Raw genomic sequence first — 168702 nt, forward strand, 5'->3', positions numbered from 1 at the left:
TCGCGGGTGGCTGTCTGCTGGCGCTTCGCGTACCGCTGCCCGCCCGCCGCCACCGGGCCGGGCTCGTGGTCGTCGCGGCCGGGGTCGTCGTCGGCTTTCCGCTCCTCACCACGCTCGCCCTTCGCACGTCGACCACCGCGCACGCCGCCGTCGTGGTCGGCCTGCTGCCGCTGACGACGGCCCTCCTCTCGGCGCTGCGCATGGGCACCCGCCCCTCGCGCACCTTCTGGGCGGCGGCCCTGGCGGGCGCGGCGGCTGTACTCGCATTCACCGTCCAGCAGAGCGGCGGCGCTCTGACCAGCGCCGACGCCTACCTCTTCGGCGCCCTGCTGGTCTGCGCCGCCGGTTACACCGAGGGCGGCCGACTGGCCCGGGTCATGCCGGGCTGGCAGGTCATCGGTTGGGCGCTGGTGCTGTGCCTGCCGCTCACCGTGCCCGCCGCCGCACTGGCCCTGTCGTACGAGCCCCTGCACCTCACCACCCACAGCGTGCTCGGGCTGCTGTGGGTGGCCGCGGGGTCGCAGTTCTTCGGTCTGGTCGTCTGGTACCGGGGCATGGCGGCGATAGGTATTCCGAAGGCCAGCCAGTTGCAGTTGGCGCAGCCCCTGCTCACACTGGTGTGGTCGGTCCTGCTGCTGGGCGAGCAGCTGACGCCGGCCGCGCCGCTGACAGCGGCGGCCGTGCTCGTCTGTATCGCCGTGACCCAGCGGGCCCGTGGCTGAAAGCCGAGAGGAGACCCGCAGATGCGCGCAACCGTGGGCGACCAGCTTGTCCAGCACGGCAGGGTGGTCGGCCAGCACGACCAGGTCACGGAAGTCGTCGAGGTCATGGGCCAGGAGGGCACTCCCCCGTACCGCGTCCGTTTTCCGGACGGGCACGAGGCAGTGATGTCCCCCGGCCCCGACTGCCAGGTCCGCCACAAGGACGAGGACCGTTAGAGATCAACCGTTCAGAAACCCCAAGCACCGCAAGCACCGCAAGCACCGCTGAACATCAGCGCGGGGGCATCGCCGGCTGCTGATAGTGGTCGGCGACCACTCGCGCCATGGCCCCGATCCTGTCGGTGCCCACTTCCTTGGCGGAGAAGAAGACGTGCCCCCGCGCCTCGGGGTAGCCCTGGGCAAGGGTCAGATGCCGGGACAGCTCGGCCGGGTCCTGCCAGGCCGCGGGCTGCGCCGGGTCACCCGCCTTGTACAGCGCCTCACCGACGTACAGCTTCGTCCCGGTGCCCTTCACGACCCCCGCCCACCAGGGCAGCAGCTTGGCGTAGTCGGCCGCGGCGAAGCCGATGTTCCAGTAGATCTGCGGGCAGATGTAGTCGATCCAGTTCTGCCGCACCCATTTCCTGGTGTCCGCGTACAGGTCGTCGTACGTCTCCACACCCGCCCGGGTGTCCGAGCCGAGCGGGTCGGTCGCCGCGTTGCGCCAGACACCGAAGGGGCTGATCCCGAAGTCGGCGCCGGGGCGTACGGCCTTGATGCGGGCGGCTGTCTCCTGGACCAGTCTGTCGATGTTGTCGCGTCGCCAGGAGGCCCGGTCGGGGAAGGCGCCGCCGTACTCCGCGTACTCGGCGTCGTCGTCGAAGGTCTGGCCGGCGACCGGGTACGGGTAGAAGTAGTCGTCCCAGTGGACGCCGTCGATGTCGTACTTCCGCACCGCGTCGAGCATCGCGTCCTGGACGAAGCCGCGGACCTCCGGCAGACCGGGGTTGTAGTACAGCTTGCCGCCGTACGGCACCACCCAGTCCGGATGCCTGCGCGCCGGGTGGGATGCGATGAGCTTGGTGGGGTCGGTGTGGTTGGCGATGCGGTACGGGTTGAACCAGGCGTGGAGTTCGAGACCGCGGGCGTGCGCCTCCTGGACCGCCGTGCCCAGCGGGTCCCAGCCGGGGTCCTTGCCCTGGGTTCCGGTGAGGACCTGTGACCAGGGCTCGTACGGCGAGGGCCACAGGGCGTCGGCGGTCGGGCGGACCTGCAGGAACACCGCGTTGAGGCGGCGGCTCACCGCCGTGTCGAGGTGGGTGATCAGCTCGGCGTGCTGCTGGGTGGCGCTCAGCCCCTGCTTCGACGGCCAGTCCCGGTTGGCCACCGTCGCCAGCCACATGCCCCGCAGTTCGCGGGTCGCCCGCTTGCCGTTGCCCTTGCCCTCGCCGTTCGGCCGGCTCGGTTCCGCACCGGCCAGGGCGGCTCCCGTCACCGCCCCGCCCGCCACGAGGGTCGACAGGGCGGTCACCGCGAAGGCCCGCCGTGACATGCGCGCGTGCCGCGCCTTCCCGCTCATTCCCGTACCTCCGATATGCGCTGTGTCGGACAAGTCACAGACCGTCCTGACCCGTCCCGGGTCACACTCCCATGTGAGGCCCGGACAATTGGGCAATGGCCGCCGCAGGTAACGTGCAGGTTTGGCGCAGGCCCCGGACGGACGGAAGATCCCGGACGACGGTCGGCCCGCGAAGGCCGGACGGCCGGTGACGAGGATCTGTGAAAGGGACGATGTGACGGACAGCCCAGCGGGAGAGATCTCGCGCGTCGGAGTTGTGGGCTGCGGCCAGATGGGAGCGGGCATCGCCGAGGTGTGCGCCCGCTCCGGGCTGGACGTGAAGGTCGCCGAGACCACCGGCGAAGCCCTGGAGTTCGGCCGTACCCGGCTGTTCAACTCCCTTTCCAAGGCGGCCGAACGCGGCAAGATCACCGAGGCGGAGCGGGACGAGACGCTGGCGCGGCTCAGCTTCACCACCGACCTCGGCGAGTTCGCCGACCGCGACCTGGTGATCGAGGCCGTCGTCGAGAACGAGCAGGTGAAGACCGAGATTTTCCAGGTGCTCGACCAGGTGGTGACCCGCCCGGACGCGATCCTCGCCTCGAACACCTCCTCGATCCCCCTGGTGAAGCTGGCCGTTGCCACCTCCCGGCCCGACCAGGTCGTCGGCATCCACTTCTTCAACCCGGCCCCGGTGCAGCAGCTCGTCGAGCTGATCCCGGCGCTCACCACCTCCGAGGGCACCCTCGCCCGCGCCCAGCTGTTCGCCGAGAAGGCCCTCGGCAAGCACGCGATCCGCGCCCAGGACCGCTCGGGCTTCGTGGTGAACGCCCTGCTGATCCCGTACCTGCTCTCCGCGATCCGGATGTTCGAGTCGGGCATGGCCAGCCGCGAGGACATCGACAACGGCATGGAGCTGGGCTGCGCCCACCCGATGGGCCCCCTGAAGCTCTCCGACCTGATCGGTCTGGACACGGTCGCCTCGGTCGCCTACAGCATGTACGAGGAATACAAGGAACCGCTGTACGCCGCTCCCCCGCTGCTCCAGCGCATGGTCGACGCGGGCCGACTGGGCCGGAAGTCGGGCTCGGGCTTCTACACCTACGCATAAATCTCACCCAGCGTCATGCTGGGGCCGGTACAGGCCCGGCACTCTTCGGAGTGCCGGGCCCACGTCATTCACACACCGTGTGCGCGCCGGACGCGCATATGCCGCTCGCACACTCTCCCCACGCGCCCACCAGGCGAGTTGACTCATCATGCACATTCAAGGGATGTGACGACTACGGAAAGGAGCGGACAAGTGACCGCCGATCCCGAACATCCCACGGCCCGTGGAGAACTCGCAGAGTTACGCCGTCGCCTCGATGTCGCGTACGCACGCGTCGAAGGAGGGCTGGCCCTGCTCAGTCATCGCACGAAGGAGACGGACAAGGAAGTCGACGACCTGAGCACACGCCTCGTCCACCTCGAACACGCCCGATGGCCGCTGCCGGCCGTCACGGCCCTCACGGCCCTCGGAGCGCTGGCCGTGACGGTCTGGCAGGCCCTCGGACGCTAGAACGCGCCCTGGGCGTGCCCTAGGTGTCCTCGCCGAACCTGAGATGGTGCAACAGCAGTAGCGCGGCCGCCATGTTGGCGGCCGGGACCTCCCCGCGGGCGACCATGTCGGGGACGAGCTTGAGGGGGATCCACTCCCGTCGGTCCGACTCGAAGTCGTCCACGGGGTGGCCGATGTACTCACCCTCCTCGGCCCAGTAGATGTGGTGCCGGGCGTCGGTGAGCCCGTTGGACGGCTCGACGCTCATCAGATGCCGCAGCGGTCCCGGTCGCCAGCCCGTCTCCTCCTCCAGTTCCCTGGCGGCGGCGAAGGCGATGTCCTCGCCGTCCTCCACGATCCCGGCCGCGAGTTCCCACCCCCAGCTGTCGGTGATGAACCGGTGCCGCCAGAGCAGGAGCACCTCGTTGGCCTCGTTCACCACCGTGGCCACGGCGACAGGCCGCAGCCTTATGAGGAAGTGGTCGAGATGCCGCCCGTCGGGCAGCTCGACATCTGCGAGATTGACCCTGAACCAGCGGTTTTCATACACAGTTTGTTCGTTCTGTTTCGTCCACTGCACGGTTCTGCCACCTTCCGCCGAGTAGATGGCAATATGGCAGCAGGAACGTTCTGACAGCAGGCGCACAGAATGCGATTCACCGCGCGGTTACCCGGAAATCCGCGCGCCAAAGGTGCCCGGCGAAGGGTGTCTAGAGCGGTACGCGCAGGGCCCCGTCGATCAGTTCGGCTGCCTCGGCCGTGCCCGCGCAGCCGTTGCGCACCAGGTGTTCGCGTACCGCCCGGAGTCTGTCGCGCAGCCGCTGGGACTCCATTCCGCGCGCCTGTTCAGCCATCTGCACCGCGGTGGCCACGGCCTTGTCGGCGTTGCCCCGGCGCAGCTCGATCTGACTGAGCATGGCGAGCCGGTGCACTCTGCCCCGGTCGTGCGCCGGGGTGTCCACCGCGGCCGTCGCGTGCTCCCCCGCCGCCGCCAGATCACCGAGGAACAGCAACGCCTCCGCCACCTGCACGTTGACCAACCCCGGCTGGACATAGCCGGTTTCGTCGGGCTCGTAACCGCGCCGGATGCGTTCGGCGGCCTGCTCTGCCCGCCGGATGCAGGACAGCGCGCTGCTGCCGTCGCCCAGGTGCGCGTACGCCTTTGCCTGCATCGCGTAGAGGTCGGAGGCCAGCGCCGGCGTGATGTGCCTGCCCGCGGCGCGCAGCGCGGCCTCCGCGAAGGCGACGGCCTGCCGGAACTCCCGCATGAACAAAGCCTGGTTGACCAGCAGCCCGATGACGTACGCCCCGAGTCCCTGGTCCCCGCTGGCCTTCGCCAGCCGCAGCGCCTGGTGAAAGTAGCGCTGGGCGAGCCCATGGGCATCGGAGTCGTACGCGCAGATGCCGGCGATCGCCACCAACCCGCCGGTAGCCCGGTGCAGTTGACGGCCGGTGGCGTCGGTGTAGCTGCCACGTAGCAGGGGTGCGGTCTCGGAGTTCAGGAAGCCGACGATCCGGGTACGGGTCGCGACACCGCCGGCTTTGCGGTACATCTGCTCGTAGTGCGCGCGGGCCGAGCGGAGCATCTCGATGTCGGCCATGCTGACCTGGTGCCTGCCGCCGCGCGACACGTCCACGTCCTCGGGCGGGTTCTCCCACTCCCACACCGGCATCACGGCGGGCGTGCCGGTGACGGCGGGGGCGCCGAGGATGTGCGGGCGCTGCTGTTCGTCGGAGCGCCACAGCGCGGTCGCCCGCTCGACGAACCCGGACAGCGAGGTACCGGCCGAGCCGGTCGGACCAGCGGTGTCGCCCGGTACCCCGAGGCCGATGTCGTCGAGTCTGACCGGGCGGTGCAGCCGGGTGGCGAGCACCTCGCAGATCAGGTCGGGCACCTGACCACGCGGGCGCTGGCCCTTCAACCACCGCGCCACAGCGGTGTGTTCGTATCTCAGGGCCAGGCCCCGCGCCCGGCCTGCCTGATTCACATGGGCGGCGAGTCCCGCATGCGAGATGCCCGCCTCGTCGAGGATCGCGTCGAGCAGGGTGTTGGGCTGCATGGATGCCCTCCGGTGGCTCGGTGCCGCGGCGCACCTGCCGTGCCCGTCAGCGTAGTGTGTCCGGGTTCACACGGGGTGTGATCGAAGTACGCGAATTCACAGCGTGTGCGCGCTGTTGCGCAGAGTGTCCGTCCGGTTGACTGAAATGCCTCGCAAGAGGCCGCCGGGCCGCCGGCTCCCCCTCGTACAGTGCGGCGGCCTGGCTCCGCCGGTTCAGCAGGATCGGTGCGGCTTGAACGTCGGCTGCAGGTGCTTCGTGGCTGGTCGCGCAGTTCCCGCGCCCCTAAAGGGCTGCAGCTCACGTGACTTGGTGGGTCACCGGGGGTTCCTGTTGCTGCCTCAGGATGTGGTGGCGGTCGTTGCGCAGCACAAGTACCGCTACGTCGTCCGTCGGCGAGCCTCCCACATGTCGCAGCAGGCGAGAGAAGACGGCCCCCAGCACCGCCTCCGGCGAAACCGGTTGGGTGCGGACCGCCTCCGCCAGGACAGCCGGCAGGGGAAAGAACCGGCCATGAGCGTCGCGGGCGTCCTCGACGCCGTCGGTGTGGAGCAACAGGGCTTCGCCGGGCAGTAGTTGGCCGCACTGTGCGGCGGAGAGTTCGGCCGGCAGGGGGAACGGGCCCAACGGGGGCAGCGGTTCGCCGGCCGTGAGTACGTCGGCACGGCCGCCGCTGAGCAGATACGGCGACGGATGGCCGCAGTTGAAGGCCCGCACCTCGCCGTCCCCGCGGATCTCCAGGAGCAGTACGGTGACGAACTCCTCCGCGACCGGGCTGTCGGGGCTCAGTGCGGCCGAGGACCCCGCCGAGGGGTGTTCGGCGCGTGCCCGCTCGCCGAAGTGCCGGGCCAGTGCCCGCTCCAACCGCCGCAGTACGCTGCCGAGTTCGGCCTCGTCGTGCACGGCTTCACGGAAGCTGCCGAGCACAGCGGCGACGGTCCCGATGGCGCCGATGCCATGTCCGCGCACATCGCCCATCACGACCCGTACGCCGTATTCGGTGGCGATGACCTCGTACAGGTCCCCACCGATGACGGCCCCCCGGTCGGCGGACAGTTGTGCGGCGGCGACCCGTAGACCGTCGATGCGCTGCGGCAGCGGACGCAGCAGCACACTCTGCGCTGCCCCGGCGACCTGCCTGGCCAGCCTCAACTCGCGCAGGAGCGCCCGGCGGACGTGGAGTACGAGCCCGGTCCCGACGGCGAAGAAGACGGCACTGGTGACGATCCGCGCCCCCAGCCCGTTCTGCTGGGCGGCTGGACAGGCCAGCTTGTACGTGATCGCCGTGGCACCCCACACCGTGGGCAGCGCGATCGAGAGCACCCGCCGCATGGGCCGTCGTTCCATACGCCGTTCCATACGCCGGGCCGTCTGCCGTTCGGGCGGCCGACGCCGCCGCCGACACCGCGACCCCGCTCCCCCGAGCCGGAACCTGCACCCTCGCCCCACGAACGCGGCCCGCAGTCGCCCCGTCCGGAGCCGAGCCCCGCAGGAAACCCCAGCCTTGATACGGATCATGCCGATGGCCCCCCAGTCAGGCCCTGACAACACAAATCGGACCGGCCCCGAAAGACCGGTCCGATTCTGTCGACCACATGCCCCGAAGGGACCAGATCACCCCAACTTGTCACCCAAAGGAGTGAAGTGACCGATGGTGGTGTGTGGGGAGTGCGGGGCGCAGCCCCCACTCCCCAGGGGCGCGGGGAACTGCGCGACCAGCCACAGCGCACCCGCAGCCGAAATGCCCAGAACCGGACCTAGCTCCTCAACACCGCCCCGGTCCGCTCCCCCGCGAGAGCAACCGCTGCATCCCGAGCAGCCGACGCCTCATCGACAGTCAAGGTCCGGTCAGCCGCGCGGAAGCGCAACGCGTAAGCGAGGGACTTCCGCCCCTCTCCCAACTGCTCAGCGCTCTCGTACACGTCGAACAGCCGAAGGGACTCCAGCAGCGCCCCCGCCCCTTCACGCAGCGCCGCCTCGACGTCCGCGTGCGGCACCTCGCGCGCGACGACCAGGGCGACATCCTGCGTGGCGACCGGGAACGTCGAGATCTTCGGGCCCTTGGGCACGCCCGAACTCGCCGCCTCCAGCTCGTCCAGGTTCAGCTCCATCGCACAGGTGCGCGCGGGCAGATGCAGGGCCTTCAGGACGCGCGGGTGCAGCTCACCGGCGTACCCGATGACCTGCTCGGTGCCGTCGACCACGACCGCCAGTTCGGCGCAGCGGCCGGGGTGCCACGGGCCGTACTGGCCCGCGCGGACGAGGAGTTCGGTGCCGGCCTCGTGGGCCAGGCTCCGCGCCGCCTCGATCGCGTCGGCCCAGTCGGCCGGGCGGCCCTTGCCCCACCAGCCGGCCTGCTCACGGGCGCCCGCGAGGACGACGGCGGCGTGCCGGGGCTGGACGGGGAGCGCGGCCGTGATCGACGCGATCTCCTCGTCCGTGGGACGCCGGTCGACCGGGAGACGCCCGGCGATCAGCAGCTCGTCCTGCGGATGGAAGACGAGGCCCGTCTCGAACAGGGCCAGGTCGTGGCTGCCCCGACCGTCGTTGCGGCGCAGCGCCTGGAGCAGGCCGGGCAGCAGCGTCGTACGGAGTACGGGCTCCTCGTCGGAGAGCGGGTTGGCCAGCCTGACGACCTTGCGCTTCGGGTCGTCGGCGGCGAGGCCGAGCTGATCGAAGGCGAGCTCGCCGATGAACGGGTAGTTCAGCGCCTCCACGTAACCCGCGCCGGCCAGTGCGCGGCCGACCCGGCGGTGCAGGCGCTGCCGGTCGGTCAGGCCCCGGCCCGCCGGGGGCTTGGGCAGGGTCGAGGGCAGGTTCTCGTAGCCCTCCAGCCGGATGACCTCTTCGGCGAGGTCGTTCGGGTCCGTCAGGTCTGGGCGCCAGGACGGGACGGTGACGATCAGCTCGTCCTGCCCGTACACGTCGCAGCCGACCTGCTGGAGACGGCGTACGACGGTCTCGCGGCCGTACTCGACGCCCGCGACCCGGTCGGGGTGGTTCGCCGGGATGGAGATCGTGCGCGGCGCGGACGGCGAGATGACCTCGGTGACGCCCGCGTCGGCGGTGCCACCGGCGAGGAGGACCAGGAGGTCGACCGTGCGCTGGGCGGCGGCCGAGGCGGCCTGCGGGTCGACACCGCGCTCGAAGCGCTTGGACGCCTCGGAGGCCAGCTTGTGACGACGGGCCGTGCGCGCGATGGTGATCGCGTCGAAGTGGGCGGCCTCGATGACGACCTCGGTGGTGGTGCCCTCGGTGTCGTCGATCTCGGTGTTGGCGCCGCCCATGACACCCGCGAGGCCGATGGCGCCGCGGTCGTCGGTGATGAGCAGGTCCTCGGCGTCCAGCTTGCGCGTGACGCCGTCGAGGGTGGTGAGCTTCTCGCCCGGATCGGCCCGGCGCACGCCGATCGTGCCCTGGACGCGGGAGCGGTCGTACGCGTGCAGGGGCTGGCCCAGCTCCAGCATCACGTAGTTGGTGACGTCGACGGCGAGCGAGATCGGGCGCATGCCCGCCTTCTGGAGGCGGCGCCTGAGCCAGATCGGGGACTTCGCGTCGGGGTCGAGCCCGGTCACCGTGCGGGTGGTGAAGCGGTCGCAGGCGAACGGGTCGGAGACCTCGACCGGGTAGCCGTACGCGTTGGGCGCCGGTACGTCGAGGAGGGCCGGGTCGCGCAGCGGCAGACCGTAGGCGATGGCGGTCTCGCGGGCGATGCCGCGCAACGAGAGCGCGTACCCGCGGTCGGGTGTGACGGCGATGTCGAGGACCTCGTCGACGAGCTGGAGCAGCTCGATGGCGTCGGTGCCGACCTCGTACTCGGGCGACAGGACGATGATGCCGCCGCTGCCGTCGTCGCCCATGCCCAGCTCGTCGCCGGAGCAGATCATGCCGTGGGAGGTGTGGCCGTACGTCTTGCGCGCGGCGATCGCGAAGTCGCCGGGCAGGACGGCGCCCGGGAGGACCACGACGACCTTGTCGCCGACGGCGAAGTTGCGGGCGCCGCAGACGATCTCCTGGGGCTCACCCGTGCCGTTGGCTGTGCCGACGTCGACCGTGCAGAAGCGGATCGGCTTCTTGAAGCCTTCCAGTTCCTCGATGGTCAGCACCTGGCCGACGACCAGGGGGCCCTTGAGGCCTGCGCCGACCTGCTCGACGGACTCGACCTCGAGGCCGACCGTGATGAGCTTCTCCTGGACGTCCCGGCCGGTCTGAGTCGCCGGCAGGTCGACGTACTCCCGCAGCCAAGAAAGCGGGACCCGCATCAGATCTCCATCCCGAACGGCCGGGTGAACCGGACGTCGCCCTCGACCATGTCTCGCATGTCCTCGACGTTGTGGCGGAACATCAGCATCCGCTCGATGCCGAACCCGAAGGCGAATCCGCTGTACTTCTCGGGGTCCACACCGCACGCGACGAGCACGCGCGGGTTGACCATTCCGCAGCCGCCCAGCTCGATCCAGCCCTCGCTGGAGCAGGTCCGGCAGGGGCGGTCCGGGTTGCCGACGGACGCGCCCTTGCAGACGTAGCAGAGCATGTCCATCTCGGCGGACGGCTCGGTGAAGGGGAAGTAGTTGGGCCGCAGCCGCGTCTTCATGTCCGAGCCGAAGAGCGACTGGACCATGTGGTCCATGGTGCCCTTGAGGTCGGCCATGGTCAGGCCCTCGTCGATCGCCAGCAGCTCGATCTGGTGGAAGACGGGGGTGTGCGTGGCGTCCAGCTCGTCCGTGCGGTACACGCGGCCGGGACACACGATGTAGACCGGCGGCTCGCGGTCGAGCATCGAGCGGGCCTGTACGGGCGAGGTGTGCGTCCGCAGCACGACACCGGACTCGTCGCCTTCAGTGCCCTTGGGCCCCTGGACGAAGAAGGTGTCCTGCATCTGCCGGGCCGGGTGGTCCGGGGTGAAGTTCAGGGCGTCGAAGTTGAACCACTCCGCCTCGACCTCGGGGCCCTCGGCGACCTCGTACCCCATGGAGACGAAGACGTCCGCGACGCGCTCCATGAACGTGGTCAGCGGGTGGCGGGCGCCGGCCTGCGCGCGGTCGTACGGCAGTGTGACGTCCACTGCCTCCTCGACCAGCACGCGGGTGTCCCGCTCGGCCTCCAGCTCGGTCTGGCGGGCGGCGAGCGCCTTGCTGACGGCGCCCCTGGCCTGCCCGACGAGCTTGCCGGCGGCGGCCTTGGCCTGCGGGGGCAGCGCCCCGATCTCGCGGTTGGCGAGGGCCAGCGGCGAGGTCCCGCCGGTGTGGGCGACCTTGGCCTCCTGGAGGGCGTCGAGGGAGTCCGCGGCGGCGAAGGCGGCGAGCGCCTCGTCCCGCAGGCGCTCGATCGCTTCCGGTTTCAGGGCCTCGACCTCTACAGGGTCGTACGACTTGTTCGGTGCCGACATCTCTTCCCGTGCTTCCGGTTGGCTGGCGGATGGTCCCCGTCTACGGCTCGGAGACGAATGGTCCACAGAGAGGGACGCAAAGGTGCCAAAGGCCGATTCTAACGGGGGTGAGGTGTTCGAACGCGCCCGTGGGGCCTCGTCGGCGTTACTGCAGGTACGCCGGGGTGCTCACGGGCAGCATAAATCGGAACTCGGCGCCGCCGCCGGGGGCGCGGCCGACCGTGATGGAGCCGCCGTGGGCCTCGACGATGCCCTTGACGATATACAGCCCGAGGCCCGTGCCGCCGCGCTTGCTGCCCCGCCAGAAGCGGGTGAAGACGCGGTTCATGGACTCCTCCGGGATGCCGGGCCCCTCGTCGCTCACCGTGACCGACGTGGCCGTGTTCTGGTCGGCGTCCCCCTCACGCGGGGACAGCGCGGCCGTGACCTCTATGGTGACGGTTCCCTCGCCGTGGCGCACCGCGTTTTCCAGCAGGTTGCTGAGCACCTGGTCGACCTTGTCGGGATCCGCCCAGAGCGCCGGCAGCGGCTGCTCTATCCGGAGCAGGAACCGGTCGGCGGGCTGCCCTGCGGCCACGTACGCCTGGATGTGCCGTCCGACGGCGGCGCCCATGTCGACAGGCTGGCGGCGCAGTTCGAGCCGTCCGGAGTCGATGCGCGAGATGTCGAGGAGTTCGGCGATGAGCCGGGTGACGCGGTCGGCGTCGGCGTCGACAGTCTCCAGCATCAGTTTCTTCTGGTCGTCGGTGAACCGTTCCCACTTCGCGAGCAGGGTCGCGGTGAAGCCTTTGACGGAGGTGAGGGGTGAGCGCAGTTCGTGGGCGACGATGGCGATCAGTTCGGCGTGGCTGCGCTCGGTGCGGCGACGGGCCTCGGTGTCACGCAGGGAGACGACGACCCGGCGGATCGGTCCGGTGGGGTGCGTACGGAGGTAGCGCGCCGAGACGAGCACCTCGCGCCCGCCGGGCAGCAGCAGGTTCCGCTCGGGCTGGCCGTTCCTGATCGCGAGCCCGCCGTAGGGGTCGGTCAGCTGCCACCAGCGGCGGCCTTCGAGGTCCTCTAACGGAAGGGCCCGTTCGAGCCGCAAGCCGAGGGCGTCAGCGGCGGGGACGGTGGTGATGCGCTGTGCGGCTGCATTGAAGCAGATCACCCGGCCGTGCTCGTCGGCGACGACGAGTCCGTCGGGCAGGTCGTCGGGGTCGATACCCAGCTCGACCCCGAGTCCGGCTCCGGGCCCGGCGGGATCACCGTGCGGGGAGGCGGGTTCGCTCCGCAATTCCCATGCCCCCAGTGTTCCGCTCGTGCCGACAGTCATCCCCGAACCCCACCTCTCGGACTGGCGCAGTGGGCCCCCGAGCCCGTCACCCTACTAGCTCTCGGTGACGGAGCGGCACCCTCCGGAGGCGCGCTGTGCACGGGCGGACGTGTAGAGACATACGGCGGCGGCGGTCGCCAGGTTCAGGCTTTCCGCCTTTCCGTGGATCGGAACGCGCACGACGGCGTCCGTCAGCGCTCGCGTCTCCTCCGGAAGCCCCCAGGCCTCGTTCCCGAACACCCAGGCGGTGGGCCCGCCCATGGTCCCTTTGTCCAGCTCGTCGTCGAGGTCGTCCGGGCCCGCGCCGTCGGCGGCCAGAATCCGTACGCCGGCGTCCCTGAGCCCGGCCACCGCCTCCTCGACGGGCACACCGACGGCCACGGGCAGATGGAACAGGGAGCCCACGGAGGCCCGTACCGCCTTGGGGTTGTACAGGTCCACGGAGGCGTCGGTGAGGACGACCGCCTCGGCGCCCGCGGCGTCCGCGCACCGCAGTACGGTGCCGGCGTTCCCGGGGTCGCGCACGTTCGCGAGGACGGCGACGAGCCGGGGCCGCGCCTTGAGGATGTCCTCGAACGGGGTGTCGAGGAACCGGCAGATTCCGACGAGCCCCTGCGGGGTGACGGTGGTGGAGATGTCGGCGACGACGTCCTCGTCGGCGAGGTGCACACGGGCTCCGGCGGCGCGGGCCTTCCCGATGATGTCGGCATACCGCTCCGCGGCGTCGAGGGTGGCAAACAACTCGACGAGCGTCCCCTTGCCGTACACCGCGGCCTCCCGCACGGCCTGCGGCCCCTCGGCGAGGAACAGCCGGTCCTTGCTACGGAAGTTCCGTCTGGCGAGCCGCCGCGCGGCGGAGACGCGGGGAGAGCGAGGGGAGATCAGCTCGGGGGCGGCGGGCATGGTGCACCTTTTCGAGGGTTCGGTCCGTTGCCGGGTGCGGGCCCGGTGGGGGCTGGTCGCGCAGTTCCCCGCGCCCCTAAAAGACACGGCCCCTGCGGGCCGAAAAGCACGGGGCGCAGCCCCTGCTTTTCCAGGGGCGCGGGGAACTGCGCGAGAAGTCCCCACCGGCCGCAAGCCGACAACGCACCCAAAAAAACGCCCGGACCCGCAGGTGGCAAGCACCTGCGGGTCCGGGTCACATCGCACTCGGCTCAGGCCAGCGCGAGCGTCACGCAGCCTTGGGCGCGTTGACGTCCGACGGCAGGGCCTTCTGCGCGACCTCGACGAGCGCGGCGAACGCGGGGGCGTCGTTGACGGCGAGCTCCGCGAGGATCTTGCGGTCCACCTCGATGTTGGCGGCGTTCAGACCCTGGATGAGGCGGTTGTACGTCATGCCGTTCTGGCGGGCAGCGGCGTTGATGCGCTGGATCCACAGCCGACGGAAGTCGCCCTTGCGCTTCTTGCGGTCGTTGTAGTTGTAGACCAGGGAGTGGGTGACCTGCTCCTTGGCCTTGCGGTATAGGCGCGAACGCTGACCGCGGTAACCCTTGGCGGCCTCGAGGATCGCCCGGCGCTTCTTGTGGGCGTTTACTGCCCGCTTGACGCGTGCCACTTTTAACTCCTTGCAGCGGGGCCGTGGTTGTCGTCACACGGCCCGATTTCGATGGGGTCCCGGTCTTCAGACGTACTTACGGCGCACAGGCGCCGGTACGTCACTTGCCGAGAAGCTTCTTGATCTTCTTGGCGTCACCCGGGGCCATCTCGGCGGTGCCGGTGAGGCGCCGCGTCACACGGGACGACTTGTGCTCGAGCAGGTGGCGCTTGCCGGCACGCTCGCGGAGCACCTTGCCGGAGCCGGTGATCTTGAAGCGCTTGCTGGCACCGCTGTGCGACTTGTTCTTCGGCATAGCGCCGTTCTCTCCTCGTCAGTGCCGTTCCGGTGCCCGGCCGTGAAACCGGGCACGGTGGAACGTCATGTGTGTGGGTTGGCATCCCAGGGCGCGAGCCCCGGGATCAGACCTCGGCGGACGCCGGGGCCGGAGCCTCAGCGGTCTCCTCGGCGATGTCCACGTCGTCGTCGGTGTCCACGTCGTCGATGATGTCCTCGTCGACTCCGTCAACTCCGTCGATCTCCGCGGCGTTCTGCGACTTGCCCGGGTTGGCCTTCGCTTCCGCCTTGCGGACCGCCTGGGCCTCACGGGCCTCGGCCATCGCTTCGGTCTTCTTCTTGTGCGGGCCGAGAACCATGATCATGTTTCGGCCGTCCTGCTTCGGGTTCGACTCGATGAACCCGAGGTCCTCGACGTCCGAGGCGAGCCGCTGCAGCAGTCGGTAGCCCAGCTCGGGCCGCGACTGCTCGCGACCACGGAACATGATCGTGATCTTGACCTTGTCGCCCTGCTTGAGGAACCGGACGACGTGACCCTTTTTGGTGTCGTAGTCGTGCGGGTCGATCTTCGGCCGGAGCTTCATTTCCTTGATGACCGTGTGCGCCTGGTTCTTGCGCGCCTCACGGGCCTTCATGGCCGACTCGTACTTGAACTTCCCGTAGTCCATGAGCTTGCAGACCGGCGGGCGCGCACTCGCCGCCACCTCGACCAGGTCGAGGTCGTACTCCTGCGCAAGCTCCAGGGCTTTGGCAAGCGGAACAATCCCGACCTGCTCGCCGCTGGGACCGACAAGTCGCACTTCGGGAACGCGAATCCGGTCGTTGATACGGGGTTCAGTGCTGATGGATCCTCCTCGGTAGCACCACACGGCGGTCTGGCGGACAGCCGTGTATGTCTCTGATGACATTGGGACCAACTACCGGGGCACATGAAAAATGCCCCGACGGGACACAGGCGGGGCTCCAAAGGCATACCGGAGCACCGCCGCGGTCAACCGCGGGGCGCACATCGGGCGACTCCATCGTCCGTACGGAACGATGGTGGCCGCCTGACCGGGTGACCCGCCATCCGTGAGGATGGTCGGGTGGGAGATCGGAGCCTCCACTTGTGGGCCGGGCACGCAAGTGCCCAACCGGTCGTTACAAAAGGTTAGCACCAAGTAGGAGGTGGTGCTAACCGGCGGGCAGCGGGCTCCCGGACATGAGGGCCGGACACCCGGGGCCTATCGTGTGGGTCATGAGTGAGACCCCTCCCCAGAGTGCTTCCCAGACCGCCGACTTCGACGCCATGACCCGCGACATCGCCGAGGTCCCGGCGGTCGAGGTGATCGTGACGGTCGCCGTGAACCTGATGAGCGCCGCCGCCGTGAAGCTCGGTCTGACCGACGAGGGCGACAAGTACAAGGACCTGGACGAGGCCCGCAAGCTGGTGCACGCCCTCGCCGGTCTGCTCGACGCGAGCACGACGGAGATCAGTTCCTTCCACGCGGCCCCGCTGCGGGACGGCCTGAAGTCGCTCCAGCTGGCGTTCCGCGAGGCGTCCCTCGTCCCGGACGACCTGGGCCAGGGCCCCGGCGAGAAGTACACGGGCCGGGTCTACGGCTAGGAGCCGGTCAGGAACGCACGTAGAGGGGCTCGCCGGGTGGCGTCGCTCCGGCCGGCAGAAGTGCCAGGTCGAGGCCGCGGACCAGGCGGGCCCTGAGCGTTTCGTCGGCGGCGAGGCGCCCGGCGACCGCCCTGGCGGCGTCGGCCTGAGGCGCGGCCGGGTCCAGTACGAGCGCGAGGGTGCCGTCGGCCTGTCCCGGGCCCAGGTGGGCGCGGACCACGGCGGGCTCGGCGGCCACTGCGGCCCGTACGGCGTCGACCACCGCGGGGTCGGCGAGCGGATCCGTCGTCGTACGTCCCTCGGCGAGCGCGAGCAGCGCGGAGCCGGTCAGCTCGTAGGACACGGGGCCGGCCAGGTCGAGGACGATCGTGTCCGCCTTCTCGTGTGCGGCGGCCTGGATGGCCTGGTGCAGGGGTACGGCCACGGGGCGGGCGGCCGGGTCCCAGCGGGCGAGCGAGTCGGTGGACGTGAAGGCCGGCAGGGCGGTCCGGTCGCCGGCCTTGAGGGTCGGCACCGCCATGTCGCTGGTCTTCTCGTGGCGAAGGCCGTTCTCGTCCTCCTCGACCTCCCCGAGCACGGCGACGACGGGGACGAGCAGCCGGGCGCCCTTCAGTGCCTCCAGGACCGGTCGCACCGCGGTGCGGTCCTCGGCCCAGGCTGCCAGTGCGGCGCGCAGCCGGGGGTCGGCGCTGCCGTCGTCGTCGGGAAAGCCGGAGTCGGGAATGTTCTTGTTCACCACGGTGACCGACCCTATCGGGGGATCGCTCCTGGGCTTTCGCCGCCCCGGAAACCTGCCGTTCACCGGTTTCACGTGATTCTCAGCCAGCGCTGACACACATCTAACATTCGCCTAATCAACCGCACAGTCACGGCCGCCAGCATCACGGCATGGCCTCTGAGAGAGCTCCCCGGCGTCGGTCGCTCGTCTACATCGTCCTCGCCTCCGCGGTCGTCATGGGCGGTACGGGCGTGGGCACCGCGTATCTGAAGGCACAGGCTCACGCGGACGCGGGCCGCGTAACGTCGGCGGCGGCAGCGGCGCCCGTGCGGGCCCGCGCGAGCGAGGAGGCGTCGGTGGAACCGGTCGCGGAGCCCACTGTGGAAGCGACACCCACAGTGGAACCGGACACTCTGCTGTCCGCGGCGATGAAGCCGGTGACAGCGGCGGCCGAGGACGGGGCCGAGGTGTCCGTGGCCGTGCTCGACGTCGAGTCGGGCGACAGCGCCACGTACGGGGACGGGACGTTCGACACGGCGAGCATCGTCAAGGTGGACATCCTGGCGACGCTGCTGCTCCAGGCGCAGGACGAGGACCGGAGTCTCACCGCGCGGGAGAAGCGGTTGGCCACCTCGATGATCGAGGTCAGCGACAACGCCTCGGCGTCGGCACTGTGGACGGCGATCGGCGGGGCGGAGGGTCTGGCCGCCGCCAACAAGCGCTTCGGGCTGACGGACACCGAGGGCGGCTCGGGCATGCTGTGGGGCCTGACCCAGACCAGGGCGGCCGATCAGCTCACCCTGCTCCAGCAGGTGTTCGCGAAGAACGGGGCCAAGGACGACAACGGGGAGTCGCCGAAACTCAGCGAGGCGTCCCGGACATATCTCCAGGGCCTGATGGGCTCCATAGCCGAGGACCAGGACTGGGGAGTGTCGGCCGCGGGTGCCACGAGTACCACCGATCGCCGATTCGCCCTGAAGAACGGGTGGTTGCCGCGTACCGCGACCGGGCTGTGGGACATCAACAGCATCGGGCGGGTGACGACCGCGGACGGGCGGGAGTTCCTGGTCGCGGTGGTGTCGAACGGCAACACGACGAAGGTGAAGGGGATTTCGCTGGTGGAGTCGGCGGCGCGGGCGGCGGTTTCGACGTTCACCGTGAAGTCCGGTACCCCCAACCAGTCCTGACGAGCGGTCAGGTCACCATCAGGTCAAGTCGGGCCAGGTCACCGCGCGCGAACGCTCAGAAGCTGTCGTCGTACGAGTCGAACGAATCATGGGTGGAGTGGTCGGCCGTCCTGCGGCGACCGCGCCACAGCGGGACCGCCGCGACCAGGAGCACGACACCGAGGCCGCCGGCGACGGGGCCTGCCCAGTGGAAGGTGTCGTCCTCTTCCGGGGCCGGGTCCGGTCCCGCGCCGAAGTACTCCTTGCCGTACGCGGTCGACTTGAGTCCCTGCGGCTTGAGTTTGGCTGCCGCCTCGATGGCCGCCGCGGGGTCGATGAAGCCGAAGCCGCGGGAGTCGTCCCGGCCGCCGTTCGGGGCGTTGCGGGCCGTGTCCTCCAGGAGCTTCTTGATCTGGGCCGGGGTCAGTCCGGGATGGGCGGCCTTGATGAGGGCGACGGCGCCGGAGACGAACGCGGCGGCGGCGCTCGTGCCCCAGCCCTCGTAGTAGCGGTGGTCGGGGGCCGCGATGACGACGTTGACGCCGGGGGCGCTGACCGTGGCGTACCAGCGGCGGGTGGAGAAGGAGGCGCGGGTGCCGTACTTGTCGACGGCGGTCGCGGCGATGACGCCCGGGTAGGCGGCCGGGTAGGAGATGTGGTCGCCCTTCTCACCGCCGTTGCCGGCCGAGGCGACGACGACGGCGCCCTTCTCCAGGGCGTACTGGACGGCCTCGTCCTCGGCGGGCTCGGGGTGCGCGGACTTGGAGTCGTCGCCGAGGGAGAGGTTGATGACGTCGGCGCCCTGGTCGGCGGCCCAGCGGATGCCTTCGGCGAGGGCGTTGCCGCGGGTGTTGCGGGCCTTGGCGCGGGCCGAGTCGCCGTCTTCGAGGATCACGCGGATGGGCAGGATCTTGGCCTGGGGGGCGATGCCCAGGACGCCGTCCTCGTTGTCGTAGCCGTGGCCGTGACCGGCGATGATGCCGGCCATGGCGGTGCCGTGCTTGGCCCAGGACTCGTCGCCCTGGCTCGCCCCGAAGCCGACCATGTCCTTGCCTTCGAGGACGTTGCCGACGAGGTCGGGGTGGTCGGCCTCGACGCCGGTGTCGAGCACGGCGACCGTGATGCCCTTGCCCTTGGTCGTCCGCCAGGCCTCCTGCGTGTGCATGGCGTCCAGGGCCCACTGCTGGGCCCTGATGCTGTCGGCGTACGCGCTGGTGGCGGGCAGGAGCGTGAGGGAACCGGCGAGGAGGAGGACGAGGAGCCCGCTTCGGGCTGTGCGGGTGCGGGTCATGACGGCAGCTTCGCGGCCGAGCCGACGGTCTTGCGGAGGGCCCGTTCGACGCGGTCGGCCAGACCCTGCGCCTCGTGGCCGAGGCCCGCCTGGGCGAGGGCCGTGGTGGCGCCGGACGTCATGGCCTCCTCGGCGGGCTGCGGGGTGTCCACGGTGCGGCCGTCGGCCCAGCCGGAGACGGCGTAGGTGACGACGGGGGCGTCGGTGAGGACGGAGATGGTCCAGGAGGCGCGCTGGGCGTCCGTGAAGTCGTCGGCGACGGTGTTCTTCGCGGCGTACGGGCGGGGCATCAGGTCGCTGCGTCGGTCGAGGTTCTCGTTGCTGAAGCGGGTGCGCAGGGCGCGCATCGCGGTGGCGTCGGCCTTGGTGAAGAGGAGGCCGACGGTGGTGACGTAGCTCTGCGTCTCGTCCGTGTAGGTGGCGCGCAGGAGACGTCGGCAGCCGACCGGCGCGAGGGCCTTGCGCAGCAGCGGGTCGAAGGCGTCGGCGCAGCCGGTGTCCGGGGCTACGGCGATCCGGGTCCAGGTCCGGTCGGCGCCGCCGGGGCCGGCTCCGTCGCCCTCGATGGTGGGCGGGAAGAGCTGGTCCACGGGGACGCTGTGCCAGAGCGTCCCGGCCGCGGTGAACGCGGTGCGCGCACCGGCGTCCCCCGATTCGTCGCCGGTCAGCCAACTCCCGGTCAGCGCACCGCCGATGAGCCCGAGCCCGAGCACGGCACAGGCGACGGCCAGCAGCGCCCGCCCACTGAAGGAGCGGACTCTCGGCGCACCGCCGTACACGTCGGGTTGCCCGAGCGAGACGACCGGTCGCCCGGAACCGACGGCACCGTTGTCGCCGTAGGAGGCGCTCCAGGAGAGGGCGGGGTCGGGCATGCCGGGTGCGGGGGGCGCGTTCGTGGGCCGGGGAGGTTCGGCGGGCGCGGAGGGCATCCCGGCGGCACCCGGCACCTTCGGCGAATCGGCCAGCGGCGGGTTCGGCAGGTACGGGCGACCGGAAGGGGCGCTCGCCGGACGCGAAGGACCGGCGGGTGCCGGAGGCGTCCCGGCGGCGCCCGGGCGGCCGTTCGGTGCCTGGGGCGGGTCCGGGAGATACGGGCGGCCGACAGGAGCGGAGGGGGCGTTCGTCGGACGCGGCCGTTCGACGGGTGCCGGGGGCGTCCCGGCGGTGCCCGGCGCCTTGGGCGGATGACTCACTGACGTGTTCGACAGATACGGGCGGCCGGACGGGGTGTTGCTCGCGGGACGCGAAGGGGCGGCGGGCACCGACGACGTCTCGGCGGGGGCCGGGCGGGCGTTCGGCGGCTGGGGCGGGACGGCCACAGGCGGGTTCGGGAGATAAGGGCGACCAGAGGGCCCGTTCGCGGAACGCGAAGGACCGGCAGGCGCCGACGGCATCTCGCCTTCGCCCGGGCGGCCTTTCGGTGCCTCGGGCGGGTCCGGGAGATACGGGCGGCCGGAGGGCGTGCTCGCGGGACGCGAAGGACCCGCGGGCGCCGGAGGCGTCTCGGCGGTGCCCGGGCGGCCGTTCGGTGTCCGGGGCGAGCCCAGCCGGTATGGGCGGCCGGTGGGGGCCAGGGGCTGGTCCGGGGTGCGCGGTCCGGTCTTGGGGGCGGTGGGAGGCAGGTCGGTGGAGCGCGCCTGGTGACCCGGGGCCGGTCTGCCGTTCGGGCCGGGGGGCGTCTCGCCGGTGTGTGGCTGGTTGTCCGGCCGCGGCGGCGCCTTGCGGAGGCGCCTGGTGATCACGGTCTTGGCGTCGGCGAGGGCGCTCGGGCGCCAGGGCGCCACGGGTGGCTGGTGGGCCGGGCGCGGCGGCAGGTCGGGCCGGAGACGCGGAGGCACCGAGGCGCGGCCGGCCGGAGGCTCGTCGGGGAGCCGGGCCGAGGAGGGCGGCGGGGGCGGGGCTATGGGGTCGACGGCTTCCCGGGAGGGAGCACGCAGGTGCGGGAATCGGGGCGGGGCAGCGTCTGTCGCGGTGTTCGGCGCCGACGCGGGGGCGGCCGGTACGCCCAGAGGCGTCGAGCCGGATGTCAGGGGGCCGGCGGCCGGAGCAGGTGCACCGGATGCACCGGGTGTACGCCCGGACACGTTCGTCGCGTCACCGGTCGCGTCCGGCTCCCGGCCGTCGCTCCCCGAGCCGTTCCTGGCCGTCGTCGGCGCGGCCGGCGCTTCCTCGGCCGTGCCGCCCGTACCGTCCGTGACCGGCGGCCCGGTCGGTGGTGGAGGGGTGGCCGGGCGCGGGGGAATGGAGGTACGCCGCGCTTCCGTGCTCATGCACCCCCCGTTTCCTCGTACCGGCGCAGGGCCGCGGAGTCCGTGCGGCGCGGGACGCGGCCGTCCCGGGCAGGCATACCCGCGCGGGCGGGCGGCCATCCGTGCGCGTACCTCCGCGCGTGGTGGCTCCTCCCTGCGTGAAGCGTCACTCTACGGGTTGACACCCACCGAACGGGAACCAGTCCGCGGCACCGGGGCTTCTGCCCGGATCGTCCCCTGCCCTGCGGTAATCGTGTCCGCCAGACCTCGTCAGACCTCGCCGGACGTCGTTCATGGCACCCGCGCCGCCGACCCGGCCGGTCACGGCCGGGCCGGCGCTCGGCCGGCGGACGGAGTGTCCCGGGGCGAGAGGGCGGTGTCCCCGGCTCGGCCCTCGCCCCCCCGCCGGGGTGCGGCGGGGGGCGAGGGCTCTTCGGCTGGGCGCCGGCGATCGGTCCAGGTGCTCTGGCGCCCTCCAACACCCGGAAGGCGTAAGACTGTTGCCTACACCGGTGTGACGTACGCGCCCGCGATGCCGCCGTCGACCAGGAAGTCGGTGGCGTTGACGAACGAGGAGTCGTCGCTGGCCAGGAAGGCGACGGCGGCTGCGATCTCGTCGGCCTCGGCGAACCGTCCGACCGGGATGTGGACGAGCCGGCGGGCGGCACGCTCGGGGTCCTTGGCGAACAGTTCCTGGAGGAGCGGGGTGTTGACCGGTCCCGGGCAGAGCGCGTTGACGCGGATGCCCTCCCGGGCGAACTGCACGCCCAGTTCACGGGTCATGGCGAGGACGCCGCCCTTGGACGCGGTGTACGAGATCTGGGAGGTGGCGGCGCCCATCCTCGCCACGAACGAGGCCGTGTTGATGATCGAGCCCTTGCCCTGGCGCCGCATGTAGGGGATCGCGGCCTTGCAGCACAGGAAGACGGAGGTCAGGTTGACCTCCTGGACGCGCTTCCAGGCCTCCAGGCCGGTGTCCAGGATCGAGTCGTCGTCGGGCGGCGAGATACCGGCGTTGTTGAACGCGATGTCGACGCTGCCGTAGGTGTCGTACGCCGTCCTGAAGAGCGTCTCGACCTGCTCGGGGTCGGTGACGTCGACCTTGACGAAGATCCCGCCCACCTCGTCGGCGGCGGCCTTGCCGCGCGGCTCGTCGATGTCGCCGCAGACGACGTTGGCGCCCTCGGAGGCGAGCCTGCGCGCGGTGGCGAGGCCGATGCCGCTGCCGGCACCGGTGATGACGGCGGTACGGCCGACGAGGCGTCGGCAGACGATGGCTTCGGTCGATTCGGTCACTGTGCGGGGCCTTCCGTGCTGATGAAGACGTTCTTCGTCTCCGTGAAGGCGGTGAGGGCATCCGGGCCGAGCTCGCGGCCGATCCCGGACTGCTTGAAGCCGCCGAAGGGGGTCGAATAGCGCACGCTGGAGTGCGAGTTGACGGACAGGTTGCCTGCCCGGACGGCCTGCGACACGCGCAGGGCGCGGCCGACGTCCCGGGTCCAGATGGAGCCGGAGAGTCCGTAGTCGGTGCCGTTGGCGAGCGCCACGGCGTCCGCCTCGTCGTCGAAGGGGAGGACGACGGCGACCGGGCCGAAGACCTCCTCGACGGCCACGCGCGCGTGCGGGTCGACGTCGGTGAGGACGGTCGGCGGGAACCAGAAGCCTGGGCCCGCGGGCGCCTCGCCCCGGATGCCGGCCAGGTCGTCGGTGACGTACGCGCGTACGCGGTCCAGTTGGGCCCTGGAGATCAGCGGGCCCATCTGGGTCTTCTCGTCCGCCGGGTCGCCGACGAGGACGGATTCGACAGCGGGCGCGAGCAGCCCGAGGAAGCGGTCGTACACGGAACGTTGGACAAGGATGCGGGTGCGGGCGCAGCAGTCCTGGCCGGAGTTGTCGAGGAATGCCATCGGTGCTGCCGCGGCGGCGGCCTCGATGTCCGCGTCGGCGAAGACGATGTTGGGGCTCTTGCCGCCGAGTTCGAGGGTGACGCGCTTGAGGAGCGCCGCCCCCTTCGCCAGCACCTGCTTGCCCACACCCGTCGACCCGGTGAAGACGATCTTCGCCACGCCCGGGTGCTCCACGAGCGCGTTGCCCGCGACGGGACCGTGGCCCGGCAGCACCTGGAACAGGTCCTCCGGTAGGCCTGCCGCCAGGGCGAGTTCGGCCAGGCGCAGAGCGGTCAGCGGGGTGGTCTCGGCGGGCTTGAGGATCACCGCGTTACCGGCCGCGAGCGCGGGGGCCGTGCCCCAGGCCGCGATCGGCATGGGGAAGTTCCAGGGCGCGATGACCCCGACGACACCGAGCGGTTCGAGGAGGGTGATGTCGAGGCCGCCGGCGACCGGGATCTGCCGTCCGGTCAGCCGCTCGACACCGCCCGCCGCGTAGTCGAGCAGGTCTCGGACGTTGCCCGCCTCCCAGCGTGCGTTGCCGATGACGTGCCCGGCCTCCCGCACCTCCAACTGGGCCAGTTCTTCCAGGTGTTCGTCGACGGTGGCCGCGAAGCGGCGCAGCAGACGGGCGCGGTCGGCGGGCGCGAGGGCGGCCCAGCGCGTCTGCGCCCGCGTGGCCCGTACGACGGCCGCATCGACGTCCTCCCGGGTGGCGGCGGGGACGGTGGCGACGACGTCCTCGGTGGCGGGATTGAGGACGCGAAGCTCACGCTCGTACGCAAGTTCGCGCTCATGCTCGTACGACAAGGAAGGACCTCTCACAGGCGTTCGAAGGAGCGGCGAAGCTCCCAGTCGGTCACCGCGGCGTCGAAGGCGTCGAGTTCGACGCGGGCCATGTTGCGGTAGTGGGCGACCACCTCGTCGCCGAAGGCGGCCTGGGCGATGGGGCTGTTCTCCCACAGCTCGGCGGCCTCGCGCAGGGTGGTCGGGACGTGTGCGTAGTCGCCGGCGTAGGCGTTGCCCACGCACGCCTCGGGCAGTTCCAGCTTCTGCTCGATGCCGTACAGTCCGGCGGCGACCAGCCCGGCGACGGCGAGGTACGGGTTGACGTCACCGCCGGGCAGCCGGTTCTCGAACCGCATGGACCGGCCGTGGCCGACGATCCGCAGCGCGCAGGTGCGGTTGTCGTAGCCCCAGGCGACGGCGGTCGGCGCGAACGAGCCCGGCTGGAACCTCTTGTACGAGTTGATGTTGGGCGCGTAGAGGAGCGAGAAGTCCCGGAGGGCGGCGAGCTGCCCGGCGAGGAAGTACCGCATCACCTCGGACATGCCGCCGGGGTCGGCCGCGGTGCCGGCCATGACGTTCGTGCCGTCGGCGTCGGCGAGCGAGAGGTGGATGTGACAGGAGTTGCCCTCGCGCTCGTTGTACTTGGCCATGAAGGTGAGCGAGACGCCCTCCTGGCTGGCGATCTCCTTGGCGCCGGTCTTGTAGACGGCGTGCTGGTCGCAGGTGACGACCGCGTCGTCGTACTTGAAGGCGATCTCGTGCTGGCCCGGGTTGCACTCGCCCTTGGCGGACTCGACGGTCAGTCCGGCGGCCGTCATCTCGTTCCGGATGCGGCGCAGCAGGGGCTCGATACGGCCGGTGCCGAGTACCGAGTAGTCGATGTTGTACTGGTTGGCCGGGGTCAGGCCGCGGTAGTTGGCGTCCCAGGCCTGCTCGTAGGTGTCCTTGAACACGATGAACTCGAGTTCGGTGCCGACCTTCGCGCTGAACCCGTGCTCGGCGAGCCTGTCCAGCTGGCGGCGGAGGACCTGGCGGGGCGCGGCGACCACCGGGGAACCGTCGTTCCACGCGAGGTCGGCGACGAGGAACGCCGTACCGGTGTTCCAGGGCAGGCGGCGGAGCGTGGAGAGGTCGGGATGCATGGCGAAGTCGCCGTACCCCCGCTCCCAGCTGGACATCTCGTAGCCGTCGACCGTGTTCATCTCGGTGTCGACGGCGAGGAGGTAGTTGCAGCCTTCGGTGCCGTGTTCCAGGACGTCGTCGAGGAAGAAGCGGGCGGCGAACCGCTTGCCCTGGAGCCGCCCTTGCATGTCGGGGAAGGCCAGGACAACAGTGTCGATCTCTCCGCTCGCGACGAGGGCGTGCAGCTCCTCGACGCTCAGCGGGGGTGTGCGGTCTGCCACGGGAAAGCTCCTTCGGCTTCTGCGCGTTTTTTCCGGCCGGGCCGGAAGCCATAAGGTATTGCGGAGAACCATTGCTTGGGAAGGGGGCACGACGAGATGTCGCTGGACGCGGAGGGCGGCTTGGAGGACCGGTTGACGCCGGTGCTGCGGCCCGTGCGGGCGGGCAACGGGTTCGAGGAGGCACTGGAACAGATCCTGCAGGTCGTACGGCTGGGCCTGGTACCGGGCGGCGAGCGGCTGCCGGCCGAGCGCGAACTCGCGGAGCGGCTCGGGATCAGCCGGGTGACGCTGCGCGAGGTGCTGAAGGTGCTCCAGGACCAGGGGCTCGTGGAGTCGCGGCGCGGCCGGTACGGCGGCACGTTCGTACTCCCCCGGGACGGCGCGGGCGGCGAGGTCGAGCTGCGGCGGCGGATCAGCGCGGTCGACATCGAGGACGTCCTGCGCTTCCGGGAGGTGCTGGAGGTGGGCGCGGCGGGCCTGTGCGCGCAGCACGGCCTGTCGCCCGATCAGGCGGAAAGGCTGCGGGACGCCTTGTCCCGCACGCAGGACGCACCGTTGCCGGACTACCGCCGCCTGGACACCCTCCTCCACCTCACCCTGTCCGAGCTGTGCGGCTCACCGACGCTGACCTCGCAGTACGCGGCGGTACGGGCGACAGTGAACGACCTGCTGGACTGCATCCCGCTGCTGGTACGCAACCTGGAGCACTCGCAGCGACAGCACGCGGCGCTGGTGGACGCGGTGCTCGACGGGGACGCGGACGGGGCGCGGGAGATGATGCGGGAGCACTGCTCGGGGACGGCGGCTCTGTTGCGGGGATTCCTGGCGTGACGAGGGTGGGACATGGGTTGCCACCCGGGACGAGGGTCGGCAAAGGTATGGCCGTACGCCATTGAAAGCCGAACTGATTGCCCGCTGGATGCCAGGGAGACCCTCGTGACGACGACCGGACGACGACCGCTCATCGGCGTCAGCACCTACCTGGAGTCCAGGACGCGCTGGGGTGCGTGGGAACTGCCGGCGGCGCTGCTGCCGGCCGGGTATCCGCTCCTCGTGCAGCGGGCCGGGGGTATCGCCGCGATGCTCCCGCCGGACGACCCGGCACACGCCGCCGCGACGGTCGCCCGGCTCGACGGTGTCGTGATCGCGGGCGGCCCGGATGTCGATCCCGCCCGCTACGGCGAGGAGCGCGACCCGCACACAGGCCCACCCGCCGAGGCCCGGGACGCCTGGGAACTGGCCCTGATCGAGGCGGCGTTGGCGACCGGTACCCCGCTGCTGGGCATCTGCCGGGGCATGCAACTGCTGAACGTCGCCCTGGGCGGCACCCTGGTCCAGCACATCGACGGCCACGCGGAGACACCGGGCGTCTTCGGCCACCACACCGTGAAACCGGTACCGGGGACGCGATACGCGGATGCGGTACCGGAGGAGACATCGGTACCGACCTTCCATCACCAGGCGGTGGACCGTCTGGGGAGGGGTCTGGTCCCCTCGGCGTATGCGGCCGACGGAACGGTGGAGGCGGTGGAGGCGGAGGGTTCCGAGTGGGTACTGGGGGTGCAGTGGCATCCAGAGATGGGCGAAGACGTCAGGGTGATGGAGGCCCTGGTCCTTTCAGCCCGTCCGGCGCTTGAGGACAAGGCCCGTTCAGGGCCGTAGGGGGGTCTGGGGGCGCAGCCCCCAGGGATGGGAAGGGTAGGGGCGGCGGGGGCGAGAACAACCCCTGGCGCACCCGCCCTCACCCCCGCGTCAACCCCAACAGCTCCCGCGCCGGCCCCACCGGCCGATGCCCCGTGGGCCACACCGCCCGCAGCTCACGATCCAGCCGCACCCCGTCCAACGGCACACACACCAACCGCCGCGTCGCCAACTCCTCCCCCACCGCCAGTTCACTCAGCACCGCGGGCCCCGCCCCACCCACCGCCGACGCCTTCACCGCGGTCGTCGACGACAGCTCGATCAGCGGACGCGCCAACCCGCCCAACGCCGTGTTCAGCACCTGCCGCGTCCCCGACCCCTCCTCCCGGAGGATCAACGGCGTCACCGCCAGCTCCTCCGCCCCCACCGGCTTCCGCCGCCGCGCCCACGGATGCCCCGGCGCCGTCACCACGATCAGCCGGTCCTTCGCGACGACCACCGAGTCCAGCCCGCTCGGTACACCCGTCCCCTCCACGAAACCGATGTCGGCCTCGTCCGACAGGACCCGTTCGGCCACCGCAGCCGAGTTCCCGGCGAGCAGTGACACCGCCGTCTCGGGCAGCCGCACACGCAGCGCCAGCAGCCAGCCCGGCAGCAGGTACTCGGCGATCGTCATACTGGCCGCCACCCGCAGCCGGGAGTCGCGTCGCGTACGCAGGGCCTGCGCCCCGGCGTCGAACGCCTCCGCCGCCTCCACGACCCGCCGAGCCCAGTCGGTGACGAGCACACCGGCGTCCGTGAGCCGGGATCCGCGCGGCGAGCGGTCCACCAGGGCCACGCCCAGCTGGCGTTCCATCGACCGGATACGGCTGCTGGCGGCCGGCTGGGTGACGCCCAGCTCCTGCGCCGCCCGCCCGAGACTCCCCAGCCGCGCCACGGCCAGCAGCAGCTCCATCGCCCCGAGGTCCGGGACCCGCCGCGCGACCCCCGACGACCGCACAGCCCCACCCTCCACATCACCCATAGATCCAGCTTATGCCCTCATTCACCGAAACCCCCTGGTGACCGCCCGCCCCCCGAGCGACGGTGAGGACATGGCCACCGCAGCCCCCGCCCCCACCCGCCCACTCCCCCAGCCCCGGTCCCAGCCCCGGTCCCGGGCCCGGCACCCCCTCCTCCTCGGCGGCAGCCTCCGCCATCTCGGCCCCAACTGGTACGCCCCCGTCATGGGCACCGCCATCGTGGGCACCGCGGGCGCCGGTCTCCCCGGCGCGGACGGCATCCCTGGGCTGCGTACCGTCTGCACGGCCGTGTGGGCCCTCTCCCTCGCCCTTCTGCTCGCGCTTCTCTGCGCCCGCGCCCTGCACTGGGCCCACCACCGTGACCAGGCCCGCGCCCACCTCCTCGACCCGGCGACGGCGCCCTTCTACGGCTGCCTCGCCATGGCTCTGACGGCCGTCGGCGGTGGCGCACTCGTCGTCGGCCGGGACTGGATCGGCCTCCCGGCCGCCCTCGCCCTCGACGCGGTCCTGTTCACCGCCGGGACGGCCGTCGGACTCGTCGCCGCCGTCGCCGTCCCGTACCTCCTGGTCGTACGCCGCGGGACGCCCAGCCCCGTATGGCTGCTCCCCGTCGTCGCACCCATGGTGTCCGCGGCGCTCGGTCCGCTTCTCGTCCCCCAACTCCCGCCCGGGCAGGGGCAGAAGACGCTGCTGTTCGCCTGCCTGGCCATGTTCGGGCTCAGCCTGCTCGGGACCCTCATGATGCTGCCGGTCGTCTTCGCGCACCTCGTCACGACCGGCCCGCTCCCACTCGCCCTCACCCCGGCTCTGTTCCTGGTCCTGGGCCCGCTCGGCCAGTCCACCACCGCCGTCGGCCACTTCGCCGACCTCGCCCCCGGCGTCGTACCCCTCCCGCATACGGTCGCCGCTGCCGCCGCCGTCCTCTACGGCGTTCCCGTCATGGGCTTCGCCCTGCTGTGGCTCGCGCTCGCCGGTGCGCTGGTGCTGCGCGCCCGGCGCCGGGGCATGGGCTTCACGATGACGTGGTGGGCCTTCACCTTCCCGGTGGGCACCTGTGTCACCGGCGCGGAGAGCCTCGGCCGGCACACCGGGCTCGCCGCCTTCGACGTCCTCGCCGTCGCCCTGTACGCGCTGCTCGTCGCGGCCTGGGCCGGCGCAGCCGCCCGTACCGTGCGGGGTCTGGTCAGCGGTGAGCTGCTCGCAGGGCCTCGCCCAGCGCCCTTGGCGCCGCTGCCAGTGACGGCCCGTACCAGGTGAGGTGGCGCCCGCTGACGAGCGCGCAGGGCAACCCCTCGAACTCCTCGGGACCGTCCTCGGCCGTGAAACGGTACGGCTCGTCCGGCAGCACGACCATCCCGGTCCGCGCGGCGGCCCTCAGCTCCTCGACCGGTACGCGCGGATAGCGTTCCGCGTGGCCCGCGTACGCGTTGTCGACGCCCAGCCGAGCCAGCACGTCACCCGCGAAGGTGTCCCGCCCGAGCACCATCCAGGGGCGCCGCCAGATCGGCACGACAGCGGTCGTACGGCCGTCGGCTGCCGTTCTCCACCAGCGCTCCGGCGCCGACCACGCCGCCTCCGCCTCGTCGAGCCACCGGGGCCGCGATTCCGCGCCGCACGCCGTCACCACGCGATCCAGTTCCCGGAACGCCTGCGGCACGTCCCGCACTTCGGTGAGCAGCACCTCGATGCCCGCGGCGCGCAGGGCGGCGAGGTCCGGTTCCCGGTTCTCCTCCTCGTTGGCGACGACCAGGTCGGGCGCGAGTTCGACGATCCGCTCGACCTTGGGATTCTTGGTGCCGCCGACACGTACGACGCCGACGCCGAGGTCGGGCGGGTGGCTGCACCAGTCCGTGGCCCCGACCAGGACACCGGGCACCGTGACCGCCACCGCCTCCGTCAGGGACGGCACCAGCGAGATCACCCTCATGGCTGACCGGGCATCTCAGCGCCGCCCGTCCTGGACCGCCTCGATGTGTTCGGCCACCGCCACCACGATCACCCGGGTGTCCGGCACGGTCGCCCGCCAGCGGTGCCGCACCCCGCCCGTCAGATAGAGCGTGTCGCCTCGGCCGAGCCGGTGTGCGCGGCCCTCCGCCTCGATCTCGACGGCGCCGTCGGCGACGTACATCAACTCGTCGTTGCGGTGCTGGAACTCACGGCCGGCGTCGTGGTCGCCGATGAACTCCATGGCGTGCAACTGCTGGTGGCCACGGACGAGGGAGCGCACCAGGGGCTCGTCGGGGGCGGGTTCGAGAGCGTCCGCGCGAACGACGTCGACGCTGCACGCCGGGTCGGCCGCCGCGAGGAGTTCGACCGCGGTGGTGCGCAGGGCGTCGGCGACCTTCTCCAGGGAGCTGCGGCTGGGCCGCGCCCGCTCGTTCTCGATCTGGCTCAGGAAGGGCACCGACAGGCCGCTGCGTTGGGCCACGACGGCGAGGGTGAGCTCCAGCGCCCGGCGCCGTCGCCGAACGGCCGCGCCTACCCGCAGGGGCTGTTCTTTGTGGTCGCCCATGGGTCCGGCTCCCTCCTCGGCTCGTCGTCGCGTCCCGGTGGCGTACGTCCCATCACAGCGCATCGCGCCGCGTGTTCGGTGGCTGTTCGCCAGATCGTCCCCGAACCATGCACGACGCGTTCTCTGATGACGTTCCCTGATGGGTTCCTTGCACCCTACGCATGTTCGTCAAACCGTTTCACGCGCCCGTCACATCGGTGTCACCCCTCGTCGGGTACGACCTCGGGTTCGCGCCAGCGGATGAGCCGCCCGACTCCCCCCGGCGCCCGTCCAGGCGCGCGGGCGGCGGACCTGACCAGCGGGACCCACCGACGGGGCGGCCGAGCCGGGGGGATGGCCTGGCGCTCCGTGGTTGGCCGGATCCCTCTCGTACGCGGAACGTGTCCGTCCGGGAACGCCGCGAGGGGTGGGCCGCACCGGAGACACCCGCACGCGCGCGTGCCTCCCGGCTCGACCCACCCCTCCTGAGCGGCTCCCTCAGTTGTTCGATACCCCGTTCGCACCGCTCCTGCCCTTGGAATCGCCAACGGGTGCCCATTTCTCGGCGAGCCCGGGGTTCGCCTTCAGCCAGGTACGGACGGCGTCCTGTTCTCCGCCCTTGCCCGCCTGCTGGATGCGAGCCTCCAGACCGGTGAGCTGTTTCTCCGTCATGGAGAAATTCCTCAGCCAGCCGCCGACCTCGGGGTTGTCGTCGGCGAAGCCCTCGCGGGCGAGCGTGTGCACGCCGTCGCCCTTGCCCCAGGCGCCCTTGGGGTCCTTGAGCTTCTTCAGGTCGTAGTCGCTGTACGCCCAGTGCGGCGACCAGAGGGTGACGGCGATCGGTTCCTTCTTGGCGTACGCGCGCTTGAGTTCGGCGAGCATGGCTGGAGTGGAGCCGTCGACGACCTCGTACTCGCCGTCGAGGCCGTACTCCCCCAGGACCTTGTCCTTGAGGAGGCCCATCATTCCGGCACTCGGTTCGATGCCGACGATCCTGCCCTTGAACTTCGAAGACTGTCCCTTGAGGTCGGCGAGCGAGTCGACGCCCTTGACGTACGAGGGGACTGCCAGCTCCAGCGAGGTGGGGCCGTACCACTTGCCCAGGTCCTCCAACTGGTCGCCGTACTTCTTCCAGTACTCGGCGTGGGTGACCGGCAGCCAGGAGTCCGTCTGGAAGTCGATCTGGCCGGTGGCCAGGCCCGTGTACAGCGGGCCGGCCGCGTACTGGGTGGTCGTGACGTCGAAGCCGCGCTCCTCCAGGAGCTCCTTCCACAGGAACGTGGTGGCGATGCCCTCGTCCCACGGGATGTAGCCGATGCTGACCTTCTTGCCCTGGCCCACGTCCGTCCCGGTGGCCCGGGTGGTCTGCGCGGATGAGCCGAAGATGCCGAGGCCGCCGGCGACGAGCGCCAGGACGACCACGCCGGCCAGCGCGACAACCGGGCTGGGACGGTGGTTCCAGAGCTTCGGGGTGCCCGCGGTACGGGCCTTGGCGGCGGCGCGGCGGCCCAGCGGGGAGATCTGGGCGCCGAGGGCGCCGGTCATGCGGTCGAGATAGATGGCGAGGACGACGATGCCGAGGCCCGCCTCGAAACCGAGGCCGATGTCGAGCTGGCCGATGGCCTCGTTGACTGCGCCGCCGAGCCCACCGGTGCCGACCATGCCGGCGATGACGACCATGGACAGGCCGAGCATGATGACCTGGTTGACGCCCGCCATGATCGTCGGGAGGGCGAGCGGCAGCTGCACGCGCAGCAGGGTGTCGCGGGGCGGGGTGCCGAACGCCTCGGCGGCCTCGACGAGTTCGGCGTCGACCTGGCGGATGCCGAGTTCGGTCATGCGTACGCCGGGCGCGAGGGCGAAGATCAGGGTGGCGACGACGCCCGCCGGGACGCCCATGCCGAAGAACAGGATCGCCGGGATCAGCAGCACCATCGACGGCATTGTCTGGAGCAGGTCCAGGACGGGCCGTACGACGGCACTGACCGTCTTGGAGCGGGCCGCCCAGATGCCCAGCGGGATCGAGATCACCAGGGCGACCAGGGTGGCGACGAGCACCAGGGCGAGCGTCGACATGGCCTTGTCCCACAGGGCCATGGAGTCGACGAGCGCGAATCCGGCGAAGGCGAGGACGCCCGCGACCAGGCCGCGCAGCCACCAGGCGGCCACCGCGAGGATGCCGGCCAGGAGGAGGGGCTCCGGGGCGGTGAGCACCGCGTAGATGCCGTCGTACAGGCCTTCCACGACCATCTTGATCGCGTCGAAGAGCCAGGACATGTGGTCGACGAGCCAGCTGACGCCGTCGTCGACCCAGTCGCCGAGCTGCAGCCTAGGCACGGGCGGTCACCTTCCCCTCGGTGAGGGCCGCGTGGTTCGGGACACCCGGGCTGTCGCAGGGCTCGGGGGCACCCTCCCGGTCGCCCAGGAAGCCGACGAGGCGCTGTCGCCGTACGACGCCGACCAGTCGGCCGTCCTCGGCGAGCACCGCGACCGGGTGGGACAGCCGGGCGCTCAGCGCGCAGAGTTCGGTGAACGGCGTGTCGGGCGTCGCCGTCGGGCAGTCGCAGTCGGCCTCGTCGCCGCGGGTCTCCGGGTCCATGACGGCACCCGCGGTGAGCACGCGGGAGCGGTCGACGTCCTTGGTGAAGGAGGCGACGTAGTCGTCGACGGGGCGGACGAGGATGTCCTCGGCGGTGCCCGTCTGGACGATGCGGCCGTCACGCATGACGGCGATGCGGTCGCCCAGGCGCATGGCCTCGTTGAGGTCGTGGGTGATGAACACGATGGTCTTCTTGAGGGTCTTCTGGAGTTCCAGGAGCTGGTCCTGCATGTCCCGGCGGATCAGCGGGTCGAGCGCGCTGAACGACTCGTCCATGAGCAGCAGGTCGGCGTCGGTGGCGAGCGCCCGGGCCAGGCCAACGCGCTGCTGCATGCCGCCGGACAGCTCGTCGGGCCACGAGTCCTCCCAGCCGGCCAGACCGCACAGGGCGAGCGCCTCGTCGGCGCGGCGCTCGCGCTCGGCGCGGGGCACGCCCTGCACGGACAGGCCGTAGGCCGCGTTCTCGCGGACGCTGCGGTGCGGAAAGAGCGCGAAGTGCTGGAAGACCATGCTGATCTTGTTCGCCCGCAGCGCGCGCAGTTCGCGGTCGCCGAGCGCGGTCAGGTCCTGGTTGTCGAAGCGGACGTGTCCGGCGGTGGGTTCCAGCAGTCCGTTGAGCATGCGCAGCAGCGTCGACTTGCCGGAGCCGGACAGGCCCATGACGACGAAGATCTCGCCGGGTTCCACGGTGAAGGACGCGTCGATGACGGCGGCGGTGATGCCGTCGTCGCGCAGTGCGCCGCGGTCGGCTCCCTGTTCGAGCCGGGTGACCGCGTCGCCGGGTCGTCTGCCGAACACCTTGTACAGATGCTCGGCCTCAAGCCTGGATGACAAGGGTGCTCCTCGGTCGTGCACTTCGGTCGTGCTCTCGGTCGTGCCACTTCGTCGTGTCACTTCGGTCGTGCTCTTCGCTTACGACGGTTGCGCGAACAACCGGTTTTGTCCGTGGCCGCACCTGCCCCTCCCCGACGTGGGCAAACGAAGGAGTGGGCCAGTTCACAAGGCTTCGCACAGGTAACGGGATACCTGGAGGTGGGGCCTCTGACGACGCCGGAAAGTGGCGTGCGGGGTGACTGTCAGTGGCGTACGGCATGATGCGAGGCGTGACCGGACGACTGATGCTTCTCGACACCGCCTCGCTCTATTTCCGCGCCTATTTCGGCGTCCCGGAGTCCGTGAAGGCTCCGGACGGCACGCCGGTGAACGCCGTGCGCGGGCTGCTCGAATTCATCGACCGGCTGGTCAAGGACCACCGGCCGGACCTCCTGGTCGCGTGCATGGACGCGGACTGGCGTCCGCAGTGGCGGGTCGACCTGATCCCCTCGTACAAGGCCCACCGCGTCGCCGAGGAGCGCGAGACGGGGCCGGACGCGGAGGAGGTGCCGGACACCCTGTCACCGCAGGTGCCGATCATCGAAGCGGTGCTGGACGCGGTCGGCATCGCACGCGTGGGCGTCGCGGGGTACGAGGCGGACGATGTGATCGGCACCTTCACCGGCCGCGCCGAGGGCCCCGTGGACATCGTCACCGGCGACCGGGACCTGTACCAGCTGGTCGACGACGCGCGCGGGGTGCGTGTCCTGTACCCGCTCAAGGGTGTGGGCACCTTGCAGCTGACCGACGAGGCGTGGCTGCGCGAGAGGTATGGGGTGACCGGAAGGGGGTACGCGGATCTCGCGCTGTTGCGCGGCGACCCGAGCGACGGGCTGCCGGGCGTGCCCGGTATCGGCGAGAAGACGGCCGCGAAGCTGCTGGCCGAGTTCGGCGACCTGGCCGGGATCATGGCCGCGGTCGACGACCCGAAGGCGAAGCTGACGCCGTCGCAGCGCAAGCGGCTCGACGAGTCACGGCCGTACGTCGAGGTCGCGCCCAAGGTCGTCCTGGTGGCCGGCGATGTGCCACTGCCGGACGTCAACACAGCGGTGCCGCGCACCCCTCGCGACCCCGCGATGCTCGAAGCCCTCGCCGCCCGCTGGGGACTTGGGGGTTCGTTGGAGAGATTGCTCACGACACTCGAACACTGAGGCGCCCGCCCACCGTTCCTGAGGCACGATGCACTCGTGCCTCACCACCAGGCACGAGGCTCTACCCGGAGAGAACGACTTCGCCGGTCCAGGGAACGCTGGTCTCACTTTGAGGCATCTTTGCGAAATCGGTCGCCTCGGGTAACGGGGTTTCACCAGGGGGAGATGCTAACTTAGGTAAGCCTAAGCAAGGAACAGGGAGGCCGTCATGGCAGAGCGCCCGGAACGCAGGGCTCCGAAGCTCCACTCCGCGCAGGTCGTCCGCACCGAGCGGCTGACCCCGCACATGCAGCGCGTGGTCCTGGGCGGCGACGGCCTCGCCGAGTTCTCGGCCGGCACCCGCACCGACCACTACGTGAAGCTGCAGTTCCCGGCCGAGGGCGTCACCTACCCACAGCCCTTCGACATGCAGCGCATTCGCGAGGAGTTCCCGCGGGAACAGTGGCCCGTGTCCCGGACATACACAGTGCGCGCCTGGGACCCCGAACTGCGCGAGCTGACCCTCGACTTCGTCCTGCACGGCGACGAGGGCCTGGCCGGCCCCTGGGCGATGCGCGTCCAGCCGGGCGAGACAGTGGTCTTCGGCGGCCCCGGCGGCGCGTACGCTCCGGACCCCGGCGCCGACTGGCATCTGCTCGCCGGGGACGAGAGCGCACTGCCCGCGATCGCCTGCTCCCTGGAGGCGCTGCCCGACGGCGCCAAGGCGTACGCCTTCGTGGAGATCGCCGGCCCCGAGGAGGAGCAGAAGATCGACTCCGACGTGGAGGTCCGCTGGCTGCACCGCGGTGAGCGAACCCCCGGCGAGGCCCTCGTCGAGGCGGTACGCGCGCTGGAGTTCCCCTCGGGCCGGGTGCACGCCTTCGTGCACGGCGAGGCGGCCTTCGTGAAGGAGCTGCGGCGGCTGCTGCGGGTGGAACGCGAGATCCCGCGCGAGGACCTCTCGATCTCCGGCTACTGGCGCCTCGGCCACAACGAGGACGGCTGGCAGGCGTCCAAGCGGGACTGGAACGCGCAGGTGGAGGCGGAGCAGGAGCCCGCCGAACCGGCGACCTCCTGATTTTCCGCAAGCCTCCGGAGCCCGTGGCCACCCAGTCCCACCACCCCGGCCCCACCTGCCCGACCCCTCGCCTCGTGGAGCCGGGCAGGTGCCGCACCTCCCCGACCGATCGAATCCACCCAGGCCGGGCGACGAAGCAGCCTTGAACTCCCCTCCCCCAGCGCTGAGTTGACGTTCCCGCCGGAGCAGCTGGCGATCGACTGCAGATCGACTGCACGCGCCCCCGTACCACCCCTTCCCGCGCCCCGAAGACACCGGGTGAGCACGTCGTCCGAGCCGGCATCACGCCACCGAGCCCCCTCGGACTCCCCGGTTGCCGAGCCGCAGCCGACCCGTGAGGACTTGGGTCCCGCCTCGTCACGGCCACGACATCCCTGCGAAACAGCGCCTCCCTAATTTCTGTCACCCGACAGGAATTCGCGCCGAAGGCAGGTCCCGCCGTGACCACGACCGCACCCACCGACGTACGCCCCGATCCGCCGGACCCGTCCGTCGACCTCTCCCTGACCGAGTTCGGCTACCGGCAGGAACTGCACCGGAGCCTCGGCCGGTACGCCTCGTTCGCCGCCGGGTTCTCCTTCATCTCGGTGCTGACGACCGTCTTCCAGTTCTTCGCCTTCGGGTATGCGTTCGGCGGCCCCGTCTTCTTCTGGGCCTGGCCGGCCGTACTGCTCGGCCAGTTGCTGGTCGCCGCGTGCTTCGCGGAACTGGCCGCGCGCTATCCGATCTCCGGCGCGATCTACCAGTGGTCGTCCCGGCTCTCCAACCTCACCTTCGGCTGGTTCGCCGGCTGGATCATGGTGATCGGGCAGATCGTGGTGGTCGCGGCGGCGGCGCTTGCGCTCCAGGTCGTCATGCCGGCCATCTGGTCCGGCTTCCAGCTGGTCGGCGACGACCCGTCCCCGGCCTCGGCGAGCGGCGCGGCCAACGCGGCGATTCTCGGGGTGCTCCTGCTGGCCCTGACGACACTGGTGAACGTCCTGGACAACCGCGTGATGTCCCTGATCAACCGGGTGGGCGTGACCGCCGAGATCATCGGCGCCGTCCTGATCATCGTCCTTCTGTTCACCCATTCCGAGCGCACTCCCGGCATCACCTTCCACACGGGTACGGCACTGGAGTCCGGCGTGACAGGGGCGCTGCTGGTGGGCTCGTTCACGGCGGCGTACGTGATGATCGGGTTCGACAGCGCGGGCGAGATGAGCGAGGAGACGCACAATCCCCGGCGCACCGCGCCCCGCACGATCCTCACCGCGCTCGCCTCGGCGGGCCTGCTGGGCGGCCTGATCATCCTCGCCGGTCTGCTCGCCGCGCCGAGCCTCACCGACGGTCGGCTCGGCGTCGAGGGCCTGAGCTACGTCCTGACGAGCAGTCTCGGCGACGGGGTGGGCCGCGCCCTGCTGGTCGACGTGGTCGTGGCCATCGCGGTGGCGACCCTCGCGATCCAGACGGCGGCTTCCCGGATGCTGTTCTCGATGGCCCGTGACGGCCAACTTCCGTACTCCGCGCGCCTCGCCAAGGTCAACCCGCGCACGGGTATGCCGAGCGCACCGGCCCTGGTCGTCGGCGTCCTGGCGGCGGCCCTGCTCCTCCTCAACTTCGCCTCCCCGGAAGCCTTCCTGGCCATCGGTACCACCTGCATCGTGATGCTGTACCTGGCGTACGCCATGGTGACCGGCCCGCTCCTGATCCAGCGCCTGAAGGGCACCTTCACCGCCGACGGCACCGACGAGACCGGCAAACCCCTCTTCTCCCTCGGCCGCTGGGGCATCCCCGTCAATGTCCTCGCCCTCCTCTACGGCCTCTTCATGACCGTCAACCTGGCCTGGCCACGAGCAGCGGTGTACGACCCGGCGGGCGGGCACTGGTACTTCCAGTGGTTCACCGTGCTGTTCCTGGCGGTCACGCTGGGGGGTGGGGTGTTGTACCGGCTTGTCAGTCGAAGTCGGCCACGGTGACCCGGCCCGCGCCGACGTCCAGTTTCAGTCAGGCAATTCCCACTGCGCCTTCCAGGTAGCCCGCGAAGGTCCGTCCGGTGAGGTGGCCTTACGGTCGATTCAATAGCAGGCCCGCCCCATCGTCGAAACCGCGGCCTCGCTCAAGACCGGCCACCCTGCCTCAATCCAGCGCGAAATCCGATGCGGCAGGGGCGGTCGGTGCTGCTGCGAGGGGAAAGGGCTGGGGAACCGATGTCACTGTGGCCAGAACCAGCCATTCCCCAAAGGGACCCATGCGTCGCACCATAAGACGTATGAATAGCGACACCTCCACGCGGAATTTGTCAGTGCCGAGTGTGTTGTGCCCCTTTCCGGTCACGTACGACGAGACGGCGGCTCGCAGGGCGGACGAGGACATCGTCGCCTGGGCGTTGAGCCTTGATCTCTTCCCGGGGCAGCGGACCGAGCTGAACGGATACCGGTTCGGCACATTCGCGGCGCTCACGCACCCTGACGCGGTCGACCACGATCACCTGATGCTCGTGGCCCGCAACATGACCGCCCTGTTCGCCGCGGACGATCACTACTGCGACGAGGGAATCGAAGGCGTCCGCCTCTCCATGAGCGCCTCTCGCCTCGCGGCATCGTTGACCGCGATGGAGAACGGCCCCCGGCTGCCCGACTGTCCCTCGATCGAGGGCTTTGTCGGCAGCGACCCGGTAGCGCATGCGCTTCGCGAGACCTCAGAACACATCTCACGCTTGGGCACACCGGTGCAAGTAGGCCGTCTGCGCCACGAGACAACCACTACGTTCCTGGCGATGGCGGCGGAGAACTCGTGGCGTATCGCCGGGCACGTTCCCGATCCCGCGGAATACCTGGCTCATCGCAAGTACAACGGAGCCATGGCATGTCTGGTACTGATCGATGTCGCCGGCGGCTACGAACTGCCCGTCCGTGACTGGGAAGAGCCCGGTGTCCGGTCTCTGTCACTCGCCGCCTCATTGATGATCATGCTGGTGAACGACCTGTACTCGGTCGCCAAAGAAAGCGCCGACATCGGCAGCCACAGCCTGCCCACCGTGCTCTCCGCACGCCACGGATGGTCTCTCGAACGGAGCATGTGCGCTACCGGCGAGCTCCACGACCGCCTCATGTGTGAGTACCTGCGGCTCGAACCCGACGTCGCGCGCCACGCCTCGCCCGAACTCACCCGCTACCTCGCCGGGCTACGGCACTGGATGCGGGGAAATCTCGAATGGCACACCCTCACCGGACGACACAACCATCGCGCGGGACGCCCCACCCCCAAGACAGGGCCGCACGGCCCCACCCATGACCGAACAAAGACAGACATACGCCACTCGGCCGCCGCCGGTCTCTGTTCACACTGCGGAGACCACCACGACTCAGCCACAGCGGTCGCGTAGAACGACCGGAGGAGGTCAGGGAGCTGGTGTGAGAGCGGGCCCGGCACACCACACACCTCATATGCTTGATCGTGATGAGACGCCGTACCCCGCTCCCGCCCTCCCCCCTGCCGCAGCGCGACGGGGTGGATCCGGTGCGGGTGCGGTTGCCGGCCGGGGACGCGTGGGCGACCGTGCGGGACCATCTCGTCGCACGGCTCGCGGCAGGGGCCGGGGTGATCGACGGAATGCTCGACGCGGGGCAGATCGTGGACGTCACCGGGCATCCGGTGCCGCGCGACATGACGTACGTGCCGGGGATGTTCGTGTGGTTCCACCGGGAGCTGCGCGACGAGGAGCCGGTGCCGTTCGCGGTCGACGTCCTGTACCGGGACGAGCACGTGGTGGTGGCCGACAAGCCACACTTCCTGGCCACCACTCCGCGCGGCAGCCATGTCGCCGAGACGGCCCTGGCGCGGCTGCGGCGGGAGCTGGGCATCCCGACTCTGGGCGCGGCACACCGGCTGGACCGGCTGACGGCCGGGCTGGTGCTGTTCACCGTGCGACCCGAGGAGCGAGGCGCGTACCAGTCGCTGTTCCGGGACAAGTTGGTGGCGAAGGAGTACGAAGCCGTGGCGCCGTACGATCCCACGCTGGCCCTGCCCCGCACCGTGCACAGCCGGATCGTCAAAGAGCGCGGGGTCATGCAGGCCCGTGAGGTCGAGGGCGAGCCCAATGCCGTCAGCCGGATCGAGTTGCTGGAGCACGGATACGAGCGTGCCCGGTACCGGCTGACGCCGCGTACCGGGCAGACGCACCAACTGAGGGTGCACATGAGCGCGTTGGGAGTGCCGATTCTCGGCGATCCCCTCTATCCGGAAGTCCGCGGCCCCGTGGCGGCCGGTGACTTCCGCAGTCCGCTCCAACTGCTGGCGCGGGTCCTGGAGTTCACCGATCCGGTCACGGGGCGCGAGCACCGTTTCGTCAGCTCGCGTGTGCTGCGGGCCTGGTCGTCGTACGCCGACTGGGCCGGATAGCACCGGCGCCCCGGTCGGTTCAGTCGCCGCGCCACCAGCGCAGGAGACGCCGGAACACCCCCGGCCGGCGGGCCGTTTCGGGCGCCGGTGCCGGCGCGGGCTCGCCGGCCGGGATCGCGGGTTCCGGAGCCGCGGGCTGTGGCTGTGGCTGTTCCGTGCTGACCTGCCAGTTGTGCGGACGCTGCGACGGCATCGGCCTGACGACGGGTCGCTCCATGACCTCCTGCGGGGGCTTCGGCGCGAACTTCACCGGCAGTTCCACCAGGTGCCGGGTGGAGACGGACGACCGCCAGCGCAGCTCGTGCTCCCCGCAGGCGAGTTGGATGTCCGGAACACGGGTCAGCAACGCGTCGACGCCGACGTCGGCGATGGCGCGGCCGATGTCCTGGCCCGGGCACTCGTGGGGGCCGCCGCTGAACGCGAGGTGGGAGCGGTTGCCCTGCATGTTGGCCTCAAGATCGGGGCGGACACGCGGGTCGACGTTGCCCGGTGCCATACCGAGGAGGAGGCCGTCGCCCTTGCGGATGCGCTGGCCGCCCAGCTCGGTGTCCTGCTTGGCGATGTAGGCGAAGACAGTGCTGAACGGAGGCTCGTCCCACAGGGACTGTTCGACCGCCTCGGGCACGGTCATCTGGCCGCCGTTGAGCTGAGCACGGAACCCCGGGTTGGTGAGCACCTCACGCAGTACGTTGGCGAGGAGGTTGGCGGTGCTCTCGTACGCGACGATCAGGACGACGCGCAGGTGCTGGCCGATCTCCTCGTCGTCGAGCCCCGCCGGGTGGTTGATGAGGTGGCTGGTGAAGTCGTCCCTGGGCTCGGCCCGGCGGCGGGCGGTGAGGCGCATCAGGGCGTCCATGACGTACTGGTTGCTCGCGATCGCGGTCTCGGTGCCTTTGAGCATGTCGCGGGCGGCCTGCACGATCCGGTCGCCGTACTCCTCGGGCATGCCGAGGATCTCGCACATCACCGCCATCGGCAGGTGCTCGGCGAACTGGCTGACCAGGTCGGCGCTGCCCTCCTCACAGAACTGGTTGACGAGGTGCTGGGTCGAGCGGTTGATGTAGCGGCGGATGCCCCGGTGGTCGATGGTCGACATGGCGCCGGTGACCGCGCCGCGCAGCCGCAGGTGCTCTTCGCCCTCGGTGTGGCAGCAGATGGGCTGCCGGGCGAAGTGCGGCATGAGCGGGTGGTCGGGCTTGACCGTGCCGTCCTGCATGGGTGTCCACAACCGGCTGTCCTTGCAGTAGTGCGAGGGGGTCCGCACCATGTGCATGTTCTCGCCGTGGCCGAGCACCACCCAGATGGGCACGTCCTCGTGGAGCAGCGCGGGGGCCACCGCGCCGTGCTCGGCCCGCAGTTTCTCGTACACGGCTCCCAGGTCCTCGGCCTCGGGGCCGTACAGCCGGCGCAGTCCACCGGGACCGGTGCCGTGGGCGGGGCAGCCGGGGGGCGGGCTGAGGGCGGTGTCGTCCGTGTCGGTCAGGGAGTGGGGTTCAGGCGTCACAGTGATCGCTCCGAAACTGAGGTGGATCCGGTGTCAGAAGAGTTGATGGTGTGCCGGGTGGTGAACTGCCGCCCTCAGACAGGCGCCTTCGTCATCTCCAGCGAGTGCAGAAAGCGCATCAGCGTCATGAGCGTGTCGCGGCTGGAGGCCCGGCGGCGTGCGTCGCATTCCACGATGGGGATCTCCGGCGCCAGGTCGAGGGCCGAGCGCAGGTCCTCGACCGGGTAACGGGGCGCGTCCGGGAAGGAGTTGACCGCGATGACGAAGGGCACACCTCGCTCCTCCAGGCGCCCTATGACGTCGAAGCTCACTTCCAGGCGCCGGGTGTCGATCAGGACGACCGCGCCGAGGGCGCCTTCGAACAGGCCGTTCCACAGGAACCAGAAGCGTTCCTGGCCCGGGGTGCCGAACAGGTACAGCACCAGTTGGTCGGTGATGCTGATGCGGCCGAAGTCCATGGCCACGGTGGTGGCGGTCTTCGAATCGGAGCCGTAGTTGTCGTCGACGCCGATGCCTGCCTGCGTCATGGTCTCTTCGGTGGTCAACGGCCTGATCTCGCTGACCGAGCCGACCATGGTCGTCTTGCCGACGCCGAACCCGCCCACGATGACGATCTTCACCGCGGCCTGGGTGGTCTGCGGCAGGCGGTCCTCGGTCCGTGGACCTGTGATGGAGTCAGAGCTTTTGAAGTCCATGCATCACCGCTTCGAGGAGGGAACGGTCGGCGAGCGACTGGCTGATGAGCGGGTCGCGCGCCTGGACCAGTTCAGCCGTCAGCAGCTCGGTGAGCAGGACGGTCACCACGCTGAACGGCAGGTTGAGGTAGGCCGAGAGCTCGGCCACGGACAGGGGTGCCTTGCACAGGCGGAGCAGCGCCGACTGCTCCGGTGGGGCGGAGGGCGGGGGCTCGGCGCACGCCACGATTAACGTGACAAGGTCGAGGGAGGCTCGCTCGCCGCCCTCGGTCGCGCCGGTGAGCACATAGAGCCGTTCCGGGTTCTTGCGCTTCCCGGTCTTGCTCTCCGTGCCCTCCGTGGCCGCCGCGCTCTCGTAGTGGGGCTCCGTCGGAGGTTCCTGCTTGGTGGGGTAGCGCCGCCGGCGCTGCGGAGGAGTCATACGGTCTGCCCGTTCCGCCGGGGCGGACTGGTGAGGTGAGCTCCGATCCGGACCACGAGGTCGCGCATGTGGTTGCTCATGTTGCCGGGTTCGGCGATCACGTTGGCGAGGACCGCGAGGTAGGCGTTGGGGCCGGCGGCCATCAGGTAGAAGTAGCCGCCCTTGACCTCGATGATGACCATGCGCATGGTGCCGTCGCTGTCCGGGATCTCGTGCGCGACGGCGCCCGCGAGGCTCTGCAGGCCCGCGCAGGCGGCTGCGACACGGTCGGCGGCGTCGGGGTCGCCCCCGTAGCGGGCGATGCGCAGGCCGTCGGCGGAGAGCACCACGATCTGCTGGATACCGGGAACGCCGTCGGCGAGCTCCTTGAGCATCCAGTCGAAGTTGGCTCGCTGCGAGATCACTTGAGGTCCCCCTCGTCGTCGGCCTCGGCATGGGCCGGCTGCTGGTTGGTGCTGGCTGCGGTCGGGTCTTCCCGGTGGCCGCCGAAGGCCGCCCGGTCGTCCGGGTGGCCGTCGAGGGCCCTGGAGCCGGCGGCAGGGAACCCTGTGAAGTCGACCGCGTCGTCGGGGTGACCCGAGAACGTCGTCGGGTCGTCGGGGTTCCTGGTGAAGGCCGTCGGGTCCGGGTCGCCCTTGAGGCCTTCCATGAACGCCTCGACCCACAGGCCCGGCAGCGGTTCTTCTTCCTTCTTCTGCGGCTCGGGCTCCCACAGTTTGCGGAGCTCCGGGTCGGCGTCCATCTCGGCCTCGGCGGCCCTGGACCGGGCGTACCGCTCGCTGAGCGGGGTCTTGACCCGGCTGCGGCGCTGCGGCAGACCGTTCTCGGTCCACTCGGTGACCTCCGGGACGTCGTCCTCCATGGAGACGGAGGCCGGGATTCGCGGGCCGGTCGTGGGGCGGCGCTTCTTGGGCGGGCGCTTGGGACCTTCCAGCGCACCGAGTTCGATCTTGGGCGCGGCGGTGGCACCGATGCCGTGGGCGAGCCCGGGGGCGGGGTCGCTGGTGAGCATCTCGGTGGGCACGACCAGTACCGCTCGGACACCGCCGTACGCGGACTGCCGGAGGGAGATCTGCATCCTGTACGTCTCGCAGAGGCGGCCCACGACCGCCATGCCGAGGCGCGGGGACTCGCCGAGGTCGTTGAGGTCGAAGCCTGCCTGGGCGCGGGCGATCATGTCCTCGGCACGCTTGCGGGCCTCCTCGCTGAGGCTGACGCCGGCGTCCTCGATCTCGATGGCGATGCCGGTCTGCACCTCGGTCGCGGTGACGTGGACCTTGGTGTGGGGCGGCGAGTAGCGCGTGGCGTTGTCGAGGAGTTCGGCCGCCGCGTGGATGAGCGGTTCGACGGAGTTGCCGTCGACGTTGACCTTTGCGATGGAGGCGAGCTCGATGCGGCGGTACTCCAGGATCCGGGACATCGCGCCGCGCAGCACGCTGTACAGCGCGACGGGCTGGGGCCACTGGCGTCCGGGCCGGCCGCCGCCGAGCACGGAGATGGAGTCGGCGAGGCGGCCGATCAGCGCGGTGCCGTGATCGATACGCAGGAGGTCGTCGAAGACCTCGGGGTTGCGGCCGTGGTCCTCCTCCATCTCCCGGAGTTCGTTGGCCTGCTGGTGGACGATCGCCTGAACGCGCCGGGCGATGCTGACGAACGCGCGCTGCGCGCCGTCCCGCATGGCATCCTCGCGGTCGATGATCTCCAGGACGTGGGTCAGCAGCTTGCGCTGCGCTACCGGGAGTTCACGGTACGGAGAGTCCGGCAGACCGAATTGGCGAATCACCTCTGTGGGTGAACCGGCGCCGCGCAGCCGACGGAGCGCGTACGGCAGGACTTCCTTGCCCAGCCGGTCGAAGTCCTCGTCGTGGGCGGCGATGCGCCGCTCCAGATACGCGGTGTGACGGGCGTGCTCGGCCCGCAGGGTACGGACGGTACGGCCGCGGCGTACCACTTCGGCGGCGACCGTGACGACCAGGACCGTGGCGATGACTCCGCACCAGCCGACGGCGGCGCGGGCCGGCCCCGTCACCAGGGCGACGGCGGCTCCGGTCGCCCCGGCCATCGCTATGGCGGGTAGCAACAGCACGCGCGCGTAGGGAAGTTCACGGCCACCGGGAGGCGATTGAACACTCACCATGTATGCCCTCTGAGAAAAATCGGCTGGGTTGGGGGAGCTCGCTGTGGGGTACGTCTGGGGATTGTCTGGATCTTCGGTATTTTTTGGGAACAAGCGCACGAATACATACCAACTCGGTGCGCTGCGGGCGAGCTTAGTCCGACGGGATCAACGCCGTGTCATATTCGGCAACCCTCGGAAATGCCCCCCGTAAGTGGAGTAACCTCAGCCCATTTACACGCTGCGGATGCAATCGCACACACTGCGTCACTACATACGGGCGTACGAGAACCACTCACCGTGACGGGTGAACACGGGCCTCCGGAAGCCTCGGAGGCCGCCACGGCCCTCAGATACCGGCGATGCGCAGCGCCGCGTCCGCCGTGGCTTCCGCGAAGACGGAGACCGGGCGCTCGGGGTCGGAGCGGTGCACGAGGATGACCCCCTCGATGAGCCCGAAGAGCAGATCCGTCCGCAGGTCCAGCTCGGTCTTGGCGAGCGCGCCCCCGGCAGCCGTCGCGGCGAGCAACTGCCGGTAGGTGTCCTTGAGTTCGGCCCGCACCGCATGGAAGCCCGCGAAGCGTTCGGCGCGCACCTCGGGGAGCAGGTAGAGGCCGCCGAGGTTGTGCGGGCCGCCACAGAGCAACTCGACGTCGGTGCGGCACAGCTCCCACAACCGGCCCTCGGCCGGGGTCACGTCGTCGGCGAGCAGCCCGCGGGCGTAGGTCAACGAAGGGGTGACGGTGGACTCCAGGAGCTCGGCGAGCAGCTCCTCCTTGCCGGAGACGTAGTGGTACATGGACGCCTGGCGCATCCCCGCCCGCTCGGCGATGGTCCGGGTGGTGGTGGCCGCGTAGCCGCGGGTGGTGAACAAATCGGCGGCCGCGGTGAGCAGTTCGGCCCGTGGGGTGAGCCCGCTGTCCGGCCGCTGCGAGACGCGCGGCCTGCCGACCCGCCGTCCGCCCGGCCCACCCGTCGTTCCCATGTGTTCGATCCTCGCATACCGCCCGGTCCGATGATCTCGGTGAGCAATCGGTAACCAGGTGGCAACACCCGGGCAATTCCAGTGTCTCGCCCTCCGCCTAATTTCTGTCGCGCGACAGAAATTAGGCGGCAGGACAGGCGCAAGCACCACGAGACGCAGTAACCAGACGCAGTACGAGAAGCAGAAGCAGTACGACTTCGGAGCCGGAGGACCCCCGATGGGGACATCGACCACGTACGGAGCCCGCGACCACGCCCGTGCCCAGGAGGGCGCCCGGGCCGAGGCCATGCCCGTCGTCCCGGCCGCCGACTGGCCCGCTCCGCCCTGCGCGGCGGGCCATCTGGTGTGGGCCGAGACGGTGGCGGGCGGCAACTACACGCACCGGGTACTGGCCCGCGGCACCGAGCTGCGCCTGACCGACCTGCGCGGCGACGCCTGCGCCCATCTGCTGCTCTTCGCCGCGGACCGGCCCTGGGAGCGGCTGAACGTCGCCGACACGGTCAAGGTCCAGTGGAACGCCTACCTCGGCGAGGGGCAGTTGCTGCTGTCCGACCAGGGCCGTGTCCTCGCCTCGCTGATCACCGACACCTCCGGGCGCCATGACGCGCTGTGCGGCACCTCGACCCTCGTACGCAACACCGGCCGGTACGGCGACGGCACCCCGCAGTCGCCGTCCCCCGCCGGCCGTGAGCTGTTCAAGCTGGCGGCGGCCAAGAACGGCCTCCAGCCGCGCGATCTGCCGCCGTCGCTCTCCTTCTTCCAGGGCGTGGAGGTACGTGAGGACGGCGCCCTCGACTTCACCGGCTCGGCCGGACCGGGCGGCAGTGTGACGCTGCGCGCCGAGCAGGACGTCACGGTGCTGATCGCGAACGTCCCGCACCCCGCCGACCCGCGCGACGACTACGTCAGCACCCCCCTGGAGGTGCTGGCCTGGCGCGCCGGGGCGACCCTCCCCGGCGATCCGCTGTGGGAGGCCACACCCGAGGGCCGCCGCGCGTTCCTGAACACCGCCGAATTCCTTGCCGCGAGGGGGCTCGCATGAGCACGCCGATCGTCCAGCCGAACGTCCGGAAGGCCGTCGTTCCGGCCCGCGCCGCCTGGTCGTCGGTCGTACGCGCGGGCGGGACGCTGACCATCACCGACCTGCACGGCAACCAGGCCGTCGACTGCCTCGTGTACGACGCCCACGACACCTCCGTGCGCTACAGCGCGCCCGACACGATCCACGCGCAGGGCGGCATCTTCCTCACCACGGGCAGTGTCCTGATGTCGAACGAGCACACGCCCCTGATGACCGTGGTCGCCGACGACGTCGGCCGGCACGACACGGTCGGCGGCGCCTGCTCCAAGGAGTCGAACACCCTGCGGTACGGCCACCACACCTGGTCGCAGCACGCGTGCGTGGACAACTTCCTCGCCGAGGGCGCCCGACACGGCCTGGGCAAAAGGGACCTGGTCTCCAACATCAACTGGTACATGAACGTGCCCGTGGAGAAGGACGGCACGCTCGGCATAGTCGACGGTCTCTCGGCGCCGGGACTCTCACTCACGCTCCGCGCCGAGCGCGATGTCCTGGTCCTCGTCTCCAACTGCCCCCAGATCAACAACCCCTGCAACGGCTTCGACCCGACCGAGGTAGAGATGACCATCACCGAGGCGGGGCCGGAATGACCTTCGACACGCTGCTGGTCGCCAACCGGGGCGAGATCGCCGTGCGCATCATCCGTACGGCACGGGAGCTGGGCCTGCGCACGGTCGCGGTCTACTCCGACCCCGACCGCTCCGCCCCGCACGTCCGGCTCGCCGACGAGGCGGTACGGCTCGGTCCGGCGCCCGCGAAGGAGTCGTATCTCGACGCCGGCCTGGTGCTGGCGGCGGCCAAGGAGACGGGCGCCGGGGCGATCCATCCCGGGTACGGATTCCTGTCCGAGGACGCCGACTTCGCGCGGCGCTGCGAGGACGCCGGGATCGTGTTCGTGGGGCCGACGCCGGAGCAGCTGGAACTGTTCGGCGCGAAGCACACGGCCCGGGCCGCGGCCGAGGCAGCAGGAGTGCCCCTCGCACCCGGCACAGGGCTGCTGGCCTCCCTCGACGAGGCGTACGAACGGGCCGCCGTCATCGGCTATCCCGTGATGCTGAAGGCGACCGGCGGGGGCGGCGGCATCGGCATGTCCGCCTGCGCCTCGGCCGCCGAACTCGCCGACGCCTGGGAGCGGGTGCAGCGCGTCGCCGCCGCCTCCTTCTCCTCGGCCGGAGTCTTCCTGGAGCGGCTCGTCGAACGCGCCCGCCATGTCGAGGTGCAGGTCTTCGGCGACGGCGAGGGCCGGGTCGTCACCTTCGGCGACCGCGACTGCTCGCTCCAGCGCCGCAACCAGAAGGTGGTGGAGGAGGCCCCGGCACCCGGGCTTCCCGCCCATGTGCGTGCCCAACTGGCCGACTCCGCACGCACGCTGTGCGCGTCCGTCGGCTACCGCTCCGCCGGAACAGTGGAGTTCGTGTACGACGCCGCCCGCGAGGAGGCGTACTTCCTGGAGGTCAACACCCGGCTCCAGGTGGAACATCCGGTCACGGAGGAGATCTACGGCGTCGACCTCGTCGCCTGGATGCTGCGGCTGGCCCGCGGCGAGCGGAACGTCGTCCAGGACCCGGGCACCCCCCGAGGTCACGCCGTCGAAGCCCGCGTCTACGCCGAGGACCCCTCGCGCGAACACCGGCCCAGCGCGGGTCTGTTGACTCGGGTGGAGTTCCCTGGCGGGGTGCGGGTCGACGGCTGGGTGGAGACGGGCACCGAGGTGACCACGTCGTACGACCCGATGCTCGCGAAGGTGATCGCGTACGGCGCCGACCGGGAGCACGCGCTGCGTCGGCTCGACGAGGCGCTGGCCCGAACCCGGGTCGACGGCATCGAGACGAACCTCGGGCTGGTGCAGGCGGCCCTGGCGAACCGCGACTTCCGTTCCGCGACGCACTCGACGGCGACCCTCACCGGGGTGAGTGATCCGACCCCGCGCATCGAGGTCGTCTCCGGCGGGACCCTCACCACGGTCCAGGACTGGCCGGGCCGCACCGGCTACTGGCAGGTCGGCGTGCCTCCGTGCGGCCCGATGGACGACCGTTCGTTCCGCCTCGGCAACCGTGCCCTGGGCAACGACGAGGGCGCCCCCGGCCTCGAATGCACCCTCCAGGGACCGTCGTTGAGGTTCACGCACCCCACGACGGTGTGCGTGACCGGGGCCCCGGCGCCGGTCACGCTGGACGGCACGCCGGTCGCGCAGTGGGAGCCGGTGACGGTACCCGCGGGTGCCGTCCTGGCGATCGGCGCCCCGACGGAACAGGGCCTGCGGACGTACGTCCTGTTCGCGGGCGGCGGCCTGGACGTGCCGCCGTTCCTCGGCAGCGCGGCCACCTTCACGCTGGGCAGGTTCGGCGGGCACGGAGGCCGGGCACTGCGCACGGGCGACGTCCTGCACGGCGGAACGGCGACAACAACCGGGGCCCCGGTCACACCGGCCGACCGCCCGGAGTTCGCGTCCCCCTGGCACATCGGCGCCGTCGAAGGCCCGCACGCGGCACCGGAGTTCTTCACCGAGGAGGACATCCACGACTTCTACGCGGCCGACTGGAAGGTCCACTTCAACTCGGCCCGCACGGGCGTAAGGCTGGTCGGTCCCAAGCCCCGCTGGGCGCGCACGGACGGTGGCGAGGCGGGCCTGCACCCGTCCAACATCCACGACACGCCGTACTCCGTGGGCGCCGTCGACTACACCGGCGACATGCCGGTCCTGCTGGGCCCGGACGGCCCCTCGCTCGGCGGCTTCGTGTGCCCGGCCACCGTCCTCAGCACGGAACGCTGGAAACTGGGCCAGCTGCGCCCAGGCGACACGGTCCGCTTCGCACCGGTGGACACAACGGGCGTACGGCGGGCGGCGATTGTCGACGGGGGCGTACTGGCCCGGGACGGCGACATCACGTACCGCCGCAGCGGCGACGACAACCTGCTGGTCGAATTCGGGCCCATGCAGCTCGACTTGGCCCTCCGGATGCGCGTCCACGCCCTGATGGAGGCGGTGACGGAGCTGGACCTCGACGGGGTGACGGACCTGACACCGGGCATCCGCTCCCTCCAGATCCAGGCGGACCCGGCCCTGCTCCCCCAACCGGAACTGCTCGCCGCGATAAGGCAGACGGCGACCGCACTGCCTCCCGCGGACCGCCTCACGGTCCCCTCCCGCACGATCCACCTCCCCCTCTCCTGGGACGACCCTGCGACCCGCGAGGCCATCGCCCGCTACATGGCGGGCGTCCGCGACGACGCGCCCTGGTGCCCCTGGAACATCGAGTTCATCCGCCGCGTGAACGGTCTGGACTCGGTCGACGACGTGTACCGCACGGTGTTCGAGGCCGAGTACCTCGTGCTGGGCCTGGGAGACGTCTACCTGGGCGCCCCGGTGGCCACCCCGCTGGACCCCCGCCACCGCCTGGTGACGACGAAGTACAACCCGGCCCGCACCTGGACGGCGGAGAACTCGGTGGGCATCGGCGGCGCCTACCTCTGCGTCTACGGCATGGAGGGCCCCGGCGGCTACCAGTTCGTCGGCCGTACGACCCAGGTGTGGTCGGGCTGGCAGCAGCGCGGCGCGTTCGAACCGGGCTCCCCGTGGCTGCTGCGGTTCTTCGACCGCATCAAGTGGTACGCCGTCGAGCCCGACGAACTCCTCGACCTGCGCGCCGACATCACCTCGGGCCGCTTCGTCCCCCGCATCGAGGAGGGTGTCTTCTCCCTGGCGGAGTACGAGGAGTTCCTGACGGAGAACGCCGAGTCGATCGCGGAGTTCCGCACCCGTCAGGGCGCGGCGTTCTCGACGGAACGGGACGCGTGGGAGGCGGCAGGCGAGTTCACGAGGGCGGAGGCGGCAACGGCACCCCCCACTGTTTCCCCCGAGGTGACGATCCCGGCCGGGGGCCACCTCATCGAGGCCGAATTCGCGGCATCGGTATGGCAGTTGAACGTCTCGCCGGGCGACGAGGTGACAGCGGGCCAGCCGCTCCTGGCCCTGGAGGCGATGAAGATGGAGTCCCGGGTGCACGCCCCGATAACAGGGGTGGTCCACGAAATCCTGACCAGGCCCGGCGCGCAGGTGGAGGCGGGCACGGCGCTGATCGTCCTGACACCGACCGCCTGACATGCGGCTCGCCCCCGCAGCCCCTACCCGTCCCGTCCTGTTCCTGGGGGCTGCGCCCCCAGACCCCCGCTTCGGCCCTGAAGGGGCCTCGTCCTCAAACGCCGGACGGGCTGAATATCCAGCCCCTCCGGCGTTTGAGGAGCGGGGTCTGGGGCGGAGCCCCAGAAGGATGGGACGGGTAGGGGCGGCGGGGGCGAAACAACTCACCGCGCACCCGCAGCCGACAGCACCACCCCAGCCCACCCCAAGGAGCACAGATGTCGACCCTGACCCGAGTCCGTATGGCCTACGCCCGCATCGACGCCGTAGCCCGCCCCGAGGTCTGGATCGACCTACGCCCCCAGGCCGACGTCGAGGCGGAAGCCACCCGCATCGACGAACGCCTCGCCGCAGGCGACCACCTCCCCCTGGCCGGCAAACTCTTCGCCGCGAAGGGCAACATCGACGTCCAGGGCCTCCCCACCACCGCCGGCTGCCCCGCCTACGCCTACCACCCCGAGGCCGACGCCCCGGTCGTCGCCCGCCTCAAGGACGCCGGCGCCCTCATCCTCGGCACCACCAACCTCGACCAGTTCGCCACCGGCCTGGTCGGCACCCGCTCCCCCTACGGCCCCGTCCGCAACGCCCACGACCCCACCCGCATCAGCGGCGGCTCGAGCTCCGGCTCCGCCACCGCCGTGACGCTGGGGCTCGTCGACTTCGCCCTCGGCACCGACACCGCCGGCTCCGGCCGCGTCCCCGCCGCCTTCAACGGCATCGTCGGACTCAAGCCGACCAGAGGTCTGGTCCCCACGACCGGCGTCGTCCCGGCCTGCGCCTCCCTCGACTGTGTGACCGTCTTCGCCCGTACGCTCCCCGAGGCCGAGCAGGCACTCGCGCACATGGCGTCCCCGCCCGCCCGCGATCTCCCGCCCCTCCCCCAGCGCGCCCCCGGCCCCTGGCGCGTGGCGGTTCCGCCGATCGCCCAACTCGGCGAACTCGACCCCGGCTGGGCACAGGCGTACGAGGCCGCGGTGACCCAGCTCCGCACCGCGGGCGTCTCCGTGCGCACCCTCGACCTCACCCCGTTCACCGAGGCCGCCGCGATGCTGTACCAGGGCGCGTTCGTCGCGGAGCGCTACACGGCCGTGGGCACCTTTGTCGACAAGTTGCTCGCCGAGGGCGGTGAGGCGAGCGCGACTCTCGACCCTACCGTCGGCGGCATCATCACCCGCGCCCGCGACATCCACGCCCACCAGCTCTATGCCGACCAAGAGCGGCTGGCCGCCCTGCACACCCGCGCACTCGCCGAACTGGCCGACGCCGACGCGCTGTTGCTGCCCACGGCCCCTGGTCACCCGACCCTCGCCGAGGTCGCCGCCGACCCGCTGGGCGCCAACGCCCGGCTGGGCCGCTTCACCAACTCCACCAACCTCTTCGACCAGGCCGCGGTTGCCGTACCCGCGGGCGAGGTCGACGGCCTTCCGTTCGGCGTGATGCTGATCGGCCCGGCGTTCACCGACGAACGGCTCGCCACGATCGCCCGCCTGCTCCAGCCCGAGGCCCGCCTCGCGGTGGTCGGGGCGCATCTCGCGGGCCAGCCGCTCAACCCCCAACTCCTCGCTCTTGGCGCCCGGTTGGAACGCGCGACCACGACGGCCCCCGTCTACCGCCTGCACGCCCTCCCCACGACCCCGCCGAAGCCGGGCCTGGTCCACGTCGGCGAGGGGGAGACCGGCGGGGCGGCCATCGAGGCGGAGGTGTGGCGTCTCCCCGCCGAAGGCCTCGGCCACTTCCTGGCCGCCCTCCCCCGCCCGATGGCCCTGGGCCGCGTCGAACTCGCCGACGGCACCCACGTATCCGGCTTCCTGTGCGAACCGGCCGCCCTCGAAGGCGCCGAGGACATCACGACGTACGGCGGCTGGCGCGCGTACCTGAAGAACCGCCGCTGACCAGCACGGCCCCGAACACCCGATCGCAACCAGCGCGCTCGGTTACACGGGAAACCGGCAGCCCACGGACACCCCGATGGAGCACGGCCTAAGTTGGCCATCTCATGACACTGGTTCCTCGCCGTCAGGCTTGGCGGGCGTAGGACGCGAGGCGATCGGCGAGCTCGATGACGAGGTCGCGCAGTTCAGCGGGGCGCTCGATGACGAACGGCCGGTCGAGTGTGGCCAGTACCGGAGGCAACCAGTCGAGCCGCTCCGCCCGCAGCTCGACGCGTAGCCAGCGCTCGGTTGCCCGGTCCTCGCCTGCCGTGGGCTCGTGCTCCTCCAGGCTCGCGACGCCGGCGGGAAGGTGCGCGCGGATCTGCTCGACCGTGCCGTGGATCCGCAAGGTCACCTCATGCCGGTACTCAGCCGTGGCGAAGCCTGACAACACGCGCTGTGCCGGACCGGGACCCGCCGGCGCTTCGAATGAGCCGGGCAGGGTCCGCGCGTCTGCAATGCGATCGAGCCGGAAGGTTCGGTCCTCGCCGATCCGGGCGTCCTTGCCCGTGACGTACCACCGGCCCGCATGGGCGACGATCCCGTACGCGTGCAGCGTGCGTTCGCTGCGCCGTTCGTCGCGGTCGGTGTAGCGGATCGAGACCGGTCGGCGGTGGCGCACCGCATCGGCGATGGTGAGCAGGACTCCGGCGTCCGGGGTGTCGAACTCTCCGGGCTGGTCCGTGAAGGCGAGGGATTCCAGGAGTGTGTCGAGCCTGCGGGCGATGTGCTTGGGCAGCACCCTCCGGATCTTGGCCGATGCCGTCTCGCTTGCCGTGTGCTGCGTCGTTGTCAGCCCTGCCCGGCGGCCGGCGACCAGGCCGAGCAGCACGGCCAGCGCCTCGTCGTCGCTGAGCATGAGCGGAGGCAAGCGGTACCCGGGGGCGAGCCGGTACCCGCCGTAGCGGCCTCGCACCGATTCCACGGGCACGTCGAGGTCGATCAGCTGGTCCACATACCGCCGCACGGTGCGCCCTTCGACGCCGAGCCGGTCGGCGAGTTCGGCCACCGTACGGGTGCCGCCCGAGTGCAGCAGCTCCAGGAGTGTCAGCACGCGGCCGGTGGGTCGAGGCATGGGCACAACCTAACGCGAATACAGGACCGATTCTGTCCACTATTTCTCCTAGCCTGCGACGTGCACGCCGCCTCCAGCACAGCCAAGGAGAATCCCCATGGACTTCGTCTCGATCCGCATCATCACCAGCGACGTAGCGCGTCTCGTCGAGTTCTACGAGCGAGCCACAGGAGTGCGGGCGACGTGGGCCACCGAGGACTTCGCCGAGCTCAAGACCCCGGGCGCCACCCTGGCGATCGCCGGCACCCGCACCGTCCCGCTGTTCGCCCCGGGCTCTGCCCGCCCGGCGGACAACCACAGCGTGATCACCGAGTTCCTCGTCGACGACGTGGACCGCGTTCACCAGAACCTGACCGGCTTCGTCACCGACTTCGTCAACGAGCCCACCACGATGCCCTGGGGCAACCGGTCGCTGCTGTTCCGTGACCCCGACGGCAACCTCGTCAACTTCTTCACCCCCGTCACCCCGGCGGCCATCGAAAAGTTCGCACGCTGACGCCACGCACAGCCGCTCACGCGGGAGCCCTGAGATCCCAGGGTTCCCGGTGAACGCGGCCACCGAGTCCAGGAGCGCCACCAGCAGGGGGCAAGGGGGCACCGGAACGCACCGCTGACCGCCGAAGGACGTCTGCGCCTGTGCCTGCAGATCGACGCCGGACGTCCGATCGCGCACGTCGCTGCGGAAGCCGGGATCTCGCGCCGTTGCCTGGCCAAGTGGTACGCCCGCTGGCGGGCGCACGGCGAGAACGGACTGCTCCACGAGCGGCCGCACGCCGCGCTCGGCGGCCGACCGCCCATCAGCCGGACCGCCGGGAGCGACTACCGGATCCTCTTTGACCAGCCGCCCGAACCACTCGCGGACATCCCGCAGCAGCTCACCTTCGAGGACTTCGTGTAACCAAGGTCCCGAGCACCACACCTGAGCGGTGGGCGCGAGCAGCCACAGAGAACCCGCACGCACCCACCGAGCCGAACCACAACCGCCGGCTCACAACCCGCCGAACCACCGACGGCTACCCCACGGACGAGTACGCCACAACCCCCCGCAGCAGCCCCTCCACGGCCTTGCGTGCGTTCTTCGCGACCGTTGACCCCTCCACGCCGGAGACCGGTGCCGCAGCAGAGATCTGCCCGAGGACGTCGATGACCTGCTTGCACCACCGGACGAAGTCGCCGGCCGGCATCTCCGCCTCCCGCAGCACCTCGTCGAGGCCCTTGCCCGAGGCCCACTCGTAGGCCGCCCAGGCGAAGCCGAGGTCAGGCTCGCGCTGGCCGACGCCCTCACTCTGGGTGATCCGGAACTCCTCCTCCAGCGCGTCGAGCCGGCCCCAGATCCGGACCATCTCGCCGAGCGCGGCCTTGGCCTTGCCGGACGGCACCTTCGGCGCCATGGCGTCGTCGGCGACCCGGGACTCGTACACCAACGCAGAGACACAGGCGGCGAGTTCGGCGGGTGACAGCCCTTCCCACACGCCCGCGCGCAGGCATTCGCTGGCCAGCAGGTCCAGCTCGCCGTAGAGCCGGGCGAGCCGCTTGCCGTGCTCGGTCACCTCGTCGGAACGCAGATAGTCCAGCTCGGTGAGCAGGGCGACGATGCGGTCGAACGTACGGGCGATGGTGTTCGTGCGGCCCTCGATGCGCCGTTCCAGCTGCGAGGTGTCGCGCAGCAGCCGGTGGTAGCGCTCGGCCCAACGGGCATGGTCCTCGCGGTCGTTGCAGCCGTGGCAGGCGTGGGCGCGGATCGCGGTGCGCAGCCGGGCGATCTCGCGATCGTCGGCCGCCTGGGCCCGCTGCTTGCGGGCCCGCTCGGGCGGGATGTGCCCGGCCTTGGTGCGCAGCGCGGAGGCGAGGTCGCGGCGGGACTGCGGCGAACGCGGGTTGAAGGACTTGGGGACCCGCATCCGCTCCAACGGCTCGACGGGCACGGGGAAGTCCATGGACGCCAGCCGCTTCACCTGCCGTTCGGAGGTCAGCACCAGCGGCCGTGGGCCGTCGTGCTGCTCGAAGCCGCGGTGGCCGTTGGACCGGCCGGCGGGCAGCCCGGGGTCAAGGACGAGGGCGAGGCCCGCGTACTTGCCCGTGGGGACGTGGATGATGTCACCGGGCTTGAGCTTCTCCAGCGCGACGGCGGCCTCGGCACGCCGCTGGGCGGCGCCCTGCCGGGCCAGGTCGGTCTCGCGGTCCTTGAGGTCGCGGCGCAGTGCCGCGTACTCCTCGAAGTCGCCCAGGTGGCAGGTCATGGACTCCTTGTAGCCGTCCAGGCCCTCCTCGTTGCGCTGCACCTGCCGGGAGATCCCGACGACCGACTTGTCGGCCTGGAACTGCGCGAACGAGGTCTCCAGCAGCTCGCGAGAGCGGTGCCGCCCGAACTGGTCCACGAGGTTGACCGCCATGTTGTAGGACGGCTTGAAGCTGGAGCGCAGCGGATACGTGCGCGTGCCGGCCAGTCCCGCCAGGTGGTCGGGGCTCATCCCGCGCTGCCACAGCACTACGGCGTGACCCTCGACGTCGATGCCACGGCGGCCGGCGCGGCCGGTCAGCTGGGTGTACTCGCCGGGGGTGATGTCGGCGTGCTGTTCGCCGTTCCACTTGACGAGCTTCTCCAGCACGACCGAGCGGGCGGGCATGTTGATGCCGAGCGCGAGGGTCTCGGTGGCGAAGACGGCCTTCACGAGGCCTCGTACGAAGAGTTCCTCGACGACCTCCTTGAACGTGGGCAGCATGCCCGCGTGGTGGGCGGCGATGCCTCGCTCCAGGCCCTCCAGCCACTCGTAGTACCCGAGGACGTGCAGGTCCTCGTCGGGGATGGAGGCGGTGCGCTCCTCGACGAGGGCCCGCACCCGCTCCCGTGCCTCGTCGTCGTTCAGCCGCAGTCCCGCGTACAGGCACTGCTGTACGGCGGCCTCGCAGGCCGCGCGGCTGAAGATGAACGTGATGGCGGGCAACAGGCCCTCGTTGTCGAGCCGTTCGATGACTTCGGGGCGCCCCGGCGTCCACACGCGGGAGCGCGATCTGCGCTCACGCTCACGGTCGGCCTCCCGCATGGCACGCCCGCGTTTGCGGTCCTGGAAGGAGGGCCGCTGGGCCTCCATCCGCGCGAGCCTGGTGAGATCGGGGTTGACGGCCTTCCTGCTGCCCTCGCCCTCCTCGAAGAGGTCGTACATCCGGCGTCCGGCGAGCACGTGCTGGAACAGGGGCACGGGCCGGTGCTCGGAGACGATCACCTGGGTGTCGCCGCGCACGGTGTCGAGCCAGTCGCCGAACTCCTCGGCGTTGGACACGGTCGCCGACAGCGAGACGAGGGTGACCGACTCGGGGAGATGGATGATCACTTCCTCCCACACGGCGCCGCGGAAGCGGTCGGAGAGGTAGTGCACCTCGTCCATCACCACGTAGCCGAGGCCCAGGAGGGTCTGCGAGCCCGCGTACAGCATGTTCCGGAGCACCTCGGTGGTCATCACGACCACCGGGGCATCGGAGTTGACGCTGTTGTCGCCGGTGAGCAGGCCGACCTTGTCCGCGCCGTAACGACGGCACAGGTCGGAGAACTTCTGGTTCGACAGGGCCTTGATGGGTGTCGTGTAGAAGCACTTCTTGCCCTGCTGGAGGGCGAGATGGACGGCGAACTCGCCGACGATCGTCTTGCCCGAACCGGTGGGGGCGGCCACCAGCACGCCCTTCCCGGCTTCGAGCGCCTGGCAGGCCTCGATCTGGAAGGGGTCGAGACCGAAGTCGTACATCTCGCGGAAGGACGCGAGTGCGGTGGCCTGCTCGACAGCGCGCTTCCGTGCTGCCGCATACCGCTCGGCCGGTGAGAGGTCCTCTGTCATCGTGCTTTCGAGACTACCGGCCCCCACTGACAACAGGACGATCATTATCCGGATCGATGTCTGTGAAACCCGGGATCGGCCCAGCTCACGCAATATGGAAGCGGCCGGGGCGCCGGGTTGGCGCCCCGGCCGCTTCCGCGTCGGGGGTGGTGCGAGGGAGCCTCAGGTCACGTCGTCGTAGCCGTTCACCCGTTCCGCGCCCGTCTGTTCGGGCAGGGCGGCGCGGCTGGCGGAGACGGTCTCGATCTCGCCGATGTCCTCGGGGGTGAGGTCCAGGTCGGAGGCCTCGTCGTCGTCCGGTCCCTCCGCCTCGCGGCGGCGCCTGCGCCGGTCGTTCGTCAGCGAGAAGGCGACCGCGCCGAAGTACAGAACCCAGATCGGTCCGGCGAGCGCCAGCATGGTCAGCGGGTCCGTACTCGGCGTCGCGACGGCCGCGAACACCGTGATGCCCATGATCATGCCTCGCCACCAGCCGGCCATGCGCTTGCCGGTGAGAATCCCGGTGAGGTTGAGCATGATCAGCAGCAGCGGCAGTTCGAAGGAGAGACCGAAGACGAGCACCATGCGCGTGACGAGGTCGAGCAGGTCGTCCAGCGGCAGCAGGTTGTCGACGCCGAACGGCGTGAACTCGATCAGGACCTTCGCGGTGGTGGGGAGCACCCGGTAGGCGAAGTACGCGCCACCGAGGAACAGCGGAACGCCGGATGCCACGAACGCGTAGGCATACTTCTTCTCGCTCTTGTGCAGGCCGGGCGCGACGAACGCCCAGAGCTGGTAGAGCCAGACCGGCGAGGCGAGCACGACACCGGCCATCAGCGACACCTTCAGCGCGAGCGTGAAGGGCGCGAGCAGACCGTTGATCGTGATCTTCGCGCAGGGGCTGTCCCCCGAGGTCTGCTGCTTCGCCAGCTCGGAGAAGGACGACGGGCATCCGACCGAGTCGAGCACCGGCTTGGTGAAGAAGTTGATGATGTCGTTGTAGAAGAAGGCGGCCACAACCGTGATGGCGACGATGGCGACCATGGCCTTCGCGACCCGGTTGCGCAGTTCGCGGAGGTGCTCCACGAGAGGCATCCGCCCCTCGGGATCCCTCTCCTTCTCCTTGTTGCGGGCAGACTTGAGCAACCCACGTCCTCATCTCGTGCGGCAGGCCGGAGGCATCCGGCCTTGCGTCAGCGTCAGCGCTTGGTCGTGTCCGTGGGTTCGGTGACCGGGCGCGCGCTCGTCACGTCACCGGGGGCGGCCTGGATGGTGCGCTGCACCGGGGCCGGCTCATCGGTGTGCGGCGGGGCGGCGGGGGCAGGGTCCTGACCCTCGGACTTCATCGCCTTGGCTTCGCTCTTCAGGATGCGCGCGGACTTGCCGAGCGAGCGCGCCATGTCCGGAAGCTTCTTCGCGCCGAACAGCAGGATGATGACGACGAGGATGAGAATGATCTCGGGGGCTCCGAGCCTTCCGAACATAAGTCTTTACCTTCTCACCGAGGCGGCTGGGTGGGGGTGCTGTCCGATCGTTCGGACAGGCGTCCGACCGTCGTGTTCACAGCGATCGTAACGCTCGGGGGTAAACCTGAGGCAATCCCTGTGCGTACTCCCGGTTTGCGGTCCGGGCCTCGTTTTCCGGCCGCGATCAGCAGCGTACCTGCCGACACCGACAAGGTGACAGGCCGAAGTCGCCCAAAACACATCAACCCGAAGACTCACAGGAGAGCCCCCGGACAGTCACAGTGCGTCCACAGAGCGTGCCGTGTGCACGGCGGCCCGTTCGAGGTCCTCGGCGGCCCGGTTGATGCGCCGCGCCGAGTCCGTGACCTGCCTTCCCAGGCGCTGCGCCTCCAGGAAGACCCGGACGGCGAGCACCCCGAGAACGGCGAGCCCCAGGAACCCCACAACGATCGCGAACATCGGCCAGAACATGGCGCCGAGCCTAGCCCGTCGCCGGATGGCCCGGACGCCCCAGCCCGTCCGGCGCTTGAGGACGAGGCCGTTCAGGCCGAAGCGGGAGTCTGGGGGCGACAGCCCCCAGTGGGGCCCCCTCTGGGGGGAGGGATGGGACGGGTAGGGGCGGCGGGGGCGAAGAAACCCAGCGCTCAGCCGCTCACGACGGCCCGGCCAGCCGGAGAGTCCTGACCCCACCCCCGGTGAGCAGCTCGACCACGCGCTCACCCGCCGGTTTACGGACGGTCACGTCACACTCGGGGCAGGTGAAGGAGTAGAAGGTGGTCCGGCTGGTGGCGCCGATGGCCAGGCGCAGGGCGCCCGCGGTGAGCTCGAAGTTGCCGCGGCAGTCCGGGCAGGCGGCGCGGAACACGACGGGGGCCACCCTTCTCATTCCGGCGAAGGCCGCCGCCACGGTCATGTCCCGCACACCTGACATCGGAGACTCGCTCAACGCCCCTGCTCCCGCCTGTCGTACAGCCCGTCCTGAACTCCGTGCGCCCCGGGTGTCCGTGACCGCGTCCCAGGGGCCCGCGGGGCGTCGTACGCCACCAGCGCCTCCTGGGCGGCCTGCCGGGCGCTGTCCGCCAGGTCCTGCGGCGAGACGATGCGCCCGTCGCGGCCGAGCCGCAGTGCCAGGCGTCGCAGCGACGCCGGATCGGGGGTCCGCAGAGTGATACGCAGCCCGCCGTCGGGAAGCTCATCGGCGCTGTCGTGCGGGTAGTACTCGGCGACCCAGCGCCCGCCGGGCCCGACCTCGACGACCACCTCGGGATCCTCGGCGGCGGGTTGGACCAGGCCCTCCGACAGGTCCCGCAGCTCTATCTCGGGCGGGGCGGCCGGCTCGTCCAGGATCCTGATCTCGGCCACCCGGTCGAGGCGGAAGGTGCGGCGCGCCTCGGAGCGCCGGCACCAGGCCTCCACATAGGTGTGTCCGACGCTGACCAGGCGGATCGGGTCGATCTCGCGCTCGCTGAGCTCGTCGCGCGCGGGCGAGTAGTAGCGGATCCACAGGCGGCGGCGCTCGGAGATCGCCCGGTCGACGTCCGCGAAGACACCGCCCTCCGACTCGAAGGTCACCGAAAGCCGCGCGCTGGCCCCGGCGGCCTCGCCGGCCGCCGTCTCCACCTTGGCGGTGGCCCGCAGCAGCGCCTGCCGGTCGCCCTCGCGCAGCCCTGGCAGCGTGGACACCGCTCGGGCGGCGACCAGGAGTGCGGTCGCCTCGTCGGCGGCCAGTCTGAGCGGCTCGGCGGCCTCCTCACCGAGGGCCGCGGGGTTGTGCCACCAGATCCGCTCGCCGTCGGTGTCGATGTCGAGCAGATCACCGCCGCGGAAGCTGGTGCCGCACATGGGCAGCACGTCCAGGTCCGAGACCAACTCGTCCTCGGTGATTCCGAACGCGCGGGCGACGTCGCCGACGCGCGCGCCGGGCCGCTCGCGCAGATACGTCACCAGCGACAGCATCCGCCGTGTCTGGTCGATGGCGTTCACGGGCCTGGCCGGTTTGCCTGCCACTTGCTTGTGCTCTCCCTCAGCCCTTGGCCACGGCGCGCAGCCTGTCCACCACGTCGGCCCGCAGCTCGGCCGGTTCCAGGACCACCACGTCCGGCCCGAACTCCACCAGCCAGGCGTCCAGCCCGTGCCCGTACGGAATCTCCAACTCGTCCCAACCGTCGCCGAGTTCCCGCACCTGGGACGCCTTCGCCCGAAGGGGGTAGCCGGCGCCCGCCCGCAGCCGGATCAGCGCGGAACGGTCGGCGCCCTCCCCCGCCCAGCTGGCGACGGTCTCGCGGACCGTGACGACATCGGGCACATCGGCGGTGAACTTCGCGCTCCGGCTGCGGACCTTGCCGGTGATCCGCGACAGTCGGAACACGCGTTCGGCGCCCCGGTCACGGTCCCAGCCCGCCAGATACCAGTGACCGCGCCAGCACTCCAGCGCCCACGGCTCCACCTGACGGGGCTCTGGGCGGGCGGCGGTGGCCTTGCGGTAGTCGAAGGCGACCGGGCGGCGGTCCCGGCAGGCCAGCATCAGCGGCTCGAAGGCGGCCTCGTGCACCGGAATACGCGGTTCCAGGGCGCCATGGGGCTCATAGGGGTCGACATCCTCGGGCAGCCCGGCCGCACGCAGTTTCTGCAGCGCGCCGCTGGCCGCACCGGCGAGGCGGGCCTGCTGCCAGACCTTCGCGGCCAGGCCCAGGGCGGCGGCCTCCTCGGCGTCGAGGGTGATGGGCGGCAGCCGGTTGCTGTCACGGCCGGCGCGGTAGCCGACCTCACCGTCGAGGTTCTCCACCGTCTCGATGACCAGCCCGAGTTCGCGCAGATCGTCCTTGTCACGCTCGAACATCCGGTTGAAGGAGTCGTCGCTGCCCGCTTCGAGGTAGGCCTCGATGGAGTCACGCAGCTCGCGCTTGCTCAGCGGCCTGCGCGTTCCGAGCAGGCACAGCGCCAGGTTCATCAGCCGCTCTGCCTTGGCAATGGCCATCGGCGCCCTTCGTCCTGCCTATGGTGCTTACGACGGATGACCGTACCGCCCCGAAGTGGCGCGGCAAAAGCCGAGGGTCCATGCCCGGACAGGCATGGACCCCAAATGATCAAATTCGGTCGAACCCCGTACCTACTTCATACGACGATCCGACCCGATCTCGATCACATTCGACTGTCGTACGACGATCGGACCGGACCGTCAGACCGCGACCAGGTCCACCACGAAGATCAGCGTCTCGCCCGGCTTGATCGCCGGAGTGGGGCTCTGGTTGCCGTAGGCGAGGTGGGCCGGGATGGTCAGCTCGCGCCGGCCGCCGACCTTCATGCCCTGGACACCCTGGTCCCAGCCCTTGATGACCCGGCCCCCGCCCAGCGGGAACTTGAACGGGGTGCCCCGGTTCCAGCTGGCGTCGAACTCCTCGCCCGTGCTGAAGGAAACTCCCACGTAGTGGACGGTGACGTTCTGACCCGACACCGCTACGGCGCCGTCGCCCTCCCAGATGTCCTTGATCTGGAGCTCCGCCGGGGGCTCGCCACCGGGGAAGTCGATCTCGGGCTTCTCGATGCTCACTTCATCACTCCTTGTTGCGTGACATGCGTCGGGAACAGTCTCACAGACCGGGTCGGTCAGACGGTGCCGAGGATGTCCACCACGAAGACCAGCGTGTTCTTGGCCAGCTCACTGCTCGGGCTCGCGCCGTAGCCGAGGGAGGGCGGGATCACCAGCAGCACGCGGTCGCCCACGTTCTTGCCGACGAGGCCCTTGTCCCAGCCTGTCACCACCGAGCCGGTACCGATCTGGAAGGCGGTGGCGCCACCGTGGTCCCAGGAGGAGTCGAACTTCGCCCCGTCCTCCCACTTGACCCCGGTGTACTGGGCGATGAGCCCCTGACCGGCCTCGACCTTCTTGCCGCTGCCCTTGATCAGCACCTGCTGCTCGAGGTCCTTCGGGGCCTTGACGCCCTTGGGGACGGTGATGGTCGCCGCCTTCTGCGACGGGGCCTTCACCTCGGGCAGTCCCGCCTCGGAGGCCGCCTGCGTGCCCTCGGCCTCGGCCTTGACGTCCACGGCGTCGGCACCGACCGGGTCGATCACCCAGATCAGGACGTCCTTCGCGGCGAGGCCGGCAGAGGGGTTCAGGTTCTCGCCGAGCAGATCGCCCGCTGTGCCCTGCACCAGGATCCGGCTGCCCGGCTTCTTGCCCTTCACGGCGTTGAGGATCGACTCGGGCAGCTGCTGGCTCTGCTTTCCGACCTGTTCGACGGACTGCCGTCGAGGCGTCTTGTCACCCGCCGTCGCAGCGGTCCAGGTACCGCTGAGCGCCTGGTTGCCGCCCCACTTCTCGACGGTCCAATCGAGCCGCACGAAGTCGGAGGCCTTGATCGCGCTTCCGCTGCCCTCCGAGAGCGTCTTGGTCACGGTCTTCGCGGACGGCTTGGCGCCCTTGGGCACTGAGATCTCGGGCTCCGCCCCGACCTTCCCCTTGACCTGGGCAACGCCTTCCGCCGCATCACTGTTGTTCTTGTCGCTGTCGTCCGACCCCCCGCACGCGGCGGTGAACATCAGGGCGGGAACGGCCAGTAGCGCGGCGACGCGTCGTTTCGTGTTGTAGTTCATCAGTCCAACTGGGCTCGGGGGTGGGGGCAGTGGCCGCCACTCTACGACGAACGTGCTCCCGGGACGGATCGCCGGCGGACACGCCGTCGCCCCGGGCCGGATTCCGGCCGGGGCGACGTTGCACCGCCTGTGCGGTCCGCGCACCGCTGGTCAGGAAGCCGCCGCGCCGTCCGCGCAGATGACGTCCACAACGGTGTCGCCGGTCTCGCGGTAGAGAAAGTCGGGCGTGTCAGAGCAAGCGCGGTCTCAGAGGTCGACCGCCTCGTACTCGGTACCGAAGACGACCAGCGAGGCACCCTCCTCGAAGGTCTTCCCGGCCGGTGCCTCCGCTGTCTCGTACCGAACAGAAGCACCCCGCCACCCGGCCCGCCGACAGCACACACGGTGAATCTCTCGCCCCTCGACACAGAAACTCCCGGTGTCCGAGGTACGAGTACCTCGGACACCGGGAGTCCCACACGGACGGCGCCGGACCGGTCCGCGTCAGATCACATCCCGGCGATCAGCTTCTCCACCCGCTCGTCGACACTGCGGAACGGGTCCTTGCACAACACCGTGCGCTGCGCCTGGTCGTTGAGCTTCAGATGCACCCAGTCGACCGTGAAATCACGGCGCTGTTCCTGAGCCCGCCTGATGAAGTCACCGCGCAACCGCGCCCGAGTGGTCTGCGGCGGAACCGACTTGCCCTCGAAGATCTTCAGGTCGTTGCAGATCCGCGCGGCTTGGTTCTTCCTCTCCAGCAGGTAGTAAAGACCCCGCCTGCGGTGAATGTCGTGATAGGCGAGGTCGATCTGAGCGACGCGCGGATGCGACATCGTCATGTTGTGCTTCGCCCGGTACCGCTCGATGAGCTGGTACTTCATCACCCAGTCGATCTCGGTGCCGATCCGGTCCAGATCCTCGGCCTCGATGGAGTCGAGCACCCGGCCCCACAGCTCCAGCACCTGTGCGACCGTGCCCGTGCGGATACCTCGCCGGTCGACGAAGTCCACGGCCTTCTCGTAGTACTCGCGCTGCACATCCAGCGCCGAGGCCTCCCGGCCGCTGGCCAGCCGCACCTTGCGGCGGCCCGTGATGTCGTGGCTGACCTCGCGGATCGCCCGGATCGGGTTCTCCAGGGTCAGGTCCCGCATCACCGTGCCCGCCTCGATCATGCGCAGCACGAGGTCGGTGGCACCGACCTTCAGAAGCATCGTCGTCTCGGACATGTTCGAGTCACCGACGATGACATGCAGCCGGCGATAGCGCTCAGCGTCGGCGTGCGGTTCGTCACGCGTGTTGATGATCGGCCGGGACCGGGTCGTCGCCGAGGAGACACCCTCCCAGATGTGCTCCGCCCGCTGACTCACGCAGTACACGGCACCGCGCGGCGTCTGCAGCACCTTGCCCGCACCGCACAGGAGCTGGCGGGTGACGAGGAACGGAATAAGGATGTCCGCGAGCCGGGAGAACTCCCCGTGCCGGGCCACCAGATAGTTCTCGTGGCAACCGTACGAGTTGCCCGCCGAGTCCGTGTTGTTCTTGAAGAGGTAGACGTCGCCCGCGATTCCTTCCTCGTGCAGGCGTCGTTCGGCATCCACCTGGAGTCCTTCGAGAATGCGCTCGCCGGCCTTGTCGTGGGTGACGAGTTCCGTCAGGTCGTCACATTCCGGTGTCGCGTATTCCGGATGTGATCCCACGTCAAGATAGAGGCGTGCGCCGTTTCGCAGAAAGACATTGCTGCTACGGCCCCATGACACGACACGGCGGAAGAGGTACCGAGCCACCTCGTCGGGAGACAGACGCCGCTGTCCCCTGAACGTACACGTGACGCCGTACTCGTTCTCCAGCCCGAAAATGCGGCGGTCCATGACTGAACATTACGCCCGATCGACCGAGCTGAAACGGGATCCGGCAGCACGGTTTGGATCATTTTCCGATGAGACCGCAACCACCGCGCCCCCGGCGGGAGCCGCCAGCACCCGCCCGGTGACCAGCAGAACCAGCAACGACACGGCTCCGGCAACCCCCGGCACGACGAACCCCCACAGCGTTCCGCCCCACTCCACGACCGGCCCCGTGAGCCCCGTACCCAGCGACGCGCCCACGGTGAACGTCGTCACAAGCCAGGAGAATGCCTCGGTGACCGTCCCCCGCGGAGCATGCCGGTCCACCAGCACGAACACACACGCGAGAGCCGGTGCCAGGAACACCCCCGCGAGCACCATCAGCAAGGTCATCGCGACCGCACCCGGCATCAGCGTCAACGGCAGATAACACACCGCCAGAAACCCCACCAGCACCGTCAGTCGCCGCTCCGCCGGCCCACTCCACTGCCGCGCCCCGTACACCATCCCGCCCAGCAGCGCGCCCAGCCCGACGGCCGCCATCAGCCAGCCGTACACCGTGTCACCGCCGTGGTCGTCCGCGTACGAAATCGACGCGACCGCGATGGACCCCAGCGCGATCCCCACGAACAGGAACGCCCCCAGCATCACCAACAGCCCCGGCGACCGCAGCGCGCCCAGCCAGTGCGCCTCGCGCGGCGCCGAACGCCACTCCCGCGAAGGCGGCGACAGCGCCACGGAGAGCGCCCCCAGGACCCCGATCACGTTCAGCACGAGCAAGGCCGCCTGCGCCGACCACAGCGACGCGCACAACGTCACCAGCAACGGCCCCACGGTGAACAGGACTTCCTGCGCCACCGCGTCCATCGCGTACGCCGTGTGCACCTGGTCCTCCTTGCCGAGGACAGAGGGCCACAGCGCCCGCAGACCGCCTTCCAGGGGAGGCGTGAAAAGCCCGGCGACCGCCACGGCCGCATACGCGAGCGGCAGCGGACCGGTGCCCGCGAACGCGAACACCGCCATGCCGAACGCCGACAGGAGCGCGCCCGACAACTGGACCCGCGGCTGCCCGTACAGGTCGACCAGCCGCCCCAGCAGCGGCTGCCCCACCGCGTTGGCCACCCCGTACGCCGCGGCGAGCCCGCCGGCGAGGCTGTACGTGCCGCCCTCGGCCCGGACGAACAGCACGATCGCTATCGCCGCCGTGGCGTTCGGCAACCGGCCCACCAGCGTGCCCACGAGCAGCCGCACCGCATGCCGTGACCTGAGGATCTCCAGGTATCCCGCCGCCATGACCAGCCCTTCCCGTCAACGGCGACGCCGGAAGTGTTACGTATAACGTCGCCCGTCATACGTACCATGTGCCCAGTCCGCACGTCCACACGTCCGCACATTCACCCGAAGGAGCAGGCCCCGGTGGCACGAGGCAGCACCCGACCCACCAGCCGTGACGTCGCCAGGGCCGCAGGCGTCTCCCAGGCCGCCGTCTCCCTCGTCCTCGGCGACAAATGGCGCGGGCGCGTCTCAGAGACCACCGCCGAACGCGTACGCACCGCCGCCCGCGAACTGGGCTACCGCCCCAACCTCGCCGCCCGCAACCTACGCCTCGGCCACACCCGCACCGTCCTCCTCGTCGTCCCCGCCCTCACCACCGAGTTCTTCGCCGGCGTCTACACCGGAGCCGCCCGCGTCGCCGCCGAACACGGCTTCGGCGTCGTCCTCTACCCCTCCCCCGAAGGCATCGGCCCCGCCCGCGACCCCTTCCACTCCGCCCGGGCCGCCCTCGTCGGCGTCCTCGCCTCCTCCATGGCCGCCGACGCCCTCACCGCCATCCGCGGCGACCAGCTGCCCCTCGTCATGCTCGACAGCGACCCCCACGGCAGCCTCGGCGCCGCCACCGTCAACCTCGACATCGCCGACGGCGTACGCCAGGTCGCCGACCACCTCCTCGACCTCGGCCACCGCCGCTTCCTCCACCTCGCCGCCGACATCCCCTCCTGGACCTTCGCCGTACGCGCCCACGAACTCGCCACACGGCTCGCCGGTGTCCCCGACACCGACCTGCGCACCATCCAGGCCCCCATCTCCTTCGAAGGCGCCCAACAGGCCGTCACAGCCGCCCTCACCGGCCCCGGCCCCCACCCCACCGCCCTCGTCTGCGACGACGACAAACTCGCCACCGGCGCCTACAAGGCCGTCCGCCGCCTCGGCCTGCGCATCCCCGACGACCTCTCCGTCACCGGCCTCGACGACCTCGCCCTCGCCACCGCCATCGACCCCGAGCTGACGACGGTCCGCCTCGACGCCGAACTCTTCGGCGAACGCGGCATGCAGGCCCTCCTCGCCGTGCTCGACGGCCGCACCCCCGCCCAGGGCGACATCCCCGTCCAACTCGTCGTACGAGGCTCCACAGCAGCGCCCCGCAGCCGCACCTGAACCCCCGCCAACGCCCGCACCCCGGCTGCCAGAAGCAGCCGGGGTGCGAGAAACAGAAAACAAAGGGCGGAGCACAACCGCCCGCCGGACGACTACTCCTCGTCGGCGCTCTCCGCCTCCGTGGTCGCCCCGCCGGCCTCGAGCAGCCGGCCGAGCTGACGACCGACGATCCGCTTGAACTTCCGCTTCTGCGGACGCGTGCGGTCCAGCACCGCCACCTCCAGCCGCTCGGCCGGAATCTCCCGCTCGGTGCCGTTCGTGTCGCGCGACAGAGCCTGAACCGCCAACTTCAGCGCCTCGGCCAGCGACATGCCGTCCTGATGACGCTGATCCAGATAAGTGCTGATCTGCTCGGCGTTACCACCGACCGCCACCGAACCATGCTCGTCGACGATCGAACCGTCATGAGGAAGCCGGTAGATCTGATCACCGTCAGTGGTCTCACCGACCTCCGCGACGACCAACTCCACCTCGTACGGCTTCTCCGCCGCCGAAGAGAAGATCGTGCCCAGCGTCTGCGCGTACACGTTCGCCAGACCACGGGCCGTCACATCGGCACGGTCGTACGTGTACCCACGCATATCGGCATACCGCACACCGCCGATCCGCAGGTTCTCGTACTCGTTGTACTTACCGGCGGCCGCGAAGCCGATCCGGTCATAGATCTCGCTGAACTTGTGCAGCGCACGGGACGGGTTCTCGCCGACGAACACGATGCCATCGGCATACTGCAGCACAACCAGGCTGCGACCACGGGCGATGCCTTTACGGGCGTACTCCGCCCGGTCGGCCATCGCCTGCTGGGGTGAGACATAGAACGGCGTCGACACCGGATTAACCGTCCCTTTCTGTCGAAGTCACTGGACCACCTGAACAGCGAGAGGTACTACAGCAGTTCGGCACGCGGGCCGTCGGGCTGCTCCAGACGCCGCTCCAGAATCGAACGGGCGATCTCAGCACCCTCATCGTCCGTCAGCCTGCGGAAACCGTCCTCGGTGATCACGGTGACAATCGGGTAGATCCGACGCGCGACATCGGGACCACCGGTCGCCGAATCGTCGTCGGCCGCGTCGTACAACGCCTGAATGACCAGCGTCGTCGCATCCGCCTCACTCAGATCACGGTGGTACAGCTTCTTCATCGCACTGCGCGCGAAGATCGACCCCGACCCCGTCGCGGCATAACCGTGCTCCTCGGAACGCCCACCCGTCACGTCGTACGAGAAGATGCGCCCCTTCCCCCGGTCCACATCGAACCCGGCGAACAGCGGCACCACGGCAAGACCCTGCATGGCCATACCGAGGTTCGAACGAATCATGGTGGACAGCCGGTTCGCCTTGCCCTCCAGCGAGAGCTGCGCACCCTCCACCTTCTCGAAGTGCTCCAGCTCCAGCTGGAACAGCTTCACCATCTCCACGGCGAGTCCGGCGGTGCCGGCGATGCCGACAGCCGAGTACTCGTCCGCCGGGAACACCTTCTCGATGTCCCGCTGCGCGATGACGTTCCCCATGGTCGCCCGCCGGTCACCGGCGAGCACCACACCACCCGGGAAGGTGACGGCCACAATGGTCGTGCCGTGAGGCGCCTCGATCGCACCCTGGGTGGGCGGCAACTGCCGCTTGCCCGGGAGCATCTCCGGCTGATGGTCGGACAGGAAGTCCATGAAGGACGACGACCCGGGCGTCAGGAAGGCAGCCGGTAGACGCCCGGTGCTACGAGTGTTGGCTTCCACGCGTTTCCTTCCACGTATGTCGCAGCCCGCCTTATGACGTCGGGCCGATCCTTGAACTGCCCCAGCGCCGCGTTGCAGCTGAAGCACAGTACGCCTCGGACCCTACCCGTCTGGTGGCAGTGATCCACATGTGCGGGCGGAGCAGACAAACATATGCAGCAGACGCCACCTTGCGAGACGATCAGCTCGTCACGCTCAGCTTCAGTAAGGCCGTACTGGCGCATCAGATGGTCTTCTCGCCCCCGGGTCGCCCGGCACGCCTTGCAGCGTGTGGACAAGCCGTCCGAGGCAGTCGCATTGCGGTGCCACTCACCGTGAGGCTTGATCTCTCCGCACGTTCGGCAGAGCTTGTGTCCAGACGGGACGTCCACTCTTTCCCGCACAGACTTCCCCACGGCCTCTCGGCGGCGCCGGTAGTGCTCGGCGCTGTACTCCGCCACGCACTCGCGGCACCGCGTCTGAAGGCCATCGCGTCGATTTCCGTCCCGCGCGAAAGCAGAAGCAGACAAGCCCTTTCGGCAGCCCGCGCACCGCCGCCTGCCCGGCGTTTCGTCACCCATCCCCCGCCACCTTCATTTCGAAGGCTGACTGACCAAATACCCTTTACTGCCCACCTTTTTGCACAAATGAGCGAACGAAATCCTCGGCGTTCTCCTCGAGCACATCATCGATTTCGTCCAGGACCGAGTCGACATCGTCGCTCAGCTTCTCCTGGCGCTCCTTGAGGTCTTCGGATACCTGTGCCTCAGGTGCCTCCTCGACCTCCTCGGTGCTGCGCGTCGCCTTCTGCTGTCCGCCGCCGGTGTCCTTGGTCGCCATAACCCTCACCCCGCTCGGTTCGACGTTCTTGATCAGACCCTACAAGCAGGGTCCGACATTGGCCCCGCTGTTGCTACAACGTCCGGGAACCACCTCGATGATTCCCGGACGCCACACTTTCCACCCTGCCGAGCCGCCTCGGCCCAAAGGCCCGTTCAGTGGCCCGACAGGACCCTGACCAGGTCTTCTGCCGTGCGGCAGCGGTCCAGGAGCTCTTTCACGTGATTACGCGTTCCGCGAAGCGGCTCCAGGGTTGGGACACGTTGGAGCGAGTCCCGGCCCGGCAGGTCGAAGATCACGGAGTCCCAGGAGGCCGCCGCGACGTCGTCCGCGTACTGCTCCAGGCAGCGTCCGCGGAAGTACGCGCGCGTGTCCTCCGGAGGCTTCGTGCGGGCCCGCTCGACCTCGTCCTCGTCCAGCAGGCGCTTGATGCGCCCACGGGCCACGAGGCGGTTGTAGAGGCCCTTCTCGGCCCGCACGTCGGCGTACTGGAGGTCGACCAGGTGGAGCCGGGCGGCGTCCCAGTCGAGGTCGTCCCGGCGCCGGTAGCCCTCCATCAGTTCCAGCTTGGCGACCCAGTCGAGCTCGCCGGCCAGGCTCATGGGGTCGTTCTCCAGGCGGTTCAGGGTGTCTTCCCAACGAGCCAGGACGTCCTTCGTCTGGTCGTCGGCGTCGGCCCCGTATCGCTCCTCCACATACTTGCGCGAGAGTTCGAAGTACTCCATCTGGAGCTGTACGGCGGTCAGTGTGCGCCCGCTGCGGAGCTTGACCAGGCGCTTGAGTGTCGGGTCGTGAGAGACCTGGTGGAGGGTGCGTACAGGCTGGTCGACCGCCAGGTCGACCGCGATGAAGCCGTCCTCGATCATGGAGAGGACCAGGGCCGTGGTGCCCAGCTTCAGATAGGTCGAGATCTCGGAGAGGTTCGCGTCGCCGATGATCACGTGGAGGCGGCGGTACTTCTCCGCGTCCGCGTGGGGCTCGTCCCGGGTGTTGATGATCGGGCGCTTGAGGGTGGTCTCCAGGCCGACCTCGACCTCGAAGTAGTCGGCGCGCTGGCTGAGCTGGAACCCGTGTTCGTGGCCGTCCTGGCCGATGCCGACGCGGCCGGCGCCGGTGACGACCTGGCGCGAGACGAAGAACGGCGTGAGGTGGCGCACGATGTCCGAGAAGGGGGTCTCCCGCTTCATCAGGTAGTTCTCGTGCGTGCCGTAGGAGGCGCCCTTGTTGTCGGTGTTGTTCTTGTAGAGGTGGATCGGCTGGGCGCCCGGGAGCTGGGCGGCGCGTTCGGCCGCTTCGGCCATGATGCGTTCGCCGGCCTTGTCCCAGAGGACGGCGTCGCGGGGGTTGGTGACTTCGGGGGCGCTGTATTCGGGGTGTGCGTGGTCGACGTACAGCCGCGCGCCGTTGGTGAGGATGACGTTGGCCAGGCCGATGTCCTCGTCGGTGAGCTGGCTGGAGTCGGCGACCTCGCGGGCGAGGTCGAAGCCTCGCGCGTCGCGCAGCGGGTTCTCCTCCTCGAAGTCCCAGCGGGCCCTGCGGGCCCGGTGCATCGCCGCCGCGTAGGCGTTGACGATCTGGGACGAGGTGAGCATGGCATTGGCGTTGGGATGGCCGGGGACGGAGATCCCGTACTCCGTCTCGATGCCCATTACTCGCCGTACGGTCATGCGGCCCTCCTTGCCCGGCGGTGTCCTCGGTCGGGGACGCCGCTCAAGTACCGCCGGTGCTCCGGTGCGTGTGCGGTGCCCGTCCCCGCACTGCGCGACTCGGCGGTACGGAAGAGCCTAGAACGCCTTTGCGCTGGTGGGGAGATCATTTGCGTCATTGCCTCGCTCCGGCTGTGGCCTGAAAAACAGTTGGCTGCGGGTACCCGGTAAGGGCACCCGCAGCCACCCCGTCTTTTACAGGTACTGACCGGTGTTTGCCACCGTGTCGATGGAGCGTCCGGTGTCCGCGCCCTGCTTTCCGGTGATGAGCGTACGGATGTAGACGATCCGTTCGCCCTTCTTTCCGGAGATCCGGGCCCAGTCGTCGGGGTTGGTGGTGTTGGGAAGGTCCTCGTTCTCCTTGAACTCGTCCACGCAGGCCTGGAGGAGGTGGGAGACGCGGATGCCCTTCTGCTTCTTGTCGAGGAAGTCCTTGATGGCCATCTTCTTTGCGCGGCCGACGATGTTCTCGATCATGGCGCCGGAGTTGAAGTCCTTGAAGTAGAGGACTTCCTTGTCACCGTTGGCGTAGGTGACCTCCAGGAAGCGGTTCTCGTCGGATTCGGTGTACATGTGTTCCACGGCCGTCTGGATCATGCTCTGGACGGTGACGGCCCTGTCTCCGCCGTGCTCACCCAGGTCGTCGGGGTGCAGCGGAAGACGCGTGGTGAGGTACTTCTGGAAGATGTCCTTGGCGGATTCGGCGTCCGGACGTTCGATTTTGATCTTCACGTCGAGGCGGCCGGGGCGCAGGATGGCGGGGTCGATCATGTCCTCGCGGTTGGAGGCGCCGATCACGACCACGTTCTGCAGGCCCTCCACGCCGTCGATCTCGGCGAGCAGCTGGGGGACGATGGTGTTCTCCACGTCCGAGCTGACGCCGGATCCGCGGGTACGGAAGAGGGATTCCATCTCGTCGAAGAAGACGATGACGGGTGTGCCCTCGCTGGCCTTCTCCCTCGCACGCTGGAAGACGAGGCGGATCTGCCGCTCGGTCTCACCGACGTACTTGTTGAGGAGTTCGGGGCCCTTGATGTTGAGGAAGAAGCTCTTGCCGGTGGCTTGCCCGGTGACCTCGGCGACCTTTTTGGCCAGCGAGTTGGCGACGGCCTTGGCGATGAGCGTCTTTCCGCATCCGGGGGGCCCGTACAGCAGGACGCCCTTGGGCGGCCTGAGTTCGTGCTCCTTGAAGAGGTCGGGGTGGAGGTACGGGAGTTCGACGGCGTCGCGGATCATTTCGATCTGGTTGCCCAGGCCGCCGATCTGCTCGTAGCCGATGTCGGGTACTTCTTCGAGGACGAGTTCCTCGACCTCGCTCTTCGGTACGACTTCGTAGACGTAGCCGGAGCGGGGTTCGAGCAGGAGGGCGTCGCCGGGGCGGATGACGACGTCCAGGAGTGGCTCGGCGAGCCGTACCACCCGTTCCTCGTCGGTGTGCCCCTGTACCAGGGCGCGCTCGCCGTCCTCGAGGATCTCCTTGAGGGTGACGATGTCGCCGACGCTCTCGTACTCCATGGCCTCGACCACGTTGAGAGCTTCGTTGAGCATCACTTCCTGGCCACGTCGGAGCTCTTCGAGCTCGACGCTGGGGCTGACGTTCACGCGGAGTTTGCGCCCTCCGGTGAAGATGTCGGCCGTGCCGTCCTCGTTGGCCACGAGGAAGACACCGAAGCCTGCCGGGGGCTGTGCCAGCCGGTCGACTTCCTCCTTGAGTGCCACGATCTGGTCGCGGGCCTCTCGGAGTGTGTTGGCGAGCCGCTCGTTCTGTGCGGACACGCCGGCCAGGTTGGTCTGCAGTTCGACGATCCGCTCTTCGAGAATCCTCGTGTGTCGCGGAGAGTCGGCGAGCTTACGCCGCAGGACGGCGATCTCCTGCTCAAGGTAGGCAATCTGCCCGGACGGGTCGTCGGACCCTCGTCCCGGGCGGATGCCGCGGTTCATGTCGTCGTCGTGGGCTGCCACGGTCCTCACCTCCTCCAAGGGGAGCTGGACGCTTCCAGACCCTACCTGGGTGGGTGTCGATTGAAACCCCTAGATCACAAAGACTCTAGAGGTGTGTCCGATCTTCACCCTTGCGCTCTCCCTCACGCCAGGGGGATACCCACAGAACATGGCTGGGAAGCGGCCGGAGGTAGGGTCGAAGTGTTCAACACCCGTCAGAGCTGGGCCGACTTGCCGTCGGATTGTCTTGCTCGGGACAGAAACGGCAGGAGATGTGACCGTGCAGGAGAAGGCCGTGGCCGACGGTGAGGCGTTGGAGGTCTGGATCGACCAGGACCTGTGCACCGGGGACGGAATCTGCGTCCAGTACGCGCCGGAGGTGTTCGAGCTGGACATCGACGGGCTGGCGTACGTGAAGAGCCCCGGGGACGAGTTGTTGCAGGCCCCGGGGGCGACGACACCGGTACCGCTGACGTTGCTGACCGATGTGGTGGACTCCGCGAAGGAGTGTCCGGGCGACTGCATTCACGTACGTCGAGTTTCGGACAGAGTCGAGGTTTTCGGCCCGGACGCGGAGTGATGGTCCGACCACTCCGCGCCACCTCTGGCTGATTCACACACTCGCCACTGTCCGGTTTCTCACAGGGCCGTGGTCGCGCGTACGTTCCACGACTGCCGGTCGATCAATTGTTCCCGTGTTCACACACTCTGTGCGCCGGCGGGTGTCGAGCGGAGGAACGAGCCGTCCTTCCACTGCCACTTGGCGCGCTCGTCGACGTCGGGGCAGCACCGGGGGACGTCGAGGGACGAGTAGCCGAGGAGGGTGGCCGTGACGGCGCCGTCACTGACGGTCAGGTCGGTGACGGTGAGGCGGTCCTTGGGGTCGACAAGGGTCGCGACGATGCGCGGCTGCTCCGCGTCGGCGGCCCGGGTGAGGACGTACACGCCGTTGGGCGGGGTGCCGGAGCCGGCGTCGCAGCGTACGGAGGCGACCGTCTCGGGTCTGCCGTCGCCGTCGAGGTCTCCGGTGGCCTTGTCCTGTACGAGGATCGGGAGCGGGCCGCACTGGAGGGGGAAGTCGACTCCGGTGGGGTCCGGGGGTGCCGCGACCGCGGCGGGTCTGCCTGCGGGGCCGGCTGCCTGGGCCGCGGTGGCGGAGCCCGGCTGGAGCGCGGAGGAGAGGGCGACGACGCCGGTGGGGCCGGTGGCCGTGGCGAGCCAGTGGATGGGGCGGGTGTGCGTGTGTGCCAGTTCCGGGACGGCGGATTGCTGCACTCGGAGTGTCTCCCGTGGAGGGCTGTGCCGGTGGGGTGTCCCGCATAGTGCCACACGTCACAGTGCGGGGGAACGGCGGGGTCAGAGGTGTTCGGCGTCAGCACCGGTGCCGTTGTGGCGTCAATGGGAAAGCGTTGTGGCCGAGTTCCCGGTGTGCTGCGGGAACCCGGCCACGATGTCGGTGCGTTGACGCGGTCAGCGGCCGTTGCCGCCGTCGGCGTTGGGGCCGGTGTAGTCCTCGCCGTAGGAGCCCTTGGAGGGGCGGCGGCGGCGCATGGGCGGCTCGACGCCGTCGGCGAGGCGGCGGGCGGTGAGCAGGAAGCCGGTGTGGCCGATCATGCGGTGGTCTGGCCGGACGGCGAGGCCCTCGATGTGCCAGTTGCGGACCATCGACTCCCAGGCGCTCGGCTCGTTGAAGCAGCCGATCTCACGGATGGACTCGACGGTCCGGGCGAGCTGGGTGGTGGTCGCGACGTAGCAGCAGACGATGCCGCCGGGGACGAGCGCCTTGGAGACGGCCTCCAGGCATTCCCAGGGCGCGAGCATGTCGAGGACGACGCGGTCGACCTCGGTGTCGCTGAGGTTGTCCTGGAGGTCGCCGACGGTGAGCTGCCAGGCGGGGTGGGGACCGCCGAAGTAGCGCTCGACGTTCTGCTGGGCGATCTCGGCGAAGTCCTCGCGGCGCTCGTAGGAGTGCAGCATGCCCTGGTCGCCGATGGCGCGCAGCAGGAAGCTGCTGAGCGAGCCGGAGCCGACGCCCGCTTCGACGACGCGTGCGCCGGGGAAGATGTCGGCGAAGGCGAGGATCTGCCCCGCGTCCTTGGGGTAGACCACGGCGGCGCCGCGGGGCATGGACAGGACATAGTCGGGGAGCAGGGGGCGCAGCGCGAGGTAGGCGACGTTTCCGGTGGTACGGACAACGCTGCCCTCGGGTGCGCCGATCAGCTCGTCGTGCGGGAAGGAACCTTTGTGGGTGTGAAAGTTCTTTCCGGCTTCGAGCGTGAACGTGTAGTGGCGGCCCTTGGGGTCGGTCAGCTGAACCTGGTCCCCGACCTTGAAGGGCCCGCGCCTGCGGGCGGCACCGGTCGGTTCGGACATGTGAAGAGCCTACCGGTGTTGTCGGGGGCCGCTGACCACCGGGCTTGCGGGTTCGGGACCGGCTCGGGTGGTCCCGCCCGCCGGGTCGCCGTACTGAGCCCTTACGGCAGGGCCGTGCACTAGTTCGGGCGGGCCATCGCCTTCACGAAGGCGCGTTCCACGTCGGCCGCCGAGAGGACTCCGTAGATCTCGCCGGAATCCTCGACGACCAGGTATTCGGTGGCGGGGGTCGCGCGCAGGGCGTCGAGGAGTTCCTCGCCGGAGAGTTCCGCGGAGACGCGCATGCCGTCGGTGAGGTCCTGGGCCAGTCCGCTGACGGAGACCCAGGGGCGGCGGTGTTCGGGTACGCCGACGATGGCGGCCTCGCGGACGAGGGAGAGGGGTTCTCCCTCGGGGTCGACGACGACGAGGGCGCGGGCCCCGGCGTCGTTGGCGCGGCGGAGGGCCTCGGAGAGGGGGGTGTTGGTCTCGACGGGGACGGCGCGGCGGGTGAGGTTGCGGGCCCGCAGTTCCGGGAGGTGTTCGCGCAGGCGGGCCATACGGAGGCTGTTGCCGGCGCCGGTCCAGATGATCGCGGCGAGGATCGCGGCGAGCAGGGCGTCGGTGACGGTGTCCATGCCGACGCTGTCCTCGGCGGTGGAGCCGAGGGCGCCGGACTGGGTGAGCAGCGGGAGTCCGATGAGGACGGAGACGGCGAGGGCTCGGCCGACCCAGGCGGCCGCGACCGTACCGGTCATGGGTCTGCCGGTGATCTTCCAGACGACGGCGCGGAGCATGCGGCCGCCGTCGAGGGGCAGGCCGGGCAGGAGGTTGAAGGCGGCCACGATGAGGTTGGAGATCATCAGGCCGGCCAGCAGGACGCCGGGGACGGTGCCGGGTTCGACGGTCTGGAGGGCGAGGTAGAAGACGCCCGCGAGGATCAGGGAGAGGAGCGGGCCGACGAAGGCGAGGACGAATTCACGGCCGGGGGTCTCGGACTCCTTCTCGATCTCGGAGACGCCGCCGAAGAACTGGAGCTGGATGCGTCGTACCGGGAGTTTGAAGCGGAGGGCGGCGACGGTGTGGGCGAGCTCGTGGACGAGGACGGAGGCGTAGAAGGCGACCGCGAAGAAGAGGGAGACGAGGTAGCGGACGGCGCCGAGTTCGGGCAGTACGCGGTCCAGCTGGCCACCGAAGACCCAGGTGATGAGGGCGGCGACGAGGAACCAGCTGGGGGCGACGTAGACGGGTACGCCGAAGGGGCGTCCCATGAGGAGACCGCCACCGGGGTCCTTGGGCCTCCGGGGGGCGCGGGACTTGGCGAGGCGGGGGGTGGTGCGGGTGCGGCCGGAAGTGTCGGCGGGCTCGTGCTCGTCCGGTTTCGCGGGTTCCGGGGCGGCCGGTTCGCCGGTGTCGGTGGGCTCGTCGGTCCGCGTGGGCTCCACGTCCGGATTTTCGGTCTCCGCGACCCGGGTGTCGGTCGTCGTGGGTTCGGCGTGTGCGGGGTCGGTGGTCGGCGCCGTGCCGCCGGTGTGGCGGTCGGTCGGCTGGTCGTTGCCGGAGCGCGGCTGTCCGCTCCCGCCGCTCTCGTCCACGGTGTCCCCTTGTCGGATGCGTCTCCCTTTTCCGCTCCGGGGCGGAAGGGCCTCGGGTCGATGGTATGCGGCCGTCGCTACGGGTTCCGCCCCGGCACCCCCTGTGTTCGCCCGGGTGTTGTGGCCGGGGCGTGGCGGCGGCCGGGTCACTGTCAGTGGCGGGCCGTATGGTCGTCGTCATGGAAATGAGCACCGAGGGCACCGCCGAGTCCGTCTCGCCGGCCGTGCTGCCCTCCGCGCCGGCGTCGCTGTCGCCCTCGCGGGCCAGTGACTTCATGCAGTGTCCGTTGCTGTACCGGTTCCGGGTGATCGACCGGCTACCGGAGAAGCCGAGTGAGGCGGCGACGAGAGGCACACTGGTGCACGCGGTGCTCGAGCGATTGTTCGACGCACCGGCGGCCGAGCGGACGGCGCCGCAGGCGAAGTCGTTGATCCCGGGTCAGTGGGACCGGCTGCGTGAGTCGCGGCCGGAGGTGGTGGAGCTGTTCGCGGACGATCCGGACGGGGAGCGGCTGGCGCGGTGGCTGGGTGAGGCGGAGCAGCTGGTGGAGCGCTGGTTCGGGCTGGAGGATCCGACGCGGCTGGAGCCTGCCGAGCGGGAGCTGTTCGTCGAGGCGGAGCTGGATTCCGGGCTGAAGCTGCGCGGGATCATCGACCGGGTCGATGTGGCGCCCACGGGTGAGGTGCGGATCGTCGACTACAAGACGGGGAAGGCGCCGCGTCCGGAGTATTCGGAGGGCGCGCTGTTCCAGATGAAGTTCTACGCGCTGGTCGTGTGGCGCTTGAAGAACGTGGTGCCGCGGCGGCTTCAGCTGGTGTATCTCGGCAGTGGGGATGTGCTGACGTACGACCCGGTCATGGCCGATCTGGAGCGGGTGGAGCGGAAGCTGCTGGCGTTGTGGGAGGCGATCCGGGAGGCCACGGAGACGGGGGTGTGGCGTCCCCGGCCGACGAAGCTGTGCGGTTGGTGCGATCACCAGGCGGTGTGCCCGGAATTTGGGGGTACTCCCCCGCCTTATCCGTTGCCTGTGCGTGTGGCTGCGCCCGGAGAGCCGTGATCACCTGCGGGCCGGTGGGACTAGTCGCGCCCCGCGGCGGAGCCGCAGATCGACAGAGCCCCGCGCCCCTTAAGGGGCGCGGTAGCGCACAGGGCAGAATGGGGGCTGACGAGCGAAGGAGACTTACGTGGCCATCCGTGTCCTACTGGTCGACGACCAGCCGCTGTTGCGTACCGGGTTCCGGATGATTCTCGAGGCCGAGCAGGACATCGCGGTTGTCGGCGAGGCCGGAGACGGTCTTCAGGCGATCGACCAGGTGCGTGCCCTGCAGCCCGATGTGGTTCTCATGGACATCCGTATGCCGCGGATGGACGGTGTGGAAGCGACTCGGCAGATCACCGGGCCCGGGCGGGACGGGCCGGCGAAGGTGCTGGTGCTGACGACCTTCGATCTCGACGAGTACGTGGTGGAGGCGCTGCGGGCGGGTGCCAGCGGCTTCCTGCTGAAGGACGCGCCGGCGAACGAGCTGGTGCAGGCCATCCGGGTGGTGGCCTCGGGTGAGGCGATGCTCGCGCCGAGCATCACGCGTCGCCTGCTGGACAAGTACGCCGGGCATCTGCCGTCGGGTGACGAGCCCGTGCCGGACGCGCTGCACACGCTGACCGAGCGTGAGGTCGAGGTGCTCAAGCTGGTGGCGCGGGGACTGTCGAACGCGGAGGTCGCCGCCGATCTCTTCGTCAGCGAGACGACGGTCAAGACCCATGTCGGGCATGTGCTGACCAAGCTGGGGCTGCGCGACCGGGTGCAGGCCGCGGTGTACGCGTACGAGAGCGGGCTGGTGCGTCCCGGCGCGCAGTAGCCGGTCAGGTGTGTGTACGTGTGTATGTGTGTACGACGACGAGGGCGCCCCTACCGGGAACAGTAGGGGCGCCCTCGTTCGTGTGCGGCCGGTGTCAGCCCTTGTTGATCTCCCAGAAGCGGAAGACGGTCGAGGCGTCGAGGCAGTACTCCAGGCCGTAGACGTTGTCGCGGACGACGGCGTACTGCTTGGCCTGCCAGATGGGGAGGACGGGGACATCCTTGGCGACGATGTCCTGGAGCTCACCGAAGTCCGCGTCGGTCGCGCCGCGGTCGCTCTGGGCGGCGGTGCCGGGTATGAGGGTGTCGGTGATGGTGCTGTTGGTGAAGTTGTTGCCGAGTACGTTGCCCTCGCCGAAGAAGGGGGCGGTGAAGTTGTCGGCGTCGGGGTAGTCCGGCACCCAGCCCTTCACGTACACGCCGTACTTGCCGGCCTCGATGTCCTTCTCGTACTGCGCGAAGGGGACGGACTTGACGGTCGCCTCGAACAGGCCGCTGGCGTTGAGCTGCTTGGCGATCGCCTTGAACTCGTCGTCGGTGGCGGGGCCGTAGCGGGACGGGGTCGACCAGAGGGTCAGCTTGACCCTGTCGGTGATGCCGTCGGCCCGGAGCGCCGCTTCGGCCTTGGCCCTGGAGGGACGGGCGCCGTAGGTGTCGAAGAAGGCGGTGTTGTGACCGGCTATGCCGGCCGGGATGATCGAGTAGAGGGGGGTCGCCGTGTCCTCGTAGACCTGGTCGACGAGGGCCTCGCGGTCGAGGAGGTGGGCGATGGCCTTGCGTACGCCGATCTTTCCGGCGACCGGGTCGTTCATGTTGAAGACGAGGTGCTGGACCTCGGCGCTGGTGCCCTCGACGACGTCGATGCCCTCGTTGCCGCTGTCGTTCTCGATTTCGGCTATGTCGGCGGCATTCAGCCCTCGGTAGGCGATGTCGATGTCCTTGTCGACGATCGCCTCCTTCAGCTTGGTCTGGTCGCCGTGGAAGAACTTGAGGGTGACGCCGGAGTTCTGGACCTTGGCGGTGCCCTTGTAGTTCGGGTTGACGGAGAAGACCGCGCTGTCCTCGCCGAACGAGTCGAGCTTGTAGGGGCCGGAGCCGACGGCTTCGCCGTCCTTGCGCAGGCCGTCCTCGTCGTACTGCCGGTGGTCGACGATCGAGCCGGCACCGGAGGCGATCTTGCTGGGGAAGGTGGCGTCGGGCACCTTGAGGTTGAAGACGACGGTCTTCTCGTTCGGGGTGTCCACCGAGCCGAGCATCGGGAACATGATCGCGGGCCCGGCGTCGTCGTTGATCTTCAGCATGCGGTCGAAGGAGAACTTCACGTCCTCCGAGGTGAGCGCGTCGCCGTTGCTGAACTTCAGGCCGTCGCGCAGGGTGCACTTGTACACCTTGGTCCGCGAGTCGCTGAAGGCGCACGCCTTGGCCGCCTCGGGCTGCGGTTCGGTGCCCCCCTTGGGGAAGCTCAGCAACGACTGGAAGACGTTGTTGAACAACAGCCAGGAGCCGGGGTCGTAGCCGGAGGCTGGGTCGGTCGCCAGGACGTCGTCGGACATCCCCATGACCACGGTGGAGCCGTCGGACCCCAGATCGCCGTTCTCCGAGCCGCAGCCGGTCAGCAGGCCGGAGGCCAGTCCCGCCACGATGGGCAGGACCGGCCACTGGTTGCGCAGGTTCACGTAGAAGTGCCTTGTCGTCAGGTCTTGGATTCCCGGGGCCGTCCCAGCCCCGGGTCGGGATGTACGCGTCGGACGGGTGTGCGGGTCAGTTGCTCACACCGCGGCCGAGCTCCCAGAGCTGGAGCGTGGACGAGGAGTTGAGGGCCCACTCCGCGCCGGTGATGCCGTCGCGTGCGGCAATGTACTGGTTGCCCTGCCACAGCGGCAGCACGGGTACGTCGTCGGCCACGATGTCCTGGATGTCCGTGAGGCTCGTGGAGGCCGTCAGGCGGTCGGCCTCGCGACGGGACTCGGGGATCAGACTGTCGCGGATCCGGGCGTTGTCGTACGGCAGGTTGAGGAAGTTGTCCTTGTCGAGGAACGGCGCGAGGTAGTTGTCGGCGTCGGGGAAGTCGGGGAACCAGCCCATCCCGTAGACGTCGTACTCGCCTTCCTTCTCGGCCGGGCGGAAGGTGGCCCAGGGGGCGCCCTTGATGGTGACCTTGAACAGTCCACCGGCGTTGAGCTGCTTCTGCAGTTCCTCGAACTCCTGCTTGGTGGCCGAGCCGTAGTGGTCGGTCGTGTAGTGCAGGGTCAGTTTCACCGGGGTGGTGATGCCGGCGCTCTCCATCAGGGTTTTGGCCTTGACGTCGCTCGGGTCGCCGTACTTGTTGAAGAAGGAGTTCGAGTGGCCGGTGATGGTGGCCGGGACCAGCGAGTAGAGCGGCTGGGCCTCGTCGCCGTACACCTTGGAGACAAGTTCGGGGCGATTGATGATCTGGGCCATCGCCTGGCGGACCGCTTTCGTCTTCACCGTCGGAGCGTCGGTGTTGAAGGCGAGGTAGCGGATTTCGAGACCGGGCATCTCGACGAGGTCGATGTCTCCGGTCGAGTCGTCGTCGAGCTTTCTGATCTGCTCGGGCGACATCGCGCGGGTCATCAGGTCGATGTCGCCCTTGGAGAGCGCGGTGCCCATGGCGGCGGCGTCCTCGAAGGAACGCATTTCGACCTTGTCGTTCTTGGGCGTCAACTGCCCCTTGTAATACGAGTTCTTGGTGAAGACGGCCTTGACGAGTTCGTCGTTCTTGACCTCGGCGTGGAGCGTGTACGGGCCGGAGCCGTCGACGTCGAAGCCGTCCCGCAGCTTGTCCTTGTCGTAGTCGTCCGGGTTGACGATGCCGGCGACCGGGGTGGACAGCTTGAACGGGAAGGTGGCGTCGGCGGTCTTGAGGTGGAAGATGACCTCGCGGTCGCCCTGGGTCTCGACGGTGTCGATCGTGGACAGCAGGGCGAACACACCGCTGTCGGCCTGGATCCGCAGGGCCCGGTCGATGGAGAACTTCACGTCGGACGCCTTGACGGCCTCGCCGTTGGAGAACTTGAGGTCCTTGCGCAGCATGCAGACGTAGCGCTCGTTGCCGCTGTCCGTGAACCCGCACTTCTCGGCGGCCTCGGGCACCGGTTCGCCGTCGCCGCGCGGCTGGACCATGAGGGTCTGCACGGTCTGGCGCAGGATGTTCCAGGTGCCGACGTCGTAGGCGTAGGCCGGGTCGATCGGCGCCGGGGCCTCCTTCGAGGCGGTGAACCGGTCCGTGGTGCCGACGACGATCGCGTCGCCGCTGCTGCTCCCGCCGTCCACTCCGCCGCAGGCGGCCAGCACCGGAGCGAGCAGGCCGACCACTGTCGGCAGCACCAAAGTCTTGCGGTTCATGCTCGGGGTTCTCCAGGCTGTCGATCCCAGGGACCCGGCGGGCGTGGGGTGGTGCGCGCGGGCAAGGGATTGTGGCGATGTTCTCCCAACGAGATTAGTCCGGACCGCGGAGGGGCCCGCATGCAGCCGGAGTTGGGGGTTCATCACGCTGCGGAACCGGGTGTGGACGCACCGAAAAAACCGACAGGGGAAGGATTCCGCGCAGGCTCCCCCCAAACGGGACACAAGGGCATGCCGCGAGTCCCCGAACGAGGTGCATGTACACGGCACTTGTCGTTTGTCGAGCCCCTGTCGCGTGGCGAACCTCACACACTCGGAAGTGGCGGCACTTACGTGAATTCACCGTCGACAGAGATCAACAAGGGGTCGCAATTCTCATTTGATGGCCTGCCCGTTCATCCGCGCGTTATCCCGCATTCGATCGGGCACACTCGGTAAACGCGTCAGCGCATTTCCGTAATCATCCGTTCGCCCGTCAGCCGTTCCTCATCAGGCCGTGCAGAAAGGGCAGGTCGACTTCTTCCAGCGAGGTCACGATCGTGCGGCGTGCACCGGGGGCGATGGGCGCGACCGACGGCACGGCCACGACATGGCAGCCGGCGGCCTCGGCAGCCGCGACCCCGGTGGCCGTGTCCTCGACGACGGCGCATCTCACCGGGTCGGCGCCGAGTCGGGCGGCGGCGATCAGATAGGGGTCGGGGTAGGGCTTCGTACGCTCCACCTCGTCGCCCGCGATGCTCAGGGCGAAGTGCTGCGGGCCCAGGGAGGCCAGGACGCGGTCGATGATCCGGCGGTGCGAGGCGGAGACGAGGGCCGTCGGGATCTCGTGCGCGGAGAGTTCGGCGAGGAGACGGGCGGCGCCCGGCATCAGGGGCAGGGCGTGGCCGATCCGGTCCTCGAAGCCGTCGTTGAGCAGGACCGAGAGTTCGGCGAAGGTGATGTCGGCGCCGGTGGCCTCGATGAGGAACCCGGCGCTGCGGGTCATGGGGCCGCCGACCACGACGTGCCGCCAGGAGTCGTCGAGGGCGTGCCCGAGGCCGGCGAAGATCTCGACCTCGACGTCCCACCAGAAGCCCTCGGTGTCCACCAGGGTGCCGTCCATGTCGAGGAGTACGGCCTGCAGTGCTGAGCCTTCGGCCGAACGGGTGCCGAGCGCGGGGATCGTGCTGGTCATCCTGGCGCACCTCCTTGAGGGACGATCAGGCCGGTTGCCCCTGAGTGCACAGAGGGCAACCGGCCTGCGGTGGACCGTCAAGTGTACGTCTTGTCCGATCAACGTGCGCTGGAAGCTCAGCGGGCGTTGAAGTACTTCGCCTCGGGGTGGTGGATGACGATGGCGTCGGTGGACTGTTCGGGGTGGAGCTGGAACTCCTCGGAGAGGTGGACGCCGATGCGCTCGGGCTCGAGGAGGTCGGCAATCTTGGCGCGGTCCTCCAGGTCGGGGCAGGCGCCGTAGCCGAGGGAGAAACGGGCTCCCCGGTACTTGAGGGCGAACATGTCCTCGACGTCGGCGGGGTCCTCGCCGGCGAAGCCCAGTTCGGAGCGGACGCGTGCGTGCCAGTACTCGGCGAGGGCCTCGGCCAACTGGACGGACAGGCCGTGCAGTTCGAGGTAGTCGCGGTAGGAGTTCGACTCGAAGAGCTTGGCGGTCTCCTCGCCGATCCGGTTGCCGACGGTGACGATCTGGAGGCCGACCACGTCCGTCTCGCCGGACTCCTCCGGGCGGAAGAAGTCGGCCAGACACAGGCGGCGGCCACGGCGCTGGCGCGGGAACGTGAAGCGCGTGCGCTCGTTGCCCTCGTCGTCGAGGATGATCAGGTCGTCGTCCTTGGAGACGCACGGGAAGTAGCCGTAGACGACGGCCGCCTCCAGCAGGCTCTCCGTCTGGAGCTTGTCCAGGAGGCCGCGCAGCCGAGGGCGGCCCTCGGTCTCGGCCAGTTCCTCGTAGGTCGGGCCGTCGCCGGTGCGGGCCTGCTTGAGGCCCCACTGGCCCTTGAAGAGGGCGCCCTCGTCGAGCCAGCTCGCGTACTCCTTGAGCTGGATGCCCTTGATCACGCGGGTGCCCCGGAAGGGTGGGGTGGGGACGGGGTTGTCGATGGCGACGTCGGAGCGGACGTGGCCTTCCTCGGGGCGTTCCTCGACCTCTGCGGCGGCTGTGGTGGCGCGGACGCGGCGCTGCTTGAGCTCGGGCAGCTTGGCGCCGGGGACGCCGCGCTTGACGCCGATCAGGGCGTCCATCAGGCGCAGGCCCTCGAAGGCGTCGCGGGCGTATCGGACCTCGCCCTCGTAGATCTCGTGCAGGTCCTGCTCGACGTAGGCGCGGGTGAGGGCCGCGCCGCCGAGGATCACCGGGTAGTCGGCGGCCAGTTTGCGCTGGTTGAGCTCCTGGAGGTTCTCCTTCATGATCACCGTGGACTTGACCAGGAGTCCGGACATGCCGATGACGTCGGCCTTGTGCTCCTGCGCGGCTTCGAGGATCGCGGAGACCGGCTGCTTGATGCCGATGTTGACGACGTTGTAGCCGTTGTTGGTGAGGATGATGTCGACGAGGTTCTTGCCGATGTCATGGACGTCGCCGCGGACCGTGGCGAGCACGATGGTGCCCTTGCCGTCGTCGTCCGTCTTCTCCATGTGCGGTTCGAGATGGGCGACCGCCGTCTTCATCACCTCGGCGGACTGCAGGACGAACGGGAGCTGCATCTGGCCGGAGCCGAAGAGCTCGCCGACGACCTTCATGCCCTCCAGGAGGGTGTCGTTGACGATGTCGAGGGCGGGGCGGGTCGTCAGTGCCTCGTCGAGGTCGGCCTCCAGGCCGTTCTTCTCGCCGTCGATGATGCGGCGCTGCAGTCGCTCGTCCAGCGGGAGCGCGAGGAGTTCCTCGGCGCGGCCGTCCTTCATCGACTTGGTGTTGACGCCCTCGAAGAGGGCCATCAGCTTCTGCAGCGGGTCGTAGCCCTCGGCCCGCCGGTCGTGGATCAGGTCGAGGGCGGTGGCCACCTCCTCGTCGCTGAAGCGGGCGATGGGGAGGATCTTCGAGGCGTGGACGATCGCCGAGTCCAGACCGGCCTTGACACACTCGTCGAGGAAGACGGAGTTCAGCAGGATACGGGCGGCCGGGTTCAGGCCGAAGGAGATGTTCGACAGGCCGAGGGTGGTCTGTACGTCCGGGTGGCGGCGCTTGAGCTCGCGGATCGACTCGATCGTGGCGATGCCGTCCTTGCGGGACTCCTCCTGGCCGGTGCAGATGGTGAAGGTGAGGGTGTCGATGAGGATGTCCGACTCGTGGATCCCCCAGTTCGTCGTCAGGTCCTCGATCAGGCGCTCGGCGATGGCGACCTTGTGCTCGACGGTGCGGGCCTGGCCCTCCTCGTCGATGGTGAGCGCGATGAGCGCGGCGCCGTGCTCCTGGGCCAGCTTGGTGACCTTGGCGAAGCGGGACTCCGGTCCGTCGCCGTCCTCGTAGTTCACCGAGTTGATGACGGCCCGGCCGCCGAGCTTCTCCAGGCCTGCCCGCAGGACGGGAACCTCGGTGGAGTCGAGCACGATCGGCAGCGTGGAGGCGGTGGCGAAGCGGCCCGCGAGCTCCTCCATGTCGGCGACGCCGTCGCGGCCGACGTAGTCCACGCAGAGGTCGAGCATGTGCGCGCCCTCGCGGATCTGGTCGCGGGCCATCTCGACGCAGTCGTCCCAGCGGCCGTCGAGCATGGCCTCGCGGAACTTCTTGGAGCCGTTGGCGTTGGTGCGCTCGCCGATCGCCATGTAGGCGGTGTCCTGGCGGAACGGGACTGTCTGGTAGAGCGAGGCGGCGCCGGGCTCGGGCTGGGGGCGGCGCTCGACGGGCGTGGCACTGCGCACGCGCTCCACGAGCTTTCGCAGGTGCTCCGGGGTGGTACCGCAACAGCCGCCGACCAGGTTCAGTCCGTAGTCGTGCACGAAGGTGTCCTGGGCGTCCGCCAGTCCCTCGGGGTCGAGCGGGAAGTGGGCGCCGTCCTTGGTGAGGATCGGCAGGCCCGCGTTGGGCATGCAGAGCAGCGGGGTGCGCGAGTGGCGGGACAGATAGCGCAGGTGCTCGCTCATCTCGGCGGGGCCGGTCGAGCAGTTCAGGCCGATCATGTCGATGCCGAGCGGTTCGAGCGCGGTCAGCGCTGCGCCGATCTCCGAGCCGAGGAGCATCGTGCCGGTCGTCTCGAAGGCCATCGAGACCAGCAGGGGTACGTCGAGGCCGGTGGCCTCCATGGCGCGGCGGGCGCCCACGATCGACGACTTCGTCTGGAGGAGGTCCTGCGTGGTCTCCACGATCAGGGCATCGGCGCCGCCGGCCAGGAGTCCCTCGGCGTTCGCCTGGAAGCCGTCGCGGAGGGTGAGGTAGTCGATGTGCCCCAGGGACGGCAGCTTGGTGCCGGGACCGATCGAGCCGAGGACCCAGCGCTGGCGGCCGTCGCGGGCGCCGAACTCGTCGGCGGTCTCGCGGGCGATGCGGGCACCGGACTCGGACAGCTCGTACACGCGCTCGGCGATGTCGTACTCGGCCGCGGCCGTGTGGTTCGCGCCGAAGGTGTTCGTCTCGACGCAGTCCACGCCCACCGAGAAGTACGCCTCGTGCACGGTGCGGACGATGTCGGGGCGGGTGACGTTCAGGATCTCGTTGCAGCCTTCGAGGTTCTCGAAGTCCTCGAGCGTGGGGTCCTGCGCCTGCAGCATGGTGCCCATCGCACCGTCGGCCACCACCACTCGGGTGGCGAGTGCGTCCCGGAGGGCGGACACACGGGTCCTGCTGTCGTTGGAAGGGGCGGACGGCGAGGCGGCCATGTAAGGGCTCCCTGGAGTGCGACGGCTGTCGGCTTTGCGGCTTCTTTGGAGAAGGCGCACGCGGCCAGGGTAGCCCGCTGCGGGGCCGTATGGTCAGGGCGTCCACGGGACGGACCTTCGTGGCGTGTGTGCCGTGGCCGAAAGCCACCTGGTGTACGCAGTGGATCCACCCGGATGTACGCGGGATGTAACAGGTGTCGACGAGCCATTGGCGGGTGGTCGACATGGACCGGTAGTGTTCGACATTGCCGAACGGCGGCAGCGAGCGCCGGGTGCGGGCGGTCGAAGGGGACGGAGGCAGGACGGCGATGGCACGGAACATCCAGTCGCTCGAACGGGCGGCGGCGATGCTGCGGCTCCTCGCGGGCGGCGAGCGTCGGCTCGGCCTCTCGGACATCGCCTCGTCCCTCGGCCTCGCCAAAGGCACCGCCCACGGCATCCTGCGCACCCTCCAGCACGAGGGCTTCGTCGAGCAGGAGGCCGCGTCCGGGCGCTATCAGCTGGGCGCCGAACTGCTGCGTCTGGGCACCACCTATCTGGACGTCCACGAGCTGCGCGCGCGTGCCCTGGTGTGGACCGACGACCTGGCCCGCTCCAGCGGCGAGAGCGTCCACCTGGGCGTCCTGCACCAACGGGGCGTGCTGATCGTTCACCACGTCTTCCGCCCCGACGACAGCCGGCAGGTGCTGGAGGTCGGGGCCATGCAGCCCCTGCACTCCACAGCCCTGGGCAAGGTGCTGTCGGCCTACGACCCGGTCGCGCACAGCGAGGTCCTGGAGGCCGAGCGCAAGCCGTTCACCGACCGGACGATCAGCGACCTGGAGGGCTTCGAGGGCGTTCTGGACCTCACCCGCGCGCGCGGGTACGCGGCCGACGTCGAGGAGACCTGGGAGGGCATCGCGTCCATCGCCGCGCCCATCCACGACCGGCGGCGGATGCCGGTCGGCGCGGTGGCCGTCACCGGCGCCGTGGAACGGCTCCGCCGGGAGGGCGAGCTGCGCCCGGAGCTGATCGCGGCGGTGCGGGACTGCGCCCGCGCGGTGTCACGGGACCTGGGCGCCGGGCGGTTCTGAGCCCTCGTACGAAATCTGAACCTTCTCACCAAAGCGGCCGGGACATCTTGGATGTTCCGGTCTTTTCGTGTGCGGGGCGTGTGCGGGCGGACGCGGGTTGCGACCGACTCAAGATCGATAGCTCACAGCAATCAATAACGATCGTGTTTTCGATAACAGAGCTCTTGACGTGCCTGTAACACCACGGCAAGACTCCCGTCCATCGGTCGACATTGTCGAACACTGACCGGCAATAGGCGTTAGAGTGTCACGACGCCAAGGGCCGGCAGCTCTCCCCCTGGAACGAAGGACAAAGGAGTCGCGGGTGTCCAGCTCCGACATCTTCATCGGCGAGACCATAGGTACCGCCATACTCATCCTGCTCGGCGGCGGCGTCTGTGCCGCCGTCACGCTGAAGGCCTCCAAGGCCCGCAACGCCGGCTGGCTCGCCATCACCTTCGGGTGGGGTTTCGCCGTACTGACGGCCGTATACACCTCGGCGCCGCTCTCCGGCGCCCATCTCAACCCGGCCGTGACCCTCGCGCTCGCGCTCAAGAAGGACGGCATCGACTGGAGTGACGTCCCGATCTACTGGGGCGGGCAGCTGCTCGGCGCCATGATCGGTGCGGCTCTGGTCTGGATCGTCTACTACGGCCAGTTCCTCGCGCACCTGACCGACGAGGAGATCGTCGGCAAGCCGCAGACCAAGGCCGTCGAGGCACAGGAGAAGGGGGCCGGTCCGGTCCTGGGAATCTTCTCCACCGGCCCCGAGATCCGCGTCGCCTGGCAGAACATCGCCACCGAGGTCATCGGCACGGTCGTGCTGGTGCTCGCCGTCCTCACGCAGGGCCTCAACGACAGCGGCAAGGGCCTCGGTGTCCTGGGTGCCCTGATCACCTCTCTCGTCGTCGTCTCCATCGGTCTGTCCCTCGGCGGCCCGACCGGCTACGCGATCAACCCGGCCCGTGACCTCGGTCCGCGCATCGTGCACGCACTCCTGCCCCTGCCCAACAAGGGCGGCTCCGACTGGTCCTACGCCTGGATCCCGGTGATCGGTCCGCTGATCGGCGGCGCCATCGCTGCGGGCATCTACAACGTCGCTTTTGCTTAGAGCAGCCAGCACAATCAACGCAGCCTTGAGCAGCAACGCCGTAAGCCAGTCCCTCACCCACGGACCTCTCAGGAGCACACAGTGACCGACGACGCGCACACCGCCGGCCCGTTCATCGCGGCCATCGACCAGGGCACCACCTCCAGCCGCTGCATCGTCTTCGACCGGGACGGCCGGATCGTCTCCGTCGACCAGAAGGAGCACGAGCAGATCTTCCCGAAGCCGGGCTGGGTGGAGCACGACGCCACCGAGATCTGGACGAACGTCGAGGAGGTCGTCGCCGGAGCCATCTCCAAGGCGAACATCACCCGCGACGACATCAAGGCCATCGGCATCACCAACCAGCGCGAGACGACGCTGCTGTGGGACAAGAACACCGGTGAGCCCGTCCACAACGCCATCGTCTGGCAGGACACCCGTACCGACACGCTCTGCAAGGAGCTGGGTCGCAATGTCGGGCAGGATCGTTTCCGCCGTGAGACCGGCCTGCCGCTGGCCTCGTACTTCGCCGGCCCCAAGGCCCGCTGGCTGCTCGACAACGTCGAGGGCCTCCGCGCACGTGCCGACGCCGGGGACATCCTCTTCGGCACCATGGACAGCTGGGTCATCTGGAATCTGACGGGCGGTGTCAACGGCGGCAAGCACTACACCGACGTCACCAACGCCTCCCGCACCATGCTGATGAACCTGCACACGCTGGAGTGGGACCCGAAGATCGCCGAGTCGATCGGCGTCCCGCTGTCGATGCTCCCGGAGATCCGCTCCTCCGCCGAGGTCTACGGCGAGGTCACCGGCGGCAAGCTGGGCGACCTGCTCGGCGGCATTCCGGTCGCCTCCGCGCTCGGTGACCAGCAGGCGGCCCTGTTCGGCCAGACCTGTTTCGCCGAGGGCGAGGCCAAGTCGACGTACGGCACCGGCACGTTCATGCTGATGAACACCGGCGACAAGATCATCAACTCCTACAGCGGCCTGCTGACCACGGTCGGCTACCGCATCGGCGACCAGGCCCCGGTCTACGCCCTCGAGGGCTCGATCGCGGTCACCGGTTCGCTGGTGCAGTGGATGCGCGACCAGATGGGCCTGATCTCGACCGCCGCCGAGATCGAGACGCTCGCGTCGTCGGTCGAGGACAACGGCGGCGCCTACTTCGTGCCGGCCTTCTCCGGTCTGTTCGCCCCGTACTGGCGCTCCGACGCCCGCGGTGTGATCGCCGGCCTGACCCGGTACGTCACCAAGGCGCACCTCGCGCGCGCCGTACTGGAGGCGACCGCCTGGCAGACCCGTGAGATCACGGACGCCATGACCAAGGACTCGGGCGTCGAGCTCGCGGCCCTCAAGGTCGACGGCGGCATGACCTCCAACAACCTGCTGATGCAGACCCTCTCGGACTTCCTGGACGCCCCCGTGGTGCGCCCGATGGTCGCCGAGACGACCTGCCTCGGTGCCGCCTACGCCGCCGGTCTCGCCGTCGGCTTCTGGACCAACACCGACGACCTGCGCGCCAACTGGCGCCGGGCCGCCGAGTGGACCCCCAACATGGACGCGGAGAAGCGCGACCGTGAGTACAAGAGCTGGCTCAAGGCCGTCGAGCGGTCCATGGGCTGGCTCGAAGACAGCTCTGTCGAGGAGTAAGAACCCCACATGACCAGTCAGTCCACCCTGCAGTCCGTGCCTGCCCTCGGTACGCACCCGGCCTACGGCTCCAACCCGAGCCGTGCCGAGACCCGGGAGCAGCTCTCCAAGGCGACGTACGACCTTCTCGTGATCGGCGGTGGCATCCTCGGCATCTCGACGGCCTGGCATGCCGCGCAGTCCGGTCTGCGGGTGGCTCTGGTCGACGCCGGTGACTTCGCCGGCGCCACCTCCTCCGCTTCCTCCAAGCTTCTCCACGGCGGTCTGCGCTATCTGCAGACCGGCGCGGTGAAGCTGGTCGCGGAGAACCACTTCGAGCGCCGTGCGGTGTCCCGTCAGGTGGCTCCCCACCTGGCGAACCCGCTCACGTTCTACCTCCCCGTGTACAAGGGCGGGCCGCACGGCGCGGCGAAGCTCGGGGCGGGCGTCTTCGCCTACTCCGCCCTGTCCGCGTTCGGTGACGGCGTCGGCCACCTGCTGTCGCCGGCCAAGGCCGCGCAGGACGTGCCCGAGCTGCGCACCGAGAACCTCAAGGCCGTGGCCGTGTACGGCGACGGTCAGATGAACGACGCGCGCATGGCGCTGATGACGGTCCGCGCTGCCGTCGAGGCGGGCGCGGTCGTGCTCAACCACTCCGAGGTGTCGGGGCTGCGCTTCACCAACGGCCGGGTCACCGGCGCCGACCTGCGCGACCGACTCTCCGGTGACGACTTCGGCGTCAACGCCCGGCTCGTGCTCAACGCGACCGGCCCCTGGGTCGACCACCTGCGCAAGATGGAGAACCCGGACGCGGCGCCGTCCATCCGGCTGTCGAAGGGCGCGCACCTGGTCCTGAAGCGGACATCTCCGTGGAAGGCCGCGCTGGCGACCCCGATCGACAAGTACCGCATCACCTTCGCCCTCCCCTGGGAGGACATGCTGCTGCTCGGCACCACCGACGAGGTGTTCGAGGGCGACCCGGCGGACGTCGCGGTCACCGAGAAGGACACGGAGCAGATCCTCGACGAGGCCGCGTTCTCCGTCCGTGACCAGCAGCTGTCCCGTGACCTGATCACGTACTCCTTCGCCGGTCTGCGCGTGCTGCCGGGTGGCCCCGGTGACACGGCGAAGGCCAAGCGGGAGACGGTCGTGACCGAGGGCAAGGGCGGGATGCTGTCCGTCTCGGGCGGCAAGTGGACGACCTTCCGGCACATCGGCCGTACGGTCATGGAGAAGCTGGAGACGCTGCCCGGGCGTCCGCTGGGCGACGACTTCGAGCCCGTCTCGTCCCTGCCGAAGCACCTGCCGCTTCCCGGTGTCGCCAACCCGCGCGCTGTCGCGCACCGGTTGCTGGTCGACAGCCCGGCACCGGGTCCGCGCATGGCCGCCGACACGGCGAAGCACCTTGCGACGCACTACGGGTCGCTGGCGTTCGACATCGCGCGGCTGGCGAACGAGAACCCTGAGCTGGGTGAGCGGGTGCATGCGGATGCGCCGGAGATCTGGGCGCAGGTCGTGTACGCGCGGGACAGTGAGTGGGCGGAGACGGTGGACGACGTGCTGCGCCGTCGGACCACCTTGACGATCCGGGGGCTTGCCACGGACGACGTCCGGGCGAAGGTTCAGGATCTGCTCGACAAGAAGTAGGCGTACGGCGTGAAAGGGGGCGGCTCCTTGTTTATGGAGCCGCCCCCTTTTGCGTTGTGTTTTGGCTGCGGGCCCGTTGTGGCTTGTCGCGCCCACGCGGCGGAGCCGCAAATTGAACACAGCCCCGCGCCCCTAAAGGCTCTCCGCTACCGTCCTTACATCGTTCGGGTTGGTCAACTCATCGCGGCGGAGGATCAGTTCGCGGCCGATCAGGAGTGCCCTGCGGGATGCTGGGACCGGGTCCGGGAGAGTCGTCAGGTCTGTCAGGTGGGCGAAGCCGATGATGCGGCGGATGATCTCCGTGCCCGCGTAGCCCACCGCCTCCGTCCAGATCCTGCGGAGGAAGCGGTCGAGGTACGCGTCGTCGAAGAAGGTGTCGATCCTCGTCGGCCACAGCGCGCGGAACTCGGCCTCGAACGCCTCCCAGGAAAGGGCCAGTTGGTCGGCGTGGTCGCTCAACAGGCCCAGTGCGCGTGCCCGTTCCTCCGAGACCAGGGCGTTCGCCCAGTAGAGGCCGAGGTCGTAGCCGATCGGGCCGACGAAGGAGAACTCGGGGTCGAAGACCCGTACCACCGGGGCGCCTTCGCGTTCGCCGACCATGACGCTGCCGGTGTGCAGGTCGCCGTGGAGGAGTGCCTGGGCGCTCGTCATGAAGGTGTGGCGGAGGTCGGCGACCTCCGTGCGGAGCCTCGCGTCGGCGCGGAACTCCCTCGCGAGGTCGTCCAGGTCCTCGTGCCAGTGGTTGTGTTCGTGCTCGATGTACGGCTCGGCGAGGACTACGTCCTCGGTGATCTTGCACAGCTCCGGGCTCACCGAGGCCGCCAGCAGGGCCTTGCGGTCTGCCGACGCCATGCCGAAGTCGCTGGTCGCGAACGTCAGTTGGGCTACGAACTCGCCGATCCGGGCGGAGGTGTCCGGGCCGTACGAGGCTCCCTCGTTGAGGAGGGTGCGCAGGACCTCCAGGTCCGACATGTCCTCCATGACGAGGGCGTAGTTCTCGGGGTCGTACCCGAGGATCGCCGGGATCTTGTCGGGGGCCACCTTCGCGACCTGCTCGTACGCCCTCGCCTCGGCGTCGGCGCGCTCCGGGCTCATCGGCCAGGACGGGCCCGCCACCCGGACCCAGGGCAGGGCCTGCTTGACGGCCAGGCTGCGGGTGCCGTCGGTGGACCTGGCGAGGAACACACGGTTCATATTGCCGTCGGAGACCTCGCGGACCTGGATGTCCGACGGGTCGGGCCAGTGGCCGCGCTCGTGCAGGTACGCGGGGATGTCGGCCGGCTCCAGGATGCGGTAGCCCATCGTGAACTTCCTTATGCGGTGCGGCGCTTGGACAGGGTGAAGCTGAAGACGAGGGCGAGGATCAGGACGGCGCCCTCGACCACGTCCTGTGTGTAGTACGGCAGGCCCTTGATGGTCAGGCCGGTGGTGATGATGCCGATGAGGACCGCGCCCAGGGCGGTGCCCCACACGTTCGGGCGGCCACGGCCGAGGACGGAGGTGCCGACCAGGGCGACTGCGACGGCTTCGAGGAGTTGCGAGGTGCCCGCGGAGACGTCTCCCTGGCCGATGCGCGCCGCCAGGATCAGGCCGCCGATCGAGGCGAGGACGCCTGAGAGGACGTACGCCAGGGCCCGGTAGGCGCCCACACGGATGCCCGCCAGGCGGGAGGCCTCGGGGTTGGCGCCGATCGCGTAGAGCACCCGGCCCCAGCGGGTGCGGGCCAGGAAGATCCAGGCCACGACCGTCAGGACGCCGAAGATGACCACGGAGACGGGGATGCCGAGGATGGTGCCCCGGTCGATGCGCAGGAAGCCGTCGGTGAATCTGCCGGGGGCCGTCGTACCGTCGGACTGGGTCATGCCCGGGGTGATCGACTGACCGTCGACCAGGATGAGTTTGGTGCCCTGGATGACGAACATGGTGCCCAGCGTGGCCAGCATGTCGGGGATCTTGAGGACCACGATGAGCAGGGCGTTGAGGAGGCCGGCCAGGGCACCCGCCACTATCACCGCGACGATCGCGACCACGCCGACCTGGTTGTACGAGACCATCGTCTTCGCGGCGACGGTCACGCCGAGCCCGGCCACCGCGCCGACGGACATGTCCATTCCGCCGACCGCCATGGTGAGCGTGACGCCGAGGCCGAGGATCGCGGCGACGGACACATATCGCAGGGTGTCGAGGAGGGTCGCGGAGTCGCGGAAGGACGGCTCGCTCAGCGCGAAGTACGCGAAGAGCGTGACGGTGACGAAGATGAAGCCGTACTTGATTACCGCGTTCTGGATGCGCGGACCGGCGGCGAGCGTGGACGGGGTCGCCGTCTTCACGGGGGCGCTCTGGGTGGTGGTCATGGGGTGCTTCCTGGGGTGACAGGCATCGACGGGCGGGCGCGGGAGGAGGAAACGGCGGCGGACATCAGACCGACGCCGAGATGGTCCGGATGACTCGGTCGCGTTCCGCGTCCTCGCCGTACGCGTCGAGGTGGATCTCGCCGGCCGCGAGGACGACGACCCGGTCGGCGACCTCCAGGACCTCGTCGACGTCGGCGGACAGGACCAGGACCGCGGCGCCCTCGGCGGCCAGGGCGCGGGCGCGGCGGCCGATGTCGCGCCGGGCGCCGATGTCCACACCTCGGAACGGTTCGTCCAGGATGAGGACACGGGGGCGTTCGGCGAGCCAGCGGCCGACGACGACCTTCTGCTGGTTGCCGCCGGACAGCTCCTCGACGGTGCTGTGCTCGTCGCGGGCGACGACACCGAGGGCCTCGATGGTGTCGCGGCCGAGGGCGTCCTCCTTCGAACGGTTCACCAGCCCGGCCGTCGAGAAGGACTTGAGGAACGGCAGCGAGATGTTCTGGGCGAGCGACCAGCCGGGGACCAGGGCGTCGGCGTGCCGGTCCTCGGGGACGAGGTGGATGCCGGCCCGGATCGCGTCGGCGGGGCGGCGGGGCGCGTACAGCTTGCCGTCGAGTTCCACGGCTCCGGTGACGAAGGGTTCCGCACCGAAGAGGCCGCGGGCCAGTTCCGTCTTACCCGCGCCCAACAGGCCGACGACGCCGGTGACTTCACCCGCGCGCAGGTCCAGGTCCTGGGGAGCACGGCCGGCGAGGAGGCGTACGCCGCGCAGGGACAACAGGGTCTCGCCGGGCGCGGACTCGGCGCGGGGGCGGGCCGTGGTCGCCTCCTGGGCCTGGGCGAGCATGGCGCGCAGGGCGCTGTCCCAGTCGAAGGGCTTGACCTGGTCCTCGGTGAGACGGCCGTCTCGAAGGACGACCAGCCGGTCCGCCAGCACGTCGATCTCGCCGAGGCGGTGGGAGACGTACAGGACCGCGATGCCGTCGTCGCGCATTTTCTCGACCAGGGCGAACAGGCGCTCCGCCTCCGCCGCGGAGAGCGCTGACGTCGGTTCGTCGAGGATCAGGAGCCTCGGGCGAGTGGCCAGGGCACGGGCCAGGATGAGCAACTGGCGGTCGGAGATGCCGAGTTCGGTGACGTCCCGCTTGAGCAGGGCGTCGCTCCAGCCGAGGTCGAGGGCCGACTGGATCTCGCGGGCGCGGGCGAGCACGCGGCGCCCGTTCAGGAACGGGTTGCCGCGTGCCTGGGCCAGCTCCTCGAAGACCAGGTTCTCGGCGACGGTGAGCCCGGGCACGATGCCCTCACTGATCCGCTGGTGCACCGTCTGAATGCCCAACTGCCGGGCAGCTAGCGGCGATTGGAGGGCCGCCGGTTCGCCGTCCACACTCACCTGGCCGCCGTGGTCCGTGTGGACGCCGGACAGGATCTTGATGAGCGTGGACTTGCCGGCCCCGTTCGCACCGAGCAGCGCGACCACGCTGCCCGGTGCGATGTCCAGCGAGACGGACTCCAGGACCGTCTTCCCACCGAAGGCCATACTGACGTCCCGCAGAGCGACCGCGGGTGAGGCGCCGGTCCGCGCGGACGGTTCGGACGGTTCGGACGGCCGAGTCGCCTCAGTGGGCGACATTGGCGATCCAGTCGGCCGTGCTGACCTGGGAGAGGTTCAGCGCGGGCAGCGCGGTGCGCAGCTGGTCCATGTTCTGGATGTTCTTGCTCTTCAGGAAGTCCTGGGTGATGGCGACGGCCGGGAACTCGACCGAGGTCTTGTTCAGCTGGCCGGCCAGCTCCAGGGCTGCCGTACGGACGACCGCGGCGCCGACGGCGGACGGGTCGGTGCCGGCCGTGGCGACCCAGGGGCTGCCCGAGGCGGTCATGTTCTGGATGTCGGCGTTGGACACGTCCGCGCCGAACACCTTCACCTTGTCCTGCAGCTTCTTGTTCTGGACGGCGAGGACGGTGCCCTTGGCCAGCTCGTCGTAGGGGGCGAAGATGCCCGTCACGTCCAAGTGCTGGGTGAGCGCGGCGGAGACCAGGGGAACGTTGTCAGTGGCCGTGGAGTCGGTGACCTTGCCGACCTTGAAGGCCTGCTTCCAGCCGTTGGCGTCGACCGCCGACTTCCAGACACTGTCGCGCTTGTCGAGGGCCGCGTAGCCGGCGACGTTGACGTAGCCGACCTTGGCGTTCTTGCCGAGTTCCTTCGCCATCACGTCGAGAACCGCCTGAGCCATGCTCGCGTCGTCCTGCTTGGTACTGACGACGCCCTTCGTTGCGGTCTCCACGTCGTAGACGACGACCTTGATGCCCTTCTTCACCGCCTTGTCGATCTCGGGCTGGATCGTCGACGGGAAGCCGTGGTCCACGATGATCGCCTGCGCGCCAGAGTTGATCGCCGAGGACAGGTCGGTGGCCTGCTTGGCGTTGTCGGCCTGGGCGTCGTACACGGTCAGGTCGATGCCGAGGGCCTTGGCCTGCGCCTTGGCGCCATTGCCCCACTGCTCGAAGTAGTCGCCTGCGCCGCTCTGGCGGACCAGGGCGACCTTGACCGCGCCCTTGTCGAAGGGCGCGGGCTTCGTGCCGGTGGCGGCGGACGCGGAGGCGGACGAGTCGCCGGTGTCCTTGGAGGCGTTCGTCGACTGCGAGCAGCCCGCGAGGAACAGCGCCGAGACGGAGGCCAGCGAGAGCGCGGCAAGGGGGAGACGGGTGCGGGACATGCGGGACTCCAGGTGCAGGGCAGTACGGGAGGAGGAGAGGGAAAGGGCAAGGGAGGGGGAGCAAGGATGAAGAGGAGGAGACGCGATGGCCGGAAGGCGTAGGCGCGGGAGTGTCAGGCCCTGAGTGCCAGGTGGCGGCGTGGGGCGGAATCCACGCCACGGCCGGAAGCGTCTCGGGTACTCCGGGTCAGGTCAGCGACAGCGGGCTGTGGTCGACCGGAGCAAGTCCACGTACAGCCGCCGCACGAGCAGCAGCGTCTTCATAGGGAGATCATGAGAACGTTTCCAGCCATTCGTCAAAGGCTTGGACACCAGATCTCAGCATATGGAACGCCGGATTCGTCACACTCTGCCGACCCGTCGACGGGAGTTACCATCACGGAACCGGCATCCGACCCGGAACAGTGAGGCTTCCGATGACGACGACACCCTGCGCGACAGCGGTACGACGCTGTACCGACGCACTGTGTCGCGGCTGTCGCGACTGACGACCGGCCCCGGCCCCTCCTGCTTCTCCCCCACACCCCTTGCCGTCGTTTTCGTTCTCGCATCCCTTCCAGCCATCTGGAGTTGCTCCCATGACCCTGCTGACGACCTGGCCCGAGTCCGGCCCGGAGACCGTCGTTCGCCGTACCTCCGACCCGGCCGAGATCGCCGCCGCGCTCGCCCCGATCGGGGTGCGCTACGAGCAGTGGCCGATCCGCGAGGACGTCCCCGCGGACGCCGACAGCGACACCGTGTTCGCCGCGTACGGCTCCGAGATCGACAAGCTGAACGCTGAGGAGGGCTTCACCACGGTCGACGTCCTCGGGCTGCACCCCAGCGACGACCCGGAATTCCCGGCGAAGGCGAAGGCCGCCCGCGCGAAGTTCCTCCAGGAGCACACGCACGACGACGATGACGAGGTCCGCTTCTTCGTCTCCGGCTCCGGCATCTTCTATCTGCACGTGGGCGGTGAGGTGCACGCCGTGTACTGCGAGAAGGGCGACCTGCTGGGTGTGCCGCGCGGCACCACGCACTGGTTCGACATGGGCACCAGCCCGGCCTTCACCGCGATCCGCTTCTTCCACGAGGAGGACGGCTGGATCGGCAACTTCACCGGCTCGGCCATCGCCTCCCGCTTCCCGGACTACGACACGATCGACGCCGGGTTCCAGCAGGACAAGGCCGCCGCGTGACCCTGCCGGAGACGGTGTTCGACGTTGAATCCATGGACGCCGTGGACGCCGTGGTGCTCGACATCGAGGGCACCACGAGCGCCACGGGGTTCGTCGTCGACGTGCTGTATCCGTACTCCCGCTCTCGTTTCGGAGCACTGCTCTCGGAGCGGAGCGGTGATCCGGAGGTGGCACGGGCGGTCGCGCAGGTGCGCGAGCTGATCGACGAGCCCGGCGCCGACGCCGTACTCGTCGAGAAGACCCTCAACGCCTGGCTCGACGAGGACCGCAAGGCGACGCCCCTCAAGACCCTCCAGGGCATCATCTGGTCCGAGGGCTTCGCGCGCGGCGACCTCGTCTCGCACTTCTACGACGACGTCCTCCCGGCGCTCCGCACCTGGCACTCGGCCGGGCTTCGGCTCTACGTCTACTCCTCCGGGTCGGTCGCCGCGCAGCGCGCGTGGTTCGCGTCCACCCCGGAGGGCGACCTGCTGCCCCTCGTCTCGGGCTTGTACGACACCGAGAACGCGGGGCCCAAGCAGGAGCCGGAGTCGTACCGCCGCATCGCGGAGGCGACCGGCACCACGGACGCGAGCCGTCTGCTCTTCCTCTCCGACCGGCCGGGCGAACTGGACGCGGCGCGCGCAGCCGGTTGGCGGACCGTCGGGATCCGGCGGCCCGGGGAGCCGTACTACGAGCAGGGAGTCGGGGACCACGCTCAGGCAGGGTCGTTCGACGAGGTCAGCCTCACCGGTTCGACGAGTTCAACCAGTTCCATCACTTCAACCGGTTCCACCAGTTCCACCAGCTCAAGGAGCACCACGTGACCGCCGACATCAGCACGCTCGACCTCGAGGAGGCGGGGGCGGTACTCGCCGCCGAGTCCGCCCGTTTCGCCTCGTTCGGCTGGATGCGGGGCACTTCCGGGAACCTGTCCGTGGTGCTGTCCCGGGATCCGCTGCTCCTCGCGGTCACCGCGAGCGGCCACGACAAGGGTGAACTGACCGCCGAGGACGTGGTGTTGGTGGACGCACAGGGCGCGGCGGTGAACGGTGGCAAGCCGTCCGCCGAGGCCGAGCTGCATGCCCGGGTCGCCTTGCTGACCGGAGCCGGTGCGGTGGTGCATGTGCACACGGTGGCGTCGGTGGCGATGGGACGGCGCGAGCCCGGCGGGATCGTGTTCAAGGACGTCGAGATGCTCAAGGGAGTCGGCCAGCCCGCTCACGACGTCGAGGTGACCCTGCCGGTCATCACCAACAGCCAGGACATGAAGGTGCTCGGCGACCGTCTGGAAGCGGCACGAGACCCCCGGATGCCGGCCGTGGTCGTCGCCGGACACGGGCTGTACGTGTGGGGGGACGACCCCCGTCAGGCGCGGCACCACACCGAAGTCGTCGAGTGGCTGCTGGAGTTGGAGCTCAGCGCTCCGCGGGACGGAAGGTAGTCAAACCGCGGGCCGGTGGGGGCTGGTCGCTCCCCCACTCTCGACTTCGCTCGACCGGGGGGACCCCCATCGCGGCGGAGCCGCAGATCGATACAGCCCCGCGCCCCTATCGGGGGCGCGGGGACTCGCTACTTCAAGCGGTCGCCCGGGAGTTCACCGGCCGAGACCTCCAACACGCCCCGCTCCGTGACCAGTCCGGTCACCAGTCGCCCCGGTGTCACGTCGAAGGCGGGATTGTGGCCGCGCGACTTCGCCGGAGCCGTCCGTACGCCAGACCACTCCAACACCTCGTCCTCGCCCCGGAGTTCGATGTGGATGTCGTCGCCGGTGGCCGTCGCCAGGTCGACCGTGGTCGTGGGCGCCGCCACCAGGAACGGGATTCCGGCGTCCGCGCAGGCCAGCGCGACACCGACCGTGCCGACCTTGTTGGCGGTGTCGCCGTTCGCGGCGATCCGGTCCGCGCCGACGATCGCCGCGTCGACCTCGCCGCGCAGGATGGTGCCGGCCGCGGCCCCGTCGGCCTGGACGTAGTGCGGGATGCCCTCCTGGACCAACTCCCAGGCGGTCAGGCGCGAGCCCTGGAGGAGCGGGCGCGTCTCGTCGGCGTACACGACCTCCAGCCGGCCCCGCGCGTGCAGTTCACGGATGACGCCAAGTGCCGTGCCCCATCCGGCCGTTGCGAGGGCGCCGGTGTTGCAGTGGGTCAGGACGCGCAGCGGTCGGTCGGTGGCGGCGAGGCGCCCCAGCAGCCAGTCGGCGCCGTGCGCGCCCATCGCGCGGTTGCCCTCGACGTCCTCGCGCTGGACGGCGGCGGCCTCTTCGAGCACCGCTTCCAGGCCCTCGTCGAAGCGGGTCATGACCCGGTCCACGCACACCATGAGGTTGACCGCGGTCGGCCGGGCCTCGCGGATCCGCGCCACGGCCGCCCGCACCTGTTCCTCGGTCCACCCCTCGCGCTCGCCCTGGAGCAGTGCCAGGGCTACTCCGTACGCGCCCGCCGCGCCGATCGCGGGCGCGCCGCGTACGACGAGCCGCTGGATCGCGTCCACCAAGGTGTCCACATCGCGGACATCCCTGGTCTCGTTGCGGTGCGGCAGCAGGGTCTGGTCGATGAGCGCGAGGCTGTTTCCGGTCCAGCCGACGGCGCGCAGTTCCTGGGGCATGACGGGGCGCTCCTGAAGTTCCGACGGTGCGCGACACCGTACATGACCTCGGCGAACCACAGTTCGAGACACCTGAGCCGGTGGCCGAATCACGGTGTTAGAGTCCAGCACCCGCACCCGTAGGGCCCATGTGAAGGAGGACGCGTGCCGCTCACCTCGCGCCGCTTCCTCGACCACGGCCGGTGTGCGAGCGACGGCTGTCGACGTTGACCCGTCACCCTCGGCGTCCCTGTTCCGTCCCGCCTTGCCCACTCTCCCCCTCCCGTGCTCAGCGCAGAGCTCGGCCTGCGCCCTACGTGCCTCCGGAAGGTCCCCCGATGCCTCGCAGATCCCGTCGTACGCTCCCGCTCGCCGCCATGACCGTGCTGCTGGTCGCCGGTGCCACCGCGTGCAACGCCGCCAAGAAGGACGACGCCTCCTCGGACAGCAGTGCGGGCAGCGCGTCGTTCACGCTTGTCACGCCGGACGCCGTCGGGCAGAACGAGTTCCTCAAGCTGGCCGTGACCGGCGTCAAGGCAGCCGCGAAGGCACACAACGGGTCCGAGAAGGTGTTCGAGTCCACCGACGCCGCATCCCAGCAGCAGAACGTGCAGGCCGCCGTCGACGCGAAGCCCGATGTCGTCGTGCTGGTCGGCTTCGAGTTCGCGGACCTGGTCGCGAAGCAGGCCGCCGCGCACCCCAAGCAGCAGTTCCTCATGATCGACGCGTGCACCACGAGGGCGATCGACAACGTCAGCTGCGAGGTCTTCCGCGAACACGAGGGCGTCTTCCTCGCCGGTGCGGAGGCCGGGCTGCTGAGCAAGAGCGCCAAGGTCGGCGCGGTGGACGTGCTGGACACGCCCGTGTTCCGGCGCTTCAGCGACCCGTTCGCGGCCGGCGCCCAGCATGTCGCCGCGAAGACGGAGACCGGCACGCGCTTCGTCGGCGGCCAGTCCCCGTTCGACGACTCGGCGCGCGCCAAGGAGCAGGCGAACGACCTGCTCTCCAAGGGCTACGACCAGCTGATGGCGGCTGCCGCGGCCGGCAACTACGGCGTGTTCGAGGCGGCGAAGGCCAAGGGCGCGTTCGCGTACGGCGTCGATGTCAACCAGTGCCCCTCGGCGCCCGGCACGGTCGTCGACAATGTGATCAAGCGCACGGACATCGCTGTGGAGAAGGGCGTCGAGCAGGTCCTCGCCGGTCAGACGGGCACGACCACCTCGTACGGCCTGAAGGAGGGCGGCATCAGCCTCACCGGCCTGGAGAAGGGCGTCGACTCGTCCCAGTGCGTGATCGCCGAGCACCCCGACGTCCTGAAGAAGATCGAGGCGCTGCGCGACCAGATCGTGTCCGGAGAGCTGACGGTCGATGACCCCGCCGCCGTCGGCTGACCAGGAGGCGGCGGCTGTCGAACTCCGGGGAATCACCAAGCGGTTCCCCGGCACGCTCGCCAACGACGCCGTCGACCTGACCGTCCGGCGCGGCGAGATCCACGCCCTGATGGGCGAGAACGGCGCCGGCAAGTCGACGCTCATGTCGGTCCTGTACGGGATGGAGCGCCCGGACGCCGGGTCGGTACGGATCGACGGGAAGGAGGTCGCGTTCTCCGACCCGGGCGACGCGATGACCTCCGGGCTCGGCATGGTCCACCAGAGCTTCAAGCTGTTCGACTCACTGACGGTCGCCGAGAACGTGGTGTACGCCGCCGAGCCGCGCCGTTTCGGCCTGGTCGACCGGGGTGCGGCCCGCCGCCGGGTGCGTGAGCTGGCCGAGGAGCACGGGCTCGCGGTCGATCCGGACGCCCGGGTCGGTGACCTGCCCGTCGGGCTGCGCCAGCGCGTCGAGATCCTGAAGCTGCTGCACCGCGGCGCCCGCACGCTCATCCTCGACGAGCCGACCGCCGTCCTCACGCCCGCCGAGGCGGACGCCCTGTTCGCGGTCCTCAAGTCCCTTGCCGCACAAGGCCGCACGGTCATCCTGGTCACGCACAAGCTTCGCGAGGTCCTCGAAGGCAGCGACAACGTCACGGTGTTGCGGGACGGGAAGGTCGTCGCCCGGCTGGTCACCGCCGAGACTTCCGCCGCCGAGATCGCCGCCGCGATGACCGGCCGCGCCGTGGAACTCGACCGCGTCCACGCCCCCGGCACCCCGGGCGACATGGTCCTGGACGTCACCGGCCTCGCGACAGACGGCGTGCGGGACGTCCAACTCACCGTGCGCTCAGGGGAGATCGTCGGCATCGCGGGCGTCGCGGGCAACGGCCAGAGCGAGCTGGTGGAGGCCCTGGCCGGCCTGCGCCCGGTCAACTCCGGCCGGGTCGCGCTGCTCGGCGACGACATCACGCACGCCTCGGCGACCGAACGCCGCGCCAAGGGCCTCGCGTACGTCCCCGAGGACCGCCACGCCGTAGGTACGGCGCCCGCCGCGTCGGTCGCGGACAACCTGGCGATGGGCCACCACCGCACGTCACTGTCCGCACGCGGGCTGCTGCCGCCCACCGCCGTACGAGGTCACGCGCGGCGCCTGATCGAGCGCTTCGGCATCAAGGCGGCCTCCCCGGAGGTGCCCGCGTCCTCGCTGTCCGGCGGCAACCTGCAGAAGCTGCTCATCGGGCGCGAACTCGCCCATGACGCACCGCTGTTGCTCGTCGAACAGCCCACACGCGGGGTCGACATCGGCGCCGTCCAGAACATCCACGACCAGCTGATCGCCTACCGCGACGCCGGCCACGCCGTCCTGCTCGTCTCGGCCGAGCTGAGCGAGATCCGGGGGCTCGCGGACCGCGTCCTGGTGATGTACGAGGGCCGCGTGACAGCGTCGTACGAGAAGGCCGAGGCGGACGAACGGACGCTGGGGCTCGCGATGGCGGGCGCCAGCGACAGCTCGGCCTCTGTGGTCCCAGTGAAGGTCGGGGACTGACGTGACTCCTCCCCCTCGTGATCGAGAGGGCTTCTCACTCGACTCCGAGAAGTCTCGTGACGGCCAAGCCCTGACCGCTGCCGAAGCAGGCACACAGCCCACTGCAACTCAGGGTGTGTTTCCCTCCCGGCCTGAGCGCCTGGATTCCCACGCAAGATCAGGGATGAGTCACATGACTAACGCCCTCCGCTCCCCCGTCGCCTTCTCGGTGCTCGCCGGGGTCCTCATCGGCGCCCTGTTCCTCGTCGGTACCGGCGCCGATCCGGTCGCCGCGTACGGCGCGGTGCTCAGCGGTTCGCTCGGCGCCGACGGCATCGGGTCGACGCTGACCACCCTGACGAGCGTGCTGGGTCTGGCCCTCGCGCTGGCCGTGCCGTTGCGCGCCGGGCTCATCAACCTGGGCGGGGACGGGCAGATGGTTCTCGGCGGGATGGCAGCCGCCGTGACCGGGCTGTACTCGCCGCTGCCCGCGCCGCTCACCGTCGTCCTCGCGCTGCTCGCCGGCATGGCGACCGGTGCCGGGTACGCGGCCCTGGCCGCCCTGTGCGAGAACCGGTTCGGCGTGCCACTGCTGGTCAGTAGTCTGCTGCTCAGCTACCCCGCCTCGTCCTTCGCCTCATACCTGGCCCGCTACCCGCTCAAGGAACCGGGCTCCAGTCTCCCCCAGACCCGGCAACTGCCGGACGGGGTCGCGCTGCCCGCGTTCGGTTCGTCGACCGTGACGGTCGGGCTGCTCCTGATCGTCGTGGCCGCCGCCGCGTACTGGTTCACCGACCGGCGCACCGCGTTCGGCTACGAGATGCGGATGACCGGCCTCAACTCCCGTTTCGCCGCGTACGCGGGTGTCGAGCGCAAGGGCCTCACGCTCCGGCTGATGGCGGTGTCGGGCGCGCTGGCCGGACTCGTGGGCGCCATAGGGGTGTTGAGCTTCCCGTTCCGCTTCCTCGACGGCTCACTCACCGCGTCCGGCTACACCTGGACGGGTCTGACGGCGGCCCTGCTGGCCGGCGCCGCACCCGTCGGCACGGTCCTCGCCTCCTTCTTCTTCGCCATGCTGCAGGTCGGTGGCCTGTCGATGGAGCGGACGACCGAGGTACCGCGTGAGCTGACGCAGGTGCTCCAGGCGATCGTGATCGTTTTCCTGGCGGCCCGGCTGCGCTTCCCGCGCTTCGTCCGCAGACGCGACAACAAGCCCGTCGAGAATCCCGTCCCACAAGGCTCGCAAGGGGAGTTGGTCTGATGTTCTTCGACTCCGATCTCCTCATGTCGGCGCTGCGCGCGTTGACGCCCATCCTGCTGGCCGCGCTCGGCGGGGCGATCTGCGAACGGGCGGGCGTCTTCAACATCGGCCTCGAAGGCATGATGCTGATGGGCTGCTTCACGGCGGTGGCCACGAGCTGGTTCACCGGAAGCCCCTGGCTCGGCGTACTGGCGGCGGCGCTCGCCTCCGCCGCGTACTCCCTGATCCTGGCCGTGGGTGCGGTGACCCTGCGCGGGGACGCGGTGGTGCTCGGAATCGCCCTGAATCTCCTGGCAGTTGGCCTGACCAGCTTCCTCCTCCGTACCGTCTTCGGCGTGCAGGGCACTTTTGACGATCCGTCACTGGCCGGGCTGCCGTTGGTCGGTGGCTTCTCGCCGCTCGCGTATCTGGCGTGGGCGGCGGTCGGGGTGGCCGCGCTGATGCTGTCCCGACATGTGTGGGGGCTCAGGCTGCGCGGGGTCGGCGAGGCGCCGGACGCGGCGGCCACGCTCGGTGTGAGCCCGGTCAGGTACCAGTACGGGGCCGTGCTCGTCTCCGGTGTGCTGTGCGGGCTCGCGGGGGCCCAACTCGCCCTCGGCAACGTCACGTTGTTCTCCGAGAACATGACGGCGGGGCGCGGCTGGATCGCGGTCGTCGCGGTCATGCTCGGCCGTGCGCTGCCGCTCGGTGTGCTGCTGGCTGCGCTGCTGTTCGGCCTCGCGGAGGCGGCCGGTTTCCGTCTCCAGGGCCTCGGTCTGCCGCAGCAGGCGACCGATGCCGCGCCGTACGTCGTCACCCTCGGCGCCCTCTTCCTCACGACGGCCCGCCGCCGTCGCCGGACACCGTCCACGTCACCCTCCACGCCCCCTTCCCCGTCCCCTTCCACTGGAGCCGTCTCATGACGCAGGACCTGTTGCCCGTCACCCGGATCCCCCGCACGGGGCTGCCGCCACGCGCGCTGGTCGTCGGCGACCCGCAGCGCGCCGCTCTCGTCGGCGCCAGGCTGGAGGGCGCGCAGGAGGTGTCGTACCACCGCGAATACCGCGTGTTCACGGGGAGTTGGAAGGGCGTGCCGGTGCTGGTCGCCTCGCACGGGGTGGGCGCCCCGGGTGCGATCCTGCTGTTCCAGGAGTTGGCGGACGCCGGTGTGCGGACCTTTCTCAGGTTCGGTACGGCCGGTGCGATGAGGCCGGGGATCGGCGACGGCGACCTCGTCATCGCGGAGGCTGCCGTCCGGGACGACGGTGTCACCCAGCAGTTGCTGCCTCCGGAGTATCCGGCGGTGTCCTCCCCCGAGGCGGTGCTCGCGCTCCAGCGGGCGGCGCGCGAGGCGGGCGCCCCGCACCACCGGGGCATCGTGTGGACCCGGGCCGCGTTCCAGCCCGGTCTGCTCCCCCTCTTCTCCTACGAGGGCGCCGGACTCGCCGCCATCGAGATGGAGTTGAGCGCACTGCTGGTGACGGCCTCGCTGCGTGGACTGGTCGCGGGCGGAGTGGTCGTCATCGACGGGGCGAACGCCGACGAGCTCGTCGACGAGACCGCCACCGGCGGCTACGACCCGCACCGGGAGATCGTGGCGGAGGGCGTCGAACGCGGCGCGGTCGTGTCGCTGGAGGCGCTGCGCCTGCTGGCGGAGAACGAGGCCGACGCCGACGACCAAGGGACACTCGCATGAGCGAGCGCATCGACCTGTTGGTGCACGGCGGTGACGTGCTCACCGTCGACGAGGCCGGAACCGTCGTACCGAACGGGGCGATCGCCGTGCGGGACGGCGAGATCGTCGCCGTAGGCCCGACCCAGGAGCTGACAACCCGGTTCACAGCCGACGAGTCCCTTGACGCCGCGAACTGCCTCGTCCTGCCCGGCCTGGTCAACACGCACACCCATCTCGCGATGACGTTCCTGCGCGGCCGGGCCGACGACGTCACCCTTCAGGGGTTCCTGGAGCGCGTGCTGAAGTGGGAGGCCCAGCTGCTCTCACCGGAGAACGTGGCGGCGGCCGTCCGGGTCGCGGTCGCCGAGAGCGTACGGGCCGGGGTGACCTCCGCGCTCGACATGTACTGGTTCCACGAGGCCGCCGAACAGGTCGCACGCGAGACGGGCTGGCGGCTGCACACCGGCCCCACCTTCATGGACGTACCGCAACCGCCCGACGGCATCCCCTACGAGGACCGGGTGGCGTGGGCCCGGCAGGACCTGGCCGCCCGAGGCACCCCCCGCCCCGGACACCGCCCGATCCTCTTCGCGCACTCCACCTACACTCTCTCCCCCGACCAGCTCGTCGAAATCGCCGCCCTGGCAAGGGAGTTCGGCGCCCTGCTGCACATCCACGCATCCGAGAACGCGACCGAGGTCGCCACCGTCGAGGTGCGGTACGGCAAGCGCCCCGTGGAACTGCTCGACTCGCTCGGACTGCTCGGCCCCGACCTGCTGCTGGCCCACGCCGTGGACCTGACCGGCCCGGAGATCGCGGCGCTGGCCCGTACCGGCACGTCCGTCGCCCACTGTCCGGTCTCGAACCTGAAGCTCGGCTGCGGCATCGCGCCCGTACCCCGGCTGCTCAGCGCGGGCGTGACGGTCGGCCTCGGCACCGACGGAGCCGTCAGCTCGAACACCCTGGACGTACTCGGCGCGATCCGGCAGGCGGCCCTCGTACACAAGGCGGACGGCGACCCCACGGCCGTCGGCGCCGAACAGGCCGTACGCATGGCGACCGTCGAGGGCGCGAAGGCGCTGGGCCTGGGTGACCGGCTGGGCTCCCTGGAGGCGGGCAAGCGGGCCGACCTGATCGTGCTCGACCTCGGTGCACCGCATCTGCGGCCCCGGCACGACCCCTGGTCGACGCTCGCGTACGCGGCGCACTCGGCGGACGTCCGGGACACCGTCGTGGACGGCAGGGTCCTGATGCGGAACCGGGCCCTCACCACCCTTGACGAGGCCGCCGCACTCGCCGACCTGGAAGCCTTGGCCTGACACCTGTGAGGGAGGCCGGCCCGACATCCGTACGGACTGCCGGGCCACCACCCGAACGTGCTGCCGAACCAGCAGCCCGCAGGTACCGTTCCAGCCACCCGTAGGGCACTCTCGTACGGGCTGACATCGTATTTTGCGTGCCGTTCAGCCCACTGAACCCCCATAATGGCCTGAGACATCGGATGTCTGATCGACAGGGAGGCCCTCCATGGCAGTCACCGACGAGGCGATCGAAAAGATCAAGGGAATGATCGTCTCCGGGTCACTGCGCCCCGGCGACCGGTTGCCGAAGGAGAGCGAGCTGGCCGCCGAACTGGGACTGTCCCGCAACTCCCTGCGGGAGGCGGTGCGCGCCCTGTCGCTCATCCGGATTCTCGACGTACGACAGGGCGACGGCACCTACGTCACCAGCCTGGATCCCCAACTCCTGCTCGAAGCACTGAGCTTTGTCGTCGACTTCCACCGCGACGACACGGTCCTGGAGTTCCTGGCCGTACGCCGCATCCTGGAGCCGGCCGCCACCGCGATGGCGGCGGCACGCATCAGCGAGCAGCAGCTGGACGCGCTGTCCGCCCAGTTGGAGCGGCTGGGTGGGGAGCCGTCGGTGGAGGAACTGGTCGCCGCCGACCTGGAGTTCCACCGGGGGATCGTGCAGAGCTCCGGCAACTCGGTGCTCTGTTCCCTTCTCGACGGTCTGTCCGGGCCCACCACCCGGGCAAGGATCTGGCGCGGTCTGACCCAGGAGGACGCGGTCAGCCGCACCCTGCACGAGCACCGGGCGATCCTGGGCGCCCTGCGCGACCGGGACGCGGAGGCGGCGCGGTCATGGGCGACGGTGCACATCGCGAGCGTGGAGCAGTGGCTGAGATCGACCCTCTAGCCGTACCGGAACGCGCATTTCGACCCGGGTCGGAATCCGTGTCAGAGCCTTCAGGACCACTGCCCCCGACCGATCGGATGAATGCGGGGGTGGTGAGGGGTGACTCACGGATGGTGTTTCGGGGGGTCTATCGGGGCAGTGATCCGTTCACTCCCCCGTGCATGGGGGCTGCGAGCGCCCCCGCCGCACGCCGTAAGGTTGGGTGGTCAAGCGAGGGCACGTCGGAAGGAGGCGCTGGGTGATCGAGCTGGAGGGGGTTCCCGAGCTGATCGACCCAGTCATGGTGGCCGCGTTCGAGGGTTGGAACGACGCAGGCGACGCCGCTTCCAGTGCGGTCGCGCATCTGGACCGGGAGTGGAAGGGCGAGGTGTTCGCGGCGCTCGACGCCGAGGACTACTACGACTTCCAGGTCAACCGCCCCACGGTGTGGTTGGACAACGGCGTACGCAAGATCACCTGGCCGACGACCAGGCTGTCCGTGGTCAGGGTCGGCGGCGACAAGCCCCGTGACCTCGTGCTGGTCCGGGGCATCGAGCCGTCGATGCGCTGGCGCTCGTTCTGCAACGAGCTGCTGGGCTTCGCGCACGAACTGGGCGTGGAACTGGTGGTGGTCCTGGGCGCCCTGCTCGGCGACACCCCGCACACCCGTCCGGTTCCGGTCAGCGGGGTCACGTCCGACGCGGATCTGGCCCAGCGGATGAACCTGGAGGAGACCAAGTACGAGGGCCCCACGGGCATCGTCGGCATCCTCCAGGAGGCGTGCACGCACGCGGGCGTACCGGCGGTGTCGCTGTGGGCGGCGGTCCCGCACTATGTGTCGCAGCCGCCCAACCCGAAGGCGACGCTGGCCCTCCTGAACCGCCTGGAGGACCTGATCGACATCCGCATCCCGCTGGGTGAGCTGCCCGAGGACGCGCGTGCCTGGCAGGTCGGTGTGGACCAGCTGGCCGCCGAGGACAGCGAGGTCGCGGAGTACGTGCAGACGCTGGAGGAGGCCCGGGACACCGCGGAGCTGCCCGAGGCGACGGGCGAGGCGATCGCCCGCGAGTTCGAACGCTATCTGCGCCGCCGCGACGGCACCGGCCCGGCGGGCCCCGGCCCGGCCCCCGGCGGCCACGCCACGGCGGACGGCACCGACAGCGCGTCCTACCTCCGGGACAACCCGACGCCCCGCCCGAAGCCGCAGCCGCCGAAGCCGCCCCAGCTGCCGAGCACGGACGACGAGGACTCCCCCGAGGAGTGAGCGGTCAGGTACCGGGAAGGGCCGGTGTGCGAGGTACTCACCTCGCACACCGGCCCTTCCCCGTCCGTCACGTCCGTAACGTAATGGCGACCGTCAGCGCTCCACCGCGACCACGGCGTACGCCGTCTCGGGCGTAGGCGTCGTCGAGAAGCGGGCGTTGGGCAGATACAGCCGGTTCCGGTACGCGGCCACGGTGGTCGGCACATCGAAGGCCGGGTCGGTGATACGCCGCCGGAAGACCCCGCCGCTCCCGTCCTCCGACAGCGTGAACACGTCGATCGCGTTCTGCCCGTTCTGCACGACGTACAGCGTGCGCCCGACGAGCAGCAGGCCGTCGCCGTTGGTGAGCGGGGCCGCGTCCCCGAGGCCGACGAGCCTGGTGACACCGGTGCGCGGGTCCACCCGGTGCAGTCCACCGACCCCGGACTGGACGACGAGCAGCGCCTTTCCGTCGGGCGTGGCGGTGATGCCGTTGGCGTTGACGACCTCGCCGGGCACCTGGCTCCAGTCGCCGCTCAGGGTGATCCGTACGACGTCCCCGGCGCCCGGCAGCGCGCCGCCCCGGCCCAGCGGGAGGACGTACAGGGCCGGCTGGAAGGAGTCGGTGAAGACCGCCCCTCGCGGTGTCAGGAACACGTCGTTGACGAAGGTGGGGGTCGCCGTGGTGAAGGCGTAGGAGGCGAGAACGGCGCCGGTACGGGTGTCCACGACCCGGGCGCCCTCGGTGCGGGCGGCGACGAACAGGCGTCCCCGGCCGTCGAGTTTGAGCCCGACGGACGGGGTACCCGGCCCGGTCGAGATGATCTCGCCGGCGCCGGTGCGCAGGTCGGCGCGGTAGATCGAGCCGTCGCCGAGCGAGCCCAGATAGGCGTAGGGGCCTGCGCCGGTGGCTATGCCTTCCGGACGGAAACCGTTGGGCAGCGGTATCAGGGTCGGCAGGGTCTTCGGGGAGGCGGAGGCAGCGGCCGGTGAGGCGACCAGGGCGGCGGAGACGGTGGCGGCGCCCGCCGCGAGGAGTCCGCGGCGGCTGACGTGGCGTGCGAAGGAACCGTGTGTGGGTGCCACGGGGTTTCCTTCCAGGAAGGGACCGGCAGTTGGCCGGTCCTGCGGGTCAACTGACCCTGACACCACATCACATGCCGAGTGCCGCCACAGCTTCCCCCGGAGACTCGACAGCACCTCGACAGCAATGAGCCCGGCGGCGAGTTGGGGCGCCGGGCGGCTGAACCCGCCCGGCGCCCCACCCTGTAGGGGAACTCCGTGAACTCCGCTTACAGCGCCACGCCCAGCAGGGCGTCCACGGCACGGGACGCGACGCCGGGGGCGCCCTCGTCCGTGCCGCCCTGCTCCGTTTGGAGGGCCGCCCAGCGGTCGACGGCGGCCAGTGCGGCCGGGGCGTCCAGATCGTTCGCGAGAGCCTCGCGCAGCTCCTCGACGAGCGCGTCGGCGGACGGCCCGTCGGGCCGGGACACGGCGGCTCGCCAGCGCCCGAGCCGTGCGACGGCGTCCGCGAGCACCTGGTCGGTCCACTCCCAGTTGTCCCGGTAGTGGTGGGCGAGCAGGGCGAGCCGTATGGCGGCCGGGTCGACCCCGTCGCGGCGCAGGGCGGACACGAAGACGAGGTTGCCCTTGGACTTCGACATCTTCTCGCCGTCGAGCGCGACCATGCCGGCGTGGACGTACGCCTTGGCCATGGGGAACTCGCCGGTCAGCGCCTGGGCGTGCGAGGCGCCCATCTCGTGGTGCGGGAAGACGAGGTCGGAGCCCCCGCCCTGCACGTCGAAGCCCATGCCGAGGTACTCCAGGGCGATGGCCACACACTCGATGTGCCAGCCGGGACGACCACGGCCCAGCGAACCGCCGTCCCAGCTCGGTTCGCCCTCCCGGGCGGCCATCCACAGCATCGGGTCGAGCGGGTTCTTCTTGCCCGGCCGGTCGGGGTCACCGCCGCGCTCGGCGGACAGCAGGCGCATGGCGGAGGCGTCCAGGTGGGACACCTTGCCGAAGTTCGGGTCGGCCTCGACGGAGAAGTAGACGTCCCCTTCGAGCTCGTAGGCGGCGCCCGCGTCCCGGAGCCGCTCGACGAGCGGGACGATGCCGGGTATCGCCTCCACGGCGCCGATGTACTGCTTCGGGGGCAGCATCCGCAGCGCGGTCATGTCCTCCCGGAAGAGTGCGGTCTCCTTCTCGGCGAGCCCCACCCAGTCGATCCCGTCGCGCACGGCCCGCTCCAGCAGCGGGTCGTCGACGTCGGTGACGTTCTGGACGTAGTGAACCTGCCGCTTGGTGTCGAGCCACACGCGTTGCACGAGGTCGAACGCGTTGTAGGTCGCCGCGTGACCCATATGGGTCGCGTCGTACGGGGTGATGCCGCAGACGTAGATACGGGCGACGGGACCGGGGGCGAGGGTGACGAGACCGCCGGTCGCGGTGTCGTGGATCCTCAGGTCGCGGCCCTGACCAGTCAGGGCGGGGACCTCGGAAGCGGGCCAGGCATGCATGTCATGAGCGTAACCGGACGGATGTTCCGTATACGAGCCGGACCGGGTCCAGATGGCCGGGAAGAGGGTCTTGTGAGATTCCTCCCTATGTGCAGGTGGGCCTACGGGACTCCCGAGGCCGCCCCGCGCACCCTCACACGGGCGGCCACGGGATCGCCGGCCACTCCCCACTGGGCTCCGGATGCCTCCCGGACTCCAGCAACGCGTCCACACGCGCGCGCGTGGCCTCGATCTCGTCGCCGGTGACCAGCTCGGCCAGCCGCACGGCCAGCGCTCCGCCTTCGCCCAGGGCGCTCTTGAGCCCCGTCAGCACGTCGACGGCCTCCGGCGTCAGGGGCTCCCCCGCCCACCCCCACAACAACGTCCGCAACTTGTTCTCGGCGTTGAAGGTGACCCCGTGGTCGATGCCGTACAGCCGCCCCTCGTCGCCCGGCAGCAGATGACCGCCCTTGCGGTCCGCGTTGTTGATCACCGCGTCCAGGACAGCCAGCCGCCGCAGCCGCTCGTCGTCGGCGTGCACGAGCAGGGCCGTCTTCCCCTCGCCGACCTCGGCGAAGGCGATCGCCTTCCACCCGGGCCCGGGTTCCTCAGCGTCGACCAGGTCGAGCAGCCCGTCGCCCTCGCCCGACTCCGCCTCTATCCACAGCTGACACATCCCCTCGCCGTACGGCCCCTCACGCAGCACAGTGGGCGGTACGAGCCCCCAGCCGGTCGCCTCGGAGACCTCGAACGCCGCCAGCTCGCGCTCGGCCAGGGTCCCGTCGGGGAAGTCCCACAGGGGCCGCTCACCGGCCACCGGCTTGTAGATGCAGGCGGCCTCCTGCCCCTCGTACGAGACCGTGCAGTACAGCGCCGCGTTCGACGCCTCGCTGATCCGCCCGCGTACGGTCAGCTCACCCCTGGCGAGCAGCTCGGCGAGTTGTTCGGCGGGCGTGCGGGTGGCCGTCACGCTCCGCGGCGGTATCCGTTCTGGCGCGGACATACGTGTCCTTCCGGGTCGAGCGGGAGGCTGCACAGGGGGCACGGCGGCCGACCGGCGTTGACGACGTCGAGAGCGCGCCTGGCGAAGGCACGGGCCTGCGCGCCGGTGAGCCGGACGCGCAGCATCGGGGGGCCGTTCTCCTCGTCCTGCAGGAGCCGCTCCTCCGCCTCGACGAGGTCCTCCTCGGACTCGGCGTCCAGTTCCACCAGGGCCTGCGCCTCGACGATCATGCGCTGCTCGTCGCCGTCCCAGGCGAGCGCCATGGTGCCGACCCGGAACTCCTCCTCGACAGGGGTGTCGAGGGGACGGGTGTCGGACACCTCGGTGGGGACCACGGCCGGAACGGCGGCATTGCCCCCGCTACGGCGTACGACCTCGTCGAGCAGTTCGTCCATGCGTTCGGCCAACGCGGCGACCTGGGTCTTCTCCAGTGCCACGCTGGTCACCCGGGGGCCGGCGGTGGCCTGGAGGAAGAACGTACGGCGCCCGGGCAGCCCGACCGTACCGGCCACGAAGCGGTCCGGCGGGTCGTAGAGGAACACCTGACGGGACACGTCCTGTCTCCATTGAATCGAATGATTTTCGGCATCCGCGGCGCTGCCGCGACCGCTTCACCCTACTGCTGCCGACGATCACGGTGCGCCCGCACCACCCCCGACGGCGGCCTCCTCGCCCGGGGCTTCCTCGCGCGGCGCGAGGGAGGCGAAGTCGCCGGTGTCCCCGAGGCGGACGAGAAACGGCCTGAGACGGGTGTAACGGATCGCGGTGATGGAACACGGATCTACGGACACCCGTTGAAAGAGGTCGAGATGAAGCCCGAGCGCGTCCGCGACAAGGGACTTGATGATGTCGCCGTGGGAGCACATGAGGTAGACGGCGTCCGCGCCGTGATCGGCCTCCACGCGCGCGTTCCACTCGCGTACGGCCTCGGCCGCGCGCGTCTGCATGGCCCGCATGGACTCACCGCCCGGGAAGGCGGCGGCGGACGGGTGGGCCTGGACGACCTGCATGAGGGGCTCGTCCATCAGCTCGGCGAGCTTGCGCCCGGACCAGTCCCCGTAGTCGCACTCCGAGATCCGCTCCTCGGTGTGCGGGCGCAGTTCCGGCCTGGCTTCGAGGAGGGGCCGGATCGTCTCCTCGCAGCGCTGGAGCGGGCTGGTGACGACCTCGGAGATCGGCAGCTCGGCGAGGCGCCCGGGCAGCGCGGCGGCCTGCGCGGCGCCCCGCTCGTCGAGCGCGACGCCGGGTGTGCGGCCGGCGAGCACTCCCGAGGTGTTGGCGGTGGAACGTCCGTGCCGGACGAGGATCAGCGTGGGCATGCGGCCCAGGGTAGGCGTACGGCTCCCAGCGGGAGGCCGGGGTGCTTTTCCGGCCGGGCGGCGGGAGAATGCGCATCGTGATCGTCGACTGCGCCATCTACCGTGACGGACGCCGGACGGAGGGTCCCGCGGACTTCTCCGACGCCCTCGACGAGTGCCGTGCGCACCACGCCGGGGACGCGTTCGTCTGGGTCGGACTGCACGAGCCCACGGAGAAGGAGTTCGAACAGGTCACGGAGGAGTTCGGACTGCATCCCCTGGCCGTCGAGGACGCCCTCAACGCGCATCAGCGGCCGAAGCTGGAGGTGTACGACGACTCGCTGTTCATGGTGCTCAAGCCGGTCGGGTACGAGCCGAACGCCGACATCGTCTCCTCCGGCGAGATCATGGTCTTCATCGGCGACTCCTTCGTGGTGACCGTGCGGCACGGCGAGGAGGCGCCTCTCGCGGCCGTACGGCACCGCCTGGAGGCGGAGCCCGAGATGCTGCGGCACGGCCCCACGTCGGTGCTCTACACGATCGCCGACGCCGTCGTCGACCACTACGTGGAGGTGGCGGACGAACTGGGCACCGACCTGGAGGAGCTGGAGGCGGAGGTGTTCTCACCGTCCGACGGGGGCTCACGCAACACCGCGTCCCGCATCTACACCTTCAAGCGGCAGATCCTGGAGTTCCGCCGCGCCACGGGCCCTCTGGCGGCACCGCTCGGCAAGCTCTCGGGGGCAGGCGCCTTCGGCTCGCGGGTGCCCTTCGTCCACGAGAAGGCCGAGCCCTTCTTCCGGGACGTCAGCGACCACCTCACGCGCGTGAACGAGTCCGTGGAGGGCCTGGACCGTCTGGTCTCCGACGTGCTGTCGGCCCACCTCGCGCAGATGAGCGTCCGGCAGAACGACGACATGCGGAAGATCTCCGCGTTCGCCGCCATGGCGGCCTTCCCCACGATGGTCGCCGGCATCTACGGCATGAACTTCGACCATATGCCGGAGCTCCGCTGGGTGTGGTCCTACCCGGCACTGATCGCGGCGATGGCTGTGGTGGAGGTCCTGCTCTACCGGATGTTCAAGCGCCGGGGCTGGCTGTGACGCGGGGGCGCTCGCCATGGCGCCCCTGGGTGGCCCGGTTCAGGCGAACTCGGGTGACATGGTCGCCGGGCCGCCCAGCGCGTCCCGCCGCTCGGGCATCCGCAGGGTGACCATGCGACGCCAGCCGACGGCGCGCTCGTAGACGTACACCGCGCGGATGCCCGCCGCGAGGAGCGCCGTCTTGGGCCTCGGCCAGCCCAGGACGCGCCCCATGTGGGCCATGACCGCGAGGCTGACGTCCCGGTAGACGCGGATCTCGGCGAGCGCGCACTCCCGCAGCGCCCGCTGGATGGCACGGCCGTGACCGGCCGCCGCGAGGCGCAGGAGTTCCTCGTGGCAGTAGGCGAGATGATCGTCCTCGTCTCGGGAGATCATCCGCACCGCGCGGCCGAGGTCGGGGTGGTCGCCGAAGTGCCTGCGCAGCAGCTCCATCTCCTCGGAGGCGCGCTGCTCGGTGACGCGGCTGTGGGCGAGGTAGGTGACGATGTCCCGCACGGTCAGCGGTTCGTCGCTCCTGAGCTTGTCGTGCGGGAGACCGACGCCCCGCCGTTCCAGCAGCATCGTGTAGTCGGTGTCGGCCGGGACGTCGACGGGCTGGAGGCCGCGCTTCCTCATGAGGGCGTCGAAGATCCGCCCGTGCTTGTCCTCGTCCGCGCCGTGGCGGCTGATCCTGGGGGCGAGCGCGCGTTCGCTCGCCGGGACGAGCGCGGCGATCCGGGCGTTCTCCCAGCCGCCCTGGGACTCCCCGCCGGCCGCGATGGAGCAGAAGAGGCGGAAGGAATCGTCGTTGTCGACGATCTCCTGGAACAGGCTCCTGGCCGAAAGCATCGAGGCACCTCTCGCAGGTCTGCGGCGTTCCGCGAACATGAAGAACGTCAAGAACGTTCAGGAACGTTTGGGAACGCGGAAGTACGTGTCCGCCAACGAGTCAAATGCCGTGTCAGGGACGCTGCAACAGCTGCGCCGGACGACTCCGCCGAAAGAGGGCAGGCGGGGGCGCGTCGGGACGTGAGTGCGAGTGCCCCGGCGGGTGCGGGGGCCGTAACCGCCGGGTCCGTCGCACGTTGTGCTCCGTGACGGCCGTGGCGGGGAAGACCCCCGAGCCCTCACCACGGCCGCGGAACTTCTCCGCCGCTGTCGCCTACGTCCCCTACGCGAGTCCGGCGCGCTCGATGGCGTCGGTGCCCGCCCGGAGCGAGGCGAGCCGCTCGTCGAGCGTGAAGCCGGCCGGGGCGAGGGTGAGCGTGGTGACACCGGCCGCGGCATAGGCCCGCATCCGGTCGGCGATCCGGTCCACCGAGCCGAGCAGCGTCGTCTGGTCGATCAGGTCGTGCGGAATGGCCGCCGCGGCGCCCGCCTTGTCGCCGGACAGGTACTTGTCCTGGATCTCGGCGGCCTCCTTCTCGTATCCCATGCGCTGGGCGAGCTGGTTGTAGAAGTTCTGCTTACGGCTGCCCATGCCGCCCACGTACAGGGCGGTGTACGGCCGGAAGGTGTCGGCGAGCGTCGCCACGTCCTTGTCGTCACCGACGGCGAGCGGCAGCGTCGGGCAGACGTCGAACCCCTCCAGGGTCTTGCCGGCCTTCTCGCGCCCCGCACGCAGGTACTTGATGGCGGTGTCCTCGATGTGCGCGGCGGACGGGAAGATGAGCAGCGCCCCGTCCGCGATCTCTCCGGTCTGTTCGAGGTTCTTGGGACCGATCGCGGCGATGTAGAGCGGGATGTGCTCACGCTCGGGGTGCACGGTCAGCTTGATGGGCTTGCCCGGGCCGCCGGGCAGCGGCAGCGTCCAGTGCTCACCGTCGTGGGAGAGCCGCTCGCGGCTCATCGCCTTGCGTACGATCTCCACGTACTCGCGCGTACGGGAGAGCGGCTTGTCGAACTTGACGCCGTACCAGCCCTCGGAGACCTGCGGCCCGGAGACACCGAGACCGAGCCGGAACCGCCCACCGGAGAGCGAGTCGAGCGTCGCGGCGGTCATCGCGGTCATCGCGGGCTGGCGGGCCGGAATCTGGAAGATGGCCGAGCCCACGTCGATGCGCTCGGTCTGGGCGGCGACCCAGGTCAGTACGGTGGCCGCGTCCGAGCCGTAGGCCTCGGCGGCCCAGCAGACGGCGTATCCGAGGCGGTCGGCCTCCTTCGCGACGGCCAGATTGTCCGCGTCCATTCCGGCGCCCCAGTAGCCGAGGTTGATCCCGAGCTGCATGGCCGATTCCCCTTACCGATCAGTAACGTCCCTTGTACGACCGACCCTAGCGCCTCAGCCCCCGGCGGCGATGGGGCGTTGATCTCACTGGCTCGGTGTCCAGGCGACCTTGAGTTCTCGCCCCCGCCGCCCCTACCCGTCCCATCCCGTCCCTGGGGGCTGCGCCCCCAGACCCCCCTTCACGCTCAACGCGCTCGTCCTCAAACTCCCCCAGAGGGGGGACCCCCAACGGGCTGAAGGTGCCGGCCGGGGCTTGATCATTCAGCCCGTCCGGCGTTCGAGGACAAGGCCCGTTCAGGGCCGGAGCGGGGGTCCGGGGGCGCAGCCCCCGAGGATGGGACGGGTAAGGGCGGCGGGGGCGAGGAAACCGTTGTCCACAGGCAACCCACTTGCTCAGTTCTGGCCAGTAATCTCGGCGTCCATGGAGCAGAGGCATCTCGGCCGTACCGGCCTGCGCGTGTCCCGGATCGGACTCGGCACCCTGACATGGGGTCGGGACACCGACGAGCATGACGCCGCGGCCCTGTTGAAAGCGTTCTGGGAAGCGGGTGGAACCCTCGTCGACACCGCGGACGTGTACGGCGACGGGGAGGCCGAGTACCTGCTCGGGCAGCTCATGGAAGGGCTGGTGCCGCGCCGCGACCTGGTCATCTCGACCAAGGCCGGCAGCGTCCCCGACCCCGACCGCCGCGTCGACGGCTCCCGCGGCCACCTCCTCGCCGCCCTCGACGCCTCCCTCACCCGCCTCGGCACGGACTACGTCGACGTCTGGCACATCCACGCCTACGACCCCGACACCCCCCTGGAGGAGACCCTCCAGGCCCTCGACCTCGCCGTCAGCAGCGGACGCGCCCGATACGTCGGCGTCTCCAACTTCTGCGGCTGGCAGCTCGCCAAGGCGGCGACCTGGCAGCTCGCGGCACCAGGCATACGTACGCGCCTGTCCAGCACCCAGGTGGAGTACTCCCTGCTCCAGCGCGGCATCGAACGCGAGGTGCTGCCCGCCGCACTCGACCTGGGCGTCGGACTCCTGCCCTCCTCGCCGCTCGGCCGCGGCGTCCTCACGGCCAAGTACCGGCACTCGACGCCGGCGGACTCCCGGGGCGCCTCGGACCATCTGGCGCCCTTTGTCGCGCCGTACCTCGACGACACGGCGAGCCGCATCGTGGACGCGGTGCAGACGGCGGCGGACGGTCTGGCCGTGACGCCCTTGCAGGTGGCGCTCGCCTGGATCCGCGACCGGCCCGGCGTGGTCGCCCCCATCGTCGGCGCGCGCAACGCGCAGCAGCTCACGGCCGCGTTGTCAGTGGAGACCCTTAGTCTTCCTGACGAGATCTGCCGGGCGCTCGACGACGTGTCAGCGCCCGTGCACCGCTATCCCGATCACGACTGGAGCACGCTGTGACCACGGAGCCCGACACCACGGAGGAAGCCGAGCCGGGGACCCCGGGCGCCCCCGAGGAGGCCGCCCAGGACACGGCGGACGATCCGTCGACCGAAACCGCCGAAACCGCCGAGAACACCGAGCAGACCGGGTCCACCGCAACCGCCGACGCCGACGGTGGCGCCTCCGCGCAGTTGTCCGAGGCCGAGGCCGAGCTGGCCGCGCAGCGGGAACTCCGGGAGCGGATCGAGCGGCGCAAGGCCGAGAAGCAGGGGCCGATCGCGAGCGGCACCAAGCTCACCGGTACGGCCGCCGATCTGATGGCGGCCGTCCGGGCCGTGGAGAGCGGTGAGAAGCCCGCCGCGGCCATCGCCTTCCGCGCACCGGAGTCCCGGCCCGCGTCCGGGTCCGGAGCGCCTGCCGCACAACCCTCCGTCTCCCCCTCCCTCGCGCCCTCCGCCTCGGCCGTTCCCGCGCGGCGGCCCCAGCCCGCCGCGCCGGTCGTCGGCGACCCGAAGGCCGTAGACGCCGTGCGGGGCGTATTGACGGAAGGCGGCGCGCCGGACACGCTCGCGCCGCAGGTGGTGTCCACGCTCGGCGAAGGAGCGGACGGACAACTGCACGCGGATCCCTGGCAGTTGCTCCGCGTCGCCGGGGTGCGGCCCGAGCAGGCCGACGGGTTCGCGCGGGCACTGCTCGGCGCCGAGTGCGGTCCGGACGACGAGCGGCGGGGCCGGGCGCTCACGGTGTGGCTACTGGAGCAGGCCGCCCTGGCCGGACACACGGTGCTGGACGCCGCCGCCCTCACCACCGCGCTCACCCAGCGCGGCGTGCCCGACCCGGACACCGCCGTGCAGAGCACGGTCGCGGAGGGCGAGGCCCTGGAGTTCCAGGACGCGGTCGAGGAAGCCGCGGTACCCGCTGCGGACAGACAGAACGCGGAGGAGGACACGGACGACGAGGACAGCGAGGACCCCGAGCGCCCTGTTCGTGTGCTCATCGGGCTGGAGCGGTACGCGCTCGCCGAGGAGAGCCTTGCCGACGGACTCGCCCGGATCGTCAACTCGCTGCCCAAGGAGGCGTCCGAGGACTGGGAGTCGTCGGCCGGGGCGTCGGGTACCGGCTCCGCGGCCGAGTTGATCCGTGCCGTCGCCGGGCACGGGCTCGTGCTGCACACCGGCGGTGACACGGCGCGCGCCGAACCGGCCGCCCTCGTCACCGCGGCCCGTTCCCTGGGCCTGCGCGTCTGCGCGGCGGCCCACACACCCGACGGGCGCCGCCGTTTCGCGGCACTCCTCGCGCCCGAGGACGCCTCCGACGCGGACTCGGAGCGGAACTCGGAGCCGGAGTCCGTCGTCACCGTCGCCGGGTTGCTGGCCGGGGCCGAAGGGCCCGGGCGGGACGCGGACGGGGCGTTCGCGCTCGATCTGCTGGTCGTGCTGGACGCGCCGCAGCTCGACGTGGAGAGCGCGGCGATGCTCGTGGAGTCGCTGCCCGACGGCGCCAGGCTGCTGCTGAGCGGTGATCCGGCGGTGCTGTGGTCGGCGGGGCCGGGCCGGGTCTTCGCCGATCTGCTCGCCGCACGCGCGTGCCCGCACATCGTCTCGCGCACGCCCGATCCCGGCCCGATCGGTGAACTCGTCTCGGGCGTCTCCGTCGGCGAGCTCACCCAGGTCGAGGCGCCCGGCAAGGAGGTCGTGATCGTCCCTGTGCGGGACGCCGGCGAGGCGGTGCACCGGACCGTGCAGCTCGTCGCGGACTCGTTGCCCAGGGCACTCGGAGTACCGCCGGAGCAGACCCAGGTGATTACCCCGGGGCATGGCGGCGCGGCGGGCACACGCGCGCTCAACTCCGCCCTCAAGGAGCGGCTGAACCCCGGCCCGGGCCGCTTCGGCGGCTTCGACCCGGGTGACCGGATCGCGTACTCCCCCGCGCCGGGGCGGACGGTGCCCGGGCAGATCGTCAGGGCCGACGCGGAAGGACTGCACCTGGAGTGCGGCGGCTCCCCCGTCGTCGTACCGAAGGAGCGGGTCGAGCTGAGCGTGCGGCACGGGTGGGCGCTCACCGCGCACCAGGCAGTGGGGCTGCACTGGCCGGCCACCGTCGTGGTGCTGCCCGGGGACGCGGCCCCGTCACTGACCCGCCCCTGGGTCTACACGGCCTTCGGCCGCGCCGAGCGTCATCTCTCCGTGGTGCACGGCGTGGACCAGGCGCTGGCCCACGCGGTCGCGGAGGTCCCGGCGAAGGCCCGTACGACGCGGCTGCCGGGCCTGCTCGGAGCCCAGGTCCCGCCGACAGGCTGACCAGGACGAAAACGACGGCGGCGGTCGTGGGAAACAGGGTTTCCCACGACCGCCGCCGTCCGGACGTCCGATCTCCGGCCGGCTAGCGCCGGCGGTCGGCGTCCAGTGGTTCCAGATCCTCGTCCTCGCCCAGGCCCGCTACCACCAGGTCGGGATCGAGTTCGTCCTCCAGCAGGTCGTCGTCCTCGATGACGTCGTCGGCGTCGTCGTCGAAGACCGCGCTGACGTCGAAACGGCAGACCACCCGCTCCGCGTCGACCTGGTCGAAGGGAGCCTCCAGCCACTCACCGGGGTCGGCCGGCTCGTCCGCGGCCGTCACCCACAGTGTGGAGTCGGCCTCCTCGAGGCCGAACTCCTTGTGCCGGGAGGCGATCTCGTCCGGCTCGAACTCGCCGAACAGGATGCCCAGCGCCCCGTGCACCGTGCCGGCGGCCCCGGCGCCCGTGCCGTCGTCGTCCACGGCCTCCACCCGCTGTGCCTGCGCCAGCAGTCGTTGCGGCTCCACCACGGCGTAGTCGCGGCGGATGAGCACACTCAGCGCGTTCGGCTCCTCGGGGCCCGCGTACGGCGGCAGCGCGTCGTCCGTACCCGGGATCTCGAAGGGGGTGACCTCGTCATAGCGGTCGTAGAGCAGCTCGTCGTACACCTCGGCGGCAGCGGCCAGCTGGTTGAACGCCTCATAGACATCGGGGTCGTCCTCCCCTGACCGGCGTTCGACCGCCGCCAGGTGGCGGTCGAGCGCGGTCTTCACCGCCTCGGCGGCGGCGCGTACCTCGGCAGCGGTGGGCTGCGCAGCATCAGACATAGTGCAGACGCTATCCGTACCGGGCCTCTGCCCGCACAATAGATGCGATGCCGGAATACGAATTTGTCGACGTGTACGTACCACGCGGGGTCACCCGCAAGGAGGCGACACGTCTGCTCACGGACCATGCCGAGTACGGACACTGGGAGTTGGACCGCCTGAGCCTGCTGCGCGACGGCAGCCGCAGGGTGCGGTTGCGTCGGCGGATCATCCGCCAGGTGCGGGCCACGTGGTGAGGTGACACCTCGAAAACGGAGCGGGCCCCGCGTCTGCGGGGCCCGCTCCGTTCAGCACGCCGCCGGGCGGCAGTGCGGTGTCTTCCTCCCGTTCGTGCGGAATTACCGCATTCCGTACGGTTCTACGCCGAGGGGCGTGACTTGCGGTAGAGGACTGTGCCCGCGAGCAGCATGCCCGCACCCACCGGCAGGGCGACGCCCAGCGGCAGGTCACCGCCGGTGTGCGCGAGCTGCGCGGCGGACCGGGGCTGCGGAACGGTCCGCGCACCGCTCTGGTCGACGTACGTGGGGCCGGCCGGAGGCGTCACACCGTGCGCGGTACTGGGCGGCGACACCGGCCTGACGGGAGTGGCCGGCTGGGCCGGGATTCCCGGGTGGTGCGGGGTGGCCGGGTGCTGCGGGTGTCCGGGCGTCTGCGGGGTCTCCGGGAGCTGGGGAGTGCCCGGGGAACCCGGCTGCGCGGGGCCGCCCGGGAGCTGGGGGCTTTCGGGCTGGTGCGGCGGCTGCGGGTGTCCGGGCTGCTCGGGGCCGCTCGGACCGGCCGGGGGCGGAGTCTCGTCACCGTAGCCCGACGGCGGGGCCTCCTCACCGTAGCCCGGAGGCGGCGCCTGGTGGCCGCCGCCCGCGTGGTCCCCGGTGGTCGAGCAGTCGTTGCCCATCGCCGGGTTGAGCAGGCCGACGACGTCGACGGTGTTTCCGCAGAGGTTGACCGGTGCGTCGACCGGGGCCTCCACATGGTTGCCGGAACCGACACCCGGGGAGTCGGTGGCGTATCCGCCGGCGTACGAGCCCTCCCAGCCGTGCCAGTCGGCCCAGTCACCGGAGCCGCCGGGGCTCCCCGGATACCCGAATCCACCCGGGCCGCCCGAGTCGCCGTACCCGCCCTGGCCGCCGTACCCATCGTGACCGCCGTAGCCGCCAGGCGAGCCGTAGCCGCCGGGCGAGCCGTAGCCGCCGGGCGAGCCGTGCCCGCCGTAACCGCCGTCGTCGCCGTACCCCCCGGACGAGCCGTGACCTCCCTGGCCGCCATGACCACCCTGGTTGCCATGACTGCCCTGGCCCCCGTGCTGGCCCTGGTTGCCGTGCTGGCCCTGGTTGCCGTGGCCGCCTTGGTTGCCGTGGCCGCCGCTGCCCTTGCCGCCGCCTCCGCCGTTGGCGCACTTGTTGCCCATCGCCGGGTTGAGCAGACCGACGCCGCTCACGGTGTTGCCGCAGGCGTTGACCGGCACGCTCACCGGCGCGCTCACCGTATTGCCGGACAGCACGCCCGGCGAGTTGGAGGCGGCGGCGTTCGCACCCGAGTCCGCGTGCGCCTGGGCGCCGCCGGCGGCGGCCATCACGCCTGTCGCGGCCGCCACGGTCATCAGGCCCTTGCGGGTGACCTGTCGCATTGCTGCATCCCTGCCTTCACATGGTGTGTCGTGAACCTTCCGGAACGACCTGTCGGCCCCGGAGCGCAGAAAGCGTTCCGGGGCCGACAGGCTCAGACTCACTGGGAGTCAGAACCTCACGAGGTGAGGTGCAGCATCAGTTGTTGACGCAGGTGTTGCCGAAGGCGGGGTTCAGCAGCCCGATCACGGAGATCGTGTTGCCGCAGACGTTCACCGGGACGTGAACGGGAACCTGAACGACGTTGCCGGACAGGACACCCGGGGAGCCCACGGCAGCACCCTGGGCACCCGCGTCGGCGACAGCCAGGCCCGCACCCGCGAGAACCAGACCACCGGTGGCAGCCGCAGCGGCGACGATCTTCTTGATCATTATTTTCTCCTTGTTGGCAATGCGATCCCGAGTAGCGGACCGCATCACCAGTAACGAGGAGGGGGCATTAGGGCTACGACCCTATGAGCGCATTCACTCTTCTCAGTCACCCACGCACACGCGGACGATTATTGGAGTGTCGTTCAATCGGGTAATTCCGGGCGCATTCACGGGTGTTGGGAACGGGGAGAACTCCCGGGAACACAGGCCCAGCACGGGATTCAGGATGCCCCGATGAAGCGGTCGAGCACACGCACCCCGAATTTCAGCGCGTCGACCGGCACCCGTTCGTCAACACCGTGGAACATGCCCGCGAAGTCCAGCTCCGGCGGCAGCTTCAGCGGCGCGAAGCCGAAGCAGCGGATGCCGAGGTCCGCGAAGGACTTGGCGTCGGTACCGGCCGAGAGCATGTACGGCACGGCCCGGGCGATCGGGTCCTCGGCGACCAGCGCGGTCTGCATGGCGTCCACGAGCGCCCCGTCGAAGGAGGTCTCCAGGGCCTTGTCGGCGTGCACGTCCTCGCGCTTCACGTTCGGGCCGAGGATACGGTCCAGGTCGGCGAGGAACTCCTCCTCGTAGCCGGGCAGGTAACGGGCGTCGATGTGCGCGGTGGCCTGGCCCGGAATGACGTTGACCTTGTAACCGGCGCCCAGCTGGGTCGGGTTGGCGGTGTTCTGCAGCGAGGCGCCGATCAGCTTGGCGATACCGCCGAGCTTGGCGAGCGTCGCGTCCATGTTCTCGGGGTCCAGTTCGGTGCCCAGCGCGTCGCCGAGTTCGTCGAGGAAGTGCCGGAGGGTCTTGGTGACCCGGACGGGGAACTTGTGCCGGCCGAGGCGTCCGACGGCCTCCGACAACTCGGTGATCGCGTTGTCCTTGTGGATCATCGAACCGTGTCCGGCGGTGCCGTCGACGGTCAGCTTCATCCAGTGCATGCCCTTCTGGGCCGTCTCCACCAGATACAGCCGCAGGTTCTCGTTGACGGTGAAGGAGAACCCGCCGACCTCGCCGATCGCCTCCGTCACGCCCTCGAACAGGTCGGGGTGCTTGTCCACGAGGTGCCGCGCGCCCCACGTACCACCCGCCTCCTCGTCCGCGAGGAAGGCGAGGACGATGTCGCGCGGGGGCTTGCGGCCGGTGCGCAGCCGGTCACGGACGACCGCGAGGGTCATCGCGTCCATGTCCTTCATGTCGACCGCACCCCGGCCCCACACGCACCCGTCCGCGATCTCGCCCGAGAACGGGTGATGGGTCCAGTCCGCCGCGTTGGCCGGTACGACGTCGGTGTGGCCGTGGATGAGCAGCGCCGGCCGGGACCGGTCCTCGCCCTCGATGCGCGCCACGGTGGAGGCGCGCCCCTTGTGCGACTCGAAGATCCGCGGCTCCAGACCCACCTCGGCGAGCTTCTCGGCGACGTACTCGGCGGCCTTGCGTTCACCGGGCCCCGAGTGGTCGCCGAAGTTGCTGGTGTCGATCTGGATGAGCTCGCGACAGAGGTCCACGACCTCGTCCTCGCCGGTGACGCCTCTGGTCGTGTCCGTCCCGCTCACGCTGCTACCTCCCGCTGTTCCTGCTGGTGGTCATCACCCATCCTCCCTCTCCACCCGCCGCACCCCAAGGCCGGTCCGGGCCCGTCACACACCGTTCACGCGGCGACAGGGGGTGACCGGCCACCCCGGAAAGCCTGGTAATGTTTCCTTCGTCGCCACGGGGGAAATCCCGCGCGACAGACACCTTGTCCGGGTGGCGGAATGGCAGACGCGCTAGCTTGAGGTGCTAGTGCCCTTTATCGGGCGTGGGGGTTCAAGTCCCCCCTCGGACACTTGCTCTCGTTCAGTCGCTGAGACCCCACTCGATGTGGGGTTTTTTGCGTTCCACCACATACCCCGAGCTGTCGCTGTACAGCGGTCACAGCCGACCATTTGCCCGGATTTGCGCCGAGTGTGGGCGATATCTCGTCCATCCATGCGACCACGAAGATCACCAGGTCAGGGCGTCGGCCACAGCTCCGGCACCCCCGGCGCACCCCCCGTGCGGCCCTCTCACCTGGCAGGCGCACTGGCGCGAGCCTAGGCTCGTACTAAAATTTCTGGCTTGTTACGGAACGGAGCTGGAGACGGACAACCCCAGGCATACCTGCGGGCCCCGCCAGCGACCCGGAGGTTTCCGGGAACGAGACGCGAGGACTGATGGCAGCCACACACGAGAGCAGTGCTCTCGGTCTGCTCGAAGAAGAGATCCGCGAGCGGTTCGGCGACAAGGCACGTTTCTCCGCGGGGCCCGCCGCCTCGCCGCGCACTCTCGTCGATGTTTTCGACGCCACCGTACGTTCGTACCCGAACGAGCCAGCCCTCGACGACGGCACCACCGCGCTCACCTACCGGGCGCTCGCCGTAGAGGTCGAGGCCGTACGGCGCCGCCTGAGCGCCGCCGGCGTCGGGCTCGGGGATCGCGTAGGGGTCAGGGTTCCTTCCGGCACCAATGAGCTGTACGTCGCCATCCTGGCCGTCCTCGCCGCCGGTGCCGCCTACGTCCCCGTGGACGCCGAGGACCCGGACGAGCGGGCCGAGCTGGTGTTCGGGGAGGCGGACGTACGGGCCGTCGTCGGCGCCGGGTACGAGATCACCGTTCCCGGGACCCGCAGCGAGCTGCCCGCACGGCGGCCCGGCGTCGAGCACGACGCCTGGATCATCTTCACCTCCGGCTCCACCGGGAAGCCCAAGGGCGTCGCCGTCAGCCACCGGAGCGCCGCCGCCTTCGTGGACGCCGAGGCCGCGCTGTTCCTCACCGACGATCCCGTGGGGCCCGGCGACCGGGTCATGGCGGGCCTCTCCGTGGCCTTCGACGCCTCCTGCGAGGAGATGTGGCTGGCCTGGCGCTACGGGGCCTGCCTGGTGCCCGTACCGCGCTCCCAGGTCCGCAGCGGGGCCGATCTGGGGCCCTGGCTGGTCGAGCAGGAGATCTCCGTCGTCTCCACCGTGCCCACGCTGGCCGCGCTGTGGGAGCCCGAGACCCTCAACGACGTACGGCTGCTGATCTTCGGCGGGGAGGCCTGCCCGCCCGAGCTGGTGCAGCGGCTGGTGACGGAGGGGCGCGAGGTGTGGAACACCTACGGGCCCACCGAGGCCACCGTCGTCGCCTGCGCCTCCCTGATGACCGGTGAGGAGCCCATTCGGATCGGGCTGCCCCTGAACGGCTGGGAACTCGCCGTCGTCGACGAGGCCGGGGAGCCCGTCGCCATGGGCGCCAGTGGGCAACTGGTGATCGGCGGCGTCGGACTCGCGCGGTATCTCGACGCCGAGAAGGACGCCGAGAAGTACGCGCCGCTCGAATCCCTCGGCTGGGAGCGGGCCTATCGCAGCGGTGACCTCGTCAAGGCCGAACCCGAGGGGTTGATCTTCCTCGGGCGGGCCGACGAGCAGATCAAGCTCGGCGGGCGCCGTATCGAGCTGGGTGAGGTCGACTCGGCGCTCCAGGGACTGCCCGGTGTCGCCGGTGCCGCCGCCGCCGTACGGACCGCCCGCAGCGGCAACCAGTTGCTCGTCGGCTATGTCGTGACGCAGGAGGGCTGGGACCAGGCCGCCGCCGTGGAGCGGCTGCGCGCCGAGCTGCCCGCCGCCCTCGTACCGATGCTCGCGCCGGTCGCCGAGCTGCCGACCCGCACGTCCGGCAAGGTCGACCGCAACGCCCTGCCGTGGCCGCTGGAGGGGCTGGAGACCGGTCCCGCCGCCGTGCTGTACGGCACCGAGGCGTGGGTCGCCGAGCAGTGGACCGAGGTCCTCGGCATCCCCGTGGGCAGCGCGGACGACGACTTCTTCGCGATCGGCGGCAGCAGTCTCGGCGCCGCCCAGTTGACCACACGGCTGCGGACGCGCTACCCGAGCGCCGCCGTCCTCGACATCTACCAGCAGCCCGTGCTCCGCAAGCTCGCCCGGCATCTGGAGGAGTCCTCACAGGACGACACCAGCGGTCGGATCATCGCGCCGGTTCCCCTGCGCGCCAAGGTCATTCAGCTTCTGGTGCTGCTTCCGCTGTTCACGCTGCTCGGGCTCCGGTGGGCGGTCTCGCTGGCCGCCGCCGCGAACGTACTGCACCTGTTCGGGGCCTATCCGTGGGCGCCCACCACGTCGTGGTGGGCGGTGGCCGCCGGAGCCGCAGTGCTCTTCTCCCCGCCCGGGCGGCTCGCCCTCGCGGCCGGTGGGGCGCGGCTGCTGCTGCGGGGCGTGAAGCCCGGACGGTATCCGCGTGGCGGCAGTGTGCATCTGCGGCTGTGGACCGCCGAGCGGCTCGCCGAGTTCAGCGGGGCGACCTCGCTGACCGGGGGATGGCTGGAGCGGTACGCGCGGGCGCTGGGCGGCAAGGTCGGCGCGGACGTCGATCTGCACTCGCTGCCCCCGGTCACCGGCATGCTCAAGCTGGGGCGTGGGGCGGCCGTCGAGTCCGAGGTGGACCTGTCGGGGCACTGGCTGGACGGGGACCGGCTGGAGATCGGGCAGGTCAAGGTGGGTGCCGGCGCCGTCGTCGGGACGCGCAGCCTGCTCTTCCCGGGGGCGCGGGTCGGCAAACGGGCCGAGGTGGCGCCGGGTTCGGCGGTCGTCGGAACGGTGCCGACCGGGCAGCGCTGGGCCGGTGCACCGGCCGTCAAGCTCGGCAAGGCCAAGCGGAACTGGCCCAAGGAGCGTCCGCAGCGTGGGCGGACCTGGCGCGCGATGTACGGCATCGCCGGGCTCGCGCTGAGCGCGCTGCCGCTGGTGGCGGGTGCGGTCGCGTTGCTGGTCGTGGGCCTCTTCGTCGACCCGGACGCCGGGCTCGGGACCGCTCTGCGGGGCATCGCGCTCGCGCTGGTACCGGCCACCCTGGCGTTCGGTCTCGCGTACGCGCTGATGCTCCTGATCGCCGTACGGCTGCTGAGTCTGGGCCTGCGCGAGGGTACGCATCCCACGCACAGCCGGATCGGCTGGCAGGCCTGGACGGTCACGCAGCTCATGGACCGCTCCCGCGAGACGCTGTTCCCGCTCTACGCCGGGCTGATCACCCCGGTGTGGCTGCGGCTGCTCGGGATGCGGATCGGGCGCGGCGCCGAGGTGTCGACCGTGCTGGCGCTGCCCAGCCTGACGACCGTCGGCGAGGGCGCCTTCCTGGCCGACGACACCCTGACCGCGCCGTACGAACTCGGCGGTGGCTGGCTGCGGATCGGGCGGGCCGAGATCGGGCGGCGTGCCTTCCTGGGCAACTCCGGGATGACCGCGCCGGGCCGGTCGGTGCCCGACGGCGGGCTGGTCGGGGTCCTCTCGGCCACACCGAAGAAGGCCAAGAAGGGCAGCTCGTACCTGGGCCTGCCGCCGATGAAGCTGCCCCGGTCGGCGAGCGGCGGCGACCAGAGCCGTACGTACGACCCGCCCGCGCGTCTGCTGTGGGCGCGGGCGCTGGTCGAGCTGTTCCGGATCGTGCCGGTGTTCTGCTCGGCGGGGCTGGCCGTGCTGACGGTGGCCGCGTTCAGCGTGCTCGGTGGATGGTTCTGGCTGGCGGGCGGACTGGTGCTGCTCGCTGTCGGCGCCCTCGCCTGTGTGCTGTCCATCGTCGCCAAGTGGGCACTCGTGGGGCGGCACCGCGCCGGTGAACATCCGCTGTGGAGCGGGTTCGTGTGGCGCAACGAGCTGGCGGACACCTTCGTCGAGGTCGTCGCCGTGCCGTGGCTCGTGGGTTCTGTACCGGGTACGCCGGTGATGTCGGCGTGGCTGCGCGGGCTCGGCGCGCGCATCGGGAAGGGGGTCTGGGTGGAGAGCTACTGGCTGCCCGAGACCGACCTGGTGACCCTGGGGGACGCGGCCACCGTGAACCGGGGATGCGTGCTGCAGACACACCTCTTCCACGACCGGATCTTGCGGACGGATACTGTGGTCCTCCGTGAGGGCGCGACGCTGGGTCCTGGCGGGATCGTCCTGCCCGGTTCCACGGTCGGGGCCCGGTCCACTCTGGGTCCCGCGTCGCTGGTCATGGCGGCGGAGTCCGTTCCCGACGACACCCGCTGGCTGGGCAACCCGATCGAGTCATGGCGTTCCTGAAAGCGGTGCGCGCGGCTCGTTCGGGTACCGGAGCGGGGGTGGGTTCATCTCCGGCACCTCGTACGAGCACAGCGCAGGGAGCAGACTCAGCAGTGAGCGTTCAGCAGACGGTGGGTTCGGACCCGTACTTTCCGGCCAACGGTGATCCCCGTTACCGGGTGCACCGGTACGAACTCGCGCTGGACTACCGCCCCGGCCCGAACCGGCTGGCGGGCACGGCCCGTATCAACGCCATAGCGGGCCGGACCTCGCTCGCCGAATTCCAGCTGAACCTGGGCGACTTCAAGATCGGCCGGGTACGGGTCGACGGCAAGACCGCCCACTACACGCACCGGGGCGGACGGCTGCGCATCCGCCCCGCGAAGCCGCTGCGGACCGGGGCCGCGTTCACCGTCGAGGTGCACTGGGCGGGCAACCCCAAGCCGGTCAGCAGCCCCTGGGGCGGGATCGGCTGGGAGGAGCTGGAGGACGGGGCACTGGTGGCGAGCCAGCCGGTCGGGGCGCCGTCCTGGTACCCGTGCAACGACCGGCCCGCCGACAAGGCGTCCTACCAGATCTCGATCACGACGCCGTCCGCCTACTCGGTGGTGGCGGGCGGGCGGCTGCTGACCCGGACGACCAAGGCCTCGACCACCACGTGGGTGTACGAGCAGTCCGCGCCGACGTCGAGCTATCTCGTCGGGTTGTCGATCGGGAAGTACCAGACCGTCCTGCTCGGTGATCCGGGGCTGGGCGGCGTGCCCCAACACGGCCATATTCCGGCGGAGTTGCTCCCCGAGTTCTCCCGGGACTTCGCGCGCCAGCCCGCCATGATGGAACTCTTCGAGGAGCTGTTCGGGCCGTATCCGTTCGGCGAGTACGCGGTCGTGGTGACCGAGGAGGAACTCGATGTGCCCGTCGAGGCACAGGGGTTGTCGTTGTTCGGCGCCAACCACGTGGACGGCGCCCGGAGTTCGGAACGGCTCGTCGCGCACGAGCTGGCCCACCAGTGGTTCGGCAACAGTGTGTCCATCGCGGACTGGCGGCACATCTGGCTGAACGAGGGGTTCGCCAAGTACGCGGAGTGGCTGTGGTCCGAGCGCTCCGGCGGGCGCAGCGCGCAGCAACTCGCCGCGGTGGCGCATCGGTTGCTGGCCGGGCGACCACAGGATCTGCGGCTCGCCGATCCCGGTCGCAAGCTGATGTTCGACGACCGGTTGTATCAGCGCGGCGGGCTCACCGTGCACGCGGTGCGGTGCGCGCTGGGCGACGAGGCGTTCTTCCGGATGCTGCGGGGATGGATCGCGCTGCATCGGGGCGGGTCGGTGAGTACGGCCACGTTCACGTCGTACGTGGGCCGGTTCACGGCGGAGCCGTTGGACGAGCTGCTCACCGCGTGGCTCTACGAGGGGGCGCTGCCCGTACTGCCCGCGCCGAGGACGCCGGGGCCGCCGCCGGTCAAGGGAGGACCGCGGGTGCCCGCCCGGCCCTCCTATCCCCCCTCCACCGCGTAGCGGGTACACGCGGTGCGGGAGAATGGCGGGCATGGCCCGACGCACTCCGCATCCCCGGCGGCAACGCCCCTCCGCCCGCGTTCAGAGCTCCGCCTGTCCGTGCGGTCTCGCGGAGACGGAGACGTACGAGAACTGCTGCGGCCGGTTCCACCGGGGTGAGGCGGCGGCGCCGACCGCCGAGGCCCTGATGCGCTCCCGCTACAGCGCCTTCGTGAAGCGGGACGAGCCCTATCTCCTGCGCACCTGGCACCCGCGCACCCGCCCCACCGGCGTCGAGTTCGACCCCGGGATGCGGTGGACGGGCCTGGAGATCGTCGCAGCGGGCGACGGTACGGCGTTCCACACCACCGGCACCGTGACCTTCCGGGCCTCCTACCGGGGCGGTTCGCTGGAGGAGCGGAGCCGGTTCGAGCGGGTCGACGGGGCGTGGGTGTACGTCGACGGAGACATCGACGAGGGGGACCGGAGCGAACCGGGCGGACAGGGCGGACAGGGCGGCCGGACCGTCTAGGGCGCGAGGATGTCCAGTTCCTGAAGGGCCCCGACCGCGATCTCCCGGGTGAGCCGCTCGGCCCGTTCGCCGTCGCCCTCGCGGACCGCTTCGGCGACCTGTACGTGCAGGGTGACGGCGGCCGGGTCGGGGTCCTCGAACATGACCTCGTGGTGGGTGCGGCCGGCCAGGACCTCCGCGACGACGTCGCCGAGGCGGGCGAACATCTCGTTGCCCGAGGCCTCCAGGATCACCCGATGGAAGGCCACGTCGTGGACCAGATAGCCCTCCAGCTGACGCCCGCGCGAGTTGGCCACCATGCCCAACGCGCACTCCGTGAGCCGCGCGCACTGCTCGGCGGTGGCGAACTTGGCTGCCAGGCCCGCGGCGACCGGTTCGACCGCGGAGCGCAGCACGGTGAGGGAGCGCAGTTGCTGCGGGCGGTCGGCGCCGGCCAGACGCCAGCGGATGACCTGCGGGTCGTAGACGTTCCACTCGGCCTTGGGGCGGACCGTGACGCCGACCCGGCGGCGGGACTCGACCAGGTGCATCGACTCCAGGACCCGGACCGCCTCCCGCATCACCGACCGTGACACGTCGAAGCGCTGGGCCAGTTCGTCCGTGCGCAGAACGCTGCCCGGCGGGTACTCGCCCGCGGTGATCGCGGGTCCGAGGGTGTCCATCACATGGCCGTGCAGCCCTCGGCCGGGTGTGCTCATGCACTCAGCGTACGGGGCGCGTCACACTCTCAAAAAGTCAGACTTATTCATACGAGGGGCTTGAATTTGTCGTACCTAATGCGTTTCATTGCGTTCATGCAGAAGACGCGTACCCCCCATGTCGTCGTGGTCATGGGCGTCTCGGGCACCGGGAAGACCACGATCGGTCCCCTGCTCGCGGCACGGCTCGGCGTTCCGTACGCCGAGGCCGACGACTTCCACCCCCCGGCCAACATCGACAAGATGTCGGCCGGGACCCCGCTGACCGACGACGACCGCCGCCCCTGGCTGGACGCCATCGGCAAGTGGGCGCACGGCCGGGCCGGACTCGGCGGGGTCGTGAGCTGCTCGGCGCTGAAGCGGTCGTACCGGGACCGGCTGCGGGCCGCCGCGCCCGACGTGGTCTTCGTGCACCTCGCCGGTGACCGGGCGCTCATCGAGGACCGGATGGCGCACCGGCAGGGTCACTTCATGCCGACGGCGCTGCTCGACTCCCAGCTCGCCACCCTCCAGCCGCTCGAAGCGGACGAGGCGGGCGTCGCGGTGAGCGTCTCCGGCACCCCCGAGGAGATCACCGCCCGCGCCGTGGCGGCGCTCGGTGAGCTGGAGGGCCCGCGCGGCCCGGACGGTCCCGAGGCTCCCCCGAAAGCCGCGCCTTCGCAGTAGCCCCGTCTCCCCCGACAGTCCCTCCCCAGAAGCAAGGGAACCTCTGTGACCAGACTCAGCGTCGAGATGCTGGCAGCGGACACCGTCGAGCCGATCACCTCGGCCGGCCATGCCCAACTGGGCATCGCCGTGCTGGCGGGCATCGCGCTCATCGTCCTGCTGATCACCAAGTTCAAGCTGCACGCCTTCCTGGCCCTGACCATCGGCTCGCTCGCGCTGGGCGCCTTCGCGGGCGCGCCGCTCGACAAGGCCATCGCCAGCTTCACCACCGGGCTCGGCTCGACGGTGGCAGGCGTGGGTGTCCTGATCGCCCTTGGCGCGATCCTCGGCAAGCTGCTCGCCGACTCCGGCGGCGCCGACCAGATCGTCGACACGATTTTGGCGAGGGCCTCGGGCCGGACGATGCCCTGGGCGATGGTGCTGATCGCCTCGGTGATCGGCCTGCCCCTGTTCTTCGAGGTCGGCGTGGTGCTGCTGATCCCGGTCGTCCTGATGGTCGCCAAGCGCGGCAACTACTCCCTGATGCGCATCGGCATCCCGGCGCTCGCGGGCCTGTCCGTGATGCACGGCCTGGTCCCGCCGCACCCCGGGCCGCTGATCGCGATCGACGCGGTCGGCGCCAACCTCGGCGTGACCCTGGCGCTCGGTGTCCTGGTCGCCATCCCGACTGTGATCATCGCTGGGCCGCTGTTCTCGCGGGTCGCGGCCCGCTGGGTCGACGTGCCCGCCCCCGACCGCATGATCCCGCAGCGCCCCTCCGAGGACCTGGAGAAGCGTCCGGGCTTCGGCGCCACCCTGGCCACCATCCTCCTGCCCGTCGTCCTGATGCTGTCCAAGGCGCTGGTCGACATCATCGTCGACGACCCCACGCACATGATGCAGCGCGTCTTCGACGTGGTCGGCTCCCCGCTGATCGCCCTGCTCGCCGCAGTCCTCGTGGGCATCTTCACGCTGGGGCGCCCGGCCGAGTTCACCAAGGAGCGCATCTCCCGGATCGTCGAGACGGGCCTCGCGCCCATCGCGGGCATCCTGCTGATCGTCGGCGCGGGCGGCGGCTTCAAGCAGACGCTGATCGACTCCGGGGTCGGCAAAATGGTCCTGGACATCTCGGAGGACTGGTCGATACCGGCCCTGCTGCTGGCCTGGCTGATCGCGGTGGCGATCCGGCTGGCGACGGGTTCGGCGACGGTCGCCACGGTCTCGGCGGCCGGTCTGGTGGCCCCCCTCGCGGCCGACATGTCTACCGCGCACGCGGCCCTACTCGTCCTGGCCATCGGCGCCGGCTCCCTCTTCTTCAGCCATGTCAACGACGCCGGATTCTGGCTCGTCAAGGAGTACTTCGGCCTGAACGTCGGCCAGACCCTCAAGACCTGGTCGATCATGGAGACGATCATCTCGGTGGTCGCGGGCAGCCTGGTCCTGCTGCTGTCACTCGTGATCTAGGGGTACGCCTGCCCGTCCGTTGCCCGGGCTGCGGGTCCTTCGTGGCTGGTCGCGCCCACGCGGCGGAGCCGCAGATCAGATACGGCCCCGCGCCCCTTTCAGGACGCGTTGCGGCTGGGCCGGGCCACCCGGCGAGACCCTGGACCTGACACAGGCCCCGCGACCCCTCAGGCGCCCGTTGAGGCTGGGTGGGTCCGCCCGGCGCAGCCGTCGATCGGATGGAGCCCGCGCCCCTTTGGGGCACCCAGCGCCTCGCCGTCGGTTCAGGGGCGCCACAGGGGATGCTCGCTGTCCGCCCACCTCTTGCTCACCGAGCCCGTCCTGAGGCCTCGGCGGGCCTCCGGGTCGCCCAGGGCCATACCGATGTGGCCGGCCAGGACGATGCCGATGGTGAGCGCCAGCCAGTCGTGGACGAAGGTCGCACTGGTGCGCCACATCAGCGGGGTGAGGTGGGTGAACCACATGAGCAGGCCCGTGCCGAGCATGACCAGGGTGGCGCCCGCGATCCAGGACGCGTAGATCTTCTGGCCCGCGTTGAACTTGGCCGCCGGGCGCGAGGTGCTGCGCTTGTCGCGTCGTAGGGCGGCGCGCAGCCAGACGCGGTCGTGCGGGCCGAAGCGGTTGAGGTGGCCCAGGTCGGCGCGGAGGGCACGGGAAGCCAGGCCGGCCAGGACGGGTACCGGCAGGGCGAGGCCCGCCCATTCGTGGACACGGACCACCAGTTCGCGGCGGCCGACCAGCTCGGCGAACACGGGGAGATACAGACAGGCCGCCGTCACCACGCACACGCCCATCAGCGCGGCCGTCACGCGGTGCACCCACTTCTGGGGGCGGCCGAAGCGGCGTACGTCCGAGGTGGAGGGCGCCGGGGCGTCAGCTCGTAGGCTCATCGTCGCGTCCGTTCGATCTGCCGACCCAGGCGTCGATGTCGTAGCCGCGGTTCTCCCAGTAGCCGGCCCGCACGTTCTCGGTGACCGTGATGCCGGAGAGCCACTTGGCGGACTTGTAGAAGTACATGGGGGCGACGTAGAGGCGGACCGGGCCGCCGTGGCTGTGGCTCAGGTTCTTGTCCTGCATGCGCAGTGCGACCAGGACGTCGGCGCGGCGGGCCTGGTCGAGGGTGAGGCTCTCGGAGTAGGCGCCGTCGAAGCAGGTGAAGCGCACCGCTCCGGCCGAGGAGCGCACTCCCGCCGCGTCCAGGAGCCGGGACAGCCGCACCCCTTCGAAGGGCGTGCCGGGCACCCGCCAGCCCGTGACGCACTGCACGTCCTTGACCATCCTGGTCTGGGGCATCGCACGCAGGTCGGCCAGGGTGTAGGTGATCGGTCTGTCGACGAGACCGTCGATCTTCAGCTGGTAGTTCTCCGCGTCCTTGCGGGGTACGGAGGACGTCACCGAGTAGTAGCGGAAGCCGCCGCCGTTCGGGAGGAGGCCGGTCAGGCCGGTGGGGTCCTTCTCCGCCGCGCCCGCGAGGAACGCCTCCATGCCGCGCTGGAGGGTGGGCGCCGCGACCACGCCGAGGGCGCCCAGACCGAGGGTGCCGAGCAGTACGCGGCGGCCGATGGGCGTACCCCGGTCCTGCCCTTCGGGTGCTGCGGGTGCTGCGGGTTGCTCGGGCTCTTCCGGTTTTTCGGGTCGTTCGGAGTTCACCTGTCCATTCGAACACCCGCGACCCCTGTCGAGCCAGGGATCGCGGGTGCGCGTCAGACTTCCGTAACCGCTTCTCACCCACTTCTCAGGCGGCGGCCACGGAAAGGGTGCTCAGGAGGACGATTCCGCAGCCTCCGACTCCGCAGCCTTGTCCAGCTGGAACGCCTCGTTGCCGAGCCCGATCCGGGCGTGCACCTCGGGCTTGCGGGAGCGCAGGACCAGGCCCTGGACCAGGCCGACGACCACGGCGGCGCCGATGATGCCGGGCAGCACCCAGTTGAGGGCGGAGTCCGGGCCCGTGCCGACCAGGATGTCGAAGTCCTTGATCGTGTAGCCGGCGATCACGAGCAGGGCGATGCCCGCCAGCGCGGACGTCACCAGCCGCCAGGCCTGGGCGCCCGCGGCGCCACGACGGGCGAAGAAGACGATGACCGAGAGGGAGGCCGCCGCCATCAGCACGATCACGCCCAGGGCGCCGATGTTGCCCAGCCAGGTGAACAGCTTCAGCACGGGGGTGGTCGGGTCGCCCACCGGTCCGTCGTCGGAGACCGCGAAGGCGGCCACGACCACCACGGCCACGACGGTCTGCAGGAGCGAACCGGTGCCGGGCGCACCGCTCGCGCCGGTGGTGCGGCCGAAGGTCGCGGGCAGGAGTCCCTCGCGGCCCATCGCGAAGGCGTACCGGGCGACCACGTTGTGGAAGCTGAGCAGCGCCGCGAACATGCCGGTCACGAACAGGACGTGCAGGACGTCCGTGAAGGTGCCGCCGAGCCGGGACTCGGTGAGGGAGAACAGCAGTCCGGCGCTCTCCTTCTGCGCGGTGCCGATGATCGCGGAGGGGCCGGCCGCGACGGTGAACGCCCATGAGCTGATCGCGAAGAAGACGGCGACGAAGCTGACGGCGAGGAACATCACGCGCGGGACCAGGACGTGCGGCCGGCTCGTCTCCTCGGCGTACACGGGGGCCTGTTCGAAGCCGGTGAAGGCGGCGATGCAGAAGCACAGGGCGGTGCCGACGCCCGCGCCGGTGAGGGTGTCCGGGTTGAAGGCGTGCAGGGACAGGCCCTCCTTTGCCGGGTCGGCGACGGCGGCGATGTCGAAGATGACGACGAGGGCGACCTCGATGACGATCAGCACGCCGAGCACACGCGCGTTGACGTCGATCTTCAGCCAGCCGAGCGTGCCGACGGCCAGCGCGGCCAGCAACGCCGGTATCCACCAGGCGACTTCGGTGTCCAGGTAGGTGGAGAACAGCCCCGACACCTCGAACCCGAAGATGCCGTAGATGCCGACCTGGAGGGCGTTGTAGGCGACGAGCGCGAGCATCGCGGCGCCCGCCCCGGCGGTACCGCCGAGACCGCGCGAGATGTACGCGTAGAACGCGCCCGCGTTGTGGACGTGGCGGCTCATCTCGGCGTACCCGACGCTGAAGAGGACGAGGACGACGCCGAGAAGGACGAAGAGGAGGGGCTGGCCGACGATGCCCATCACCGCGAATGTAGTGGGCATGACACCTGCGACCACCATGAGCGGAGCGGTCGCGGCGAGGACGGAGAGCAGAAGCCCTCCGGTGCCGAGTCGGTCGGCGCGCAGCGCGCGGTCCTGACCCTTGAACGTACTGATGCCGCTGCTGCCGGCACTGGGTCTGCTCGTGCTCGAACTGCCCGTCGTCATCGCGGGGTTGTCCTTTCGGGCGTACGGAAATTTTCAGTGGTGACGGAACTTCTCGGTGGTGCGTGGGGCGTTACACCGTGCCGAGCGCGGTGGCGCGGGCGGCACGGAAGGCGGTGAGCGGGTCGCGGTCCGGGTAGGACCACGGAACGGGCGTCTGGTGCGGGCCGATCCGGTGGAACAGGGCGGCGGCCTCCGCGCCCCGGCCCTCGCAGAACTTCGCGTGGGCAAGGAAGTTGAGGTCGATCAGGCGACGCGGATGGTCGTCGCGCTCCCACTCCAGCCACCAGTCGAAGGCCGCCTTCATCACCTGGCGGGCCCGCCGCCCGACCCAGTGCCCGGAGGACGCCGGGTCGGCGGACTCCAGGCCGGCGACGGCGAGGACGCGGTAGCGCTCGGCGTGCGCGACGACCGGCAGGATCGCCAACGGTGAGTCGGCGGGGGCCTGTTCGACGGCCCAGTTGGCGAAGTCGTACACCTCGTGCAGCGGGTCCTGCCCGGCGGAGGTACGGCGCTCGGCGAGGCGCGCGACCATCAGATGGTGGGCGTGGTGGTGGTCCGGGTAACGGTGCCGGACCTCGTCGAAGAGCTGTACGACGGTCTCCTCGGGGCCCACGTTCCGCTCCAGCTGGAGCAGCCCGAGCCAGGGTGTGGGATCGGCGGGAGCGAGCGCGGCGGCGGCGTGGCAGGCGTCGCGGGCCCGGACCGGCTTGTCCTTGCCGACGAGGGCCCGCTGGACGGTGGCCGCGGCGAGCAGGACGGAGGCGTCGGCGGACTCCGGTTCGGCGAGGAGCCAGTCGCGGGCCCAGGCGGCGGTGCCGGACTCCAGGGCGAGGACGGTGACCCGGTGCCCCCGGCGGTCCCAGTCGTCGCCGGTGGTGGTGAGCAGTGCGCGGACGGCCTGCCAGCGCCCCTGGGCCAGCGCGGCGCGCGCGGCGACGAGTTCGGTGTCGTCGAGCGCGGCGTCGAAGGCCTGGGCGGCACGTTTGCGGCCACGGCCCAGGGGTGGTGGAGGTGGAGACACCGCGGGGAACTTCCTCACACGACGCGGTCTGTTGACGGCGATCGATCGACGGCCATCGGTTTGATCACGGACAGCAAACCCTCCACGAATGCTTCACGTCAAGGCCGGATATGTATGCGACACGTGTCAATTAGGCATCCGTGTAGGACAGTTGACCTGACGAACGACAGATCCCCGCACGCCCCCTCAACCCCTCAAAGTTCACGTCAAGTCATGACATCGTGACCGTCCGGACACGGACGTGACCCTGCCGACCCGACGATTCCGTCACATCCCCGGGGCGGGACCTGTCGGGGGCGGTTACAGTCGGCCTTTACCACACCCCACAATCCGCCCCGTCATCGAGGTACCCCGCGTGTCCGTCCTGGTTCTGACTCTCGCCGTGAGCGCCGCCTGCTGTCTGGGCCTCGGCTTCGTCCTCCAGCAGAACGTGGCCCGGCAGGCCCCTCTGAGCGACTTCCTCTCCCCGCGGCTGCTCCTGGACCTGGTGCGGGTGCCGCGCTGGCTCGCCGGCATCGGCCTGATGGTGGTGGGCATGGCGCTGGGCGCGATCGCGCTGAGCCAGGGCGAGGTGTCCCTGGTGGAGCCGCTGCTCGCGACGAACCTGCTCTTCGCGCTCGCCCTCTCCCGCAAGCAGACGAAGCAGCCGCTGGGCCGACAGGGCTGGACCGGCCTCCTGCTCCTCGCGGGCGGGGTGACGGCCTTCATCGTGGCGGGCGAACCACGCGGCGGCACGGCCCTCACGGATCCCTGGCGCCACTGGCTGATCATCGGCACCATGCTGGGCCTGGCCCTGCTCCTCACGACGTACGCGAAGCGTTCCCGCCTCAGCGCCGGCCCGGTCCTGCTGGCCCTGGCCGCGGGCCTCCTCTACGGCGTCCAGGACGCCCTGACGCGGGTCAGCGGCCAGCGCTTCTCGGAGGGCGGGCCGGCCCACCTCCTCACCGGCTGGCAGCCGTACGGCGTACTGCTGCTCGGCCTCACCGGCCTGATCCTGGTCCAGAGCGCCTTCGAAACCGCCCCCCTGCGCATGTCCCTCCCCGCCCTCACCGCGGCCCAGCCCCTGGCCGGGATCATCTGCGGCGTCGGCTTCCTCGGCGACCGGCTGCGCACCGACACCGGGGCACTGGCATGTGAGGCGGCAGGTCTCGCGGCGGTGGTCGTGGGCATCGTCCTCCTGGGCCTCCACCCGGCGATGCCGAGCGGCTGCGCACCGAGGGCGATGGGCTTGGATGACAGACATGAGCACTCACTCCCCCGAGAGCACTCCCGCTGATTCCGCAGATCCCACTGATCCCGCAGATTCCGTTGAACCCGCCGTTCCCGCTGCCGAGATCCTCGACATCGTCGACGAGAACGACGAGGTCGTCGGCCGGTCCCCACGGGGTGAGGCGTACGCGCGCGGACTGCGCCACCGCTGCGTCTTCATCCAGGCCAGGGACGCCCGGGGCCGACTCTTCGTCCACCGCCGCACCTCCACCAAGCTGGTCTTCCCCTCCCTGTACGACATGTTCGTCGGCGGAGTCGTGGGCGCGGGCGAGTCGTACGACGACGCGGCCCTGAGGGAGGCCGAGGAGGAACTCGGCGTAACGGGCCTGCCCCGCCCCGAGCCCCTCTTCAAGTTCCTGTACGACGGCGGCGCCGGCCGGAGCTGGTGGTCGGCGGTGTACGAGGTCCGCTGCGAGCTGCCCGTCCACCCCCAGGTGGAGGAGGTCGCCTGGCACGCGTTCCTGCCGGAGGACGAGGTGGAACGGCGGCTGGGCGAGTGGGAGTGGGTGCCGGACGGCCTGGCGGCGTACGAGCACCTCAGGGCCTACCGCTCACCGAAGAACCCGTAAGGTTCCTACATGTGATCGATTTTGCACGGAACGTCCGTATGTGGTTCGCCCCCCAGGGGATCGGCGAGGAGGGCCGCACTCCCGACTACCGCTTCTCCCTGGCAAACGAACGCACCTTCCTGGCCTGGCTGCGTACCGCGCTGGCGCTGATCGGCGGCGGGTTCGCCGTGGACCAGTTCCTGCCCGACCTGCAGTGGGGGTGGCGGGTGGGGCTGGCGCTCGCGCTGCTGACGGCCGGGGTGCTGTGCTCGCTGCGGGCCGTCAACCACTGGGTGCGGTGCGAGCGGGCGATGCGGCGGGGCGAGGACCTGCCGGTGTCCCGGTTCCCGACGCTGCTGAGCCTCGCGGTCGCCGTGGTCGCGGTCGCCATGGTGATCGTCGTACTGGCCCGGGGGAACAGGTGAGCCAGGCCGGGGTGGGCGAGGGAGAACTACGGGATCCCGGGCTGCAGCCGGAGCGGACCCGGCTGGCGTGGCGGCGTACGACGCTGTCGAGCACCGTCGCCGCCGTGCTCGCCGGGAAGTCCGCGCTGCACGGCGGGCCGTCGGCGGCCGGGGTCGCCGTCTGCGCGGTGTGCTGCGTGCTGTGGCTGTGGTTCCTCGTCGTCGCCCACCTGCGTATCCGGACGCTCGCGACGACGGGCGCAGACGGTCCGCCTGCGCTCGCCGCCCGGCACGCCACCGCCGCGACCCTGTGCGCGATCGCCCTGGCGGTGTGCGGGGCGGCGCTCGTCCTCTGACGCCGGAGCCCGCCGCCGGTCGGGCTGTCAGGCTTCTTCGGCCCAGTCCACCGTCACCACGATCTTGCCCCTGGTGCGGCCCTCGGCGTTCAGCCGGTGCGCCTCCGCCGCGCGCTCCAGGGGGAACGTGTCGGACACATGCAGCGAGAACACGTGCTGTTCGACCATGTCGGAGAGGTGCGCGAGGTCTGTGGCGTCGGGGCGTACGAAGTAGTAGGTACCGCCCAGGTCGACGACGCCCGGGTCCGCGATCGACACCAGGCGGCCCCCGGGAGCCAGCAGCTCCACGGAGTCCTTCAGGGTGTCGCCGCCGACGGTGTCGAACACCGCGTCGACTCCGCCCGGGGCCAGTTTCCGCACCCGGTCGGCCATGCCCTCGCCGTACGTCACCGGGTCGCCGCCCAGCTCGCGTACGAAGTCGTGGTTGCGCACGCTCGCCGTGCCGATGACGTGCGCCGCACCCAGGTGACGGCGGGCCAGCTGGACGGCGACGGAGCCGACCCCGCCCGCCGCCGCGTGCACCAGGACGGTCTCGCCCGTGCGGACGCCGAGCGACCTGGCGAGCACCTGATAAGCGGTGAGCCCGACGAGCGGCAGCCCGGCCGCCTCCTCGAAGGAGAGGTTGCGGGGCTTGCGCGCGAGGGTGCGCACCGGCGCCGCGACGTACTCGGCGAAGGTGCCGCGCGAGAGGAAGTCCTCGCGTACGTAGCCGATGACCTCGTCACCCACGGCGTACTCGGAGACGGAGGCGCCCGGGCGCACCACGACCCCGGAGACGTCCCAGCCCGGTGTCACCGGGAAGACGGGGTCCAGGATGCCGTCGAGATAGCCCTCGCGGCACTTCCAGTCCACGGGGTTGACCGATGCCGCCCGTATCTTGACCAGCACCGAGTCGGGCCCGACCTTGGGGTCCGGGGCGTCCTCCGTGTACTCCAGGACGTCGGGACCGCCGTACCGGCTGTAGGTAATGGCTCTCATATGTCTGACCCTCCGGTCTCCTGGTGTTCGACCTTCCGGGGTGCGCGGACGCCACGCAAGTCGAATAGCCTGAAATGGATGGTTTGCGTGACAGCCTGACCGGCGTCATCACAAGAACTTCAGCACCGCCGAACACCCGAAGGCGAGCATCATGAGCACCCCCACCCTGCACAAGGAACACCCGACCCACGAGCACACCCACGGCCAGGACTGCGGCCACACGGAGGTGCCGCACGGTGACCACGTCGACTACGCGCACGACGGTCACCTGCACCGCGCGCACAGCGGCCACTGGGACGAGTGCGAGCCCGGCGAGCACGTGGCGCACGACGCCCACGGTCACGCGCACGGGGACGGCTGCGGGCACCCGAGCATTCTGCACGGTGACCACGTCGACTTCCTGCACGACGGTCACCGGCACGCGGCGCACCAGGACCACTGGGACGACCACTGACGGTTTCCGGCCACCGGAACCGCTCCCCCGCCCTACCCGACCGGCGTCTCCTTCCGCACACCGGAAGCGAGACGCCGGTCACTTTTCATTCACCCACTGGACGGCATACCGACCGGTCGGCATCATGAGGCAGGCCCTGTTTCCGCACGCGTAGGAGCGATGATGCCCCCGGACGACCTGCCAGGTCTCGATCTCGACCGGCTGCGCGGACTGCTCGACGGCGAACGCCCCGGACTGGTGCACGGCCCGCTGACCGGCCGGCTGATCGAGGGCGGCCGTTCGAACCTCACCTACGCGGTCACCGACGGCACCACCCAGTGGGTCGTACGGCGCCCCCCACTGGGTCATGTCCTGGCCACCGCGCACGACATGCGGCGCGAGCACCGGGTGATCAGCGCCCTGTATCCGACCGCGGTCCCGGTCCCGCGTCCCGTGCTGCTGTGCGAGGACCCGGAGAACGGAGCGGCGCCCGGAGCGCCGTTCTACGTCATGGAGTTCGTGCCGGGCACGCCGTACCGCACGGCCGGGCAGCTCGCCCCGATCGGCCCGGCGCGGACCCGGGGCGTGGTGCTGTCGCTGGTGGACACGCTGGTCGAGCTGCACTCGGTGGACCCCGCCGAGGTGGGCCTCGCGGACTTCGGCCGGCCCGAGGGCTTCCTCGACCGGCAACTGCGGCGCTGGGGCAAGCAGTTGGACGCCTCCCGCAATCGCGAGCTGGCCGGTATCGACGAGTTGCTGGCGGCGCTGGGCCGAGCCCTCCCCCGGTCCTCCGCCCCGGCGATCGTGCACGGCGACTACCGGCTGGACAACGTCCTGATCGACGCGGACGACAGGATCGCGGCGATCCTCGACTGGGAGATGTCGACGCTCGGCGACCCGCTCACCGACCTGGGGCTGCTGGTGATGTACAGCATGCCGCTGGACGCGCCCGACTCTCCCGTCTCCACGACCGCCGAGGCCGCCGGACACCCCTCCCCCGCCGAGCTGATCGAACGGTACGCGGCGCGCTCGGGGCGCGACGTCTCGGCGATCGCCTGGTACACGGCGTTCGCCTGGTTCAAGCTGGCCGTGATCCTGGAGGGCATCCACTACCGCTACACACTGGGCCAGACGGTCGGCGCGGGCTTCGACCGCATCGGGGACCTGGTCCCCGTCTTCATCGAGCACGGCCTGACCACACTTCACACAGGTCTCCAGGAAGGCTGATCCGTCATGGACTTCGCGTTCGACGCGCGCACCGAGGAACTGCGCGCCAAGCTCCTCGCCTTCATGGACGAGTACGTCTATCCGGCCGAACAGGTCGAGCACGAGCAGCGCGCTCAGCTGGCCTCGCCGTGGGACACCCCGGCCGTGGTCGAGGAGTTGAAGGCCGAGGCGCGCCGCCAGGGCCTGTGGAACCTCTTCCTGCCCGATGCCCGGCACGGCGCCGGCCTCACCAACCTCCAGTACGCCCCCCTCGCCGAAATCACCGGCCGTTCCCCGCACTTGGCGCCGACCGCGCTGAACTGCGCGGCACCGGACACCGGCAACATGGAGGTGCTGGCACAGTTCGGCGACGAGCAGCAGAAGAAGCAGTGGCTGGAGCCGCTCCTCGCGGGCGAGATCCGCTCCGCGTTCGCGATGACCGAGCCCGAGGTGGCGTCGTCCGACGCGACGAACATCGAGACGCGGATCCGGCGTGATGGTGACGACTACGTCATCTCCGGCCGGAAGTGGTACATCTCCGGGGCGATGAACCCCCGCTGCCAGATCTTCATCGTGATGGGCAAGACCGACCCCGACGGCGCCGACATCCGCCGCCAGCAGTCGATGATCCTGGTCCCCCGGGACACCCCCGGCGTCACGGTCAAGCGGGCGATGCAGGTGTTCGGCTACGAGGACCACTCCCACGGCGGCCACGCCGAGGTGGTCTTCGAGGAGGCGCGGGTGCCCGCGGCGAACCTGATCGGCGAGGAGGGCAGCGGCTTCGCCATCGCGCAGGCGCGGCTCGGCCCCGGCCGCATCCACCACTGCATGCGGCTGATCGGGATGGCGGAGCGGGCGATCGAGCTGATGTGCCGCCGGGCCGTCTCCCGGACGGCGTTCGGCAAGTCGCTGGCCCAGCAGGGTGTGGTCCACAACTGGATCGCGGACGCGCGGGTCACCGTGGAGCAGTTGCGGCTGCTGGTGCTGAAGACGGCGTGGATGATGGACACGGTCGGCAACAAGGGTGCCCACGCGGAGATCCAGGCGATCAAGATCGCTACCCCGCGTGCGGTGGTGGACATCATCGACAAGGCGATTCAGCTGCACGGGGCGGGTGGGGTGAGCCAGGACTTCCCGCTGGCGGAGCTGTGGGCGAGTGCGAGGACGCTGAAGCTGGCGGACGGGCCGGACGAGGTGCATCAGCGGTCGCTGGCTCGACGTGAGCTGAAGAAGTACCTGTAGCTGTTCCGCCCCCGCCGCCCCTACCCGTCCCATCCCGTTCCTGGGGCTGCGCCCCCAGACCCCCGCTTTCGGCCCTGAAGGGGCCTCGTCCTCAAACGCCGGACGGGCTGGTTGGTCAGCCCCTCCGGCGATTGAGGAGCGGGGTCTGGGGCGGAGCCCCAGGGACGGGACGGGTAGGGGCGGCGGGGGCGAAGAAACCCGGCCCTACGGCCGCAGCGCTCGCAGCAGCAGGTCCGCCAGTTGCTCCGCGACCTCCGTCGGGGTCAGGGGGCCCTCCGGGCGGTACCAGGTCGACAGGTGGTGGATGGAGCCGAAGTGGTAGTCGACCACCAGGTCCGCCGAGGTCGCCCGGGAGAAGACGCCCGTCTCCTGGCCCTCCTCGATCAGGGCCCGGAAGCGTTCGTGGTAACGGCGCCTCTCCGCGCGTACCTGCTTGTTCTTCTCCGGGCTCAGATGATGCATCGAGCGGAAGAAGATCATCGCGTCGTCGAGGTTCTCGATGGTCGTGACCACGACATCCGCCGCCGCCCGCCGCAACCGCTCCTCCACCGGCGCGTCCGCGTTCGCGAACGCGTCCAGCCGCTCCTGCTGAACGCGCAGCACGCGCGCGTACACCTCGTGCAGCAGATCGTCCTTCGACCCGAAGTAGTGGTAGAGCGCCCCCTTGGTGACCCCTGCCGCCTCGACGATCTCCTGCACGGATGTGCGGTCGTACCCCTGTTCCGCGAAGAGCCGGGTGGCGGCGGCCAGCAGCCGCTGCGGGACGGGCGTACCGTCGCCGTCCGTCGTCCTGGGCACTACCGCCACCAGCCTTCCAAACGTTCCGCCGAATAATCGAACAGGATGCCTACTGAGAGTCCCCGGACCGGGTACGCAGTTCCCGACGGAGGATCTTTCCGGTCGCCGTCTTCGGCAGGTCGGCCAGGATCTCCACCTGCCGCGGGTACTTGTAGGCGGCCAGTCTCTCCTTGCAGTACGCGGCGAGCGCGTCCGGGTCCCCCTCGGCGCCGGGCCGCAGGCTGATGTACGCCTTCACGGTCTCCCCGCGGTACCCGTCGGGCACGCCGACGACGGCCGCCTCACGTACCGCCGGATGGGTGTACAGGACGTCCTCGACCTCACGCGGCCACACCTTGAAGCCGGACGCGTTGATCATGTCCTTCTTCCGGTCGACGACGTACAGCCACCCCTCGGCGTCCATGAACCCGATGTCGCCGGTCCGCAGCTCCCCGCCCGGGAACGTCTCCGCGGTGGCCTCCGGGAGCCGCCAGTAGCCGGGAACGACCTGCGGCCCCCGTACGAGGATCTCGCCCTGTTCCCCGAACGGGACCTCCGCGCCCTGCTCGTCGACGATCCGTACGACGGTGTCGGGGCCCGGAACGCCCACGGCGAGGGTGCCGGAGACCGGGTCGACGGGGGCCTCCAGGGCGGGCGGTACGGAGGCACAGGGGGCGGTGCACTCGGTGAGGCCGTAGCCGTTGCGGATGTACGGGCCGAAGCCTGCCCGGAACTTCTCCACCAGGGCGGGCGGCAGCGGGGCGCCGCCGGAGGAGATCTGCCGGAAGGACGAGAAGTGGTCGGGGGTGCAGTCCGGGTGCGCGGCCAGGGCCATGAAGGCCGTCGACGGGCCGACCGTGTAGTGGGGGCGGTGCTCGGCGAACGCTTCCAGGACGACACCGGACTCGAAGCGGTAGGCGAGCACGAGCGTGCCCGCGCTGTTCAGACTCGCGCCGAGCTGACAGACCATGCCGGTGATGTGGAACAGGGGCGCCATCGCGAAGTACACGGGCGCCTCGGGCAGCGGGAGGCCCGTCCGCTGCCGTTCCGCGTTGTACATGATGTTGGCGTGGGTGTTCGTGGCCCCCTTGGGGGTGCCGCTGGTGCCGGAGGTGTAGCTGATCAGCGCGATGTCGGCGGGGCGCGGGTCACGGCCGTCGGCGGCGGGGGCCTGGTGGCCGTACCGGGCGACGGCCGTCAGGTCCTCGGCGTCGGGGGCCTGCGGCAGCCGCTCGAACGCGAGCACGCGCGCGTCGCCGCGGGTCTGGAAGTCCAGCTCGCAGCCCGTGAGCACGATCCGCACCGGAGAGTCCGCCGCGGTCTCCCTCAGGTACGACTCCCAGGCCCGGTCGGAGCAGATCAGCGCGGCCACCTCGCCGTCCCGCAGGACGTGCGCGACCTCCCCCGACTTGTACATCGGGTTGACGGGGACGACGGTCGCGCCCGCCTTCCAGGCCCCCAGCAGGGCGAGCACGAAGAGCGGCGAGTTCTGCAGCAGGACGGCGACCCGGTCGCCGCGCTCCAGCCCCCGGGTGACGAGGTACCCGGCGACGGAGTCGCTCAGCTCGTCGACCTCACGGTGACTGAGCCGCCCGTCGAAGTAGGCGAGGAAGGTGCGGTCCGGGACCTCGGCGGCGGTCCGGCGCAGCGCGTGGACGAGCGAGTCGTCGGGGCTGACGGGCCCGCGCTGGACGTCGTCGAGGAGAGCCAGCCAGGGCTGCGCACCGTACCGGGAGCCGGAGCCGACATCGGTGTCGGTGTCGGTCATCGGGTGGCCTCCCACTTCTGCTGGATGTGGTTCATGTTCGTCAGCCAGTGGTCGGGGGCGGCGGCCCGCGCCCGGTAGTAGTCGGCGACCTCGGGGTGCGGCAGGATCAGGAACCGGCCCTCCTCGATCCCCTTGAACAGGGCCTCCGCGACCGCCTCGGGCTCGATCGCGGTCGGTGCGAGCACCAGGTCGCCCGCACTGCCGGTGCCGGCCAGCATGTCCGTACGCACACCCTGCGGGCAGATGGCGTGCACCTTGAGCCCGCGGTGGCGGTACGTCAGTGACAGCCACTCCGCGAAGGCGTAGGCGCCGTGCTTGGTCACGCTGTAGGGCGCCGCGCCGATCATGGTGAGCAGCCCGGCGGCGGACACGGTGGACACGAAACGGCCGCTGCCGCGCTCCAGCCAGTCCGGCAGCAGCTCGTGGGCCGCCCGGACGTGCGCCATCACGTTCACGTCCCAGGCGAGCGCCCAGACGTCCTCCTCGGCCGCCTCGGACCCGCCCGAGGCGAGCCCGGCGTTGGCACAGTAGACATCGACGGTCCCACCGAGGGCGGCCCGGGCTTCGGCGACGACGGCGGACGCGTCACCGGGTACCGCGATCCCGCCTATCTCGTCGGCCACCGCTTCGGCCCGCGCGGCATCCAGATCGTTCACGACGACCCTGGCCCCCTCGGCGGCGAATCTCCGGGCCAGCGCGGCCCCGATCCCGCCTCCCGCTCCGGTGACCACCACTCCGGCACCCTGCACGACACCCACCATCGGTCTCCTTTGACACGAAACGGCTCCAACGCCCGACCAGACTAACCGGTCGGTATGTAGCAAGAAAGGGGCTCCCGCAGGTACCTGGGGGCGCGACAGGCCACAACGGACCCGCACCCTACGAACAACAGGCGGAAGCGCATACGGTGCCACCACCACCCGTACCGCCTCACGGAGGGAACCCCCATGCCCCTGTCCAGACGCGGCCTCCTGACAACAGCCACCGCGGCGTCCCTGCCGGCCTGCACAGCCGCTGCCCCCACCCAACACCGCCCAAAACGACTCCGCACCGGATTCGAGAACCTCACCGCCAGGAACTACGCCCCCCTCGTCGGCAAGAAGGTCGGCCTCGTCACCAACCCCACCGGCGTCACCAGGGACGTACGCCACATCGTCGACGTCATGCATGCCGACGACCGGGTGAATCTGACCGCCGTCTTCGGACCCGAGCACGGATTCCGGGGCACCGCGCAGGCCGGCGGTTCCGAGGGGCGCTACGACGACCCGGCGACCGGGCTCCCCGTCTACGACACGTACCTCAAGAGCGGCCGGCCGCTCGCCGACGTCTTCACCGCCTCCGGCGTCGACACCGTCGTCTTCGACATCCAGGACGTGGGCGCCCGCTTCTACACCTACATCTGGACGCTGTACGACTGCATGGAGGCGGCCCAGCTGGCCGGCAAGGCCTTCCTGGTGCTCGACCGGCCGAACCCGGTGACCGGGCGCGCCGCCCAAGGGCCCGTGCTGCACAAGGAGTTCGCGACGTTCGTCGGGCGGCAGCCGATCGCCCAGGCGCACGGGATGACGGTGGCGGAGCTGGCGCGGCTGTTCAACAAGGAGTTCCTGGCCGCGCCGGTGGAGCTGGACGCCGTACTGATGTCGGGGTGGAAACGGTCGGAGTTCTACGACGCGTCGGGGCTGCCCTGGGTGCCGCCGAGCCCGAACATGCCGACGCCCGACACCGCGCTGGTGTATTCGGGCACGTGTCTCTTCGAGGGGACGAACCTGTCGGAGGGGCGCGGTACGACCCGGCCGTTCGAACTGCTCGGAGCCGAGGGGATCGACCGGCGGTGGGCCGCGGCGGCGGAGCAACTCGGGCTGCCCGGTGTGCACTTCAGGGAGGCCTACTTCGCGCCGACCTTCTCCAAGTTCCAGGGGAAGACCATCGGTGGCGTGCAGATCCATGTGCACGACCCCGCGGCCTACGACCCGGTGCGTACCGGGGTAGCCCTGCTGGTGACCGCCAAGAAGGTCTGGAGCGGCTTCGCCTGGCGGTCCGACAACTGGATCGACAAGCTGACCGGATCCACTCTGGTGCGCACGATGATCGACGCGGGCGCCGGCGTCGACGAGGTCGTGGCGGGCTGGCAGGAGGAGTTGGCGGCGTTCCGGCGCATGCGCAAGAAGTACCTCATCTACAGATGAGCGTGACGTATGGCCAACTCCCCCGGTTAGCAGGACGATACGCCCCACATCACGACACCACGGGGGACGGGGTTTGTCATGGCGGAACAGGAAATGAGTGTTTCTCCCTACTGGGAGCTGACGTTCGACGCGGACGGCGACACCGACGGGCGCAGACGCGACCGGCTGCTCGCGGAGGTGGGCCCTCGTAAGGTGCGCGACCTCATCGTCTTCGCGCACGGCTGGAACAACGACCGGTCGATGGCGACCGGGCTCTACAGCAGGTTCTTCGCGGCGATCCCCGCCCTCGCGCCCGCGACCGCCAGGATCGGCTACGTGGGCGTGGTGTGGCCGTCGATGCGCTTCACGGACGAGCCCGTCCCCGACTTCCAGCGGTCCGTCACGGCCGCCGCCGACGTGCCCGGGCCGACCGGTCGACCCGGGCTCGACAAGGGCACCCGGCACGCGCTCCTGGAGACCTTCCCGGGGCGGGCCACGGTCGTCGAGCAACTCGCCCGGCTGCTGGACCGACAGCCGGACGGCGACGAGGCCCTGGAGGAGTTCGGCGGGCTGGTGCGGCTGCTCGTCGAGGTGTCGCCCCAGACGCCGCAGACGGGGTTCGCGGCGGACCTCCTCGGGGACGGCGAGCCGGAGGGCGACCCCCAGATGCTCGCCGGGAGCACGGCGGCGGTCTGCGAGGAGTTCGCGCTGGCCCTGGCCGGGCCCGGATCCCCGGGCGGCGGCGCCGAGTTCGCACTGCCGAAGCTGCCCAACCCGTGGAAGGGCGCACAGGAGCTGTTGCGGCAGGCCACGTACTACGCGATGAAGCGGCGGGCCGGAACCGTCGGTGAGCGGGGGCTCGGGCCGGCGATCGGGCGGCTCGCCGAGGCGGCGCCCGGGGTGCGGGTGCATCTCGTCGGGCACAGCTTCGGCGCGCGGCTCGTGTCGTTCGCGCTGCGCGGGCTCCCCGAGGGGGTACGCACGGTGAAATCCGTGACGCTGCTCCAAGGGGCCTTCTCGCACTACGCGTTCGCGGCCGAACTGCCGCACGACGCGCGTGCCGCGGGTGCGTTGCGAGGTCGGCAGAACCGTATCGACGGGCCTCTGGTGTGCTGCTACTCCCAGCACGACGGGGCACTCGGCACGTTCTATCCGCTGGCCTCGCGCATGGCGGGCGACAGCCAGGGGGTCCTCGCCGCCGACCGGTCCGTCCTCGGCCTGAACGCCGCGAAGGCGCTGGGCCCGAAGTGGGGCGCGATGGGCCACGACGGTGTCCAAGCGGTGCCGGGGACGGTCCGGTTGACCATCGCCGAAGCTCTGGGAGCTGCGAAGCTGCCGGTGAGCGGGTGCGTGAACGTCGACGCGACGGCGGTGGTCAGGAGCGGTGGGCCCCCGTCGGGAGCCCACAGCGACATCTGTCACTCGGAGTTGGCGCAGGTGGTGCTGGCGGCGGGCCGTATCCACTGACCCGCCGCCGCAACACCTCAGCTCATACCGGTTGTTACCGGTTGTTACCGGTGTGACGTGAACTCGACGACCTGCTGGTAGGTCGGCCGGTTCTGCCAGCTGATGTTGTAGTGCTTGATGCCTCCCAGGGTGCGCTGGACGATCGAGTCGGCGCACCACTGGTTGCCCGCCGCGCACAGGGTGTCGCCGGGGTAGACCTGGGCGGCCGTCTTGCCCGCCGCGGCCTTCAGGGTGCTGATCAGGATGTCCCGGCAGCCGCTGAGCGTGCCGCCGCCGCAGTACTTCTGCGTCAGCCCGCCCTGCACGGCGTCACCGAGGATCGCCCGGATGTCCTTGTCGACGTAGCTCCACCAGCCGTACTGGAAGGAGCTTCCCGCGTGCGCCCCGGTCGGGCCGTGTGCGGCCGAGGGTGCCTCGTCGACGGGGAGGTTGGTGGTGATGGCGGTGTAGAGGTCGGTGCCGAGGCCCGGTTGGAACTCGGCCTGCACCAGCAGGGGCCACCATGCGTCGAGGATGCGGATCGCGTCGGCGTTGGCGTACGTCTTCGAACCCGCCGATGTCTCCGTGCGCTTGCCGCCCGCTGTCACCCACGCGGACAGCTTGCTGACGGCCGCCGCGGCCGTGGTGTCGGTGACCGTCGAGCTGTTGACGACCCGCAGCAATTTCGGCAGCACGTCCTCGGCCCGCAGGTCGGTGAGCGCGGCGTCGGCCATCGCCTTCACGAGTTGCGCCCGCGTCACTCCGCCCGCCGCGACGAGTTTCTTGACGCGGTCCTCCAGGAGGTTGCCGCGGTGGACGGACCCGTCACCCCAGGAGGCGGAGGTGTAGTCCTTGGCCTGTTTGTTGTTCCAGGAGATGTAGTAGTCCTGGTCGATCGAGTTGGGGTGGGCGGAGGCCGGCGTGTAGTCGGCGGTGTTGGTCGTCGGGTTCCAGTTCCGCCACTCGTACGCGGACTGTGCCCAGACCGGGAACTCGGCGTCGACGCCGCTCGCGCGCACCGGGTTGTCGCCGCTGTTGTAGTACGCGGTGTGCGTGGAGTCGGCGTAGAACCAGTTGAACGTGTAGTTGATGTGCTGCACCGCGGCCTGGAAGGTCGCCGGGCTCTTCACGTAGTCGGGGTCGTTGAGCATCTGGAAGCCGATGATCGAGTCGGCCTCGTGCATGTAGGAGGAACGCAGGTTGGTGTAGGCGACCTTTTTTCCACCGACCGTCGCACGATGGCTCACCGGGCCGTACTTGGTGCGGTAGACCTGCATCCGGTAGGAGCCGGCTGCCGTGCCGTCGGCCGTGGTCGGCTTCCAGGCATTGGTCTGCTCGAGCTTCTCCATCGCGGTGCAGGTGCCGTGGTAGAGGTAGTGGACGTCGTCCTGGCACAGCTCGACCGCGTACGAGTCGATGATGTCCTGACCGGAGGTCGTCGCGCTCCACGCGTAGTCCTGGCCGCGGCCGAGTTCGACGTACATGCTCAGCCCCGCGAAGGAGGCGCCGCGCGCGCTGAGGCCCGGGCCCTGGATCTCCTGGAGCATGAGCAGCTGGGGGGCGAAGTAGCCCGTCTGCGGGCCGAAGACGGCGATCGGGTGGCCGCTGGCCGTCTTGGCGCCGCTCACCACCAGGGCGTTGGACATACCGCGCTTGGCGGAGGTGAGGGCGGTGGCCGTCGCCGTGGTGGAGGCGGTGGTGGCGGTCGTGGTGGCGGCGCTGCCCGTGCGGTCGTACACCAGCGGTTCCTCGGCGACCGTGCCGGCGTCCGGCAGTGCCTCGCCCTGCGGGTCGGCGGGCGTGGTCGCGTAGGGGAAGCTCTCGCCGTTGTGGACGGTGAGGGCGGCCTCGGGGTCGTTCCGCTCGCGGAATGCCTCCCAGACCTTGGTGCCCTGGACGACGCCGTACTGGGACTGGGCGGCCATCAGCGAGATCGCGTTGTTGACCTCGCCGCCGCCGCCTGAGCCGAAGAGCGCTCCGATCACGGAGGCCAGTGCGACCAGGTCGGTGGTCTTGAAGTGCTGGATGGTGCCCGCGTTGGTGATCGAGTCCTTCCAGCCGGTGAGGACGTACTCGCCGGGGAAGGTGCGGGCACTGTCGGAGGCGTCGATGTAGGCGTTGATTCCGGCGACATAGGCGTTGACGTCGGCGAGCGCCTGCTGGCCGCGGGCGCCGTTGGTGGCGACCGCGTTGTCTATCTGGGCCTGGAGGTCGGCCTCGGTGTACGGGGCGTGGCGCCAGAACTCCTGTTCGAGGCCCTGGTTGGAGGGGTCGCCGCCCGCGAAGGGGGTGAGCTGTCCGCGTCCGACGTGCCGGAAGACGTCCATCAGCCACAGGCGGTCCTGGGCTGCGGCGTACCCGGCACCGAACTCGGTGCCGTAACGGGTGGTGCCTGTGATGTGCGGCACACCCGTCTTCTTGTCACGGACGATCTTCACGTCGGTGCGGCCGGCCGGAGCCAGGGTGGAGGCGACCTGGTCGGCGGCGACCCCGAACGAGGCGTCGTTGAAGAAGTTGTTGATCGTGGTGTTGGTGAGTCCTGAGTAGCCCGTGGCCAGGTTGGCATAGGGCCCGAGCTGGTCTTCCGCATGCTCGGGCTGAGATCCGAAAGCCTGGTTCAGGAGGATCTGGGCGAGGGTCGCGTTGCCGTTCTGCCCGGGCGGCAGGATGTCGGAACACTGGGCCCCGCAGTAGTCGTTCGCCGCGGCGGCCTGGGCCTCGGTCGCGGGGGAAAGCGGAGAAAGCGGAGAAAGAAGACCGGCTATGAGTGTGCATACAGCCGCGGTCTTCAGGAACCCGAAGAGTCCGCGGGGAGTTCTCAGTCTGTCGAAGGTTCTATCGACGGTGTTGCCTGGGGTGCGCCGTGACATGGCAGCTCCTCCGGACCGGGGGGTGGGCCACTCCGAACGGAGTGGGCCAGAGGTTACCGCCGGTATCCCCGCTATAGAAGATGAACATGCGTCACTTTTGAACAACGTGGTAGAGCAATTGCGTTGGAGGGGTACGGGGGCACTTCGAGGCGCTGGAAGCACTCGCGGTCCGGCTCCGTGCTCAACAGGTGTTGCACAGACGGCCGACAGTTTCGGGAGGTAACCGTGAAGGGTGGTCCGGCGGACGGCTTAGAGCCGTTGACGTCGGTCCCAAGGGGGCCCGGCGAACGGCTTATGGCCGTCATCGGAAAACAGATGGAGCCGAATGGCGTGTCGATACGTCTATTCGACGACGTCCGTTCGACGACGCCGAAGTGACCGAAGTACAGGTGCAGATGTGACGGAGGTGCAAGGCGATGGCCGGTTTCCGGAGTCTGGCGAGACAGGTGCGGGACCCGCGGTGCGATCTGGCACTGCGGCGGTACTCGCTCCGTAAGTGCCTTGAGCGATTCGCCCCTTACGGGCACAGGGCGACCTGGGACCATCTCTGCTCCCGGGCCGGGTTCGGCCCCGAGGACCGCTCCCCCGATCCAGCGCGGCTCGTGGCCGCACTGGACGAGCTGGAGGAAGCGCGCTCGGTCTGGCTGGCCTACGAGGTGGAGTTCGCGAAGCGCCGCAAGAAGGAGAAGTTCGACGGGCTGCGCCGGCCCGGAAGCGTGGACGACTGGCATCGGCTGACCTGGGGTGGGTTCGGGGTGGCCTGGTGCGACGACCCGGGGGTGCACCCCCATGAATCGCTGGCCGAGGTGCTGCGACGGCTGATCACCGCCCTGGAGCGCGAAGCGGGCTCGGTGTGCCCGGTGTGCGACGGGGAGCGCCTCTCCTGGAAGTACGACCTGGCCCATGAGCCGTCGTCGGGTCCTGTCTGCACGGAGTGCGGCATAGTGGTGCCGCGGCCCGTCCTGACCCCCGAGGCCCTGGCGGAGTCCAGGCGCGGACGGCTGTTGCTCGCGTCGGCCTGAGCACGGCGGGGGTGCGCCGGGGATGCCGCACCCCCGATCGAACCGGATGGCCGGCGCCTGTTGTCAGTGGTGACTGGCACCATCGGGGCATGACGCAGGTGTGTCTCAACGGGTCCCGGGGCGCCGCGGACGGCGCGCTGGTACCGATGTCGCCGGGCTCGATGGCCGACTCCGCGGCCGATGCCGTCCTGGCCGGGGCCACGGACGTCCACGTCCATCCCAAGTCCCCCTGCGGACAGGACACTTTGTCGCCGCGCGCGGTCTCGGCGACGCTGGCGGAGATCCGGGCACGGGTCACCGTGCCGGTCGGCGTGACCACGGGCGCCTGGGCCGAACCGGATCCGGCGCTGCGGCTGGAGCGGGTCCGGGGCTGGACAGTGCTGCCCGACCACGCCTCCGTCAACTGGCACGAGCCGGGCGCGGAGGAACTGGCCGCCCTCCTCATCGGCCTCGGGGTGGGCGTAGAGGCCGGCATCTGGTCCGGCACGGACGGAGCGGCGCGGTTCGCGGCCTCCCCCCTCGCCCCCAGGGTGCTGCGTGTCCTCGCCGAGGTGACGGACACCGACCCGGACACGGCCGAGACGACCGCACACACCCTCCTCGCCGACCTCGCCGGATCACCCCACGGCCGCCCGATCCTGCTGCACGGCGAGGACGGCGGCGCCTGGCCGGTACTCCGCCTCGCGGGCCGACTGGGCCTGGCGACCCGAATCGGCGTGGAGGACACCCTGTACCTGCCGAACGGCGAACGGGCGGTGTCCAACGCCCAGTTGGTGAGGGCAGGGCTGGCAGAGTACGCGCGCCCCCTTTAGTGGCGCGGGGCTGTATCGATGTGCGGCTCCGCCGCGTGGGCGCGACAAGCCCCCGCCGGCCCGCGGACAGACGACAGACCGTATACCAGCAACAAATCCCGTAGCTCCACACCTTTCCCACAAGGAGAGTTGGCGGCGATGAAACCAACCTGAGGAGCCCCCGATGTCGACGCTGCGCGTCACCGCCGAAGTCCTGACCATCCATGAGCACCCGAACGCCGACGCACTCGAACTGGCCCAGGTGGGCCTGTATCGCGCCGTCGTCGCCAAGGGGGCCTACCGGACCGGCGAAGCGGCCGTGTACATCCCTGAGCAGTCCGTCCTGCCGGGCGAACTCGTCGAAGAACTGGGCCTGACCGGGCGGCTCGCCGGGAGCAACTCGGACCGGGTCAAGGCTGTACGGCTGCGCGGCGAGCTCTCGCAGGGCATCGTCTGCCGACCCCGCGCTCTCGACGGCGTCGACCTCGACCGGGCGGCAGCCGACGGCACCGACTTCGCGGAGCCGCTGGGCATCGTCAAATGGGTGCCGCCGATCCCGCCCACCATGAACGGCGACGTCGAGTCCGCGCCCGACCTCCTGAGCTGGGTCGACATCGAGAACATCCAGCGCTACCCCGGCATCTTCACACCGGGCGAGCCCGTCGTCCTCACCGAGAAGCTGCACGGCTCGGCCTGTCTGCTCACGTATCTCGCGGACGACGGGCGCGTCCAGGTCTCCTCGAAGGGATTCGGCGCCAAGTCCCTTGCCCTGAAGGAGGATCCGCGCAACCTGTACTGGCGTGCGGTGACCGCCCACGGCGTCGCCGAGACCGCGGCCCGCCTCGCCGAGCGGCTCGGAGCGCGCCGGGTCGGCATCTTCGGCGAGGTGTTCGGGGCGGGTGTGCAGGACCTGACGTACGGCGCGGACGGACGGCGCGAGACGCTCGGGTACGCCGTGTTCGACGTGTCGGTGGAGGTCGATGGAGAGGTGCGCTGGCTGGACCCGGAGGCGCTGCTGGAGGGCCGACTGCCGCTCGTACCAAGGCTGTTCGAGGGCCCGTACGACATCGACCGGGTCCTGGAGATCGCGAGCGGGCGCGAGACGGTGTCCGGGCGGGGGCTGCACCTGCGGGAGGGTGTCGTGATCCGGCCTGCCGTCGAGCGGTACAGCGCGGTGACCGGCGGGCGGGCGATCGCCAAGGCGGTCAGTCCGGCGTATCTGACGCGCAAGGGTGGGACGGAGTACGAGTAGCCGGACCGGTGCCCTTCCTCTCCACCATCAGGCGGGATCCCGCCTGGCGTTCGCCGAAGACGTCGTCCGGGTTGGACAGGACACAGCCCTCCAGGGACAGGCAGCCGCAGCCGATGCAGTCGGTGAGATGGTCCCGGAGCCGGTTCAACTGCTTGATGCGCTCGTCGAGTTCGGAGCGCCAGTTCTCGGAGAGGCGGGACCAGTCCTCGCGGGTGGGGGTGCGTTCCTCGGGGAGCTCGGCGAGCGCCTCCCGGATCGTGGCGAGCGGGATGCCGACGCGCTGCGCGGCCCGGACGAAGGCGACCCGGCGCAGCGCGTCACGGCCGTAGCGGCGCTGGTTGCCCGGAGTGCGGCGGCTGGTGATGAGGCCCTTGGACTCGTAGAAGTGCAGGGCGGAGACGGCTGCGCCGCTGCGGGCGGCGAGCTGGCCGACCGTGAGTTCGTGGATCTTCTCGGGAATCTGGGGCACCTCTCGAACCCTACCCACAGCCCCTGCCCACAGCGGCCGGCCGTGGTCCGTTGACAGGGAATCCCCGGCCGACCATGCTAAGCAGTTGCTTAGACATAGTGCGTTGCTTGGGCATAGCGCGGTTGCTGGGAACAGTGGCGAGGAGGCCGGGAATGGCAGAGCCGAGGATCTTCACGGGTGCGGACGACCTGAAGGCGGCGGTGGGCGAGCAGTTGGGGTACACCGACTGGCTGGAGGTCGACCAGAAGCGGATCGACCTGTTCGCCGACGCGACCGGCGACCACCAGTGGATCCACGTGGACCCGGAGAAGGCCGCCACCGGCCCCTTCGGGACGACCATCGCGCACGGCTATCTCACCCTGTCGCTGCTGCCGCTCTTCGGACCGCAGCTGATCAAGGTCGAGGGCGTGAAGATGGGCGTCAACTACGGGACGAACAAGGTCCGTTTCCCCTCCCCCGTCCCGGTCGGCTCGCGCCTGCGCGCCACCGCCCGGATCGCCGGGGTCGAGGACGTTCCCGGAGGTGTACAGGTGGCTGTCGCCTTCACCGTGGAGCGCGAGGGCGGCGAAAAGCCGGTGTGCGTCGCGGAGTCGGTGTCGCGGTACTACCTCTGAGCCGCTGAGCGGGAACTGCCCGGCTCCACCATCCGCAGCACGAGGTCGGCATAGAGCGCGCCGACCTCGTCCGGCGTACGCGAACCGTTGACGTTGAACCAGCGGGCCACGTCGACGCACAGCGACAACACGGCGAGGGTCGTGCCCGGTACGTCGGGCACGTCGAACTCGCCCGTCTCCATCCCGTCCTCGATGATCCCGCGCACTTCGGCGTCGCACTGGCGGCGCAGCGCGAGGATCTCGGCGCGGGCGCCGGGGCCGAGGGAGTCCAGTTCGTACTGCACGACCCGTGCGGTGGTGCGCCCCCCGGCGTGCCAGCGGACGAACGAACTGACGGCCTCCGCGAGCCGTTCGGTCGCGGTGCCCTCGGTCCGCGCCGCCGTGCGCAGGATGTCGACGGCCTTCTCGTGGCCGATCCTGCTGATCCGGTGGAGCAGCTCTTCCTTGGTCTTGTAGTGGATGTAGAGCGCGGCCGGGCTCATTCCGGCACGGCCCGCGATGTCACGGGTCGTCGTCGCGTGGTAGCCGCGCTCGGCGAAGGCCTCCACCGCGGCGACGAGCAGCCGCCGGGCCGCGTCGGGGGTCACCTCACCCCACGGCGCCGCCTCGCCACCGGCCGTCTCCTCCGCCGTACTCATCGCCCGTTCGCCCCTTCCACCGACAGTGACCTCCCACTGTACCGCCGCGGGTGAGCGAGCGCTTAGAGTGCCCGCTCAGGGCTTTCCGGATCACTGCTTCGGGATCGGCGCTCCGGGATCAGCGCTCCGGATCAGTGCTTCTCGAAGGGGTCGTACTCGGCGAGCAGCTTCTCCAGCCGGGCCTGGTCGACCCGGCTGACGATCTGCCCGGCCTCCTGGCGGTCGCGGATGACCTTGGCCAGGGTGAAGGCGGAGGTCACCAGGTAGAGGACGGCGATCCCGAGGAAGCCGCGCACCCAGGAGTCGGCCTGGAGCCGGAAGATGCCGATGGCGGTCGCCCCCATGGCGATACCGAAGGACGCGACGGCCTGACCGTAGAAGGCCGCCGTGCTCTGCTGCTTGACCGGTGTCTCACTCATGGGGACAAGAGTGCGCGGACGCGGCCCGCGCCACATCCGCCGAAGTACTCAGACAGGTACTCAACTCGGCTCAGTTCGGAGGGAGCGGCCTCAGAAGGCCGATACGCCCGTCAGCGCACGGCCGATCAGCAGTTTCTGGATCTGGCTCGTGCCCTCGTAGAGAGTCATCACGCGAGCGTCGCGCAGGAGTTTGCCCACCGGGTACTCGTCGATGTAGCCGTAGCCGCCGAAGACCTGAAGGGCGTTGTTCGCGGCGCGGACGGCGGCTTCGGAGGCGAAGAGCTTCGCCTTGGAGGACTCGGTGGCGAAGGGCAGGCCGCGGTCGATCAGGTCGGCGACGCGCCAGGTCAGCAGCCGGGCCGCGTCGACGTCCACGGCAATGTCGCTGAGCAGCTCCTGCACCAGCTGGTGCCGCGCGATCGGCCCGCCGAACTGCTCACGCTCGCCCGCGTACCGGACGGCCGCGTCCAGGGCGGCCTGGGCTATCCCGACGCACCCGGCGGCGACCGACATCCGCCCCTTCGCGAGCGCCGACATGGCCACGGAGAAGCCCTTGCCCTCGGGACCCAGCATCGCCGAGGCGGGCACGCGCACGTCCTCGAAGACCAGTTCGGCGGTGGCCTGACCCCGCAGGCCGAGCTTGCCGTGGAGGGTGCGGCGGGTCAGTCCGGGGCTGTCGGTCGGCACAAGGAAGGCGGAGACGCCCTTGTGGCCGGGGGCATCGGTGGAACGGGCGAAGAGCAGGACCACGTCGGCCCAGGTGCCGTTGGTGATGAACATCTTGGTGCCGTTGACCACATAGTGGTCGCCTTCACGCACCGCCCGCGTGGAGAGGTTGCCCGCGTCGGACCCGGTGCCCGGCTCGGTCAGGCCGAAGCAGCCGACGTACGCGCCGGAGGTGAGCCCGGGCAGCCAGCGGCGTTTCTGCTCCTCGGTCCCCCAGTGCGCGACGGTCTTGGCGACCAGCCCCAGGGACACGGAGACGATTCCGCGCACGGAGGAGTCCCCACGGCCGAGCTCCTCGGTGACCAGGCAGTAGGTGAGGTGGTCGCCGCCCGAGCCGCCGTACTCCTCGTCGACGGTCAGCCCCAGGAAGCCGACGTCGCCCAGCTTCTTCACGATCGACCGGTCGACGTCCTCGGCACGGTCCCAGGCGATGACGTTCGGGGTGATCTCGCGCTCGACGAAGTCCCGGGCGAGCCGCTGGACGGCGGTCTGCTCCTCACTCAGTTCCAGGTTCATGACGAGCCCCCCACGGATCCCACTGACACATCCACGGACATGTCCCCGGACGCTTAAATTAGCAGTGCTAGTTTATTGGTGCAGCCCTACTATGTGCGCCATGGCCCGACCGCGCAAGCCCCTCCTCAGCACCGACCTGATCGTCGACACGGCACGGGCGCTGGTGGACGCGGAAGGGCTGGCCGCCCTGTCGACACGTCGGCTCGCGGCCGAGCTGGGGGTCAGCGGGCCGTCGCTCTACAACCACTTCCGGACGAAGGACCTGATCCTGGAGGCGGTCGCGGACTCGGTGAGCGTGCTGGTCGACCTGTCGATGTTCGAGAGGGGCGAGGGAGGCGAGGGGGGCGAGCGGGCCCGCGACTGGCGTACCGCGCTGCACGACTGGGCCGTCTCCTACCGGGCCGCGCTGCGCGACCACCCGAACATCGTTCCGGTCCTCGCCCGTGGCCCCGGCCGCCGCCCCGCGGGCCTGCGCCTCGCCGACGCCGTCTACGGCGGCATGGTCGACGCGGGCTGGCCGCCCGCCCAGGCCACCTCGATCGGCGCGCTGATGCGGTACTTCATCATGGGCTCCGCGCTCGGCTCCTTCGCCGGCGGCTTCGTGGACGACGAGAGCGCGTACGACCCGGCCGCCTATCCCCACCTCGGGCAGGCCCACCTCCTCGCCGAGCAACAGGAGAAGATCGACGAGCGGGCCTTCGAGACCGGCCTGACCGCGCTGCTGGACGGGCTGGCCCAGCAGTACGAGCAACTGAAGCGACCTGCGTAGACAGCTCGCCGCGCGCACTTCGGTGGGCGCCGAAGTGTGCGCACCCCATGCTGGATCCATGACCACCACGAGGGATGCGGGGAGTACGAGGAAGCCTGGCCGCGCGTCCGGTCTCGCGGCGCTGGCCGGGCTGATGGCGGACGAGACGCGGGCCGGATTTCTGCTGGCGCTGCTGGACGGGCGGGCGTGGACCGCCGGAGAACTGGCGCGCGATGCCGGGGTCGCCGCGTCGACCGCCAGCGAGCACCTGGGCAAACTCGTGGCCGGCGGGCTGCTCACCGAGGAGCGCCAGGGACGGCACCGCTACGTTCGGCTGGCCGACTCCGGCGTGGCCCAGCTCGTCGAGGAGCTGGCCGCCCACGTCGGCCCCTCCGCAGTCCAACACCCGCGCACGCTGCGGGAGTTCGGCACCGGGTCCGCGATGGCACGCGGCCGTACCTGCTACGACCACCTCGCCGGACGGCTCGGCATCGCCCTCACCGACGCCCTGACCGGGCGGGGGCTGCTCAGCCAGAACACCGGGTTCGCGCTCACGGACGCCGGGCTGCGCTGGTTCGCCACTGTGGGTATCGGCCTCGACCGCACCGGTCGCCGCCCTCTCGCCCGCGCCTGCCTCGACTGGACCGAACGCCGCCCCCACCTCGCGGGCACCGCGGGCGCGGCCCTGTGCCGGCACGCCCTGGACGCCCGCTGGTGTGTACGCATCGGCTCGGAACGGGCGGTCAGGGTGACCCCCGAGGGGGAACACCATTTCGAGCAGCTCCTGGGCATCAAGGCGTCGGACTTGCGCTGAGCGGCCGTACAGTCGCGCTTCGACGATCCGCAGTGCGGAGGCCGTGCACTCGCCGGGTTCGTGACGCTGGGGGCGATCTGTCACGCACAGCGGAGGGATTGCCGACCCGGTCGCCCTGGGGGATCGCGATCTCGAGGGTGCTGAGGTTCAGCGTCTACATGGTCGTCGTCAACTACCCGATATTAAAGTGCCGGGCTTGCACAACGGGCATCACTGGCGGTGATGCGTCGTTTGCGTCCAGCCCCGCCCCGGCCGTCCGGCTTCGGGGATGGGGCTGGGGCCGTTGACTGGGCCCCGCGTCGCCACAACTCCCACGCGCGTGCGCGGATGTTGCGGGAGCCGTTGCGGTCTGCATGATCAACGAATCCGCAGTTCCGGCACACGAACCAAGCCTGTGAGACCCGGTTCGCCTTGTCGATGTGGCCGCATTCGGCGCAGGTGCGGGAGGTGTACGCCGAATCGACGTACACCACCGGCACACCCGCCCGGCGGGCCTTGTACGCGATGAAGCTTCCCAGTTGGTGAAAGGACCAGCTGGAGTGGGTGGCCCGTTGGGGCTTGCGAAGCCGTACCCGCTCGCGGATACCCGTGAGGTCTTCTAGGGCGATTCCGCGACCGGTGCGTTCCGCCTCGGCCACCACATGCTTCGAGATCTTGTGGTTGATGTCCTTCGCCCGCCGCGACTCCTTGCGTCTGCGCTTCTTAAGACGGCGTTTGGCGGACGCGGTGTTCTTCTTCTGCAGCTTGGTGCGCAGTTTCCGTTCCCGGGCCCGGATGCGGTTGAGGTCGCGTCCGGCCATGATCTCGCCGTCGGAGGTGGTAGCGATGTTCACGATGCCCAGATCGATCCCGAGGAAGTCGGACGGAACCTGGTCGAGCGGAGCTTCAGGGACCTCGCAAGTGGCGTTCAGGAACCACATGCCTTCCCGGCACAACAGATCCGATTCACCCTTGCGGTACAGGGTCAGCGTGGCCAGTTGCTCGGGCGAGGCAGTGAACACCACGTCCTTCACCCGCCCGGCAACCGTCCAGATGGACACCCGACGCTCGCTGATCTGCCAGGACAACATCCGGTCGTCGTACGGCTGCGCCCCCTCCGGACGGAAGGTGACCGGCTTCTCGCTGGCGCTGCGATACCGCTTCGAGCCGGGCCTCCCCAGATTCCCGGCCTTCAGATTCGCCCGCAGCGTCGCGTACGCGTCGCAGGTCTTCTTGATCACATGCTGAGCGGCCTGCGCCCCCAGCCCCCACCGCGCCTTCACTTCACCGTAGGTGTGCTCCCGCAGCGCGAAGTTCCTCTTCACATCCTTTTCGAACGCCACCTCACTCGCCCAGGTGGCAGCCTCGTTGCAGGCACGCAGAGTCGCCTGAAGTGCCGACGCCTGCACGGGCGTCGGCAGCAGCTTCACCTGCACCACCAGCTTCACAGCCACGACGCTATCCGCCCACCCCAGCCCCCGCATTCGAACAGCGCAGATTTACCTGAAGTCGTGCTGAACCGGGGCGAGCAGCAGCCAGAGCGACCCAACGGGTTGAAATTGCCTGGATCTGCGCTGCAAAAGTGAGCGGCGGCGCCCCCACGCAAACAACCCCGGCATGTCCGCACCCCCCGGACAGACTCAAATCACCTCCACCGGCGCTGCAAGAGCGATCTGCGGCGCTCGGGTGCGGCCTCCGCCTCCGCCTCCGAGCGGATCACCGTCCCCGCCGCCAGCAACAGCAGCGCGCCGAGCATCACGAACGGCGCCGCCACGCCCGTGACCCCGGCGACCAGACCGGCCGTGGCGGGCGGCGGGCTGTGTCTCGCGGGGGTGGCGGTGTCGCGGTTCCGGGCCCGGACGCGGGCTGGGGTAGGGGCAGGGGTGACGGGGTCCGTGGCCGCTGAGGAGGGTGCCCCGCAGCGGCCACGGCCCGAGAAGACCGGTGGGTCGGCGTGAACGGGCCCGTCCTCGTACCGCCTGCGCGGCGGGAAGGGCCGGTTCATCGCGTCGCCGTCAGGTGCGCGTACACGACGATGTTGCCCGTGTAGCCGGTCCGGCGGTCGTAGTCGCCGCCGCAGGTGATGAGCCGCAACTCGGGGCGGGCGCGGGCACCGTACACCTCCCGGCTGGGGAAGCCCGCCTTGTCGTACGTCTTCACGGCGTAGACGGTGTAGACGGCCGTATGCCCGTCCGCGCGCCGGAGTTCCACCCGCCGCCCCGGCGTGACTTCGTCGAGGCCGACGAACACGGCGGGCCCGGCACGGGTGTCGCGGTGCCCTACGACGATCACCGTGCCGTTCTCCCCGGGGGACGGCCCGTCCGCGTACCAGCCGACCAGGTTGGAGTCGTCGTCCGGGGGCGCGGTGAGCTGCCCGTGGCGGTCGAGGCGCAGATCCACGACCGGCGCCTCGACATCGAGGTAGGGAAGGGTGAGCCTGCTGGGGCGGGAGCGCGGGAGGAGAGCGGGCTCCCGTGGCCTGACCGGCACGCTCCGGTGGGCGGACGGTGGGGTCGGTCCGGCAGATCCTGACCGCCCCTCCGCGGGCCCGGCCGTCCGGGGTGATGCTGCCGGAAGTGCCGGCCTGGCGGACTCAGGCCGCCCCTTCGCAGGCCCGGCGGCCTGAGGCGGTACGGCGGGTGGTGCGGGCTTGTCAGACTCCGGCCGTCCCTCTTCGGGCCCGGCCGCCGGTGTTGGTGCGGCCGGTGCCGGTTTCCGCTCCTGCGGCGCCCTCTCCGCCGCTGCGTTCCCGCCGCGCTCCGCGGGTGGTGCGACCGGCGTGCCGTCGGTGGCGGTGACGGGTGCGGGGGTTGGCTCGTCGACCCGGGCCCACCAGACGCCGCCCACCGCCAGGGTCACGGTCAGGACGACCGTGCGGGTCAGGCGGTAGGCGCGCGTCCGGCGCCACGGCCGGGGCCGGCGGGCGCGGTCAGGCAGCGCCGTCGGCACGTCGGCGCGTCCGGAAGTAGACCACTCCCCCGACCACGATC

The 168702-nt window shown here is 70.2% G+C and carries 149 protein-coding genes, 1 tRNA gene and 1 pseudogene (1 of these 151 running past the window's edge); 64 read left to right on the forward strand and 87 right to left on the reverse strand.

Translation table 11 applies throughout. The features are described 5' to 3' along the window. On the forward strand, positions 1-722 hold the 3' portion of the coding sequence (locus tag G3I56_RS10950) for a DMT family transporter (RefSeq protein WP_164408712.1). Its footprint begins 241 nt before the window's first position; only the last 722 of its 963 coding nucleotides appear in the window; its start codon lies off the left edge, out of view; the stop codon is at positions 720-722. Between the two features lie 21 nt (positions 723-743). After that, positions 744-938, forward strand: a complete 195-nt coding sequence (locus G3I56_RS10955) for a DUF1918 domain-containing protein (RefSeq protein WP_164408713.1) — start codon at positions 744-746, stop codon at positions 936-938. Positions 939-993: 55 nt separating this feature from the next. Here G3I56_RS10955 and G3I56_RS10960 read toward each other — a convergent pair whose 3' ends face one another. Continuing rightward, on the reverse strand, positions 994-2280 hold the full coding sequence (locus G3I56_RS10960) for a family 10 glycosylhydrolase (protein WP_239134817.1): 1287 nt from the start codon (positions 2278-2280) through the stop codon (positions 994-996). Positions 2281-2494: 214 nt separating this feature from the next. Between G3I56_RS10960 and G3I56_RS10965 the strand changes: the two genes are divergently transcribed. Both G3I56_RS10965 and G3I56_RS10970 read left to right on the forward strand, forming a co-directional pair. Beyond that, a complete protein-coding gene (locus G3I56_RS10965; protein WP_164408855.1) occupies positions 2495-3370 on the forward strand; it encodes a 3-hydroxybutyryl-CoA dehydrogenase in 876 nt (291 codons plus the stop codon). A gap of 192 nt (positions 3371-3562) precedes the next feature. After that, positions 3563-3820 carry a hypothetical protein gene (locus tag G3I56_RS10970; protein ID WP_164315206.1) on the forward strand — a complete coding sequence of 86 codons (258 nt, stop codon included), beginning with the start codon at positions 3563-3565 and terminating at the stop codon, positions 3818-3820. 19 nt (positions 3821-3839) lie between these two features. Here the strand turns inward: G3I56_RS10970 and G3I56_RS10975 are convergent, their stop codons facing one another. From G3I56_RS10975 to infC, 10 genes are all read right to left on the reverse strand, one after another. Next, positions 3840-4379, reverse strand: coding sequence for an NUDIX hydrolase (locus tag G3I56_RS10975; RefSeq protein ID WP_164408714.1), 540 nt, complete (start codon positions 4377-4379; stop codon positions 3840-3842). Positions 4380-4509: 130 nt separating this feature from the next. Further along, positions 4510-5859 (reverse strand): transcriptional regulator, encoded by a 1350-nt coding sequence (locus tag G3I56_RS10980; RefSeq protein WP_164408715.1) that lies wholly within the window; start codon positions 5857-5859, stop codon positions 4510-4512. 298 nt (positions 5860-6157) lie between these two features. After that, entirely contained in the window at positions 6158-7204 is a 1047-nt protein-coding gene (locus tag G3I56_RS10985; protein WP_164408716.1) for a PP2C family protein-serine/threonine phosphatase, read from the reverse strand. 410 nt (positions 7205-7614) lie between these two features. Next, complete coding sequence (gene pheT, locus G3I56_RS10990; RefSeq protein ID WP_164408717.1) at positions 7615-10119, reverse strand: phenylalanine--tRNA ligase subunit beta; 2505 nt, start codon at positions 10117-10119, stop codon at positions 7615-7617. Next, on the reverse strand, positions 10119-11246 hold the full coding sequence (pheS, locus tag G3I56_RS10995) for a phenylalanine--tRNA ligase subunit alpha (RefSeq protein WP_164408718.1): 1128 nt from the start codon (positions 11244-11246) through the stop codon (positions 10119-10121). Before pheS ends, pheT begins: the two co-directional genes overlap by 1 nt. A 145-nt stretch (positions 11247-11391) precedes the next feature. After that, complete coding sequence (locus G3I56_RS11000) at positions 11392-12561, reverse strand: ATP-binding protein (protein ID WP_164408719.1); 1170 nt, start codon at positions 12559-12561, stop codon at positions 11392-11394. A 54-nt stretch (positions 12562-12615) separates the two neighbouring features. Beyond that, a complete protein-coding gene (locus tag G3I56_RS11005) occupies positions 12616-13464 on the reverse strand; it encodes an RNA methyltransferase (RefSeq protein WP_164408720.1) in 849 nt (282 codons plus the stop codon). A gap of 268 nt (positions 13465-13732) precedes the next feature. Then, positions 13733-14116 carry a 50S ribosomal protein L20 gene (rplT, locus tag G3I56_RS11010; RefSeq protein WP_164315220.1) on the reverse strand — a complete coding sequence of 128 codons (384 nt, stop codon included), beginning with the start codon at positions 14114-14116 and terminating at the stop codon, positions 13733-13735. A 100-nt stretch (positions 14117-14216) separates the two neighbouring features. Then, entirely contained in the window at positions 14217-14411 is a 195-nt protein-coding gene (rpmI, locus tag G3I56_RS11015) for a 50S ribosomal protein L35 (protein WP_073499621.1), read from the reverse strand. Between the two features lie 106 nt (positions 14412-14517). Beyond that, complete coding sequence (gene infC / locus G3I56_RS11020; RefSeq protein ID WP_164408856.1) at positions 14518-15261, reverse strand: translation initiation factor IF-3; 744 nt, start codon at positions 15259-15261, stop codon at positions 14518-14520. Positions 15262-15629: 368 nt separating this feature from the next. Here infC and G3I56_RS11030 point away from each other — a divergent pair, with 368 nt between their 5' ends. Further along, complete coding sequence (locus tag G3I56_RS11030; protein WP_164408721.1) at positions 15630-15998, forward strand: DUF1844 domain-containing protein; 369 nt, start codon at positions 15630-15632, stop codon at positions 15996-15998. 7 nt (positions 15999-16005) lie between these two features. Here G3I56_RS11030 and G3I56_RS11035 read toward each other — a convergent pair whose 3' ends face one another. Continuing rightward, positions 16006-16737 (reverse strand): SseB family protein, encoded by a 732-nt coding sequence (locus tag G3I56_RS11035; protein WP_164408722.1) that lies wholly within the window; start codon positions 16735-16737, stop codon positions 16006-16008. Between the two features lie 149 nt (positions 16738-16886). On the opposite strand from G3I56_RS11035, the gene G3I56_RS11040 reads away from it, so the two are divergent. Then, positions 16887-17903, forward strand: coding sequence for a serine hydrolase (locus tag G3I56_RS11040; protein WP_164408723.1), 1017 nt, complete (start codon positions 16887-16889; stop codon positions 17901-17903). A gap of 55 nt (positions 17904-17958) precedes the next feature. On the opposite strand, the gene mycP is transcribed toward G3I56_RS11040, so the two are convergent. The 5 genes from mycP to G3I56_RS11065 all read right to left on the reverse strand — a co-directional run bounded on the left by mycP (position 17959) and on the right by G3I56_RS11065 (position 25500). Further along, positions 17959-19173, reverse strand: coding sequence for a type VII secretion-associated serine protease mycosin (gene mycP, locus G3I56_RS11045; RefSeq protein ID WP_164408724.1), 1215 nt, complete (start codon positions 19171-19173; stop codon positions 17959-17961). Continuing rightward, complete coding sequence (locus G3I56_RS43710; protein WP_239134818.1) at positions 19170-21443, reverse strand: hypothetical protein; 2274 nt, start codon at positions 21441-21443, stop codon at positions 19170-19172. Before G3I56_RS43710 ends, mycP begins: the two co-directional genes overlap by 4 nt. 483 nt (positions 21444-21926) lie before the next feature. Further along, positions 21927-22718, reverse strand: coding sequence for a 3-oxoacyl-ACP reductase (locus G3I56_RS11055; protein WP_164408725.1), 792 nt, complete (start codon positions 22716-22718; stop codon positions 21927-21929). Beyond that, positions 22715-24118 carry an aldehyde dehydrogenase family protein gene (locus G3I56_RS11060; RefSeq protein WP_164408726.1) on the reverse strand — a complete coding sequence of 468 codons (1404 nt, stop codon included), beginning with the start codon at positions 24116-24118 and terminating at the stop codon, positions 22715-22717. Before G3I56_RS11060 ends, G3I56_RS11055 begins: the two co-directional genes overlap by 4 nt. An 11-nt stretch (positions 24119-24129) precedes the next feature. Next, a complete protein-coding gene (locus tag G3I56_RS11065; protein ID WP_164408727.1) occupies positions 24130-25500 on the reverse strand; it encodes a glutamine synthetase family protein in 1371 nt (456 codons plus the stop codon). A 96-nt stretch (positions 25501-25596) separates the two neighbouring features. Between G3I56_RS11065 and G3I56_RS11070 the strand changes: the two genes are divergently transcribed. Beyond that, positions 25597-26331 (forward strand): FCD domain-containing protein, encoded by a 735-nt coding sequence (locus G3I56_RS11070; protein WP_164408728.1) that lies wholly within the window; start codon positions 25597-25599, stop codon positions 26329-26331. A 105-nt stretch (positions 26332-26436) separates the two neighbouring features. Beyond that, complete coding sequence (locus G3I56_RS11075; protein WP_164408729.1) at positions 26437-27162, forward strand: gamma-glutamyl-gamma-aminobutyrate hydrolase family protein; 726 nt, start codon at positions 26437-26439, stop codon at positions 27160-27162. A gap of 79 nt (positions 27163-27241) precedes the next feature. Here G3I56_RS11075 and G3I56_RS11080 read toward each other — a convergent pair whose 3' ends face one another. Then, a complete protein-coding gene (locus G3I56_RS11080; RefSeq protein ID WP_164408730.1) occupies positions 27242-28165 on the reverse strand; it encodes a LysR family transcriptional regulator in 924 nt (307 codons plus the stop codon). A gap of 70 nt (positions 28166-28235) precedes the next feature. Between G3I56_RS11080 and G3I56_RS11085 the strand changes: the two genes are divergently transcribed. Continuing rightward, positions 28236-29420 carry a TDT family transporter gene (locus tag G3I56_RS11085; protein ID WP_164408731.1) on the forward strand — a complete coding sequence of 395 codons (1185 nt, stop codon included), beginning with the start codon at positions 28236-28238 and terminating at the stop codon, positions 29418-29420. On the opposite strand, the gene G3I56_RS11090 is transcribed toward G3I56_RS11085, so the two are convergent. The 4 genes from G3I56_RS11090 to G3I56_RS11105 all read right to left on the reverse strand — a co-directional run bounded on the left by G3I56_RS11090 (position 29347) and on the right by G3I56_RS11105 (position 34087). Continuing rightward, a complete protein-coding gene (locus tag G3I56_RS11090) occupies positions 29347-30090 on the reverse strand; it encodes a helical backbone metal receptor (RefSeq protein ID WP_164408732.1) in 744 nt (247 codons plus the stop codon). The genes G3I56_RS11085 and G3I56_RS11090 overlap by 74 nt on opposite strands. A 15-nt stretch (positions 30091-30105) precedes the next feature. After that, positions 30106-30675, reverse strand: coding sequence for an XRE family transcriptional regulator (locus G3I56_RS11095; RefSeq protein ID WP_164408733.1), 570 nt, complete (start codon positions 30673-30675; stop codon positions 30106-30108). 477 nt (positions 30676-31152) lie between these two features. Next, positions 31153-32991: an ABC transporter permease/substrate binding protein gene (locus G3I56_RS11100; RefSeq protein ID WP_164408734.1), complete on the reverse strand. Its 1839-nt coding sequence runs from the start codon at positions 32989-32991 to the stop codon at positions 31153-31155. After that, the gene (locus tag G3I56_RS11105) at positions 32984-34087 is read right to left on the reverse strand and encodes a glycine betaine/L-proline ABC transporter ATP-binding protein (protein ID WP_164408735.1); all 1104 of its coding nucleotides are present in this window, start codon (positions 34085-34087) and stop codon (positions 32984-32986) included. The genes G3I56_RS11100 and G3I56_RS11105 overlap by 8 nt, the downstream gene beginning before the upstream one ends. 260 nt (positions 34088-34347) lie before the next feature. Between G3I56_RS11105 and G3I56_RS11110 the strand changes: the two genes are divergently transcribed. From G3I56_RS11110 to G3I56_RS11130, 5 genes are all read left to right on the forward strand, one after another. Then, positions 34348-35277: a 5'-3' exonuclease gene (locus tag G3I56_RS11110; protein WP_239134828.1), complete on the forward strand. Its 930-nt coding sequence runs from the start codon at positions 34348-34350 to the stop codon at positions 35275-35277. Positions 35278-35485: 208 nt separating this feature from the next. Continuing rightward, entirely contained in the window at positions 35486-36334 is an 849-nt protein-coding gene (locus G3I56_RS11115; RefSeq protein WP_164408737.1) for a siderophore-interacting protein, read from the forward strand. A gap of 440 nt (positions 36335-36774) precedes the next feature. Next, complete coding sequence (locus G3I56_RS11120) at positions 36775-38292, forward strand: amino acid permease (RefSeq protein ID WP_164408738.1); 1518 nt, start codon at positions 36775-36777, stop codon at positions 38290-38292. Positions 38293-38585: 293 nt separating this feature from the next. After that, positions 38586-39701: a terpene synthase gene (locus G3I56_RS11125; RefSeq protein ID WP_203689634.1), complete on the forward strand. Its 1116-nt coding sequence runs from the start codon at positions 38586-38588 to the stop codon at positions 39699-39701. A 74-nt stretch (positions 39702-39775) separates the two neighbouring features. Then, positions 39776-40717, forward strand: coding sequence for an RluA family pseudouridine synthase (locus G3I56_RS11130; protein WP_164408739.1), 942 nt, complete (start codon positions 39776-39778; stop codon positions 40715-40717). Between the two features lie 19 nt (positions 40718-40736). Here G3I56_RS11130 and G3I56_RS11135 read toward each other — a convergent pair whose 3' ends face one another. The 6 genes from G3I56_RS11135 to G3I56_RS11160 all read right to left on the reverse strand — a co-directional run bounded on the left by G3I56_RS11135 (position 40737) and on the right by G3I56_RS11160 (position 46438). Next, positions 40737-42221 carry a cytochrome P450 gene (locus G3I56_RS11135; RefSeq protein WP_343239917.1) on the reverse strand — a complete coding sequence of 495 codons (1485 nt, stop codon included), beginning with the start codon at positions 42219-42221 and terminating at the stop codon, positions 40737-40739. Positions 42222-42295: 74 nt separating this feature from the next. Beyond that, positions 42296-42916 carry an ATP/GTP-binding protein gene (locus tag G3I56_RS11140; protein WP_164408740.1) on the reverse strand — a complete coding sequence of 207 codons (621 nt, stop codon included), beginning with the start codon at positions 42914-42916 and terminating at the stop codon, positions 42296-42298. Continuing rightward, positions 42897-43337, reverse strand: coding sequence for a DUF742 domain-containing protein (locus tag G3I56_RS11145; protein ID WP_164408741.1), 441 nt, complete (start codon positions 43335-43337; stop codon positions 42897-42899). The genes G3I56_RS11140 and G3I56_RS11145 overlap by 20 nt, the downstream gene beginning before the upstream one ends. After that, positions 43334-43741: a roadblock/LC7 domain-containing protein gene (locus G3I56_RS11150; protein ID WP_164320580.1), complete on the reverse strand. Its 408-nt coding sequence runs from the start codon at positions 43739-43741 to the stop codon at positions 43334-43336. Before G3I56_RS11150 ends, G3I56_RS11145 begins: the two co-directional genes overlap by 4 nt. Continuing rightward, positions 43738-45474 carry a sensor histidine kinase gene (locus G3I56_RS11155; RefSeq protein ID WP_164408742.1) on the reverse strand — a complete coding sequence of 579 codons (1737 nt, stop codon included), beginning with the start codon at positions 45472-45474 and terminating at the stop codon, positions 43738-43740. The genes G3I56_RS11150 and G3I56_RS11155 overlap by 4 nt, the downstream gene beginning before the upstream one ends. A 328-nt stretch (positions 45475-45802) precedes the next feature. Next, a complete protein-coding gene (locus G3I56_RS11160; RefSeq protein WP_164408743.1) occupies positions 45803-46438 on the reverse strand; it encodes a TetR/AcrR family transcriptional regulator in 636 nt (211 codons plus the stop codon). A 217-nt stretch (positions 46439-46655) separates the two neighbouring features. Between G3I56_RS11160 and G3I56_RS11165 the strand changes: the two genes are divergently transcribed. The 4 genes from G3I56_RS11165 to atzF all read left to right on the forward strand — a co-directional run bounded on the left by G3I56_RS11165 (position 46656) and on the right by atzF (position 53552). Beyond that, on the forward strand, positions 46656-47480 hold the full coding sequence (locus tag G3I56_RS11165; protein ID WP_164408744.1) for an urea amidolyase associated protein UAAP1: 825 nt from the start codon (positions 46656-46658) through the stop codon (positions 47478-47480). Continuing rightward, positions 47477-48109 (forward strand): urea amidolyase associated protein UAAP2, encoded by a 633-nt coding sequence (locus G3I56_RS11170; protein WP_164408745.1) that lies wholly within the window; start codon positions 47477-47479, stop codon positions 48107-48109. Before G3I56_RS11165 ends, G3I56_RS11170 begins: the two co-directional genes overlap by 4 nt. Beyond that, complete coding sequence (locus G3I56_RS11175) at positions 48106-51621, forward strand: 5-oxoprolinase/urea amidolyase family protein (RefSeq protein ID WP_164408746.1); 3516 nt, start codon at positions 48106-48108, stop codon at positions 51619-51621. The genes G3I56_RS11170 and G3I56_RS11175 overlap by 4 nt, the downstream gene beginning before the upstream one ends. Positions 51622-51878: 257 nt before the next feature. Beyond that, positions 51879-53552, forward strand: a complete 1674-nt coding sequence (atzF, locus tag G3I56_RS11180; RefSeq protein WP_164408747.1) for an allophanate hydrolase — start codon at positions 51879-51881, stop codon at positions 53550-53552. 124 nt (positions 53553-53676) lie between these two features. Here atzF and G3I56_RS11185 read toward each other — a convergent pair whose 3' ends face one another. Continuing rightward, positions 53677-54666: a YafY family protein gene (locus G3I56_RS11185; RefSeq protein ID WP_164408748.1), complete on the reverse strand. Its 990-nt coding sequence runs from the start codon at positions 54664-54666 to the stop codon at positions 53677-53679. 97 nt (positions 54667-54763) lie between these two features. Here G3I56_RS11185 and G3I56_RS11190 point away from each other — a divergent pair, with 97 nt between their 5' ends. Then, positions 54764-55162 (forward strand): VOC family protein, encoded by a 399-nt coding sequence (locus tag G3I56_RS11190; protein ID WP_164408749.1) that lies wholly within the window; start codon positions 54764-54766, stop codon positions 55160-55162. 99 nt (positions 55163-55261) lie between these two features. Next, positions 55262-55435, forward strand: a pseudogene (locus tag G3I56_RS43715) (leucine zipper domain-containing protein); the annotation flags it as partial. Positions 55436-55679: 244 nt separating this feature from the next. On the opposite strand, the gene G3I56_RS11200 reads toward G3I56_RS43715, so the two are convergent. The 12 genes from G3I56_RS11200 to G3I56_RS11250 form a co-directional block, all read right to left on the reverse strand. Beyond that, on the reverse strand, positions 55680-58541 hold the full coding sequence (locus G3I56_RS11200; protein WP_164408750.1) for a DEAD/DEAH box helicase: 2862 nt from the start codon (positions 58539-58541) through the stop codon (positions 55680-55682). Positions 58542-58658: 117 nt separating this feature from the next. Further along, the gene (gene tatC / locus G3I56_RS11205; RefSeq protein WP_164408751.1) at positions 58659-59621 is read right to left on the reverse strand and encodes a twin-arginine translocase subunit TatC; all 963 of its coding nucleotides are present in this window, start codon (positions 59619-59621) and stop codon (positions 58659-58661) included. Between the two features lie 53 nt (positions 59622-59674). After that, positions 59675-59959 carry a Sec-independent protein translocase subunit TatA gene (gene tatA, locus G3I56_RS11210; RefSeq protein ID WP_164408752.1) on the reverse strand — a complete coding sequence of 95 codons (285 nt, stop codon included), beginning with the start codon at positions 59957-59959 and terminating at the stop codon, positions 59675-59677. Positions 59960-60217: 258 nt separating this feature from the next. Beyond that, entirely contained in the window at positions 60218-60412 is a 195-nt protein-coding gene (locus G3I56_RS11215) for a hypothetical protein (protein WP_164408753.1), read from the reverse strand. Between the two features lie 181 nt (positions 60413-60593). Then, positions 60594-60887, reverse strand: a complete 294-nt coding sequence (locus tag G3I56_RS11220) for a hypothetical protein (RefSeq protein ID WP_164408754.1) — start codon at positions 60885-60887, stop codon at positions 60594-60596. Then, positions 60884-61948, reverse strand: a complete 1065-nt coding sequence (locus tag G3I56_RS11225) for a WYL domain-containing protein (protein WP_164408755.1) — start codon at positions 61946-61948, stop codon at positions 60884-60886. The genes G3I56_RS11220 and G3I56_RS11225 overlap by 4 nt, the downstream gene beginning before the upstream one ends. A gap of 16 nt (positions 61949-61964) precedes the next feature. After that, positions 61965-62918: a WYL domain-containing protein gene (locus G3I56_RS11230; protein ID WP_164408756.1), complete on the reverse strand. Its 954-nt coding sequence runs from the start codon at positions 62916-62918 to the stop codon at positions 61965-61967. 201 nt (positions 62919-63119) lie between these two features. Beyond that, entirely contained in the window at positions 63120-63491 is a 372-nt protein-coding gene (locus G3I56_RS11235) for an FKBP-type peptidyl-prolyl cis-trans isomerase (RefSeq protein ID WP_164408757.1), read from the reverse strand. Positions 63492-63547: 56 nt separating this feature from the next. Then, positions 63548-64537, reverse strand: a complete 990-nt coding sequence (locus G3I56_RS11240; protein ID WP_164408758.1) for an FKBP-type peptidyl-prolyl cis-trans isomerase — start codon at positions 64535-64537, stop codon at positions 63548-63550. A 246-nt stretch (positions 64538-64783) separates the two neighbouring features. Continuing rightward, positions 64784-64918 carry a hypothetical protein gene (locus G3I56_RS44670; protein ID WP_275406682.1) on the reverse strand — a complete coding sequence of 45 codons (135 nt, stop codon included), beginning with the start codon at positions 64916-64918 and terminating at the stop codon, positions 64784-64786. 107 nt (positions 64919-65025) lie between these two features. Continuing rightward, on the reverse strand, positions 65026-66387 hold the full coding sequence (gene pafA, locus G3I56_RS11245) for a Pup--protein ligase (protein ID WP_164408759.1): 1362 nt from the start codon (positions 66385-66387) through the stop codon (positions 65026-65028). Between the two features lie 9 nt (positions 66388-66396). Next, positions 66397-67656, reverse strand: coding sequence for an MFS transporter (locus G3I56_RS11250; RefSeq protein WP_164408760.1), 1260 nt, complete (start codon positions 67654-67656; stop codon positions 66397-66399). A gap of 123 nt (positions 67657-67779) precedes the next feature. Here G3I56_RS11250 and G3I56_RS11255 point away from each other — a divergent pair, with 123 nt between their 5' ends. Next, positions 67780-68799 (forward strand): LacI family DNA-binding transcriptional regulator, encoded by a 1020-nt coding sequence (locus tag G3I56_RS11255; RefSeq protein WP_164408761.1) that lies wholly within the window; start codon positions 67780-67782, stop codon positions 68797-68799. Positions 68800-68891: 92 nt separating this feature from the next. On the opposite strand, the gene prcA is transcribed toward G3I56_RS11255, so the two are convergent. The 6 genes from prcA to arc all read right to left on the reverse strand — a co-directional run bounded on the left by prcA (position 68892) and on the right by arc (position 75018). Beyond that, complete coding sequence (gene prcA / locus G3I56_RS11260; protein WP_164408762.1) at positions 68892-69629, reverse strand: proteasome subunit alpha; 738 nt, start codon at positions 69627-69629, stop codon at positions 68892-68894. 56 nt (positions 69630-69685) lie between these two features. Beyond that, positions 69686-70531: a proteasome subunit beta gene (prcB, locus tag G3I56_RS11265; RefSeq protein ID WP_164408763.1), complete on the reverse strand. Its 846-nt coding sequence runs from the start codon at positions 70529-70531 to the stop codon at positions 69686-69688. Then, positions 70483-71091, reverse strand: coding sequence for an endonuclease VII domain-containing protein (locus G3I56_RS11270; RefSeq protein ID WP_164408764.1), 609 nt, complete (start codon positions 71089-71091; stop codon positions 70483-70485). Before G3I56_RS11270 ends, prcB begins: the two co-directional genes overlap by 49 nt. 43 nt (positions 71092-71134) lie before the next feature. Further along, the gene (locus G3I56_RS11275; protein WP_161064777.1) at positions 71135-71350 is read right to left on the reverse strand and encodes a ubiquitin-like protein Pup; all 216 of its coding nucleotides are present in this window, start codon (positions 71348-71350) and stop codon (positions 71135-71137) included. A 155-nt stretch (positions 71351-71505) separates the two neighbouring features. Beyond that, positions 71506-73017 (reverse strand): depupylase/deamidase Dop, encoded by a 1512-nt coding sequence (gene dop / locus G3I56_RS11280; protein ID WP_343239918.1) that lies wholly within the window; start codon positions 73015-73017, stop codon positions 71506-71508. A 234-nt stretch (positions 73018-73251) separates the two neighbouring features. Continuing rightward, a complete protein-coding gene (arc, locus tag G3I56_RS11285; protein WP_164408765.1) occupies positions 73252-75018 on the reverse strand; it encodes a proteasome ATPase in 1767 nt (588 codons plus the stop codon). Between the two features lie 253 nt (positions 75019-75271). Here arc and G3I56_RS11295 point away from each other — a divergent pair, with 253 nt between their 5' ends. After that, the gene (locus tag G3I56_RS11295) at positions 75272-75577 is read left to right on the forward strand and encodes a ferredoxin (protein ID WP_164408766.1); all 306 of its coding nucleotides are present in this window, start codon (positions 75272-75274) and stop codon (positions 75575-75577) included. A gap of 119 nt (positions 75578-75696) precedes the next feature. On the opposite strand, the gene G3I56_RS11300 is transcribed toward G3I56_RS11295, so the two are convergent. From G3I56_RS11300 to G3I56_RS11310, 3 genes are all read right to left on the reverse strand, one after another. Next, a complete protein-coding gene (locus G3I56_RS11300; RefSeq protein WP_164408767.1) occupies positions 75697-76272 on the reverse strand; it encodes a hypothetical protein in 576 nt (191 codons plus the stop codon). A 195-nt stretch (positions 76273-76467) separates the two neighbouring features. Beyond that, positions 76468-77370, reverse strand: a complete 903-nt coding sequence (locus tag G3I56_RS11305; RefSeq protein WP_164320531.1) for a tRNA (adenine-N1)-methyltransferase — start codon at positions 77368-77370, stop codon at positions 76468-76470. A 119-nt stretch (positions 77371-77489) separates the two neighbouring features. After that, positions 77490-78944 carry a site-2 protease family protein gene (locus G3I56_RS11310; RefSeq protein WP_164408768.1) on the reverse strand — a complete coding sequence of 485 codons (1455 nt, stop codon included), beginning with the start codon at positions 78942-78944 and terminating at the stop codon, positions 77490-77492. A 185-nt stretch (positions 78945-79129) separates the two neighbouring features. On the opposite strand from G3I56_RS11310, the gene G3I56_RS11315 reads away from it, so the two are divergent. Then, the gene (locus G3I56_RS11315; RefSeq protein ID WP_239134829.1) at positions 79130-80002 is read left to right on the forward strand and encodes a RecB family exonuclease; all 873 of its coding nucleotides are present in this window, start codon (positions 79130-79132) and stop codon (positions 80000-80002) included. A gap of 127 nt (positions 80003-80129) precedes the next feature. Next, a complete protein-coding gene (locus G3I56_RS11320; RefSeq protein ID WP_006375930.1) occupies positions 80130-80801 on the forward strand; it encodes a response regulator transcription factor in 672 nt (223 codons plus the stop codon). A 94-nt stretch (positions 80802-80895) separates the two neighbouring features. On the opposite strand, the gene G3I56_RS11325 is transcribed toward G3I56_RS11320, so the two are convergent. The 4 genes from G3I56_RS11325 to metH form a co-directional block, all read right to left on the reverse strand. Continuing rightward, positions 80896-82476, reverse strand: a complete 1581-nt coding sequence (locus G3I56_RS11325; protein WP_164408770.1) for an ABC transporter substrate-binding protein — start codon at positions 82474-82476, stop codon at positions 80896-80898. Positions 82477-82561: 85 nt separating this feature from the next. Further along, positions 82562-84166: an ABC transporter substrate-binding protein gene (locus tag G3I56_RS11330; RefSeq protein WP_164408771.1), complete on the reverse strand. Its 1605-nt coding sequence runs from the start codon at positions 84164-84166 to the stop codon at positions 82562-82564. 475 nt (positions 84167-84641) lie between these two features. Further along, entirely contained in the window at positions 84642-85340 is a 699-nt protein-coding gene (locus G3I56_RS11335) for an HAD family phosphatase (protein ID WP_164408772.1), read from the reverse strand. 116 nt (positions 85341-85456) lie between these two features. Beyond that, on the reverse strand, positions 85457-88975 hold the full coding sequence (gene metH / locus G3I56_RS11340) for a methionine synthase (protein ID WP_164408773.1): 3519 nt from the start codon (positions 88973-88975) through the stop codon (positions 85457-85459). Between the two features lie 308 nt (positions 88976-89283). Between metH and G3I56_RS11345 the strand changes: the two genes are divergently transcribed. The 4 genes from G3I56_RS11345 to G3I56_RS11360 all read left to right on the forward strand — a co-directional run bounded on the left by G3I56_RS11345 (position 89284) and on the right by G3I56_RS11360 (position 94396). Beyond that, positions 89284-90048, forward strand: coding sequence for an IclR family transcriptional regulator (locus G3I56_RS11345; RefSeq protein ID WP_164408774.1), 765 nt, complete (start codon positions 89284-89286; stop codon positions 90046-90048). Positions 90049-90352: 304 nt separating this feature from the next. Next, entirely contained in the window at positions 90353-91138 is a 786-nt protein-coding gene (locus G3I56_RS11350; RefSeq protein ID WP_164408775.1) for an MIP/aquaporin family protein, read from the forward strand. A gap of 81 nt (positions 91139-91219) precedes the next feature. Then, complete coding sequence (glpK, locus tag G3I56_RS11355; protein WP_164408776.1) at positions 91220-92770, forward strand: glycerol kinase GlpK; 1551 nt, start codon at positions 91220-91222, stop codon at positions 92768-92770. 9 nt (positions 92771-92779) lie between these two features. Continuing rightward, positions 92780-94396 carry a glycerol-3-phosphate dehydrogenase/oxidase gene (locus G3I56_RS11360; RefSeq protein WP_164408777.1) on the forward strand — a complete coding sequence of 539 codons (1617 nt, stop codon included), beginning with the start codon at positions 92780-92782 and terminating at the stop codon, positions 94394-94396. A gap of 132 nt (positions 94397-94528) precedes the next feature. On the opposite strand, the gene mtnK is transcribed toward G3I56_RS11360, so the two are convergent. From mtnK to G3I56_RS11380, 4 genes are all read right to left on the reverse strand, one after another. Further along, positions 94529-95698 carry an S-methyl-5-thioribose kinase gene (gene mtnK, locus G3I56_RS11365; protein WP_164408778.1) on the reverse strand — a complete coding sequence of 390 codons (1170 nt, stop codon included), beginning with the start codon at positions 95696-95698 and terminating at the stop codon, positions 94529-94531. An 11-nt stretch (positions 95699-95709) separates the two neighbouring features. Continuing rightward, positions 95710-96750, reverse strand: coding sequence for an ABC transporter permease (locus G3I56_RS11370; RefSeq protein ID WP_164408779.1), 1041 nt, complete (start codon positions 96748-96750; stop codon positions 95710-95712). Between the two features lie 64 nt (positions 96751-96814). After that, entirely contained in the window at positions 96815-98290 is a 1476-nt protein-coding gene (locus G3I56_RS11375; RefSeq protein ID WP_164408780.1) for a sugar ABC transporter ATP-binding protein, read from the reverse strand. Positions 98291-98369: 79 nt separating this feature from the next. Then, a complete protein-coding gene (locus tag G3I56_RS11380; RefSeq protein WP_164408781.1) occupies positions 98370-99467 on the reverse strand; it encodes a substrate-binding domain-containing protein in 1098 nt (365 codons plus the stop codon). A gap of 578 nt (positions 99468-100045) precedes the next feature. Here G3I56_RS11380 and G3I56_RS11385 point away from each other — a divergent pair. Genes G3I56_RS11385 through mtnB form a run of 3 tightly spaced genes read left to right on the forward strand, consistent with a single transcriptional unit; the run spans position 100046 to position 102068 of the window. After that, positions 100046-100645: a cupin domain-containing protein gene (locus tag G3I56_RS11385; protein ID WP_164408782.1), complete on the forward strand. Its 600-nt coding sequence runs from the start codon at positions 100046-100048 to the stop codon at positions 100643-100645. Between the two features lie 32 nt (positions 100646-100677). Next, positions 100678-101451 carry an acireductone synthase gene (gene mtnC / locus G3I56_RS11390; protein ID WP_164408861.1) on the forward strand — a complete coding sequence of 258 codons (774 nt, stop codon included), beginning with the start codon at positions 100678-100680 and terminating at the stop codon, positions 101449-101451. Next, entirely contained in the window at positions 101448-102068 is a 621-nt protein-coding gene (gene mtnB, locus G3I56_RS11395; RefSeq protein ID WP_164408783.1) for a methylthioribulose 1-phosphate dehydratase, read from the forward strand. Before mtnC ends, mtnB begins: the two co-directional genes overlap by 4 nt. 128 nt (positions 102069-102196) lie before the next feature. On the opposite strand, the gene mtnA is transcribed toward mtnB, so the two are convergent. Beyond that, positions 102197-103231 (reverse strand): S-methyl-5-thioribose-1-phosphate isomerase, encoded by a 1035-nt coding sequence (gene mtnA, locus G3I56_RS11400; protein ID WP_164408784.1) that lies wholly within the window; start codon positions 103229-103231, stop codon positions 102197-102199. A 317-nt stretch (positions 103232-103548) separates the two neighbouring features. Between mtnA and G3I56_RS11405 the strand changes: the two genes are divergently transcribed. From G3I56_RS11405 to G3I56_RS11440, 8 genes are all read left to right on the forward strand, one after another. Next, positions 103549-104601 (forward strand): BMP family ABC transporter substrate-binding protein, encoded by a 1053-nt coding sequence (locus tag G3I56_RS11405; RefSeq protein WP_164408785.1) that lies wholly within the window; start codon positions 103549-103551, stop codon positions 104599-104601. After that, positions 104579-106129 (forward strand): ABC transporter ATP-binding protein, encoded by a 1551-nt coding sequence (locus tag G3I56_RS11410; protein ID WP_164408786.1) that lies wholly within the window; start codon positions 104579-104581, stop codon positions 106127-106129. Before G3I56_RS11405 ends, G3I56_RS11410 begins: the two co-directional genes overlap by 23 nt. A gap of 163 nt (positions 106130-106292) precedes the next feature. Then, a complete protein-coding gene (locus G3I56_RS11415) occupies positions 106293-107369 on the forward strand; it encodes an ABC transporter permease (protein WP_164408787.1) in 1077 nt (358 codons plus the stop codon). Next, positions 107369-108271 (forward strand): ABC transporter permease, encoded by a 903-nt coding sequence (locus G3I56_RS11420; protein ID WP_164408788.1) that lies wholly within the window; start codon positions 107369-107371, stop codon positions 108269-108271. The genes G3I56_RS11415 and G3I56_RS11420 overlap by 1 nt, the downstream gene beginning before the upstream one ends. Beyond that, positions 108268-109044 carry a nucleoside phosphorylase gene (locus tag G3I56_RS11425; protein ID WP_164408789.1) on the forward strand — a complete coding sequence of 259 codons (777 nt, stop codon included), beginning with the start codon at positions 108268-108270 and terminating at the stop codon, positions 109042-109044. The genes G3I56_RS11420 and G3I56_RS11425 overlap by 4 nt, the downstream gene beginning before the upstream one ends. Beyond that, positions 109041-110342, forward strand: a complete 1302-nt coding sequence (locus G3I56_RS11430) for an amidohydrolase (RefSeq protein WP_164408790.1) — start codon at positions 109041-109043, stop codon at positions 110340-110342. The genes G3I56_RS11425 and G3I56_RS11430 overlap by 4 nt, the downstream gene beginning before the upstream one ends. 208 nt (positions 110343-110550) lie before the next feature. Then, positions 110551-111222, forward strand: coding sequence for a FadR/GntR family transcriptional regulator (locus tag G3I56_RS11435; protein WP_164408791.1), 672 nt, complete (start codon positions 110551-110553; stop codon positions 111220-111222). Positions 111223-111460: 238 nt separating this feature from the next. Next, positions 111461-112465 carry a PAC2 family protein gene (locus G3I56_RS11440; RefSeq protein WP_164408792.1) on the forward strand — a complete coding sequence of 335 codons (1005 nt, stop codon included), beginning with the start codon at positions 111461-111463 and terminating at the stop codon, positions 112463-112465. Positions 112466-112558: 93 nt separating this feature from the next. Here the strand turns inward: G3I56_RS11440 and G3I56_RS11445 are convergent, their stop codons facing one another. The 5 genes from G3I56_RS11445 to G3I56_RS11465 form a co-directional block, all read right to left on the reverse strand. Further along, positions 112559-113530: an SMP-30/gluconolactonase/LRE family protein gene (locus G3I56_RS11445; protein WP_164408793.1), complete on the reverse strand. Its 972-nt coding sequence runs from the start codon at positions 113528-113530 to the stop codon at positions 112559-112561. Positions 113531-113736: 206 nt separating this feature from the next. Further along, positions 113737-114966, reverse strand: a complete 1230-nt coding sequence (mshC, locus tag G3I56_RS11450) for a cysteine--1-D-myo-inosityl 2-amino-2-deoxy-alpha-D-glucopyranoside ligase (RefSeq protein WP_164408794.1) — start codon at positions 114964-114966, stop codon at positions 113737-113739. Positions 114967-115099: 133 nt separating this feature from the next. Continuing rightward, the gene (locus tag G3I56_RS11455; RefSeq protein WP_164408795.1) at positions 115100-115948 is read right to left on the reverse strand and encodes an SCO1664 family protein; all 849 of its coding nucleotides are present in this window, start codon (positions 115946-115948) and stop codon (positions 115100-115102) included. Then, on the reverse strand, positions 115912-116502 hold the full coding sequence (locus G3I56_RS11460; RefSeq protein ID WP_164408796.1) for a DUF3090 domain-containing protein: 591 nt from the start codon (positions 116500-116502) through the stop codon (positions 115912-115914). Before G3I56_RS11460 ends, G3I56_RS11455 begins: the two co-directional genes overlap by 37 nt. A gap of 78 nt (positions 116503-116580) precedes the next feature. Beyond that, on the reverse strand, positions 116581-117267 hold the full coding sequence (locus G3I56_RS11465; RefSeq protein WP_164408797.1) for a histidine phosphatase family protein: 687 nt from the start codon (positions 117265-117267) through the stop codon (positions 116581-116583). Positions 117268-117344: 77 nt separating this feature from the next. On the opposite strand from G3I56_RS11465, the gene corA reads away from it, so the two are divergent. Beyond that, a complete protein-coding gene (gene corA / locus G3I56_RS11470) occupies positions 117345-118349 on the forward strand; it encodes a magnesium/cobalt transporter CorA (protein WP_164408862.1) in 1005 nt (334 codons plus the stop codon). Between the two features lie 39 nt (positions 118350-118388). On the opposite strand, the gene G3I56_RS11475 is transcribed toward corA, so the two are convergent. Continuing rightward, complete coding sequence (locus G3I56_RS11475; protein WP_164408798.1) at positions 118389-119177, reverse strand: ferritin-like domain-containing protein; 789 nt, start codon at positions 119175-119177, stop codon at positions 118389-118391. A 322-nt stretch (positions 119178-119499) separates the two neighbouring features. Continuing rightward, on the reverse strand, positions 119500-120555 hold the full coding sequence (locus tag G3I56_RS11480; RefSeq protein ID WP_164408799.1) for an LLM class F420-dependent oxidoreductase: 1056 nt from the start codon (positions 120553-120555) through the stop codon (positions 119500-119502). 421 nt (positions 120556-120976) lie between these two features. On the opposite strand from G3I56_RS11480, the gene G3I56_RS11485 reads away from it, so the two are divergent. Together G3I56_RS11485 and G3I56_RS11490 are read left to right on the forward strand one after the other, a co-directional pair. Continuing rightward, positions 120977-121960 (forward strand): aldo/keto reductase, encoded by a 984-nt coding sequence (locus G3I56_RS11485; RefSeq protein WP_164408800.1) that lies wholly within the window; start codon positions 120977-120979, stop codon positions 121958-121960. Further along, positions 121957-124242 (forward strand): helix-hairpin-helix domain-containing protein, encoded by a 2286-nt coding sequence (locus G3I56_RS11490; protein WP_164408801.1) that lies wholly within the window; start codon positions 121957-121959, stop codon positions 124240-124242. Before G3I56_RS11485 ends, G3I56_RS11490 begins: the two co-directional genes overlap by 4 nt. Before the next feature lie 82 nt (positions 124243-124324). Here the strand turns inward: G3I56_RS11490 and G3I56_RS11495 are convergent, their stop codons facing one another. Beyond that, a complete protein-coding gene (locus tag G3I56_RS11495) occupies positions 124325-125047 on the reverse strand; it encodes a hypothetical protein (RefSeq protein ID WP_164408802.1) in 723 nt (240 codons plus the stop codon). Positions 125048-125094: 47 nt separating this feature from the next. Between G3I56_RS11495 and G3I56_RS11500 the strand changes: the two genes are divergently transcribed. Further along, positions 125095-125283, forward strand: coding sequence for a DUF5703 family protein (locus G3I56_RS11500; RefSeq protein WP_018549191.1), 189 nt, complete (start codon positions 125095-125097; stop codon positions 125281-125283). 122 nt (positions 125284-125405) lie between these two features. On the opposite strand, the gene G3I56_RS11505 is transcribed toward G3I56_RS11500, so the two are convergent. The 3 genes from G3I56_RS11505 to G3I56_RS11515 form a co-directional block, all read right to left on the reverse strand. Next, positions 125406-126674, reverse strand: a complete 1269-nt coding sequence (locus G3I56_RS11505) for a chaplin family protein (RefSeq protein WP_164408803.1) — start codon at positions 126672-126674, stop codon at positions 125406-125408. Between the two features lie 136 nt (positions 126675-126810). After that, positions 126811-127044 (reverse strand): chaplin ChpH, encoded by a 234-nt coding sequence (gene chpH / locus G3I56_RS11510; RefSeq protein WP_105975938.1) that lies wholly within the window; start codon positions 127042-127044, stop codon positions 126811-126813. Positions 127045-127265: 221 nt separating this feature from the next. Beyond that, positions 127266-128591, reverse strand: a complete 1326-nt coding sequence (locus G3I56_RS11515; protein ID WP_164408804.1) for a M20/M25/M40 family metallo-hydrolase — start codon at positions 128589-128591, stop codon at positions 127266-127268. 187 nt (positions 128592-128778) lie between these two features. Here G3I56_RS11515 and G3I56_RS11520 point away from each other — a divergent pair. The 4 genes from G3I56_RS11520 to G3I56_RS11535 all read left to right on the forward strand — a co-directional run bounded on the left by G3I56_RS11520 (position 128779) and on the right by G3I56_RS11535 (position 135110). Next, positions 128779-128863: transfer RNA gene (locus G3I56_RS11520), tRNA-Leu, on the forward strand. A gap of 367 nt (positions 128864-129230) precedes the next feature. Further along, on the forward strand, positions 129231-133106 hold the full coding sequence (locus G3I56_RS11525; protein ID WP_164408805.1) for a Pls/PosA family non-ribosomal peptide synthetase: 3876 nt from the start codon (positions 129231-129233) through the stop codon (positions 133104-133106). A 92-nt stretch (positions 133107-133198) separates the two neighbouring features. After that, positions 133199-134599, forward strand: a complete 1401-nt coding sequence (locus G3I56_RS11530; RefSeq protein WP_164408806.1) for a M1 family metallopeptidase — start codon at positions 133199-133201, stop codon at positions 134597-134599. A 31-nt stretch (positions 134600-134630) separates the two neighbouring features. Then, entirely contained in the window at positions 134631-135110 is a 480-nt protein-coding gene (locus G3I56_RS11535) for a YchJ family metal-binding protein (RefSeq protein WP_239134820.1), read from the forward strand. On the opposite strand, the gene G3I56_RS11540 is transcribed toward G3I56_RS11535, so the two are convergent. Beyond that, positions 135107-135808, reverse strand: a complete 702-nt coding sequence (locus tag G3I56_RS11540; protein WP_164408808.1) for a FadR/GntR family transcriptional regulator — start codon at positions 135806-135808, stop codon at positions 135107-135109. The genes G3I56_RS11535 and G3I56_RS11540 overlap by 4 nt on opposite strands. A gap of 96 nt (positions 135809-135904) precedes the next feature. Here G3I56_RS11540 and G3I56_RS11545 point away from each other — a divergent pair, with 96 nt between their 5' ends. After that, positions 135905-136474: a gluconokinase gene (locus G3I56_RS11545; protein WP_164408809.1), complete on the forward strand. Its 570-nt coding sequence runs from the start codon at positions 135905-135907 to the stop codon at positions 136472-136474. A gap of 45 nt (positions 136475-136519) precedes the next feature. Beyond that, positions 136520-137917 (forward strand): gluconate:H+ symporter, encoded by a 1398-nt coding sequence (locus G3I56_RS11550; protein WP_164408810.1) that lies wholly within the window; start codon positions 136520-136522, stop codon positions 137915-137917. A 263-nt stretch (positions 137918-138180) separates the two neighbouring features. Here the strand turns inward: G3I56_RS11550 and G3I56_RS11555 are convergent, their stop codons facing one another. The 4 genes from G3I56_RS11555 to G3I56_RS11570 form a co-directional block, all read right to left on the reverse strand. Continuing rightward, complete coding sequence (locus G3I56_RS11555; protein ID WP_164408811.1) at positions 138181-138807, reverse strand: cytochrome b/b6 domain-containing protein; 627 nt, start codon at positions 138805-138807, stop codon at positions 138181-138183. Further along, positions 138791-139567, reverse strand: a complete 777-nt coding sequence (locus G3I56_RS11560; RefSeq protein ID WP_164408812.1) for a molybdopterin-dependent oxidoreductase — start codon at positions 139565-139567, stop codon at positions 138791-138793. Before G3I56_RS11560 ends, G3I56_RS11555 begins: the two co-directional genes overlap by 17 nt. 111 nt (positions 139568-139678) lie before the next feature. Further along, entirely contained in the window at positions 139679-141241 is a 1563-nt protein-coding gene (locus G3I56_RS11565; RefSeq protein ID WP_164408813.1) for an APC family permease, read from the reverse strand. Positions 141242-141311: 70 nt separating this feature from the next. Beyond that, positions 141312-142262, reverse strand: a complete 951-nt coding sequence (locus G3I56_RS11570; RefSeq protein ID WP_164408814.1) for a hypothetical protein — start codon at positions 142260-142262, stop codon at positions 141312-141314. Positions 142263-142617: 355 nt separating this feature from the next. On the opposite strand from G3I56_RS11570, the gene G3I56_RS11575 reads away from it, so the two are divergent. From G3I56_RS11575 to G3I56_RS11590, 4 genes are read left to right on the forward strand one after another with little or no spacing between them, the layout of a single operon-like run. Beyond that, entirely contained in the window at positions 142618-143538 is a 921-nt protein-coding gene (locus G3I56_RS11575) for a DMT family transporter (RefSeq protein ID WP_164408815.1), read from the forward strand. Beyond that, the gene (locus G3I56_RS11580) at positions 143495-144100 is read left to right on the forward strand and encodes an NUDIX domain-containing protein (protein ID WP_164408816.1); all 606 of its coding nucleotides are present in this window, start codon (positions 143495-143497) and stop codon (positions 144098-144100) included. The genes G3I56_RS11575 and G3I56_RS11580 overlap by 44 nt, the downstream gene beginning before the upstream one ends. A gap of 11 nt (positions 144101-144111) precedes the next feature. Next, positions 144112-144504: a DUF202 domain-containing protein gene (locus tag G3I56_RS11585; protein WP_164408817.1), complete on the forward strand. Its 393-nt coding sequence runs from the start codon at positions 144112-144114 to the stop codon at positions 144502-144504. Further along, the gene (locus G3I56_RS11590; protein WP_343239919.1) at positions 144501-144839 is read left to right on the forward strand and encodes a DUF202 domain-containing protein; all 339 of its coding nucleotides are present in this window, start codon (positions 144501-144503) and stop codon (positions 144837-144839) included. The genes G3I56_RS11585 and G3I56_RS11590 overlap by 4 nt, the downstream gene beginning before the upstream one ends. Before the next feature lie 27 nt (positions 144840-144866). On the opposite strand, the gene G3I56_RS11595 is transcribed toward G3I56_RS11590, so the two are convergent. Continuing rightward, positions 144867-145817: an NADP-dependent oxidoreductase gene (locus G3I56_RS11595; RefSeq protein WP_164408818.1), complete on the reverse strand. Its 951-nt coding sequence runs from the start codon at positions 145815-145817 to the stop codon at positions 144867-144869. Positions 145818-145968: 151 nt separating this feature from the next. On the opposite strand from G3I56_RS11595, the gene G3I56_RS11600 reads away from it, so the two are divergent. The 3 genes from G3I56_RS11600 (at position 145969) to G3I56_RS11610 (ending at position 148698) form a co-directional block, all read left to right on the forward strand. Beyond that, positions 145969-146271, forward strand: a complete 303-nt coding sequence (locus G3I56_RS11600) for a hypothetical protein (RefSeq protein ID WP_164408819.1) — start codon at positions 145969-145971, stop codon at positions 146269-146271. A gap of 162 nt (positions 146272-146433) precedes the next feature. Continuing rightward, positions 146434-147477 carry a phosphotransferase family protein gene (locus G3I56_RS11605; protein ID WP_164408864.1) on the forward strand — a complete coding sequence of 348 codons (1044 nt, stop codon included), beginning with the start codon at positions 146434-146436 and terminating at the stop codon, positions 147475-147477. Positions 147478-147483: 6 nt separating this feature from the next. Continuing rightward, complete coding sequence (locus G3I56_RS11610; protein ID WP_164408820.1) at positions 147484-148698, forward strand: acyl-CoA dehydrogenase family protein; 1215 nt, start codon at positions 147484-147486, stop codon at positions 148696-148698. A gap of 204 nt (positions 148699-148902) precedes the next feature. Here the strand turns inward: G3I56_RS11610 and G3I56_RS11615 are convergent, their stop codons facing one another. The 3 genes from G3I56_RS11615 to G3I56_RS11625 are packed head-to-tail and all read right to left on the reverse strand — an operon-like array spanning position 148903 to position 152004. Then, positions 148903-149496, reverse strand: coding sequence for a TetR/AcrR family transcriptional regulator (locus G3I56_RS11615; protein WP_164408821.1), 594 nt, complete (start codon positions 149494-149496; stop codon positions 148903-148905). 49 nt (positions 149497-149545) lie between these two features. Then, complete coding sequence (locus G3I56_RS11620; RefSeq protein ID WP_164408822.1) at positions 149546-151243, reverse strand: AMP-binding protein; 1698 nt, start codon at positions 151241-151243, stop codon at positions 149546-149548. Further along, positions 151240-152004: an SDR family oxidoreductase gene (locus tag G3I56_RS11625; RefSeq protein ID WP_164408823.1), complete on the reverse strand. Its 765-nt coding sequence runs from the start codon at positions 152002-152004 to the stop codon at positions 151240-151242. Before G3I56_RS11625 ends, G3I56_RS11620 begins: the two co-directional genes overlap by 4 nt. A 186-nt stretch (positions 152005-152190) precedes the next feature. Between G3I56_RS11625 and G3I56_RS11630 the strand changes: the two genes are divergently transcribed. Continuing rightward, positions 152191-153429 (forward strand): DUF1343 domain-containing protein, encoded by a 1239-nt coding sequence (locus tag G3I56_RS11630; protein WP_164408824.1) that lies wholly within the window; start codon positions 152191-152193, stop codon positions 153427-153429. A 78-nt stretch (positions 153430-153507) separates the two neighbouring features. Further along, positions 153508-154875 (forward strand): serine-threonine protein kinase, encoded by a 1368-nt coding sequence (locus G3I56_RS11635; RefSeq protein WP_164408825.1) that lies wholly within the window; start codon positions 153508-153510, stop codon positions 154873-154875. A gap of 44 nt (positions 154876-154919) precedes the next feature. Here G3I56_RS11635 and G3I56_RS11640 read toward each other — a convergent pair whose 3' ends face one another. After that, positions 154920-157724, reverse strand: a complete 2805-nt coding sequence (locus G3I56_RS11640) for a penicillin acylase family protein (protein WP_164408826.1) — start codon at positions 157722-157724, stop codon at positions 154920-154922. 416 nt (positions 157725-158140) lie between these two features. On the opposite strand from G3I56_RS11640, the gene G3I56_RS11645 reads away from it, so the two are divergent. The 3 genes from G3I56_RS11645 to G3I56_RS11655 all read left to right on the forward strand — a co-directional run bounded on the left by G3I56_RS11645 (position 158141) and on the right by G3I56_RS11655 (position 160789). Further along, positions 158141-158746, forward strand: coding sequence for a hypothetical protein (locus G3I56_RS11645; RefSeq protein WP_164408827.1), 606 nt, complete (start codon positions 158141-158143; stop codon positions 158744-158746). 89 nt (positions 158747-158835) lie between these two features. Continuing rightward, positions 158836-159558, forward strand: a complete 723-nt coding sequence (locus G3I56_RS11650) for a 3-keto-5-aminohexanoate cleavage protein (RefSeq protein ID WP_164408828.1) — start codon at positions 158836-158838, stop codon at positions 159556-159558. A 163-nt stretch (positions 159559-159721) separates the two neighbouring features. Continuing rightward, the gene (locus tag G3I56_RS11655; RefSeq protein ID WP_164408829.1) at positions 159722-160789 is read left to right on the forward strand and encodes an RNA ligase (ATP); all 1068 of its coding nucleotides are present in this window, start codon (positions 159722-159724) and stop codon (positions 160787-160789) included. On the opposite strand, the gene soxR is transcribed toward G3I56_RS11655, so the two are convergent. Continuing rightward, positions 160743-161258, reverse strand: a complete 516-nt coding sequence (soxR, locus tag G3I56_RS11660) for a redox-sensitive transcriptional activator SoxR (RefSeq protein ID WP_164408830.1) — start codon at positions 161256-161258, stop codon at positions 160743-160745. The genes G3I56_RS11655 and soxR overlap by 47 nt on opposite strands. A gap of 152 nt (positions 161259-161410) precedes the next feature. Between soxR and G3I56_RS11665 the strand changes: the two genes are divergently transcribed. After that, positions 161411-161872, forward strand: a complete 462-nt coding sequence (locus G3I56_RS11665) for a MaoC family dehydratase (RefSeq protein ID WP_164408831.1) — start codon at positions 161411-161413, stop codon at positions 161870-161872. On the opposite strand, the gene G3I56_RS11670 is transcribed toward G3I56_RS11665, so the two are convergent. The 3 genes from G3I56_RS11670 to G3I56_RS11680 form a co-directional block, all read right to left on the reverse strand. Further along, positions 161863-162510 carry a TetR/AcrR family transcriptional regulator gene (locus G3I56_RS11670; RefSeq protein ID WP_164408832.1) on the reverse strand — a complete coding sequence of 216 codons (648 nt, stop codon included), beginning with the start codon at positions 162508-162510 and terminating at the stop codon, positions 161863-161865. The two genes, G3I56_RS11665 and G3I56_RS11670, sit on opposite strands and share 10 nt — an antisense overlap. Positions 162511-162641: 131 nt before the next feature. After that, positions 162642-162929 carry a YiaA/YiaB family inner membrane protein gene (locus tag G3I56_RS11675; RefSeq protein ID WP_164317871.1) on the reverse strand — a complete coding sequence of 96 codons (288 nt, stop codon included), beginning with the start codon at positions 162927-162929 and terminating at the stop codon, positions 162642-162644. 90 nt (positions 162930-163019) lie between these two features. After that, positions 163020-164171 carry an acyl-CoA dehydrogenase family protein gene (locus G3I56_RS11680; RefSeq protein ID WP_164408833.1) on the reverse strand — a complete coding sequence of 384 codons (1152 nt, stop codon included), beginning with the start codon at positions 164169-164171 and terminating at the stop codon, positions 163020-163022. Between the two features lie 100 nt (positions 164172-164271). Here G3I56_RS11680 and G3I56_RS11685 point away from each other — a divergent pair, with 100 nt between their 5' ends. Together G3I56_RS11685 and G3I56_RS11690 are read left to right on the forward strand one after the other, a co-directional pair. Further along, positions 164272-164940 carry a TetR/AcrR family transcriptional regulator gene (locus tag G3I56_RS11685; protein ID WP_164408834.1) on the forward strand — a complete coding sequence of 223 codons (669 nt, stop codon included), beginning with the start codon at positions 164272-164274 and terminating at the stop codon, positions 164938-164940. 58 nt (positions 164941-164998) lie between these two features. Then, on the forward strand, positions 164999-165733 hold the full coding sequence (locus G3I56_RS11690; protein WP_164408835.1) for a winged helix-turn-helix domain-containing protein: 735 nt from the start codon (positions 164999-165001) through the stop codon (positions 165731-165733). Positions 165734-165915: 182 nt separating this feature from the next. Here the strand turns inward: G3I56_RS11690 and G3I56_RS11695 are convergent, their stop codons facing one another. The 3 genes from G3I56_RS11695 to G3I56_RS45000 form a co-directional block, all read right to left on the reverse strand. Then, positions 165916-167160 (reverse strand): RNA-guided endonuclease TnpB family protein, encoded by a 1245-nt coding sequence (locus tag G3I56_RS11695; protein ID WP_164408836.1) that lies wholly within the window; start codon positions 167158-167160, stop codon positions 165916-165918. A gap of 197 nt (positions 167161-167357) precedes the next feature. Next, entirely contained in the window at positions 167358-167717 is a 360-nt protein-coding gene (locus G3I56_RS44675) for a hypothetical protein (RefSeq protein ID WP_275406684.1), read from the reverse strand. Further along, positions 167714-168702 (reverse strand): class F sortase (locus G3I56_RS45000; RefSeq protein ID WP_343239920.1); only part of this gene is annotated, 989 nt, incomplete at its 5' end. The genes G3I56_RS44675 and G3I56_RS45000, both read right to left, overlap by 4 nt.

It is taken from the genome of Streptomyces sp. SID12488, from assembly GCF_010548275.1.
Taxonomy (GTDB): Bacteria; Actinomycetota; Actinomycetes; order Streptomycetales; family Streptomycetaceae; genus Streptomyces.

Bases quoted from the DNA above. Each gene is read 5' to 3' on its own strand.
- G3I56_RS10955 (WP_164408713.1), top strand. From the start codon at position 744: ATGCGCGCAACCGTGGGCGACCAGCTTGTCCAGCACGGCAGGGTGGTC.
- G3I56_RS10960 (WP_239134817.1), bottom strand. From the start codon at position 2,280: ATGAGCGGGAAGGCGCGGCACGCGCGCATGTCACGGCGGGCCTTCGCG.
- G3I56_RS10980 (WP_164408715.1), bottom strand. From the start codon at position 5,859: ATGCAGCCCAACACCCTGCTCGACGCGATCCTCGACGAGGCGGGCATC.
- G3I56_RS10985 (WP_164408716.1), bottom strand. From the start codon at position 7,204: ATGGAACGACGGCCCATGCGGCGGGTGCTCTCGATCGCGCTGCCCACG.
- pheT (WP_164408717.1), bottom strand. From the start codon at position 10,119: ATGCGGGTCCCGCTTTCTTGGCTGCGGGAGTACGTCGACCTGCCGGCG.
- pheS (WP_164408718.1), bottom strand. From the start codon at position 11,246: ATGTCGGCACCGAACAAGTCGTACGACCCTGTAGAGGTCGAGGCCCTG.
- G3I56_RS11000 (WP_164408719.1), bottom strand. From the start codon at position 12,561: ATGACTGTCGGCACGAGCGGAACACTGGGGGCATGGGAATTGCGGAGC.
- G3I56_RS11005 (WP_164408720.1), bottom strand. From the start codon at position 13,464: ATGCCCGCCGCCCCCGAGCTGATCTCCCCTCGCTCTCCCCGCGTCTCC.
- rpmI (WP_073499621.1), bottom strand. From the start codon at position 14,411: ATGCCGAAGAACAAGTCGCACAGCGGTGCCAGCAAGCGCTTCAAGATC.
- G3I56_RS11030 (WP_164408721.1), top strand. From the start codon at position 15,630: ATGAGTGAGACCCCTCCCCAGAGTGCTTCCCAGACCGCCGACTTCGAC.
- G3I56_RS11040 (WP_164408723.1), top strand. From the start codon at position 16,887: ATGGCCTCTGAGAGAGCTCCCCGGCGTCGGTCGCTCGTCTACATCGTC.
- mycP (WP_164408724.1), bottom strand. From the start codon at position 19,173: ATGACCCGCACCCGCACAGCCCGAAGCGGGCTCCTCGTCCTCCTCCTC.
- G3I56_RS43710 (WP_239134818.1), bottom strand. From the start codon at position 21,443: ATGAGCACGGAAGCGCGGCGTACCTCCATTCCCCCGCGCCCGGCCACC.
- G3I56_RS11070 (WP_164408728.1), top strand. From the start codon at position 25,597: ATGTCGCTGGACGCGGAGGGCGGCTTGGAGGACCGGTTGACGCCGGTG.
- G3I56_RS11080 (WP_164408730.1), bottom strand. From the start codon at position 28,165: ATGGGTGATGTGGAGGGTGGGGCTGTGCGGTCGTCGGGGGTCGCGCGG.
- G3I56_RS11085 (WP_164408731.1), top strand. From the start codon at position 28,236: ATGGCCACCGCAGCCCCCGCCCCCACCCGCCCACTCCCCCAGCCCCGG.
- G3I56_RS11090 (WP_164408732.1), bottom strand. From the start codon at position 30,090: ATGAGGGTGATCTCGCTGGTGCCGTCCCTGACGGAGGCGGTGGCGGTC.
- G3I56_RS11095 (WP_164408733.1), bottom strand. From the start codon at position 30,675: ATGGGCGACCACAAAGAACAGCCCCTGCGGGTAGGCGCGGCCGTTCGG.
- G3I56_RS11110 (WP_239134828.1), top strand. From the start codon at position 34,348: ATGCGAGGCGTGACCGGACGACTGATGCTTCTCGACACCGCCTCGCTC.
- G3I56_RS11115 (WP_164408737.1), top strand. From the start codon at position 35,486: ATGGCAGAGCGCCCGGAACGCAGGGCTCCGAAGCTCCACTCCGCGCAG.
- G3I56_RS11125 (WP_203689634.1), top strand. From the start codon at position 38,586: ATGAATAGCGACACCTCCACGCGGAATTTGTCAGTGCCGAGTGTGTTG.
- G3I56_RS11130 (WP_164408739.1), top strand. From the start codon at position 39,776: ATGAGACGCCGTACCCCGCTCCCGCCCTCCCCCCTGCCGCAGCGCGAC.
- G3I56_RS11140 (WP_164408740.1), bottom strand. From the start codon at position 42,916: ATGGACTTCAAAAGCTCTGACTCCATCACAGGTCCACGGACCGAGGAC.
- G3I56_RS11145 (WP_164408741.1), bottom strand. From the start codon at position 43,337: ATGACTCCTCCGCAGCGCCGGCGGCGCTACCCCACCAAGCAGGAACCT.
- G3I56_RS11155 (WP_164408742.1), bottom strand. From the start codon at position 45,474: ATGGTGAGTGTTCAATCGCCTCCCGGTGGCCGTGAACTTCCCTACGCG.
- G3I56_RS11160 (WP_164408743.1), bottom strand. From the start codon at position 46,438: ATGGGAACGACGGGTGGGCCGGGCGGACGGCGGGTCGGCAGGCCGCGC.
- G3I56_RS11165 (WP_164408744.1), top strand. From the start codon at position 46,656: ATGGGGACATCGACCACGTACGGAGCCCGCGACCACGCCCGTGCCCAG.
- G3I56_RS11170 (WP_164408745.1), top strand. From the start codon at position 47,477: ATGAGCACGCCGATCGTCCAGCCGAACGTCCGGAAGGCCGTCGTTCCG.
- G3I56_RS11175 (WP_164408746.1), top strand. From the start codon at position 48,106: ATGACCTTCGACACGCTGCTGGTCGCCAACCGGGGCGAGATCGCCGTG.
- atzF (WP_164408747.1), top strand. From the start codon at position 51,879: ATGTCGACCCTGACCCGAGTCCGTATGGCCTACGCCCGCATCGACGCC.
- G3I56_RS11185 (WP_164408748.1), bottom strand. From the start codon at position 54,666: ATGCCTCGACCCACCGGCCGCGTGCTGACACTCCTGGAGCTGCTGCAC.
- G3I56_RS11190 (WP_164408749.1), top strand. From the start codon at position 54,764: ATGGACTTCGTCTCGATCCGCATCATCACCAGCGACGTAGCGCGTCTC.
- G3I56_RS11200 (WP_164408750.1), bottom strand. From the start codon at position 58,541: ATGATCGTCCTGTTGTCAGTGGGGGCCGGTAGTCTCGAAAGCACGATG.
- tatA (WP_164408752.1), bottom strand. From the start codon at position 59,959: ATGTTCGGAAGGCTCGGAGCCCCCGAGATCATTCTCATCCTCGTCGTC.
- G3I56_RS11215 (WP_164408753.1), bottom strand. From the start codon at position 60,412: ATGTTCTGGCCGATGTTCGCGATCGTTGTGGGGTTCCTGGGGCTCGCC.
- G3I56_RS11230 (WP_164408756.1), bottom strand. From the start codon at position 62,918: ATGGCCATTGCCAAGGCAGAGCGGCTGATGAACCTGGCGCTGTGCCTG.
- G3I56_RS11240 (WP_164408758.1), bottom strand. From the start codon at position 64,537: ATGAACTACAACACGAAACGACGCGTCGCCGCGCTACTGGCCGTTCCC.
- pafA (WP_164408759.1), bottom strand. From the start codon at position 66,387: ATGGACCGCCGCATTTTCGGGCTGGAGAACGAGTACGGCGTCACGTGT.
- G3I56_RS11250 (WP_164408760.1), bottom strand. From the start codon at position 67,656: ATGGCGGCGGGATACCTGGAGATCCTCAGGTCACGGCATGCGGTGCGG.
- G3I56_RS11270 (WP_164408764.1), bottom strand. From the start codon at position 71,091: ATGGGTGACGAAACGCCGGGCAGGCGGCGGTGCGCGGGCTGCCGAAAG.
- G3I56_RS11275 (WP_161064777.1), bottom strand. From the start codon at position 71,350: ATGGCGACCAAGGACACCGGCGGCGGACAGCAGAAGGCGACGCGCAGC.
- dop (WP_343239918.1), bottom strand. From the start codon at position 73,017: ATGACCGTACGGCGAGTAATGGGCATCGAGACGGAGTACGGGATCTCC.
- G3I56_RS11305 (WP_164320531.1), bottom strand. From the start codon at position 77,370: ATGTCCGAACCGACCGGTGCCGCCCGCAGGCGCGGGCCCTTCAAGGTC.
- G3I56_RS11315 (WP_239134829.1), top strand. From the start codon at position 79,130: ATGAGCACCGAGGGCACCGCCGAGTCCGTCTCGCCGGCCGTGCTGCCC.
- G3I56_RS11330 (WP_164408771.1), bottom strand. From the start codon at position 84,166: ATGAACCGCAAGACTTTGGTGCTGCCGACAGTGGTCGGCCTGCTCGCT.
- G3I56_RS11335 (WP_164408772.1), bottom strand. From the start codon at position 85,340: ATGACCAGCACGATCCCCGCGCTCGGCACCCGTTCGGCCGAAGGCTCA.
- metH (WP_164408773.1), bottom strand. From the start codon at position 88,975: ATGGCCGCCTCGCCGTCCGCCCCTTCCAACGACAGCAGGACCCGTGTG.
- G3I56_RS11345 (WP_164408774.1), top strand. From the start codon at position 89,284: ATGGCACGGAACATCCAGTCGCTCGAACGGGCGGCGGCGATGCTGCGG.
- G3I56_RS11360 (WP_164408777.1), top strand. From the start codon at position 92,780: ATGACCAGTCAGTCCACCCTGCAGTCCGTGCCTGCCCTCGGTACGCAC.
- mtnK (WP_164408778.1), bottom strand. From the start codon at position 95,698: ATGGGCTACCGCATCCTGGAGCCGGCCGACATCCCCGCGTACCTGCAC.
- G3I56_RS11370 (WP_164408779.1), bottom strand. From the start codon at position 96,750: ATGACCACCACCCAGAGCGCCCCCGTGAAGACGGCGACCCCGTCCACG.
- G3I56_RS11375 (WP_164408780.1), bottom strand. From the start codon at position 98,290: ATGGCCTTCGGTGGGAAGACGGTCCTGGAGTCCGTCTCGCTGGACATC.
- G3I56_RS11380 (WP_164408781.1), bottom strand. From the start codon at position 99,467: ATGTCCCGCACCCGTCTCCCCCTTGCCGCGCTCTCGCTGGCCTCCGTC.
- G3I56_RS11385 (WP_164408782.1), top strand. From the start codon at position 100,046: ATGACCCTGCTGACGACCTGGCCCGAGTCCGGCCCGGAGACCGTCGTT.
- mtnC (WP_164408861.1), top strand. From the start codon at position 100,678: ATGGACGCCGTGGACGCCGTGGTGCTCGACATCGAGGGCACCACGAGC.
- mtnA (WP_164408784.1), bottom strand. From the start codon at position 103,231: ATGCCCCAGGAACTGCGCGCCGTCGGCTGGACCGGAAACAGCCTCGCG.
- G3I56_RS11405 (WP_164408785.1), top strand. From the start codon at position 103,549: ATGCCTCGCAGATCCCGTCGTACGCTCCCGCTCGCCGCCATGACCGTG.
- G3I56_RS11410 (WP_164408786.1), top strand. From the start codon at position 104,579: ATGACCCCGCCGCCGTCGGCTGACCAGGAGGCGGCGGCTGTCGAACTC.
- G3I56_RS11415 (WP_164408787.1), top strand. From the start codon at position 106,293: ATGAGTCACATGACTAACGCCCTCCGCTCCCCCGTCGCCTTCTCGGTG.
- G3I56_RS11420 (WP_164408788.1), top strand. From the start codon at position 107,369: ATGTTCTTCGACTCCGATCTCCTCATGTCGGCGCTGCGCGCGTTGACG.
- G3I56_RS11425 (WP_164408789.1), top strand. From the start codon at position 108,268: ATGACGCAGGACCTGTTGCCCGTCACCCGGATCCCCCGCACGGGGCTG.
- G3I56_RS11430 (WP_164408790.1), top strand. From the start codon at position 109,041: ATGAGCGAGCGCATCGACCTGTTGGTGCACGGCGGTGACGTGCTCACC.
- G3I56_RS11435 (WP_164408791.1), top strand. From the start codon at position 110,551: ATGGCAGTCACCGACGAGGCGATCGAAAAGATCAAGGGAATGATCGTC.
- mshC (WP_164408794.1), bottom strand. From the start codon at position 114,966: ATGCATGCCTGGCCCGCTTCCGAGGTCCCCGCCCTGACTGGTCAGGGC.
- G3I56_RS11455 (WP_164408795.1), bottom strand. From the start codon at position 115,948: ATGTCCGCGCCAGAACGGATACCGCCGCGGAGCGTGACGGCCACCCGC.
- G3I56_RS11465 (WP_164408797.1), bottom strand. From the start codon at position 117,267: ATGCCCACGCTGATCCTCGTCCGGCACGGACGTTCCACCGCCAACACC.
- G3I56_RS11475 (WP_164408798.1), bottom strand. From the start codon at position 119,177: ATGCTTTCGGCCAGGAGCCTGTTCCAGGAGATCGTCGACAACGACGAT.
- G3I56_RS11480 (WP_164408799.1), bottom strand. From the start codon at position 120,555: ATGCAGCTCGGGATCAACCTCGGCTACTGGGGCGCCGGAATGGACGCG.
- G3I56_RS11485 (WP_164408800.1), top strand. From the start codon at position 120,977: ATGGAGCAGAGGCATCTCGGCCGTACCGGCCTGCGCGTGTCCCGGATC.
- G3I56_RS11495 (WP_164408802.1), bottom strand. From the start codon at position 125,047: ATGTCTGATGCTGCGCAGCCCACCGCTGCCGAGGTACGCGCCGCCGCC.
- G3I56_RS11500 (WP_018549191.1), top strand. From the start codon at position 125,095: ATGCCGGAATACGAATTTGTCGACGTGTACGTACCACGCGGGGTCACC.
- G3I56_RS11505 (WP_164408803.1), bottom strand. From the start codon at position 126,674: ATGCGACAGGTCACCCGCAAGGGCCTGATGACCGTGGCGGCCGCGACA.
- chpH (WP_105975938.1), bottom strand. From the start codon at position 127,044: ATGATCAAGAAGATCGTCGCCGCTGCGGCTGCCACCGGTGGTCTGGTT.
- G3I56_RS11525 (WP_164408805.1), top strand. From the start codon at position 129,231: ATGGCAGCCACACACGAGAGCAGTGCTCTCGGTCTGCTCGAAGAAGAG.
- G3I56_RS11535 (WP_239134820.1), top strand. From the start codon at position 134,631: ATGGCCCGACGCACTCCGCATCCCCGGCGGCAACGCCCCTCCGCCCGC.
- G3I56_RS11540 (WP_164408808.1), bottom strand. From the start codon at position 135,808: ATGAGCACACCCGGCCGAGGGCTGCACGGCCATGTGATGGACACCCTC.
- G3I56_RS11545 (WP_164408809.1), top strand. From the start codon at position 135,905: ATGCAGAAGACGCGTACCCCCCATGTCGTCGTGGTCATGGGCGTCTCG.
- G3I56_RS11555 (WP_164408811.1), bottom strand. From the start codon at position 138,807: ATGAGCCTACGAGCTGACGCCCCGGCGCCCTCCACCTCGGACGTACGC.
- G3I56_RS11565 (WP_164408813.1), bottom strand. From the start codon at position 141,241: ATGACGACGGGCAGTTCGAGCACGAGCAGACCCAGTGCCGGCAGCAGC.
- G3I56_RS11580 (WP_164408816.1), top strand. From the start codon at position 143,495: ATGACAGACATGAGCACTCACTCCCCCGAGAGCACTCCCGCTGATTCC.
- G3I56_RS11595 (WP_164408818.1), bottom strand. From the start codon at position 145,817: ATGAGAGCCATTACCTACAGCCGGTACGGCGGTCCCGACGTCCTGGAG.
- G3I56_RS11600 (WP_164408819.1), top strand. From the start codon at position 145,969: ATGAGCACCCCCACCCTGCACAAGGAACACCCGACCCACGAGCACACC.
- G3I56_RS11605 (WP_164408864.1), top strand. From the start codon at position 146,434: ATGCCCCCGGACGACCTGCCAGGTCTCGATCTCGACCGGCTGCGCGGA.
- G3I56_RS11610 (WP_164408820.1), top strand. From the start codon at position 147,484: ATGGACTTCGCGTTCGACGCGCGCACCGAGGAACTGCGCGCCAAGCTC.
- G3I56_RS11620 (WP_164408822.1), bottom strand. From the start codon at position 151,243: ATGACCGACACCGACACCGATGTCGGCTCCGGCTCCCGGTACGGTGCG.
- G3I56_RS11625 (WP_164408823.1), bottom strand. From the start codon at position 152,004: ATGGTGGGTGTCGTGCAGGGTGCCGGAGTGGTGGTCACCGGAGCGGGA.
- G3I56_RS11630 (WP_164408824.1), top strand. From the start codon at position 152,191: ATGCCCCTGTCCAGACGCGGCCTCCTGACAACAGCCACCGCGGCGTCC.
- G3I56_RS11635 (WP_164408825.1), top strand. From the start codon at position 153,508: ATGGCGGAACAGGAAATGAGTGTTTCTCCCTACTGGGAGCTGACGTTC.
- G3I56_RS11640 (WP_164408826.1), bottom strand. From the start codon at position 157,724: ATGTCACGGCGCACCCCAGGCAACACCGTCGATAGAACCTTCGACAGA.
- G3I56_RS11645 (WP_164408827.1), top strand. From the start codon at position 158,141: ATGGCCGGTTTCCGGAGTCTGGCGAGACAGGTGCGGGACCCGCGGTGC.
- G3I56_RS11650 (WP_164408828.1), top strand. From the start codon at position 158,836: ATGACGCAGGTGTGTCTCAACGGGTCCCGGGGCGCCGCGGACGGCGCG.
- G3I56_RS11655 (WP_164408829.1), top strand. From the start codon at position 159,722: ATGTCGACGCTGCGCGTCACCGCCGAAGTCCTGACCATCCATGAGCAC.
- G3I56_RS11665 (WP_164408831.1), top strand. From the start codon at position 161,411: ATGGCAGAGCCGAGGATCTTCACGGGTGCGGACGACCTGAAGGCGGCG.
- G3I56_RS11670 (WP_164408832.1), bottom strand. From the start codon at position 162,510: ATGAGTACGGCGGAGGAGACGGCCGGTGGCGAGGCGGCGCCGTGGGGT.
- G3I56_RS11675 (WP_164317871.1), bottom strand. From the start codon at position 162,929: ATGAGTGAGACACCGGTCAAGCAGCAGAGCACGGCGGCCTTCTACGGT.
- G3I56_RS11680 (WP_164408833.1), bottom strand. From the start codon at position 164,171: ATGAACCTGGAACTGAGTGAGGAGCAGACCGCCGTCCAGCGGCTCGCC.
- G3I56_RS11685 (WP_164408834.1), top strand. From the start codon at position 164,272: ATGGCCCGACCGCGCAAGCCCCTCCTCAGCACCGACCTGATCGTCGAC.
- G3I56_RS11690 (WP_164408835.1), top strand. From the start codon at position 164,999: ATGACCACCACGAGGGATGCGGGGAGTACGAGGAAGCCTGGCCGCGCG.
- G3I56_RS44675 (WP_275406684.1), bottom strand. From the start codon at position 167,717: ATGAACCGGCCCTTCCCGCCGCGCAGGCGGTACGAGGACGGGCCCGTT.